We start from the raw sequence: 224,813 nt of genomic DNA, 5'->3' as shown, positions 1-224,813 counted from the left end.
GCCTGCGAATCCTTGGCTGGATCCGTACTGGACTGCGCAACAGCAATACCGCTGCTGCCCAGAGCAGCGATCAGCAACCCCCGGGCCAGCGCCTGCGGCAACGCGCGGCGACGCGACAAGGAGGACGGCGTATGGACAACAGGCACAGACAGCACGGCGGGACCTCCACAATAGGGTGGGATCCTCTGGCGGCGGCTGGAGGGAAGAGAGGGACGCGGCCGGACAGCCGCGGCGCAGGAGTGTACTCCCCTGCGCCGCGGCTGTCGTGCGGAGCGCTGGCGCGGAATCAGCCGCCGATGGCGGCGCAGGCCTCCAGGATCAGCGCGGTCACTTCCTTCGGCTGCGAAGCCAGCGAGGCATGGCTCGCATCCAGCTCCAGCAGGCGCCTGGGCTGCATCCTTGCGGCCATGGCCTTCTGGTTTTCCGGCGCGATCATGTGGTCGTGGCGGGACAGCTGGTACCAGCTCGGCATGTGCTTCCACGCCGGGTCGCTGACCGCATCACCGAAGGTGCTGGCCAGCGGTGCCTTCTGGGTAACGGCCATCACCCGGCCTTCGTCCTCGCTCAGATCCTGGCAGAAGCTCTCATGGAACTTGTCCGCACGCAGCCACAGGTAGCCATCACTGTCAGGTGCCAGGTTCGGCGCCGCCTCCGGCAGGTGCTGCTGAGTGATGCCACCGGGACTCTCGCCGGCATCAGGCGCGAACGCGGCGATGTAGACCAGGCCCTTCACGTTGGGCTCGTTACCGGCCTGGCTGATCACCGCGCCGCCATAGGAGTGGCCGACCAGCAGCACCGGCCCGTCAATCTGCCGGATCATTTTCCGGGTGCGCCCTGCGTCGTCGGCCAGCGAGGTCAGTGGCAGTTCCACCGCCTGCACACGGTCGTGGCCGTTGCGATGCAGTTCCAGGATCACCTTGGCCCAGTGTGCGGCCCCGCCCCAGAAGCCGTGGACGAGGAGGATGGTCGGTGTCGTGCTCATGTACAGGTCTCCGGCAGCGGCCGGCGGAATGCAGACCGTGCAGCCACTGTCCGCGCGTGGCGTTAATCGCTGGTGACGCAATCGGGTCACTGCAATCGTATGCGTCGCCCGATGTCGCGCATGGCACTTGCCGAGTCAGTCTGAAATCGTTTTCATGACTGTTCCCTGGAGCTTCGCATCGCGCATGACGCCTTCATCCCCCCGTGCCCAGCAGCACGCCACCCGCGCCGCCTTCTTCATTCCCGGATTCGCCACCGCCGCATGGGCGCCGATGGTGCCCTACGCCAAGGCCAAGGCCGGGCTGTCCGACGCCAGCCTCGGCGCCGTGCTGCTGTGCCTTGGGCTCGGCTCGCTGCTGGTGATGCCGTTGGCGGGCGCGCTGACCGGGCGGCTGGGCTGCCGCCGGGTGATGGTGATCACCTGCGCGATGATGCTGTGCGCCCTGCCCTTGCTGGTGCTGGCGCCCTCGCCGGTGGCGCTGGGTGCGGCGCTGTTCGTGTTCGGCGCCGGCGTCGGTGCGCTGGATTGTGCGATGAACATGCAGGCGGTCGCGGTCGAGCGCGACGCCGGGCGCGCGATGATGTCCGGCTTCCACGCCTTCTACAGCATCGGTGGCTTCGTCGGCGCAGGCTGCATGACCGGCCTGCTGATCCTGGGTACACCGCTGTGGCTGGCCGCGCTGGTTTCGGTGGCGGCACTGCTGCTGGTCGCGGTGCTGTCGGCGCCGCACTGGCGCCCGCAACGGATCCTGCACGACGGCCCACTGCTGGCGCTGCCGCACGGCGTGGTGCTGTTCATCGGCGTGCTGGCCTTCGTGGTGTTCCTCGCCGAAGGCTCGATGCTGGACTGGAGCGCGGTGTTCCTGGCCGAAGTGCGGCAAGTGCCGCGTGACCAGGCCGGCGCCGGCTTCGCGCTGTTCACCCTGGCGATGACCGCGATGCGCCTGTTCGGCGACGGCATCGTCGAGCGCCTCGGCCGCACCCGCACCCTGGTCTTCGGCGGCATCACCGCCGCAGCAGGTTTCACCCTGGCCACGCTGGTGCCCTCGTTCCCGGTGGCGCTGGCGGGCTATGTGCTGGTCGGGCTGGGCTGCGCCAACATCGTGCCGGCATTGTTCTCGATGGCCGGCCAGCAGCGGGTGATGCCGGAGAGCATCGCCATCACCGCAGTCACCACGCTGGGTTACGCCGGCATCCTTGCCGGTCCGGCAGCGATCGGTGCACTGGCACACGGCACCAGCCTCGGCTTCGCCTTCCTGTGCGTGGCCGCGCTGCTGCTGGGCGTCGCGGCGTCTGCGCGCTCGCTGGCACGACGCGTGGCCTGACAGAAAAAGGGGACGGAGGGGATTAAGTCGTTTCTGGCCCAGCTGTGCGGGAAACGACTTAATCCCCTCCGTCCCCTTTTTTCAGCGGTGGGCCAGCCACTCGGCCTGGGCCGGCAGCTGTGGGGCCGGGCAGGCGCTCTTCGGGTGGTGCTCATCGCGCGCCATCCAGTCGTCGACCACGCCGGCCAGCAGGTCCAGCCGCAGCGGCAGGGTGATGTGGTCCTCGCCGCGCATCTCGATGTAGTGCGCGCGCGGGTTGGCCTGGGCCAGTTCGCGGCCCTGGCTGACCGGAATGTGCTGGTCGCCCTGGCCGTGCAGCAGCAGCACGCAGGCGCGGGTATCGGCCAGCGCGCGCGCTACATCCACGCGGTCCAGATCGACGTCGATACGGCGGCTGGCGGCGGCGATCACCTGGTTGATGTCCTGGCCGCCGTAGCGCCAGCGCGCGTACGACGCCATCGCCTGCGCCTTCAGGCCTTCCGGCTGCAGTCCCATCAGGTGCGGAATCATCGTGCGGATCGCCACACCGGCATTGGCGAACGATTCCATCGCCACCACCCCTTCCACCTGGTCGCCGAGCTTGTCGGCGGTGAATACCGCTGTGGCGGCGCCATAGGACACGCCGAACAGGTACAGCGGGCCGGTTACTTCACCACGCGCGCGCAGCTCGCCGATCACATCCACCACGTCATCGGATTCATAGGTGCCATAACCCGACGGCCCGGTACCGGACTGTCCATGATTACGCAGGTCGAGCGTGACCACGCGGTAGCCGGATTCGGCCAACTGCAACGACCACGGCAGCATCGAATCACCGTTCATCATCCAGCCGTGCAGCAGCACCACGGTGCCGCGCGGTGCCTGCGCGCGGAACGGCTGCGGTACTGCCAGGCTCAGGCCGGTATCCAGCGGCAGGCCGTTCTCGTGGCGCTGCGGCAGGTAGTGGTAACGCGCGCCGTAATCGCCAGGATCGAACACACGCCAGAAGATCGGCACGCCATCGCGGCCCGGCGCGAAGCCGTGGCGATTGGGCAGTTCGGCAATGGCCGCGGCAATGCGCGGACGATCGAGCAGAGTCGATACGCCACCCGGCGCGATCAGCCGATCGGCAAGCGAGGTGGACGAGGCATTGATCGAGGACGAGCATGCAGCCAGCCACAGGCCGGCGCACGCCAGCAACAACAGCAGCAGGCGCTTCATGGGCAATCGGGGAAAAGGTGCGACAGCGTGGCAGGTTAGCGACGCGCGCGTGGGCCATCTATCGCGCATGGATGACGGCTTGATGACAACGCAGGAACGATTCAGCTTGGTGTACAAGCTGTATCTGTTCAGTCATTGATCCGGATCAATGAACGCGCGCGCGGGATTGTCCACAGTGCCGCCATGCGCACCTCGTTCAAGCTCGCCATTGCCCTGGCCGCCACGCTGGCCGCCGCCTACGGCGTCGCCCGCACCACGCCCTACTGGTTCGCACCGCGACAGGCCGCGCAGGTCGACGTCCACGATCCGGCATTGATCGCGCAGGGACAATACCTGTCGCGCGCGGCCGACTGCTCGGCCTGCCACACCGCGCCCGGCGGCAAGCCGTTCGCCGGTGGCCTCGGCATGCAGACGCCGATGGGCACGATCTACTCGACCAACATCACGCCCGATCCGGACACCGGCATTGGCGCCTACGACTACGCCGACTTCGAGCGCGCGGTACGTCGCGGCATCCGCCACGATGGGCAGCCGTTGTATCCGGCCATGCCGTACGCCTCGTACGTGATCGCCAGCGACGCCGAGATCAAGGCGCTGTACGCCTACTTCATGGGCTCGGTGCAACCGGTGAAGCAGGACAACGCCGACAGCACGATCCCGTGGCCGGCCAACATGCGCTGGCCACTGGCCTGGTGGCAGCTGCTGTTCGCACGCCCGCGCACGTTCAACCCGGATCCGTCGCTGGATGCCAGCCAGCAGCGCGGCGCCGAACTGGTGGAAGGCCTGGCCCACTGCGGCGCCTGCCACACACCACGTGGCCTGGCGTTCCAGGAAAAGGCGATGGCCGATGATGGCAGCCGCCAGTTCCTGTCCGGCTCGGTGCTGGAAGGCTGGTATGCGAAGAACCTGCGCAATGAATCGACCGGCCTGGCCAGCTGGAGCGAGGGCGAGATCGTCGACTTCCTGCGTACCGGCCGCACCGATCGATCGGCGGCCTTCGGCGGCATGGCCGACGTGGTCGAGCACAGTACGCAGTACCTGTCCGACGCCGACCTGCTGGCGATGGCCCGCTACCTGAAGCAGCTGCCCGCCCGCGAAGGACGCAGCGCACAGTGGTCGCCCGGTACCGACACCACCACCGCCGCACTGCGCAGCGGCGACTACCGCGTGGCAGGTTCGCTGGCCTATGCCGAGCACTGCCAGGCCTGCCACCGCGGCGACGGGCGCGGCATGCCGCGCGTCTATCCTGCCCTGGCCGGCAACTCGATCGTGTTCGCCGATGACCCCAGCTCGCTGGTGCAGGTGACCCTGATCGGAGGCCGCACGCCGCATACCGCGCATGACCGCATGGCCTTCACCATGCCCGGCTTCGAGCAGCTGCCGAATGCGCAGCTGGCACAGATCCTGACCTTCATCCGCAGCAGCTGGGGCAACCAGGCCAGCGCAGTGAGCGAGGTCGACGTGGCGCGCATGCGCCGGGTGGTGCGCGACAAGCCGGTGCACTACGTTCCGCAGGAGGCCGCACGATGAAACGTTCGCGCAAACGCTTCCGCCTGCTGATCGGCAGTGCGATCACCCTCGTGATGCTGGCCGGCGCCGGCACCCTCGCTTACCGTCATCTGTTCCCGGACCTGGATGCCGCCGTGGCCAGCACGATCGATATCCTCGATGCGCAGGGCAAGGTGGTCGGCCACTACCACGCACCCAGCGCCGAAGAAATCGCTGGGCTCGGCAATGCCGAATCGGTGATGCTCGGCCGCCGTATCCTCAACGAGACCGCACGGCTGCTGCCGGACAATGTCGGCAACGATCTGAACTGCAACTCGTGCCACATGGCCGAGGGCAAGCGGCCTTTCGGCAATCACTACTTCAATACCGGCGGCGGCGCCTATCCGCGCTACATGCCGCGTCCGGGCAAGGTGATCGGGCTGACCGAGCGCATCAACGGCTGCCTGCAGCGTTCGATGAACGGCAAGCCGCTGCCGAAGGACTCGCCGCAGATGCGCGCGATGCTCGATTACATGGCGTGGTTGAGCAGTCCTGTGCCAGAGGGTGCAAAGGTGGCCGCCCCCAGTGAGGGGCCCATCGACAGCACACTCACCCCGGACCCGATCCGCGGTCAGGCGCTGTACGCCGTACAGTGCGCCGCCTGCCATGGCGACAACGGCGAAGGTCGGCGCGACGCCAGCGGTGACATCGCCTTCCCGCCACTATGGGGCGACCACAGCTTCAACATCGGCGCAGGCATGGCGCGCCTGTACAAGGCCGCCGGCTTCATCAAGCACAACATGCCACCGGCGGTGACCCGCGAGCCGCCGCTTGGGCAGCAGGTGATGCCCGACCAGGATGCGGTGGACATCGCTAGCTACTTCATCAACCAGCCACGCCCGGACTTCGCCAACAAGGCCAAGGACTGGCCGCGCGACCCGAAACCCAAGGACGCGCGGTACTGACAGGCAGGCGGCCGGGGGCGTCGGCCGTCACACAACACGGTTCCTGCATCTCTACGTCATGTCGATGTCATTGGTGCTGTCGACACTCGGGGGCTTCTCTCCCCCCAAGGTCCGGTATCGATGCGAACGATTGCGCGCTTTCCCCGTGTTTCGCTGCTTGCCCTGCTGATCGCCCCCGCCCTGGACGCCCTCGCAGAAGCACCGCAGGGCGATACGGGCGAAGCGCGCAGCAGCGATGCGCGTACCCTCGACCAGGTGCAGGTGATCGGCCAGGCCACCAGCTACGCCAAGACGTCGGTGCGCGCAGAAACACTGAACAGGCAGACCGTGATGAGCAGCGTCAACGATGCGCTCAACGAAGTACCCGGCGTGGTGGTCAGCGAGGCCGACGCCACCGGCTCGTCGGTGTGGGGCACGCAGATCAGCATGCGCGGGTTCGTCACCAATCGTGATACCCAGCAGATCGGCACCACCATCGACGGCCTGCCCAACGGCGGCTCCGGCTACGGCGGCGGCTCGCTGGCCAACCGCTACATCGACACCCTCGACCTGGAGACGGTGGAAGTCAGCCAAGGCACCGCTGACATCTCCTCGCGATCGAACGAAGCACTGGGCGGCACGCTCAACTTCCTCACCAGCGATCCGCTGCAGGACAGCCGCCTGCGCTTCGTGGTCGGCGCCGGTGACAACGATGCGCGCAAGTACTACGTGCGCTACGACACCGGCCTGCTCGGCGGCCACACCCGCGCGTGGATCAGCGCCTCCTCGTCGAAGGTGCACGACTGGATCGACGGCACCGGCCACGCCAGCAACGACCACATCGCCGGCAAGTTCATCACCGAACTGGATCGCTGGACCCTGACCGGCTACCTGTCCTACAACGATGCCGACGAGCCGGAATACACCAGCGTCTCACCGAAGGGCTTTGCCACCAATCCGGATCGCGACAACCTGGTCGGCACCCTCACCGGCATTCCGTATCTGGACCAGAACTACCGTTCCGGCTCGCGTGCACTGCGCGAGAACACCTTTGGTTACCTGCGTGCGGCCTTCGACGGCGGCAACGGGTTCAAGGCCTCGGTGGCCGCCTACGGGCACCGCATGGAAGGTCGTGGCGACTGGCTGCCACCCTACCTGGCGCAGGTCAGCGATGAGGGTGCGGGCCGCCCCGAATCGGAATATCTCGGTGGCAAGACCGTGTACGGCGGCAGCAACCGTGGCCAGATCTTCTTCGTCAATCCCGATGGCAGCGCCGCGCAGCGCCTGGCCAGCTGCACCCCGCGCCTGGGCTTCACCGCCGAGTACGATCCGAACTGCTACGCGGGCAACGTGCTGGGCGCGCAGTCCTACCGCCACACCCACTACGACAACGACCGCATGGGCGTGACCGCCGACGTCGAATGGCGGCAGACCTTCGGTGCGATCGACAACACCATCCGTGGCGGCCTGTGGGTGGAAAAGCTGGACCGTTCGGCACGCCGTGACTGGCACCGCCTGCTCAACGTCGGCCAGGACATCGCCTTCGACCAGCAGCCGTACTGGGTGCAGTTCGAGGACAAGTACAAGGTTGACGAGCAGATGTACTACGTCGAGGACGTGGCCCGCTTCGGGCCGTTCAGTGCCCGCCTGGGCGTGAAGCAGTTCTTCGTCGACCAGTCGCGCCGCCGCGTGATCGGTGCCAGCGAGCACGTGAAATCCGATTCCAGGTCCGATCCGCTGCTGTCGACCGGCTTCACCTGGGCACCGGGCGTGGAAGGCATGGAGCTGTTCGCCGGCTTCTCGCAGAATTTCGCCGCCATTCCTTCAGGCGTACTTGGCGAGACCGACCCGCAGCGCTTCCGCAATGTCGAACCGGAGACCGCCGACAACATCGAAGTGGGCATGCGCATCAGCCGCTGGCCGCTGACCGCCTCGGTGACCCTGTACAACATCAAGTTCGACAACCGCATCGTCTACCTGCCGGCGGGCTTCGTCAGCGGCATCGACTACCTGGGCGAGACCGACGGCGTCTACGAGAACTTCGGTGGCGTGGAAAGCAACGGCCTGGAAGCGGCGTTCGGCTACGGGTGGGACAATGGCTGGCGGATCAACGCGGCCTACACCTACAACCGCTCCAAATACCTGGGCAGTGGCAATGCCGCCCGCGATACGCAGCTCGGCATCGTCGACGGTGCCAAGGTGATCGGCCAGCCGGAGAACACCCTGGTGCTGTCGGCCGACTGGCAGGGCGCCAACTGGAACTTCGGCCTCTCCGGACGGTACCTGGGCACGCGCTACCTTGATGCCGCCAACGTCAACAAGCTGCCTTCGGCCACCGTGTTCAATGCCAACATCGGTTTCGACCTGCAGGGCCTGTCGCCGCGCCTGAAGGGCATGGGTGCCAACCTGGTGGTGAGCAACCTCACCGATAAGCGGTATCTTGCGGGGGTGGACGGCCGCGACAACGCCTTCATCGGCGCCCCGCGCACCGTCGGCATCTCCTTCCGCGTGGACCTGTGAGTGAGCCCGTGACCGATATCGGCCGACGCCGGTTGTTGCAGGCCGGCGTTGCCGCCGGCCTTGCCCCGCTGCTGCCCAGCATCGCCCGGGCCGCAGCGATCGCCCCCGCCGCGCAGACGCGCAGCCTCGAAGACCTGCAGCACATCGTGGTGTTCATGCAGGAGAACCGTTCGTTCGACCACTACTTCGGCACGCTGCCGGGCGTACGTGGTTTCGGTGACCGCTTCGTGGCCCCGGCCCCCGCGCTGCAGGCCGGTGGCCGCGCGCGCAACCTGTGGCTGCAGCCCGATGCCAGTGGCACGCGGGCGATCGCACCGTTCCCGCTGGATACCGCCGCGCACTTCGGCTACATGCGGGTGGAAGGCACGCCGCACACTTGGCCCGATGCGCAGCGCGCCTGGGACCACGGCCGCATGGGGCACTGGCCGAAGGCCAAGCAGAACCACTCCATGGGCTACTTCCAGCGCAGCGACATGCCGTTCCAGTTCGCGCTGGCCGATGCGTTCACGATCTGCGACGCCTACCACTGCGCCATGCAGGCCGGCACCAACCCGAACCGGGTGTTCCTGTGGACCGGCCACAACGATGCACAGGCCCGCGCCGGCGGCCCGGTGATCGCCAACTCGCATGACAACTTCCCCGAACACGGCGGGCATCCGGCGTCCTACCGCTGGACCAGCTATGTCGAGCGCCTGCAGAAGGCCGGCGTGTCCTGGCAGATCTACCAGGACATGGCGGACAACTTCACCGACAACCCGCTGGCCGGCTTCGAGGCGTTCCGTCGGGCGTACAGTGCTGCACCCGGGCATGACCCGCAACTGCGCGCACGCGGGGTCAGCACCCGTGGCCTGCCACAGCTACGCCAGGACGTACTCGACGGGCGCCTGCCGCAGGTCAGCTTCATCATCGCCGATGCAGCCGGCAGCGAGCATCCCGGCCCGTCCAGCCCGGCCCAGGGCGCGGCCTATACCGCGCGCGTGCTGGATGCGCTGACTGCCGATCCGGAAGTCTGGAGCCGCACCGCCCTGCTGCTGATGTTCGATGAGAACGACGGCTTCTTCGACCACATGCCGCCACCGGCACCGCCTTCGCCGGTGGATGGCGGCTGGGCGGGTGCGTCCTCGGTCAGTACCGAGGGCGAGTACCACCGCCATCCCGCGCCGGGCGACGAGAAGTACGATGCCGCCGAACTGCGCGGCCGCCCGTATGGACTGGGCCCGCGCGTGCCGCTGTATGTGATCTCGCCGTGGAGTCGGGGTGGCTGGGTCGACTCGCAGGTCTACGACCACACCTCGGTCATTCGACTGATCGAACGCCGCTTTGGCGTGCCCGCACCGGATATCTCGCCGTGGCGCCGCGCGGTCTGCGGCGACCTCAGCAACGCCTTCGACTTCGCCCAGCGCGATACCCGCCCGTTCGTACGCGGCCTGCCCGACGTGAGCGCGGTGGCCGCACGCGCCGCTGCGTTGCCAGGGCGAACCGTGCCGGCGCTGCCGGAGGGGCTGAAACCAGCGAAGCAGGAAGTCGGCATACGCCCGGCGCGCGCCCTGCCCTATCGGCCGCAGGCATCGATGGTTGCGGTGGACGCCTCGGGCGTGGATCTGGCGCTATCCTGCGAAGGCGCGGCGGCAGTGCTGCATGTCTACGACCGGCTGCGGCTGGATGCGGTGCCGCGCCGCTACACGCTGCTCCCGGGCATGGCGCTGCGCGAGCGCTGGCCGCTTGATGCCCAGGGCCGCTATGACCTGTGGCTGCTGGGCCCGAACGGCTTCCACCGCCACTTCCAGGGGGCGGCCAAGGATCCTGCGCTGCAGGCTTCAATTGATCGCACGGATGGCCAACTGCGGCTGCGGCTGCGCAACCTGGGTGACGGCGCGCAGCAGGTGCGTGTGCAGCCTGGTGCCTATGCCGGGCACATGCCCGATCAGGCGCTGGTACTACCCGCACACGCAGAAACCGCGTTGGCGTGGGACGCAACGCCCACGGCGGGCTGGTATGACCTGCAGATCGGCGCGGGCGAGAGCATGCTGCGCCTGGCCGGTCGCGCCGAGGATGGGCGCCCCGGCACGAGTGACCCGGCGATGGGCAGCGAACCACTGCGGTTCGAGCAGGATTGAAGGATCTCTGTAGAGCGGTAGATTCAGGCCTCCTGCAGCCCCGGCCGGCCGTGCTCCACCGCATAGCGCTTCCAGCTCTGCACCGCGCCATTCGGCTGCATCACGGTATCCAGCGTCTTCATGTCGCCGATCCACGCATCGCGGGTGACATCGCACAGCACATAGCCACGCTTGTCGGTGGTCGCCTTCAGATAGGGGCTGTGCGCAAGCTGGTTCCTGGCATACGCGTCCACACCCTGGCCATCGGCGCCGGAGGTGATCGACGTGGCGAGGAACTCGCTGGAGATCACGCCCGAGTCACGGTGGTCCTGCACCAGATCGCTGGCATAGTGGCGATGCGCGTCGCCGCAGGCGGTCACCACGTTGCCGAAGCCCACCTTCTGGATGTGGTCGAGCAGGCGCCGGCGGCTGTCCAGATAGCCCGACCACTGGTCGTCGGACGACTGCACCACCCCATCCTTCTCGCGCATGTAGTTGCCCAGCGCCACCTGGTGGGCGATGGTGTGCCAGCGCGGTGCGGCATCGGCCAGGCCGTCGAACAGCCAGCGCTCCTGCTTCGCCCCCACGATGCTGCGCTCCGGCGATTCCACCTCCTCACGCAGCGCCATGTTCACCTGCTTGCTGCGGTACTGGCGGGTGTCGAGCAGGTGCAGGTCCATCAGCGTGCCGTAGCGTGCACGTCGGTACATCTGCATGTGGCCATCGCGCGGGAATGCCGAACGGCGCAACGGCATGTTCTCGTAGTAGGCCTGGAACGCCTGTGCGCGGCGCAGCAGGAATACTTCGCTGGGCGTGTCATCCTGGTCTTCGGCGCCGGCCCAGTTGTTGTCCACTTCGTGGTCGTCAAAGGTGACGAACCACGGTGCCGCCGCATGCGCGGCCTGCAGGTCCGTATCGCTCTTGTACTGGGCGTAGCGGCGGCGGTAATCATCCAGCGTGTAGATCTGCGGGCCGACGTGGTTGCGCAGGTTGGTGAACGGCTGGCCGTTCATCTTCCGCAGGCCCGGCTGGCTTTCGCCTTCGTAGATGTAATCACCATAGTGGAAGACGAAATCGAGCGGTTCCTCGGCAATGCGCCGCCACGCGGTGTAGTGGCCTTCTTCGTAGTGCTGGCAACCGGCCACCGCAAAGCGCACGCGATCCACCGCGGCCGTGGCTGCGGGCAGCGTGCGGGTGCAACCGACCGCACTGGCGTGGCCACCGACGCTGAAGCGGTACCAGTAGGGCCTTCCGGGCGCCAACCCGTCCAGCTCCACGTGCACGGCGTGGCCGAGTTCGGGATGCGCCATCGCCGTCCCCTGGCGTACCACCCTGCGCATGCCTTCGTCTGCGGCCAGTTGCCACTCGACCAGCATCGGCCGGGTCGGCATGCCGCCGCCGAACACCAGCGGTTCGGTCGCCAGGCGCGTCCACAGCACCATGCCATCGGCCGAGGGATCACCCGAGGCCACGCCCAGGGTGAAGGGTGTGCTGGCAAAGCGCGGCTTGGCCAGCAGGTTGCGCGGGTTCAGCGCGGTGGCATCGCCCTGCGCGGCCAGCGCGTGTGCCGTGCCCATCCAGGCACCGGCAGCGGACAGGCCGGCCAGGGCCAGGAATCGCCTGCGATTGATCGTCTCCACGGCTGTGCCCTCAGTTGTAGATGATGTGGAAGTAGAAGAAGCGGCCGTAGTCGTCGATCTCGGTACGGAAGCGCCCGTTCGGGCCGGTGCTGTAGGTCGGCTGGGTGTTGAACAGGTTCTTGGCCTCGTACTTCAGCGTCACGTGCTTGCTGACCTTGTGGCTGAAGCCCATGTTGAAGGTCATGTACGGGTCGTAGTACGAATCCAGCCACTGGGTGTCGCCGAAGTCGACCAGCATCCGGCTGCGGTAGGTGCCGGACAGGCGCAGTTGCGCGCTCTTCCACGGCATGCGCCAGATCACCGAACCGTTGAGCGACCAGTCCGGCTGGTACAGCAGCCGGTCCAGGCGGCGCTCGGTGCCATCACTGATGCGGTAGTTGGTCTGGCCTTCCAGCCGCGTGGCGTTGAAGTACATGTCGAAGCGCTGGCGGCCCCACTGCAGGTTGCGGTTGGCCACCGCGAACTCGACACCGCGCAGCTTGGACTCATCGGTGTTCATCGGCTGGGTCACCCGGTAGCGGGTATCACCCACGTCCTCGAAGGTGGTCAGGGTGTAGATGTCGTCCTTGATCACCTTGTCGAACAGCGCCACCGAGACCAGGCCGTTGTTGCCGTTGAAATACAGGTCCCACGCCAGGTCGATGTTGGTGGAACGGCGCGGCTGCAGGTCGGCATTGCCCTGCTTGATGCTGCAGAAGCCCCTGCCCTCCTCGTCATCGCCGCAGCTGGTGCTGGTGGCCTGGGCGATGTTGCTCGGCGTCGGCCGGCCCAGCGTGCGGCTGGCGGAGAAGCGCAGGCGCTGGTCCTCGGTGAGCTTGAAGGTTGCGTTCAACGAGGGCAGCAGATTGTTGTAGCCACCGCTCGTGTTGCGGAACGCAGAGGTATAGGTAGTGCCGCCATCATCGCTGAACGGACTGTAGGCATCGAAGCGGGTGTGGTCGTAGCGCAGGCCGCCGATCAGCAGCAGCCGGCCCCAGGCGTAGTGCGCGGACACATAGGCATTGGTGATGTCCTCCACGTACTTGTAGTCACTGGTGAAGTTGGCATTCGGATACGCCGCATTGTTGTTGCCCAGTTTCGGCAGCAGTTGCTCGTTCCACTTGCGGTTGTCGATCAGCGGGAAGCCCGGCACGCTGCCCAGCAGCGTCGAACCCGGATACAGGTAGTCGTTGAGCGTGGCACTGCTCTTGAAATAGTCGAAGTCGATGTCCTGCCAGATCTTCAGGTGGCGGTACTCGGCGCCGGCGGCCAGGCCGAAACCTCTCGCATCGGCGTCGATGTTGTAGCTGAAGTCGGCGCGCAGGTTGTCGATGCTCTCCTTGGCATCGCGCGGGGAGACGTAGGCCTGCGCCGGATTGAGCTTGAATGCGGAACTGGTCAGCAGGCTGGAATCGGAAACGGCCACCGCGTTGGGGAATCCGTGGCTGTCGTTCTCGTAGTCGACGAACAGGTTGCTCGGGTAGGCGCGTACCCCCCAGTAGACCTGGCTGTTGTGGAAGGTCTCTTCGGTATGGCCACCGCGCAGGGTCAGCCGCGAACGGTCACCCATGTCCCAGTTGAAGCTGGCGATGGCGCCACGGTTGCTGCGGTCCCAGCGGTCGTGGCGGTTCTTGATGTAGATGCTGTTGATCTGGGTGGTGCCGCTGTCTTCGGTCTGGTTGCGGACCGGAAACTTGGCGTTGCCGTACAGATCCGTCTTGTTCATCGTCGAGTTCTCGTAGAACCGGTACGAATACAGCAGCAGCGATGCGTAGAACGGATCATCCGACGGCTTCCACTCAAGCTTGGCGGAGCCACCGAAGTTGGTGATGAAGTTGGTATAGGTGCCAGTGCTGAAGTTGCCAGGCGCACGCAGCCCGTTCCAGCCCTTGGCCTCGTCCGGACCCGTGGTACCGTCGGTGAGGTATTTGCCAGCGTCGTTGTAGTAGTAGTTCGACTCCACCCAGCGCTTGACGCTGTTGCGCGAACGCTGCTCGTAGCGTGCCACCGCAACGATGCCAAACTCCTGGTCGACACCAAACTGGTTGGAGAACACCATCTTGGCGCTCTTGCCGAAGTGACCCAGGGTCTCGTGGTTGCCGCCTGCGCTGCGCTCGACGTTGGTCTCGGCGGTGGAGTAGATGCCTGCCACATCGGCAAACACGTACTTGCCTGACCGGTCGAAGGCGCTGCGGCTGATGATGTCGATCACGCCGCCGATCGCATCCGGTGCCTGCTCGGCACTGAAGCTCTTGTAGATGTCGGTACGGGTGCCGATGTCGCTGGGAATCAGCTGCAGGTTGTTCATGCGCTCGCCGGAGCCACTGCCCCCCACGCTGGCAATCGCGATGCCATCGATGGTGGTGTAGTTGAGGTTGGCCTGCACGCCGCGCACGGTCACGTAACGTGGCTCGCCGGCATCCTCCACCGCACTCAGCCCTGGAGCGGCCATCAGGCTCTCGGCCAGGGTCTCGTCGCCGTAGCTGTCCATCTCGTCATACACCACCGAATCCTTGATCACCGGCGACGACTTCTTCTGGTCGATGACCTCATGTGCGGCAATCACCTTCACCGTGTCCAGGGTCGGCGCCACCATTGCCTCGGCCTCGCGCGGCTTCGGCGCGGCCGGCTTCGGTTGGTTGCGAGCTGGCGCCGGATCGATGGCGATGACATTGCCATCCACCACGGTGTACCCCAGGCCGGTACCGGCCAGCAGCGCGTCCAGCGCCTGCCTGACGGTGGCACCGCGCGGCACCGCACCGGCCATGCGGGCATCACCGCCGGCCGAGTACAGGAACTGCACCCCGGAACCGCGCGACAGCTGCTCCAGCGCACGCGCCAACGGCTGCGCCGCGATCGGCGTGGATACACGCGCCTCCAGGCCATCGGCACCGGCGGCGAAGGCCAGCGGCACGCTGCAGGGGGACAGGGCGAGGATGATCGACAGGTAGAGCGTGTTGCGCATCACGGGTCCTTGGAAGAGAGAAGGCAGCAGGCGCCGCTGCGCGGATCGGCAGCGGCTTCTCCCAAGTAAGAGCCGGCATCCACCGAAGTGGAGAACGCGGATTCGATGAATTTTTTCTGACAGTCCACGACCGCACGGGCCTCAGCGGCTGCCAACCCGCACGGTGTCGCCTTCGCGCCTCACCACGAAGCGCGGGTCGCGTTCGAGGAAGGCCTGCAGCGCACCGATGCGATGCGCATCGAGGCTGCCGGACAACCGTGCCGATGCCGCACCTTCGTCCAGCACGCGTACCTGCACCTGGTTGTGCCGGTTGAAGGCAGCGGCCACCTCGTCAAGCCGCTCGTCGAGGAAGGACACTTTGCGCTGCTGCCAGTCCAGCAGCATCGACAATGGCAGGTCCAATGACTCGACCGCATGGCTGCGCGCGTCGACCTGCACCACCCGGCCTTCGCGCAGTTGCGCAAGACGCCGGGGGTCCACACCCTGGCTCCATACCTCCACCTCGCCGGAGACCACGCCGATGCGCGTGCTCTGCAGCCGTCGCGATACATCGAACACCGTGCCGATGTCGCGGATCTCCAGACCGTTCACCGCCACCTCGAACGGACGGCGGTCGCGGGCGATGTCGAACGTTGCCTCACCCTGCAGCAGCTCCACCTTGCGGCTGAACCAGCCCATGCGTACCCGCAGGCGGCTGTCCGCGTTGAGCCGCACCTGGGTCTGGTCGGGCAGCACCAGGTCGCGAAGTTCACCCTGTCCGGCACTGTAAAGCTGCTCGGTGGGCATCACCTGCGGAACCAGGCCCACGCCGAGCAGGGTGATACAGGCTGCGGCCGCCGCCACCCACCAGCGCGCACGACCGCGACGCGGCACAGCGCGCGGCGGCGCGTGCACGCTACCGAACAGCGGCACCACCTTGGCGGCGACCTGCCGCGGTGGAACCGCCGCGTCGTCAGGCAACGGCGATTGCAGCGCCTCGCCCACCTGCCGGTGCAAGGCAAGGGCGTGCATGTAGGCGCGCACGTGCTCCGGCGAGCGCTTCATCCAGTCCAGGAACGCGAGGCGCCCGGCCTCATCCAGCGCCCCCTCGCGATTGCGCAGGAACCAGTCCATGGCCTCGCAGGCGATCGTGTCGTCGGCCACGGGCGATGAGGTCCGGTTCATGTGAGCTCCCTGGCGCCCAGCGCCTTCCTGCAGGCCTCCAGCCCCTTGCCGATGTGCTTGCGCACCATGTGCACCGACACCTGCAGCTGCTGGCTGATTCGCGGGCAGTCCAGCCCGTCGCGGTAGTGCAGTTCCATCACCCGCCGCGTGGTCGCCGGCAGTCGTGCGATGGTGCTGCGGATATCGTTCCAGCGCTGCGCACGCTCGAATTCACCTTCGATGTCTTCTTCGCTTTTCAGCACTTCGGCCAGCAGGTCGACGTCTTCCAGCGGCGGCAGCGACGACCGCGCGCGCGCATGCTCGCGCGCCAGGTTGGCCGCCACGGTGAACAGGTAGGCTTCCGGGTTCTCGACCGCATCGGCATCCTCGCCGGTGCTCCGCAGCAGGCGCAGGTAGACCTCCTGCGCCAGGTCTTCGGCATCCTCGCTGGCCGAACCGCGACGCAGGAAGAAGCCACGCAGCAGCCGGCGCCGCAGCGCGTAGCTCTTCTCCCAGATCCTCACGCTGTTCACGGCCGGCCAACCACCCCGAGGCTGGAAAGCCACGCAGGGTGACCGCCATCGATGACAGTGGCGTTTCAACGACCGGCAGGCAGCCGCTAGAATGCGGCCCCTGCAATGTCCCGGCAGCCCGCACAAGGAGTGCTCCCATCAACGCACGCACCGCCATCAACACCCTCAGCAGCCTGTTGTTCCTGCTGCTGGTCGCCCACACCACCGCCTACCAGCAGCAGATGTGGCCGCCCAGCCGGGTCATCCATGTGCATCCGGTGATCGTCGTCCTCGCCTATGCGCTGGGTGCGCTCACGCTGCTGTTGTGGATCGGCGGTCGTCGTGCGCCGGAACCCGCCCAGCGCCTGGCGCGCTGGTTGCCCATCGTCGCCTGGTGCCTGCTGGGCATCGGCGTGGCGATCATCCCGGTGTTCCTGCCGGGGTTGTCCCCGGCCTGATCAGCGGCCGCGCCCAGCGTATCGGCCCATGATACGGCGCGCGGCACCAACCCTTGCTTGCCAGAGACCCAAGCCCCGCCCGCCTACCGAAGCGTGGGGGGCAGGCCTACGCTTGTCTTCTCGGTGGCCGCCACGGTCGCCCTTCGCGTCACGGCGCCCGCCGTTGCGACCCCGCTCCAGTGCCGTGCGCCCTGCCGGTGTTGTCGCCCAGGCAGACGTCCGACCGGCGCCCTCTGGAGACAGCCATGAACCAAGCCCTCATTCCCTTCGATACCGATCCACTGGAAACCCAGGAGTGGCGTGAATCGCTGGAGGCGGTGATGCAGGCCGGCGGCCGGCCGCGCGCTCACTACCTGATCGACCAGCTCAGCGATCTGGACGCCCGGCAGCACGGCGACCTGCATACCCGTGCCTGGACTGCCTACGTCAACACCATCCCGCCCGAGCGCCAGCCGGCCTACCCGGGTGACCTGGCCATCGAGCGCCGCCTGAACGCGATGATCCGCTGGAACGCGATGGTGATGGTGCTACGTGCCGGCAAGCACTCCAACGTCGGCGGCCACATCGCCACCTACCAGTCGGCGGCTGTGCTGTACGACGTGGGCTTCGATCATTTCTTCCGTGGCCGTACTGACACCTTCGACGGCGACATGATCTACATCCAGGGCCACTCCGCGCCGGGGATCTACGGCCGCGCGTACGTGGAAGGCCGCATCGATCCAGCGCGCATGGACAACTTCCGCCGCGAAGCCGGTCGCGAAGGCCTGTCCTCGTATCCGCACCCGCGCCTGATGCCGGAGTTCTGGCAGTTCCCCACCGTGTCGATGGGGCTGGGCCCGCTGACCGCCGCCTACCAGGCGCGCTACATGCGCTACCTGGAATACCGCGGCCTGAAAGAACACCAGGGCCGCAAGGTCTGGGCCTTCCTCGGCGACGGCGAGATGGACCAGCCCGAATCGCTGGCGGCAATTTCCCTGGCCGGCCGCGAGCGGCTGGACAACATCGTGTTCGTGGTCAACTGCAACCTGCAGCGCCTGGACGGTCCGGTACGCGGCAACGCCAAGGTCATCCAGGAACTGGAAGGCACCTTCCGCGCGGCCGGCTGGAACGTGATCAAGCTGATCTGGGGCAGTGGCTGGGACGACCTGCTGGCCCGCGACCACAGCGGCCTGCTGCGCCAGCGCATGATGGAATGCGTGGACGGCGACTACCAGACCTTCAAGTCGCAGAGCGGCGCCTACGTGCGCGAGCATTTCTTCGGCCGCTACCCCGAGCTGCTGGAGCTGGTCGCGCACATGAGCGACGACGACATCTGGGCGCTGGCACGTGGTGGCCACGATCCGCAGAAGGTGTACGCCGCCTACCAGCAGGCGGTGAACACCAGCGGCCGGCCGACGGTGATCCTGGCCAAGACGGTCAAGGGTTTCGGCATGGGCGAAGCCGGCGAAGGCCAGAACATCAACCACCAGCTGAAGAAGATGAGCGCCGATGCGGTGCGCGCTTTCCGCGACCGCTTCAACCTGCCGGTCAGCGACGACCAGCTGGAGGAGATGCCCTATCTGCGCCCGGAACCGGACAGCGCCGAAGCAGCCTACTTCGCCGAGCGCCGCCGCATCCAGGGTGGGCAGCTGCCGGCGCGCCTGGCCAAGGTCGATCCGCTGCCGCTGCCGCCGCTGTCGATCTTCAACACCCAGCTGCAGGGCAGTGGTGATCGCGGCCAGTCCACCACCATGGGCTTCGTGCGCATCCTCACCAGCCTGCTGAAGGACCCGGAGCTGGGCAAGCTGGTGATTCCGATCGTGCCCGATGAATCGCGCACCTTCGGCATGGAAGGCCTGTTCCGCCAGATCGGCATCCACTCCTACCTGGGCCAGCTGTACACCCCGCAGGACGCCGGCCAGCTGAGCTATTACAAGGAAGCCAAGGACGGCCAGATCCTGCAGGAAGGCATCAATGAATCCGGTGCGATCTGTTCGTGGATCGCGGCCGGTACCGCCTACAGCAACCACGGCCTGGCCACGATCCCCTTCTACATCTTCTATTCGATGTTCGGCCTGCAGCGCGTCGGTGACCTGGCCTGGGCCGCTGCCGATGCGCGTACCCGCGGCTTCCTGCTCGGTGCCACGTCGGGCCGCACCACGCTGATGGGCGAAGGCCTGCAGCACGATGACGGCCACAGCCACGTGCTGTCGTCGGTGATTCCCAGCTGCGTGTCCTACGACCCGACCTACAACTACGAGCTGGCGGTGATCACCCATGACGGCCTGCGCCGCATGTATGTCGACCAGGAAGACATCTACTACTACATCACCGTACTCAACGAGAACTACCCGCAGCCGGCACTGCGCGAAGGCGCCGAGGCCGGCATCCTGAAGGGCCTCTACCTGCTGCGTCCGGCAGCCGCCGATACCGCCTCGCAGCCACGCGTGCAGCTGATGGGCAGCGGTTCGATACTGCGCGAAGTGGAAGCTGCGGCAGAACTGCTGTTGCAGGACTTCGGCATCGCCAGCGATGTGTGGAGCGCGACCAGCCTGACCGAACTGCGCCGCGATGGCCTGGCTGCCGAACGCTGGAACCTGCTGCACCCGGCTGAGGAACCGCGCGTACCCTACGTGCAGGAGTGCCTGCAGGGCCATGATGGCCCGGTGGTGGTGGCCACCGACTACATGAAGATCGTCGGCGACCAGATCCGTCCCTTCATCAACGACCGCCGCTTCATCGCACTCGGTACCGATGGCTTCGGCCGTTCCGACACGCGTGAGTCGCTGCGCACGTTCTTCGAAGTGGATCGCCACTTCATCGTGCTGGCCGCCCTGAAGTCGCTGGCCGACGAAGGCCGCATCGAGCGCTCGCGGATGCAGGAGGCCATCGACAAGTACGGCATCGACACCGGCAAGCGCGACCCGGCCTCGGTGTAAGGCTGCCGGTGCCATGCCCGCGGATTCCCTCCCCGTGGGCATGGCGCAGGCGGCGCCGCTACGGTATCCGCTTGAACAGGTTGGTCTGCAGGATCGGCGTGCCGTCGTGGCCGTAGAACGCCTTGGTCTCGGTCATCGTCGTACGGTCGGCCGCCACGGTATAGATGCGGGTGGAGGCCGGCGTACCGTGGTCCACCAGCTGCATCACCAGGGTATTCGGCGCCGGCAGTTTCAGGTTGGCCTTGTCCGCGCCGTAGGTGCCGGACAAGGGCCCCGGCGTACCGTCGAGCGCCAACGTGCCGTCGGATTTCATGGTCTTGCCGTCGTGCAGGACGATGTCAACGTGTGAACTCCACCGCCCCGCACCGGCGTCCTTGAACTCCAGCACCACCTGCTTCGGGCGCTGTGCTTCGGGTAACGCAGACGTGGCGATATCCAGCGACCAGCGCCCCAGCAGCGGTGAGGGCGAAGCTTCCACCGCCAGCGCCGGAACGGCGGAGAGCGAAAGCGCAGACAACAACACAGCGGACAACAGCTTCATACGGGGCTCCGTTTGAATGAGGAAGCTCTGCGTGGGGCGTTGCGGGGCAGTGCCCAGATCGTGCCGGTCGCCAGCAGCACGCGCAAGGCGGTGCGCTGAACGAGGGAGACTCCGTCCCATCCCGAGAGGCCAAAGCACCCTGCCCCATTGAATCGAGGCGGTTTCCGCTCTTGTTGACCTGAATAGTTACGTTATAACATTTCACGTCAATTTCACGGACCTCGCCATGCGTCGCCATCTCCTTGCTACCGCCCTTCTGTTCGCCGTCCACAGCGCCCAGGCCGCGGACGAACCCACCCTCCCCACCCTCCAGGTCCAGGCCAGCCAGCCCTCCCGTATTGACAGCCGGGTCACCGTCGACAACCCACAGGCGCAGAACCGCACCCTGGGCGGCCTGCTCGAACACGTCTCCGGCGTGCAGAACAGTGCTTTCGGGCCGAACGCGGGTGCCCCGGTCATCCGCAGCCTCAGCGGCAACCGCGTGCAGATCCTGCAGGACGGCCAGTCCATCCTCGGGATGAACGCGATCAGCGGCGACATCAACATCCCGTTCGATCCGCTGTTCGTACGCAGCGTCACCGTCAACAAGTCTTCCGACACCGTGCGCTACGGCGGCAATGCGATCGGCGGCAGCGTGGAGATCGATTCGGGCCTGATCTCGCGCCGCATGGAAGACAAGGACCAGTCGATGGAGCTGGTCCTGCGCAAGGGCTTCAACGCCGCCGATGCGCAGGGCTTCCGCATGAACTTCAACAACCAGCGCAACATCTCAACCAACCTGCAGGTCTCGCGCCAGCACATCTCGCACTACGATATTCCCGGCAACAGCAAGGCCGGCGTCTGCAACAGCGGGCTGTTCCCGGCCTCCGGTGGTGTCAACTCGGCCCTCGCCGACAGCTGCCAGAAAGAAGCGCGCGTCCAGCAGATCTACAACAAGGCGTCGCAGCCCTACATCGACCAGTTCATGACCGAAAACCCGGACTGGGCCGACGGCGATTTCTCCTTCTACACCAACAATCCGACTTCGGTCTGGCAGCGCCGCACCTACATCAATCCGGTCAACCCGGCCTACGTACCCGGCACGCCTTCGTACGTGCAGAAGCAGATCAACAACGACGTGACGCCCGATTACCATCACCGGTTGGGCAACAGCTACGCGAGAAATTCGCAGGTGGCGCTCGGGTCGACCCTGTTTTTCGACCGTGGTTACGTGGGTATCAGCATCGATGCCAAGGACAGCGAGTACGGCGTGCCGGGGTTCTCGATGCAGAACCTGTCGTTCGGTTCAAACTATGCCAACGGGCTGCCGGTGGGGGTGGTGATCAAGCAGGAACGCTATGCACTGGAAGCCCTGCTGCGCGATCCGCTGCCGTGGTTCGAGCGCGCCGAACTGCGCGTTTCCAAGCTGGACAACACCTCGGGCGAGCGGCTGGGTGCCACCCGCGCCAACGACTACGATTTCGAGAGCACCCAGGCCGAGCTGCTGCTCAGCCATCAGCGCGTCGGTCCGCTCAGCGGCATGCTGGGTTTCAGCCACCAGTCGCGTGATGTCACCGGCAGTGGCTCGCTGCGCTACCTGCCTGACGTCGACACCCGCAGCAACGCGGTGTTCCTGAAGGAGACGCTGGACTTCGGCTGGGCCAGTTTCGACGCTGGCGTGCGCCACGAGCGCGTTGACCATGACCTGCAACCAAGCCGCTTCAAGACCGCGCGCAATGCCGCCAACGCGAAACTGCAGGACCGCGACTACCGGCTCAACAGCTACAGCCTGGGATCGTATGTCGAGCTCGGTCCATTGTTCGCCGCCAAGGTGCGCTACTCGTCCTCGCAGCGCGCACCGGAGATCAACGAGCTGTATGCGAGCAATGCTCACTATTCGGTGATGACCCAGGAAGAAGGCAACCAGAACCTCGAGCCGGAACGCGCGAAGAATCTGGAACTGACCGGCCTGTTCCACCTCGGTGGTTTCGAACTGTCGGCCACCGCGTACCGGATGAAGTACGGGAACTATCTGTACCTGGGTTACTCGGGGGTGCAGACCGCCAACCGCCTGCCGCTGAAGTACTGGAAGCAGACCGACACCACGGTGAAGGGCTTCGAGATCGATGCCTCGCAGGCATTGGACCTGGGCCGCTACGGCACGTTGAATGTGTCCGCCTTCGCCGACCTGGTGAAGAACAAGGCCGATCACCCCGATTCGTTGCGTGCCCACAATGACGGCGAGTACCTGCCGAACATGCCGACCAACCGCTACGGTGCCAACCTGCAGTGGCAGCGCGAAGGCTGGAAGGCGCAGCTGTCCAGCACCTACTACGACACGCAGAAGTACCTCGGCCGCAACGTGAGCGAGGAAGTGCCGCTGGATGCATTCAACCTGGTCGACCTGCAGGTCAGCCGTGAGCTGCCGGTACGCAACAGCTACATCGCCGGCATGGAGGTGTTCGTCAACGGCAGCAACCTGCTCAATCAAGAAGCACGGCCGCACAACTCGCCGCTGAAGTACATCGCGCCGCTGCCCGGGCGCGGTTTCCAGGTGGGCGTGACGGTGAAGCTCTGAGGATCGAACGCGTCGGTACGCGCCTGCGGGCAAATGGCCTGCAGGCGTTCTCCCCCGCCCCCCTGCGGGGTTGCGCCACATTCACCGGTTGATTCACCATCGGCAAAAGAGGAGAGCGTGATGAACTGGAAGCATGCAGTTTCACTGGCGCTGTTGTTGTCCGTTTCATCAGCCGCAAGTGCTGCGTCTGCGATCACCTACGACAAGGATGGCCGCTACGGCTATTCGATGAACCAGTCTTCCCTCACCACTGCGATGCAGCAGTCGCTGCACTACTGCGCAGCGCGATCGCGCAATTGCGGTCAGTCCGCCAGCACCACCAGCGAAGGCTATTCGGCCATAGCGACCGGCACGATCGCGTTGGGCTTTGCACTGGGTGAGAAGACGGCGGACGCCGCGCAGCGGAAGGCCGAAAGAATGTGCAGGGAACGTGCCAACGACTGCACGCTTGCGTTGCTGTGGCGGGAAATTCCACCTCGCCACATTGAACCGCCACAGCTGCCGGGTACACCCGCTTCGGCACCGGCGATGACACCCACGCCCATGCCAACGCCTGCCTCCCGCACCGATCAGCCAGGATAGTCAGCTCCACGCTGCGAGTGTCGGATAAAGAAAAACGCCTGCAGATCGAGGATCTGCAGGCGCTTCTTTGTATCTGGCGGAGTGAGAGGGACACTATGCAGTCCAATCCAACCGCCTGAAGTTGTTAGGTTTTTTAGACCCGGACACTCGCAGAATGTGTCCAAGGGAGTGTCCAACTCTACCCTAGCCTGCATACTGCAGCCAGTTCACGAAGGCCTTCTGACGAGAGCACTCCCTCCAGCGGGCCCTATCGGCCGCAACCGATTCGCCAGAGGCGTTCTTGATCTGGTCGTCCATGGGCTGCTCAGGCCGGTACCCTGAGCAGTCACGGTCTGACATAGCTTCCTCGGAGGTTAGTTCAACTCGGCCAATCGCGCTTGGTAAGCCTGCTCAATACAGGCTGCGTCAGCACAGATGTCCCGCACCGTCCTGCGCCACCGTCCTTGACTCGCCGTAACTTGGCCCGGGTCCATCGAACGGGCCCGGACGACACCAAACGCCTCTGCGGTTTGCTTGTCCAACCGGGCCAGATCCGGATCGGCGCAGATCATTTGCTCTACGGCCGACGACGCATTCCCACAGTCAAAGCTGGGCCCAGTCGACGCGGCATCGACCAGCGGCTCGTCCGAGTTGGGCTCTTGGTAATCGTCCGCCTTCGTCGACATCGCTGAATCATAAGCAGGATCAACCTGCACTACCTGTGACTCTTCGATTGGAGCCGCAGCTGCGGGAGCCGCGACGCGTGCTTGGCTCCGGACATTGGAGCTGATAGCCGCCCCGATGCCAATGAGGTCTCCAGGAAGTACCTGGACTTCGGCCAAGTGTTGTCCATTGACCGCCTGAGAGGTGTATTCAAGCCGCAGCTTGTAAACGTCCTGCCCAGGGTTGTTGAAGGGCACGGTCAGATCGGCTTGGCAACTGTAGCGGCTGATCTTCTCGTCAAAGCTCGTCGGGTGGGCCAAGGAGATGGGAAGGACGCTGCGAAGCTGCTCTTCGCTCAAGTTGGCGGCAGCACTGCCCGCGCCTAATTCTCGCTGGATGATGCTGCGAACCAGGTCCAGGGTCATCTCGTCGCCGCACTCCGGCGCTCCGGCCTTACCGCATCCTGCGAGCACTGGAAGCAAGAACGCACTGCTTAGAACCAATTTCTTCATTGACATCCTGTCCTCGTCGCGAATGGTGGGCAAGGCCCTCTTATGCCCCTATCGACTCCGCTGCGGAAATCTTTAGGTATCTAAGTCAGGGCCATCGTCATTGGGCGTCGGTCGAGCCTGTAGGCGTTGAAGGACCGGCGGTGCGGCTGCAGACGGCTTTCCAAAGGCCGGTCACAAACCAGCAAGTCCTTTCCGACTAACCAGCAATTTTGTGCGCAATTCCCTGCTGAGTGCCCTTGCTAATTTTCACTTAGCTGGTTGGCTACGGGCACACACCAACGATGGAGGCCCCATGACTGACCCACAAACCCGAATCGCCGCGCTCGTTTTAAGCGGCACCATCGAACGAGCGGCTCAGCGTTCTCAGCGAGAGCGCTCAGAAGATGTTCGAGTGGCCTTGGAGGTCGCCGCCGAGGTTCTGCGCCAGCGCGCAGGCGGAAACCCAGGCGACCTCATTCACGACGGGCCTCGCCCTCAGCCACGGCCCGCCCCTACAACCAAGGAACGCGTGGAGGTAAAAGAGGATCTGGCTCCCTTGGACCAACTGCTCGCTGATCGACGGGGACTCAGCCCCCCGCCCAAGCCGACGACGACCAGGCAACGAACGCTTCATTGACCACGTAGAGCCCCGGCGGGGCTCTACTATTGAATGGGTAGCAAGTCGCGACCAAACAAGGCGCAGCTACCCAAGACCCCTGAGCGTCCTCATTTGGGCAAACTTTCAGCCAAGTCCCTACGGTCTTCACTGTTCACCACGTTCGAGGCTGGACCGTCTCTGCCCAGGGGATGAGTTTTCTGCACGTCAGAGTACGCGTGCATTGAGCTGGCCGATCTACATGCTAGATGCCGCGATCAAGCCTGATGCCTGTGGCATCATTGGCAAGTACAAGGCTGCCAATTCCTGCACCACTGGCCTTCGGCATGTATCCAAGTCAGATTTTTCCAACCCTCACTCAAGCTACCGCGCCTATCGCTGCGCGGTAGATTCGGGCACGTCTTTCCACATGAGAACTCAGTCACACATCATTGACACCAAAGCGGTCAAGGCCGTCATGGCGCAGCTACCAGATCACTGGGTCGTTCGGGAACTATCCGAACGCGACTATGGCATCGATCTTTTGGTGGAGATTTTTGCGCCTGGCTTGAAAGATGCGATGGGCAAAGATGCCTTCGTCGCCACCGGTGCCGTTTTCCACATCCAGATTAAGGGCACTGAAGAGCCACTCAAGCCTGTCGGCGCGGGCACGATCAACTACTCACTCCAAAAGAAATCGCTCGCTTACATGGAAAAATTCAGCACACCATTTTTCCTGTTTCGCGTAAGCACTAAAGAGCCCCAGACAATATTTTTCACATGGATTCAAGGTTACATTAAAGAAGTCATGGATCGCGAAACCCCCATGTGGCGCGATCAAGACGGCGACACCATTGTGATCCGCATCCCTCCAGCAAACCTACTCTCAGCCGACCTGAATAAGATCGAGAATATTGCATTTGAACCAAAATTCTTGGAGGAGTCGATCGAATTTTCCGAAATTTATTCAGACATCTCAAACAGAATCAATGCCATCCTCCACAGAGCACACGACTTCGACCAAGATGTGGCGAAAGATCTCAGGATTCGCGCCTATCGCATGCGGCGACTCGACGTACTCCTCACACGCAACGATTGCTGCATTAACCGGGAAAGTGTGGATGATCTAATCGCCTACATTGGCGAGCTCGACACGCGTCAAGGCCGTCTCGATCCGCCCCCCCACAGCGATAACTTTGAGCTTCTTATGGACACCCTGCTCGCAAGATCCGACGCGAGGCGTCATGTTCTGGAGAACGATGGACTTACAATCTATTGATCACTGCAAGGAAAACCAATTACTTTATTTGACGGTAGACGAAGCATCCACACAGGCTGCCACGCCTCTGAGCTTTCGGGTGGCGGCAGCCAGTTCAGCATCTTGACCTAGCACTACCCTGCTCATGGCCTGCATTCGGCTCTTGGCTTCTGGATCAATGAAGCCTAGGCCGAGGCGTGGCCTGCTGCATGGACGCAGTCAGCACCTCGGGGTCTCTCGTTTCGTGGAGCGGATCCTCAAACCGATCCAGGGCTACTTTGCTGCCGGCTTCCAACTCTGCCACGGCGGCTGTCAGTTGATTCTCACAAGCCTCCTCCTGACCACCCGCGATCTTCATGCGGGCAGCCCTCAAGGTATCCAAGCGCTGCTCAACCGCGGCCAAGCGCCGTCCCCGACGCCGAGTCCAAGCCACTACTGCAGCTCCTGCCGGACGGGGCTGGTGTTCGACAAAGTCCTCCAACGATCGCTCCGCACGAGTCAGCAGGGATGCTGCCCGCCGCTCAGCCTCCACACGACGCTTCCACTCTGAAGCTCGCCGCCTTACCGCAGCCAAACCCCTTAGCGTTCGCTGGATGTCCTTGCGTAGCCTTGCACCCACATTCCCATTGCGAATGGCCGAATCCAGGCGGCGCAGAAGCATGCGGGTGGTTCGAAGCACCCCCTCAAAGCCAGCCGCTACCACGTCGCGCCACAACTCCAGTGCTTTCTCCATCAGGGTTTGGAGCGGTGGTTCGGATGCATCCGGCAGAGCGCGAATGGCCATGATTCCTCGCCGAGTGAATCCCTTAGCGTCCTCGATGTAGCTTTCGCCTGATTCTGGCCCGAGTCGGATACGGTTTGGCGGCAACGATGGACGCCCACGAGCGGGGTCCCCGTCCGTGACCGCTTTCTCAAACCGTATGCTTGTTTGATGCATTGTTCTTTGATTGTCCGCAACGATGTTGGCCAGGACCTTCCCCACATCGGTTTCCATGCCCCGCCGTTCCAACGCCGAGGCCTGCTGGCCCAAGTGGATCGTTGGGCGCCGGCCCAGTATCGCTGCCGCGACCACATCACCGCGCTCAAGCGCTTCTTCTGCTTGCGCTTCCAAGCTTCGATGGTCGACCGACACTGCGATCTCGGCAGCTTCAAGGTGCCGGTTGGTCAATTGAGCCACCATCGCTCGGAGCCACTCCACTTCGCTGCGCCCTGAAGGCCCACCGTCGAGTTCGCGTGTCTTGTCCGCAAGCCCTTCGGCATCCAAGCGTCGCGTCGTGGCGAGGATATGTACGTGCCAATTGAGTCCGTCTTTGCTCCCCGGCGAGTGGATGCTCGCTTGAACTGCGAAGCCATAGCGATCAACCAGTGCGCGAGCAATGTCCGCCGTCAGGGCCGAGCGCTGAGGCGCATCGAGCTCATGCGGAAGCGCAATCTCGAACTCGCGGGCCACGGTCGCGTCCTTTCGCCTCTCGGCTGCCTCGGCGGCCTGCCAGAGTTTGGCAGCGTCGAGCGACCAGTCGGGCGCTTTCAAGGGCACCACCCAGCGGCTCTCGACCACGCCGCCCCTGCGAGAATAGTCGTGCCGCGCTCCGGTGCGCTCATCGACGAGCGACAAGCCCGCGCGGTAGGCAGCTGCCGCAACGGCCGAATGGCCTTTGGCACGGGAGAAGGTTTTGACACGGGTGTGGTAGATCGCCATGCAGAGAGCTCCAGTTCTTTGAGCTCTTTATGCCTTTGAATTTGCCGTTGGCAAGTCGCAAAGCGGCTTGGGGTTCAAGGGGCGAAGCCCTTTGCGCACGCATCACTTGTGATGCCTAAGTGCGCTTTTCGCTCTTTGCTTTTGCATCTTCCTTTTCTGATTTTCTGAATTGCTTCAAGTGCGAAAGCGATGTCGCCATCAATAGTTGACGGATGAGAAATCATTGCTTCACTGAGGGAGACTTCACTAGGAGAAGATCATGTCATCCACCAATCACTACCGCGATCAGATCCAAAGGGCGACCCATCGGCTGGCCCAGCTTCAAGCCAGGGAGCTTCTGGCGCATCAGCGGCAGGATGCCAGGGAGAAGGCCATCAAGCGCCGCGACGACGCCAAGCGCAGACGACAAGTGGCCGAACTCGTTTTCCTCGCCGGGGCCCAGAACCTGCCAGACAACGAGATCGTCGCGGCCTTGCAGCGGCATCTGCTTGCGATGAACGAAACACGCCTCTCACCGCCCCACTGATCACCCCAGCTCACTCGTACGGCCACCAACGTCAAGGTCTGGACCAGGCACTCCAGCGCCCCGGACGCCAACGCTGAATGGGCGAAACCTTGGCCATTCCGGTGCCCCGCCCCGCTCTCACGATGCGCGTCTCACGTAAGGCGGGCGAGCTACAATGGCCCAAAGGAAGCGCCAAAGGCAGGGGGCCACATGGCGAGAAGGAAGCAAACTGCAGGCGGCTGGATTGTCGCAATCCTGGTCGTCATAGCATTGGTGCCAAAGGAAGTCTGGATCGGATTGGGGATCGTCCTTGCGGTGGCCACCGCCGTTTGGCTCTGGGCCAAGTGGCAGGCGATGCGCCCGAAAAGGACACCCTCTCCCGCCAAGCCTGTCCCCACTCCAGAGCCGACCTTGGCCGAGTTGATCAAGGCATCCGCTCTTCCATCTGGGCAGGCGCCACAGAGGCAGTCCCGCCCAGAAGCTGCCCAACCGGCGAGACCCGCGAGTATTGAGTCGGGCACCTCCTCGGGATCGGTCGACGGTGCCCTGTTAGAAGATGCGCGCCCGGTCGACTCTGAAGGTCCCTCGGCGCTGCCCCCGGCGCAGGCCTCGAGCAGAGCGTTCCCAGAGACTCTTTCGCCGTCCCGGCCTGGCAATTTGGAAGAGGCCAAAGCTGCGGTGAGCATGCGCCTGGCCATCGAGTCCGCCGCACGGGTGCTGACGGCCGTGGGCTCCGGAAACCCTTCTACCCCCTCCCCCTACCAACCTGACGTGGAACGCATTGAGCGCGCGCGCCCGGGCAACCTCGCTGCGGCGAAACTTGCCGTGACCCAGCGCTTGGCCGCGACTTCGCAAGGTGAGCTGGTCGAGCCTCTGATCCAGTCCGCCACAAACGCGGACACAACCTCGGGCGAGCCCTTGACGGGCGCCAGAGATGGGCGAGCGCACGCGCATTCGGACTCAAGAGCGGCAGAGCACTCTCCCCCTCCCCACACGATCAACGGAACCAGCGACGCAAGTGCAATGACACCGCCGCCCCCGCTTCCATCGCGGGCTTCGCCTCCCTTCCTGCCCGATGAGCTCCGGCAGGTGGCCATGGACTCCGAAAAGCCGGCAAAGCAATACACAGTGCCCCGACCGCCCGAGGGCTGGGACAAGACCCGCTGGCTCGGCGCTCAGGACGAGATCGAGATCGCGGGCATCGTTATCCGGGGCGGCCTGTTCTACACAGGCCCGCGGCTGACCACCCCTGGCACGCGTGAGAACGAGCCCAGCTTGGTCAATGGCGTTCTTGCCGTTGGGCGGTACGGGGATTACCGGTCCACGACGCGCTACTGGGGAGGCTACGCAGATTTTGAACCCGCTGAACGCCACGCCTACCTGAAGTGGCTCGCTTCGGACCGCACCGATCCCAGCTGCGCAATCCAGTATGTTCGATTGTTCCTGTTTGGATTGGAGCGTCGCATCTTGCTGGATTCGGTGAACGATCCGGAATCCAAGCAAGACTGGCCCGCTATCGAGGCGATGCTCCGCCGTTTGTCGTCTGCTTATGCCGCCGTGCTTCCGAACGTCCACGGTCATGTCAACAGCCTGCTCGACTGGATGGCTTCGACCGAAGCAGGCGACCAGCTTTACAACGCGCCGCTTCCCGCATTCGAACGAAGTTACGAACTGCCCTTCTACATCCGCTTGGCCCTGGGGCAATGCTCCTTGGATCGAGTCCCCGTGCCCGCCGCGCTGGCCACGGCTTGGGTGCGCCTCAATCCAGAGATTCCGCTGCGAACCGCCGCAACGCGTTGCGCGGAAGAGTTCGATCGCCTTTTCGCTCTGCGGTATCAAGAGACGTTCGGCCCTGGAATGGTGCTGCCAAAAAACCGCACCAAGCTGAAGTTCACACGCCGCCCCTTTAACCCGGCCCTGGACCGAACCGACGCTGGCACCAAGACTTTCGGTGACATTCCCGATGTCACCGCGTTGCGAGTGCCCCTAAAGGCACTGCAGGAACTTGTTTCTCAGTGCACCGAGGACCTCGGAGCCTTCAGCCGGCTCGTGGGCAAGAACCCCGAGGCCCGCCAATCCATTGAGGGTACCTTGCTGCTTCCGCCAGAGATCTGGCCGCTGGCCACGCGAACAGCCTTGGCCGAAGTCGCTTCGGATGTTCAAACCGCCAATTTGTCGATCAAGCTGACTGACCTATTGGGAAGGCTTGGGGCAGTCGGAACCACCTTGGGCAAGGACAAAATTCGGGAACTCGCACGAGCACTGGAACAGTCCAAGGTCGGCATGGAACCCAATGTCCTCGAAGGCGCGCGGGTGCCGGGTGAGAACGACCCAATCGTTCTCTTCGCCCTGCTTCCCGATCAAACCCATCGGACCGACGCTCAGGCATATCAAACGGCCCAGTTGACCCTTCAGCTCGGCTCGACGGTCGCCCAGTCTGATGGCGCGTTCAGCGCCCACGAACTTGAGCACCTTTCACGCGAAATCGAAAGCTGGACGCATCTGAGCGAGGGGGATCGGCGTCGACTGCACGCGCACCTCGAGCTCCTTGCGTTGGCGCCGCTTTCCCTGCCTGCGCTGCGCAAGAAGCTGGATCCGCTCAGTGAAGGCATCAAGGACGCCATCGCAGGGTCCATGGCCACCCTTGCCCAGGTCGATGGGATGGTCTCCCCGGAGGAAGTCCGGTTTTTGGAGCGTGTCTACAAAGCGCTGGGCGTGGATCCCGCTCGTGTGTTCAGCGACGTCCATGCCCCAACACCACCGAAAGCCCGTTCGACATTGGCCCGATCCACGACGGGTGCTTTCCAGCTCGACCCCGATAAAATCGCTGCTCTGCAGCGCGACACGGCTCAAGTTTCTGCGCTTCTCGCCAACATCTTCACTGATGAGGTGGTGGAAGCCATTCCCGATGTTCCGCAGGAAGGCAGTCAGGAAGAGACGAGTGGGCCTGCCACTTTGCTGGGTTTGGACGAGGCGCACAGCGCGCTGCTGCGCCTCATGCTGTCGCGCCCGGTTTGGACCCGTGCCGAACTGGAAGATGGCGCCGCTGACCTGGAACTGATGCTGGATGGCGCTCTGGAGCAGATCAACGACGCCTCATTTGACGCCTACGACATTCCTTTTGCCGACGGTGACGATCCGTTGGAAATCAACCCTGAATTCATTGAGAAGATCGAACAATGAGCAGCCCAATCCGCTCCAAGGACCGCGACGCGGTGATCCAGTCGCTGCGCACCGGTGTCGTGCCACGCGCAGGCCAGCATTTGATCCAGGTCGGGCGCGCCCGTGAAGTGCAAACTTTGGTCAGTGACATCGATCGGCTCGCCGATGGCGGCTCGTCCTTCCGCTTGGTGGTGGGTGAGTACGGCGCAGGCAAGACCTTTTTCTTAAACCTCGTTCGCGCCATTGCAATGGAGCGAAAGCTCGTCGTGGCCAGCGCGGACCTGAATCCTGACAGGCGGTTGCATGCTTCAGGGGGCCAGGCCCGGTCGCTCTACGCGGAGCTCATGCGGAACTTGGCCACTCGGACCAAGCCCGACGGAGGCGCCCTGCCCGGGGTGGTCGAGAAGTTCATTTCGACCGCAGTTGCCGAGTCCAAGTCGCAAGGCGTATCCACCGAGCAGGTCATTCGCGCGAAGCTCGAGCAGCTGAGCGAACTGGTGAACGGCTATGACTTCGCCGACGTGATCGCCGCTTATTGGAGAGGGTTCGAGCAAGGCAACGATCAGCTCAAGTCCGATGCCATTCGCTGGTTGCGTGGCGAATTTGCCACCCGGATGGACGCGCGTGCAGCGCTGGGCGTCCGAACCATCGTGGACGACGCATCGGTCTACGACCAGCTCAAGCTCATGGGCCGCTTTGTTCGGCTGGCGGGCTATAGCGGCCTGCTGGTGTGCCTGGACGAACTGGTCAACCTCTACAAGTTGGCCAACGCCCAGGCCCGGAATGCAAACTACGAGCAGCTCCTGCGCATGCTCAACGACTCCCTGCAGGGCACTGCGGTTGGCCTTGGTTTTGTTCTGGGCGGCACCCCGGATTTCCTGATGGATACCCGCCGCGGCGTCTACAGCTATGAAGCTCTTCAGAGCCGCTTGGCTCAGAATACCTTTGCCACCAACGGACTGGTGGATTTCAGCGGCCCTGTGGTTCGACTGTCGAGCCTGACAGCCGAAGATTTCTACGTCCTACTCACCAAGATTCGCCATGTCTACGCTGCCGGCGACGCGGGCAAGTATCTCTTGCCCGACGATGCCATTCACCAATTCATGACCCACTGCGCCAATCGAATCGGCGATAGCTTCTTCCGCACCCCGCGCACGACGATCACCGCCTTCATCAACCTCTTGGCCGTCTTGGAGCAGAACCCGGGCGTGGACTGGCAGGACCTGATTGGATCGGTCGAGGTGGCAGCTGACCACGGGGGCGACGGCGAACTGGTCGTGCAAGAGGACGACGAGCTGGCGTCGTTCAGGCTCTAACGATGACTGCCTCCAGCGCCTTCCAATCGCTGCATCCTCGAATCCAGCGCTACCTATGGATCGAACAATGGGAGGCGCTGCGTGAGGTCCAGGAATTGGCGATCCCCCTCGTCCTGAGCGCCGACCGGGACGTGATCATCGCCGCCAGCACCGCCTCGGGAAAAACCGAGGCCGCCTTTCTTCCTGCGCTCACGCGCCTTCTGAACACCGACGAGGAGGGCCTGATTGTCTACATCAGCCCCCTAAAGGCGCTCATCAACGACCAGTTTGAACGGCTGCAGCGGCTTTGCGAGGACCTTGAAGTCCCCGTGTGGCCTTGGCACGGAGACATATCGGGCTCCACCAAGCAGCGATTCTTTAAGCACCCCCGTGGCGTGCTCCTGATCACGCCGGAGTCCTTGGAGGCGATGCTCTGCAACCGCGGAACCTCCGTAGCCGCCGCGTTCTCCAAGCTCCTCTACGTTGTCGTGGACGAACTCCATGCGTTCATTGGAAGCGAGCGCGGAAAGCAGCTTCAATCGTTGATGCACCGGATCGACGTGCTATTACGGCGGCGAACTCCCCGCCTGGGCCTGTCAGCGACCTTGGGCGACTTTTCGAGCGCCGGGACCTTCCTACGCCCGGGTGTTGGGGCTGCCCCCGCGCTGGTCAACGCCTCATCAGCCGGAAATGATCTCCAACTGATCATCAAGGGCTACGAACAACCCACACCTGACGGCGGATCCGACGAGAATCCGGTGGCTCCCACGGCGGTGGCCGAGCACCTCTACCGAGTGCTTTCAGGGACGAACAATCTGATCTTCCCCAACAGCCGAAGGGAAGTTGAACGCTACACCCACCTCCTCAATCTGCTGAGCGAACAGGACGGCCGGCCGAGAGAGTTCTGGCCACACCATGGGAGCCTGTCCAAGGAAATACGCACGGACACAGAAGCGGCTCTGAAGCAAAAGGGTCGTTCAGCAAGCGCAATTTGCACGAACACCCTGGAACTGGGCATCGATATCGGAGCGGTGAAAAGCATCGCGCAAATTGGCCCACCACCTTCCGTGGCCAGCCTTCGCCAACGCCTTGGTCGCTCCGGGCGCCGTCCTGGAGAGCCAGCAGTGTTGCGCGGCTACGTTATCGAGGATGCAATCGACGCTGAGTCGACGTTGAAGACAAGGCTTCGACTGGACACAGTTCAGTCCACTGCGAGCGTCATGCTGCTGCTGGAGAGGTGGTTTGAACCGCCTTCGGTCAACGGGCTACACCTCTCGACGCTGATTCAGCAGTTGCTCTCCTCCATTGCCCAGTACGGCGGACTCAAGGCAGCCCAAGCCTATCAGCTGCTCTGCGCAAACCAGGGACCGTTCCACGGGCTGTCCCAAGACGCGTTCGCAGAGCTGCTTCGCCACCTTGGCCAAGAACAGGTTCTGATTCAAGACGGCTCCGGCTTGCTGCTCCACGGCCCGGTCGGCGACAAGTTGGTCAACCATTACACCTTCTACGCCGCTTTCAACGTCGACGAAGAGTTCCGGATCGTGGCCGCCGGCAAGGCACTAGGCACGCTCCCCGTGTCCCAACTGGTGACCGTCGGCCAGCGTATCTTGTTTGGCGGTCGCACTTGGCTCGTCGAGCAGATCGATGACGCCCAAAAAACGATCTACGTGGCCGCGGCGAAAGGCGGCACCCCGCCTCTTTTCAATGGAACGGGCGGGCAGGTCCACACCCAGGTCCGTCAAAAGATGCGTGGACTGTATCAGCAGGAGATAAAGCCAGACTTCCTGGACCCCACTGCTTCTCGCTTCCTGCAGGAGGCGCAAAGCGCCTACCGTCAATTGCGCCTGGACGGCAAGGTTCTCCTCGACCAAGGCAGCGATGCCTTGCTGCTGACATGGCTGGGAGACTCCGCAAATGAAGCCATCGCCTGCCTCCTGAACGCCCAGGGATTCACTTCTCAGGCCGGTAGGCTGGGCGTGGAAATTTCCAAGGGAGCAAGGAGTCTCGATGATGTGATAAAGGTACTCGGGCGGGTGGCGAAGATGCCATTGCCCTCCCCGGAGACCCTTCTCCAATCTGCGAACAACTTGATCACACAAAAATGGGATAGCTTCCTTCCCTCGCGCCTTCTCAGACGCTCCTACGCGTCAATGAAGCTAGACTTGGAAGGGGCTACCGATTGGCTCGTGGGCGCGTTCGGGTAGTCCACCATGTTGTGACCAGTCCAGGGCTGATGCCATCTCCGAGTGAGGCTGTAGCCTCGTTGTCTCATTCGAATTAACCGGATTACTGAAGATGGCCGGCATCGGCTATCGCCCCTTGCTTTGTATATTATTTATTGAACCCCACACACCAATACAGAGTCTCCTTTAAAAGGACGAGCAAAATGGCGAAAGAAGGCCAAAATAGATCTTCGAGCAACAAGACCTCCGCGAAGAAGCAGACTAAGAAGCCAGCCGAAGCAACCGGCAGCGAGTCCCCAGCCAATGCAGCTCAGACACGGAAAGCCTGGGCAAAGAAAGTTCTGGAGAAAGCTATAATCGACGTCGTCGGAGGCCTTCTGGCGACGGGCGCAGTCGCTGGAGGGGGATGGCTCATTGACCACATCAGCAAAGTCATCAATGGCGGTGGCCTCTTCTGGGGCGAGGCGACCACGCCGAAGTCCGCCATTAAGGCAGCAGCAACGCAAGACCGATTGATCTATCTGCAACAGCTATACCTTGATATAGCAGTGTTGCTCGCTACTCATCAAAAACAGCTCAGCAAGCATGCGTCACGGCTGCCTGAGCTGGAACAGCAACTTAGCGCCAACCTAGACATCAGCGTCAAGGTTCGCTCCCCCGGCGAATCCGAGAGGCTTAACCATAAAGTTCTTGCTGCGCTCATTTTCGACAGGTGGGTTGAAGGACTCAAGCCTATGGCACCATCTCGTCTGCGCAGGATGTAAGTAGTCGTTTACGCAGGCTGCTCAACCCCGTCGGCAAGACCTCTTTTCCGCCAATGGGGTTGAGCGTTCGCTGAGCGCGCAGTATGCCGCCCTTCACCTTCCAACAGACTCCCCACACACCAGGGCACGCCGCCCTGGTGTCTGGAACTCCAGGATCGTCTTGGCTATCCAATACGCCGAGCATTCCAACCAGAAACCAGCAGTCTTTTGTCAGGATTTCGGCGATTTCATCCTCACCATAACAGTCGGCTGTGCACTCTCAGGGCAGGTGAAGACATCGCCCCTCCGCTTGCCGCCACACGACAAGAGTGCCAATTGCTTCCGCGCATATCCAAACCGATTACTTCAGCAACAGGCAATAGCGACGAAGGCCGGCGCCATAGTGGTGTCGGCCAGTGTCGCACTTCAGCTCTTTTGATCCCTGCCGCCGACAACCAATCCGCTTTAAGTCACTTGCCGGGCTTATGCTTGTGAGGCTTCAAGCCAGGGGTATTCCCGGGGGTATCCTTGTTATCCCGCCGACGCTTATCCGGCTCGCCGGTGGATGGAGCTATAGGCTTCGGTCCAGGCTTAATCGACATAACTTGACTCCTTCATTGAGAGGGAACGGCCATACAAAGCTGCAACATCGCGCCACGACTGTCAATACAGCCTAACGAGATAAAATAATTCGCTCGCGATTGCCGTTGCCTGCCCTCTCCCATTCTGCCCAGGGAGGCCCGACAGCCTCAGTTCTGTTTCGCAAGTGAGATGAGGTGGCGCAGCGCACGCGCCCGATCCTGGCACGTGTCTACGTTCCACGATGGATGGTAGACCCAAGTCATCAGGGCGGATCCTCCCGCGAAGTCCAGGGACCAGACTTCTCGGGGTTCGATGAATAGGCGCTTGCCCTCTCCTCGATTCACCTGTTGGGAGATGAAGAGCTTTAGCCCTCTACCACCTCACCATGCCCGAAGAGCCGCCAAGCAGTACTCCCAATGCCCCATATCCGCACAACGCCCCTGCGTTCCATAGCGTTGGGGGTCGTTGGTGTGGTCCCAAAGGTAGGCGTAACTGGACGCTTTGACCTGCCCGGTCGCTACCAAGGGCTCCATGGCTTCCGCAAGAGAGCGCTGGAGCGCCGGGGCCTTGTCGGAATGCTGGGCCAGCAGACAGGCCGCGTCCGCCCCGTCTTGGCCCACTTGCGCCCCGGTCGGCCAGCCACGGGCCGCAACGGTGGACTTCAGCCGAGCGGTGTGCACCGCATCGACGGCACTGTGCACCCTCTCCTCGCCCTCGGCAGTCAGTGAGAGGTCCCGCACCGCCTGACCGGCATCCTTCATCCGCAGGAGCTCACCGCGCAGCTCGGGCTCAGTGGGCGTCGCACCGCTGGCTCCCAGCGGCGCGAAGAGGATCGCAATTACTAACAATGGACAGACCCGTTGCGCCACAGCTCCGCCTCCAAAGTGAGTTCTCAGCCCTCAATTCTCCGCAACGTTTATCAGCCGTACAGAACTAACATAACAACCCAAAGGGCGCTGTTAGCTTATAGAAATTAAACAGTACCGTAATGACTGCGATTCGACATAATCTTTATCCAGCCAAGCCATTGATTTTCAAGGATTGAATCCCTCCAATTCCTGCGTAATTTTCTTTTCCTGAAGAAGCATTAATGGGCACTCACAATAGATGCCTACGGTCGGCACGCGACCGACCTATTTCCATTGACGATTGCTGAGGCTGCTTTATCTGTACTTCCATCGAAACGATGGAAGCCCTCAATGCGCCTGGCTCAACCCTCAAGCCCCCTCCAATCCTATCTGGACGATCCCAGCGGCTCGCTGGAGATGTCCGATATCCGGATCGGCAGGCTCAGCATCGGAAAATTGGTGATCACCAGCCGAGAGGCCGCGATCCAGGCCCAAGAGATTCTCAATGCCGCCTATGAACGCACCCGCCGCGCACGTTCGACGAAGAACGGCACACGGTATCCCGAGCCGCTGCCGGCGGGCACACCCGGGCGCTCGCTCTCCGTAGAGATTGACGACTACATCCGCAATCGCGGCGACTACAGCTGCCTGGCCAGAGAGACCGTCGAGGCGACCTCTCGCACCCTACGGCTGCTTCTAATGACGTGCGGGGACATACCGGTCACCCGCATCGACCACGCTCACATCTACAAGCTATGGGACCTCATTCGCTGGGCCCCAGACCGTCTGCTGTCCGACCCAGAGTACCGCAGGTTTACCTACGACCAAGCGGTCGCGCGTGGAAGGCAACTCAACGTGGCCCCACCGGCCCCCGCCACGCTTGAGAAACACCGGCGCTTCCTATCGACCTTCTTCAAGAAGCTTGAGAAATCCAAGGCCATCGGTGCCTCACCGATGGTCGCCTTCGACGAGATCAAGAAGGACTTGGTCGTGGATCCGAACAAGCCCGAGCGCCTGTTTGACGATGCAGAACTCAAGCGCATCTTCGACCATGGGACATATGTCCCATGGGCTAGCAAGTACCCCCACCGCTGGTGGCTTCCCATCCTCGGCCTCTGCACGGGAGCGCGCATCAACGAGATCGCCCAGCTCAAACTGGCGGACGTGGTGCAAGAAGCCGGCGTCTGGTGCATCCGGATCCAGAAGACCGTCGATCCCGACCTGGCGCACAAGACCCGCAACCGAAGCCGTCAGCGCCTGAAAGGGAAGGCAGCCATTCGCACCCTCCCCATCCCCACCCCAGTGCTCAATGCGGGCTTCCTCGATTTCGTGGCCGATATCCGGGCATGCGGTCATCCCCGGTTGTTCCCACACCTGACCGCCGGCGTGAACCGCAAGACGGGTGAGTCGAACCAGCGTTACAGCCAAGCCGCCCTCAACCAGTTCAGCACATACCTGAAGAGCCTAGGTTTCGGGAAGGGTATTGGGCTACACGCGTTTCGGCACACCATCGCCACGGAGCTCCATCACAAAGGAATTCCCGACGAGGACATTGCCTTGCTGACGGGCCACAGCATCAGCAAGAAGGTGCCGGTGCTGCATGAGGCCTACTTCCACAAGAAACCAGAACTCGCCAGAAGGAAGCAGATCGATCTCCTGAGTCGCTACGCGCCACCGGTCGAATTGCCGATCTACCAGAGAGGTCAGTTCGCGAAACAACTAAGCGATCCAGACAAGTTCTACCCGTAGATCGGCGGCTGTTGCCTGGGCCCTACCGAATATTGAAGGAGAGCTTGGGCGCCCCTGCGAGCATTCGCATCGGATTCCATTTGGAATTACCCTAAAGCCCTCACCGCTCGGATCAAACAGATGACCATCGATGTCAGCGGCCTGTCGGCCAAAGAACTCAAAGCCCTGATCACTCAGGCAGAAAAGCAGCAAACCAAAGTGCTGACTCGGCCCAAAGCTGCGGCTATGCGAGCCAAGATCAACAAATACGTCAAAGATCATGGTTACACGATAGAGGAGCTTTACGGCGCGGTTTCAACGACCTCTTCAGAGGCATCCAAGAAGCGCACCGACGGCAAGGTCGCCCCGAAGTACCGCAATCCGGCCAACCCTAGCAAAACGTGGTCCGGCCGTGGCCGCCAACCGAGGTGGCTGGCTTCGCTGATCCAGAAGGGGAAGGAGCCCAGCGAATTTCTCATCAAATGAGCCTTCGCTCGATAGACTAAAGCTACGTGACTGCGCGGACACGAATGAGCATCAGGGCCCTAGAAGGCAACGAGGAAGTTTCGCGGGGTTTTCCGAAGCCTAGCGAGTCTATGCGGATGGGCACTCATACCTATCGACGTATTGGACGAAGGAGCGGAGGTAGGTAGTTGCTTGCTTGATTTCCGCATCAAGCAATGACATTGGGCGTTGAGAAGGAACACTCCGCTCGATGCAGGTTATGAGCTGCTGGGCGTAGGCTCTATCCCCACCCACGTAATCAGGCGAGTTGGTGACACTGAGCCGCATCCGAAATACTTTGTTCAGGCGGATGACAGCCGCGATACCGCTTTCTCGAAGCTTTGCCAGGAAGTCCTCCGGCGGCGGTGCGGAACTGAACACAGGCGTGCCGCTTGTATTGGGCGCCACGCCTTCCCCGCTGAAAATCCAGGAAAGTGCAATCGTGCTCGCCACGACTTTGGCATGCTTTCGGGCGATCTCTACGATCTCGTCACACTTACTAATGACCTCCCTCTCTTCAGCGCTGTAGTCGTCCGGCCAGACTTCATAACCATCGCAGTCGATGAGGTCAGGTGCGCTCAGATAGTAATCCAGCCTCCGAAGCACCGTCTGGGTCCACTCTTCCTGCGTCTGGACGAATACACCTTTGAAGCCGAGGAAGTACAAGCTTCGATAGATGCTTAAGATGCGAGACAATTTAATTGCTTTTCCATCCTCTCCACCCGCCTCCAGTTCGGCCTGTGCGTGACCTATAGCCGCCTGAATCTGCTCATCGGTGGCGGACGCATAGTCTCCGATCATCATGAGCGGATCATAAGAACGAAGCTCCGGGATGAGCCCAAACTGGGCGGCAAGCACTTGGTAGTCGACGCCCACCGACCCACGCATGTGATCGATGAACTCTTGTGACGCAGGCCAGCTGTGGACAGCTGCGGACAGTCCAAGCCGCTCCAACGTGGATGCTAGGGAGGCTGTCTCGTCTTCGGTGGCCTGTCCCTTCTCCTTCATTACGTCGTGAAGGGCAAGCATGATGCCCACCTGATCGGTCGAAAAGACCTTCCTGACAAGCTCGCGGCCATTGGCATCGCGCGCGAGGGCAACTGTCCAGAAGAACACCGCGCTGGGCAGGGGACTGTTGAAAATCTGATCCAGCGCATCTTTTGGAAGCGCTTCCGCCAGCCGCTTCAATTCGACTATCACCGTTCTGACGGTTCGCAAGTTGGTGACGCGAGCGCTCTCGATGAGACTGATGATTTCCGAGAGACCTCCACCAACGATCCGACGCACACCATCCTCCGCAATGCCATTGATCGTCAGTTGGCAGAACGCCAGCAGATCAGGCTCCACGTGGATGGTGGCACCGACGATACGCTCTTTATACCTTCCAAAATTTTTGAAGTTCTCGCCCGCACGAACTTCGTCGGCAATCAGCAGACAATGAACGCCACTGCTGTCGATGAGGTTGACGACGAACCCGAATAGGACACTGAAAGGACCTGCAAAGCGCTCGACATCATCGATGCAGACCACGGTCTTGTCACGTGTGAGCTCTGCTCGCCAAGTGATATCTTTTGGCTCAATCTTTGCCACGCGAAGCAGCGCCTTTCCAAGCACTGACCCCACTTCAGCAACCACGCCAGGAACTGCCATGGTGATGGATGCTTGGAGCAAGGCCCGCTCCAGATCCTCCAACGACTCCAGACCCGCAGCAGAGATAGTGATGGGCGAGCGATCCGTTAGCTCCGCAGCGTAGCGACTCCATTTATAGGACTTCCCAACCCCCCAGTCCCCTGAGATCAATATGGCATAGCCGGGTTGGGGTGATCGCAGGTAGTTGTCCAGCTGTTGCATCAGAGGGTCCTTTTTTGACGATAAGTGCTAAAGCCCAGGATTGACGCTCGATTCTGACGCTCAAAACGCGCCCGCGCTGGCGGTCAAGCGAGCTGGCCCCGCGGCTAAACAGGCGGACCATTACTGCTCAGATGGCGCCCAGGTCTTTGACCACCGCTTGGCCTTGCTGCAGGAATCCCAACAGCAACCGCCCCCTGCCACCTTCCGCCCACTTCTCTCGTTGAGCCACTGCGCCGGCCGCCGGCCGGACTCAAACAGGGCCGGCGTTGCCATTGAGGGCGGCCAGTCCTGCAAGGGCTCACCAGGTGACGAGAGCTGTCCCGTGATCGGCTGGACCACCGCGGGCACCGTCGCGTCGTGTTTGGCGTAGGCGGTAGCCGTCATGCGTCCGTTCTTGGGAGACCATCCACCCAGCACCAGCTCCGTGGTGCAGTATTCTGCCGGCAATCCCGCTTCAGCCAGGGCTTTGGCGTAGTTCGGCCAAAGCTGGTCAATGACTCGCCCCAATTCCGCCGTCAGCTGTTCCAAGGTGAAGTCTGCTCGAAAACTTGCTTCCAACGAGAGTTGGTAGATTCGCAGAAAGAACTGAGCTGAACCCCGGGTTGCAAACAAGATCTGGTGCTGAGGAATGAGCAGCACCTTCGCCCCTGCCGAAGCTTGGCCACTTAGGGCGTCCTCCGCCCAGGTGTCTACCGTCACGACCAACTGGTCAGCGCTCAGCAAAACGTTAAGGATGCTCATGGGTAAAGTCTGGCTGCCTGTCTCCTACTATCCAACCTTGCCCCCGCACCTGTCGAGCCTTCTATGGAGCTTTCCCTAGAGCTGTTGGCCGCGCGCCTTGAGGCATGCGACGTAGACTTAGAAGCCCACCGCGGCAACATCAAGGCCCTGGAATATGGACTACGGGCGGTCATCGCCAGCCATCCTAAAGGAAGGCTTTCTCCATGGAACTACGTTAGCCAGAACTCGTTTCGCCAGATGACACGCCGATCCGAAAGGCACTGGCATCCAATGCACCAGTGTAATGACCCACTGAAAACCTGCTCAGGTGTTACTTTCCCCGAAGGAGACACCGATGAGCGAAAAGATGGAAGAAGAGATCAAGCGCTGGACCGCCCGGCGCAAGTCGGCACTGGTCCTTGAGATCATCCAGGGCAAGACGACGGTGGCGGCGGCCAGCCGCCAGTTCGACCTGACCCCGGCCGAGATCGAGAGCTGGGTCGAGGACGGCAAGCGCGGCATGGAGAATGCCCTGCGTGCCAAGCCGGAGGACGTGCGCGAGCAGTATGCGCGGCAGCTCAAGGATCTGCAGGAGGCCTATGGCGAGGCGATGCTGGAGATCCGCGCCCGAAAAAAGCTGGCGTCCCTGGTGGGAAAGGACGAGAGCTGATGCGCTCGGTCCAGCAGGGCCTGAAGGACGAAGGTTTCGCGGTGCCGATGACCAAGCTGTGCCAGTGGTTCGATGTGGCCCGTCGCACGACGTACTACAAGCCGACCCGGTCACCGCCCAAGGTGAAGCCAGAGCTGGCCGAGCCAATCAAAGAGATGATCGAGGCGGAGCCGAGTTTTGGCTATCGCATGGTCGCTGCGTTGCTGGGCATGAACAAGAACACCGTGCAGCGGATCTTCCAGCTCAAGGGCTGGCAGGTACGCAAGCGTGCCCTTGGTCAGCGCCCGCGGATCGAAGCCAAGGTGTCGCGGGCCGAAAGGCCGGACCAGCGCTGGGCCACCGACCTTTGCCGGGTCTGGGGCGGAAAGGACGGCTGGCTCAGTCTGGCGCTGGTGATCGACTGCAGCACGCGCCAGCTGCTCGGCTGGCACCTGTCACGGACCGGCAAGGCCAGCACCGCTTCGGCCGTCCTGGAGCAGGCGCTGATCACCCGCTACGGCACGTTGGGGCGTGTGAAGGAGCCATTCCTGCTGCGCTCGGACAACGGCCTGGTGTTCACCAGTCGGGATTACACCCGGCTGGTGCGCAGCTACGGCCTGAGCCAGGAGTTCATCACCCCGCACTGCCCTCAGCAGAACGGGATGGTCGAACGGGTGATCCGGACGCTGAAGGAGCAATGCGTGCACCGGCATCGCTTTGAGAGCCAAACCCACGCCCTGCGGGTGATTGCTGACTGGATCGCCTTCTACAACCAACAGCGCCCTCATCAGGCGCTGAAGATGATGACCCCGGATGCGGCCTATGCCGCTACATTAACCGCATGACCTGAGCAGGAAGCGGTGGGTCATTACACCAGCGCCGGCAAGAGAACCACAACCAAGGGTCAATCGTCTCCAGCATCCACCAGTGTTTCAACCACCAAGCGAAAGGCGTGCGCTGCTCGGTTCTGGTGGATGCGCAACAATTGACGGCGTGTCGCCAGCGTTGCTTTCTCGAGCGCCTCCCGAACGAAATCGTCCCCATGCAGATTCGATTTGCGCGAGTTGCAACTCACGCATGCCAACACGATGTTGGAGATGAAGTTGCTCCCCCCATGATGCAAAGATACGTAGTGATCCTCGTGGCAACTGGCAGGCTCACCAAGGCCATTTACAGCACCACCCGGTCCCTCGAGGGATCTGTAGCAGTAGTAGCAGCGACGCTCCTGGAGCACCAGCAATGTCCTAATCTGCTCAGTGCTGTGCGAGCCTGGCGCCGCCTTCGACTTCAGGGCCCGGCGAAACGACGTTCGTCGGCGCGTCTCGCGGGCGCGGACTTTCCAATGCGCATGAAAGGTATTCCAGGGCAAGAGCACTTCCAGATCGGAGGACTGGAAGAAACGGCGATCACCTGCTCTGCACGCCTCGTGAACGCTCCAATCCTCCAACGTCCCATTGCAGCGCGCGCATCGCCCGTGTTTGGTAAAAAACTGCATCAGCTCGTCGCTGATTCCAAAACGTGCGTTGAGGTCCACGCGCTGAAACCGGCAACCGATCATGCCGTCGGAAAAGACCTGATCTCCCAGGCGTTCATAGGGATAACGCCGGACCATACCCCACCCTGCCTTTGTCAAACATCCGAGAATGGTGCCCGCTTTCCCTACCGGCTGCCAGCAGAGGTCGCCCGTGGCTGGTCCAGACCTTCTCGCAGTAACCGCCGCACCAACTCGCTGACGTGAACATCCTCCCGCGTTACCGCCTGTTCCTGTTCCAGCCGGTTCTTCAGCTCCCGTGGCACGCGAACGGCGACTTGCACGTAAGGTGGCCGGCCCGCGTGGACAGCCTCACCAAGGTGAGCCCCTACGTCAATACCAACGCGTGGCGTGCGCCGTTGAGGGCGCCACGCCACCCGCTGGCGTTGGGCATGACGTCCGATCGACGCGACCGGACGACCTTTTGCTACGGGAAAAGCATGCTAGACCCGAAAAGGGCTTAACAGAGGATCAGAGCGCCTGAGAGTTCAACTGAATCCGGCAACTACACCTGTATTCCCCGCTGATCGGCAATCTCATTCATCGATGGAGAGCCCCGTTCAAGGGGCTCTCTAAATGCTACAGCCATCTAAGGCTGGTCACCATAAATTTGCTTCCGCAACTGCATTTCCGAGGCAGCCGCCCTCTCCATCTCCATCTCATCTCCAAAGTACAGCTTTTTAGTATTCTCCACCGTATCTGGACCATACTTGGCTTGGACACCCTGCTCGAGAGTTAGTCCCTCTTTCGCACATTCCCCAATATCAAAAGCTTGACCATAAAACACTGCAGCATAGGCAGGCGAGGATCTACGACGCACCACGCTCTTTGCTCGTTCGACAGCTTCGGCTACGGCGTCACCGGTCCTGTAGCTCCTATCACTTTGCACATCCGCTAACAATTGACAAGAGACAGGTTCAGAGGCATCGAGAAGAGCGTTGATCTGCGCTACCGATGTCAACGTTCTCTCATCTTCGCTCTCCTGCTCCTGTTGCTCCCTCTGGTGCTGCGCCCTCTGCGCTTCTCTTATCTTTTCATCGACCAGGGCTACCGCAACGCGAGACACTAGCCGTTCCGGTGAGGCAGCGCAGGCCACTTCTACTTCTTGCCGATATGCCTCCAAATCCTCCTTACCAGGCTTGAAGATGAACCCAACAACCGAAGCAGCTCGTCGCTCTTCAATAACGGAAGAGAGATAATTGACTTCCGCATTGGGTGGCAGGAGTCCATCAGTCGAAGCTTTGCAGCTCGCAAGCCCGACGTCTCTTCCGTGTCGATCATAGCTAGACTTCACCGTTTGACGGAAAACATCAGCCAAGGAACGCCCTGTATCAGCCAAACATTGGGAAATAATGTCTTGATCCACGTCCTTTCTTGGCTTGGACCTTCCTTTTAGGACGTTCTGAAAGTAATACTCGACATCTGAGTCCCCCTTGTAGCTAGCAGCGGCGGCTTGAAAAACCGTCTCTATCTGGCGATTGACCGCAAAGTCATCGCCCATCGACTGGCTATCGGCGAGCTGCTCGCACTTAAGCTTAGAATCGAGTGAGATTGCTGGCGCTTTGTTGCCTGAGCAAGCAGCCAGGAAGAGGAACACCGTCATGACGGTTAACGATTTTATGCGCATACATCCCCTGTAATTTAAGCGTCTTGCCGAAACGGCGGAGCATTCTACATCGCAGCGCCACTCGGCTGTGGAACTGGGCCTGAGGTCCACCGACAAGGCGCACTTAAATACGTCAGTGCCGCAGCCATGGTATGGATGCACGTAGCAACAGGGCCACCGCTGCGAACCATGTGTACCGCAGTCTCCTTAGACCGCCAGTCCATCAACTTGTTGCGCGAGTGCTTTCAAGTGAGGGACAAGCGTTCCGAGGAGGTCCCCTCCTCATCCGAAGGTGTGCTGCGACCCCAGCACGGTCCATCCTCGGTCCATCAGGTCGCATCGATGCAGCCAGCACTCTCTCTCAGTCATCCTGACTGGATGGTCGGCTGGCACCTCGACCGGCTCCAGTGTTCCTAGAACTGGTGGCAGCGTTGGATGGTCGACCTGGAACAGAACGTGGAGGTGCTCGCCAGTGTAGTCGGCGGTCATTCGATACAGCGTTAGGGTTGGTTTGCTCATGGAAGTTCTCCTATTGGGTAGCGTCGAAGCCGAGCCGGCTTGACTCAATTACTTATCCTCAAGCGCCCAAGAACTCGAACTACCCTTGTGCCGCAAGCGTTTCCATTTGAAAACGTCTTGGAAGACCTGAGTTCCGCTATCCTTTGCTGAACAGGGGACCACAACACCATGAGCCAACGGATCATTGGCCTGGCCTGTATGGCCATGCTCGCTGGATGCAACGCACCCACTCCACCGCCCACGGCGGGGCCCGAACCTATAGCGCTTCCGGCACCTGTTGCAGAGCCCGAACCAGTCTCCGTTCCGGAGGAAGTACCCGCTGCTGTGGCCGAGGAGCCAAAGGCACACGCCGATGATCCGGCGGTGGTAGCGCGCCTGAGAAAGCTGATCAAAGAAAGGGACGCATTGGGCACGAAGGTGTTCCGGGCTGGCGTGTCCATCGATGGGGCAAGTTCGGCCGGCACGGCATACAACGAAATCCACATCCCTGAGCACACGTGTTTTGTGCTCGGCCAGCTGCTGGACAAGGCGGACTTGGTAGCCCCATTGGCTATCGAATACGAGCCGGACTACGAGACTCAAACCACCGAAAATGCGTCAGATCTCCGCATCATGGGCAATTCCTTAGGCAACTTCGCCAGCGTTGCTCAGCGCGTGTTGGACATGCCGCACGACGAACGTGTGATCACTTGGAACCTGGACTGCGCCGGCCAGCTTGGCCTGCCCAAAGCCTACATCAAGCAGGAGGGACAATCCTCGTTCTACGTGGTGACGAACGAGGGCCATGCCCTGAAGGTGTTGGGTGACATAGAGGCCGGGTTTGCGCAGAAGGTCGAAGACGCCATCGAGGCTAACCCCACGGTAGAGGTCGTGATGCTGGGAAGTGGCGGGGGCTATATCGATGAAGCCATGAAGGCCGGTGCCTACATTCGACGCAAGGGACTGGACACCACCCTTTACAACAACTGCTACTCCGCGTGCCCCTTGGTCTTCATGGCAGGGGTTGAACGGCTGAACTGGTCGCCCTACCCCAAGCTGGGGTTCCATCAGATTTACACACCCGATGGCCAAGCCGTCCCGCTTGACAGCCAACCCTACCGGCTCGTGTTTGGCTACTTGACCCGCATGGGCATTGAACCTCGTTACGTGCTGCAGAAAATGTGGTCGGCGCCGCCGTCGGGCATGACCAACGTGGACGGACAGGACGAGGACCTCTGCCAGGCCAACATCACCACCTGGATTCAGCGGGGTTGTTCCAACCGAGACTACGGCCACCTGTGAGGGGCGGCCTCTTGCTCTGGCCCCTGACACGCCGTATAAAGCACCTGCCGGTCGCTAAAGCGTCGGTGTTGTGCCCGCATAGCCAATAGGCTCCGGGTGCCCGAGGTCCACCCAATGGGGGCGCGGGAATCCTTTTCGATTCCGGAGCCCGCCGTTGAGCACAAAGACCCTCAAAACCCTGCGCACCCATTCTTTTCACGCCCAGCAAGGCCGTTGCTACTACTGCAGCAGTCCAATGTGGCTGTGCTCGCCCGACGAGTTGGGCCTGCGCCCCCGTTCGGCCGCCCTTTTTCGATGCACGGCAGAACACCTGCTGGCCCGCCAGGACGGCGGGAAGGACGTGGCAGACAACGTCGTGGCCGCGTGCCACCTGTGCAACCTGCGGCGACACAAGCGCCCTACCCCGGCCCCCTCACCCGACGCCTATCGCGTCCGTGTCCAGCAACGCATGGCCAAGGGGACTTGGCGCCCTGCCCTGTCCAAGGTGGCCGCCCACAAAGGCTTTCACGCCTTATCATGACGTGATCGGCTTCTCACTTTGGCGTTGGATGATCGCGGGGCATGGACAGCAAAAGGATGGCGAAGGAATGGACCCCGTCGTGGGCGGGCCGACACGTAACGGGATCATCGGATTGGCGTTTGCGCCTTGAGGGCTTGGAGCTCGCCTTGGCGCTGGACGGACGCACCCACCGGGTCAACGTCGAGGACGAGGCCACTTACCGCGTCAACACCGGCACCTTCTGGACCGACATCACGTTCCATCCTGGGCAGGGCCGGGAAGTAAGGGCCGACGGGCTGCCCAACGTCCAGGGCGCCGCCTTGGTTCAAGCGTTGAACGTGGCATTGACAGAGAAACGCCTGCGCGAGGACGTGGCGTTCCTCAAGGGCCAGCAGCGCTCGATAGACGTGTGGCTGGACCACAAGGCAGACCAGGAGCGGGGCTGTTTGGAGCAGCGCCGCTGGTTCACCCACGAGCAGCAGGAGGACGTCCTCGCTGCCCGCCCCAAGATGGATGCGGCCGGTCTTCGATCGCGCCTAAAAAAGCCGGGCGTGGCGGTTCGATTGGGACCGGCTGCCCAGGCGATCGAGCGCTCGCTGGCAGCGTGGGAAGCCGACCACCGCCCTGCATGGGCCGCGCTCAACGCTGCCCACGTGGACCGCGAATTGGTGGCCTGCAAAGACTTGCTGGACCGGGTGGAGAGCAGACCGCTCACCCCGGAACAGGCAAGGGCCGTGGTGTGCTTCGACAACCGTGTGCAGGTGGTGGCCTCGGCCGGCTCGGGCAAGACTTCGACCATGGTGGCCAAGGCGGCCTACGCCATCCACCGCGGGTTCGTGGATCCCAAGCGAATCGTCCTGCTGGCGTTCAACACGGACGCCGCCGAAGAGCTCAAGAAGCGCGCGGTCTTGGCGTTTGAGCGCTTGGGCATGGGGGACGTAACCGTGGAGGCGTCCACCTTCCACGCGCTTGGTTTGCGCCTCATCGGCAAGGCCACCAGGGAAAAGCCCGACGTTCCCGATTGGGCCACCGACGCGGCTGGTGGCGTGCGAAAGCTCACCGACCTCGTGGACCAGCTCAAAGACCAGTCGCCCACGTTCCGCCGCCAGTGGGACCTGTTCCGCTTCGTCTTTGGCAAGGACCTTCCAGCGTTTGGTGCACCGGAGCCGTCCGACGTATGGGACGCCCAAGGCAAGGGCGCGCTGGTCACCAACCGCGGCGAGCGGGTGAAGAGCGTGGAAGAGGTGATGATCGCCAACCTGCTCTTCTTAAACGGAGTCGACTACCGCTACGAGGCCCCCTACCCCCACCGCACCGCCGACGAAACGCACCGGCAATACAAGCCCGATTTCTACTACCCCGACTTGAACCTGTTCCACGAGCACTTCGCGCTCGACGCCAATGGCGTGCCACCAGCGCACTTCGAAGGCTACATGGATGGGGTGATCTGGAAGCGACAGCTTCACGCGGAGAAAGGCACCGAGCTGTTTGAAACCACCAGCCACGGGTTGCGCCACGGCGACGACTTCGATCGGCTGGAGCGCGAACTGACCGACCGGGGGTTGGTGCTCGATCCCAACCCTGACCGGGAGATTCCCAAGGAAGGCCAGCAGCCCATGGCATCGGTCGAGCTCGTTGGGCTGGTGCGCACGTTTATGAGCCACGCCAAGAGCAACGGCTTGAGCGCATCGGATCTGCATCAGCGGTTGGACGCGATGCCCGCCGACACCTTCAAGCTGCGCTACCAGATGTTCCTGGACATCGCCGTTCCGGTGATGGCGGCGTGGGACGAAGCCCTGGCAGCAGAGGATGGCATCGACTTTGAGGACATGCTCAACCTCGCCGCCAGCCATTTGGAAGGCGGGCGCGTGGAATCGCCTTACGACCTGGTGATGGCCGACGAGTTCCAAGACGCCTCGCGCGCCCGGGCCCGGTTGTGCCGTGCACTGGTCCAAGGCAAGGGCCGCTTCCTCTTCGCTGTGGGCGACGATTGGCAGTCAATCAACCGCTTTGCCGGCGCGGACGTGTCGGTGATGACCGGCTTTCGCCAGTGGTTTGGTCACGGCCAAGTGCTCAAGCTGGAGCAAACGTTCCGATGCCCCCAGGCGCTGTGCGACGTCTCCAGTGCATTTGTCTCCAAGAACCTGGGGCAGATCGCCAAGCGCGTGCATTCGGCCACCCCTGCCCATGGCCCAGTGCTCCAAGCGTTCCAGGTGGACACCAAGGACCAGCTGGCCGATGCAATCGACCGCTTCGTGGTGAACTTGGCCGAGGGGGTGCGCGATGGCACGATCCCGCCGGGGCGCAACGGCAAGGTGTCGGTTTATGTCTTGGGCCGCTACAACGCCGATCGGCAGTATGTGCCGATGAGGCAAAGCCGGTTCAACCGCTGGGTGGAGGTTTCCTTTCTGACCATCCACCGCTCGAAAGGCAGCGAAGCGGACTACGTCATCCTCCCGGAAATGATCAGCGCCCCGCGTCGGCGCAGCTTTCCTAACACCCGCACCGACGATCCGGTGTTGGCCCTTGCCATGCCCGAAGGAGACACCTTCCCGCTGGGCGAAGAGCGCCGGCTCTTCTACGTGGCCCTGACCCGGGCCCGGCGCACCGTGGCGATGTTCACCGCCCGTGGTCAACGCTCGATGTTCCTTCGGGAGTTGGTGGAAGACGGGATATTGGGGATCACTGACACCGATGGCGAAGCCGTCAAGGAAGAAGCGTGTCCGGCATGCAAGCAAGGCGTGCTGGTGCTGCGCACCGGCCCTTATGGGGAGTTTCGCTCCTGTTCCAATTTCCCCGTTTGCAGCTACAAGCCGAGGCGACGCGGTGTAGACCCCTCTCCGCTCGCCACCCCACCGTCGCTCCCGAAACGCGCGTCGGCGGTGCACCCGAGCCAGCCGGTCCGCTCTGCCTCCGTTCCCCAGCCTACACCTCCCAGTCGGACACTCTTCTCCTTGCTCGAATCCTTCAACAATGGGCTGGCGGAGATCAATCGCAATGTTTCCCGCGCCAGCGCTGTGCAAAGCGCGACGTCCGACTTGAAGCACCGAATCTTCGCTGAAAGAAGCACGATAGAAAGTGCATTGGAGTTGGCGCGATCCGCAATCTCGTTGGAAGAAAAACTGAAAGACCCTCGCTTCAAGGAAGCCTACGAATCGCTGTCCGAAGCACTGGATGCAAACCGCCACGAGCCCGAAGAGGCGCAGTCGTGGGTGGAAACCCCACTGCCGACGTTCTCGCGCAGCCAGCAGCATCCAGACGAAGACATTGATGCCGCGATTCAGCGGTCGTTTGATGGGCTGAGGGAGGATCGGGACGCATTCCTGTCCGCAATCCATGGTCAGCTCGCAGGGGACTCCGTTCTGCGCCACCACTTTCTGACTTCGATCGAAAAGCTGCACGGACGCCACTATCTGGTAGCCCTAGACCCCACATCCTCTTGGCACCGCATCTAAGGAACCCATGTGGAAGAGGTTGCGTGCAACTTGTGGAACTCAAAGGCTGTGGGATGATGGCCACATAAGCAAGGAGCCGGGCATGACCATCCAACTTGACTACCTCCTGTATGGCCTGGCTGCAGCGGCGGTCTCTGGCGTCATCTTCGCCTTCAAGCGCGATGCACTGATCCGCAGTCGCAACGCCTCCAAGATCGAGCACCTGAAGGCCGGCCTCCCCGCCTCCCCGTCCCATCGGGCTTCGCTCGATGAGGTCGACGACACCGTTAAAAAGATCGACAACAGCTTCTTGCTGCAGGACGAGGATCCCTACGGGAACCATCTGTCGACCAGCGGTGAGCCGCATGGCTACTGGGGCCGGAACCGTGTCGGCCCGGGCTGAGCGAACTTCGACTGCCAAGATGCAAAACGGCGGCTAGTGGCCGCCATTTTTTCCTCACGGCCGTCTTTCCTCCCCCCATCCTCCGAACGCGGCCAACAAACTGACCTAGTCCAGCAATAGGAGGTTCGGTTGAGCGCAACTTTGCACCTGACTGATGCATGAGAACATTCCAGAAGAAATCCGGAGAACGCCGTGTCGCCCATCACCACCTACGCTCTCATCGCGGCTCTCACCGTGGTCGTTGTTGCGGCTCTGGTCTACGCCTTCAGGCGAGACGCAGAATCCGAACGAACTAAAACGGCGAAGGTGCTAAGACTCACGCAGGCGCTGCCCGCTTCACGTCCATACAACGAAACAGCCGCCGAGGCGGAAGTGACACTGCCGAAAATCGAGACATCCGCGTTCAGCGATACGGAAGATGCCTATCGTAGGAACCACGTCTCGGTGATCGGTGAACGCGATGGATTCCACGGAACAAGCAACATCGGCCCTCCTTAAGATCGAATGACAGCACGACCATTGAAACCCGACTTCAGCCGGCCATACTGGAAACGCATCTAGGAACCTTAGGACTCTTGTTTTTGGCCAGTGACCGAGAGTGCGGGGGACCACCAAGTGACGCGCCACAAGGGAGTTTCACTGGGCAGCTCCTCTCGCGTTTCTGCAGGACAGCCTGACCAGAACGTGGCCGACAACCGAGGTGGCTGGCTGCGCTGGTGCAGAAGGGCAAAGAGCCCAGTGAACTCCTGATCAAATAGTCGACAGCGTCGGGTTCCGAACGTACTCCAGGCAGGCTCAAGTCGGAGGAGAGCTTCGACTTCTGGCGACTTGCAACATGGGCTACTCAGGAGCAAAGTTCACTCATCCAGGGGGGACGTCGTTCCCTGCCGCGCTTCTCGACCGGCTCCTTCTTCTAGCTGTTTGATCTCTGCGTTGAGCGATTGAGTGTAGTCAGGGCCAAGGCAGAACTGCATGCAAATGAGACAAGACTCATAACCCATTTCTCTATTAACGGGGCTGGCGTCCCCGCCAGAGCGCTCTCTCATGAGAGCATTCTTGGCCACCAGCCATACTGTCAGCAGTCGAACGTAAGTTCCACAGAATTTCAATAGTGTTGACCTCACCCAAGGATCCAGTCCATTACCCTACCGATTCATCCAAAGAAGCGGTTGGAAGCCTCGCCTTCCGAGCCCAAGACGTTCTATCCTTCAATAAACCAAAAGGGGATGGGTCATGCCGGAGCATCCGATATACCGTAACGCGCTCAACGCGATACAGGTTGGCGTGGAGGATTTCAACGAAGGGTCCCCACCCCGACTGTCTTCAGCCGTCCGAAACCTGACCGCCGGCATTCTCCTCCTGTGTAAAGAGAAGCTTCGCCGCCTGTCGCCCGAAGACGAGATCTTGATTTGGAAGCAAATCAGCCCGTCGCTGGATGACAATGGGAAAGTCATCTTTGAGGGGTCTGGAAAGACGACAGTTGACGTCTCTGAGATCATTTCCCGCTTTAAATCGCTCGGCATTGAAGCAGATGGAAAGCTCTTAGACCGTATCACACGAGTCAGGAACCGGGTCGAGCACCACCACGTTGATGACGTGGGTCAGATCCGAGGCGCTTTCGCTGACGGTCTTCTTTTCCTCTCTCAGTTCATGCCGAAGCACCTAGGGGTGGACCCTCAGGACGAGATAGACGACGACTCCTGGGCCCTCCTAGTAGCCGAGAAGGAGATCGAAGACCGCCTCAGAGCAGAGTGCAGGGCGTCTTACGCTCCAATCGACGGGCCTACCTCGCTGACGGATGCTATTGAGCGCGAGGGGTGCCCTGAGTGCAGCTCCCATTTGGTCAGGCAAACTCAAGCCCAAAACACCAACCCATTTGAGGCCCAGTGGGCGTGCCGAGCTTGCGGTCATAGCAGCTCAAATCAGGAGTGGCTTGGTCGCATCCTTCCTAACTTCTTTGCCGGCGCAAGCTTCCTGGCTGCAAAGGATGGCGGGCCTGACCCCCTGGATACCTGTCCAGAATGTAACAAGGAGGCATATGTTCACGAGGAGGAGATGTGCCTCGCCTGCGGCTTTGAGCTTGAGCCGATCGAATGCGCCGTCTGTTCACAGCCACTTGGCCTAGACGAGTATGGCGAAACAATCTGTTCATATCACCGCTATGTCGCAGAGAGGGAGCGAGACCGGTAGAAAGCCGTAGGACATTTGTGGTTCTCGAGGAGGTCCTCGTCCGCCAACGCATAGGGAAATCATGCGAGTTGCAGATCTTGCCATCCATAACTTCCGTGGCGTGAGTGAGGGCTACTTGCGCTTCAGCAAACACGTGGTGCTAGTTGGGAGCAACAACACCGGCAAAACCACTGTTATCGAGGCCCTCACCCTGATCCTTGGTAGGGATCGTCTGATACGGGACCTCACGGAGCACGACTTCTTTGGGTCGGATCCACTGCCGGATGACCGCATCAAGCTGATTGCGACTATCACGGGCTTTGAAGGCAATGACCCCAATCAGCACTCCGAATGGTTCAGAGATGGACGCGCTGTCCCGAAGTGGTTGGACGAGGCGACCGGCAAGATTCACCCGTTGCCGACAGAGACCGCTAAACAACTCTGCTGCCAGATTGCAGTTCAAGCCTATTTTGACCGGCTGTCACTCACAGTGGAGGTCGTGCGCTACTTCCACGACCACGATGGCGCAGTCGACCCTTTCGATGAGGACTCGCCGGTAGCGGTTCCCCATCGGCTCATACAGCATTTTGGGTTCTTCCTGGTTAGAGCAAGTCGGACCTGGGATCGAGTGCTGTCGTGGGGCAGCGAGCTCTTTCGCAGGACCCTCCATGCCGCAGCCGCGCAGCCAGCCGGCGCTATCATTGCCCAGCGGGACCAGCTGCGATCGCCTGAAACAGCCATTGAGGACGACAGGCAGATTGCGCCCCTAGTTAACAGCGTGAACGATGAGGTCGCGCGCTGTATTGCAGGCTCGCCTAAGCTGAGGCTTCGTGTCACTTCCACGGACAGCCGCTCGGTATTGGATGCCGTGGCGGCCCACTACGCTGTGCCGAACGGACCTAGTGTGCCCGCCGCCCGCCAAGGAAACGGTTTGATTTCATTGCAGGGGCTGTTCCTCCTCCTTGAGCTTGGAAGACTGCGTGCTAAAGGCGGCGAAGGCTTCACCATGGCCTTGGAAGAGCCAGAGCTTCATCTGCCTCCGGCAACTCAGCAGCAGATTGTGCTGAGAGTCCAAGCACTGTCCTCACAGACATTTGTCACCACCCACTCTCCAACCATTGCCGCGATGGCTGATCCCACCTCCGTCTTGCTGCTTAGAAACACTGGTGGGATTTTGACCGCCAAGCCTTTCTTGGAGAAAAATCTTGATGGTCAAACGGCTAACTGGCGACGCAAGTTCTATCAGCACAACCGGACTGAGGTCATTAACGCCCTCATGCACTCGTTTGTGCTGGTCCCCGAGGGCCGTTCAGATCACCTGTTGCTACAGACACTTCTCAAGCCACTCATGCTTAGACAAGGCTGGGCAGGCGAGCATGCTCACTCATTCGGGTTGGAGGTCGGCCTAGTTCCAACCGAAGATGCCAAGGTTGTTGAGACTTGGACCGACCTTCAGCGGTTGCATCCGTGCGTTTGCTGCCTTGTGGACGGCGACGGAGAAGGCTTCCGATACTCCGCGGAACTTGCTCAGGCGGGGGCTCGTCCCGGCTCTATCATCAGGTGGTCCGATGGTCAGATGCTGGAAGATGTCCTGTCTTGGATCTTCTCTGCTGACCCAGCTGCGATTGCGGTAGTAACGAGGGATACTCCGACGTTGGCGGATGCCGATGTGCCCATGGTCGTAGCGCATGCAAAAACGAAGAAGTGCGACTTGGTGCTCTACGAGTCTATCGCGGATGCCATCGTCAGCAACGAGGCATGTAGAGGGCGAGCGTCGGAGCTATTCCAAGGCATGGCGTTGGCCTGCGCCGATCTGGAGAGCGCCCGCTTTAGCAGGGCCGAGAACATCTGGGTCTTCCAGCCATGACCGTTACCGTCTTTTCCGGCGGGGCGGGCAGTGGAAAGACATACCAGCTGATGCAGAAGCTTGCAGAGGTCATTGCCGAGACGCCTTTGGAGATCGGAAGTAAGGTTTTAGCGCTGACCTTCATGCACGGCGCTAGGCGACGCTTAGATGATCGACTTGCCCGGGTTCCGGGAATTGAACGTCGTTACGAATGCGCCACACTAGACAGCTTCGCCGCCCGGCTTGTTCGACGCTGGCAGTCGCTGGCTACCCAGGAGCACTACGGTGAGCCGCGTGAATCCGAATACGAAGAGACGTGCCGGGTAGCCGCAGCCCTTCTCAACCACCGCCGCGTCGTGCTCTGGGTGAAGGCCTCATATCCCATCTTGATCATTGACGAGGCTCAGGATCTCTCTGCAAACCGCCTAGATGTCGTCCGTCACCTCGCATCGGAACTGACAACGCTCATTGCTGCCGATGAGTTCCAGTGCCTGGACGGTGACCTTCGACCGAATCCGGCATGGGGCTGGCTCCAAACCCAAGAAGACCACGTAAAGCTGGAGCGGACGATGCGCACAAACGTGGATTCATTGCTCAACGCCGCCGCTGCACTCAGGTCTGGCTTGGATCTCCCCATCGGCCCCCGGTTCTCTGTCAGAGCGACAGCGAACGCTGCACTGGCGTCTACCTTCTTGAGTAACCAGATCGCATGGAAGGTAAGGGAGAAGTCCTTGGCAGTTATATCCCCTGTAGTGAAGGCCTTCGCAGAAGAGACTGTGATGACGTCTGCCACCAAAGCCACCAAGCAGGGCAATGGGCCCTACCGAGTCGATTGGGAACAGGCCGAGGAAAAGGTCGTGGAAGCACTCTTGGCTCGGATAGTGGCTCCCGCTGTTGCTACCCCAGCCGAGGCTTTGGAGGCCGTGAGAGCGACAGGCAATCAAGGTCTCTATGATGAGTTTGCCAACTGGGTGGACCGCTTGATTCGGACCAAGCGTGACGTAGCTATCTCTCGAGAGATGCTCTCAGCCGCCGTTAAACAGATTTGTGCAAGCCGCGTCAGGTTCCAGCGCTCTTCGGACTTCGGTTACAAGGCGATGTCCGTGCACAGGGCAAAAAACAGAGAATTCGACCATGTTGTGGTTCTTTGGCCTGCTGCAACGCCAGGAGACAGTGAACAAAAGCGGCGATTGCTCTACAACGCGGTGACCCGGGCAAAAGTGGAGTGCCTGGTACTCGTTCAGGCGAAGAAGCACATCGATGCGCCGCCCTTCAAGCAATAGCTAAGCGACGCCATACGCCGTCTATCGTTAAGCAGATTCTGACAGTTCGCGCAGCCTCTTCAACGCTTCCTTCTGCTTGGACGCAGGCAGTCGTGAGACCAGCAGGATGACCTCAGCGAGGGTGTCGGACGTGGCGTGGAAGTAGGCCACCGGAAGACCGAGCGCCTTCGCCAGAGCCTCTGAAGTGGCCGGGTCTGGGTCGTGCTGCCCTGTTTCGTAGCGGCTCACCCTCGTCGCTCCCGACACCGAGTCGACCATGCCAATGCGCTCAGCGAGCTGGGCTTGCGTCCAACCCTTCGCGACCCGCGCACTGCGCAGGCGCTTGCCATAGACCGTCGCGGGCGTCTTGGGTTGGGGCATCCGGAATCTTGCACCACAGCTGAACTCCTTCCAAGTCTGACGGTTGGAACCGGAATGCACATCTGCGATTATCGTAAATGCCACCGCGTCGGTGGTCTACAGGGGATTACCCATGCAGCACGCACGACAAGGAGCCGTCGCGCTCCTCGCACTGGCCATCGCCAGCTTCCCCGCCTTGGCCCAAGCACCCTCTGAAACGAAGCCCGGCTTCTTCCGGCAGCTGGGAAAGAGCCTGAAAGACGCGGGCCAGCAAGCACTGGGCGCCAAGCCAGCAACCAGCAGCACGTCCGCCGCTGGCCCGCTCTACACCCCAATCAGCGGTGCGGGCCACATCAACGGGCTGTTCAAGAACGAGAACCACCAGGCCGCCCAGCAGGGCCTGCTGGACTGGCCGCGGGTCGCGCTGACCTACAAGGAATGGGGCGCAAGCTTGCCCTGTTGGACCGTGGAAGCCCGGATCTGGACCGGCGCCACCGCCTCCACCACCGAGACCTTCCGCGCGTGCGCGGACGCCCCGTTGACCATCCGGGACGACTTGGGGGAAGAAGCGGAGCTCAACAGCAACGCCCGAGCCAAGGCCACCACCGACTTGATGGTGGGCTTGAGGGTACGCCCTGGGAAGCCGAACACCGGCGACGACCGAACCACCGGCCCTACCCCACCCAGGGAACCGTTCAACGTGCGCACGACCCGAGAGGGCGTGGCATGGCAGGCCCGGAGAATTGCCCTGAGCACCGCTTGGGTGTCCGGCTTCTTGCGAGCTGATGACCTCTATCCCGGTCCCTCCGGAATCTTGACGCCGTTCCGCGACAGCCGCATGTGGATCGCCGGCTTTGATCCGGCCGGCAACCGCGACAAGTAAGCCCCCACCTCAACCAGGAAGAGACCCTCATGAACACGATCAGGAACATCGCTTTCGCCGTGACCACTGCTTTGGCTTTGACGGCCTGCGGCAGCAAGCCCTCCGACGAGCAGGCCAAGAAGGCCATTACCGCCGAATTTGAGCGCGCGCTCGGCAGCCAAGTTTGGGTAAAGGAGTATCGGGACTTCAGCCTGAGCGGCTGCAAGAAATCGGAAACTATTGACGGAGTGATCTGCGACGTGGGCGGCTCTGTCGTCCTCGACATTGGAGGCGTCGCCCAGGCCCGGCCGTTCGTTCAGCCAGTGCGCTTCTCAAAGGCTTCTGGCGAGTGGACCGCCCACAAGCTCTGACCCGGCGCCATGACGACTACACCCTCATATGCGCACATCGGCTGCGCGACTGTCCTGCTCGGCGGGGCCGGCCTGGTGTTCACGGCTGGCGGTCTTGAGGCCCTGCAGCAGGAGGCCACTCTGGGCTGGCTCGCTATCGCTGGCGGTTTGGCCATCTGGACCGTCTTGGGCTTTCTCTACTGGATCAACGCCCGGGCATACCGGCGTCAGGAAGATGCCAAAGGGCAACCGTACGCCCCACCCTCGCCCCAGCGCGGCGGGTTCTGGAAAGGGTTCTTCGTGACCTGGACCATCGTGGTGGCCATCCACATGGCAGCTTTCCTAGGAATGGGTTTTGCCGACCTGTTGCCGCGTCCTGAGCAAAGCCGAGCAATCTTCAGCCTGCTCGTCCTGGCGTTGGTGCCGGCGCACGTGGTGGTGCCCGGTCTGGTGGCAATTGTCTACAGCATGATGCGCCGGACCTCGTCCAGGTAGGCGCTTCCTGATGTTCCCATCAAGAGGCCCCGCTTCGGCGGGGCCTTTGCGTTGCGTCCGTCCATTAAATCTGGCACAAGGATTTTAGGACGTATATCAGCGAGGAAAGGGAATGGCGGACACTGGAGCGGACGGGGAGCAGACGAAGAAGGAGGCAAGCAACCCGGGCGCGAAGTCGCCTTCGCACATCGCTTCTGCGCTAACAACGATGGCGGGCGGCATCTTGGCCGTAGCTACCCTGATCGGGTTCTTCCTTCATTTGTCCGGTGATGTCGCGCATTCGACCTACTTGACGGAGATGGGTGTTCCTGCGGGCCTCTTCCCCCAGGCCACCGATGCAAAAATCATCCATGGCTACTACGTGGTCATCATCCAAGGCATTCGGCTGATCAGCGACATTCCTTGGGGCATCGTGTTTACCATGATCGGAATGTCCACGCTGTCCATTGTCATCGCCCGTGCGCCCGTCAAGGAGAACACAGCGATGCGAGGGTGGCTTGAGCGGCGATCCTATTGGATCAGACAACCTATCGTTGCGCTCCTGGGATCAGCGGTGTTCCTCTCTGCCGCAGCGAGCGTCGGTTGCTTTGTCCTGCTACTGGCCATCGTGCCGGGCCTTGTAGGGGAGAAGTTTGGCAAAAGCAAAGCCGACGAAACAAAGAAGCTGCTTCTTGCGGAAGCCTCGGCAAAAGGCTCAGAACTCTGGAAGGAATCAGAGCGCCTCGCCGGAGGCCGCGTTGTTGAGGCGAGCGACAGCTGGATCGCAATCTACGACAGCGAGCTAAAGATGGTGCGAATTCTCAAAAACGATGGCGTTGAAATAAGAACTCACCTATCAACTGCAAAGGCGTCTTATCAGGCTAGTCCACCCATGCAATCGCAATAACTCCACCTGCTCAGGAGAACGTTGTGCCCACTGTGTTCTTTTCCTACTCCCACGCCGACGATGGCTTTCGGGAACAGCTCGAGAAGCAGTTGACCATGCACAAGCAAGAAAGCGGGCCGCGAACGGCCCGCTTCCATTCTTTCAAGTAATGACTGATCACCATTTCTTAACCCGGAAGGAAGAAAATAGCTTCCCAAACCTGCTCGGCTGGCCAACTTTGCCTGACTCAGGAGGGTTGCTTTTCACAGTAACCGGATTGAAGTTCCACTGGTGTACAGTTTTGGCCAAAGAGCGTTCATCAGCAGACTGTGGCCTGACCTTTACGACCACGGTCTTTTTTTTCTCGGGCTTCGCGACCGAGACGGGGCCGATAGTTGTGCCGTTGGAATCAAGTTTTATTTCCATAGCTGCGCACCTCTGACGCTATCGATCAGCTTCGAATCCTTATCCACAGCTAACAAAATCTGCTTGACGGAATCGATCACTGAGGTGAACGAACTTTTCAAATCACCCGCCCCGTATATAGCGCAAATTCCATCCAGAGTCAATGACGATGACTCAATCACCAGTACAGGCGGATCCGGCTGTGTGGTATCCCCTGCCAGCACAAGAGGCATGGCTAGGCACCAGAGGCTGTCAGCCAGTGGCCAAACTGAAGTATCTGTGAACAGATCATCATCCGCCTGCTCGCCCAGTCTCTCAGCCTGCCGGACGAACACCTTGTCCTGTCGCAGCACAGTCCTAGCAATAGGACGCCGACGCTCCGCCGCTTCTTCTGGGCCGTATCCCACCTCAAACCTAGGCCAAAGCTTGAGGATTTCGTCACCTCGCCTCGTGGCAATTGCCGCCTTCAGCGTAAAGTCATGCGGCAAGTCCGCCTCAATCAAAGCGCTACGTATTGTGTCTTCAAGTGAGCCTACAAAACGCTGCACTACTAACTCAATAAATGGGGTTGCAACTGCCTTGTAAAGCTCAATAGTCGATTCATTTACAACATTAACCGCCTCATCAACATAGCACTTCTGGCTCTTGTCGAAATCCAATAGATGCAGCCTTGTCTTCGCGGGGACAATCACCAGCCCTGGGATATTCCGAGCATGAATCTCCGGAGGACCGGACACAACGGCATCGATGATCGCCCCTAACCAATGCCCGGATGCAGCACTGGATGAATCCGCAGACCGTAGTGAAATCCCAACCGTCCAACAATCTGGCTGGAACATTCGCTCATCATCAAAAGCCCACAGAGGCAGATTGGAGACAACCCCGCCATCCGCAAACTCATTTATGCTCCCATCCGGCATCCTTATAGGATACGGTTTAAATATTAAAGGAAGACAAATGGAAGCACACACTGCGCTGGCAACTGAAATCCCCGGAGTAGTATCCACAGAGAACAACTGCAACGTCTTCTTTGTCAAATTTGTGGCGACAATCCGGAGGGGCTTACCACCAGCATTTTTAAGCTCTTCGAACGTAATATCCTTCCCACCGGAAATACCGTCCTTTATTGGTGAATTTGCCAACACCTCATCAATGACATCACGAACTTGATCAAGGGGAGCAAGCCCCTCTCTCAGCAACTTGCACAACTTAAAAAATGAAACCAACCCAGCAACTAAGAGCACAACAATCACACTGAATACAACCAGAAATCCAGTAGCCCTCAATGAAAGCGCGAATAGTGTAGGGGCCGCAAATAAGGCAAAGACCAATCCAGCCAGCAAGTCCACCGCCATAAACTTAAGAATGGCGGTATTTTCTGCAATCCACCTAGCCTTCTTTATCCTAGCCCATCCACGCTCCGTGAAGAGCCCGGTAAGTGAGCCAGAAGAAAATCCTTCCAGCCCTTTCAAGACGTGATGATCACTCTTTCCGCTCAAATCTAGGATCTGATCAGATTCATAGCCCGCAGACACTAATGCGGCCATAATTGATCCGGCCGAGGTACCAGCCACTCCTACTATTTCAGGTCTCGTTGCTGGCTTTGATAGATCTTTCGGCGGAAATTCTGCTAGCTCTAGTGCTTTCAAGGCACCAACGTGGACTGCCCCGCGGGCGCCTCCGCCTTGGAACACAACGTAAACCTTTCTCGCCTCCACGGCCTTCCTCTCGGTACTCATAACGCAGCTCGCTCCATCTAAATACACCCACCTCACCGCGCCGGTGACAATATCTCGCTTTACATCCCAAAGATTGAGCTATGACTTTACATTTTGCGCCCGGCAAGTACTCTTTAATTTGCGATATCCAATGCCAGCAAGGGGAGCCCGCTCTACTCGCCAGCCCAACTGACAGAGCGATTGAGCGTCTGTAACTGAGAGATACAAGATAGGACACACATCCGGCCTCAACACTGAAGCAAAACAATGAATTGACCGTGAGCCGCTCGACCGTTATCTCTTCTCCGCTAGGGTTTCAGTGACCTTGAATGGCACAAGTGGAAATGCGGGTGACTATGTATCAGCACACCGCGTCAGAGCGACTCTTGGCATGCAAAAATTTGGCGAAATCGTCGTCCCCAACGTCCTTAGCCTCCTCTTCTGGATCCCCCTCTTCCACGCTTGCTCCCGCCACAAGCAGTGCCTCGGCGACCTGACACTTAACCTCGAAATCGAGCTCCAAGTCACGGGCCAGCCAGACCAAGGGAGGCTGATCCTCATCGTCGTCTGTGTAGGAATACGCGTCCGGGCCCAGCCCGGTAGCCAAAAGCGCCCTCACAAGCTCCACATCCCCCATCACGCAAGCGTTGTGCAGTTGGGGATACATCAGTGACCGCCCGCGCTCTTGGAGGCCTTCTGGCAGCGCCTTCACCGCGTCCAGCATCTCATCGAAGCGCGTACGAAAGGCCTCACTGCCCCCGTAGAGGTCGTCGAAGCCCATGGCGGCTGCAATGTCTGCGTGCATATCGGTTTCCCTATTTGGAAGAACTAAACGTGCCGTCCAACCCTGCGCGCTGAGGCCAGCCTCGTGGCCAACTGCTGGCTGCGCGCACGGCATACCCAGAGAAGTGATTTGGATCGGTGAGCAGTAGCGCCGGGCAAGATGCAAGTCACAACCTCGCCTGATGCCCTCATCCCGCAACAGACCTCACTCCTCACCCAAGTCCCCCCTGCCCAACCGAAGTCCCCAGTGGAGCACCGGGTGGCAAGCCTCGGCCAGCGCCCGCGGCGCGAACTCCGTCTCATAAGCGTGGGCATGTTCTTGCCGGTCGGACAGCTCGTGGCCCGTGTACTCCTCCCGGAGCTCACGGTGGACGCCCTTCGCTTTGAGCGCGCCGATCACGGTGTCACGGAAGCTGTGGTGCCCCACCCTGCCGCCGCCGCGCGCCTTGATGCCCAGCTTGACCAGGTAGCGAGAGAAGGCGTGCTGAGCTCTGCCGGCAGGCCCATTCTTGGCGTCAAACGTCAGCTCCGGAAAGAGCTTGGTCTCGCCAGCCGCCTTCAGCCTACGCACCCGCTCCCACAAGCCCAACGCGATGAGGTCGGGATGCACCGGCGTCTTTCGGTCACTGGCGTCGGTCTTGAGGCTCTTGTGTTCGCCCAACCAGGTGAAGTGGAAGATCGGGACGCCCTCCTCCTCCCGGCAGTCCTCAAGCTCCAAGCGGGCCACTTCGTTGGAACGCGCACCCGTGTAGAGAAGGATGAGCGGGATCCACTTAGCCGCATCTCCCTTCAGTTGCCGGAAGTTCTCGGGGTCAAAGACACGCTGCACCTGGTCTGGAGAGAATGCCTGCGAGCCGTGCGTTTTGGCCCGCTGCTTCTTGACCTGCTTTGACACCCGAGCGTGACCCTCCGCAGGGTTATCCCCGACGGGATAGAGGCCCGAGGTTTGAGCCCAGTCCAGGAAGGTCACGCAAACCGAGAAGCGGTTGGCGATGTAGGTGATCACCCGCCCCAAGGACTGCTCATGCAAGAACCAATCGGCGAAGTCCAAGCGCGTCAGCTCCTGCAACAGCACCGGTCGGCCATTCTTGCGCTGTCCTGCCAAGAAGAGCTCCAGGTCAACCAGCGCTTTCCGCTTCTGAACGATGGTCTTGCCAACGTTCTTACCTTGTATGCCCAACAGATATTTCTCGCGCGCATCCGCAAGGGTGATACCCACCGGCACGGGTGGCCGCTCATTGTCCACCGGTCGAGAGGGAAGAGGCGCCGAGGGCGGCACAACGCCTTCGACGGCGGCGGCCAAAGGGTCGAGCGCCAAGAGATCGCGAACGGTCTCCTGAAACAACACACGATCACGATCGTCGTTGATCTCGACACGACCCAGCTCCACACCACCCGGCAGCTTGACCCCTTGAAGGGTCAACTCGCGGATAGGCTTTCCCTTGAGCATCTTCAAGAGCTCATCCAGCTCCGGTCCCATACCGTCATTCCTGAGGGCAGCGAAGATCTGAGCATAGCCTGCCTGCATCACCAGCGCACAAGCGGTGGCGACACGCGCACAGGTCGTCGCGGTGGCGCGTTTGATGACTTTGCAGCCCAGCAGGGATTGAAGATCGCTCGGCACCTTCAGCCGAACGTAGAAGCGGCCAGTCGTGCCGCGGACCAAGTAGTGCGCTACTCGCATGACAGAGTGTCCAAGCGAGTGTCCAAGGCCGAAAAAAGAAAAACGCCCGCAAATCACTGATCTGCGGGCGTTTCCTATCAACTGGCGGAGTGAGAGGGATTCGAACCCTCGATAGAGCTTTTGACCCTATACTCCCTTAGCAGGGGAGCCCCTTCGGCCACTCGGGCATCACTCCGGGGTTTTCTCCGCGTCTGGTGCGTTGCACCTCAGCGGGGCGTGAATCATAACGTTAATCGAGTGCGAAGGTAAAGCGTTATTCGGCAGAATTTTCGCTACCGGTGCCACCGGCTTCGTCACCGCGCTGGATGCGCTGATAGATCTCTTCGCGATGCACAGCAACGTCCTTCGGCGCGGTGATGCCGATACGCACCTGGTTACCCTTGACGCCAAGCACGGTGACGCTCACCGAGTCTCCGATCATCAGGGTTTCGCCGACGCGGCGAGTCAGGATCAACATTTTTGTAAGTCTCCATGGAACCGTGTGGAAGGGTATCCCCCACCGGCTTGACGCTCCGTCAAGAAGCGCTACCACGACAAAGGGAAAAGATTAGCAATGGTACCGTCAGCCGTCCCGCTCCTACAAGGAGGGGGACGGCCAGGTTCATCACAGGCGGGGGCTGACCCATTCGACGACTGCAGCCAGCGCAGTGGCAAGGGCGGGCCCGTCCTCGCCACCACCCTGGGCGAGGTCCGGGCGTCCGCCGCCCTTGCCCCCGATCTGACTGGCGATATGGGACAACAGTTCCCCGGCCTTGACCTTGCCCATTGCACTGCCGTTCACACCCGCGACCAGGGCGGCCTTGCCGTCCTGGGCGCCGGCCAGCACGATCACCGCGTCGCCCAGCTGCTGCTTGAGGCGGTCCATGGCGTCACGCAGGGCCTTGGCGTCGAAGCCCTCCAGGCGGGCAGCCAGTACCTTCACGCCAGCAACCTCGACGGCCTGGCCGGACAGATCGGCCGTGGCACCGGCGGCGACCTTGGCCTTCACGGCCTCCAGTTCGCGCTCCAGCTGCTTCTGGCGCTGGCCGAGGGCACGGATCTTCTCGACCACGTCGGCAGCGCTGCCACCGAGCAGTTCGGCGGCCTCGGCCAGGCGGGCCTCTTCGGCGTCCACGTAATCCAGCGCACCCTGGCCGGTAACAGCCTCGATGCGGCGCACGCCCGCGGAGACGCCGCCCTCGGAGGTGATCTTGAACAGGCCGATGTCGCCAGTACGGTTGACGTGGGTACCACCGCACAGCTCGGTGGAGTAGTCACCCATCTTCAACACGCGCACGTGCTCGCCGTACTTCTCGCCGAACAGGGCCATCGCGCCGAAGTCCAGCGCTTCCTGCATGCCCATGTTGTGTACTTCGGCGGCGTTGTTGGCGCGCACCTGCTGGTTGACCTTGCGCTCGATCACGGCAAGCTCTTCCGCGCTGATCGGCTGGAAGTGCGAGAAGTCGAAACGCAGGCGGTCCGGAGCGACCAGCGAGCCCTTCTGCTGCACGTGGGTGCCCAGCACTTCGCGCAGGGCGGCGTGCAGCAGGTGGGTGGCCGAGTGGTTGAGGATGGTGGCGCCACGGCGCTCGCCATCGACCCGGCCGGAGAGCACGTCGCCGACCTTCAGGCCGCCTTCGGACAGGGTGCCGACATGGCCATGGAACTGGCCGGCGAACTTCTGCGTGTCGTCCACCGCCAGGCGCACGCCGTTGCCGGTCAGTACGCCGGTGTCACCGACCTGGCCGCCGGACTCGGCGTAGAACGGGGTCTGGTTGGTGATGACGATGACTGCGTCACCGGCATCGGCCGACTGCACCGGACGGCCGTCCTTGAGCAGGGCCAGCACGGTCAGGCCGTCAGCCTGCAGGCGGTCGTAGCCCAGGAACAGGGTCGGGCTCAGGGTCGCCACCAGCTCGGCGGGCAGGGTCACGCCACCACCGAACTTGCCGGCCGCGCGCGCGGTCTCGCGCTGCTGCTCCATCGCGGCATCGAAGCCGGCAATGTCGACGGTCAGGTCGCGCTCGCGGGCGATGTCCTGGGTCAGGTCGAGCGGGAAACCATAGGTGTCGTACAGGCGGAAGGCGTCAACGCCCGGGATCACGCCATTGCTGGCCTTGCCTGCGACGTCCTCGAAGATCTTCATGCCGGCATCGAGGGTTTCGGCGAAACGCTCTTCTTCGGCCTGCAGCGCACGGGTGACGGTGTCCACCGCAGCCGGCAGTTCCGGATAGGCTTCGCCCATCTGCTCGACCAGGGTCGGCACCAGCTTGCTGAAGAACGGCTGGCGCACGCCCAGCATCCAGCCGTGGCGCAGTGCGCGGCGGATGATACGGCGCAGCACGTAACCGCGGCCTTCGTTGGACGGCAGCACACCATCGACGATCAGGAACGAACAGGCACGGATGTGGTCGGCGATCACGCGCAGCGACTTGTTTTCCAGGTCGGCGGTGCCGGTCAGCTCGGAGGCCTTGCGGATCAGGGCCTGGAACAGGTCGATCTCATAGTTGGTGTGCACGTGCTGCAGGATCGCCGCCAGGCGCTCCAGGCCCATGCCGGTATCCACGCACGGCGCCGGCAGTGGCACCAGGGTGCCGTCGGGCTGGCGGTCGAACTGCATGAACACCAGGTTCCAGATTTCGATGAAGCGGTCGCCGTCTTCATCCGGGGAACCCGGGGGGCCACCGGCGATATGGTCACCGTGGTCGTAGAAGATTTCGGTGCACGGGCCGCACGGGCCGGTGTCGGCCATCTGCCAGAAGTTGTCCGAGGCGAACGGTGCGCCCTTGTTGTCGCCGATGCGCACGATGCGCTCTTCCGGCACGCCGACCATGTCGCGCCACAGCGCGTAGGCTTCGTCATCGGTCTGGTAGACGGTGACCAGCAGGCGTTCGGCCGGCAGCTTCCAGACCTGGGTCAGCAGTTCCCAGGCCCAGGCGATCGCGTCCTTCTTGAAGTAGTCGCCGAACGACCAGTTGCCCAGCATTTCGAAGAAAGTGTGGTGGCGCGCGGTGTAGCCGACCTGGTCGAGGTCGTTGTGCTTGCCGCCCGCGCGCAGGCAGCGCTGGACGTCGGCCGCCCGCACGTAGCTGCGCTTTTCCGCGCCAAGGAACACGTCCTTGAACTGCACCATGCCGGAGTTGGTGAACAGCAGGGTCGGATCATTGCCCGGCACCAGCGGCGCCGACGGCACGATGGTGTGGCCTTTGCCCTTGAAGAATTCAAGGAAGTCGCTGCGGATCTGGGAAGTCGTGAATTTGGCGGATGCGTTCATTGGGGGCTGGCAGTCTGCGGGCCGGCGGACCCGGACCACCGGCCGCGTTGGCCAGGGTCGCGAGGGACCGCCGAAAACCTAAAGGGTATCAGGCCCGGCGCCGCCAGTCTCAGTCATCCGGGTCGTAGCGGGTCGCGCGGCGGATGCTGTCGCCGTCGAAGCCCCGCCGGGCCAGCAGATCGGCAGCCTTGCGCCGCTGTGTCAGGTCCTGCGGGCCGGCCTCGCCAAAGCGTCGGCGGACCAGATCACGGGCGTTTTCCTGCCAGTCGCCTTCGTAGCTGTCCATCGCTGCGGCAATCGCGGCACTGTCCAGGCCGTGGGTCCCCAGCTCGGCGCGGACATGGATCGGCCCATAACCGGTGTTGGCGCGCATCCTCACCAGGTTCTCGGCAAAACGGGTGTCGTCCTGCCAGCCGGCCTCGGTCAACTTGGCGACAGCGGCCTGCGCGGCTTCGTCTTCGATGCCACGGGCGGTCAGCTTGCGGGTGAGTTCCTTGCGCGAGTGCTCGCGGCGGACCAGCAGGCCCAGTGCCCGTTGCACGGGGGTCTGCTCACGCGGCCGGCGCTTGCGGCCGGTCGGAATGTCTTCGGCGTCGGACATGGGTACTCCAAGGGTGGCGCCATCCGTGGCGCCCAGCCCATCCCTGGGCGATTCGAACCTGCGGGACAGGGCAACGTCACTGACGGCGCCACCCTGCCCCACAGCAAGCCTTATTCGTCTTCGCCTTCGTCGTCGCCTTCCTCGCGGGCCGCTTCGGCCGGCTGGAATTTCTCGCGCAGCTCGGCCTCGAGCTTGGCGGCGACAGTCGGGTTGTCGCGCAGGTAGCCGCGGGCGTTGTCCTTGCCCTGGCCAATGCGTTCTTCACCGTAGCTGTACCAGGCGCCAGCCTTCTCGACCAGCTTGGCATCCACACCCATGTCGATCAGCTCGCCTTCACGGCTGATGCCTTCGCCATACAGGATCTCGGTGATGACCTGCTTGAACGGAGGTGCCAGCTTGTTCTTGACGACCTTGATCTTGGTCTGGTTACCGATGATCTCGTCACCCTTCTTGATCGCGCCGATACGGCGGATGTCCAGGCGGACCGAGGCGTAGAACTTCAGCGCGTTGCCACCCGTGGTGGTTTCCGGGCTCTGGCCCGGCATCATCACGCCGATCTTCATGCGCAGCTGGTTGATGAAGATCACCAGGGTGTTGGAGCGCTTGATGTTGCCGGTCAGCTTGCGCAGCGCCTGGCTCATCAGGCGGGCCTGAAGGCCTGGCAGCTGGTCGCCCATCTCGCCTTCGATTTCGGCCTTCGGGGTCAGCGCGGCAACCGAGTCGATCACCAGGATGTCGACCGAACCCGAACGGACCAGCATGTCGGCGATTTCCAGCGCCTGCTCACCGGTGTCCGGCTGCGACAGCAGCAGGTCGTCCACGTTCACGCCCAGCTTGGCGGCGTAGATCGGGTCCAGCGCGTGCTCGGCGTCGATGAAGGCCGCGGTGCCGCCCATCTTCTGGCATTCGGCGATGGCCTGCAGGGTCAAGGTGGTCTTGCCCGAGGATTCCGGCCCGTAGATCTCGACGACACGGCCCTTCGGCAGACCACCAATGCCCAGCGCGATGTCGAGCATCAGCGAACCGGTCGGGATGGCTTCGACGGGTTCGACCACGCGGTCGCCCATGCGCATCACCGAGCCCTTGCCGAACTGCTTTTCGATCTGGCCCAGAGCTGCAGCGAGGGCGCGCTTCTTGTTCTCGTCCATCGGATTGGTCCTTGCAGAGGTCGTGTCGTTGGAGGTGCTGTCTTTGGGGGTCTTCTTTGCCATGGGTTCACTTTAAGTCGGACGTATCGCACAGGCTGAGATTCTGCCCGGCGCTCTGAAAAGAATTATCGGACATCCGTACCAACCTCAGTGGAACCAGAGAATCGCCACAAAAGACCGCGGGGTAATGCGCTATGGAACGGGTCAACGGTTGGGCCGCAGCAGGCCGCAATAGAGCCCCTCGATCGCGAAGTCCTGATCCGGCAGTACCTCGATCGGCTTGTAATCGGGATTGCGCGGCAGCAGGCGGATGCGATCCTTGGCGATCTTCAGCAGCTTGACCGTGATCTCGTCATCGATGCGGGCCACCACGATCTGCCCGGAATGGGCGTCGCGGGTGCGGTGCACGCCGATCAGGTCACCGTCGAAGATGCCCTCGTCGATCATCGAATCGCCCTGCACCTTCAGCAGGTAGTCCGGCGCTGGCGAGAAGAACACCCGGTCCAGCACCACGAAATCGTCCGAGCCGATGTCGGCGCCGATCGGCAGGCCGGCCGCAACCCGGCCCAGCACCGGCAGGCGCAGCACACTGTCGGGCAGGCCCGGCTCGGCCAGCTTCTCGACCGGCGGCGCCTGCACCAGGCGGATGCCGCGGGCCTGGCCGGGGATGCGACGGATCGCACCGGCCTGCTCCAGGGCTTCCAGGTGGTACTGGGCCGCGCGCACGCCCTTGAAGCCGAACGCACGTGCGATTTCAGTCTGCGAGGGCGGCGCGCCTTCGCTCTCGATACGCTCGGCGATCAACTGCAGGATCGCCTGCTGGGTGTCGGTCAGGTCCATGGTTAGTAGTATTAATACTAATATCCGGGACTGCAAGTGCCGCAAACGACATGGAGTGGCGCGGGCCTGTTGGGCCGAGGCATGCTCGGCAAGCGTCGCCGGGTATGGCCCGGCACCAGGAGCAAAGGCAGCCGACCAGCGGTCGGCTCTACAGGAATCGCGCAGCGATTCCGCGGTTCCCGCTGGGAACCGCTGCGGTAAACACACTCAGGTGTGTTTACCGCTTCTCCATATCGAGAACAGGATCCACACGCCGCAGAAGGCGGCGCCGATAAAGCCGCACACGCCCAACGCCAGCAGCCAGCGGCTGGAGACGCCGCCGACGCTGTGCATCACGATCGAGGAACCGATGATCAGCGCAGCAGTGACGATGCCCATCACCAACCGGTTCGCTGCGCGGTTCACCTGTTCGCCGAAGCCCTGCAGCGCCGTGGTTTCCACCTTCAACTGCAGGCGTCCCCGGCGCGCCGCCTGCACCAGCTTGCGCAGGTCGCGGGGAAGCTCACCGGCGAAGTCGACCAGGCCCAGCAGGCTGCGGCGGCCGCGCTTGAGCAGCGCCTTGGGCGCATAGCGCTGCAGCACCACCCGCTCCAGGAACGGGCGCGCGGCACTGGCCATGTCGAAATCCGGGTCCAGCTGCCGGCCCATGCCTTCCAGGGTCAGGAACGCCTTGATCATCAGCGCCAGGTCAGCCGGCAGGGTCAGGCTGTAGCTGCGCAGCAGCTGGGTGATGTCGCCCAGCATCAGGCCGATGCGCAGGTCCTTCAGCGGCACGCCACGGTATTGATCTACGAACTGGCTGATGTCGTGCTGCAGCCGGTTCTCGTCCACCTCAACACCGCCGGCCCAGTCCAGCAGCACGTCGGCCACGCCCTGCGGGTCCTGCTCGACCAGCCCGTGCAGCAGCTGAGCCACCTGGAAACGCCGCACTTCCGACAAGGCGCCGACCATGCCGAAATCGATCACGCCGATGCGGCCGTCACGCAGGTAGATGATGTTGCCGGGGTGTGGATCGGCGTGGAAGCTGCCGTCCTCCAGCACCATCTTCAGCACGATGCCAGCGCCACGCCGTGCCAGCTCGCGCCGGTCCAGGCCCGCCGCATCGACGCCGGCCAGGTCTCGGCCAGGAATGCCGTCGACGAAGTCCTGCACGTTCAGGCTCTCGCAGGTCCACTGCCAGTGCACCTTCGGAATCAGTATGTCGTCACGGCCGCTGAAGTTGCGCGCGATGCGCTCGGCATTGCGGCATTCGGCAGCGAAATCCAGCTCGCGGCGCAGCGACACGGTGAACTGCTGCACGACTTCGGCCGGGCGGTAACGACGCAGGTCCGGCAGTCGCGCTTCAACGATCTCGGCCAGGCGGGCCAGCAGCCGCAGGTCGGCCTCGACCACATCGCGGATGCCGGGGCGCCGCACCTTCAGCACCACCTCGCGACCATCATGCAGGCGCGCGCGATGGGCCTGCGCCAACGAAGCGGCGGCCATCGGGGTTTCATCGAGGAAGGCGAACACGTCTCCAGGCGATGCGCCCAGGTCGGCTTCGAGCTGCTCGCGGATATCCGCGTACGGCAGCGCCGGCACCGCGTTCTGCAGTTCGGACAGCTCGGCGATCCATTCCGGCGGCAGCAGGTCAACGCGCGTCGCCAGCACCTGCCCGAGCTTGACGAAAGTGGGACCGAGATCCTGCATCGCGCTGCGCACGCGCACCGGTGCGGTCATCCGCAACAGTTCCTGCCGCTCCTCGTTCCAGTGCAGAAGGCGGCCTGCCCGCTCCAGCGTGCTGGCCAGGCCGATGCGCCGCACCACGTCACCAAAGCCATAGCGGATCAGGACGATGGCAATTTCCTGCAGTCGGCCCAGGTCACGGACCGTGCCCAGCGTTTCCCACATCATGCGTGCTCCGGACGATTACCGGAGCAGCATGTCACAGCTGGGCGTCGATACCGCGCAATGCCGCTGCCACGGTTTGCCGGCGGATGGCTTCGCGGTCGCCATCGAACTGGAACAGCTCGGCGCGGGCATAGCCACCCCGGCGCTTCCAGCCAATCCAGACGCTGCCGACCGGCTTGTCCGGGCTGCCGCCGCCGGGACCGGCGATGCCCGTCACCGCGACGGCGATGCCGGCACCCGAATTGACCAGCGCACCGGACACCATTTCCAGCACGGTTTCGCGGCTGACCGCGCCGAACTGCTCCAGGGTCTGCGCGCGCACACCCAGCAGGCGCTGCTTGGCTTCGTAGCTGTAGACCACCATGCCGCAGTCGAAGAACGCCGAGGAACCGGCGATGTCGGTCATGCACTTGGCAATCCAGCCGCCACTGCAGCTTTCAGCGGTCACCAGCTGCAGCGAGGCCTGCTGCAGGCGCTGCCCGAGCGCGGCGGACTGGGCGTTGAGGTCGGCGTCGGTGGGGATGGACATCGGCATGACGGTGGGGTGAAGAACCTGCACGTTGTACCGCAGATGACAGGCGGATGTCGCGCCCCTCCAGCACGGTGGTTGCCGGCCAGCGGCCGGCACTACCGGGGATTGGCCGCTACCTCACCACTCCGGCAGCTTCTCCGGCAGCAGCGCCCGGATCGGCGCGCCGTCGGCACTGGCGGCCAGCTTTTCGGCTTCGGCGATCGGCAGGTCGACCTGCAGCAGCCAGCCGTCTTCATCGGCCTGCTCGCTGCGGATCACTTCCAGCTGGTGCAGGCGCGCGCGCAGGCGGCCGGCATCGGGTGGCAGGCGCAGTTCGCCGGTGACGTGCTGCAGGCCCAGGCGCTTGCCCAGCACCGCCTGCAGCAGCTCCAGGCCCTGCCCGTCGCGTGCGGAAATCCACACCCGCTCGCGGCGCGATTCGTCCGGGATGCCATCCTGGCCGTCGTGGCGGACGTCGGCACCGTCGATGCGGTCGATCTTGTTGAACACCAGCAACTGCGGCAGGTCACCGGCACCGACTGCGGTCAGTACCTCGTCGACCTGTGCGATGCGCTCCTCGCGGTGCGGATCGGCGGCGTCGACCACGTGCAGCAGGAAATCCGCCTCGCGCGCCTCGGACAGGGTCGAGCGGAACGCCGCAACCAGGTCATGTGGCAGGTCGCGGACGAAGCCGACGGTGTCGGCCAGGACCACGTTGCCACCCGGAACCGCAATGCGGCGCACGGTCGGATCCAGCGTTGCAAACAGCTGGTCGGCGGCATAGGCCTCGGCGCCGGTCATGGCGTTGAACAGGGTCGACTTGCCGGCGTTGGTGTAGCCCACCAGGGCCACGCGCGGCAGTTCGCTGCGCACGCGTGCACGGCGCATCTGGGTGCGCTGCACTTCCACCTTTTCCAGGCGTTTCTGCAGCTGTTCGACCCGCTTCTGCAGCAGGCGGCGGTCGGTTTCCAGCTGGGTTTCACCCGGGCCGCGCAGACCGATCGAACCACCGCGCTGGCGCTCCAGGTGGGTCCAGCCGCGCACCAACCGCGTGGCCAGGTGACGCAGCTGCGCCAGCTCGACCTGCAGCTTGCCCTCGTGGCTGTGCGCACGCTGGGCGAAGATATCCAGGATCAGGCCGGTACGGTCGATCACCCGGCGCTCCAGGAACCGTTCCAGGTTGCGCTCCTGGCCCGGGCTCAACGCATGGTTGACCAGGATCAGGTCGGCACCGCTGGCGTCGGCCGCGGCCTTGATCTCGTCCAGCTTGCCGCTGCCGATCAGGGTCGACGGATTCGGTCGGTCCAGGCGCGCAGTGATCGTCGCGGCGATGCTGGCCCCAGCCGAGCGGGCCAGATCACCGAATTCTTCCAGCACATCGTCTTCCAGCTTGCCGAAATGGGGCTGGATCAACAGGGCGTGTTCGCCCTTTTTCGAGCGGTCAAACATTCACCGCTCCGGTCTTACTCGTCTGCTTCATCACCTGCCTGACCACCTTCACCCGACTGCACGTAACCACCGCCCGGACCGACCTTCACGTTGCGTGCCGGAACGACCGTGGAAATGGCGTGCTTGTAGACCATCTGACTGACCGTGTTGCGCAGCAGGACCACGAACTGGTCGAACGACTCGATCGTGCCCTGCAGCTTGATGCCGTTGACCAGGTACACCGAAACCGGCACGCGCTCGCGCCGAAGTGCGTTCAAGAAAGGATCCTGCAGCGATTGCCCCTTGGACATTGCACACTCCTGATTATTGTTCTTATTGGGTTGCCGACGGTTGCCACGGCCCCCGAGCCGACCGCCGACCGATGATGTTACACGGCTGGCGGGGGTTCAGCGTGCGACGAAGGTCGACACCGCGCCGGCCAGGCGCTCCCCATCGACATGGGGGTCGAACCAGCGCGCATCAAGCTCGCCGCGCAGCCAGGTCAGCTGGCGCTTGGCCAGCTGCCGGGTGGCGAAGATTGCCTTGTCACGGAAACGGGCGGCATCACCCTCCCCGTCCAGGTATTCCCAGGCCTGGCGATAGCCAACCGCGCGCACCGCCGGCAGGTCCAGCGGCGCCGTCACGGCGGCCATTTCCGGCATTGCACGCAGTGCCCGCACCTCGTCCAGGAAGCCCTGCGCCAGCATGGCGTCGCAGCGCGCCTCGATGCGCTGGTGCAGTACCGCGCGGTCACGCGGGGCGAGGATCAGCTTGAGGGTGCGCACCGGCAATGGCGCGACACCCGGCCGGCGCTGCCATTCACTGATCGGCGTGCCGGTGAGGCGATAGACCTCCAACGCCCGCTGGATGCGTTGCGGGTCGGTGGCATGGATACGTGCGGCTGCGGCTGGATCGACCATGGCCAGTTCTGCGTGCAGTGTCGCCCAGCCCCGCTCGGCCGCCTCGGTGCTGAGTGCTTCGCGCATCACCGGGTCGGCCTCCGGCATCGGCGACAGGCCCTGCAGCAGGGCCCGGAAGTACAGCCCCGTGCCACCTGCCAGGATCGGCGTTTTGCCGCGTGCCACGATGTCGGCCACGACGCGGCCGGCATCGGCGGCGAACTCGGCCGCCGAATAGGTCTGCCACGGATCGCGCAGGTCCAGCAGATGGTGCGGCGCCTGCGCCCGCTCGGCCGCATCCGGCTTGGCCGAGCCGATATCCAGATGCCGGTAGACCAGCGCCGAATCGACGCTGACGATCTCGCCATCCAGCTGCTTCGCCAGGGCGATCGCGGTGGCGGTCTTGCCACTGGCGGTCGGCCCCATCACGGCGATCGCCAGTGGCCGCCGGTCGATGCCCATCAGTCTTCGTCCGGCCAGCGGATCGTCGGCGTGGCGTCGGCGCGCGGCGTTGGCACGGCCTCGACTGCCTGCCAGATCTTCAGTGCATCAACGGTGGCGGCCACGTCATGCACGCGCACGATGCGCGCGCCGCGCTGCACCGCGATCAGGTGCGCGGCCACCGAGGCGGCCACGCGCTCGGACGGCGTGTCGCGACCGGTCAGTTCGCCCAGGCTGCGCTTGCGCGACAGGCCAGCCAGCATCGGCACGCCCAGCTCCAGGAACCGCTCGGAGCGTGCCAGCAGGGTCATGTTGTGGGCAGTGGTCTTGCCGAAACCGAAACCGAGATCGATCAGCAGGTTCTTCTTCGAAATGCCCGCCATCTCGGCAGCGAACAGGCGCTGGACCAGGAAGCCGTGCACCTCGGCGACCACGTCGTCGTAATGTGGATCGGCCTGCATGTGGCCTGGCTCGCCCTGCATGTGCATCAGCACCACCGGCACGCCGGTTGCAGCGGCGGCGTCCAGCGCCCCTTCCTGACGCAGTCCGTAGATGTCATTGATCATGCCGGCGCCAGCCGCCACCGCCGCGCGCATCACTTCCGGCTTGAAGGTGTCGATGCTGATCGGCACCCGGGTGCGTGCGGCCAGCTGCTCGATCACCGGAATCACCCGGCGCAGTTCCTCCTCCACCGATACCGGCGCAGCGCCCGGCCGGGTCGATTCGCCGCCGATGTCCAGCAGGTCCGCGCCCTCCTCGACCAGCTTGAGGCCATGTGCGACCGCGGCCTCGGTGGTGTCGTGCGCGCCGCCATCGGAGAACGAGTCCGGGGTGACGTTGACGATGCCCATGACCCGGGCACGGTCGAGGCGCAGGATGCGGCCGGCGCAATCGAGCTGGGGCGAGGTATCGAACATGGGCAATCCTGCAGGGACAACGGCGGGTAGTTTAGTTCGGCAGGGCGGCGCCCTGCACCCGCAGAGGCCAGAGCAACAGCAACAGCGGGTTTCCTGTGGGATGGCGGGGTGGGTCCAGTTGCGGGGGACGCCGTAAATACGTCCATGTAGGCTCGGTCGCCGCATCCATGCGGCTCACGCCCCCGCAACCGGACCCACCCCGCCTTCGACAGATCTCCGCGATCTGCAGTAGATCCACGCCATGCGTGGATGAATCTCCATCGGAATCGAATATTTCGAATTGGAATCGAAATGCATCCACGCATGGCGTGGATCTACCGTGTCGACCAAGGTCGACACCTACCAACAGCCGCAGGAATCTGTCAGAGGTGGGGCGGTGTGGGTTGGCAGGACCGTTGGCGCCATGGATGGCGCCATCGAGCCCCCAGGGACGGGTTTACGGCGTGTCCTGCCAACCCACACCGCCCCGCCAAACCACGGAATGCCGCTGTCGCTGTTGCTGTTGAGGTTGCCGGCCAGCGGCCGGCACTACCACGGGTGCAGGGCGAAGCCCTGCCGACACCCTCTCAACGGCGGCGGCGCTTGCGGTCCACGTACAGGGTCTTGGCGATGCTCAGCACGATGCCGACCCCGATACCCACCACGCAGCCCAGCAGCAGGTTGTCGGCCCCCAGGCCCACACCCACGCCGACCACGGTGGCGATCACCATTTCGGCAGTGTGGGAAATCGGTTCGGGCTTCGGGGCGGACATGCGGGCTCCAGCGTCAGATCGGTTCTTCGGGATGGGCCAGTGGCCCGGAAACGACGAAGCCGGGTTGCCCCGGCCTCGTCTGGTGTCACCTGCAGCGGGCCGTCAGTGCGATTCGGCCGGGCCTGCGATCGGCGGCAGCGGACGGGCGTCGCCGCCCTTGTCGTTGCCGCCATCCTTGTTCGACTTGCTCCAGCCCGCCGGCGGCGGCGGATCGCGGCCTTCCATGATCGCGTCGATCTGCGGCGCGTCGATGGTCTCGTACTGCAGCAGCAGCTGCGACATCGCGTGCAGCTTGTCGATGTTCTCGGTCAGCAGCTGGGTCGTGCGGGCGTAGGCCTTGTCGAGGATGTTGCGCACTTCCTCGTCGATCCGGCGCGCCGTGTCGTTGGACACGCTCTTGTGCTGGGTGACCGAACGGCCCAGGAACACCTCGTCGTCCTCTTCGCCATACGCGATCGGGCCGAGCTGCTCGGACAGGCCCCACTTGGTGACCATGTTGCGGGCCATCTTGGTGGCACGCTCGATGTCGTTGGAGGCGCCGGTGGTGACCTTGTCCTCGCCGAAGATCAGTTCTTCAGCGACGCGGCCGCCGTACAGCGAGCACAGCTGCGACTGGATCGCCACGCGGTTCATCGAGTACTTGTCGCCTTCCGGCAGGTACATGGTCACACCCAGCGCACGGCCGCGCGGAATGATGGTGACCTTGTAGACCGGGTCGTGCTCGGGCACCAGGCGGCCGACGATGGCGTGGCCGGCCTCGTGGTACGCGGTCAGGGTCTTCTCGTCCTCGCTCATGGCCATCGAGCGGCGCTCGGCACCCATCAGGATCTTGTCGCGTGCACGGTCGAAGTGGTCCATGCGGACTTCCTTCTCGTTGCCGCGCGCGGCGAACAGGGCCGCCTCGTTGCAGAGGTTGGCCAGGTCCGCACCGGAGAAGCCCGGGGTACCACGCGCGATCACCATCGGCTCGACGTCGTCAGCCAGCGGCAGCTTGCGCATGTGGACCTTGAGGATGTGCTCGCGGCCCTTCACGTCCGGCAGGCCGACCACGACCTGGCGGTCGAAACGGCCCGGGCGCAGCAGCGCCGGGTCCAGCACGTCCGGACGGTTGGTCGCGGCGATCACGATCACGCCTTCGCCACCCTCGAAACCGTCCATCTCGACCAGCAGCTGGTTCAGGGTCTGCTCGCGCTCGTCGTGACCGCCGCCCAGGCCGGCGCCACGGTGGCGGCCGACGGCGTCGATTTCGTCGATGAAGATGATGCACGGCGCGTGCTTCTTGGCCTGCTCGAACATGTCACGCACGCGGCTGGCGCCGACGCCGACGAACATTTCCACGAAGTCCGAACCGGAGATCGAGAAGAACGGCACCTTGGCTTCGCCGGCGATGGCCTTGGCCAGAAGCGTCTTGCCGGTACCCGGCGGGCCCACCATCAGCACGCCGCGCGGAATCTTGCCGCCCAGCTTGGTGAACTTGGACGGGTCGCGCAGGAAGTCGACCAGTTCGCCCACTTCTTCCTTGGCCTCGTCGCAGCCGGCGACGTCGGCGAAGGTGACCTTGATCTGGTCTTCGCCCTGCAGCTTGGCGCGCGACTTGCCGAAGGACATCGCGCCCTTGGCACCGCCGCCACCGCCCTGCATCTGGCGCATGATGAACAACCAGAAGCCGATGATCAGGATGACCGGCAGGAAATTCATCAGGATCGCGCCGAGGGAAATGCCGCTGGACGGCTCCTCCTGCACGATCTCCACGTTCTTGGTACGCAGCACGTTGATCAGGTCACGATCGAACGGCGCGGTGATGGTGGACGACTGCCCACCGCGGGTGGTGTAGGTCAGCTGGCTGGTGCCGCCACGCATGTCGCCGCCAAAGGCGACCTTCTGCACGTTGCCGCTGTCCACCTGGTCCAGGAACTGCGAGTAAGACGCGCCCTGCGCGCCGGCCCCGGAGGACTTCGGCGAGAAGCTCTGGAAGACCACCATCAGCACGACGGCGACGACCACCCATAGCAGGAGGTTCTTGGTCAAGTCGTTCATCCTCATTGGCTCCGGTGTTCCTCTCAGTGCTGGCGTTGCGTTGGGGTCGAACTTGCGTACGTTGCGAGCTTACTTCATGTGGGCGCGTTTTCCCTGACCCAAGGCATACACCTCGGGAGAGCGCTTGCGCGACGCTTCCGGCTTGCGGATGGAGACCTTGTCGTACCGGCGGCGCATGTCGCGCACGTAGTCGTCAAAGCCTTCACCCTGGAACAGCTTGATCAGGAACGCCCCACCGGTCTTCAGGTGGTTGTCGGCAAAATCCAGGGCCAGCTCCGCCAGGTGCATCATCCGCGGCTGGTCGACCGCGCCTACACCACTCTTATTGGGGGCCATGTCCGACAGCACAAGGTCTACCGGCTGATCCCCGAGCATGGCTTCAAACTGCGATAGAACGGCTTCTTCCCTGAAGTCACCATGAAGGAACTCCACGCCGGCCAGCGGCGGCATGTCCAGGATGTCCAGCGCCAGCACGCGACCGGTGTCGCCGATCTGTCTCCGCACCTGCTGAGACCAGCCGCCCGGGGCGGCACCGAGGTCGACGACCACCATGTGCGGCTTCAGCAACCGGTCACGTTCCAGCAGCTCTTCGAGCTTGTAGGCGGCGCGCGAGCGCATGCCTTCGGCCTGGGCCTTCTTCACGAAGGGGTCGGAGAAGTGTTCCTTGAGCCAGCGCTGGCTGCTTTTGCTGCGGGTAGCCATTGAAAATAGGGGCTGATGGGGTCCTCATGATACCCTGATCGCCCCATTCAACCGTGTTTTCCTGCATGTCCATCGCCCTGACCGCCTCCCAGACCCGTTTCCTGCGCGGCCAAGCCCACGACCTGAAGGCCCTGCTGCAGACCGGCGGCAAGGGTGTGACCCCGGCCTTCATCGCTGAGCTGAACGAAGTGCTGGAGCGCCACGAGCTGGTCAAGGTGAAGGTCGCTGCTGAAGACCGCGACGCCCGTGACGTGATGATCGGCGAGATCGTCGAAGCCACCGAAAGCGCGCTGGTGCAGCGCATCGGCCACGTCGCCGTGCTGTACCGCCCGAGCAAGGAACAGCGCCAGATCGTGCTGCCGCGCGGCTGATCGCCCTACTGCCATGCAGCTGAACCACGAACCGCCGGATTACGCCTATAGCCTCCGTGCCGCCGATGGCCGCTCGGCCAAGGTGAATGACCAGGCGCTGGGCAGCAGTTTCTTCCTGACCCCGGACCAGCTGGTCACGCAATGGCCGGTGGTGAGCGCCACTGCGCTGCATGTGGCTGACCTGGAGCCGATCCTGGCGCTGAATCCGGCGCTGATCGTGCTCGGCACGGGTGACCGTCAGGTGTTCCCGCCGGCGGTGGTGATGGCCGCCTGTCTGTCACGCGGCATCGGCCTGGAAGTGATGAACAATCCAGCCGCCGCGCGCACCTTCAACATCCTGGCGGGCGAAGGCCGCAAGGTCGCCGCCGCCTTCATTCTGGAAGGCTGAGGTCGAGTCGCCGGGTGGCTCCCGGCTAGCTGCCCGAAGGTGTGCAGCGGAATGCCGAGAACGCCTTGAGCCGGCCAATCAGGTTGCCGCCCCGCCCCCAGCGTATATCCATGACCTTCCAGTCCCGGTCCTGCCGCTGCAGCAGGACCCGGTCGGTCCAGCGGTAGTCGCCCACGGCCATGTCGACATGGATCCAGGTGGCGTCACCGCTCGATCCGGGCATTCCCACGGATATTGTTTCCGGTCGATCCGGCGCCAGCAGATACGGGCTCTGGTCCAGCATGTGCGGCTTTTCATCGGGCGCCGCCAGTGCGGTGCAGGCCTGTTCATATGCACGCTGCGCAGCGATGGCTGAGCGGAGGGCCTCACCCAGCAGCGGGGAAATGGCCGTTTCGTTCGACGTCGGTGCCTGGATGGCGTCGTAGAGACGGGTGACCACGTCACGTGGATCGCTGCTGGCGGCGGCCGCCAATGGCGCGACGATGAGCAGCACGAAAAGGGCTGTTGGGCGAGACATGCGGCACCGGATTGGGAGGCCGTTGAAGCATGCCGCTTCCCTGGCTCGCCGGGAAGCTTGAGATGCGCCACTCATGGTCGCAAATGGCCACCCACGGCAGCCGGCCTACAGCGAGTCGAGCATGGCTCGACGCTACAGGTCGGGAACGCCGAGCATTGCCCGGCGCCACCCGACCCCACGACCTCAACGCGCCGGCAGGTACTGCTGCGGGTCCACCGGCTTGCCGTTACAGCGGGTGAGCCGGCGGTGTTTGCGGCCCATGGGCCGCACCGTCGGCGAACGCCCGGCGCGCTGCGCCGGGCCGGGGATCCGCCCAGATGGCGAATCAGCGATCAACGCGCCGACAGGTACTGCTGCAGGTCGACCGGCTTGCCGTTGTAGCGGGTGAGCCGGCGGTGTTTGCGGCCCATGGGCCGCACCGTCGGCGAACGCCCGGCGCGCTGCGCCGGGCCGGGGATCCGCCCAGATGGCGAATCGACGATCAGCGTGCCGGCAGGTACTGCTGCGGGTCCACCGGCTTGCCGTTGTAGCGGGTGAGCCGGCGGTGTTTGCGGCCCATGGGCCGCACCGTCGGCGAACGCCCGGCGCGCTGCGCCGGGCCGGGGATCCGCCCAGATGGCGAATCAACGATCAGCGTGCCGGCAGGTATTGCTGCGGGTCCACCGGCTTGCCGTTGTAGCGGATCTCGAAGTGGACCATGTCGCGGTTCGCACCGGTGCGGCCCATCTCGGCGATCTGCTCACCTGCCTTCACGCTCTGTCCTTCATTCACCAGGCGCTTGCGGTTGTGGCCATAGGCCGACAGCCACTGGTCGCTGTGCTTGATGATGATCAGCTCGCCGTAGCCGACCAGGCCGGCGCCGGAGTACACCACCACACCGTTGGCGGTGGCCTTGACCGGCTGGCCGCTGGTACCGGCGATGTCCACGCCCTGCTTGGTCGCGTCACCGGCCACGTAGCGGCCGACGATCGCGCCATCGGCCGGCCAGCGCCAGGCGATGTTGCTCTTCACCGGACCCACCGGCGCCGGGGCCGGGGCCGATGTGGTGCTGCCGCCGCTGCTGCCACCCGAGCGCGGCGGGGTGACCACCGTGGTCGGCGCGCGGCCGCCGCTGGCACCGGCCGGATACAGTCGGATCACCTGCCCCGGATGGATGGTCGAGGGGTTGTCCAGGCTGTTCCAGGCAATCAGGTCGGCCGGGGTGATGTCATGGATGCGGGCCAGCGCATAGATGGTATCGCCCTTGCGCACCACCACGGTCTGCCCGGGCTTGGGCACCGAGGTCTTCGGCGTGGTCACACCACCGCCGGTGCTGCCACCACCAGGACGAACCACGGTTGCGGTGCCGCAGGCGGCCAGGGTGGAAACCAGCAACGCCAGCGCGCCGATGCGCACTCCCTTGCTCAGACGATCAGGATTCATGCGAACTTCGACCTCCATACAAGCCAGGCGATCAGCACCACCACCAACGCGGTGGCGATCCAGCCCAGCGGTTCAATCCAGCGACGCAGTGCCGCTTCAGCACGCGCACCACCGAGACGGATGACCGCAGCCAGCACGAACACGCGCTTGCCGCGACCGATCAGCATGCTCAACAGGTACTGCGGCATCGGCACGCCGACGATACCCGATGCCCACGTGAAGACCTTCATCGGGATGGGCATGAAGCCGCCCAGCACCAGGAAGGTGAACACCGCCCACGGCGACTCGGCCATCTTGGCCTGCACGGTGGTGATGCCCTGCTCGATGGCCGGCAGCATGCCCAGTGCTTCGAACAACGGCTTGATCGCTTCGAAGGCATAATGACCCAGTGCATAGCCAATCAGCGCGCCGACCATCGAGCCGGCCAGGCTGAGGGTGGCGAACCACCAGCCGCGTTTCGGCTGGGCCACGCACATCGGCGCCAGCATCACTTCCGGCATCACCGGAAAGATGATCGCCTCGAAGAAGCTCAACACCGTCAGGTAGGTCGGCGCGCGTTCGTGCGCCGCCCACTTCATCGCCCGCTCGTACAGCGGCCCGAAAATCTTCATGCAACCCTGCTCCGTGGATTAGTCGAGCATGCCGGACAGCAGCGGCACGAAGGTGACCGGCGCCAGCACGCGTTGTTCGATGCTGCCGTCAGCCCTGCGGTCCAGCTGCACCAGCGACTGCCCACCCGGCCCGCCGACCGGCGCCACCAGGCGGCCGCCCTCGGCCAGCTGCCCGACCAGTTCATCGACCAGTGCAGGCGCCGCGGCGGTGACGACGATGGCATCGAACGGGCCGTGCTCGGCCCAGCCGGCGCGGCCATCATCATGCTTGGTGCGGATATTCATGCCCAGCGCACGGAAGCGCTTGCGCGCCTGTCGCAGCAAGTCGCCGATGCGTTCGACGGTGTAGATCTCCAGGCCCAGCGCGCCGAGCACGGCGGCCTGGTAGCCGGAGCCGGTACCGACTTCCAGCACTTTCTTTGGCGAGACCTGCAGCACGGCTTCGGTCATGCGCGCCACCACCCACGGCTGGGAGATGGTCTGGCCGTGGCCGATCGGCAGGGCGGTGTCTTCGTAAGCGCGTGACGCCAGCGCTTCGTCGATGAACAGATGACGTGGCACCACCCGGATCGCATTCAAGGTCGACTCGTCGACGATGCCAGCCTCGCGCAGGCGATCGACCAGGCGGTCGCGCACACGCTGCGAGGTCATGCCGATGCCGACGGCTTCCGGTTGCAGGCGCAGGCGTGGGCTCATGCCGGCTGGTCCAGCGCGGCGCTGAGGCCGCCGACCCAGCTGGCCACTTTCTCCAGTGCCTGGTAGCGGGTCAGGTCGACCTGGATCGGGGTAATCGAGATGTGGCCGGTGCGTACCGCGTGGAAGTCGGTGCCGGGGCCGGAGTCCTGCTCACGACCGGCCGGGCCGATCCAGTACACCTCGTTGCCGCGCGGGTCCTTCTGCGCGATGCAGCCTTCGGCGCGATGGCGGTTGCCCAGGCGGGTGACCTCGAAGCCCTTGACCTCGCTCCACGGCAGGTCCGGCACGTTGACGTTGAGGATGGTGTCAGCCGGCAACGGATCGGCCTTGAGCCGGGCGACGATCTCCACCGCAGCGCGCGCGGCGGTCTCGAAGTGTTTCGGATCGTGGTTGCGGGTGACCAGCGAGACCGCCACCGCCGGCAGGCCGAGGAAGCGACCTTCCATCGCCGCCGAGACGGTGCCGGAATAGATCACGTCATCGCCGAGGTTGGCGGCGTTGTTGATGCCGGACACGACAATGTCGGGTTCGAACTCGAGCAGCCCGGTCAGCGCCAGGTGCACGCAGTCGGTCGGGGTACCGGCCACCGAGACGGTGTAATGGTCGATGCGCTTGAGGCGGATCGGCAGGTCCAGGGTCAGCGAATTGCTGGCGCCGGAGCGATCGCGGTCGGGCGCGACCACCGTGACTTCGTGACCGGCCTCACGCAGCACCGAAGCAAGCATCCGGATGCCTGCGGCGTCGACGCCATCGTCGTTACTGACCAGGATTCGCATCTTCGATTTAACCGCTTGATTTTCCAAGAATTCGATTCCATCACCGTGCAGTGTGGGCGGGACCGTCGTACTCCCCTGCGGAAGCCGTCGACCCTGCAAGGGCATCGTCTATTGTGCCGCACGCGAGCCGCCGGTCCTACCCTGCCGGCGGTCACGGCCGACATCGAACCGTCATAGGCAGACCTGCGCCAGCGGTTTACCCTGTGCGCATGTCGCACCCTGAAGACGAAGATCCGGCCGCGTTGTTCCGCGCGGCCATCGGCGAAGTGACGCCGCTGCGCAAGGATGCCGAGCCGGCACCGGCTGCGCCCCGGCCGAAGCCGCGCGCGCGCATGGCCGAACGTGACGAGGCCGAAGCCGCCGGCGAGTTCGCCCGGCTGCTGCGCGACAGCACGCCACTGGAAGCCGGCGACGTGGCCAGCTATCGCCGCGACAACCTGCCACCTCGCCTGTTCCAGCGCCTCAAGCGTGGCCAGTATTCGGTGCAGGACGAACTGGACCTGCATGGCGCCACCGCCGCGCAGGCGGAGACGCTGCTGCGCCAGTTCCTGCTGGAAGCCCATGCACACGAGTATGGCTGCGTGCGCATCATTCACGGCAAGGGATTGCAGTCCGACGGCGGCACGCCGGTACTGAAGAACCTGGTCGACCGCCTGCTGCGGCTGCGCAACGACGTACTGGCATTCCATTCGGCGCCGACCGGACAAGGCGGCACCGGCGCGGTGCTGGTGCTGCTGGCGCGGCGCTGAAAAAGGGGGACGCCATGAGTCCAGGTAGAGTCGACTGTCAGTCGACTGCTCTTCCAGCGGCAAGCGAATACCCCGCGCTGCGCGCGCAAGTCGACTGACAGTCGACTCTACCGCGCGCCCTGCTCAGGCCTGCGAGGCGTCTTCGACCGGGCCGAGCTCGTGCAGTACGGCGGTGGCGTAGCAGCCCGGCGGCAGCGCGAACGATAGCTCCAGCACGTCATCGCCCAGCCACTGGTGCTGCAACAACGCGGGGCGCAGGCGCAGCGCGCGGCGCTCCTGCTTCAGGCGCGCGTCTTCCAGCCCGGCCCGCAGTGCCTTCGATTCCTCGTCGTCGAGTGCGGCCAGCTCCAGCTCGCGTGCCGCTTCGGTGCTGCGCAGCTCGCCTTCACCCCACAGCGGTGCGCTGGGATGGATGTCGAACCGCGCGAGGCGCTCGGCCAGCACGTCGGTGTACGGCTCCGGGCCGAACACGCTGCGGCTGCCGTCCAGCATCCACACCTCGCCGTCCAGTGGCTGATCCCAGTTGCCCTGCTCCACGCGCGCAGCCAGCACGCGGTTGAACAGCGCCGATCGGGCGGCAGACAGCAGCAGTGAACGCTGGTCCTTGCGCATGCGGCGGCCACCGAACATCGCCAATGCCGCCGGCACGTTGCCGCCGTCGCGGCCAAAGCGCTGCTCGCCAAACCAGTTCGGCAGGCCGCGCCCGGCAATCTGCTGCAGGCGTTCGCTGATCGCTGCGGCATCGCCCTGCACCTCGCGCAGGACCAGCTTGAAGCGGTTGCCGGCCAGTGCGCCACGCTGCAGCTTGCGGTTGTGCCAGGTCGCTTCGAGCACTTCGATCTCGTCACTGGCCAGCTCGGCCAGGTCCGGCGCAATGCGCTTGGGCAGGTGCACGCTGAAACGCTGGGTGGTGACCGCGTGGCGGTCTTTCATGCCGGCGTAACTCACCGCCATTTCCGGCAGGCCCGCCCACTTGGCCAGCACCTTGGCCACATGCACGGTGTTGGCACCGCGCTTTCGGATGTGCAGCAACAGGTGCTCGCCTTCACCGGTGGCCTCGAAGGCCGGCAGCTCGTCAACCTGGAAATCGTCTGGCGTGGTGCGGATGCGCGCCGTCAACAACGGCGCACCAAATGCCAACGGCAGCGGAATCATGCCGCCACCAGCAACACGACCGCCTGTGCGGCAATGCCTTCACCACGGCCGGTGAAGCCCAGTTTTTCCGAGGTGGTGGCCTTGACGCTGACTGCATCCAGCGGCAACTGCAGCAGGCCGCCGATGCGCTCACGCATCGCCAGCGCATGCGGGCCAACCTTCGGCCGCTCGCAGATCACGGTGATGTCGGTGTTGCCGACGCGCCAGCCGCGCTCGCGCAGCAGGCTGTCGCAATGACGCACGAAGTCGCTGCTGTCGGCGCCCTTCCAGCGGTTGTCACTGGGTGGGAAATGCTGGCCGATGTCGCCCAGCGCCAGCGCACCGAGCATCGCATCGCACAAGGCGTGCAGGATCACGTCGCCATCGCTGTGCGCAAGCACGCCACAGCTGTGTGGAACGTTCACGCCGCCAAGCATGATGTGATCGCCTTCGCCGAAGGCATGGACGTCGTAGCCCTGGCCGATGCGGACGGGCGGGAACGGTGCGGTGCTCATGGATGCAACCCTTGCAGCAGGGCCACGCGGGCGGTCAGCCGGCGCGGCGGGAAAGTACGAATTCGAACCGGTCCAGATCGGCCGGGGTGGTGACCTTGAAGTTGTCCTCGCTGCCTTCCACCAGCAGCGGGCGCTGGCCCTGGCGCTCCATGGCCATCGCCTCGTCGGTGACTTCAACACCGGCGGCAGCGGCGTCGGACAGCGCGCGGCTGAGCTGATGGCGGCGGAACAGCTGCGGGGTCAGTGCACGCCAGAGGCGCTCACGCGGCTCGGTGCCATCGATGCCACCGTCGTCGCCTGCACGCTTGAGCGTGTCACGTACCGGTGCGGCCAGGATCGCCCCCACCGGGTCGGTACGACCGACTTCAAGCAGGCGGCCGAGATCGGCCGGCGACAGGTTCGGCCGCGCGGCATCGTGGACCAGTACGAACTCATCAGCGCGCACCGTCTCCGGCAGCGCCTGCAGGCCAGCCAGCACCGAAGCGGCACGGGTCGCGCCACCGATGCAGGTCAGCACCGGCTTGCCCGCCCACTCGTTCCAGCCGGGCCAGTCGGCGTCGTCCTGGCCGATCACCACCATCGCCCCGGCCACGGCCGGGTGCGCCAGCAGGGCGTCCAGGGTATGGGCAAGCAGGATCTGTCCCCCTGCCTGCAGGTATTGCTTGGGCAACGGCGCGCCGAAGCGGGTGCCGCGACCCGCAGCCGGAACCACGACCCAGATGGCCGCACTCATGGCACGTCCGCCGGGTGGTCGCCAACCTGCGCACTGACACCTGCCGCAGGCTGCGCCGGGTGGACCGGCGCATCCTCGACCACACGATAGAACTTCTCGCCGGGCTTGATCATGCCCAGCTCGCTGCGTGCGCGCTCCTCGATGGCGGACTGGCCTTCCTTGAGGTCCTTCACTTCGGCAGCGAGCGCGTCGTTGCGCTGCTGCAGACCCTCATTGTCCCGCTCCTGGTTGGCGACCTGGGCTTCGAGCATCATCACTTCGCCCGAATTGCCCGGACCGAACCAGAAGCGGTACTGCAGCCAGCCCAGCAGCAGGGCCAGCACCAGCAGCATCCAGCGCCAGTCGCGCATCGGCTCAGCGCTTCAGCGAAACGAACGCGTCACGACCGGCGTAACGCGCGCCGGCACCGAGGGCTTCCTCGATGCGCAGCAGCTGGTTGTACTTGGCCACGCGATCGCTGCGGCACAGCGAACCGGTCTTGATCTGGGTGGCGGTGGTAGCCACTGCGATGTCGGCGATGGTGGTGTCTTCGGTTTCGCCCGAACGGTGCGAGACCACAGCGGCATAACCGGCGCGGTCGGCCATGGCGATCGCTTCCAGGGTTTCGCTCAGGGTGCCGATCTGGTTGACCTTGATCAGGATCGCGTTGGCGGTGCCCGAGTCGATGCCTTCCTGGAAGATCTTCGGGTTGGTCACGAACAGGTCGTCACCGACCAGCTGCACCTTCTTGCCGATGCGGTCGGTCAGCAGCTTCCAGCCAGCCCAGTCGTTCTCGGCCAGGCCGTCTTCGATCGTGATGATCGGGTACTGCGCGGCCCAGTCGGCGAGGAAGTCGACGAACTGCTCGGAGGTCAGGCGCTTGTTCTCGCCGACCAGGTTGTACTTGCCGTTCTCGAAGAATTCGCTGGAGGCGACGTCCAGGCCCAGCAGCACGTCTTCACCGGCGGTGTAGCCGGCCTTGCCGATCGCTTCAAGGATGGTGTCCAGCGCTTCGACGTTGCTGCGGAAGTCCGGCGCGAAGCCGCCTTCGTCGCCGACCGCCGTGCTCAGGCCGTGGCCCTTCAGCACCGACTTCAGCGAATGGAAGATTTCGGTACCGGCACGCAGCGCTTCGGAGAACGAGGTGAAGCCGACCGGCAGCACCATGAATTCCTGGAAGTCGACGTTGTTGTCGGCGTGCGCGCCGCCGTTGATGATGTTCATCATCGGCACCGGCAGCGACGGGGTCACGCCGGTCCTGGCGGCCAGGTACTGCCACAGCGCCTGCTTGTTCGATGCGGCGGCGGCGTGCGCAGCGGCCATCGAAACACCCAACAGTGCGTTGGCGCCCAGGCGGCCCTTGTTCTCGGTGCCGTCGAGGTCGATCAGGCGACGGTCGAGGCCGGCCTGGTCGGTGGCCTCAAAGCCCTTCAGCGCGGCGGCAATCGTGGTGTTGACGTTGTCGACGGCCTTGCGCACGCCCTTGCCCAGGTAACGGGTCTTGTCGCCGTCACGCAGCTCGACCGCTTCCTTGGTGCCGGTCGAGGCGCCGGAGGGAACCGCGGCACGACCGAACGAACCGTCCTCCAGGATGACTTCGGCTTCCAGCGTGGGGTTGCCACGACTGTCGAGGATTTCACGGGCGTGGATGCTGCGGATCGTGCTCATGGTCGGACCGGTTACCTGTCTGGAGAGGGGGCGACAAAACGAATGCCGCGTGATTATCCCCGGCTGCCCGCCACTTGCCAAATGGCGTGGGCGGCTTCAGCCCCAGCTGGACCCGATCACGATCAGGACCATCGACACCAGCATCACCAGCAATGCACCAGCAAGCGCCGCCAGGATGGGGCCACGCCGCCGTCGCCAGGCCAGCACCATCGCCACCGGGCTGCCCAGGAAGGACAGCACCATCGTGACCAGTGCGCCCAGCAACCACCATTGCGTGGCCTGCACGCCGTTGTTCCCGTCCCCCGGCGGCCGGAAACCGGCGGTGAAGGCCAGTACGCCCACCACCAGGGCGATCCAGGTCAACACGGACAGCCCCAGGGCGATCAGGCCCCAGGGCCAGCCTCGCGCCGATGTGGTCGCATTCATCAAAGCACTCCGTAGAACAGGGCGCCGAGCCACAGCGAGAGCAGGATGATCGCCAGGCCGGCGGACACCTTGCCGCGATTCAGCCTCCAGGCCTGCACAGCAGCAGCGACGCATCCCACTGCACCGAGCAGCTCTGCCACCAGCAGCGCAATGAAGTACGCGCGCAGATCGAGTGCGCTGCTGCCATCACCCGGCGGCCGCACGGACGCGCCACCGATCAGCACCAGCCCGAACATGCCCACAGTGAACAGCACGGCCAGGCCCAGTGCGATCAGGCCCCACGGCCACTGTTTCCAATGCCGGCGGCGGCGCTGGATTTCCAGCGCCAGCCACGGGTCACGACTCACGCGAAGCGCGAGAAGCCGTGCTTCTTGGTCACTGCGTCGAGTTCCATCAAGGTCTCAAGCAGTGCTTCCATCTGGTCCAGCGGCCACGCATTGGGGCCATCGGACAGCGCCTTGGACGGATCCGGATGGGTCTCGGCGAACAGGCCGGAGATGCCCACCGCCACGGCGGCACGGGCCAGCACCGGCACGTGCTCACGCTGGCCACCGGAACTGGTGCCCTGCCCGCCCGGCAGCTGCACCGAATGGGTGGCGTCGAACACCACCGGGCAACCGGTGTCGCGCATCACCGCCAGCGAACGCATGTCGCTGACCAAGTTGTTGTAGCCGAAGCTGGCACCACGTTCGCAGACCATGATCTGCTCGTTGCCGGTGGCCTTGGCCTTCTCCACGACCGGCTTCATGTCCCACGGCGCCAGGAACTGGCCCTTCTTGATGTTGACCGGCTTGCCGGCCGAGCACACCTTGCGGATGAAGTCGGTCTGGCGGACCAGGAACGCCGGGGTCTGCAGCACGTCCACCACCGAGGCCACTTCGTCCATCGGGGTGTATTCGTGGACGTCGGTCAGCACCGGCACGCCGATCTGCTTCCTGACCTCGGCCAGGACCTTCAGGCCCTCTTCCATGCCCGGGCCACGGAACGCGGTGCCCGAAGTACGGTTGGCCTTGTCGAAGCTGGACTTGAAGATGAAGTTGACGCCGAGCTTGTCGGTGACTTCCTTCAACTTGCCGGCGGTATCGAGCTGCAGCTGCATCGACTCGATCACGCAGGGGCCGGCGATCAGGAACAGGGGCTGGTCCAGCCCGACCTCGAATCCACACAGTTTCATGGCGTTTCCTTGTTGTCCGCAGCACCGGCCGGGCCGGTGCGCTGGGGGTTGAAGCATGCAGGATGGGGGCCGACGCCCCCATTCACAAGTCAGGCGCGCGCTTCGGAAAGCAGCTTGCCGCCGGCCTTGCGCTCGCGTGCGGCGCGGATGAAACCGATGAACAGCGGATGGCCGTCACGCGGCGTGGACAGGAATTCCGGGTGCGCCTGGCAGGCCAGGAACCACGGGTGCGCGTCGCGCGGCAGTTCGACCACTTCCACCAGGGTGTCGTCCATCGACTTGCCGGCGATCACCAGGCCGGCATCTTCCAGCTGGGTGCGGTAACGGTTGTTGAACTCGTAACGGTGGCGGTGACGCTCGGCGACGACGTCCTTGCCATACAGCTCGCGGGCCAGCGTGCCCGGCTTCAGGCGCTGTTCCTGCAGGCCCAGGCGCATGGTGCCGCCAAGGTCGCTCTTGTCGTCGCGCTTTTCCACGTCACCGGTCGCGGTGCGCCATTCGGTGATCAGGCCGATCACCGGGTTCGGCGACTGGCGGTCGTTCTCGGTGCTGTTGGCACCTTCCAGGCCGACCACGTTGCGCGCGTAGTCGACCACGGCCGCCTGCATGCCGTAGCAGATGCCGAAGTACGGCACCTGCTGCTCGCGGGCGAACTTCGAGGTCAGCACCTTGCCTTCGAAACCACGGTCACCGAAACCACCCGGCACCAGGATGCCGTCGACATCGGCCAGTGCGGCCATGTCGGTGCCTTCCAGGTCCTGTGCTTCCAGCCACTTCAGGTTGACCTTGGTGCGCTGGCGCAGGCCACCGTGCTTGAGGGCTTCGCCGACCGACTTGTAGGCATCCTGGTGATCGACGTACTTGCCAACCACGGCGATGGTCACTTCGTCCAGCGGATGCAGGGTCGCGTCGACCGCGTCTTCCCACATCGACAGGTCGACCGGGCCGGCCTTGTCGGCCAGCTTCAGCTGGTTGACCACGATCTCGTCCAGGCCCTGCGCGTGCAGGCCCGACGGAATGCGGTACAGCACGTCCACGTCCGGCACGCTGATCACCGCGCGCTCGGAGACGTTGGTGAACTGGGCGATCTTGCGGCGCTCCGAATCCGGCACCGCCTGCTCGGAGCGGCACAGCAGCACGTCCGGCTGGATGCCGATCGAGCGCAGCTCCTTCACCGAATGCTGGGTCGGCTTGGTCTTCAGCTCGCCGGCGGCGCCGATGTACGGCACCAGGGTAAGGTGCATGAACAGCGCCTTCTCCGGGCCACGCTCGGTGCGCACCTGGCGGATCGCTTCCAGGAACGGCAGCGACTCGATGTCGCCGACAGTACCGCCGATCTCGACCAGCGCCACGTCGTAACCTTCGGTGGCTTCATCGATGCAGCGGCGGATCTCGTCGGTGATGTGCGGGATGACCTGCACGGTCGCGCCCAGATAGTCGCCGCGGCGCTCCTTGCGGATCACGTTCTCGTAGATGCGGCCGGTGGTGACCGAGTTCTTGCGGCTCAGGCGGGTGCGCACGAAGCGCTCGTAGTGGCCCAGGTCGAGGTCGGTCTCGGCGCCGTCGTCGGTGACGTAGACCTCACCGTGCTGGAACGGGCTCATGGTGCCCGGGTCGACGTTGATGTACGGGTCGAGCTTCATCATCGTGACCTTCAGGCCACGGGCTTCGAGAATGGCGGCCAGTGACGCAGCGGCAATGCCTTTGCCGAGCGAGGACACCACGCCGCCGGTTACGAAAATCAAGGGAGTCATGGCTGCAAGCATCCTGTCTGGAAATGGAAAACGGCAGCACCACGCGCACCCGGAGGGCGGGCATGGAGCTTGAAGGGGGTTTTCCGGTTCGCTGGGGCAGCGAGGGAGGTGCTGGGCCGTGCGGCGGCAGGCGCCGGACGGGGACCACCCTGCGAGGTCGGGGCGGCCGTGCCGGTCAAATCGACCGTCACCTGCGACCCGCATTGCTGGCGACCACGCATGGCCGTGCCAGCCCATTCGCAAAGGGTGGACACGCACTTACTCCCGGAAAGCCATAGTTTACAGATTGATGGCCGCCAACCCAAGGGGCAGTTGCGGCCATCACCCAAAAGAAACGCCCCGCTGGGCGGGGCGTCGAGGGGCGAATCCCTTGCGGCAAGGGCTTCGGAGGGCGGAAGAATTACTTCTTCTTCCTCGCCTCTTCTTCCTCTTCCTGCTGCGGGGCCGGCTGGCCCTGCGCCTTCATTTCGGCATTGGCCTGGGCGCGGCGCTTGGCCTTGGCATCGGCTTCGGCCTGCGCCTTGTCCGCCTGGCCACCCTGCTGCGGGGCCGGCTGGCCGGCGTTCTGCGCCACCACCAGCGGCACTGCAACGGCGGCAGCGGCCAGGATCGCAATGGTCAGCAACTTCTTCATGAGGTCCTCCTCGCGGTATGGCTTGGATGTTTCGACCCAACGGGGGTCGCCGGCATTCAGATTCCAGCGGCTGCCATTTTACCCCCTCTGCGTCGCCGAGACTGAACCGCAGGCGTGCAAAATCCCGTGCCAGACCCCACACTTGCCCGTCGCTCCAAGCTTTCGAAGACAGATGAACGCCCGCTATAACGCCGCCGATATTGAAGTCCTGTCCGGCCTTGACCCGGTCAAGCGCCGTCCCGGCATGTATACCGACACCGCGCGCCCGAACCACCTGGCGCAGGAAGTGATCGACAACTCGGTGGACGAGGCCCTCGCCGGCCACGCCCGCTCGATCGAGATCACCCTGTACAAGGACGGCAGCGTGGAGGTCAGCGATGACGGCCGCGGCATGCCGGTGGACATCCACCCGGAAGAGAAGATCCCGGGTGTCGAGCTGATCCTCACCCGCCTGCATGCGGGCGGCAAGTTCAGCAACAACAACTACACCTTCTCCGGCGGTCTGCACGGCGTCGGCGTCAGCGTGGTCAATGCGCTGTCGACCCTGGTGGAAGTGCACATCAAGCGCGAAGGTGCCGAGCACCGCATCACCTTCCGCAACGGCGACCGCGCCACGCCGCTGGAAGTGGTCGGCAGCGTCGGCAAGAAGAACACCGGCACCCGCGTGCGCTTCTGGCCTGACCCGAAATACTTCGACACGCCGAAATTCGCGGTGCGCGCGCTGAAGCACCTGCTGCGCGCCAAGGCCGTGCTGTGCCCGGGGCTGACGGTCAAGCTGACCGATGAGGCCACCGGTGAAGTCGACACCTGGTACTACGAAGACGGCCTGCGCGATTACCTGAAGCTGGAACTGGGCGAACGCGAATCGCTGCCGGCCGACCTGTTCGTCGGCAACCTGAAGAAGGACACCGAGGTGGTGGACTGGGCCGTGGCCTGGCTGCCGGAAGGCGAGCTGGTGCAGGAAAGCTACGTCAACCTGATTCCCACCGCCCAGCACGGCACCCACGTCAACGGCCTGCGTACCGGCCTGACCGAGGCGCTGCGCGAGTTCTGCGACTTCCGCAATCTGCTGCCGCGCGGCGTCAAGCTGGCCCCGGAAGACGTGTGGGACCGCGTGTCGTTCGTGCTGTCGCTGAAGATGACCGACCCGCAGTTCAGCGGCCAGACCAAGGAACGCCTGTCCTCACGCCAGGCCGCCGGCTTCGTTGAAGGCGCCGCCCACGATGCCTTCAGCCTGCTGTTGAACCAGAACGTCGAGCTGGGCGAGAAAATCGCGCAGATCGCCATCGAGCGCGCCAGCGCACGCCTGAAGACCGAGAAGCTGGTCGTCCGCAAGAAGGTCACCCAGGGCCCGGCCCTGCCCGGCAAGCTGGCCGACTGCATCAGCCAGGACCTGTCGCGCACCGAGCTGTTCCTGGTGGAAGGTGACTCGGCAGGGGGCAGCGCCAAGCAGGCCCGCGACAAGGACTTCCAGGCCATCATGCCGTTGCGCGGCAAGATCCTGAACACCTGGGAAGTCTCCTCCAACAGCGTGCTGGCCTCGGAGGAAGTACACAACCTGGCCATCGCCATCGGCTGCGACCCCGGCAAGGACGACATCAGCGGCCTGCGTTACGGCAAGGTCATCATCCTGGCCGACGCGGACTCCGACGGCCTGCACATCGCAACCCTGCTGACCGCACTGTTCCTGAAGCACTTCCCGGCGCTGGTCGATGCCGGCCACGTGTTCGTGGCGATGCCGCCGCTGTTCCGCATCGACGTGGGCAAGCAGGTGTTCTACGCCCTGGACGAGGAAGAAAAGCGCTCGATGCTGGACAAGATCGAACGCGAGAAGATCAAGGGCGCGATCAACGTCACCCGCTTCAAGGGCCTGGGCGAGATGAATCCGCCGCAGCTGCGCGAATCGACCATCCACCCGGATACGCGCCGCCTGGTGCAGCTGACCGTGGACGATCGCGAGCAGACGAGCTCGCTGATGGACATGCTGCTGGCCAAGAAGCGCGCCTCCGACCGCAAGGGCTGGCTGGAGTCGAAGGGCGATCTGGCCTCGCTGGAGGTCTGATCCCGGCACGGGGTCGGATCCCTTTGCCTGGCAAAGGGCTCTGACCCGGTTGCCCGGTAGTGCCGGCCGCTGGCCGGCAACCTCGACTGCCGGCCAGCGGCCGGCACTACCGGTTCATGCGCCCTGGCATTACGCCGCCATCGGCAAACCCGGCGACGGCATAATGCGCGTCCACCCGTGTGGACCATCGTATTGGCCAGCCACTCGCTGCTGTTCCCCGCCCTGCCGCTGCACAGCGCGCGGTTGGTGCTGAGCCCGATCCGCCGTGACGACGCGGCCGCGCTGTTCGCGCTGCAATCCAATCCGGACGTGATGCGCTGGTGGAACCATCCGGCCTGGACACGACCGGCCGAAGCCCGCGAACAGATCGACGACGACCTTGCCGCGCACGCGATCGGCACCCAGTTGAAGCTGGCCCTGCGCGAATCACCCAACGGCCCACTGCTGGGCGTCTGCGTCGCATTCGCCATTGATCGTGAGGCCATGCGGGCCGAGATCGGCTATCTGCTGGCGCCCGACCGCCAGGGCCAGGGCTACATGCATGAGGCCCTGCAGCAGATGCTGGGCTATCTGTTCCACACCCTGCACCTTCACCGCATCGAAGCCGAGATCGATCCACGCAACGTACCCTCGGCACATGTGCTTGACCGCCTCGGCTTCCACCGCGAGGGGGTGCTGCGCCAGCGTTGGCGCATCCAGGGCGAGCTTTCGGACTCGGCCGTCTATGGCCTGCTGGCCAACGACGAAGCGGCAGCCGCCCTGCCCGTTTGATCCAATCTGGCCGCAAGCCGCTGCAGAACGTGGCCATGCCTTTGGACACATACGGCATGGCACTCCACCGGCCTAGCATCGGAACCCCCTTCCGCTGCCGATCCGGTGCCATGAAGTCCCTGCTGCACACTGCCGCGCTCTGCGTCGGCCTGCTCATCGCCCCCACCAGCGTGCTGGCCGCGCCCGCCGCTGACACCAAGCCCGATTCGAAAGACGACAGGACCGACGCGCCTGCGCTGCCCGCCGATGCGTCGACGCGCCAGAGCATGCGCCTGGCCGGCCGCACCCTGGACTACACCGCCACCGTCGGCACCCTGCCGGTGCGCGATGAGAAGGGCAAGGTCATCGCCGATGTGGTGTTCACTGCGTACACGATGCCGGGCAAGGACCGGCCGGTGACGTTCGCGCTCAATGGCGGCCCCGGTGCCTCGTCGGTGTACCTCAACATGGGCGCGATCGGGCCCAAGGTGGTCACCTTCGGTTCGGAAGGCGACAGCGCCTCGGCGCCCGCCACCCTGCATGACAACCCGGGCACCTGGCTGGATTTCACCGACCTGGTATTCATCGACCCGGTCGGCACTGGTTTCAGCCGCGCGCGCATCGGCGATGACGAGGCGAAGAAGCAGCTGTACAACCCCGGCGCCGACATCGAGTACCTGTCGCGCTCGATCTACGACTGGCTGCTGCGCAATCAGCGCATGGCGTCACGCAAGTACCTGACTGGCGAGAGCTACGGCGGCTATCGCGGCCCGCGCATCACCCATTTCCTGCAGACCCGGCTGGGCGTGGCGATGAACGGCCTGGTGCTGGTCTCGCCGTACCTGAGCCCGACGCTGGAAGACAACGCCGACGTCTCGCCGATGGCTTGGATGCAGACGCTGCCGTCGATCGCCGCGGCGCACCTGGAGCGCCAGGGCAGGCTCACCGACGCGGCAATGCGCGAGGTGGTGGAGTACACCCGTGGCGATTACGCCACCGCGTTGATGAAGGGCCGCAGCGATCCGCAGGCGACCGAGGCGATGCTGCGCCGGGTGACCGAGCTGACCGGGCTTGACCCGCAGTTCGTGCGCCGTGCCGGTGGCCGCCTGGAAACCCAGGCCTACCTGCGCGAGGTATTCCGCGACAAGGGCACGCTGGGCAGCCGCTACGACTCCAATGTGACCGCGTTCGATCCATTCCCGAATGACCCGGAGCAGCGCGCCAATGATCCGCTGCTGGACAGCATCATTGCGCCGACCACCACGGCGATGGTCGACTTCGTGACGCACGTGGTCGGCTGGAAGGTGGATGCACGCTACCAGGCGCTGAACTACGACGTGAATCGTTTGTGGGACCGCAACGGCGAGCTGCGCCAGGGTGCGGTGACCCAGCTGCGCCAGGCGGTGGCGATCGATCCGCATCTGCAGGTGCTGATCGTGCATGGCTGGAACGACCTGTCGTGCCCGTTCATGGGTTCGATCCTGACGGTGGACCAGATGCCGGCGATGGGCAGCAACCCGGACCGGGTGCAGGTGCGGAGCTATCCGGGCGGGCACATGTTCTACAGCCGGGCGGACAGCCAGGCGGCGTTCCGCAAGGATGTGCAGGCGCTGTTCCAGCGTAATTGAGGGGTTCGGCCGGGCCTGCGGCCCGGCACCCGCTGACTGCCACGGCCACTGCAACTGCAAAAGCGGGCTTCCTGGGGGCTGGCGAGGTGGGGTGGATATGCAGGACACGCCGTAAACCCGTCCCTGGGGGCTCGATGGCGCCATCCATGGCGCCAACGGTCCTGCAACCCCACCCCACCCCGCCGCTGACAGGTTCCTGCTGCTGTTGGTGGGTGCCGACCGTTGGTCGGCGCGGGACCGGATCCCTGTTTCTGCTCTGGTAGGTGTCGACCTTGGTCGACACGATGTGTGCGGAAGAATTCTCTGCGCATGAAAAAGCCCGCCGGATACCGGCGGGCTTTTTCGTTTGCAACGCTGGCGTAGCGATCAGGTCCAGCCGAACAGCTCGAACAGCTTCAGGATCAGGTACGCACAGCCGCCGGCTGCCGGGATGGTCAGGATCCAGGCCCAGACGATGCGTTCGATCACGCCGAACTTCAGCGAGCGCGGGTTCTTGGCGAAGCCGACGCCCATGATCGCGGTGGAGATGCTGTGCGTGGTCGAGACCGGCATGCCGAAGTGGGCGGCCAGGGTCAGGATGGTGGCCGAGCTGGTCTCCGCGGCGAAGCCGTGGATCGGGTGCAGCTTGACCATCTTGTGGCCCAGGGTCTTGATGATCTTCCAGCCGCCCGAAGCGGTACCGGCGGCCATCACAACCGCACAGGTCAGCACGATCCACATCGCGATGCCGTCACCGGCGTGGGCGTCCGGGTGCATGAAGGCCAGCCAGGACGGCAGGTCATCCAGTGCGCCGGTGGCCTCGGCACCGATCAGGGTCATGGCGATGATGCCCATGGTCTTCTGCGCATCGTTGTGGCCGTGGGCGAAGCCCATGTAGGCCGCCGAGGCGATCTGGGCCTTGCCGAAGAATGCATTGACGATGCGTGGGCGGGCCAGGCGACCGATGGCGCCACCGATCCTGGCCAGGCCGGCGATCAGGCCCCACAGCAGCACCATCACCACGATGCCGAGCAGGAAACCGGCGATCGGCGAGGTGATCATCGGCACGAACACCTTCCACAGCAGGCCCTTGTTCTGCGCCCAGCTGCCCAGGCGCTCGGACCAGATCAGCGCGTCCCAGTTGTTGTGGGCCGCCGCTAGGCCGGCGCCGCAGAGGCCACCGATCAGCGCATGCGAGGACGAGGACGGCAGGCCCTTCCACCAGGTGATCAGGTTCCAGATGATGCCGCCCAGCAGCGCGCACAGGATCACCTGCGGGGTGACCTCGACCACGTTGGTGTTGAGCAGGCCCGAAGCGATGGTCAGCGCCACCGCGGTGCCGGTCAGCGCACCGATGAGGTTCATGAAGGCGGCCAGCATCACCGCCCAGCCGGGCGAGAGCACCTTGGTCGCGACCACGGTGGCAATGGAATTGGCGGTGTCGTGGAAGCCGTTGATGAACTCGAAGACGAGTGCGGCCAGGATCACCACCAGGACAAGGGTCAACATGCGGCGGCGTCCGTCAGCTGTTCTTCAAGACGATCTGGTAAGCAACCACGCCGGCCTCGCGGCAACGGTCGATGGCCTTTTCCAGGATCTCGAAGAACTCCTTCAGCAGGAACATCTGCAGGTTGTCCAGGCGGCCGGAATAGATGTCGCGGTACAGCTCGAGCATCAGGCGGTCGGCCTCGTTTTCCAGCGAGCGCAGCTTCTCGTTCAGCGCGGTCATCCGGTCCAGGTTCATGTGGCGCAGGTCGGCCACCATCTCCACCACCACGCCGGCGGCCTGTTCCAGCATCGCCGCGCGCGGCGCGAAGTCGATGTGCTCCAGGTGGGTCGTGGCCAGCGAATAGCGATCGGCGAACTTCTCGATCTGCTTGGGGATCTTGTACAGCGCCGAGCCCAGCGCTTCGATGTCTTCGCGCTCGATCGGGGTCATGAAACTGTCCACCAGCGCCTGGCTGATCTTGTCCGAGGCCGCGCGCTCGCGCAGGCGGGCCAGCTTGAAGGCGTCCAGCGCGGGCTGGCGGTCGGCCTCGCGCAGCATGGAATGCAGCGCCTTGGCGGCGTCGGAGGCCGCGACGGCGGCCTCATCGAGCAGGGTGTAGAACTGTTTGCCGGAACCGAAAATGGTCTGCAGAGAGAACATTGAGAAACCTGTCAGCCGTCGCGGGAAGGACGGCACCAGACGGAATTATGACGGCTAGATGACCATCTCGGGTATCCCCGCACCCTTTCCGGGACTCGGAACCCCAAACCTGAACAGGCGGTTGCCACCCTGCCACGCCCCTTTGCTAAGATGCCAGCGCGCCTTCGGGCGCATCCTATGGACGACGACCCTTATCCCCCAGCGCCGCGCCGGACCCCGTTCCTGAGCGCCTGCCGCCATCGCAAGCACCCGCCCTCCCTGCCACCAACCGGGGACGACGCCCGTGTTTGAAATGATCCTGATTGTCTTTGCGCTTGTTCTGCTGAACGGCTTCTTCGCCATGTCCGAGATGTCGGTCATGACCTCGCGCAAGAGCCGCCTGAAGCAGATGGCCGCCACCTCCAAGCGCGCGGCCAAGGCGCTGGAGCTGTCCGAGAAGCCGGAGAGCTTCCTGTCCACCGTGCAGATCGGCATCACCGTGATCGGCGTGCTGACCGGCTACCTCGGCGGTGAAGCGCTGGGCGAAGCCTTCGCCGGCTGGATCCAGGGCCTGATGCCGGGCTTTGCCTATGCCGGCAACATCGGTACCGCGCTGGCGGTCAGCCTGATCACCTTCATCACGCTGATCTTCGGCGAACTGGTGCCCAAGCGCCTGGCGCTGACCCGTTCGGAGGCCATTGCCGGCCTGGTCGCGATGCCGATGAGCTGGCTGGCCAAGCTCGCCCTGCCCTTCGTCTGGCTGCTGTCCAAAACCACCCAGCTGGTGCTGCGCCTGTTCGGCCTGGGCAAGGATGAAGTCGCCTCGGTGACCGAAGAAGAGATCCGCATGCTGGTCGCCGAAAGCCACGAGGCCGGCGTGATCGATGCCCACGAGCGCGACATGATGAACCGCGTCATGCGCCTGGGCGACCGCACCGCCGACAGCCTGATGACCCCGCGCAACCGCATCGCGTGGCTGGATACCCAGGCCGGGCTGGAGCGCAACCTGGAAATCATGGCCGAACACGAGTTCTCCCGGTACCCGGTGTACCGCGACAACGACATGGACGTGGTCGGCGTGCTCGAACTGAAATCGCTGGCCACGCGCATGGCGCGCGGTGACAACGCGCTCTTCCAGACCCTGCGCGAACCCCTGTACGTCTCCGAATCGACCCACGCGATGAAGCTGCTGGAAATCTTCCGCGAGGAACAGCAGTCGATGGCACTGGTGGTGGACGAGTACGGCGAGATCCAGGGCCTGGTGACCATCAGCGACCTGATGGGCGCGGTGGTCGGCCGCCTGCAGGCGGTGGAGAACGCCGACGAGGACGCGCTGGTGGTGACCCGCGAAGACGGCTCGCTGCTGGTGGACGGCTCGCTGCCGATCGAAGACGTGCGCGAACTGATCGGCAGCAACGACCTGCCCGACGCCGAGGACGGCGACTACTACACGCTGGCCGGCATGTGCATCCATTACTTCGGCCGCATTCCGCACGCAGGCGAGTACTTCGACTGGGCGGGCTGGCGCTTCGAAGTGGTTGACCTGGATGGTGCGCGCGTGGACAAGCTGCTGCTGCGCACGTTGTCCGACGAGCAGGCCGATGAGCTCACCGCCTGAGGCCGGCAACGGTCCGGGCGACGAACGCCCGGCCTACCGCAACGAGGGCATCCGTACCCTGCTGGAGATGTTCGCCTCTGGCGATCCCGCCGAGCACATGCCGCTGGGCCAGATCCTCGGCAACCTGCAGCAGAGCGCGTTCGGCGTGTTCCTGTTCGTGGCGATCCTACCGTCGTTCATCCCGATCCCGGGCATGGGCGGCGCGGTCAGCGGCCCACTGGTGGTCCTGATCGGCCTGCAGATGCTGTTCTGCCTGCGCCGGCCCTGGCTGCCCGGCTTCATCGCCCGCCGCGGGCCGAAGCGCGGCACCATGCATCGTTTCCTGGACCGCATCGACCGACCGCTGCGGCGCCTGGACAAGATGCTGAAACCCCGCCTGCCGCAACTGCTGACACCGCTGATGGCGCACGCCTTCACCGGCCTGCTGCTGGTGCTGCTGGGCCTGCTGCTGTCGTTGCCGATTCCCTTCACCAATTTCCTGTTCGGCTTCCAGCTGCTGCTGTTCTCGCTGGCGCTGCTGGAACGCGATGGCGCGCTGATGCTGTTCAACTGGATCGCCGCCGTGGCAGCGATCGCCTTCTTCGGTTTCAGTTCGGGGCAGCTGGTGGGTTATACGGTGGAGCTGTTCCACCGCTGGTTCTGATCCGGAATCCGGTAGAGCCGGCCGCTGGCCGGCTGCCACGTTTCCAGGTTTGCCGGCCAGCGGCCGGCACTACCCATACCGGACATCGGTCATCACCGAAGATCGATGAAACCGTTGTCGGCCAGCGCCGCCGGTTCGTCCTGCACCGCCGACAGCACGAACGTCAACGCCTTGCCCAGCAGCGTGCCCGGACCGTCCCAGTACTCGGCACTGTCGGCGCGCACATGGATCAGGCGAAGGTTGGGGTCATCCTTGCCACCGGGGAAGAACAGCTTCATCGCCGGTGACCACAGCTCCTCGATCTTCGCGCGATCATCGACCACGCGTGCCCGCCCCGCCACCGACACATAGGTGTTCTTCGAGGGCGAGGCATACGCCACGTTGACCCGCGGGTCGAGCGCGATCTCGGCCACCTTGGGGCTGTCGCCGGTGATCACGAACCACAGGTCACCGTCGAAGGCGACCTGCTGGGTGGCCAACGGCCGGCTGTAGAGGCGGCCATCGACGCCGGTGGTGGTGAACATCGCCACCTCCACGTCCTTGATCAGTTCGGCCAGCTGGGCGATGTGTTCGGCACGGGTGTCGGCCATGTGGGGGCTCCTTCGATATGAGCCCCCATCAGACGCGGTTCGGCCGCAATGGGCCGTGACGCAATTGTTCAGCCCGCGTGGCGGGCGTGCCAGGCCTGCATGGTCAGTTCGAACGAGCGCAGGCGCGCGCGGTGGTCGTACAGGTTGGCGGTGAGCATCAGCTCGTCGGGCTTGTGCCGTTCGACGAACGCGGCGATGCCCTCCGCCACCTGCTGCGGATCGCCCAGCACGGTGCAGGCCAGCGCCCGCTCCACGCCCAGTTTTTCGTGCGGCTCCCAGAAGGACTCGATGTCGTCGATCGGTGCCGGAATCTTGCCCGGTCGGCCGCGACGCAGGTTCACGAAACTCTGCTGCTGGCTGGTGAACAGGCGCCGCGATTCGGTTTCGCTGTCGCTGGCAACGACGTTCAGGGCCAGCATCGCGTGCGGCTGCTTCAGCGTGGCCGAGGGGCGGAACTCGCGCCGGTATACAGCAACGGCTTCATCCATCGCGTCGGGTGCGAAGTGCGAGGCGAACGCATACGGCAGGCCCATCGAGGCGGCCATGCGCGCACCGAACAGGCTCGAACCGAGGATCCAGGTCGGCACCCGCAGGCCGCCACCCGGAACCGCCTGCACCGCCTGCCCGGGTTGTACCGGCTCGAAGTAATGCAGCAGCTCGCGCACGTCCTGCGGGAACTGGTCGGCGCTGTCGAAGTAGCGGCGCAGCGCACGCGCGGTCGGCTGGTCGGTACCGGGTGCACGGCCCAGGCCGAGGTCGATGCGGTCCGGATACAGCGAAGCCAGCGTGCCGAACTGCTCGGCCACCTGCAGCGGGGCATGGTTGGGCAGCATGATGCCGCCGGCACCGACGCGGATGCGCTTTGTGCCACCCGCCACGTGGCCGATCAGCACGGCGGTGGCCGCGCTGGCGATGCCCGGCATGTTGTGGTGTTCGGCCAACCAGTAGCGGCGGTAGCCCAGCGCATCGGCGTGCTGGGCCAGTTCCAGCATGTTGGCGAAAGCGGCGGTGGTGTCACTGCCCTCGCAGACCGGGGCCAGGTCAAGGATCGACAACGGGATCATCAGGCGTTTTTCCGTCACAGGATCCCCCATGCATGGGGTCGGCCAGGCGCCGCGGCCAGTGACGGTGGCGGGATGCTGATTCCCGTGTGGCGGGTTCAGGGCTGACCGGGCCGATCCGGGGTGCCCTGATGCGCGCCAAGCGCGATTGGTAGTGCCGGCCGCTGGCCGGCATACAGGTAGATGGCTTCGCAGCCGGCCAGCGGCCGGCTCTACCGCGGAAGCGTCAGAACGCGCTGGGGCGCGGCTCCGGCAGCGGCTGGTCGACCATCGGCTTCAGCTCGGCATCCAGCGCCACGCGCTCATCGAACACGAAGCAGCGGCCTTCGTAGCCTTCGCCGCCCACCTCCTCGAAGTAGCCGAGGATGCCACCGTCCAGCTGCAGCACGTTGTCCATGCCGTCGTTGACCATCCACAGCGCCGCCTTCTCGCAGCGGATGCCGCCGGTGCAGAAACTGACCACGGTGCTGTCTTTCAGCGCCTCGCGGTGCGGCGCCAGCGCCTCGGGCAGGTCGGTGAACTTGTGAATCGGCAGCACCAGCGCATCCTTGAAGGTGCCGTACTCCACTTCCTGCAGGTTGCGGGTATCGAGCATCACCACCGGCTTGCCGGCGTCGTCATGCCCCTGCCGCAACCAGCGTTGCACCGTGGCCGGATCGACCGCCGGCGCGCGCGGATAGTCCAGCGGCTGACCGTCGTCACGGCGGAAGCTGATGATCTCGTCCTTCACCTTGGCCTTCAGCCGCGCGAACGGCTGATGTTCACTGAAGCTGGTCTTGACCCGCATATCGGCAAACCGCACGTCAGAACGCAGCGCCGCGTAGAAACCCTCGACCGCCTCCGGCGCACCCGCCAGGAACAGGTTCAGCCCCTCGCCCGCCACCAGGATCGTGCCCCGCAACTGCGCCGCCTCGGCACGCGCCAGCAACTGGTCGCACAGGGCCTGGGGAGCGTCGATGACGGCGAAATGATAGGCAGCGGTATTGGCGATCATCTTGGCATTTTAGCGCCTCCCGCCCCTCCGGGCAGATTCAGGGGTCAGAGCCCTCTGCGCAGCAGAGGGACCCGACCCCAAGCCCGGCAAACAACCGGAATCTGTCATGGGTGGGGCGGTGTGGGCAGGCGGGGGCGCAGAGCGCCATGGATGGCGCTCTACGAGGCACGCAGGAGCAGCTTTTGCCGTCCCCCGCCTGTCCACACCGCCCCGCCCTCCCACTGAAGCCCGGCTTTTGACGTTGCTGTTGCCGTTGCGTCTGCGGGTGCCGGGTGCGACCCGGCCAGAAGCCCCATTACCCCCGCAACAGCACGAACGGCAGCAGCACCAGCGCCGCCGCACCGGCCATCCCCAGCAGCACCAGCACCACGTAGACCGGCCGCCGCCGGAACAGGCTGCCGAAGGTCTCCGCCGTGCCATCACGCAATGCCTGCTCACGCTCGGCACGGATGCGCGGCCCGCGTTCGGCCTGGTATTCCGCCATCAGCGCCTTCGCTCGTGGATGATCAGCGTCCTCGCGCAGCCACAGGCCACCATTGGAGATGCCCCAGGGGCTGGGTTCGGTGCGATACCAGGCGATGTCGTGCTGGTCGAGCAGCGTGCAGACATCGGCATATTCGTCGTCGCCGACATTGCGCAGATTGAGCAGGAGTTTTGCCATGCCCCCATGATACCCGGCGCCGATGCGCTACCCTTGCCGCCCTCGCCCTGCGCCCTTCCGGAGACGCCCGATGCGCCGCCTGCTGCTTCCCCTGCTGCTGTCCCTCGCCGCCGCTGGCTGCACAACCGAACCGTCCGGCCCACCGCCCGGCGGCACCCTGACCACCTTCGAGCGCATCGATACCGTGCCCGGCACCGGCACCGAAGCCGTTGCCGGCAGCAAGGTCACCGTGCACTACACCGGCTGGATCTACGACAACCGCACCGAAACCAAGCACGGCAAGACCTTCGACAGCTCCTTCAAGCACGGCGAACCGTTCACCTTCGCACTCGGCGCCGGCCAGGTCATCCGCGGCTGGGATGAGGGCGTGGCCGGCATGAAGGTCGGCGGCAAGCGCACCCTGATGATCCCGCCGGATTACGGCTACGGCGACCGCCGGGTTGGCCCGATTCCGGCCGGCTCGTCGCTGGTGTTCGATGTCGAGCTGCTCGATGTCAAACCGTAATGCCGCACCGCTTCCGCGGGTCGCCGTCATCGGCGGCGGCCCGGCCGGCCTGTTCGCCGCCGAGCGCCTGCGCGCCGCCGGTCTGGAGGTGGACCTGTACGAGGCCAAGGGTTCGCCCGGCCGCAAGTTCCTGATCGCCGGCAAGGGCGGGCTCAACCTCACCCATTCCGATCCGCGTCCGCTGTTCGACAGCCGCTACCGCGAGCAGTCCACGACCGTGGGCCGCTGGCTGGATGGCTTCGATGCGCAGGCATTGCGCGACTGGGCCGGCGGTTTTGGCGTGGAGACCTATGTGGGCAGCTCCGGCCGCGTGTTCCCGGTCGACCGCAAGGCCGCGCCGCTGCTGCGTGGCTGGGTGCGCCGGCTGAAGGAACAGGGCGTGCGCCTGCATGCCAACCACCGTTGGATCGGCTGGAGCAACGACGGCGCGCTGCGCTTCGCCACCGAAGCCGGCGAGATCGATGTCCACGCCGATGCCACCGTGTTGGCGATGGGCGGCGGCAGCTGGCCGCAGCTGGGCAGCGAAGGCGCCTGGGTTGCACCGCTGCAGGCCCGTGGCGTGGACATCACGCCACTGCAGTCAGCCAACTGCGGCTTCGACGTGGACTGGACCCCGTTCTTCGCCCAGCGCAATGCCGGTGCACCGCTGAAGCCGGTGGTCGCGCACTGGATCGACCTGGCCGGACAGCCACAGTCGCTGCAGGGCGAATGCGTGGCCAGCGAGTACGGCATCGAAGGCAGCCTGATCTATGCGTTGGCGGCGGACCTGCGCGAGACCATCAACCGCGATGGCCACGCGATGCTGTGGCTGGATCTGGTGCCGGGCCGCGACGAGGCGCGCCTGCTGGCCGATCTGTCACGCCCGCGCAAGGGCCGCAGCTTCGGCGAGCACCTGCGTCGCCAGGCGGGCCTTGATGCGGTGAAGGCCGCACTGGTGTTCGAGATTCTGGGTAAGGAAGCCGGCAACGACCTGCCTGCCGTGGCGGCTACGCTCAAGCGCCTGCCGCTGCGCCTGCTGCGTCCCCGGCCGATGGCCGAGGTGATCAGCACCGCCGGCGGCGTGCGCCTGGATGCGCTGGATGATGGCCTGATGCTGCGGGCCGTGCCCGGCGTGTTCTGCGCCGGCGAGATGCTGGACTGGGAGGCGCCGACAGGTGGCTACCTGTTGACCGCGTGCTACGCCAGTGGCCTGCGTGCCGCCGAGGGCGTAATCAGGTGGCTGGCCGGGCGGTGACGCCTGCATTGTGGAGTCGAGCCATCCTCGACTGCCTTACAGTCCCCGGCGCTCACCATGGCCTGCGCATGCTCACCGAAGCCAGCGCCACGCCGCTGGGATGCGGGTAGACCTCTTCGCGCACGCTGATGAATCCCTGCCGTTGGTAGAACGGCACCGCGTTGAGCGAGGCCGACAGCACCACCTCACGCTCACGATCGGCCATTGCCAGCAGGCGCTGCATCAGCGCCTGGCCGATTCCCTGGCCGCCACGATCAGGATCAACGAACAACGCGTCGACTTCATTGGCATCGGCATCGAACACACCGAAGCCAAGAAGGCCGCCCTGCCCATCCTCGGCCACCACGCAGCCGCCCTGCCCCAGCAACCGCGCGTACTGCGACGGCGGCGGCGAGGCCGACCAGGGCGCAATCACTTCGGGCGGATAATGGCTGCTGCAGGTCTCGCGCACGCAACGCGTGCGCAACGCCCACAGCGTGGCCACGTCATCCGTGGTGCCGATCCGGAACCGCATGGCATCTCCTTGCAGCGTCGAGCCATGCTCGACTGTTCTTCGTTCCAACATCGCGATGAGAGAAGCAGCCGAGCATGGGCTCGGTTCTACAGCAACACGTTATCGCGACTTGCTGGCCCGCAGCGCCTGGATCTTCGGCGGCGGCTGGAAGGAATCGCTGCGCGCATCGGCCCAGAACGCATGGAACACGGCGTGGTCCGGCACCTTGTGCAGCAGCTCGCCCGGTTCAAGGTAACGGTACAGCGAGGCCAGCGAACGGATCTCAACAGGCGAAACCCGACGCAGGATATGCTCCGGGCCCAGTTCCGCCGGGTGGTTCAGGCCCGCGGCACACAGCAGTTCCTTCAAGGCATGCAGCGTGTGCTCGTGGTAGCTGTACACACGGGTGGCCTTGTCCGGTGCATCCAGATGCTTCCAGCGCGCCGGGTCCTGGGTCGCGATGCCGGTGGGGCACTTGTCGGTATGGCAGCTCAACGACTGGATGCAGCCCAGCGCGAACATGAAGCCGCGGCCGGCATTGCACCAGTCGGCACCCAGCGCGATGGTGCGCGCGATGTCGAACGCACTGGTGATCTTGCCGGCTGCACCGATGCGGATGCGCTCGCGCAGATCGAGGCCGACCAGGGTGTTGTGCACCAGCAGCAGCGCTTCGTGCATCGGCACGCCGACATGGTCGACGAACTCGGCTGGCGCCGCGCCGGTGCCCCCTTCGGCACCGTCCACCACGATGAAATCCGGCAGCAACCCGGTTTCCTGCATCGCCTTGGCAATGCCGAACCACTCCCACGGGTGGCCGATCGCCAGCTTGAAACCGACCGGCTTGCCACCGGACAGCTCGCGCAGGCGGGCGACGAACTGCAGCAGCTCGACCGGTGTCGAGAACGCCGAGTGACGCGACGGCGACACGCAGTCCACGCCCATCGGCACGCCACGGGTCACCGAGATCTCGGCAGTCACCTTCGGCGCTGGCAGCACGCCGCCATGACCCGGCTTGGCACCCTGCGACAGCTTGATCTCAATCATCCTGACCTGGTCATGGGTGGCATTGGCAACGAAGCGTTCCTCGCTGAAACCACCCTTCTCGTCGCGGCAACCGAAGTAGCCCGAGCCGATTTCCCAGACCAGATCGCCGCCCATCTCACGGTGATAGGGCGAGATCGAACCTTCGCCGGTGTCGTGGTAGAAACCACCACGCCGTGCGCCTTCGTTCAGTGCGCGGATGGCATTGGCCGACAGTGAACCGAAGCTCATCGCCGAGATGTTGAACACGCTGGCCGAATAGGGCTTGGCACAGTTCGGACCGATCAGCACGCGGAAGTCATGCTTGGCGATGGCAGTCGGCGCCAGTGAATGGTTGATCCATTCGTAGTCCACCGCATAGGTGCTGCGCAGGGTGCCGAACGGTACCGTGTCCATCTCGTTCTTGGCGCGCTGGTAGATCAGTGCACGTTGCTGGCGCGAGAACGGCACGTCCTCCAGGTCACTCTGCACGAAGTACTGGCGGATCTCCGGGCCGATCGATTCCAGCCCGTAGCGGAAGTGCGCCATCACCGGATAGTTGCGGCGCAGCGTGCTGCGCTTCTGCAGCAGGTCCCAGGTCCCCAATGCCACCATCGCGGCAGTCAGGCCGACGCCCCAGTACCAGGCCGGCCAGATCGTGGCCAGCCACAGGCATATCGGGAACATCAGGATGGCGAGCAGGTAGACGATGTACCGGTGCATGGCTTTCCTCGGTTGCAACTGTTCCCGAGTCTACCGCGCCGCTCGCTGCCAAGGCTTACAAACGATCGTCAACCACGTTGCGCGGCCAGGCCGATTTGACGTCGTAGACCAGGCCGCCTGGCGCCAGCAGCGCCCGGATTGCGTCTTCATCCATTGCCTTGAAACGGGCGTGGGCCACCGCCAGTACCACCGCGTCATAGCGCCCCGCCCCGGGTTCGGCCAGCCAATCCAGGCCCTCGCCGGTCAATGCCGCCGGGCCGACCCACGGGTCGCTCACCTCCACCTGCGCCCCCGCATCGCGCAGGCGCTGGGCCAGTTCCAGCGCGCGGCTGTTGCGCAGGTCCGGGCAATCCTCCTTGAAGGTCACGCCCAGCACCAGGATGCGTGCCTCCGCCGGTGCACGGCCACGCTCGGCCAGCATCGCCAGCACGCGCGCCGCCACGTGCTCGCCGACGCGGTTGTTGACCTGCCGCGCGGTGTGGATCAGGTCCGGGTGGTAGCCCACGCTTTCGGACTTGTGCAGCAGATAGTACGGATCGACGCCGATGCAGTGACCGCCAACCAGGCCTGGTCGGAACGGCAGGAAATTCCACTTGCTGCCAGCGGCGTCCAGTACGTCCTGGGTATCAATGCCGAGCCGGTCGAAGATCAGCGCCAGCTCGTTGACCAGCGCGATGTTGACGTCGCGCTGGATGTTCTCGACCACCTTGGCTGCTTCGGCCACGCGCATCGACGGCGCCGGGAACGTACCGGCGTCGATGATGCGCTGGTAGAGACCATCGATCACCGCAGCGACTTCCGGGGTCGAACCAGACGTGATCTTGCGGATGTCGGCCAGGCGCCGCTGGCGGTCACCGGGACTGACCCGTTCCGGGCTGTAGCCGCAATAGAAGTCTTCGTTGAAGCCCAGGCCCGAACCCTGTTCCAGCAGCGGCACGCACACTTCCTCGGTGGTGCCGGGGTACACCGTGGACTCGTAGATCACCAGATCGCCGGCGCGAAGATGACTGGCAATCAGCCGTGTCGCCGAACGCAGGGGCTCCAGGTCGGGCTGCTCGTATGCATCGATCGGGGTCGGCACGGTGACGATATAGACGTTGCAGGCATCGAGCAGCGAAGGATCGCTGCCGTACTGCAGATGCGTGGCTTCGGCCAGCTCGTCGGTCTCCATCTCCAGCGTGTGATCGCGGCCACCGCGCAGCTCCGCGATGCGGCCGGCATCGATGTCAAAGCCCAGTGTCGGCCAGTGCCGGCCAAACGCCACCGCCAATGGCAGGCCGACGTAACCCAGGCCGATCACGGCGAAACGCGGCGTCACCGCCGCCGCAACGGGCACGCTCATCGGCATATCCCGTGCACCGGGTGAAACCGGATGCGTGCCGCCATGGCTTGGGCCAACCCACTCATTCGCTGTACCACTCCGGAAAACCCGCACCAGAAAGGCTACAGCCTACCGGCCCCGGTACCCCGCCGCCAAGGCGGGCTCAGGAACCCAGCGCGACCGCAGCGGGTTCCAGCTCGCCGTCGGCACCGGTCCAGGCCTGCAGCAGGCGCTCGAAACCACCGCTGCCAAGCAGGAAACCCGGCCACGCCGCGTCAACGATCTGGGTCAGCAGGTCCGCATCGATCCGCCGCGTCCCCATCGACCAGCGCGGGAACGCACGCTGCACCACCGGCGCGCGGCACAACAGCCTCATCTGCGCGTGGCTGCGTGCATTGAAGATGCGCTGGAACACCGAATCGATGCCATCTTCGGGGCCTTCCAGATACTGCAGGAAGCGGCTGCCGTCGAACATCAGGACACCGGTGACACCGGCTACACGATTGAATGCCGTGGCGTCGGCCAGCAGGCGATCAAGATCGGTTGTCCGCAGATCGGCGCGGGCCTCACTGGCATAGGCAATCGCGTGCAGCGACATCGGGTGGCTCCCCCCCTGGGAACGGTGGCTGGGACTATGACATGAACAGGGATAACAGTTAAGCACGTCGCTCCCGCGCAATCCGGCTGCAGCGACACGGGTAGGCTACAATCGGCGCCGCGCTGCAGGCCCGGATGGCGAAACTGGTAGACGCATCGGACTTAAAATCCGCCGGGGGCAACCCCATGCCGGTTCGATTCCGGCTCCGGGCACCACACGCATGCAGCACATCCGGCTTTCAGATCGCCCGCGAGTAACGTGGCTGCGCATGTGCGGCACGCAGATACGGGTCGAAGCACATTGCCAGCAACCGCAGCAACGGTCGCCCGGGTTCGCTCGCACGCACCACGCCATCGCGGTATTCGGCCAGGCCATCTTCCTGCAGCCGCTGTACCGAACGCAGGTCCTCGGCGAAGTACTGCTGGAAATCCACGCCGTGGCGCTGCCCCAGCACCGCACCATCCACCTCGCCCTGGCACATCAGCTGCTGGATCAGCTCCGCGCGCAGCTGGTCGTCGGCACTCAGCGCGACACCGCGCCAGACCGGCAACTGCCCCTGGTCCACCGCGTCCTCCCAGGACGCCAGGTCACGTGGATTCTGGCTGTAGGTGGCGCCGATATGGCTGATCGCACTTACGCCCAGGCCGAGCAGATCGGTATCGGCGTGGGTGGTGTAACCCATGAAGTTGCGATGCAGCTGGCCGGCACGCTGCGCGCGTGACAGATCCTCTTCCGGCAATGCGAAATGATCCATGCCGATGTACTGGTAGCCGGCCGCGGAGAGCTTCTCCACCGCCAGGCCCAGCAGCGCCAGCTTGTCTTCCGGCGACGGCAACCGGCTTTCGTCGATCTGCTTCTGCGCCCGGAACAGATGCGGCAGGTGCGCGTAGCCATACACCGCCAGGCGGTCCGGGCGCAGCGCCAGCACCCGTTCGAGGGTGCGGCCGAATCCTTCCAGGCTCTGCCCGGGCAGGCCGTAGATCAGGTCGACGTTGACCGAACGCATGCCGCTGTCGCGGCAGGCGCGCAGGATGTCCAGTGTCTGCTGCACGCCCTGTATGCGGTTGATCGATTCCTGCACCTGCGGGTCGAAATCCTGCACGCCCAGGCTGGCCCGGTTGAAGCCCAGGCGCGCCAGCATGGCGACGTCACGGGTGTCGATGAAGCGTGGATCGAGTTCGATCGAGAAATCGCGCTGCGGTGAATCGCTGAAATCGAAGCGCCGGCGCAACCCTTCCACCAGTGTGGTCATCGCCTCGGCATCGAGGAAGTTCGGCGTACCACCGCCCAGATGCAGCTGGATGACCTCGCGACCGTCCTCGAACTGTGGTGCCAGCAGATCGGCCTCGGCCAGCACGCGCGACACATAGCTGTGGCCACGGCCGCGATCGCGGGTGATCACCCGGTTGCAGCCGCAGTAGAAGCACGGGCTGGAACAGAACGGCACATGCACGTACAGCGACAGCGCGCGGGCCAGCTGGTTGCTGTCGGCGATCGCCTGGCGCAGCGCCGGCGCGTCGAACCCATCATGGAAATGCGGCGCGGTCGGGTACGAGGTGTAGCGCGGGCCCGGCCGGTCGTGCCGGCGCAGAAGGTCGGGGTCGAAGGTCCAGGCCAGGCCACCAGCGGCGGGAGAGAACGTGTCCATGGCGCCAGCATCGCGCCGGGCGGCCTGCGCCGCCTTGACCCAGATCAATCCTTGGCGGGCATCCCCACCACCGGCAGGCCGACCTGCGGCCATCGCAGCATCTGGTAGCGCTTCCAGAAGGTGTCACCGATGCGCGCGGCCACGTCGTTGGCCAGCTCCTGCATCGGCGGGTTGTTGCATTCGGCGGTGGTGATCCGGAACAGCACCAGCCAGCGGTCGAACAGATCCTTGTCCAGCTCGATGGCCATGTGCTTGGACATCGGCGAACCCTTGAAGCGCCGGGTGCCGCGCAGCATCGCCGACCAGAAGTCGACCAGCTGGGCCAGATGCTCCGGCCAGTCGTGGACGTGGGCCTCGAACACCGGCCCCAATCGCTCCTCCCCGCGCACGCGGGCGTAGAAGTCGTGGACCAGGCGGGTCACTTCCTGCTCGGTGCACAGCTCGGGCGAGGCGACAGGAAGGACAGGCGGCGTTGCGTTCATCGGGGTACCCAAAGCGTGCCGGCAGTGTGCCGCAGCCGGCCGGCACCGCCGTTGATCCAGATCAATGTCGGCGCAGTCCGCTGCACCTAGGCTGGCACGCTTGCAGGAAGCATGCCCTGCGGATGCCGCGCCAACCCAGGCGAGTATACGCGCCGCCCACTTTTCGATCCGGGACAGCATGAACAGACCCTCTCCCAACCGTCGCCAGCAGTTGATCCAGCAATGGGGCGCGATCCTCTGGCCCAGCTTCATCGCTGCCGGCCTGGCCAGCGTGGTGTTCTTCGCCTTCGTCGACCCGCTGCGGTTGCAGGCCATCAGTTTCCCGGGCACGCAGATCAGCCGTGAAATGGGCTACACGGCCGGCTTCTTCATGTTCTGGACGGTGACGGCGCTGTCCAGCGCGATCACCTGGTACCTGCAGCGACCGATGCCCAGCGGCGACGACGACGAGCTGCCGCTGGGATGAGTACGACCTGCACACCGAGACCACGGCACTGGCGCGGCACGCTCAGCGCCGCCTTGCTGGTGCTGTTCTACGCATTGCCATGGCTGCGCTGGGACGGCCGCCAGGCCTTGCTGCTGGATATCAACGCCCGCCGCTTCGATCTGTTCGGCTGGACGCTGTGGCCGGGAGACGTCGGGGTGCTGGTCGGCCTGCTGGCGGTGCTCGCGGTGGGGCTGGCACTGCTCACCCACCTCGCCGGGCGCATCTGGTGCGGTCACGCCTGCCCGCAGACACTGTGGCGCCGTGCCTTCGACTGGATCGCCGACGGCATGGCCCGCACGCTTCCGGCACGCGTTGCGCGCGCAGCCACACAGCTGGCCTGGGGGCTGCTCTCGCTGTGGACCGGTATCACCTTCGTGGGCCTGTTCAGTCCGATCGCCGAGCTGGTGATCGCAGCGCCGCGCGCCGGCTGGAGCGGCTGGGAAACGTTCTGGGTGCTGTTCTATGCCGCCGCCACCTGGGCAAACGCCGGCTTCCTGCGCGAGCAGGTCTGCCGTTCGCTGTGCCCGTTCGCACGCATGCAGCCGCTGCTGACCGATCCACATACGCCGCGCATGCTGTACGACGCCCGCCGCGGCGAGCCCCGCGGGCCTCGCCCATCCGGACTGGGCGGCGTGCTGGGCCGTGGCCGTGGCCTGCTCGACCCGACCACTGCACAGGACTACGTGTTCCGCGCCGCGCATCCGCTGCTGGCCGGACCAATGCCGACCTTCAGCGCCGACCGTCTTGGCGACTGCACCGATTGCGCGGCCTGCATCAACGCCTGCCCGATGCAGTTGGACATCCGCCAGGGGCCGCAGGCCGACTGCCTGGCCTGCGGCGCCTGTCTGGAAGCCTGCGCACAGCAACAGCACCGGGCCGGGTTCGGTCCGGGGCTGGTGCGCTACTGCAGTCCGCAGGCGATGGCCGGGCAACCGAAGCGCTGGTGGCGACCCCGGACCCTGGCCCTGCTGTCTTTGCTGCTGGCGCTGCTTGCCTGCGGCGCCTGGCGCCTGCTCTGAATCAACGCGGCCCGTCGGCGTGCGGTGGTACCAGCTGCGCGCGTCGGACAATGCCCAGCTGCTCGATGATCAGCGCCATTTCGTTGGTGAACTCGGTACGCTCGGTCCCCTGCGGGACGAGCCGGTCCAGCACCTGCTGGTAGGTATCCCAGAACGCCGGACCGCATCCGTGTTTGTGATAGCTGGCTTCCAGTTCGCGGCGTACCCGTTCAGCCAAGCCATGCATGCCGTATTCCATACGACCTCCGTTGGACTTGTTCTGCATCGTTGACGGTCTACCGACTCACTTGCGTGCTACCGAAAGACTCCCAGGCTTCACGCCCGGTTGATCCAAATTATTCACAGTTTTCACGACAGGTCAATTACATGCAGCGACTTTCGCGATTGAAATTATTAATCGTTCACGAAACCACATACGGGACCCCGCCCCTCCCGGATGGGGTGAAGCCGACAACGCGCCCAAGGCACCTGTCCGGCAGCCGGTAGGCCTCGACAATAGGTACTGCCAAAACGATCAGTTTTTCCTATTTTGCTAAGTGTACTTAACAGAATGCGCTTAGCACGCTAAATGCGACAAAAGGCGGCGTAATTCAGGCGGATTCGACTTCGGCGGCGCCAGTTGCGGGGAACAGGTTCGGGTAGCGCTGATGCAGGATGTACTGCCGCAGAGCGGGGATCGGGAAGTCTTTCGGCCATTGCGATACCGCGGAACGGCTGATGCCGAAGAAGCGCGCCAGCTCCGCATCGGTCTGGAACCCCAGCCGCGTACGCACCTGCCGCTTGTTCCAGAATTCGGTCATGGTCTGCCCTTTTGTTAACCAGACTTATTCTTGCGGCAAGGATTCTTCGCATTCCACGCGTTAAGCTGGCTTGCATAGATGAATACTCTCGGCCAACGACTCGCCGCCGCCATGAAGAAAGCCGGGCACCCCCGCCCGGCCGATCTGGCCCGCGCCGCCAAATCCACCACGGCAACCATCAGCAACTGGCTCAACGACCATGTCAGCGCGTCCCATGTGAAAGCCGAGCAGCTGTTCCGCATCGCCGATGCGGCCAAGCTGGACGCACGCGAGCTGCTGTATGGAGTGAACGGGCGCGGCGTCGGGGAGCCGGGTAACGCCTACATTCCCAGCCAGGCCCACCTTGACGTCTGGCAGGACGCCTATGAGCTGGTCAGTCACCTGGTGGCCGAGAATGGCCTGGAGATCGACCACCGCCGCCACGCGGCGCTGGACCTGCTCGCGTTCGAACTGCTGATGGATGGCTTCAGCCGCAGCAAGGTGGCCCGCGTGCTGACGACCTCGATGACGTGAATGCACCGCCGCTGGTAGCATGGACCGCGATGGGGATGGGGCTCCCCCGATAACCGCCTGAGAAGGCTGATGGCTCCTGCCAGGACGAACCCGGTGTTCGTCGACGGCAGGTCGTGCCTGCCCTCGGCGTTCGCCACTGACCCTGCGAACCCGCATTCGAGGCACGCCATGCAAGCATTGAACAACTATTTCCTGGTCTTCGTCGGCGGCGGCATCGGTGCCTGCCTGCGCCACGCCTGCAACCTGATCGGCGCCCGAGTGGCCGTCGGCAGCCCCTGGCCGTGGTCGACCTTCCTGATCAACATCAGCGGCGCCCTGCTGATGGGCGTGGTGGTCGAGGTCTTCGCGATGCGCAATGGTGCCTCGCCGCAGCTTCGCCTGTTGCTCGCCACCGGCATCCTTGGCGGCTACACCACGTTCTCTACCTATGCGCTGGAGATCGGCCTGCTGCTGCAGCGCGGGCAGCACGGACTGGCCGCGCTATATGCCGGTGGCTCGGTGGCGCTGGGCCTGGCCGGCCTGTTCGGTGGCATGAAGCTGGCCCGGCTGGTGCTGGGCTGAGGCTCAGGCCGTGCCAGCACGCGCCTGTCCGCGCCATTCGCGTGGCGACTGCCCCGTGTGCGCCTTGAACGCGCGCGAGAGTGCCGCCTCGCTGCCGTAGCCCACCTCGTCGGCAATCCGCTTCAGCGGCCGGCCCTGGCGCAGCGCCTGCTGTGCCAGCCCGACCCGCCAGCCTTGCAGGTACTGGCCCGGGGTGGTCCCCATCGCTTCGCGGAAGCTGGCGGCGAACACGCTGCGTGACATGCCAGCCACCTCGGCCAGATCTTCCAGCGTCCACCCCTGCGCCGGGGCTTCGTGCATCGCCACCAGCGCCAACCGCAATCGCGGGTGGCCAAGCCCAGCGAACAGACCGCCGCGCATTTCGCCACCTTCCATCAGCTGGCGCAGCACCTGGATCATCACCACCTCGAACAGGCGGTTGACCATCGCCGCGCGCCCGCAACGCTGCTCGAACGCTTCTTCGAACAACAACTCCAGCGCTGCGTTGCCGCCATACAGCCCAGCCAGCGGCAGGCAGATGAAATCCGGCAACGCGGCGCTGATCGGATTGAGCCGGCCGCCTTCGAAATGCAGGTTCGCGCAGGCCATGTCGGCGCCCTGCTGTGGGTCGGTACTGAAGCGGTGCGGCATCGGCCGCGGATACAGCAGCAGGCTGGGCACATCCACCTGTACGGTCTGCTGGGCATGACTGACCTGCAGCGGGCCACGTCGCACCAGGTGCAGCTGCCCGGCTTCATCCTCACCCTCCAGCGTGTTGATGCCGCACAGCGCACCGGCATGGAACACCGAGGCGGTGACCGCGAAGCGTTCAAGCAGAATGGCGAGACGGTCGACCATGACGGGACTCTGGGTCAAGCGAGACAAGCTCAATGTGACAGATCGTATCGGAATCAGCACTGGAAAGGACGGCACTGGCCGCGTGATCTGGCGGGCGCTATACAGGCCGCACATTCCCGCGCATGGAGGCACCGATGTCACTCCGCATCGCCCTGGCCCTGTTGCCGCTGCTGCTCGCGACCCCGCACGCGCTATCCGCCTCACCCTCGAAGATCGAGCACCTGGCCTGGCTGGCCGGTTGCTGGCAGCTTGATGGGCAGCCACCCGGTGCCGGCGAGCAATGGACCAGCCTGGCTGGAAACACCCTGTTCGGCAGCAGCCGCAGCCTGCGTGACGGGCGAACCGTCGGCTTCGAGTTCATGCAACTGCGCCAGCACGATGATGGGCGCCTGGTGCTGATTGCCCTGCCCTCTGGCCAGAACGCCACGGACTTCAACGCGACCCGGGTCGATGCCAACGAGGCGGTCTTCGAGAATCCTGCCAACGACTTCCCACAGCGTATCCACTACCGGCGGCTCGACAACCAGCGCGCACATGCGCGCATCGAGATCGCGCAGGACAATCCGAAGCAGGCAATGGACTTTCCCATGCATCGCGTCGCCTGCGGTGGACCGACGCCCGCACCCTGACACGCAGACGCCCCGGACCCGCCGGGGCGGCTGCATCCGGTCAACGCCACACGAGCATTCACCCGGCCAGCGTGGTTTCCAGGGCCTTCAGGCCATCGCGATAGATGCCCTCGAACAGCGCGGACGCTTCTTCGTTGCTGACGCCCACCGGAATGAACTCACCGGACCAGTCGATCCGCGAACCGTCGCCCTGCTCGACCACACGCAGGGTGGATCGATAGTCGCTGACCGGGAACGGGGCCTGCAGGATCGAGTAGGTGTAGCTGCGATCGGCCTGGTCGAAGGCTTCCAGGCGCTCGACGATGGCATCGCCATCGGGATTGGCCAGATGGCGCACGCGACCGCCTTCGCTGAGCGTGCTCTGGGGAATGTATGGAAGCCAGTCGGGCAATGAATCGAAGCCGCCGATGAGGTTCCAGACCTGGTCGGCCGGGGTCGGCACGGTTATGGATACAGAAGCAGTTGCCATGGGAATGTCTCCTTCGGGACTCAGATGTTGTCGATCGGCAGCGGGGCGTTGGCCGCGACCAGGCCCTGGGCGCGCAGCGCCTGCCAGAACCCGGCCGGGATGATTTCCTTCAGTGCGGCGTAGTCTTCGGCGATGCGCTCGGGACGGCTGGCGCCCGGAATCACCGCAGCCACTGCCGGGTTGGCCAGCGAGAACTGCAACGCGGCCGCCTTGATGCTGATGCCGTACTCGGCCGCGATGGCCTTGATGCGCTCGACCTTGGCCAGGATCTCCGGCGACGCCTTCTCGTACTCGAAGTGGCTGCCACCGGCCAGCACGCCGGAGCTGTACGGACCTCCGACCACGATGCCGGTGTTGCGCTCGGCCGCCTTGGGCATCACCCGCTGCAGCGCACGCTCGTGGTCGAGCAGCGAGTAGCGGCCTGCCAGCAGGAAGCCATCCGGACGGGCTTCGTCCAGGCCCAGGGTCAGCTCGATCGGCTCGACACGGTTGACGCCCAGTCCCCAGGCCTTGATCACGCCCTCCTCGCGCAGGCGGGTCAGCACCTTGAAGGCACCGCGGCGTGCGGTCTCGAAGTACGACAGCCACTCATCGCCATAGAAGTCCTGTGCGATGTCGTGCACCCAGACGATATCCAGGCGATCGGTCTTCAGGCGCTTGAGGCTGTCGTCGATCGAACGCAGGGTGGCATCGGCCGAGTAGTCGTTGACCAGCCTGTTGGGGCGGCCGGCGACGAACAGGCCGCCCTTCTCGCCAAGGTCGCGGGCGCTGGTGTCTTCCACTTCGTCCAGGATCAGGCGGCCGACCTTGGTGCTGAGCACGAAGTCATCCCGGTTGCGCTTGGCCAGCGCGTCGCCAAGGCGGATCTCGGCCAGGCCTGCGCCATAGAACGGGGCGGTATCGAAGTAGCGGGTGCCCTGTTCCCAGGCCGCGTCCACCGTGGCCTGGGCCTCCGCTTCCGGGATGTCACGGAACATGTTGCCCAGCGGCGCGGTACCAAAGCCGAGGGTCTTGCCAGCCAGCAGCGTGTTGATGCTCATGGATTCCCCCTTGGGGAGGTTGTTGAAGTTGAGGCACAGGCTAGGCTTGCCCAATAAGACTGTCCAAGACATAATTTGATTATCTTGAGTCCTACAAGGTCTTATGCTCGACCTCCGCCAACTGCGCTACTTCGTGGCCGTCGCCGAAGATGAACACGTCGGCCGCGCTGCCGAGCGCCTTCACATCTCCCAATCCCCGCTCAGCCGGCAGATCGCCCAGCTGGAGGAACGGCTGGAGCTGCAGCTGTTCGAACGCTCGCAGCAGCGCATCCGGCTGACCGCCGATGGCCGTACCTTCCTGGCCGAGGCGCGGGCCCTGCTGACCCATGCCAACCGGCTGGAATCGCTGGCACGCCGGCTCGGCCGCGGCGACGAAGGCGGCCTGTGCATCGGCTATCTGGAGTACGCGATGCACTCCGGCGTATTGCCGACCGCCCTGCGCGAACTGCGCGGCGATCGCCCGGCGGTGCATATCGCGCTCTACAACCAGCAGTCGGACGTGCAGCTGGAAGGCCTGCGACAACGCAGCCTGGACATCGCCCTGGTCTGCGAACCACCCGCGTTCGACGATCCAGACCTGGAAGCCACGCAGGTGCTGAACGATCCGATGCTGCTGGCGCTGCCGGCCGGCCACCCATTGGCCACTGCAGAGACCATCACGCCCGCGGATCTGGCCAGCCAGCAGTGGATCGGCGTGATGCACAGGGAAAACGCACTGCGCCATGACACCTTCATCGCCGCGTGTGCGAAAGCCGGGTTCACCCCGACCATCGCCATGGAAGCGACCGAGCCACTGGCCGCGCTTGGCCTGGTTGCCGCCGGCCTGGGCCTGACCACCGTCCAGCAGAGCCTGGATCACCAGGCGCCGGACGGCGTGGTGCTGCGCGAGCTGCCGTGGTTCAGCTACCGCACACCGCTGTGGGCGGCCTGGCACCGCATCAACCTGCGCCCTCTGGTCGAAACCTTCCGCAGGACGCTCGTGCGCACCGCCACCGAAGGCAAGCCGGCATTCGGCGACTGAGCAGACCGCGCTATGCCGGGCCTGCCTCGGTGTAGCGCATCACCATGAAACCCTCTTCTGCGGCCGGTGCAACGAAGTGGCGGGTGATCTGCTCGAATTCCTCATCGCTGGCCTCGAAGGGATGCTCGCCGCATGCATTGCGTGCACGCAGCCGCGCCTTGCAGACCTCGTCGGCGATATCGAGGAAGTGCAGTTGATGCGCGGCGCCCACTGGCGAGAACACTTCACGTGCCCACGCGCGGCTGGCGGGCGTATTGAATGGAAAATCGAGCACCACCGAGACGCCGGCCCGCAGCAGCGTACGCAGATGATCGGTCAGCACGCTGCGCAGCGTGGCTGCGCGCTGCAGATAATCGGCGACGGAGTGGATTTCACCCGGGTGCAGCGTGGCCAACCAGGCATCTTCGCTGATCAATACGTGGCGAGGATTGGCCGCCAGCTGTTGCGACAACGTCGATTTTCCTGCGCCGATCTTGCCGCACAGCAGGTGCAGGGTTGCGCCGCCATCGGCGGATGAAGGGTGTTGCATCTGCGATCTCCTCGGTGGATTCCAGTTCCCGGGAGAGCGCTGCATGCAATCCGCCTTCCCGGGCGGGTTGCAGGGCCGTGACGACCGCGCGCTACCCCGCCTTCCCTTGGGGAATGCGGATAATCGACGCGGTGACGTGCGGAGCCATGCCACCAGCGTAGAGCGCCGCCTGTACGGCCCGCAATCCCCTGCGGCAGTGCAGCGCGCGCAACATTCCGCTGGCCTCTATGCTCTGCGCCATTCCCGCATGGAATGACCACGATGCGCCCCTTGCTTCGATGTGCCCTCGCCCTTGGCCTGCTGCATGCTTCGACGGCATCGCTGGCAGCACCAACCACGGCACCACGCACGCTCAGCGGCGAGCTGCAGGGCGCCCCCTGGCGGCTGGATGTACCGGCAGACTGGAACGGCGACCTGGTGATGCTGGCCCATGGCTATGAGCCCGTGGGCGTGCCACGCACCACGCCGATGGCCGCCGGTGACAGCACCGCAGCACTGCTGGGCGCGGGCTACGCCGTCGCGCAGAGCGCGTATTCCAGCCAAGGCTGGGCGGTGGCCGAGGCGATCACCGACATGGAACACCTGCGACAGCATGCCCTGGGTGAACTCAAGCGCGTGCGACACACCTGGATGCTGGGCTTCTCGATGGGTGGTGCCGTAACCATTGGCAGCCTCGAGCTTTTCCCGCAGCACTATGCCGGTGGTGTGTCGCTGTGCGGCGCCAATCTCAGTGGCGAACAGATCGCAGCCGACCTGCTGACCACACTGGTCGCGTTCGATTATTTCTTCCCCAAGGCTGAGGGGCTGCCGGTCACCGGGTTGGCGTCGCGCGAAGCAGCCATGCTGCCCCAGAGCGAGCTTTACCAGGGCATCGCCACCGCGCTGCAACGCGACCCGGCGCATGCCGCGTTGCTGGCGCAGCGGCTGCAGGTTTCCCCCGATGAAGTGGCCGGCACGATCAGCCTGCACGCCTTGGTCCTGCACGAGCTGGCCACACGCAGCGGTGGCATGCCGGTCGGCAACAGGGGCATGGTCTACAGCGGCTTCGGCGATGACGCCGCATTCAACGCCGGGGTGCGGCGCATCGATGCTGTACCTGCCGCGCAGGCCAGGGTGCGCGCGACGCTGGCGCTGACCGGCGCACTGCAGCGCCCGCTGGTGATCCAGTTCAACCACAACGACCCGACCATCGTGCCGCACATGCAGACGGTGTATCCGCAGTTGGCCGCACACGCCGGTGCGCGGCCAGCGCCACGGGTACTGCCATCGGTGGGCGAAGGACATTGTGGCTTCTCTGAAGCACAGGTTGTCGATGCCTTGAAGACAGTGCAACGCTGAGTCCATCGCGTAGCGAAACGTGTCCGCCAGGCTGGCAACGCTTACGGTGCAGGGACCCGCGCAGCATGTGCCGCCTCCCCTCGATCTGACCGCGCACCTGTTCGGCATGCCCGAAGGCGAGTGGCTGGGCTTCGACATGTCGGTGCCGTTTGGCCACCCGGGTGTCGGCCGACCAGCACAGTGCTGCTCGATGCGCGCGGTCAGATCGGCGCGCTCGGCCAGGTCTTGGCCGTGCGCCCGCAGCCGCAGCAGGCGGGGATCAGCCGCCCAGCGTGCCCATCGTGAAGGTGTAGCCCGAGCTCATCAGGAATTCGCGCATGCGCATTTCCGCGCGCCGCGGTGAGGCCAGGTTGGCCGGCGCATACAGGGCGTACACCAGGCCCGATCCCTCGATATGCTCGCGGCGGACCTCGCAGCGGGCGGTTTCCGAGGCAATCACCCATCCGTCCTTCAGCCGCTCCGGGCCGATGGATTGCCCGTTCTTCAACCGAAAGGTCAGCCAACGCACATCTGCCATGATTTTGCTCATTTCCGATTCGCTCCGTGCCCGAAGCGACCCGTGATGTCCTTGCTCGCCATTGCAGCTCCCTGAGACGTGGAACTCGACCATAACGCCTTGCCATGTCGCGGGTGACTGAGACTGGCCGCGCCGCTCAGGTCGCCAGGTTGAAGAGCCGCCACAACGCCTCGCGCCCGGGTGGCGTCAGCCGCAGTTCGCGCCGGCCCTCGACGCGCCGCAGCCAATCGTTGTTCACGAAACTGTCCAGCATCGCCTCACCGACCAGCCCTGCCAGGTGTGGCCGCCGTTCGGTGCAGTCCAGGCAGCCACGGCAGTAGCGCGCCGGGTTGGCCGCCACCGGCTGCTGCAGGAGCTCGCGCAACGGCAGGCCCAGTCCGGCAAGGAATGCGGCGCCTCCAGCGCTGATCTACCAATGCCCTTCGCATGGCAGTACATGCCCCGCCTGCAGCAGGCGATCGGTGATGGCGACCGCGTGCACGCCGGCCAGGTGCCGATAGCAGGAACGCGCCTCGCGCAGTGCAGGCATGCTGCGCGCGGCCGCAGCGGTACAGGAAGGGGTACGGTCGGCCACGCGCAGGATGCCTTCGAGCATCTCTGCCACCTCGTTTGATGCCAGCCGGTGGTAGCGATGACGCCCCTGCGCCACCGCCACCAGCAGGTCGCCCTCGACCAGCCTGCGCAGGTGCGTGCTCGCCGTCTGCGGCGTTACCCCGGCCACGCGCGCCAGCTCCATCGCGGTGTAGGCCCGTCCATCCATCAACTGCAGCAGCATGGCGGCACGCGCCTGGTCCCCGACCAGGGCACCGACACTGACAAGGGAACCGGAGGTGTGGACCATGCCCCATTGTGGCATGCCGTCATCTGCCAACAGTTCGATGCAGGCCGAAGCGTCAGCAGCCGACTGCGCGGCACAGTGCTCGCCCGCAACCGCGAGACCTGCCGTGAAGACCGCTTCGATCCATCGCCGCCGCATCATCCCTTCGGTCCTGTACCCAGGCACGCCCGTGCTGCTGATGACCACGTTGAATGACGATGGCAGCAGCAACATCAGCCCGCTTTCTTCGTTCTGGGCGCTGGGCAACCGGGTAGTGCTGGGTCTCGGTACGCAGGGCCAGGGCTATCGCAACCTGCAACTGCGCAACGAGTGCGTGCTGAACTTCCCCTTATCCGCGCAGGCCGCACAGGTCGAGGCGATCGCGCGGGCAACCGGCTGTAACCCGGTGCCGACCGCCAAGCAGGCGATGGGCTACGTGTACGTGCGCGACAAGTTCGCACTGGGCGGATTCACTGCCGTCGTGTCGACGCATGTTGCTCCGATGGCCATTGCCGAGTGCCCGCTGCAGGTGGAGGCCACCGTCATGGCGATGCATCCACCCGGCGAGGATGATGGCCAGGGCTTCGTGATCGTCGAAGGCCGCATCCGCTGCGTGCATGCGCACGAAGACATCACCGTGGACGGCACCCAGCACATCGATGTGGCGCGCTGGAAACCGCTGATCTACCTGTTCCGGCACTACCTGGGCGTGAGCGCGCCGGTCGGGCGCAACTTCCGTGCGGAGACACCCATGCGCCTTCCCGCCTAGCGGGAACGACTCATGGCGTACCCGCGGGTACGTTGCTGAACTTGTCGCGCACCGAACGCTCGCGTTCACGCCGGGTCGAGGCGCACTGTTCGCGCGCACTCGCCATCTGTGTATCCGCCGCCATCCGCTCGGCACTCAACGATTGCTGCAGGCTGGCAATCTGCGCACGGATGCCCGAGTCACGGGTTGCGCCGGCCAGGTTGTTGCTCGACGCGGCCATCTGCCGGTTCAACTCGGCGATCTGCCGACCGATCTGCTGGCTGCGCGACTCCAGCGGACCGTAGATGCGCGAGCGCTCGCCCTGCACGCAGTTGCGCTCGGCGATACCGGCGTCGGCCAGTTCGGTGTTCTGGTACACCGCCGCGCGGTTCGATGCCTCCCCCGCCGTTTCCGTGGAGGAACGGCTGGAACGCAGCTTCATGGGTTCAGCGCCGGCAGCACAGGGATTCTGGCTGTATACCGTTTCACCGGAAGCGCCCTTGCACTTGTAGACCTGGGCCGATGCCAGCGGGAAACACCCCAGCAGCATCATCGCCATCACTACCTTCCCCTTCATCCTGCACCGCTCCCTGGTTCATTGGACAACCGCCACGATACGGTGGTTTGGTGGCGACTGCACGCTGGCGCCGTTCAGACCGTTTCGCCCTGCAGATCGAGCAAGGCCGTGGTCCAGCGGCGCGCTCCCAGCGTGGCCACCATGCCGCCGCGGTAGACGAACCTGCGTACGTGGCCGTCTTCAATGAAGCAGGTCTCGTTCTGCATCGGTACATAGCCCGCAGAGGCATAGTGCCGATGATCCAGGGCGAACAGCACGGCGAAATCGATACCGTGCCGGCGCAGCTCTGCATGGGCCGCTTCGATCAACCGCGAGGCAATGCCCTGCCGGCGAACGTCGGCACGCACCACCACGCCGCCAATCAAGCCCATGCGTTCCGGCTCGCCGTCCAGCAGTACGTTGCGTTCGTACAGCGCGAGATGTGCGACAACCTGATCACCTCCCATCGCCAGGACCAGAGCGACCGGCCCCGGGATGGCGTAGCCCTCGCCCTGCATGTCCGGGAAAGCCTGGCGGAGCAGATCCACCGCCTGCTGACGGTGTTGCGGCGCTACGCGCTCCCTGCTGGATACCTGAACGTGCATTGCCCTGTCTTCCTGGAACCGGTGTCCAGCCTCATCGTGCCACGGAAACATGACCGTGCCCGCGGCAACGTTTCACTGTCAGTGCAGTGTGATCCAGTACGAGACGATATCCGTGTAGCTGCCCTCGCGCTTGACTGCGCGCGGCTCCCTGCCGAGTACGCTGAAACCCAGCGATTCATACAGCCCGCGCGCAGCAGCATTGTCCTCCAGCACCGTGAGGGTGAGCGATTCAATGCCCTCGGCGCGCGCAGATGCAAACGCAGCAAGAAGAAGCTGGCGGGCGATACCCTGGCCACGGTGGCCGGTGCCCACATGGACACTGTGCACTTCCGCCGTATGCTGTCGCGCCATCCGCATCGGGCGTACGTAGCGCAGGAAGCCCGCAAGCTTGCCGTCGATGAAAGCGCCGAAATAACGCGTGCCGGGATCAGCAAGCTGGGCTCGCATCACGTCTGCTGTCTCATTCTGCGCCTCGGCCAGCGTAGACAGGAACGCAGCGGGCGACTCGCGAAGCGCCTGCAACCGCGCCCGCCAGAGAATGTCGGCGTCGTCAGCACCAAGTTGCCGGATGACCATGCGACACACCCGCGAGGTTGTTGATGCACAGGTGCCCAGCCTAGCGCGGGTTCGCCTGATGCGGCGTGCATGCAAGAATGAAAACCGTCCCTTCTTCATTCACCGCCATGACTGAACTACAGATTCCCCGCGTTGGATGCGGCGCCGTCGTCCGTGATGCCGACGGCCGCATCCTGCTGATCCAGCGCGGACGCGATCCGGAGCGCGGGCATTGGGGCCTGCCTGGCGGCAAAGTCGACTGGATGGAAACGGTGGAGGCTGCCGTCGTCCGCGAAGTCCGCGAGGAGACCGCCCTGGAAGTGCAGCTGCTGCGCCTGCTGTGCGTGGCCGATCATTTCGAGCCGGCGCTTGCTCAGCACTGGGTCGCGCCTATCTACGAGGCACGGGCACTTGCGGGTGCCGAGGCTTCCATCCAGGAGCCGGGCGTGCAGACCGGGCTGGGCTGGTTTGCCGGGGATGCTCTGCCCCAGCCGCTGACGCAGGCCACGGTGCAGGCGCTGGCCAGGCTGTAGCCCATCAGGCCACGACCAAGGCGGCACGGATGCCGCCCGGCCTTGCGGCTCACTCGATCGGAAGACCGTGCATCTTCAGGAACGAGAGTTTGTCCCAGTAGCCGCGCTGGAACGTGATCAATCCTCCGTCAACCGTGAAGAAGCCGCATCCACGCAGGCCAAGAGGGTCGCGCCATTCCAGCGCAGCGACATTGCCGGCCTCATGGATGACTTCGGGAATGCAGACCATTTCAGCAGTGCTGAATTCACGCTCGAAGGTGGCACGGATCGCATCGCGGCCCTTGATCGGGTCCTGGGTGACCTGGTGATTGATCGCGTCGGGGTGATACAGCTCCGCCAGGCCAGCAGCATCGCCTGCGTTGAAGCGCTCGATCCAGGTTTCCACGATGTGTCGGGGAGTCATCCGCATGAAGTCCGCTAAGGCCCAGACCCGATCATAGCGCTCGTACAGCACATTCCAGACCGCAGAAAAACAAAAAGCCCTGACCGGAGTCAGGGCTTTTCAATTGGAGGCCTCAAGCGGAATCGAACCGCTGTAAACGGATTTGCAATCCGGTGCATAGCCACTCTGCCATGAGGCCAACGTACTGCGCGCCAGGAACTGGGCCCTGACAAGACAAAACCCCATGATGGGGCCTGTCGGAACATGGAGCGGGAAACGAGACTCGAACTCGCGACCTCAACCTTGGCAAGGTTGCGCTCTACCAACTGAGCTATTCCCGCGTAAGCCGACATGCTACCGGAAATCCGGAAAACACACCAGCGATTTCACCTTTCTGACTGCGCGCAAAGCCTTGTGGCCCAACGTGCCCCGCCTTGCCGTGGCGGGAGAAAAACAAGGCCCCTGCCGGGGCCCTGTAGAATCTGGAGCGGGAAACGAGACTCGAACTCGCGACCTCAACCTTGGCAAGGTTGCGCTCTACCAACTGAGCTATTCCCGCAGATTCCGTTCGACCTGCGTCGAAGGAGCGCTATTGTGTCCAAATTCCTTCACGCCGTCAACAGTCTTCACATCATGCGGTCACGGACGTCCGCAGTGGGGTACGCTGCCTCGCCCGGCCCCGTTCGCCCATGCTCCTTCGCGGCACCCCCCTGTTGATCGCCCTGCTGCTGCATCTGCTGGTAGCCCTCTTGTACTGGGCACTGATACCGCTGGGAATGAACTGGTATCGCGACCATTTCGGCTTTGCTTCACATCGTGACATCGGCCTGGGCATCGCCCAGTTCTATCTGTTCTGGATGTTCATTGGCGCCCAGCCGCTGATCGCGGTGCTGCGGCCACTGTTTGCCAAGCTGCTGGTGCTGGCGATTCCCCTGGCGTTCGCGAGTTGGACACTGATGCACAACCATCCGCTGCGCCTGCTGTACTTCACCCTCGGGCCCGGCCTGCTGGCACTGGCCGCGATCGCCATTTCCGCGTGGTATGCATCACGCAAGCGCCTGCCTGCCACCACGGACACCGCCGATGCCTAGACGCTACGTCCGCCTGTTCTGGTTGCTGGTTGCGTTGACCTGGCTGGCGCTGATCGCCGCACTGGTCAATGCCGGCTTCACACCAGACTACTGGCTGCTGCATCACATGGAGGGCGCCGAACTGCCCTACCCGACCAGCACCGTCATCGTGTTCGCGTTGCTGGGCACCGTCGAACTGGTGGTGGCCGCCTTGATCGTGCGGCCGTGGAGACTGAAACGCCTGTGGCTGCGCCTGCTGATCGCCTTCGCCCTGCTGCTGGCATGGTCGGTGCCGTGGATGCTGTCAGCCATGCACCAGCCGCCGGTACACGGCATGCATCTGCTGTGGTTGTTGCTGCTGGACGTGGGACTGCTGCTGGCGCTGTGCATGGTGTCGGCGGTGAGCGCATGGCGGACGCTCAGGCGTCGAGGGCGCGCGGATGCGCCCCCGCCGCAGCACTAGGCTTACTTCCGGAACTCCACCCGCACATGCTGGCCGAAGCGCGCCTTGGCCTCGCCATCGAACTCCAGTACACACTCCACCACCTTGGCCACGCCACGCCCTGCATCTTCAGGCAGGCGTGCCTGCGCGAACACAGGGCTGATGCGCACCACGCGTGCAGACGGCAGCGTGCTGGTGTTCTCGGCGCCATCGCTATCCGGCACGACAGTAGCCTTCATGCCCACCTGCACGGCATCGGCGTAGGCGGCGCTGAGTTCGGCACGTACCTGCAGCGGGCGCGCGGGCAGCAGGGAGATTGCCGGCTTGCCGGCCTGCACGAATGCGCCAAGGCCAGGCACCTGGCCGACCACGGTGCCGGCTTCCGGCGCGCTCAGCGACATCTGCTGCAGTTTCAGCCTGGCGTGTTCCAGCTTGTGCTGGGCCAGGTCGACCTGCGCACTGGCCACGTCGACATCGGCGCGCACACCCGCCAGCTGCTGCTTGGCCGCATCGGCCTGCTGATTGGACGACACGCCTTCGCTGGCCCCCGTGGACAGGCGAGTAGCGTTGCGCTCCAGTTCGCGCAGCTGCGCCTGACTGCCCTTCAGGCGGTCATTGGCCAAGGCGAGATCGGCGCTGGCCATCGCCACCTCCTGCTGCAGCAAGGCACCATCCAGCGACAGCAGCAGCTGCCCCTTCTTCACCGTGGCGCCTTCCTTCACCGGTGCGGCGGTGATCGAGCCATCCACCGGCGGTGCCAGCGCGATCAGGCCACCCTCGACGTCGATGATGCCGCGCGCCACCGCGACCTTGCCGACGGCGGTTGCACCGGCCTTGCCCGAAGGCGACTGTGCAGGCGCAGGCGCGTCCCTGGAACAGGCGCCGAGCAGCAATGCCGCGGACAGGGCCAGGCTGAGGGGAAGCAGGTGCGACGTCTTGGTCATGGGGCGGACTCTACAGTTTCGTTCTGGCGGCGGTCGTCACGGACCATGCCGTCTTCCATGGCGATCACCCGATCGGCATGCCGGATCAGGCGCGGATCGTGGCTCACGCACAGCACGGTGGCGCCATGCGCACGTGCGTAGCGATGCAGGATGTCGATCACGCGCTGGCCGTTCTCGGCGTCCAGCGCGCTGGTGGGCTCGTCTGCGAAGATCAGTGTCGGCGACTTGGCGAAGGCGCGGGCAACGGCCACACGCTGCTTCTCGCCGCCGGACAGCTGCGCCGGGCGCATGTGGCTGCGGTGGCTGAGGCCCACTTCTTCCAGCGCCTTGCGCGCCAGCGGTTCGCTTTCGCGATTGCGCATGCCGCGGTAGCCCAGCGGCAGCTGCACCTGCTCCAGCGCAGTCAGTGCCGGGAACAGGTTGAAGCCCTGGAACACGAAACCGACATGGTGCAGGCGGAAGCGCTCCACTTCGCTGCGGGTCATGTGCCCCACATCCTGGCCAAGTGCGTGCACGCGGCCACCATCGGGCGCGGACAGGCCGGACAGCAGCGACAACAGCGTGCTCTTGCCGCAACCCGACGGGCCCGATACCAGGGTCAGCTCGCCAGGATAGATGTCCAGCGACAGGCCGCGCAGCACCGGCACCTGCACGTCGCCGGACATGAAGCCCTTTTCAAGTGCATCGGCCCGCAGGGTCGGGGCGACGGCGCGTGTGGAAGTCATCGGCCGGTCCTCAACGCAGCAGCAACGATGGATCGGAGCGGACGACACTGCGCACCGCCATGATGCTGGAGAGCATGGCCATCACCGCAACCAGCGCCACGCAGCCGAGGATCACCATCGGTGTCAGCTGCACCGGCACGCGCTGGGTCTGCGCGATCAACAGCACCACGGTGCTGAAGGCCGCCGCCAGCAACATGCCCACGCCACCGATCAGCAACGCCTGCTCGAACACCACCCGTGCCAGCGCATAGCGGCCTGCACCGAGTGCATTGAGCGTGGCGTACTCGCGAACCGAGCCAGCCACCACCGACGCGAACGACTGGTTGGTGATCACCGCGCCGACGAAGCAGACGATGACGGCCATGAACAACACCGCGATGCCGGCACCGGTGTCGAACAGCCAGTACTGCTGCGAGCGGCTGGCGAACTCCGGCTCGGTCCAGAACTCGACCGGCGTAGCTTGGCCCATCGACGCGGCCAGGCGATCGCGCACGCGGTCGGCCAGGTCAGGCGAGCGCAGGCCCGCCACGAAGTAGGTACTGCCCTCATGTGGGTCGGTACCGGCGATGGCGCGCGCGGTATCCAGCGAAGCCAGTACGTTGACACCACCAAGGCCACGCAGGCCCGGCTGCGCGGCGACCACACGCACGGCCTTACCATTGATCCACGCACGGTTGTTCTGCAGGTCCACGCCGAGCGTATCCAGATCGGCGCTGTCGACGATCACCGCACCCAGCTCGCGCAACTGCGCGCGCAGGTCGGCGGGCAGGATGCGCGCGAACATCATTGCATCGTCGCGGGTGGAGATGCCGGACAGATACACCGACACGTTGCCGGTCCCCTGCGCGCTGGAGCGCCATTCGCCATCAACCCACTCGTAAGGTTCGACGCGGGTGACATCCGGATCCATGCGCAGGTGGCTTTCCACATCGGCGCTGATCGCGTGGCCGTAGTTGACGCTCTGAGTGCCGGGGAAACCGGCCCAGATGTCGGCCGAGGATGCCTTCACATAGATCGCGGCGGTGCCGAAGATGCCCAGCACCAGTGCGGCCTGCACGATCAACAGCACGCCGGCGAAACACATCGCCAGCACCACCGGCAGGAACCGGCGCCACTCATAGGCCAGGGTCTTGCGGGCCAGCGCGATCATTGCTGTTCGCCCTCAGCCTCGACCGGCAGCGGTGCGCCGCCAAGGGCGCGGTACAGCGAAGCAAACGCCAGCACGCGTGCGCCCTGCGCACCGATCAGATCCGCCTGCGAAGCGAGCGCGGCACGTTGCGTGTCCAGCCCATCGAACTCGCTGGACAGGCCCAGCTGCACCTGCCGCGCCTGGCGCTTGACCTGCTGGTTGGCGGCATCGTTGGCCGCGCGCAGCGACTGGATGCTGCTGTCCTGGCGTGCAAGGCTGCCCAGCGCACCTTCCACTTCGCTCACGCCTTCCAGCACGGCCTTGCGATACCCGAGCAGCGCGGCGTCCAGTTGCTTCTCATCGGCATGGAAACGCGCACGGCGTTGGCCCCAGTCCCACAGCGGAATATCGACGTATGGACCGATCGACGGACTGGAGTCGGAATTGGAGCGCGCGTTCTGGGTGAGGTTGTAGGCATACAGAATGGAGCCGCCGAGGCTGATCCGCGGGTACATCGCGGCGCGCGCCGAGCCCTTGCTGGCGGCGGCCTGCATCACCTCCGATTCGGCCAGCAGGATCTGCGGACGATGGCGCAACAGGTCCGCCGGGACCTGCTGCAGCGAGAACGTGCCCAGCTTCGGCGGCGTGCGATAGGCGCGCCAGGCCGGGTCCGGGCCGTCACGGCCCAGCAGCAATGCCAGCGCGCGGGCCGCGTTGTCAGCATTTTCGCGGGCCTGCGCCGTGGCTGCGCGGGTCGCCGCCTGGCGCGCACGCAGGCGGTCCAGCTCGCCGGGTTCATCCAGGCGCAGGCGCTGGCGGACCAGGGCCAACTGTTCACCGCGCTCGTCCACAGTCTGCTGCCGGGCCAGCAGGTCCTGCTGGGCCTGTGCCACGGTGAGGTCAAGATAGCTACGCACCACGTCGGCGATCACCGCGACCTGCGCGGCATTGCGCAGCGCCTCGGCATTGCCAGCCGAAGCCTGCGCGCTCAGCTGCGCACTCTCGGCGGCGCCGAACAGGCCCAGGTCCCAGATCGCTTCAATGCCGGCATGGAAGTAGGTATCGACAGCGGCGGCGTCCTGCACCTGCTTGGCGCTGGCGGAGATTTCCGGCAGGAAACGCGAGTCGGACGTGCCAGCGACGATCCGAACGGCCTGCAGGCGCAAGGTGGCCTGCTGCAGGTCGAGATTGCCGGCGACCGCCTGATCGACCAGGCCATCCAGCGCCGGGTCGGCCAGCACCTTCCACCACTGCCTGGCGTCCACCGCCACGCCCTGGCCCTGCGGTACCTGGGTCCAGGCGCTGGGTGTGCGATCAGGCAGGTCCGGGACGGGCACCGACATGCAGCCGGCCAGGGCCAGGGTTGCCAACAACGCACCGGGGCGCAGCACTGCCTGCAGGGAGAGTCCGCGCCCTGTCCTGGGCACTGCCACTGAAGTGATACGCCTGACCACCAGCCCGCCAACGTGTAGAAGGAGCATGAAGGCTACCGTGCGATTGTGGAGCGAACATGGAGAAATGGTCCGAAAAAGGTCACAGCACGCATGCGGTTCAGGCAACGATGGCGTTGGCCTTTCGCCAGCCTTTCACTGCATGCGACGCACGGAACGCTGGTGCGACATCCGGGCCATTGCGTCTTGTTGCCAACTTCCCCGAGCCCCGCCCCTGCGGTCATCCCCACGACCGATACGCCCCGCCATTCCGATTGCGACACTAACGCTGGAATCGTCCCGCCAGGCCGCCGATATCACGCCCGCCATGACAATGCCATGGCGCGAATGTAGCGCCCCGTGCCGCCAACGTCATGACAAACGAAAAACGCCCCCTTTCGGGAGCGTTCTTCTTGAATCTGGAGCGGGAAACGAGACTCGAACTCGCGACCTCAACCTTGGCAAGGTTGCGCTCTACCAACTGAGCTATTCCCGCAGATTTCGTTCGACCTGCGTCAAAGGAGCGCTATTGTGTCGATATTGCTGCACGGCGTCAACAGGAATTTTCACGTGAGTGAGGGACGGCGTTCAGACGCCCCCACCTGCTCTCCTCACGTGCGCACGCCACGGCGGTGGAAGTAGACCTGCTCGGCCATGCGCCGCGTGGCCGCCGTGTGCAGCAGTGCATTGAGCGGCCAGTCGGCCTGCAGATGGTCCATCGCCCAGCGCAGCAGGCGCTTGCCATGGAATGCTGGCGCCACCCGCCGCGCCACCCGTTCCGCTTCCGGCCCTTGCCCACGCAGATGGCGGGCAATCGCCTCGCCGACCGCCCAGCCGTGCCGCCACGAGGAGTGGATGCCCCCGGCGGACAGCGGCGAGACGATGCCTGCCGCGTCGCCGGTCAGGATCACGCGTTGGCCGGTGAACGGCCCATCCGGCCGGCCGCACGGGACCAAGCCGGCGCGGGTGGCCGAGGGACGCGCCGAAGGCGGAATGTCGACCACATCGCGCACGTGGTCGAGGAAGCCATCGATATCCGGCGGCCGCACCTGTTGCGGGTCATGACGCAGCGCCAATCCCACCTGCAGCCCGGTCGGATTCTGTGCGACCCAGCCGATGTAGCCCGGTGCGTAGTGCTTGCTGACGAAGCAATGCAGCGCGTCGCCCTGCGGCAACTGCAGGCCGGCGAACTCACGCTCGACGCCGTAGAGGTTGTCACGCACCTGGCCAAGTCCGGTGCGATGTGCCACGCGTGAGCGTGCGCCATCAGCACCAACCAGATAGGCGCATCGCCCTGCCCCATCCACCTGCCAGCCGTCACCACTGCGATGGGCATCGGTGAAAGACCGTTGCAGGCGCAGGTCGACACTATTCGCGCGCAGCTCGCTGGCCAGCCAGCGCATCAGGTTCGGCGTATCGGTGGTGAGGAAGTAATAGCCCGGCGCGGCCAGCAACACGTTGCGCAGGTTCGGCGCATACAGGCGCACGTTGGCGACGCGCTGCACCAGATGCTCGGGCATGCGCCCCAACCAGGTCTGCTCCATCGCTTCTTTCACCACGATGCCGGTGGTGTGCAGGCGCTCGCCGGGGTCGGCCTTGCGTTCAAGCACGCAGACGCGCAGACCGTACTGGGCGGCAGCCAATGCGCAGGCGGCACCGGCGAAACTGGCGCCGACGATGACCACGTCGTGGTCGTAGGCGGGGGAAGTGTGAGGCATTGCGGCATCGCCGTGGAGCGTCGGAGATGCAGCTTCGAACTGCCGCGTGGTGAGGCGAAGGAGTGGCGGTGAAGTGAGGATGAAGCGTGGAACACGCAAACGAAAAACGCCCCCTTACGGGAGCGTTTTTCTTGAATCTGGAGCGGGAAACGAGACTCGAACTCGCGACCTCAACCTTGGCAAGGTTGCGCTCTACCAACTGAGCTATTCCCGCTTGGGAGGCGAAATTTTACCTATTCCAAGGATGGCGTCAAGCGCTTTTTTCAGGGTCTGCCGAGGCACCTGGCACCGCGTATCCACGCATGGCGTGGATCTACTGCAGCGTCTCCGCAAACTGATGGATCCGCCCCCTCCGTGGATGCGGCATTTCCAGTAGATCCACGCCATGCGTGGATGGCAGCAACCGTGGGGTCAGAGCCCTTTCCTGCGGAAAGGGATCCGACCCCGGGCTCAGTTGCCCAGCTTCTTCTGCCGCGCACGCTCGCGCGCAGCGCGCTCGTCATCACGCAGGCTCGGCCAGGCGGCGTGCAGGTACTGCAGGCCCGACCACAGGGTCAGCACCGCAGCAATGGCCAGGGTCCAGTCGCCGATATGGAACACCGGCCAGCCCATCCAGATGTCTTCCACCGGCACGTTCGGGGCCACCGAGTACAGCAGGCACAGCAGCGCGACCATCTGCGCGGTGGTCTTGATCTTGCCGATCATCGCCACGCGCACCTTCGCACGCTGGCCCAGCTCGGCCATCCATTCGCGCAGCGCCGATACCGCGATCTCACGGCCGACGATGACCGCCGCCCAGAACGCCATCCACGGCGTCGGATGGCCCTGCACGATCAGGAACAGTGCCACTGCCACCATCAGCTTGTCCGCGACCGGGTCGAGGAAGGCGCCGAAGGCCGACTCCAGCTGGTAACGGCGTGCGATCCAGCCATCGAGCCAGTCGGTGATCGCGGCCAGGCCGAAGATCGCCGCCGAAGCGAAGTTGGTCCAGGTGTAGGGCAGGTAGAACACCAGCACCAGCACCGGGATCATCACGATCCGCAACAACGTCAGCCAGGTGGGCAGGGTCAACTTCATGCTTGCGTGCTTCTCTCTCTACTCGGCCGCATCAGGCGTGGCCAACCCGTGCAGGTTAGCGTAGATACGTGCCGCGAGGGCGTCATTGATGCCTTCCACCTTGGCGATTTCCGCTTCGCCAGCGGCTTTCAGCCCCACCAGGCCCCCGAAATGCTTGAGCAGGCTGGCGCGTCGGCGCGGCCCGATGCCGGGGATGTCCTCCAGCTTGCTGGTCATCCGCGCCTTCTGGCGGCGGCCGCGGTGGCCGGTGATGGCGAAGCGGTGCGCCTCGTCGCGCACCTGCTGGATGAACTGCAGCGCCGGGTTGGCCGCGCCGGGGCGCAGCTCGCGGCCGTCGGGCATCACCAGCGCTTCATGGCCAGCGCGCCGCTCCACGCCCTTGGCCACGCCCACCAGCAGCACGCCTTCCACGCCCAGGTCGGCCAGTGCGGCCTGCGCCTGCGCCAGCTGCCCGGCGCCGCCGTCAATCAGCAGCACGTCCGGCAGCACGCCCTGCTCTTCCACCGCACGGCGGAAGCGGCGGTCGATGGCCTGGCGCATGGCGGCGTAGTCATCGCCCGGCTCGATGCCGCTGATGTTGAAGCGGCGATACTGCGCGCGCACCGGACCGGCAGCGTCGAACACCACGCACGAGGCCACGGTAGCCTCGCCCAGGGTGTGGCTGATATCGAAACACTCGACCCGCTTGACCGGCTCGGCCAGGCCCAGCATCTCGCGCAGTGCGTCGCTGCGCGCATGCTGCGCGTTGCGGCTGTTGAGTTCGGTGGCCAGGGTCAGCTGCGCGTTGCGGCTGGCCAGTTCCACGTAGCCGGCGCGCTCGCCGCGCACGTTCCACTTCAGCTGCACCTTGCGCTCGGCCGAGGCCGACAGCGCGGCGACCAGCAGGTCGGCATCGGGGATCTCGCGGTCCAGCAGGATCTCGCGCGGCGGCTCGAATTCGATGTAGTACTGCGAGACGAACGCGGCCAGCACTTCCTCCGGGCTCTCCTCGCCATTGGTGCGAGGGAAGAATGGGCGGGTGCCGAGATTGCGGCCATCACGGAAGGCCAGCAGCAGCACGCAGGCCTGCGAGCCCTGCATGGCTACCGCCAGCACGTCCAGGTCGGCGGCGCGGCCGTCCACGTACTGGCGGGTCTGCATGCTGCGCAGCGAGGAGATCAGGTCGCGCAGCCGCGCGGCCTGCTCGAACTCCAGTGCCTCGCTGGCGGCCTGCATCTGCTCGCCCAGCTCACGGGTCAGTTCGTCGCTCTTGCCTTCCAGGAACAATGCAGCGCGACGCACCGATTCGGCGTACTCGGCAGGCGCCACCAGCTCCACGCAGGGCGCGCTGCAACGCCCGATCTGGTACTGCAGGCACGGCCGCGAGCGGTTGCGGAACACGCTGTCCTCGCAGCTGCGCAGCTTGAACAGCTTGTGCATCAGGTTCAGCGTTTCGCGCACCGCAGTGACGCCGGGATACGGCCCGAAATAGCGGCCGGGAATGGCGCGCGGGCCGCGATGCAGCGCGATGCGCGGCCAGTCCTCGCGGGTCAGCAGCACATGCGGATAGGTCTTGTCGTCGCGCAGCGAGACGTTGTAACGCGGCGACAGCGACTTGATCAGCTGGTTTTCCAGCAGCAGCGCCTCGGCTTCCGAGCGCGTCACCGTCACGTCCATGCGCACGATCTGCGAGATCATGGACATGATCCGCGCATTCTTCGGGCTGCCGTTGAAATAGCTGCCGACTCGGTTGCGCAGCGCACGCGCCTTGCCGACATACAGCAGGGTGTCGTCGGCCGCGTACATGCGGTACACACCGGGGGCGGTACTGAGCTGGGCCGCGAAGGCCTTGCCGTCAAAGGCCGGGGCGGGAACGTCGGTCATTCGCTGATCGGCACTTCGCTGAGCACGCCGCTTTCGGGGTCGAATCGCAGTATGGCGTGGGCGTCGGTCTCGGCGATCCACACCGCACCGGCACCCACGGCCAACCCGGCCGGGCCGTGCAGGCGGCGCGGCAGCGGCTGGGTGGTCAGTTCGCCACCGCCCAGGCGCAGCGTGCGCAGGCGGCCATTGCCGGTATCGGCAATCCATAGCAGCGGCGCATCCGGACTCAGCGCGATCGCCTGTGGGAACTGCAGGCTGGCCTGCGCGCGCGGGCCATCTTCGTCACCGAAACGCCAGGGGCCCTGCCCGACCAGCGTCTGCACCAGATCCCCGCGCAGCTGCAGTGCACGGATCGAGGAGCCCAGCGCATCGGCCACGTACAGCACCTGCTGCACCACGGCCAGCGCAGTCGGTTGGGCAAAGGCAGCCAGGTGGCCGCTGCCGTCACGCTCGTCGATGGCACCGCTGCCGCCGCGCCACTGCAGGCTGCGCTGACCCAGGTGGTAGCTCCAGATGCGGTTGTCGCCGGCCATGGCGATGTGCAGCTGGTTATCGGCGATGGCGAGGCCGACCGGGTGGTCCAGCGAGACCTGCCGCGCCTGTGCTACCGGGCCCTCCACCGGCGCACCGGGGCGGCCATTGCCGCACAGCGTGTCGACGATGCCGGTCAGCAGGTTGATGCGGCGCACGGCATGGTTGCCGGTGTCGGCCACGTACAGCGCGTCGCGCTCCAGCACCAGCGCCTGCGGGCGATGGAACGCCGCTTCGGCGAGGTTGCCGTCCATGAAATCGGCCGTCCCCAGCCCGAACTGGCGCAGGATGCGGCCGCCGTGGCTGCATTCGAGGATGCGGTGATGGCCACTGTCGGCGATGTACAGGCGTTCGGTGCTGACCGCCAGGCCCAGCGGAAAACGCAGGGCCTGCCGCGGCTCCGGATGCAGCTCGGTACCGCCGCGCGGCGGTGCCGACGGCGCACCGTGGCACAGCGCATTCAACGCACGCTCAAGCTCTCCCGGAGCCCCCAGCCCGACCAGCCGCTGCTGCTCGCGACCCTGCGCGTCCAGCAGCACCACGGTCGGCCACGATGTGATGCCGAAGCGACGCCAGCCATCCCAGTCGGCATCGAGCAGGACCGGCATTGACAGCCCCTGGCGGCGCAGCAGTTTGAGTGCGGCGCCGGCGTCACGCTCGAAATCGAAGCGGGGTACCTGCAGGACCAGCGGCTGCAGCATGCCAGGGTGACGCGACAGCCATTGACTGAATTCGGCCAGGCGCTGCGCGCTCCAGGCAGAAGCGGCGTTGACGAACAACAGCGCCACCGGCCGACCGCGCAGTTCGGTCAGGGTACAGGGAGCGGCATTGAGCCAGGTGGCGAACTCGGGCAGGTCCGGGACGGGCTGGACGTTCATGGCCCGATTATGCCGGAGTCGGCGTCATGCAACAGTCGTGCCACTGCACGTTTTGCAGCATTGTCGACCAGCGACCAGACCTGTTCGAAGTGATCGCTGCCGCCGGTGTAAGGATCCGGGATGGCCGCCTGCCCCTCCCCGCCCGACCAGGGCAGGTACAGCGCCAGCCGCTCACGCTGGGCGGGTGCCACCAAGCGTCCCGCGTCCCGCAGGTTCGCCTCGTCGGCGCACAGGATCCAGTCGAAGCGGTCGAAATCAGCGGCGTGCAGCTGGCGCGCACGCAGGCCGCCGATGTCCACGCCGTGCCCGGCCGCGCAGGCGATCGCACGCCGGTCCGGCGGCTCGCCCACATGCCAGTCACCGGTGCCGGCCGAATCCACCTGCACGCGCCCCGCCAGTGGCGAAGCGTCCAGGCGTGCGCGGAGCGCGCCTTCGGCCATCGGCGAACGGCAGATGTTGCCGAGGCAGACGACCAGCAGCTTCATCGGGCAGCCAACGTCTGCAGCAGTGCTTCGGCGCGCTCCAGGTCCTCGGGCGTGTCGATGCCCGCCGGGAATGGTTCAGGCGAGATCGCCACGCTGATCGGGTAGCCGGACTCGAGCACGCGCAGCTGCTCCAGCGATTCGACCTGCTCCAGCCGGCCCGGGGGCATCGCCGCGAACTGCTGCAGGAAACCGGCGCGGTAGCCGTAGATGCCGATGTGGCGCAGCCAGGCGTGCCCTTCCGGCAGCGTGTCGCGGCTGCGCGCGAAACCCTCTCGGTGCCAGGCGATCGGTGCGCGGCTGAAGTACATCGCCTCGTTGCGCACGTTGCGCACCAGCTTGACCACGTTCGGATCGAACAGGGTTTCTGCATCCTCCACGGTGGTCGCCAGGGTCGACATCGGCGCATTGCCTTCAACCAGCGCCTGGGCCACCGCACGGATTCCCGCAGCCGGCGCGAACGGTTCATCACCCTGCAGGTTGACCACTACGGTGTCGTCGGCCCAGCCGGCGATGCGCGCGCACTCGGCCAGGCGGTCGGTACCGGAGGCATGCGAGGTGGCGGTCATGGCCACCTTCACCTCGGCCAGCCCGGACAGCGCGTCGGCGATGCGTTGATCGTCGGTAGCAACCCAGACCTCGCCAGCGCCGGCCTGCAGCGCGCGGCGCGCCACGTGCAGCACCAGCGGCTCACCACCCAGCAGGCGTAGCGGCTTGCCCGGCAGCCGCGAGGCGGCATAGCGGGCCGGAATGGCGACGACGAATTCGGTCATGGAGCAATACTCGGCAGGCTCGTTACAACGGGGATGCGGCCGGCGGCGCATGAATGCAAGCGCCGCCGCGCCGCTCAGTTCGGTCGCAGCTTGTCCAGGCGGTCGGTCAGCGCCACCCAGAACGCGGCAGGCAGCTCGGCACGCAACGGCACCGCGTAATGCCAATCGTTGCCGAACGCGCGGCATTTCACCGCATCCTTCTCGGTCATCAGCACCGGCAGCTGGCTGCCGAACGACAGGTCCTGCGGCTGGTAGGCCTGGTGGTCGGCAAAGGCGTGCGGCACCACGCCGATGCCACGCGCGCGCAGCATGTCGAAGAAGCGCTGCGGATGGGCGATACCGGCCACCGCATGAACACGCTGACCCTTGAAGTACGACAACGGGCGCGCGCGGCCACCGGCCAGCGGCTGTGCACTGTCGATGTGCAGGGCCATCGGCCACTGGCCGAAACCGCAGGCCTGTGCCGCGCTTTCCTCATCGGCCTGGCCCAGGTTGACCACGCGGAAATCGCATTCGCCGGCACGGCTGACAGGCTCGCGCAGCGGTCCGGCGGGAATCATCCGGCCGTTGCCGTAGCGCCGCTGGGCATCGACCACTTCGATCTCGATGTCGCGCGCCAGCCGGTAGTGCTGCAGGCCGTCATCGCAGACGATCACATCGCAGCCGGCCTGGATCAGTGCCCTGCCTGCGGCCACGCGGTCGGCGTCCACGCGCACCGGCACGCCGGTCTTCCAGGCGATCAGCACCGGTTCGTCACCGCCCTTGGCGGTCGGCGTGTCGGCCTGCACCCACAGCGGCTTGTCAGCGTCTTCACGGCCATAGCCACGGCTGGCGACGCCCGGCTTCCAGCCGGCCGCACGCAGGCGCTCGACCAGGGCGATGGTCAGCGGCGTCTTGCCGGTGCCGCCGGCGGTGATGTTGCCAACCACGATGACCGGCACCGGCAGCGCGTAGCGCTTGCGCCATCCACGCCGGTAGGCACGGCGGCGCAGCGCGGTGACGCCGGCATACAGCGGCGCCAGCAGGCGCATCGCCCACGGAACCGGGCTGCCGTCGTACCAGTACGGCGGGGTCTGGGTACCCTTGCCAGCCATCAGTCCTGCCTTTCGCGGAACTGCATGCTGTGCAGATGCTGGTACAGGCCACCCATGGCAAGCAGCTCCTTGTGGGTACCCCGTTCAACGATGCGGCCGTGGTCCATCACCAGCACCTGATCGGCATGCTCGATGGTCGACAGGCGGTGCGCGATGACCAGCGTGGTGCGTTCGGGCATCAGGCGCTGCAGCGCATCCTGCACCAGTCGCTCGGATTCGTTGTCCAGCGCGGCAGTGGCTTCGTCGAGGATCAGGATCGGCGCGTCACGCAGGATCGCGCGGGCGATCGCCAGGCGCTGGCGCTGGCCGCCGGACAGCAGCGCGCCGTTCTCGCCGACCGGGGTCTGCAGCTGCTGCGGCATGCGCGCGATGAACTCCCACGCATTGGCCGCTTCGGCCGCCGCACGGATCTGTTCCTCGCTCGCTTCCATGCCATAGGCGATGTTGGCCGCGATGGTGTCATCGAACAGCATGACCTTCTGCCCGACCATCGCCACCTGCCGACGCAGGTCGGCCAACGGATAGTCATCCAGCGCGACGCCATCGAGGGTGATCACACCACCGCTGGGCTCATAGAAGCGCGGCACCAGCCGGATCAGGCTGGTCTTGCCACTGCCGGAACGACCCACGATGGCGGTGACCGTACCCGGCTTCGCCACGAAACTGATGTCGTCCAGAGCAATGCCGCTGTCCTCGCGATAGCGCAGCATGACGTGGTCGAAGGCCAGCTCGCCGCGCACGCGCTGCACGTTGTTGCGGCCCTCGTCACGCTCGACCTGCATGTCGAGGATGCCGAACAGGCGCTCTGCGGCGGCCACGCCACGCGAGATCGAGGTCTGCACGCTGGTCAGGCGGCGCAGCGAAGGAATGATGGCCATCATCGAGGTCATCAGGCCCATGAACTGGCCGGCGTTGAGGCGGCCGGCCAGCGCTTCGCGCGTCGATACCCAGACGATCACCGCCAGCGCCAGTGCTGCCAGGAACTGCACCACGCTGGACGCCGCCGCACGGGTGACTTCCACCTTCATGTTCAGCGACAGCATGCGGTTGGCCAGGCGCGAGTAGCGCGAGATCTCATGCTGCTGGGTGCCGTGCACCTTCACTTCCTGCTGCGCCGCCAGCGACTGTTCGGCGGTCTGCGCCATCGAACCCATGCCATCCTGGATGCCACGGCTGATGCGGCGGTAGCGCTTGCCCACGTAGGACACGATCACGCCGATCAGCGGTACCACCACCAGCATCGCCACGGTGACCTTCACGCTCATCTGCAGCATTACCGCCAGCATGGCGATGATGGTCAGGGTGTCGGCCACCACGGTCTTGAGTGCGTCGGCACTGGCCTGGGTGACCTGTTCGGTATCGAAGTTCAGGCGGCTGACCATCACCGGCGTCGCTTCGGTATCAAAATGCGAGGACGGCAGGTGCAGGTACTTGGCCAGCACCTGTTCGCGCAGGTCGCGCACCACACTGCGGCCGGTCTTGGCCAGCGCGTAGTCGCTCACCCAGGTGGCGACGCTGCGCATCAGGAACAGGCCCAGGATGGTCAGCGGCAGGATCACCGCCATGCGCGGTTCCGGGTTGACGAAACCGCGGTTGACCAGCGGCTCCATCAACTTGGTGAAGTGGTAGCCCGCCAGGGCTTCGACCACCATGGCGATGACCGCGGCCACCATGAACACCCAGTAGGCGCGGGTGTACCCCAGCAGACGTTTGTAGATCGGCCACACCGGCGCGTGATTGGAACTCATGGACGCACCTCGGGTGCTGTTGCAATGGCAATACGGCGGAAGCCGAGCTGACCCAGCGCGTCCTGCGCGGTCACCACGGCCTGGTAGGGAGTGCGTGCGTCGGCACGCAGCAGCACGGTCTGCTCGCGATCGCTGCCGGCCACGGCGGCGATGGTCTGCTTGACCGACTCTACGTCGCTGCGCAGCACTTCCTGGTCGTTGATGAAGTAACGGCCTTCGGCGTTGATCAGCACGCTGAGCGAGCGCGGCGGCTCGTTGGTCTGCTGCTGGCTTGCGGTCGGCAACTGCACCTGCAGCGTCGAACGCGCGTCGAAGGTGGTGGTGACCACGAAGAAGATGATCAGCACCAGGATGACGTCGATCAGCGGCACCAGGTCGATATGCGGCTCATCCTGGGATCGGTCGTTGCCGATACGCATCGATCAGGCCTTCGCCGTGGCGGCGCCGGACTGGCGCGCGGCCGGGGCCGGGTTCATCACCCCGGGGCGGCCGTCGAGCGTATCCAGCAGGGCGCTGGCTTCCTGCTCCATCTCCACCACGTAGCCGTGGATGCGGCCCTTGAAGTAGCGATGGAACATCAGCGCCGGAATCGCCACGATCATGCCGGTGGCGGTGCACACCAGCGCCTTGCCGATGCCGCCGGCCAGCTGGTTCACGTCGCCCACGCCGTGGTCGAGGATGCCCAGGAACATCTGGATCATGCCGATCACCGTGCCGAGCAGGCCCAGCAGCGGGCCGGCCGAGGCAATGGTGCCCAGTGCGTTCAGGAATCGCTCCATGCGGTGCACCAGGTGGCGGCCGGTGTCTTCGATGCGCTCGCGGATCTGGTCGCGCGGGCGGTTGCGGGCTTCCAGTGCGGCAGCCAGCAGCGCGCCCAGCGGCGAATTCGCCCGCAGGGTCTGCAGGTGGGCCGGGTCGAGCTTGCCGCGAGCGGCCCAGTTGCGCACTTCCTGGCCGAGGCCGGGCGGCAGCACTTCAGTCCGCCGAAGGGACCAGAAACGCTCCAGGATGATCGCCAAAGCCAGTACGCCCAACAGCAGCAGCGGCACCATCGGCCAGCCACCGGCCTTGACCAGTTCCCACACGTTTCAACCCTCCGGCCCAACGGCCGCTTGTTCGATCGGCGATAGGATAGCAGCCGACCGCGCCCGCCCAGCGGCATCCCACCACCGGGATGCATGGATGCGCTGTTCACGCAGCTGCAGGCCTTGTGCGCCAAGCCATACGCGGATCGCCCCGGAGTCGGCCGTGGCCAGCACCTCCGCGCCTTGCGCCTGCCAGCGCTGGACCACCTCCCGGCGCGGGTGGCCGAAGCGGTTCCGGTGCCCGGCCGAGACCACCGCCAGCCGCGGCGCCACCGCCGCAACCCACGGCGCACTGGAGCTGCCGCCGCTGCCATGGTGCGGCACCAGTACCACGTCCGCCCTCAGCGCGTGCGGGTACGCCTGCAGCAGCGCCCCCTCGGCCGGTCGACCGATGTCACCCGGCAGCAGGACCACGCCGTGACGGCTGGCAATGCGCAGCACGCAGCTGTCCTCGTTTTCGGCTTGCCGGCCGCCCGGCGCCGGGTGCAGGACCTGGAAATCAACCCCGTCCCACTCCCAGCGCATCCCCTGCTGGCAGGGCGTGGCGCCGCCGATGGTGCTGCCCGGTGGCGCCAGCAGCTGCAGCCCGGGCAACTGCCGTCGCAGGCTGGGCAGGCTGCCGGTGTGATCCAGGTGGTCATGGCTGAGCATCACCTGCCGGGGCGGCCCCTGGCCGAGCGCGCGCAGGGCCGGGACCAGGATGCGTTCGTTGCCCTCGCCGCCAGTCGGCGGCCCCACGTCGTACCAGAGCGCGTGCCGTGCCGTGCGCACCAGCACCGCCGTGCCCTGGCCGACATCGTGCACCAGCAGCTCCAGTTCCCCCGCGGCCGGTGCATGCCGGGCCGGCCACAGCAGCGGCAGGCACAGCAGCAGGCCCGCCAGGCCACCGCCGGCGCCGCGCGGCAGCAGCCACCAGAACACGCCCAGCAAGGCCACGGGTAGCGCCCAGCGCGGCGCCTCGGCCAGCCACCACATCGCCTGCGGATGCAGCGCCAACGGCTGCAGGGCCCCCCAGCTGAGCTCGAACAGCCAGGCCGCGGCACGCCAGGCCCAACGCCCCGCGCCGTCATGCAGCACGTGCAGGCCGGTACCGAGCAGCGACAGCGGAACAACCAGCATTGTCCACCACGGGATGATCGGCAGGTTGACCAGCGGCCCCAGCCGCGCGGTCCCGCCGAACAAGGCGATGCACAGCGGCAGCAGCCCAAGGCTGGCAACACCCTGCGCGGCAAGGAACCCGCGCAGCCCGCCACCGATTCCCTCCGGCCCCGTCCTCGGCAGGCACCAGAGCAGCCACAGCACGCCACCGAAGCTCAGCCAGAATCCAGCCGAGAGCACCGACAGCGGCGCAGGCAACAGCATCACCATCGCGGCCAACGCCAGCCCCTGCCCTGCGCCCACCGGGCGACGCCCGGCCCTGGCCAGTGCGACCAGCCCGATCATCAGCGCTGCGCGCACCGTCGGCAGCGCACCACCCGCCGCCACGGCATAGGTGGCTGCGGCCAGCGCCGCTCCCCATGCGGCGGCCTGCGGCCGTGGCCAGTACCGTCCCAGCAACGGGCACAGCCACCACCACAAGCGGCACAGCAGTACACCGAAGCCAGCCACCACGCCCACGTGGAAACCGGAGATGGCGACCAGATGGGTCAGGCCCAGCGCGCGCAGGTGTTCCCAGTCGGCATCGGACAGGCCACGGGTATCGCCCAGTGCCAGCGCCTGCACGAACCGCGCGGCAGGATGTGCCACCTGCACGGCGATCGCTGCACTGCTGCGTTCCCGCCAGGCCTGCAGGCCCTGCGCCGGCAGCCACTCCCGCGCACGGGCCGGATCACGCACCGAGGCATTGCCAGAGATGCCCCGCAGCACGGCGTGGCGCTCGCCATCGAAGCCGCCGGGATTGATCCGCGAGCGTGGCGCGCGCACGCGCAGCGACAACTGCCAATGCGATCCTGCGCGAACCGCATGGCGCCCGCCCTCCGCCTCGTGCGCCGGCGATCCGCGCCACGGATCGTTCCAGGTCACCTGCAGGCGCTTGCCACGCAGCGATGACAGCGCGCCGGCATCTTCGACATGCAGCACGAAACGCGTGTAGCCGGGCCCCTGCCGGGGAAGGTCGGCAACCCGGCCCCGCACCTGCACATCCTGCGGTGGGGCGCCGGGTGGCAGCTGGCCATGCAGGACCCAGTGCCCGTGCACCGTTGCCCAGGCCAGGCCGAGCAGGGCCGCGGCCCAGGCACGGCCGCGCCAGGGCAACAGCCAGCCGCCGACGCCGGCGATCGCCATCGGCACACTCAGCCACAGCGGCAGCAACATCGGCATCTGCACGCAGGCCAGCGCCCCCAGCACCAGGCCTGCAGCGCAGCCAAAGCCAAACAGGGCCGGGGCGGATCGATCGGGAACCATTTCCCCAGCCTGCCGCTGGAGGCCGCAGGCTGCCTATCGGGCCTTTCCCCGTGCGCCTGTCAGCGCCGTACGGTACCGCGGTGGAAATTGACTCTGAAGCTGGCGCCGCCGCCAGCCGCTTCGCCAACGCTGACCGAGCCACCGTGGTGCTGCACGATTTCCTTCACCAGGTGCAGGCCCAGGCCACTGCCGCTGCCGGCTGCACGCAGGCGGTGGAAGGGCTCGAAGATCGCTTCGCGGTCGCCGACCGGAATGCCGGCGCCCTGGTCGCTGACCTCCAGCAGGCCGCGTGCATCGAGGCGCACGCAGATCGTGCCGCGCCCGCCGCCATGGACGATGGCGTTGTGCACCAGGTTGGCGATCACCCGCCCCAGCGCCAGGCTGTCGCCATGGATCCACACGGGCGACTCCGGCGCATCCACCTCGAAGCCATAACCGGCGCCGACCACCAGCGGCGCCAGATCGGCGGCCGCCTCGCGCACCAGCAACGCCAGGTCCAGCCGCTGCAGCGCGCCGACATTGCGATCGAGACGCTGCAGGTCGAGCAGGTGCTCAGCCACGTTGCCGAGGCGGGCGACGTCGGTCAGCAACTGCGATTTCAGTTCACCCTGCGGCAGCTGCGACAGGCGCGCCTGCACCACCGCGATCGGTACGCGCAGCTCATGCGCGGCATCGGCGAGGAACTTGTCGCGCGCTGCATAGCCCTGCTGCACCTTGTCGATCGCATCGTTGAACGCTTCCACCAGTGGTGCGACCTCGGTGGACACCAGCTGCGCATCCAGGCGCGCGCCCGGCTGGCCGATGTCCAGTTCCTTGGCCTGCTGCGCGGAGCGGCGCACGCCGCGCATCGCGCGATGGATCACCGTCGGCATCACCAGCAGCGTGACCACGATCAACGGCAGGAAGAACCACAGGCCGATCAGGCGCAGCACCATCAGCGCGCCATCCAGCAACCCGCCCTTTGGAGCACCACCGACCATCACCGTGATGCGGCGTCCATCCTCGTTGCGGATCATCACCCGCGCCACGTCCAGATAGGGTGGCACCAGTGAACCCAGTTCGGTGGCGCCCACTGTCGGCAAGCGTGCCAGCAACGGCGCGTGGACCGCAGGAATCGTGCCGCGCTCCAGCCACGTGCCCCTGTCATCAACCGCCGCGAACCAGAGGTTGCCGCCGGCCCCGGCATTGAGCTTGTCCCAGCGCGGCTGGTCCAGTTCCAACCGGCCGCCTTCGCTGTGCACGGCCTTGGCCACCGCCTCGGCCGTGAACATGTCCATGCCCCAGGTGTCCTTGTCACCCCAGGTCAGGATCAGCGCGACCACCGCGAACAGTACGGTGAACGCCTGCGCAAGGAACAGGCGCCAGGCCAGGCCCAGGGTGATGGAACGGATCGGGCGTGCCATCTCAGGCCTCCGCCAGCAGGTAGCCGACGCCGCGGATCACATGGATCTCCACGCCGGCCCCGGCCTGTTGCAGCGCCTTGCGCAGCTTGGAGATATGCGCGTCCAGTGCATTGGACTGGATCTCGTCATCGAAGCCGTACACCGCCGCCTCCAGTGCACTGCGGGTGACGGTACGCCCCTGCCGCATCGCCAGCGCCTGCAGCACCAGCACCTGGCGCCGGGGCAGCGCCAGCAGCTGGCCATCGACCTGCGCCTGCAGCGATTCGAAATCGAACTCCAGCCGGCCCAGATGCAGGCGTGGTGTCACCATTGCCGAGGGCCGTCGCGAGACCGCACGGATGCGCGCCATCAGTTCCTCGATTGCCACCGGCTTGACCAGATAGTCATCGGCGCCGACATCCAGGCCCTCGACCTTGTCCGACAGCGTGCCCTTGGCCGTCAGCATGATCACCGCCAGGTTCGGACGCAGGGCCCGCGCAACGGCAACGAAGCCAGCGCCATCGCCATCAGGCAACTGGCGGTCGAGCAGCATCAGCTGGTGCACCGGTTCGCGCAGCGCGATGGCCGCTTCGGCCAGGCAACCAACCACATCGGCGACCACGCCCTGCCGCTCCAGCCCCGATTGCAGGGCACGGGACAGGTCAGGATCGTCTTCGACCAGGAGGATGCGCATCGGGGGCTCGGCTACCGGAAACGGTGCCGATCATAGTGCCTGGCGCCCACTTTTTCCGCTTCGGCCTGGCGGATGCGCCGACGCAATGTTCTGACAATGTTGCTCCCCCATCATGCGCAGCCATCCTCCGCAACGTCGTTGACCGATGCCGCCACTGCCCTCGACCCTGCTGCGCCCGCTGCTGTTCTCCGCTGCCTTTGGCCTGCCGGTGTTCGCGCAGGCCGCCGACAGCAACCCGGGCGTACAGGCCGGCATCAGTGCTGGCGCGACCTCGGGCGCGTATGCGCACTACGACGTCAAGCCACTGGTGGTCCCGTCCATTGCCTGGCAGGGCCAGCGCTTCTTCGCCAGCCCGGGCTCGCTGGGCATGTACCTGTACAAGCGCGAGGGCCTGCGCCTGTCGGCGGCGGTCACGCCCTACACGCTGCGCTTCAAGACCGACGACGTGAACGATCCTCAGCTGCGCCGCCTGCACAGCCGGCAGATGTCCGCCATGGCCGGCATCAATGGTGAATACAGCGCCGACTGGGGCATCGTCGAGGCCAGCGTGATGCGCGAGGTCACCGGGCACGGAGGTGGCATGGAGTCGCGCCTGCACTACAGCTATCCGATCCAGGCTGGTCGCTTCACCTGGGTGCCCAAGGTCGGCGTGGTCCACTCCAGCGCACGCTTGCTGGATTACTACTACGGCATCAGCGATGAGGAAGCGCTGCGCTCGGGACTTGCCGCCTACAACCCGGGCAGCGCGACATCACCGAGCCTGCAGATCGCGGTCAGCACGCCCCTGGGCACGAAGTGACGCGCGACCGGCGTGGTCGCCAACCAGTGGCTCGGCGATGCAGTAAAGGACAGCCCGATGGCACGACGCGGCACTCAGTCATCGGCCTTCATTTCCCTGATGCGCTCGTTCTGAACGAGCACCCGCTACGGACAAGGACTCCCCATGGCCTCCGTCTCCCCCACTTCCGAAGCACACGCGATCCTGCGAGCCCCCGATCTGGACAGCGCCGAACGCGTCTACCTTGGCCTGATGCCCGACCTTGAGCACGTAAGCGCGCTTGCACGTCGCGCGCTCGGCCAGTCGCGCGTTGCCGACGCGGCCCGGGGATACGCGCTTTCGATGACCCTGGTCGGGCTGCGCCTGCAGGAACTGGAAATGGGCGAGGCCAGCGCGAAAGAGCACCGGCAGGCCACCCTGCGCAGCCTGCGCCAGGCCTTCAGCGCCTGAGCACCGGCCTGCCGCAACGCGGCGGCAGTGCCGCGCCCCCGCTCAGCGGAACGTGGTCCAGGCCAGCACAGCGGACAACAGGGCGACCCAGATCACTGCCTTGAACGTACCTTCCAGCATGTTGCCGCCGAACAGCAGTTCAAAGAACGGATTGGGCCTGGAAACCGGCACATGATCGCTCATCGTTGAAAGATCCTGGGGATGGGTGGAGGGCATGCACGCATGCCTGCGCGGGCACAACTCTAGTACATGCGCTCCGTCGGAGGATGTGCCGGGAACATCCGCTTAACAACCTGCGCGCCAGTTCGGGTATGTTCGACCCAACGCTGTGTTCAAGGATGATCGATGCTCAAGCGCGTCCTGTTCCCCGTTGTCGCCCTGCTGCTGTCCGTGCTGGTCATCGCGCTCGGATGGCAGAACCGCCAGCTGCGGCAGATCAATGAGCAGATGGCCACGCAGCTGCAGGACATGCGTCTTGCAGCACATGGCCTCGAACTGGGTAGTCGCCCGGATGCGCTGGCGCTGCGCACCACGCAGCAGACCTTCGTCGATATCGGCGGTGCCCGCGAGGTTCCGCAGATCCTCTATTTCTTCTCCACCGCATGCCGCTACTGCCTGGCCTCGGTACCGCAGCTGCAACAGATCGCTGCGGCCCGCGGCAACAGCGAACTGGTCGGTGTCGGCATGCCGCCATACGACCAGCTGGCGGACTACGCCGGCAAACATGCACTGCGCTTCCCGATCGCCATCGACAACGAAGCCGCCGCGTCCACGCGCTATCGCGCCACCGTCACGCCGATGCTGATGGTGCTGGCTGCCGATGGCCGCGTTGCCTACAAGCATGTCGGCCAGCTCGACGCCCAGGTCGTGCAGGCTGCCGTCGCGTCGCTCGCACCGAAGCCGGCGCTGCCCTGATCCCGCGTGCCGCGCATTGCGTCGCGGCCCCCTGTTACCGCATTCGCGCCACAACCGGCACTCCCGTGCCTTCGGCAACTGCAACTCCACAACGCCAACCAAGGAGATACACATGATCGGAAAGAAAGTGCTTTCGTCCGTCGCCGGTATCGTCGTTGTCGCGGCCATGGCCTTCGGCGCCAGCCAGGCCTTCGCCGTCTCGCCCAAGACCGGATATGCACCGGGCTGCGAACCACACCCGCAGTGCCCGTTCGGCAACGCGGGCAAGCACGGCCAGCTGCTGTGCTGCGATCCGTTGTAACCGGATCCGTGCATGGGGTCGGCATCGCTGACCTGCCACACCCGCCGCGGAGCTGAGCCAGCGCCGCGGCCATGACCGGGCCACCCCGCAGTGGCCCACCACGCCGGGCCGCCTTGAAGCGCGGCCCGGCACTTCCTGGCCCGGATTCATCCTTCCCGCAGCGACTTGGCGGGCGCTTTTCCGGCTTTCGTCGCATACCGGTTTCACAGCGCAGGGGGCAGTGCCACGCTGGACTCCCTTCTCCGGAGCACCGTGCCATGCCGATGCTTGCCCTGCTGCTGTTGTGCGCTGGCCTGTTCGGCCGCGATGCCGACGCCGGGGATGCCTCCCTGCGCAGCCAGATCCTGCAGGCCGACACCGGGCAGGCAGAAACATCGTCGGTGCCGGATCGGAAAGCGGCCCCGGCCACCCTGCAGTTGTACCGGCTACGCCAGGATCGCGTATTGCGCGTGGGCAATCAGCCGCCACAGGCCGACGCCCCTCAGCGGCAAGCCGGCTCGGCGCGCTTCGCGCAGGTCTGGGAACGCGTGGACGGGCACTGGCGGCTGCAGCGCATGATCAGCATCGACGAATGGGTTGCCCAGCGCTGACGCTCGGCACCGGCAACCGTCGTAAACGAAAAAGCCGGCCCAGGGCCGGCTTTCATCGTGATCCACCGCTGCACCGGCAATGCCGGGAGCCAGGTGGTGGGCGGTACAGGGTTCGAACCTGTGACCCCTACCATGTCAAGGTAGTGCTCTACCGCTGAGCTAACCGCCCATCTTGTTCCTGCCGCCCGAAAGCTGGCCTTGCTACGTAAAAACCCGGCGCCAGGGCCGGGCTCTTCAGTTCACGACAGCCTCCTTCCGGAGACTTCGTGGTGGGCGGTACAGGGTTCGAACCTGTGACCCCTACCATGTCAAGGTAGTGCTCTACCGCTGAGCTAACCGCCCGTTTTTGCTTCTGAACGTCCGCGATTGCGTCGGTGCAGGCCGCGTATATTACGGATGCCGGCCGTGAAGCGCAACACTTTTGTGAAGAAGATGCTGCACCGCCGCGTTCAGCCCAGCCTCGCTTCCTTCAGCTGCCGGATCTGGTCACGCACGCGTGCGGCATCCTCGAATTCCAGGTCCTTGGCGTGCTGGTACATCTGCTGTTCGAGCGCCTTGAGACGCGCCGCCAGCTGGGCCGGACCGAGCGAACGGTAATCGGCTCCGTCCTCGGCAACACCCGCCCTGCCCTTGCCCTTGCCCTTCTTGGCTTCCTTCTCCGCCGCATCCGAACGCGCACCTTCGAGGACGTCGACGATCGGGCGCGCCACCGAGCGCGGCACGATGCCATGTTCTTCGTTGTACTCGACCTGCTTGGCGCGGCGGCGGTCGGTCTCGTCGATCGCTGCCTGCATCGAGCGGGTCACCTTGTCCGCATACAGGATCGCCTTGCCGCGCACATTGCGGGCGGCGCGGCCGATGGTCTGGATCAGCGAACCGGTGGAGCGCAGGAAGCCTTCCTTGTCGGCGTCGAGGATCGCCACCAGCGACACCTCGGGCATGTCCAGGCCTTCGCGCAGCAGGTTGATGCCCACCAGCACATCGAACTTGCCCAGGCGCAGGTCGCGGATGATCTCCACGCGCTCGACCGTATCCACGTCCGAGTGCAGGTAACGCACGCGGATACCGTGTTCGGTCAGGTATTCGGTGAGGTTCTCGGCCATGCGCTTGGTCAGCGTGGTGACCAGCACTCGGTCACCGGCCTTGATGCGCGCGTTGGCCTCGCTCATCAGATCGTCGACCTGGGTGCCCACCGGGCGGATCTCCACCACCGGATCGATCAGGCCTGTCGGGCGCACCACCAGCTCGGTGATCTCGTCGCCGGCCTCGCGGTACTCATACGGGCCCGGCGTGGCGGACACGTAGATCGCGCGCGGGCAACGCGCCTCCCATTCCTCGAAACGCAGCGGTCGGTTGTCCAGTGCCGACGGCAGGCGGAATCCGAACTCGACCAGGGTCTCCTTGCGCGAGCGATCGCCCTTGAACATGGCGCCGATCTGCGGAATGGTCACGTGCGATTCGTCGATGACCAGCAGCGCGTCCGGCGGCAGGTAGTCGAACAGCGTCGGTGGCGGCTCGCCGGCGTTCTTGCCGGTCAGGTGCCGCGAGTAGTTCTCGATACCGTTGCAGAACCCGACCTCGGCCATCATCTCTATGTCGAACTGGGTGCGCTGTGCCAGGCGCTGCGCCTCCACCAGCTTGTTTTCCACGTACAGCTGCTCAAGCCGCTCCTTCAACTCCACCTTGATCGTTTCCACCGCGGCCAGCACGCGCTCGCGGGTAGTGGCGTAGTGGGTCTTGGGGTAGACGGTGAAACGCTGCATGTTGCGCATCGTCTCACCGGTGAGCGGGTCGAACAGGGTGATCTTCTCGACCTCGCCGTCGAACAGCTCGATGCGCAGCGCTTCGCTGTCCGACTCGGCCGGGAACACGTCGATCACTTCGCCACGCACGCGGAACGTGCCGCGCTGCAGCTCGTACTCATTGCGCGTGTACTGCAGCTGGGTCAGGTGATTGATCAGGTCGCGCTGGTCGATGCGCTCGCCCTTGGACAGGATCAGGCGCAGCGACAGGTAGTCCTCCGGCGCACCCAGGCCATAGATCGCCGACACCGTGGCCACCACGATCGCATCCGGGCGCGACAGCAGGGTCTTGGTCGCGGCCAGCCGCATCTGCTCGATGTGCTCGTTGATCGAACTGTCCTTCTCGATGAAGGTGTCCGACGAAGGCACGTAGGCCTCCGGCTGGTAGTAGTCGTAGTAGCTGACGAAATACTCGACCGCGTTGTGCGGGAAGAACGCCTTGAACTCACCATACAGCTGCGCCGCCAGCGTCTTGTTCGGCGCCATGATCAGCGTCGGCTTCTGCACGTTCTGGATGACGTTGGCGATGGTGTAGGTCTTGCCCGAGCCGGTGACGCCCAGCAGGGTCTGCTTGGCGATGCCCGCCTCGAAGTTGCTGGTCAGCTTCGCGATGGCATCAGGCTGGTCGCCCGCCGGCGAATACGGCGAGACGAGTTCGAAACGGTCGCTCATGGTGTTGCCAGTTCCCGGGAAAGACAAGTATACGGGGCAAGGGGTGACGGCCGGCTGAGGGCTTTCCGGGCAGGCGGGCGCGGCAGTGCCTGATGGCGGCCGTCCCGCTGCGGCGCGAGGCTTGATGCCATGCATCGCACTCCCGCCCACTGTCGTTCAGCATCACGCGGCGTGCATCTGGTCGAGATGCTGGTGGTGATCGCCATCCTTTCCGTTCTGCTGGCCGTGGGCTGGCCGGCCCTGCGCCCGGTGCTGTTGCGGCAACGCGCCGACGCCCTGCAGCTGACCCTGCATGCCAGTCTTTCCAGCGCCAGAAGCGAGGCCCTGAAGCGCCGCGAACTGATCGGGCTGTGCGCCAGCGACGACGGTGAGCAGTGCTCCCGCGACTGGAGCGCAGGGTGGATCATCTATCGCAGCGGCAGGCACCGGGGGACACCAGCATCCGCCCAGGACATCCTGATCCACCATCAAGGCCGGACCGACATCGCCATCGTCGCCCAGGCCAGCGGTGGACGGCCGCTGCTGTTCTTCCAGCCTGACGGGCGCAGTCCCGGTGCCAATCTGACACTGCGCATCTGCGCAGGAGACCGGCTGCATGGCAGGTTGGTCATCAACAACGGCGGCCGCATCCGCAGCGAGCGTGTCGACCGCACCCTTCCCTGCTGACGGGCCAAAACGACAAAAGCCGCGATTTCTCGCGGCTTTTGCAGTATCTGGCGCCCGAAGTTGGACTCGAACCAACGACCCCCTGATTAACAGTCAAGTGCTCTAACCGGCTGAGCTATTCGGGCGGGGAGGCGCATTGTACTGGGCGTTCAGAGGAAGATCAACACCTGATTTACCAGCAATCGGAAACCGTGCCGCTGGCCGTTTTGCGGTTGGCCTGGTCCACGCTCAGCGTCCCGCAGCTGTCCTTGGTCTGGTTGCCCTGGGGCGTCGCAGTCAGCGTGAACGAGGACGCCTTGCCATCGAACGTGATCGCGTACCGTGTGGTCCCGCCCTCGCGCGGCGACACCTTGCTGGGCAGCGCGAAGCCCGAGTAGGTGTTGTTCACCGAGTAGTAGCGCTCAGCACGCTGCGCGTATTCCACCAGGTCCGCCTTGGCCACGCCCCGGTGCGACTGGCGGATGTACTGCTGGTACGACGGAACGACAATCGCGGCCAGGATGCCGAGCACGATCACCACGATCATCAGTTCGATGAGGGAGAAACCGTGCTGTTTGCCGGGACGACGCAGGGTACGGGAAAGAGTGTTCAGGCTCATGGGCATGTCTTCGTTACTGGATCTGGCGCCAGGATTGGCGACCGCAGGGATAAGGCACGTACATCGTCGGAGCACCCGCCACATTGACCGCCATCCAGCAGGCACGTCCGCCTCGATCGGCACCCTTTGCCAGGCGTGGCATCACCGAGACATTGACGTCCTTCACCGGTGCGGTGCCGCCGGTGTCGAGACTCACGCCAGCCGTGCCCGCTCCGTAGGGCGTGCCGGTAATGGACCCGACCCGCGCCTGCTCCAGCGATGCAACACCCGAGATCGGATTGAGGCCAAACAGCCAGTTGCTTCCCTCGGTCGAACAGCCACGGCCACCCGCGGTGGGCATGTAGGTCGGCATGAACACCGTTCCCGACGCCACGGCAGGATTACCAACAAAGCGTTCACCTGCGCCGGGCAGTGCAATGCTCCATCCGCGCGCCGCCCCGGAGAAGGGTGTGGCCGTGACCGTGCGCAACTTGTTGGTGGTGGTCACTGTATAGGCCACCAGATTGGCGGGCACGATCGTGGCCTCCGGCTGGTCCTTGCTGGTGTCGTTGACACCGTACAGCGACTGCGCGGTGAGATCCTGAGGGTCATTGTCGAAGGAGAAGCTGCCGGTACCCAGCACCAGCATCACGCCACCACCGGGTCCGGTCACGGCGGTCATGCCACCGGTAATCGGCTGGCGATACACCTGGTTGTTGTTGTTGGTCTGGCGCGCCGTGGTGAACACCGGCGTGGTGACCGAGGTTGCCGTGCTTTCCAGGTCGAACTTCCACAGCGCGCCGCGCTGGTCGGCCGCATAGATCGTGTCCGCCAGGCCGTCACGGCCACGTACACGCCCCGTCCCACCGGCGCTGTCGGCCCGCCAACGGTCGACAGCCACGATGTTGCCCAGGCCATTGTCACCGGCGGGTGCGGTTGCTGCGGCCTCGGTAGCAGTGATCATCCGCACCGCGCCCGATCCCAGGTCGACCACGAACAGCACGGCCTTGCGGCTGAGGCTGTTGTAACCGTTGCCGAAGATCGCTTTCCACGCCACCCCGGTCCCTTCCTTCACCGGCACGATCACCGGCTTGCCAAGGACATGGCCGATGTTCGCCTTGATGGTGCTGTCGAGCCCCGGCGTCACGTCACTGATTTCCCACAGGCGATTGCCGGTGCCGAAGCTGGACGGCGTGGTTACATCCAGCGCGAACACCGAGCGCCCACCGGCGCCGGCCGTACCGACCAGTGCCGTGGCCCAGTTGCCACCGATCTGCGCGTCCGCCACCGCGATCGGTCCATCCACGTAGTAGCGATGACGGAAGCGCTGGTCGGACTTGTTGGCCGCCACGTAGGGATACAGCAGGTTGGCCATGTGCCCCAGCGCGGTTCCAGGGATGTAGGCGAAGGTCTCGCTGCCTCCGGCACTGTCACTCACGCCGTTGCCGTTCATGCCACCGTCGAAGGCATGCAGCATGCCGTCATTGGCACCGACATAGACCATGTAGCGGCCATTGTTGCGCTTGCGGGTCAGGTACGTCGCATACGAAGTCGCCATCGCGGTGCTGATGCGCTGGTAGCCATAGTCGTCGCGGGGCGAACTGATCACCGGGCTGGAATTGACGATGTCACCCAGCACGGTGGTACGGGTGCGATAGATGCCCCCCGAGTTGCGCACTTCGCGTGATGCGTCGCCGCGCAGATAAGCCATGGCCGTGGCGATGTCGCCGCCCAGCTTTTCAGCCTCGGTCGCAGAACAGCGCGCAATACCCGGATACTGCTTCTCGTCCTTGTTGCAGAGATCGGTGAAGGCGATGTTGGTGCTGCTGAAGTCAACTGCAGCATTGCCCTTGGTGGCGACGATGGTGCGCGAACGCTGCGCGCCCAGTTTCTCGGCCGCTTCCCACACCTGCGTGTACTCGGTCTGCTGCGTCTTGTCGTTCACCGCAAGCTTGGATGCCTTCAGGCGGCTGAACCAATCGGTTTCCTCGTTGGCCACTTCGAACTGGGGCGTGACCGCCAGCGACCCGGTACCGATACGCGCGCCGGTCAGGCCCTGGCTGCCCGAAGGCGCTGGCCCGGAGGTGACCGACGAGAGCACCCGGCGCATGGCCGTGGTGATGTCTGCCGGAGTACGCGCGTTGATGTACTCACCGCGGGTATTGGTCGCGGCGTGCCAGATGTCATCCACGGTGCTGGGGTTGTCGTTCTGGCGACTTGGCCAGTTGCTGTAGACCGCCGAATCGGTATACGGGTTCTGTTGCTTGTTCGGATCGAACAGATTGCCACGCGCGCCCAGCGTGATCCCGTAGAAGTTGATATGCAGGTCCTTCTTGCAGTCCAGCGACTTGTCAGTGCTGGTCGCACATTGCTCCGGCACTGGCACTTGTCCCCGGGGCATCCGATCATCGGTTCGCAACGGGTTCACGTAGTAGTACGCGGCAATATCACCCATGGTGTTGGAATTGCCATCCGAGAAGGGAGTCCCCATGTCCCCGTCCACGTTGCCCGGGGCAGGTGCGAGGGATGACGAAAGGTTGTTGCCATTGTTGCTGTAGCCGTCGGTGAACAGCATCACCGCATTCTTCTGGCAGGACAGCTTGATGGGGGCATTGTCATCGGTCCGCATGAACTGCAGGCCCGCAGCGTTGACGGCATGTCGATTCGGCGTGCCACCACTGGCCGTCAGCGCGATCATGCTGCTGTAGAGCGCGGACTTCTGCCCGATCACGCTCATGTCCCGGATCGCAAGCCGTTTGTTGGAGTCTGTCGAACTGTTGTAATTCTGGAAATCGTTGATCCGGAAATACCCGACATACATGTCATTGACATTCAATGCGCGCGTCATGCCGGCGATCATCGCCCGGTTGCGGTTACCGTAGTACGAGTACCAGTTGGCGAAGTTCTGCAATGCGGCAGCATCACCGGTCCCGATGACGTACTTCCACATGTCACATCCGGAACCGCAGGCGCCGGTGACCTTGGTTCGCTGGATACCTGCATACGCATTGGCAGTGCCTGGCAACTGCGGATAGGCGTCACCATCGCTGGTGTACGGCATGTAGAACGTTGCGGGCACATAGCGCAGCGACGCATAGCCCGCCGAGCTCCAGGTCGTGCCTCTCGTATTGGCGTTCTCGTTGCCAAAATTACCATTGGCCCTGCTTGCAGTCCTGTAGGACTGCCCGGCCGGTACCGTCATCCCTTCCTGCATCCTCTGGACGTCCCAGGACGAAGTACCCAGATAGCTGCTGGCGATCGCGAGTGTATCTGTCTCACGAGGATCGATGAGGGTGGCCGACGTGCTCGCGTCCGGATACGACTGCACCTCTTCATTTACGATCCGCAACCAGGGCTCGTACTTGATTGCGGGGTCGTAGTAGGTTGGATTGTAGGCCGCTGATCGTGCGAACCCGAAGACATCCAGAGCGGGGATGCCGTTGTAGTTGTTGATCCGGGCGCCCGGCAACACGTAGAAATAGCTGCATTCGCCGGTCTGGATGGCATTGCCCCACCGATCATAGGTGGGGAGTACGTCATCGGGCGTGTTGAGAACACCGGCCGACCGGAAGAAACTCTTCCTCCCGTAGTGCCAGCACGCCGTTCCGTCCTGCCCCGGGAACTGGGTCTGGAAGGTCATCGAACCCGAATCGTCCACCGCCATGATGAATGACGGCGGCGCGGAGACCTTCAGGTTCATCGGGTGCTGCGACAATGTGCCCTGCGCCTGCGCGGCGAACAGGTTCATCGCAAGCCAGGTGCCGCCAGCCACCGCCAGCAACAGCCCGGAGCCGGCCAGGATCTTGATCTTTCGGGTCGCCATGACCGCGTTCCTCAAAGCTTGAAAACAGTGTCGACAGCCGCCGAGGAAGTACCCTCGTTGCTGGTGGCGGCATCGCGATCGGAGCCGAACGCGGTGATCTGGTAGACGCGGGTGGGCTCTTCGCTTTCCGGCGTGCCCATGCCCAGCGTCGATTCGCCCTGGATGCAGGCGTCGATGCGGCGCACGCTAACCACCGGCGCCGCCGACAGTTTCTGCTCTCCCACCCAGCGGGTGGGATCGAAGCCGTCATCGCAGATGCGCTTGATGGCGTCAGCCTTCAACGAGCCGCCGTCGCCGGTATTGTTGTCGATCTCCTCGATCGACCGCTCGGCGTCACGGACCGCCCGCTCGCTGGCCTGGAACGCCACGTTGGCGGCCCGGTAGTTGGAGGACATGCGCTCCTGCATGCTCGCCACCTGCATGCCGACCACGCCGATCAGCGACAGCAGGATCAACAGCATCAGAGCCACGTACAGCACCGCACCGCGCTGCTGCGTACGCCCCTGGAATCGACGGGAGACGGAGGGCTTCATGGGTCAGTTCCCGAACAGTCGGTTGCGCAGTGCCACGGACACCTCGTAGGAGGCACGGTAACGATCGTCGTAGGTCGTGGGCGGATTGAAGCCAACGCCGAGCACGCCCAGCTGGGCCACGGCCGTATTGGCCTGCTCGGCCGCGGCGCGCTGCGGGCTGCGCACCAGCAGTCCAAACTGCACCAGGCCAACCCGTCGCCACGCAGCGACAGCGGCGGCATCGGTACCGGTACTGACCCCGCTGGCAGTCTTCTGGAAGGCGATTACCCCGGTCGGCGGCGCGGTGCTGCTGATCGCCGTCTCGGTATCCTGGCCGTAGAGGAACTGCAGGCTCTCAATGCCCTCCACCAGCTCCTCACCGGTGGCGAACGTGTTGTCGCCAGCGCCACGCGCGCGGTACAGCGCGGGTTCGCCGGCGGTATTCGTTGCCACGTAGTACGCCATCGATTCCACCCGATAGACCATGGTCACCGCGTTGTTGGCCGAATACGCCGAGAGATCGGCTTTGCTGGCCGTGATCGTGCTGCCGGCGATTTTTCCCGCAAACACGTCCACTTTGCTGCAATCGGCCACGGCAAACGCCGAGGGCGTGGTGACGGCACCGGCCGACAGGCGGGCCGCCGCGTCACTGGCGATCGTGATGTCCGGCGAAGTACCGGAGCCGATGGACAGCACCGGCGAGCCTTCCGGCGCAAGGTAGCGCATCACGATGATGTCGCTGCCGCCAAGCGGTTTGGGCTTCAGATTGGTGATCGCCGACGGCGTGCTGCCGGCAGCCCCCCAGCTTGCGCCGAGGGTCAGCTTGTTGCCAGGCGCGGTGCCCTGTGCCTCGTAACCCTGGATCGGCACCGAGAAGTCCATCGGGCTGCCATCACCCGACTTCACGCCGGCAATGTTGACCTTGACACTGTCCTGGGCGCGCACCAGGTGCGCCTGGTCATTCACGCAGCCCATGTGCCCGGCCATCCGGATGTCGCGCTCGAGGAACTCCAATGCGAATCGGGCGTTCTCCTGGGTGCGCGCGACACCTTCGGACAGCTGCGAGGCCGCCCGCGAAGCCATGAAGATCTGGGTCACGCCCAGCATCAGCACCAGGCCGATGACCAGCGAGATCAGCAGTTCAACCAGCGAGAGGCCAGCCGCATGGCTGGCAGCGGAAGGCGCGCGCTTCATAGACGGGTAACCAGGGTGAACGTGGTGATGCTGTCGGGATTGGCTGCGTTCCATCGCTCGTCTCCCCAGCCGATGCCCACCGTGACCAGACCATCATTGACGGTCACGTTGGCGCTGGCCTTGCCTCCCAGCACCTTGACGACCTGGCATTGCCAGCGCGCCACGTTCGCCTTGGAGGCTGTCACGTCGGCACTGTTGGGCCAGGTGCAGGGGCCAGCCGGCGCGGTGACCGAGCCGGCAGTGAAGGAGGCCTTGGTGTATTCGCCACCGTTGAGGGTTTCGCTGCGCTGTACGCGCATCAGCTCGATCAGATCGTAGGCCAGGCTGGTGGCCTGGGTGCGCTGGCTGGCGCTCTGCACGAACCGCACGTTCATGGTCTGCAGCAGCGCAAAGCCAAGCAGGCCGAACGCCAGCACCAGCAGCGCGATCAGCACCTCGATCAGGCTGAAGCCACGACTGCGGGCAGGCCCGCCCATGCCGGAACGACGACGTTTCATTTGCAGGTTCCTGCGGTGGAGCGGACCTGGCCGGAGAACAGGACGGTCAGGGTCCGCATGGGGTCACCCGTCTTGCAGCCTTGCGGCACCAGGCTCACGACCTGGTCGGCGGACGCGCGGCGGCGTCCCTGGGAATCGAAGGTGATGACGGTTGGGCTGGGAGCCTCGACCGCCAGGCTGCTGCTGCCCTTGGAGAAGCGCAGCACGCTTTCGCTGCCGCTGACTGAGCCATCGCCATCGGCGTCGCCCCAGGCCAGCATGCCCTTGCTCCACTCACCATCGCAGGACGTGCCGTTGCTGCTGCCGCACACCCCGCCACCATGGCGGTTGCGGATGGCCTCGCTGCGAGCGAGCGACAACAGACCGATCACCTCGTTGTTGGTGGTGGTCAGCCGGTTCGAGCGCATCGCGGTGCGGAAGCTGGGATAGGAGATGCTGGCCAGAATGACCAGGATGACCAGCGTGATCATCAACTCGACCAGCGTGAAGCCGTTTTGCCGGCGCAAAGACATTGGACGCTCCCCAGCGTGTTGGTGGCCACGATGGGCCATCGTCCCGCCACCAGCAAGCGGCGGCAGGATGAACGGTCAATCCAGGGCGACGGGCGTCAAAGCCTTGACGACCCGCACCTTCCCACCCCGGCCGGCGCGATCCCCATCGCACCGGCCCGGGCTCAGGCCAGCACCTGGTAGCAGGGCTGGTATTCGCCGGAGATCTTCATCCGGCGCTGCTCGACGAAAGCGCGCAGCAACGCGTCCAGCGCCTGCATCATGTCCGGGTCGCCATGGATCTGGAACGGTCCGAACTGTTCGATGCGACGCATGCCGTCTTCCTTCACGTTGCCGGCGACGATGCCCGAGAACGCGCGGCGCAGGTCGGCCGCCAGCGCATGCGGCGCACGCCCGTGGTGCAGGTCCAATGCGGCCATCGCCTCGTGGGTGGGCACGAACGGCTGCTGGTACTCCCACGGAATCTCGATCGACCAGTTGAAGAAGAACGAGTCCTTCTGCGCCAGGCGGTGCTCGCGCACGCGCTTGATGCCATTGGCCATCTTCTTCGCCACCGCCACCGGGTCGCCGATGATGATCTCGTAGCGCTCGGCGGCCGCGTCACCCAGGGTCAGGCGGATGAAGCGGTCGATCTGCTCGAAGTACGGCGCCGCCACGGTCGGTCCGGTCAGTATCAGCGGGAACGGCAGGTCCTTGTTTTCCTCGCGCAGCAGGATGCCGAGCAGGTACAGGATCTCCTCGGCGGTACCGACGCCACCGGCGAACACAATGATGCCGTGGCCGATGCGGACGAAGGCCTCCAGGCGCTTCTCGATGTCCGGCATGATCACCAGGTGGTTGACGATCGGGTTCGGCGACTCGGCGGCGATGATGCCCGGCTCGGTCAGGCCGATGTAGCGCGTCACGGTACGGCGCTGCTTGGCATGTGCGATCGTGGCACCCTTCATCGGACCCTTCATCGCGCCCGGGCCGCAGCCGGTGCAGATGTCCAGGCCGCGCAGGCCCAGTTCATAGCCCACCTGCTTGGTGTACAGATACTCGTCGCGCGAGATCGAGTGGCCGCCCCAGCACACCACCAGGTTCGGGTCACCCGGGTTGAGGATGCGCGCATTGCGCAGCAGGCCGAACACCGCGTTGGTGATGCCCTCGGACGACTCCAGCTCGGCCGCGTAGGCAGGGCCCATCTCGATGGCCATGTAGGCCAGGTCACGCACCACGGCGAACAGCAGTTCGGCAACACCGCGGATGATCTCGCCATCGACGAAGGCCATGGCCGGTGCGTTGACCAGGTCGATGCGCACGCCGCGATCCTGCTGCGCCACCTGGATGTCGAAATCGGGATACAGATCGCGCGCCGCGCGCGGATCGTCAGAGGCACTGCCGCTGGTCAGCACGGCCAGCGCGCAGCGGCGCAGCAGCTCGTGCATGCCGCCGGCAGAGGCATCGCGCAGGCGGGCCACTTCGGCCCGCGACAGCACATCCAGCCCACCGCGCGGGTAGATCCGCGCGTCCTGCACCGGCAGTGCGCGGGCTGATTTTTCGTTCGTGGTCATGTCCAATTTTTTGCTTCCTTCAAGGTTTCCGACTGTACTGCCGCCCCCTTAAAAAGCAAAACGGCCGGGAAGCCCGACCGTTGGATGTGTGCTCCCCGCGTTCGCCTTTCCGGGACCGCATCGGCGGCGTTGGCACCGCGCACATTTCTGGATGCTACGCCGATGCAGAGTGGCCTGCAAGGACTTTCGCCTGAACGGAAAACGGCCGGGTTTCCCCGGCCGTTCTACTTACTGCTTCAAGCCCTGAAGGATCAGAACTTGTACTTCAGGGTCAGCTGCATCGACCAACGCGACACGGCGGTGTTGCCCTTGTCGTTATTGTTTTCCTGGATCGAGGAATTGTCGGTACGGCCGGTGAAGTTGTACAGGTACTTGCCGGTAGCCGGGTCGATACCCGAGTAGTTGGCAACGCGACGGGTGGCGTAGAAGCCGTAGTCGTCGATCAGGCCCCACTTCTTGTTCAGCAGGTTGCCGACATTCATGATGTCCAGGGCGACTTCACCCTTGTGACCCTTCACGAAGCCCGGGAATTCCTGGCTGATACGGACGTCGAAGCTGTTGACCCACTTGGCACGGTGCGAGTTGGCCGGGACCACGCTGCCACGGTAGGCCTCGAGTTCCGGATTCTGCGCCAGCCATTCGAAGAACTTCTTCTCCATGTCGGCGCCGCCGGTGAAGATCACGTCACCCGGGCCCTTCGGCACGTAGAACAGGTCGTTGGTACCGGCACCGTCGCCATTCACGTCGTTGTAGTAGACGTAGCTGTACGGACGGCCCGAACGGCCTTCATAGAACAGGCCAACGCGGGTGGCGTTGTCACCGAAGAAGTTGTGCTTCCACTCCAGGGTACCGGTGATGCGGTCCTTGATCGCGTAGCGCGAGTTGTACGCAACGTTGTCGTTGGCGTTCAGGCTCAGCGTGTTGTTCCAGTTCGAGGTGTTCTGCGAGCTGGACAGCGGGCTCACTTCCTTGGACTGGGTGTAGGTGTAACCCAGCGACCAGCCCCAGTTCTCGGTCAGCGGCTTGGCCAGCGAGAAGGTAGCCTGCGAACCGCGACCCTTGTCGGTATTGCGCAGCAGGATCACGTCGCCGATGTCACCCGGACGGTTGACGCGGTCACCCGGGCAGGTCCGATCGGTCGCCGAGCAGGCGCGACCATTCTTCTGGCCAGCCTGCATGCCGTTCGGGCCGGCATTGGCACCATTCATGCCGTAGTCGTTCCAGTACAGCGCGCGACCGTCCTGACCGACCGAACGGTTGGCATTCGGGGTCATCACGTCCAGGCGGTCGAAGTACAGTCCATCCTTGACCTTGGTGAACAGCACTTCAGCCGACGCCACGATGCCGTACCACGGCAGCTCGTGGTCGAACGCCAGGTTGGCCTTCCACACCGACGGCAGACGGGTGCCCGGAGCGATCAGGTCAACGTTCTGGCGGGCCGAGGCCAGCGACGGGTTCGGGATGTACGGGTTGTCGGCGTCGAAGCTGAAGCCACCCGGGTTGCGGGTCAGGTTGTACTCGGAGTAGTTCAGGCCGGTGTTCTGGTAGGCACCTGCCAGCCACACGTTCGGAGCAGCGCCGCCGAACAGGCCAACGCCACCGCGCAGCTGGGTCGGACGATCGGTGTCGAAGGTGTAGTTGAAGCCGACGCGCGGCTGGAACAGCTTCTTGTCGACCAGCTGGGTGTTGTTGAAGCCGTACAGCTGTTCGATGCGCGGGTTGTACAGGCGCTGGGTGCTGAAGTCCGGCATGTCGATACGGATACCGAACATCAGGCTCAGGTTGTAGTTGATCGCCCAGGTGTCCTGGATGAACAGGCCGGTGTTCTTCAGGTGGAACTTGGCCGGAATGTCGTCAACGCTGCCGCCGGCGCGCGGGACGCGCACCTGGTAGGCCGACGGGGTACCGGCTTCAAACGCAGCCAGATCGGCGAACTCGTACGCGCCGTACAGGTTGCGGCCGTAGAAGTTCATCAGGTCGTTGTCGGTGTAATCGAAACCGAACTTGACGGTGTGGTCACCGATGTACCAGGTACCGGCACCGAAGGCGCTCAGTTCCTTCGACTCGACGATGTTGGTGTGGGTGTTCTGCTCGGTACCCAGGTACAGCGAGTTGTTGCCGAAGCGCACGCGGATCTGCGGCAGGTGCGAGGCAGCAACGCGGTTGGACGAGTAGTCCTTGTGCGAAACCTTGAACTCGGTCGAGAAGTTCTCGGACCAGTCACTGAACAGTTCACCCATCCAGGTTTCGTACTGGGTCGGCTGGGTGTACCAGAAGTCGCTCAGCGAGATGGCGCTTTTGTTGACCTGCGGGAAGCGGACGACGTCCTGCTTCATCTTGTTGTAGCGCAGGGCCGCGCGGTGGTTCTCGTTGATGTTCCAGTCGAGCTTGATCGCGTACTCTTCGATCGAGGTCTTGTTGTCCAGCGCGCCGATGCCGCCAACCGGGTAGCCCAGGTCGGACATGCGCTTCTGCACGCGGGCGATGTCGGCGTCGCTGATGCCGTTCGGCTTGTTGTACGGGGTTTCGCCGAGGCTCACGCCGCCGCCGCTACGCTCGTACTTTTCATAGTTGGTGAAGAAGAACAGCTTGTCCTTGACGATCGGGCCGCCCAGGGTCATGCCGTAGGTCTTCTCGTCCTTGAAGCCGTTGAAGTCCGTCGTGTCACCTTCCAGGCGCGTACGGATCATGTCCTTGTCGCGGTACGAACCGTACACGGTGCCGTGGAACTCATTGGTACCCGACTTGGTCACGGCGTTGATCACCGCACCGGTACCGCCGGCGATGGTGGTGTCGTAGTTGGCCAGGTCGATGTTGATTTCCTGGATGGCATCCATCGACACCGGCTGACGCTCGGTCGGCAGGTTGTTGGAGCCCAGGCCGAACGGATCGGAGGCGCTGATGCCGTCGATGCGGATGGCGTTGTAGCGGGTGTTCTGGCCACCGGCCGAGATCGCGCCGTCAGCCTTGCTGACCTGCGAGATGCGCGGGTCCAGGCGGATGTAGTCCTGGATGTTGCGGTTGGCCGACGGCAGCGCGTCCATCGTTTCGCGGGTCACGTTGCTGCCAGTGCCCATCTTGTTGGCGCTGAACAGGTCCAGGCCGCCGGCGGTCGCAACAACGTTCACCGCGTCCAGGTTGGTCGCAGCCAGGTCACCGCCCAGGTTGGCGTTGACGGTGTTGACCTGGTTCAGGTTCAGGTAGACACCCTCTTCGGTCTTGGTGCCTTCACCGGACTTGGTGATGGTGATGGTGTACGGACCACCCACGCGCAGGCCGCGCGCGTTGTATCGACCCGACGCATCGGTGGTGGCACGCGAAACGGTGCCCGACTCGGTGTGGGTGATGGTGACTTCAGCGCCGGCGACAGGCTGGCCTGCGGCGGACATCACCTGGCCGCCGACACCGGCAGAGGTGCTCTGGGCGAAGGCGGGAGCGGCGGCGAGCGCAGCCACGAGACCAAGGGTGAGCTTGGACATCCGGAGTGGGTGGGTCATTTTTCGGTAGCCTCGATGCGAGTTGGCGATGGCGGAAAAAAAGCGCATCCAAACAGCCCTGCGGGTGGCTGGTCGGAGATTTATCTGGGGTTCCCTACCGCTTGGCTGAAGGCAGCCACAACGGTTAACACTAGATTAACACGCTACGCCATCAATGTGACGGTTGTGCGACAAACGGCACCGGATCGCAACGCAATCGTGACGGGATCTTCACTCCACCTTTCCCCCGGCCTCATTCCGGCAGGGGCGCCTCACTGGCGTCGAGAATCCGGCCCCGCCAGGCAAGCCCAGCGCTGGACAGCAGGGTCACGGCCGCCGCAGCGGCGGCCTCCGGGCCCCGGGCGGCCGGGTCCTGGTCGACGGAATAGGCCCTGGCGCGCAGCGCCGTGCGCAGGGGGCCCGGATACAGGCCGCTGACCCGCACCGGGCTGCGGCCGAGTTCGTCATGCAGGCTGGTGATCAGCCCGCGCAGGCCATGCTGGGCCACACCGTATCCCCCCCAATAGGCCTGCCCCACCCGTTCGGAGGCATCGACCGCAAACACCAGGGCCGCGTCGTCGCGCTGCCGCAGCAGCGGCAGGCAGGCCTGGGCCAGCCACGCCGGGGCAGTGAGGGTGACATGCACCGCACGGGCGAAACTGGCCGGGTCGGCCAGTTCGAACGGGGTCAATCCGGGGAAATGGGCGGCACAGACCAGCATTCCATCCAGGCGCCCCAGCTCGCGCTGCAGGGCCTGGGCCAGTTCGGCATAGTCGTCGGGGCCCGCACCCTCCAGATCCAGTGGATACAGCAGCGGTTCCGGGCCGACGGCCTGGACCTGGGCGTAGACACGGTCCAGGCGGCGCGGCTTGCGGCCCAGCAGGACCACGGTGGCCCCGGCGGCGGCGGCGGCAACGGCCGCCGCACTGCCCAGCCCACCGCCGGCGCCGGCAACCAGCACCACGCGATCCTGCAACGGGCGGCCATCGAGCGCCCCCTTGGTCGGTGACGTCGATGGCCAGGCACTCATCCCTGGGTCGCCTCTTCGACGATGCGCTTGAGCTCGCCGGCTTCAAACAGTTCCAGGACGATGTCGCAGCCGCCGATCAGCTCTCCATTGATGAACAGCTGCGGGAAGGTCGGCAGGTTGGAGAACCGCGGCAGGTTGGCGCGGATCTCGGGTTCTTCCAGCACGTTGACGGTGCGCAGGGTGACCGCGCCGGCTGCCATCAACGCCTGTACGGCGCGGCTGGAGAAACCGCACATCGGGTATTGCGGGGTACCCTTCATGAACAGCACGAGCGGGTAACGATCGACCTCGGCCTGGATTTGCTGCATTACCGCCACAACCTCACTCCTTGCTTCGCCGGACAAACCGACCGCGGTGGTCGGCTAGACTGCCCACGGTAGCCGCCATTGTAAGCGGATGGAACCGGCTGCCGCCGCCCCTCTGGCCACGAACCTGTCCATGCCTGTCGAATTGCCTGCCCTGCCCTACCTTTCCGGCTCCCTGCAGCCGCACCTGTCCGCACAGACCCTGGAGCTGCACCACGGCCGTCACCATCGCGCCTACGTGGATGCGGTCAATGCCGGCATCCTCGGCACCGAGTGGGAAGACGCGTCACTGGAAGAGATCGTCCGCCAGGCCCAGGGCAAGCTGTTCGATGCGGCCGCCCAGGCGTGGAACCACGGCTTCTACTGGCAGTGCCTGCGACCGCGTGGCGGTGGCGAACCGCAGGGCCGCCTGGGCGAGCTGGTGAAGCGCCAGTTCGGCGACGTGCAGCGCCTGCGCGAGGAATTCAACCGTACCGCACTGGGCCTGTTCGGCTCCGGCTGGGTGTGGCTGGTGCAGCATCCGGGCGGGCAGCTGGGCATCCAGGCGACCCGCAATGCCGGCACGCCGCTGACGGGTGAAAGCACGCCGCTGCTGTGCTGCGATGTCTGGGAGCACGCCTGCTACACCGACTACCAGAATGATCGCGCGCGCTATCTGGACGCGTTCTGGCAGATGGTCAACTGGGAATTCGCTGAGAGCCAGCTACGCTGAGGCAACGGCTCCGCCCCGGGGTGGTGCCGGCCGCTGGCCGGCATCCCCATCGGTGTACAGAGATGGCGAATCTGCCGGCCAGCTGCTGGCACTACCGGAAAGCAGAGCGTGGCTTCACGCGTTCTCGTGCGCGGCCACCGCATCCATCACCCGCGCCGAGTACACCAGCGCCGCACCGGCGTTGAGCGACACCGCCACGCCCAGCGCCTCGGCGATTTCCTCGCGGCTGGCACCATGCTTCAGCGCTGCATCCACGTGCACGGTGATGCAGCCGTCGCAGCGGGTGGTCACCGCCACCGCCAACGCGATCAGCTCGCGGGTCTTCGCATCGAGGTGGTTGGTCTGCGCGCCAGCGTTAGCCAGGGTGGCGTAGCCCTTGACCGTATCCGGTGAGAGCTTGCCGATCTCACCGATACGGCCCTTCAGTTCCTTGCGGTAGGCATTCCAGTCGAGCATGGGGGTGACTCCTGTGAAAGGAGCTCCACGCTACCACCGGGAATGTTGCGCCGATGCCTGCACCGGCGCTTCACAGCGTTGCACTGCCGACCAGCGGCCGGCACTACCGGGCTCAGCGATTGCGCAACGCGTGCACCGCCGGCGCCACCTGGGCCTGGCGATCCAGCTCCAGGCCGACCTGCTCCAGCGCATCGGCCAACGCGGCAGCATCGTCATCGCGCAACGTGGCGTGGCCGACCTTGCGGCCTTCGCGCGGCTCCTTGCCATAGTCGTGCCAATGGCCGCTGGCCTGGCCCAGCACCGGTGCCGGGTCCGGCATCGCGCCCAGCCAGTTCAGCATGCAGGCGTGGCCGAGCATGCGGGTGCTGCCCAGCGGCAGGCCCAGCACGGCACGCAGATGGTTCTCGAACTGCGAGGTCTCGCTGCCTTCGATGGTCCAGTGGCCGGAGTTGTGTACGCGCGGCGCCATCTCGTTGGCCAACAGCTCGCCATCGCGACAGAACAGCTCCAGCGCGAACACGCCGACGTACTGCAGGTGCTCGGCGACACGGCGGGCATAGCCGATCGCGGCCTGCTGCTCGGCATCGGACAGCACAGCCGGTGCCACGCTGGCCGACAGCACGCCGTCGACATGCCAGTTGCCGGTGACCGGCCAGGCTTCGAAGCTGCCATCGCGGCCACGCACGGCGACCACGCTGACCTCGCGCTGGAACGCTACGAAGCCTTCCAGGATCAGGCCGGTACGCTCGACCTGCGCGCCCAGTGCATCCCACGCGGCGTCGATGTCGGCCTCGCTGCGCAGGCGGAACTGGCCCTTGCCGTCATAACCAAGGCGGCGGGTCTTGAGGATGCACGGCAGGCCAAACTCAGCCGCCTTCGCAGCCAGCTCGTCACGGCTGCGGATATCAGCGAAGGCCGGCAGCGGGATGCCCAACTGCTGGAACAGGGTCTTCTCGCTCAACCGGTCCTGGGCCACCGCCAGCGCGGCCGGCGGCGGATAGACCGGCACGCGGTCGGCCAGGAACTGCGCGCTGTCTGCGGGCACGTTCTCGAAATCGAAAGTGACCACATCGACCTTGGCGGCGAATTCCGCCAGCGCGTGGCGGTCATCGAAGGCACCGACGGTGAGCGGCGCCAGCGGGCCACTGCAGGCGTCGGCCGCCGGGTCGTACAGCTGGAAGCGCAGTCCCAGCGGCGCACCGGCCAGGACCATCATGCGGGCGAGCTGGCCGCCGCCCAGGATGCCGACGGTCAGGCTCATTGGCGCGGATCGTCGTGGGCCATCACGTCTTCGGTCTGGCGTGCACGGAAGGCGTCGAGCGCCTGGCCGATCGCCGGCTGGTCGCTGGCCAGCATCGCAGCAGCGAACAGCGCCGCGTTGGACGCGCCGGCATTGCCGATGGCGAAGGTGGCGACCGGGATGCCGGCCGGCATCTGCACGATCGACAGCAGCGAATCCATGCCGTTGAGGGCCTTGGACTGCACCGGCACGCCCAGCACCGGCACGGCGGTCTTGGCGGCGATCATGCCCGGCAGGTGGGCGGCCCCGCCGGCACCGGCGATGATCGCGCGCAGGCCACGCGGGCCCGCCTGCTCGGCGTAACTGAACAACACATCCGGCGTCCGATGCGCGGACACCACCTTCACTTCGAACGGAACACCCAGGGCTTCAAGCTTCTGGGCGGCGTGCTGCATGGTTTCCCAGTCGGAACGGGAACCCATGACGATGCCGACAAGCGGCGCGATCGGGTTGGGGGTCATTGGCCGTCACCTGCCTTAAAGACGTATTCTAGCCATCTTCCACGCAAGACGAAGAACCATGGATCGCAAGCTGCTCGACCTGCTGGTGTCGCCGGACACCCGCCAGCCCCTGTCCCTGCTGGATGGCAAGGGCCTGGAAGCCCTCAACAAGGCCATTTCCGCCGGCGCGGTGAACAAGGCCGATGGCAACCCGCTGGCGCAGCCGCTGCGCGAAGCGCTGGTCACCCGCGACCGCAAGCAGGTGTTCCGCGTTGACGACGGCATCCCGGTGCTGCTGGCCGAGGAAGCCATCCCGACCGCCCAGATCGCCGACTTCCCGGCCGCATGAGCGCGCTGCCGACGCCGGATGCGGCCGTTGTCGCCGCCGATGTCGCGCGGGCGCTGGCCGAGGACCTGGGCAGCGGCGACGTCACTGCCGCCCTGCTGCCCGACCAGGCCGACAGTGCTTACCTGCTGTGCAAGCAGGACGGGGTGATTGCCGGCCGTCCGTGGTTCGACGCCACCCACCGCGCACTCGACCCGGACGTGCGCATCGAATGGCGTGTCTCCGAAGGTGACGCGGTCACCGCAGGCACCGTGCTGGCCCTGCTGCACGGGCGCAGCCGCAGCCTGGTCAGCGCCGAGCGCACCTCGCTGAACTTCCTGCAGACGCTGTCTGGCACCGCCACCACCACTGCCCGCTACGTGGCGGCGGTGGCCGGCACCGGCACGCGCATCCTCGACACCCGCAAGACTCTGCCCGGCCTGCGCCTGGCGCAGAAGTACGCAGTGCGCTGTGGCGGCGGTGACAACCACCGCTTCGGCCTCTATGACACAGTGATGCTGAAGGAAAACCACATCCGTGCCGCCGGTTCGCTGGCCGCGGCGGTGGCCGCCGCGCGCCGGCAATGGCCCGCGCTGCCGCTGGTGGTCGAGGTCGAGGACCTGGCCCAGCTGCGCCAGGCGCTGGAAGCCGGTTGCGAGCGCATCCTGCTGGATGACTTCAGCCCCGACCTGCGCCGCGAGGCAGTGCGCATCACGGCCGGCCGCATTCCGCTGGAAGTGTCAGGCAGCGTGGGCCTGGGCGGCCTGCGTTCGATCGCCGAGGACGGCGTTGACTGCATCTCCATCGGTGGACTGACCAAGCACGTGCAGGCCATCGATCTGTCGCTGAAGCTGGGCCCGCCGCCGGGTTGAGGCCTGGCGTGGGGGTCGATCCGTTGTCCATGGGAAAAGGGATCTGACCCCGTTCTCACACCCGGCGTTCACGACAGCGCTGCGACGCTGAGGTATCCCCCACAGGAGCCGCGCATGCGCCGGATGCTCTTGCCTGCCTGCCTGCTGCTGGCCGCGGCACCGTTGTCCGCAGCGGCCGCCGAAGCCTGCGATGTTCCGCCCCGCTTCGGCCTGAGTCCGTTGGCGGTGGCCATCCGCAACACCGCCTGCAATGAGCACCGGCTCTGGTACCGGCCCTTCATCGATCGTGAAGGCCGTGCCGCCAGCCTCAGCGTCACCGAGGCCGAAAGCGATCACCTGGCAGACAATGGCCTGATCGCCTGGCAGCGCGTGGCCGGCTACTGGCGCAACAGCGGCACGCTCAATGCGATGGGCAGCATCGCGGGCGCCAGCAGCTGCCTGGCGCCGTTGGGCACGCGCTACACCGACAGCGACTGCCGCGCCTTCCTGATCGACAACCCATGGTCGGCCGCGTTCATTTCCTGGGTGATGGTGCAGTCCGGCGTTCCTGGCTTCAATACGTCGCCACGCCACATCGACTACATCCGTGCCGCCTACCAGGGCGGCCCCTCGGGCGTGCCGTACCGGCTGGTCGACCCGGCCACGGCCAAACCCGCACCGGGCGACCTGCTGTGCTTCCTGCGCGACCGCAGCACCACGCTCAGCTACAGCGGGCTGGTGCAGGCACTGGGCAATGGCTCGGTGGGCCACTGGAAATCGCATTGCGAAGTGGTGGTGGCGGCCAACCTCGGCGGCGACCAGACCCTGTACCTGGTCGGTGGCAACGTGATGAACACCGTAGCGATGCGGTTGCTGCAGCTGGATCGTACGGGGCTGATCAAGCTGCCTCCGGCACGCGAACGCAACAGCACCGGCATCGACCCCGGCTGCACACCAGGTCGCGAGGACGAATGCAGCTTCAACCGGCAGGACTGGGCAGCGCTGCTGCAGCTGACTGCAACCTCACCGCTGGTGATGCCCTCGCCCACTGCGACGCCGATGCAGCCCACTCCGGCACCGCAACCGGTCATCGTGCCCGCGCAGCCGATGTCCAGCGAACCGCAGCCGCGGCGGTGAGTGCAGCGCTTGATCCAGCGCGCGTTCGCCGCCATCTTTGCGGGATCGACCCCTGACGGCTGACGCCATGCCCACCCTGCTGCTGTTGCTGATTGCCGGCGGAATCATCTATTTCTTCTGGAACGCGGCGCGTTCGGCCGCCGAGCGCGCGGTCGAACTGGGGCGCAATGCCTGCCGTGCTGCCGACGTGCAATGGCTGGATCAGGCGGTGCACGCCACCGGCCTGCGCCTGTCGCGCGGCGAAGATGGCCGGCTCGGCTTCGAACGTACCTTCAAGTTCGAGTATTCCTACGACGGCATCGATCGCCACGTGGGCCGCATGGTGCTGCGCGGCGACCAGCTGATCTCATTCACTGGTCCGGGCGCGGCGCGGATCAGCCAGATCCGCGCGGATGTGGACGATGCCGAGGATGTCTAAGGGCTGAAGGCGTGCCGACCAACGGTCGGCACCCACCGTTACCTGGTTACTTGACCACGCGCAGGTTCGGGCGCCCCTTCGGCGGCGGGCTGGCTGGCGGCGTATCGTCCGGCGGCGTGCCTTCCTCGTGCAGCAGCTCATCGCTGGTCGGAGCGGTCTCGTTGCCCGGGATGTCATCCGGTAGCGCCATGCCCTGCCCGGTCTCGCGGGCGTAGACGGCCAGCACGGCGCTGATCGGCACCTGCACCGGGTAGCTGGTACCGGAGAAGCGCGCCGAGAAGCTCACCATCTCGTTGTCGATCATCAGCCGCACGACAGCACGTTCGGCGATGTTGAGCACGACCCGGCCATCCTTGACCGCCGAAGGCGGGACCTGCACGCCGGGAACGCCGGCGTCGACCAGGATGTGCGGGGTCAGCTGGTTGTCGTTGATCCATTCCACCAGCGCCCGCAGCAGGTACGGGCGGTGGCTGGTCATGTGGAAGAAGTCTTCGGTCATGCGTGAAGTGTACGCGCCCGGCGCCCCGCCGGGGCGGATCACCTGCACGCCGGTCGGCGTGCAGACGGGTAACGCAGGCCCGGATCAGACCGGCAGATCGCGCAGCTTCTTTTCCTGATCGGTCAGGCTGCGGACGAAACCGGGGTGGCGGAAGATGCGGTTGCCGTAGTCCTCGATCGCCTTGCCGTCCTTCGGCAGCGGTACGTCCAGCGACTGCAGGCGCCAGATGATCGGCGCCATCGCGCAGTCGGCCAGGCTCATTTCCGGGTTGAGGAAGAACTTGCTGGCCTTGAACAGCGGCAGCGAGGCGGTCAGCAGCTCCTTCAGGCGCTTGCGGCCAGCCTCGGCCTGGGTCTTGTTGCCGAGCTGGATGGCCTGCACCTGTGGCACCCAGTCGTGCTCGATGCGCAGCATCGCCAGGCGGATGCGCGCACGCGAGAGCGGATCGACCGGCATCAGCGGCGGATGCGGATAACGTTCGTCCAGGTACTCGCTGACCACTGATGCGGCGTACAGCACCAGCTCGCGTTCGACCAGGGTCGGCACCGAGTGATACGGATTGAGGTCGATCAGGTCTTCAGGCGGGTTCTGTGGATCGACCGGAACGAAGTCGAAGGTCACACCCTTGGCCGCCAGCACCAGGCGTACACGGTGGCACAGTACATCGTCGTTCGAGGAAAACAGCGTCAGTGTATTGCGCATGCGTACGCTCGCCGCCATCAAAGGCTCTCCCACGACAGGAGACCGCCTGCCGCATCGGCGCCGCCGGCACCGTGCCGGCGGTCGACTCCTCCCCGAGTGTGCAACCGACCATCACAAAAGCCAATAGGCCCGTGCGATGGCCGGCGGCAGATTCAGTGAACGTCCTTCCAGTATTCCTTCTTCAGCAGGTACAGCAGGAAGGTGAGCAGGGCCAGGAACAGGATCACCCACACGCCCAGCTGCTGGCGCTTGAGCGCGGCCGGTTCGCCGGCATACTCGAGGAAGTTGGTGATGTCCCGCACCGCCTGGTCGTACTGCCCGGCATCAACCGAACCCGGCGTTTCGATCTTCAGGCCGGTCACCGGCGGGTCCATGCCGGGCGCTTCCGCCTTGCCATGGACCGCATGCTGCAGGCCCTGCATCTCCCACAGCGGGTTGGGCATGGAGGCATTGGCGAACAGCGCGTTGTTCCAGCCCAGCGGCCGGCTGCTGTCCAGGTAGAACGACTTGAGGTACGTGTAGACCCAGTCACTGCCCCGCACGCGCGCGATCAGGCTGAGATCGGGCGGCATCTTGCCGAACCACTTCTCCGCGTTCTCCTTGGGCATCGCCACCGGGATCGGGTCGCCGATCGCCGAGCCGGTGAAGTTGAGGTTGTTCATCACCTCTTCCTCGGTCAGGCCCAGGTCCTGCGCCATCCGCGAATAGCGCAGGTACTTCAGCGCGTGGCAGCCGGAGCAGTAGTTCATGTACAGCTGCGCGCCGCGCTGCAGCGAAGCGCGGTCGCCCAGATCGTTGCCGGCCTGCAGCAGCTTGGTGCCACCTTCGGCGGCGGAGGCCAGGAAACTGCCCAGCATCAGGGTGGCCGTCAGGGCCAACCGGACCATCCAGCGATCAGTCATGGGTGGTCACCCTCTCCGGTACCGGCTTGGTCTTGTCCAACCGTGTCCATAGCGGCATGGTGATGAAGAACGCGAAGTACAGGAAGGTCAGCACCCGCCCGATGTAGGTCTCGTGCACGTCGGTGCCCGGGCCGGAACCAATCACGCCCAGCCACACGAAGCACACCGCCAGCACGCCCAGCATCACCTTCGAGATCCAGCCGCGGTAGCGCACCGACTTCACCCTGGCCTTGTCCAGCCACGGCACCAGGAACAGGATCGCAATGGCCGAGAACATCACCAGCACGCCACCGAGCTTGTTCGGCACCACGCGCAACATCGCGTAGTAAGGCGTGTAGTACCAGACCGGCTTGATGTGTTCCGGGGTCACCAGGCGGTTGGCCTCGGTGAAGTTGTCGTGCTCCAGGAACAGGCCGCCGAAACCGGGCGCGAAGAAGATGATGAAGGCGGCGATGATCAGCAGGAAACCGGCGCCGACGCCATCCTTGAGCGTGTAGTACGGGTGGAACGGAATGCCATCGGCCGGCGCGTTCGGCGACCAGCGGTTGCCCTTCGGCCCCTTCTTGATCTCCACGCCATCGGGGTTGTTCGAACCCACTTCGTGCAGCGCGCCCAGATGCAGTACCACCAGCAGCAACAGCACCAGCGGCAGGGCGATGACATGCAGCGCGAAGAAACGGTTGAGCGTGGCGTCACTGGGCAGGTAATCGCCCATGATCCATTCGGTCAGGCCGTTGCCGATCACCGGTATCGCGCCGAACAGCGAGATGATCACCTTGGCGCCCCAGAACGACATCTGGCCCCACGGCAGCACGTAGCCCATGAAGGCTTCGGCCATCAACACCAGGTAGATCAGCATGCCGAGGATCCACACCAGCTCGCGCGGCTTCTGGTAACTGCCGTACAGCAGGCCACGGAACATGTGCAGGTAGACCACGATGAAGAACAGCGAGGCACCGGTGGAATGCATGTAGCGGATCAGCCAGCCCCACTCCACATCGCGCATGATGTATTCGATGGAGCCGAACGCCTCGGCGGCGCTGGTCTTGTAGTGCATCGTCAGGAAGATGCCGGTGACGATCTGGTTGACCAGCACCAGCAGCGCCAGCGAACCGAAGTAGTACCAGATGTTGAAGTTCTTCGGCGCGTAGTACTCGCTGACGTGCTTCCGGTAGACCGGCATCAGGCCGGGCGCGCGGGCGTTGACCCAGTCGGCCACGCCGCTGGCAGTACGGCTGAGGATATTGGCCATCAGGCAGCCCCCTGCGGATCGACACCGATGATGATGGTGTTGTCGTCCTGGTAATGGTGCGCGGGCACCTTCAGGTTGATCGGCGCCGGCACGTCCTTGAAGACGCGTCCGGACATGTCGAAGCGCGACTTGTGGCACGGGCAGAAGTAGCCACCCTTCCACTGCGGGTCGTAGGGCTCGGGCCGGATCTCGGCGACCATTTCCGGCGAGCAGCCCAGGTGCGTGCACAGGCCGACCAGCACGGAGATGTCCGGCTTGATCGAGCGCAGCTCGGGGTTCTGCTTCAGCACGTAGTCCGGCTGCTGGTCCTTCTCGCCGGACTCGGGGTCCTTGAGACGGCCGTCCAGCCCGTGCAGCGCATCGAGGATGGCCTTGGACCGCTTGACGATCCAGATCGGCTGGCCACGCCATTCCACGATCAGGCGTTGGCCTTCCTGCAGGGCGCTGATGTCGGCCACCACCGGTGCGCCGGCAAGCTTGGCGCGGGCACTGGGGTTCCAGGATTTGATGAAAGGAACTGCGGTGAATCCGACGCCGACGGCGCCCACCACGGCTGTGGTGGCAGAAAGAAAACGCCGACGTCCGGTGTTGACTGGATCGTGTACCCCATCGTTGGCCATCCGGCACTCCGATATTGATTAGGTAGCTTTAAGGCTGCCAGCGGATCCGGTGGGGGCCAGAGCCGCATTGAATCACGGTCGAGTGTAGCGGAACCGTCGCGCGCCACACAACGCATTGCAACAACATTGATTGCGGGGTTGCCGGCCAGCGGCCGGCACTACCTTTCAAAGGAGTGCCGACCAACGGTCGGCACCTACCGTTCAAGGAGTGCCGACCAACGGTCGGCACCTACCGTTCAAGGAGTGCCGACCAACGGTCGGCACCTACCGTTCAAGGAGTACCGGCCAACGGTCGGCACCTACTGGTGACTCAGGGCGGTGCGGTAACGCTCGGCCAGCTGCCCGACCCGGCGCACGTAGTACTGGGTCTCGCTGTAGGGCGGCACGCCACCGTGGCGGTCGACCGCGCCTTCGCCAGCGTTGTAGCCGGCTGCGGCAAGGGTCAGGTCGCCATTGAAGCGTTTCAGCAACCACGCAAGATACTGCACGCCGCCACGGATGTTCTGCCCGGCGTCATAGGAATCGCTTACACCGAAGCGCGCGGCGGTCGGCGGCATCAGCTGCATCAGGCCCTGCGCGCCAGCACGGCTGAGCGCGGTCGGGTTGTAGGCCGACTCGGCATGGATGATGGCGCGCACCACCGCCTCCTCCACACCGAACTCGCGCGCGGCCGAGGTGATCTCGGCCTGGAAGGCCGAGGTGTTCAGTCGCACGGTGCCGAAGTCCACGCGTGGATTGACCCCACAGGCATAGCAGCGCTCCATGAAGCTGTAGCGGATGGTCCGGACCGGGCCGAGGTTGGCCACCTGTGTCGGGCGCGCACTGGTGTAGTGGCGCACGCCATCCTTCATGAAGGAATACACCTGGCCACTGACCATGCGCCCGCTGCGCGAGGCGACCGGCTGTGCGGGACCGGATGCCGGCACGGACGCAGGCGCGACCGTTGCCGGCGCTGCGGCACTCGCAGCAACGGCCACCGGGTTGCGTTCGATGCTGGCCACCGTGGTGGGTGCCGGCCTGGGCGCGGCCACCACCGGTCGAGGTGCCGGGCGGGTGTCACGGGTGTAGCTGATGGTGCTGCAGCGCGCGCCGGCCACCCGCTTGCTCACATAACTGGTGACGCCGTCAGCGCCCTGGCACTTGTACAGGGTTCCAGCGCTGGCCGGCGCAACGGTCAGCGCAGCGATGATGATCGCCGTTGTCCCCAGTATCCCCTTCATGGCGGCGAGTGTCCCAGCTTCGCCGGGGCTTGCCAAGCGACGTGGCTCAGCCTGTGACCGGCGGCACAGCCAGCAGCTGGCCGAGGCCCGCCAGGCGCTGTGCCAGTTCGTCGCGCAGGCCCGGCGGGGTGGTCCAAAGCGCCACGGGTAGGCGGTCCAGGCTGAGAATCTGCGCCAGCATCATGCCGCGGCTCTCGGCGCCCATGCGCAGCAGGCAGTGGTTGGGGCCATCCGCTTCCAGCACTCCACACCACGGCGGGATGCGGCCTTCCAGCTCGGAATGGCTGCCGGCTAGGCGGAGGATGGCCTGCAGCGCGAACGGCGCCTGGCTGACCGCCTGCCGCACCATCACATCGGGCGGCGCCGGGGTGCGCCGGTGCAGGCCCGGCCCGGCGCACTCACGTACGGCGCCCATGCGGTCCACGCGCAGGGTGCGCCAGTCCTGCCGCCCCAGGTCCCAGGCAAGCAGATACCAGCGTCGCCCGTAGTTGACCAGGTGCTGGGCCTCGACCTCGCGCTGGGTGACGGCTTCCTGCGCGCTGCGGTATTCGAAGGCCAGCCGTGACGCCTGTCGGCAGTGCTGGGCCAGCCGCCCGAGCAGGCGTGCGTCGGTGGACGGAAGGTCGGACAGGGTGGCCGTCGCTGCATGCACCTCGCCGGCCTGCTGGCGACGACGGGTCGGCACCAGCGGATCGAGCTTGGACAACAGGCCACGCGCGGTGTCGTCGATCCCGGCAACGGTGGCCGAGGCTGCGCGCAGGGCGATGGCCAGGGTGGTCGCCTCCTCCTCGTCCAGCAGCATCGGCAGCACCGGGGCCCCGGCCCCCAACTGGTAGCCGCCGCCGACCCCGGACGAGGCCTGCACCGGATAGCCCAGCTCGCGCAGGCGCTCGATATCACGGCGGATGCTGCGCCGGTCCACGCCCATGCGCTCGGCCAGCTCGGCCCCGGACCACTGGCGGCGGGCCTGCAGCAGGGCGATCAGGCGCAGCAGACGATGGGCGGTATGGCGCATGAAGGATCGAGGACAGAAGTCGTCCGCAATAGTGCCCCAGGATGGCCTCCAGTTCACCACCCACCGCAAGGAGCAATGCCATGAATTCACGCCAGATCACCCTGTACCACGCCGCCCGTTCCCGCTCGAGCGGCGCCGTGGCCCTGCTCGAAGCGCTGGGTGCCGACTACCGCATGCAGGTGCTGGACCTGAAAGCCGGCGCCAACCTGGCCCCGGCCTACCTGGCCATCAACCCGATGGGCAAGGTGCCGGCCATCGTCCACAACGGCGCACTGGTGACCGAGCAGGTGGCGATCTATCTGTACCTGGCCGACCTTTACCCGGAAGCCGGGCTGGCACCGCCGATCGGCGACGCCCTGCGCGGCCCCTACCTGCGCTGGATGGCCTTCTATGGCGCCTGTTTCGAGCCGGCGATGATCGACAAGGCGATGCACCGCGAGCCGCCGCCGCGCCTGATGTCGCCGTACAACGATGCCGAGACCGTGCTGCAGGTGGTCGAGGCCCAGCTGGCGCAGGGCCCGTACCTGCTGGGCGAGGTCATGAGCGCCGCCGACGTGCTGTGGGGCAATGCACTGGCGTGGACCACGGCCTTTGGCCTGGTACAGCCGGCGCCGGCCACGGCTGACTACATCGCACGGATGAGCGCGATGACCGCGTTCGACCGTTCGCGGCAGATCGATGCGGAGCTGGTGGCGGCGTAAGGGCGCCCGCCGGGCACCGCCCGGCGCTACCGGGGCCGGCGGGATGCGGGTAGCGCGGGGCCGTGCCCCGCGAGCGCACAGCGCGGCGTACGCGCCGGGATGCAGGTAGAATTGCCGGCTTTCCCGCCACCCGAATGGATTAAGCGCCATGACCGGGACGCCAGACGTCTTTCCGCCCGCCACGCCGGGCGGTGCCCCGCTCGTTGCCCTGCCCGCCGGTCCGCGCAAGCCCGACCAGGTGAAAGGCAAGCTGTACATCAAGACCCACGGTTGCCAGATGAACGAGTACGACTCGGCCAAGATGGCCGACGTGCTCGCCGCCAGCGATGGCCTGGAACTGACCGATACCCCGGAAGACGCCGACGTCATCCTGGTCAACACCTGTTCCATCCGCGAGAAGGCGCAGGAGAAGGTGTTCAGCCAGCTGGGCGTCTGGAAGGGCCTGAAGAACAAGGGCCGCGAGGTCATCATCGGCGTGGGCGGCTGCGTTGCCTCGCAGGAAGGCGAGGCGATCATCAAGCGTGCGCCGTTCGTGGACCTTGTGTTCGGCCCGCAGACCCTGCACCGGCTGCCGGAGCTGATCCGCGCCCGACGCGAGCAGAAGCGCCCGCAGGTGGACATCAGCTTCCCCGAGATCGAGAAGTTCGACCGTCTGCCGGAACCGCGTGCCGAAGGCGCTTCGGCGTTCGTGTCGATCATGGAAGGCTGCTCGAAGTACTGCTCGTTCTGCGTGGTGCCCTACACCCGCGGCACCGAAGTCAGCCGCCCGTTCGAGGACGTGGTGGTGGAAGTGGCGCAGCTGGCCGCGCAGGGCGTGCGCGAAATCAACCTGCTCGGGCAGAACGTCAATGCCTATCGCGGCCCCTATGGAGATGGCGAGTTCGCCGATCTCGGCCTGCTGATCCGGACCATCGCCGAGATCGACGGCGTCGGCCGCATCCGCTTCACCACCTCGCACCCGCTGGAGTTCAGCGACTCGCTGATCGATGCGTTCCGCGACGTGCCGCAGCTGGCCAACTTCCTGCACCTGCCGGTGCAGGCCGGCAGCGACCGCGTACTGTCGGCGATGAAGCGCGGCTATACCGCGCTGGAATTCAAGTCGAAGATCCGCAAGCTGCGCGCGGTGCGCCCGGACATCTCGATCAGCTCGGACTTCATCGTCGGCTTCCCCGGCGAAACCGATGCCGATTTCGAGAAGACCATGAAGCTGATCGAGGACATCGGCTTCGACCACAGCTTCTCCTTCATCTATTCGCGCCGCCCGGGCACCCCGGCGGCCGACCTGGAGGACACGATCAGCGATGCCGAGAAGCACGCGCGCCTGTCGCGCCTGCAGGAGCGCATCAATGCGCACGCCGCCGGCATCTCCGAGAAGATGGTCGGCACCGTGCAGACCGTGCTGGTGGAAGGCCCTTCGCGCAAGAACCCGAACGAACTGACCGGCAAGACCGAGAACATGCGTTCGGTGAACTTCCCGGCGCCGGCGCGGCTGATCGGCCAGTTCGTGGATGTGGTGATCACCGAGGCGCTGACCAATTCGCTGCGCGCGCGCGTGGTGGCGGAATAAGGTGCGCCGACCAACGGTCGGCACCCACCGAATTGATGCCGACCAACGGTCGGCACCCACCGAATTGATGCCGGCCAACGGTCGGCACCTACCGGAGTTGGTGCCGGCCAACGGTCGGCACCCACCGAATTGATGCCGGCCAGTGGCCGGCACCTGCCGGAATTGATGCCGGCCGGCGGCCGGCACCTGCCGGGGTGGATGCCGACCGTTGGTCGGCATGCCTCAATCCAAACGCTTGCGGAAACGCAGGATCGCCAGGGTCATCATCACCGCGATGAAGGCCAGCAGCGCCAGCGCGTCGTGCCACAGCTCCCACAGCGAGGCGCCGCGCAGCATGATGCCGCGCACCAGGCGCAGGAAGTGGGTCAGCGGCAGTACTTCGGCCAGCCATTGCACCGGCCGCGGCATGCCCGCAAACGGGAACATGAAGCCCGACAGCAGGATCGACGGCAGGAACAGGAACAACGTCATCTGCATCGCCTGGAACTGCGAGCGAGCGCGCGTGGAAATCAGCAAGCCCAGCGCCAGGTTGGCCAGCACCAGCAGCACCGCGGCCAGGTAGATATCGAGCAGGCTGCCGCGGATCGGCACCTGGAACAGCCAGGTGCCCAGCACCAGCACCAGCGTGGTCTGCAGCAGGCCGATGGCTGCATAGGGCAGCACCTTGCCCACCATCAGTTCGCTGCGCGACACCGGCGTGGCGATCAGCAGCTCCATGTTGCCGCGCTCGCGTTCACGCACCACCGCCACCGCCGTGAACATCACCAGGGTCATGGTCAGGATCACCCCGATCAGGCCTGGCACGATGTTCACCGCCGAACGGCGCTGCGGGTTGTAGAAGCTGGTCACGCTGATTGGACCACTGGCGATGCTGCCTTCGCGCAGCGGCCGCGTGTTGCTGGTCGGTCGCGTCTCCAGCGGCACCTGCGCCAGCTGGATCGCCGCGCTCTGCACCACGGTGTCGCTGCCATCAACCAGCACCTGCACCGCCTCGCGTCCATCGAAGCGACGGCGCTCGAAGTCGGCCGGCACCACGATGCCGACACTGATCTCGCCACGCCGCAGCGCCTGCATCAACTGGTCGGGCGTATAGGCTTCGCTGCGCGGCGTGATCACGCCGGTGGCGACCATGTCCTGCACCAGCGCGCGTGACGCCGCACTGTTGGCCTGGTCGGCGACACCGGAGTCGAGGTGGCGCAGGTTGAGATTGATCGCGTAGCCGAACAGCAGCAGCTGCATCACCGGAATGCCGACGATCATCGCCAGCGTGATGCGGTCGCGGCGCAGCTGGCGCAATTCCTTGAGCATGATCGCCCATAGCCGGCGCAGGTTCATGCCGCTGGCTCCCGGCCACGGCCGCGGGTGGCGGCGACGAAGACGTCTTCCAGGTTCGGCGCCACCGCCTCGATGCGGGCCTGCGGATCGGCGCTGGCCAGCGCGCGCCGCAACGCTGGCGCATCGGCGGCCGCCTCGCTGCACAGCACGCGCAGCTGCGTGCCGATCTGTGCCACGCTCAGCACGCCGGGCAGCTCAGACAACGCGCGGCTGGCCTGCCGCGGCTGCGCCGACGTGACCTGCAGCGTGCGGCCGTCCAGCCGTGCACACAGTTCGGCCGGCGTGCCATCGGCGACCAGCGCGCCTCGATCGAGGATCGCCAGCCGGTGGCAGCGCTCGGCTTCGTCCATGTAGTGGGTCGATACCAGCACGGTGGTACCGGCGTCGGCAAGTTCAAACAGGGCCTCCCAGAAATCGCGGCGTGACTCCGGGTCGACCGCGCTGGTCGGCTCGTCCAGGAACAACAGCTCGGGCGCGTGCACGACGGCGCCGGCCAGCGCCAGGCGCTGCTTCTGGCCACCACTGAGGGTGCCGGCCAGCTGCGGCTGCCGGTCCAGGAGACGGTACTGCTGCAGCAGTTCGTCGACCCGCTGCCGGGCCCGCGTACGCGGCAGGTCCTGGATGGCGGCGAGGAATTCCAGGTTCTCGCGCACCGAAAGGTCTTCATACAACGAGAAGCGCTGGGTCATGTAGCCGATGCGCCGGCGCAGTGCCTCGGCCTGCTCCGGCACGGCCAGGCCGAGCACCTCGATCTGGCCGGCGCTCGGTTCCAGCAGGCCGCACAGCATGCGGATGGTGGTTGACTTGCCCGACCCGTTCGGGCCCAGGAAGCCATAGACCTGGCCACGCGGCACGATCAGGTCGACATTGTCCACGGCCAGCAGATCGCCGAAGCGGCGGGTCAGGCCCTGGGCATGCACCGCGATGTCGTTGCCGGTGTTCAGAAGCTCACCTGCACCGGCATTCCCGCCGGCAGCTTCTGCATGTCGGAGGGAGCGTCCACTTCGATCTCGGCGAGGTAGCTCAGGCGCGCGACGTCGTCACCGGTCAGTGCGTAGTACGGAGTAAATGAAGGCTCGCTGCGGATCGAGCGCACATGCCCCTTCAACGCAGTGCCTTGCCCTTCCAGGTGCACCTGCGCGACCTGCCCGACCTTGACCTGCAACCGCAATGGCTGCGGCAGGTAGACGCGCGCATAGGGGCGCTCGCCGACCAGCATCACCGCCAGCGGCGCGCCGACCGGCGCCTGGTCGCCCTGCCGGTAAGGCAAGGCATCGACCACGCCGTCGCGCGGCGCACGCAATTGCAGCTTCTGCAGGTTCACGGCCTGCACTGCCTGTTGCGCCTGCGCGGCATCGGCGGCGGCCTGGCCCTGGGCGATATCCTGCACACGGCTGCCGTGCACCCGCTCCAGCCAGGCCTGCTCGGCAGCACGCACGCTGGCCTCGGCATTGCCGGCGGCGGCACGTGCACGATCCAGCTCAGCGGCGGCAATCAAGCGCTGCTGTGCCAACGGCTGGACCCGCCGGTAATAGGCACTTGCTTCGGCAGCCTGTGCGCGCAGCGCGGCCAGTTGCGCCTGGGCCTGCGCGATCTGCTCCTGGCGTGGGCCAATCTTCAGTTCTTCCAGCTGCGCCTGCGCACGCGCCGTATCAGCCTGCGCTGCGGCGAACTGCGCGTCGCCGCGGGCCGGGTCGAGCTGCATCAGCACGGCGCCGGTCTTGACCTGCTGTCCCTCGCGCACCTCCACCGTGGCGATCACTTCGGCCGCCGGCGCCGGCACCGTGATCCGGTCCCACTCCAGCGTGCCCAGTGCAGTCGGTGTTGACTGCACACACCCGGCCAGCAGGCCGATGCCCGCCAGTCCGATTCCTCGCATCCCGTTGCCGATGCCCATGCCATCCCCTCCTGCGACGGCGACACGGTACCATGTGCCCCGTGCACCCTCAATGATTCCGATCAGCCCTGGCGGTTTTTTCGCCACGCGCCGGCACGCCTTTTGCTGCAAGGCTCCGCACCACCTATCCACAGGTTGATTCGGCATCATTCCACAACCGTTGTGGAAATCCGCCAGCGCCCAGCTTTGTTGCTCACCCGGCAACGAAACCTGCACTGTCGTCACGATGAATGCCCCCGTGCAGGCCCCCGTGGCAGTGCTGCCGAAGCGACGAGCGACCATGACGTTTTTTTCACCAGGACCTCATGGGCCTTGTGGCACAAGCATTGCGAAGGTCTATCCACAGGTTTTCGCGCCCCCCGTCCACACCGGGTGTGGAAAACGCTGTATCGACCGTCTGCTGGCCGTGTGCCCCGCACGCGCGCTACCCTTGTCTCCCCTGAATACACTGCGGTGGAAGGCGTCCGCCCCACCCGAAGCAATGAAAAGCATCGAGCATCGAGACTTCACCCTGTCGCCGGAAGACAACGAACGGCTGGCCAACCTGTGTGGCCCGTTCGACGGGCACCTGCGGCAGATCGAACTGAAACTCGGCGTGGAAATCGCCAACCGTGGCTTCGTGTTCCGCATCAGCGGGCCGAACGAAGCCATCGTCGAGGCGCAGAAGCTGGTTGAAGCGCTGTACGCCGAAGCCGGCGAAACCACCTTCGACAACCACGCCATCCACCTGCGCCTGGCGCAGGCCAATGTCGAGCAGATCGCCGAGCGCTCCTACGAAGCGCAGGAGGTGGCGATCAAGGTCAAGCGCGGCACGGTACGCGGGCGCGGTGCCAACCAGGCCCGCTACCTGCACCAGATCGCAACCCACGACATCAACTTCGGCATCGGGCCGGCCGGCACCGGCAAGACCTTCCTGGCCGTGGCCAGCGCGGTCGAAGCGCTGAACGAATCGCGGGTGCAGCGGCTGATCCTGGTCCGCCCCGCGGTGGAAGCCGGCGAGAAGCTGGGCTTCCTGCCCGGCGACCTGAGCCAGAAGGTCGATCCCTATCTGCGACCGCTGTACGACGCCCTGTACGAAATGATGGGCGTGGAAAAGGTGGTCAAGCTGCTGGAAAGGAACGTCATCGAGATCGCGCCGCTGGCCTATATGCGCGGCCGCACGCTCAACGATGCGTTCGTGATCCTGGACGAAGCACAGAACACCACCATCGAGCAGATGAAGATGTTCCTGACCCGCCTCGGCTACGGCTCCACCGCGGTGGTCACCGGTGACCTGACCCAGACCGACCTGCCCAAGCACGTGAAGTCGGGCCTGCGCGATGCCATCGATGTGCTGCGCGACGTGCAGGGTGTCAGCTTCACCTTCTTCGAATCCCGCGACGTGGTCCGCCACCCGCTGGTGGCGCGTATCGTCAGCGCCTACGACCGCCGCGACCTGCATCAGATCCAACCTGGAGCAACTCCATGACCCGTGGTCCCGTGCGACTGGACGTCGCCGTCAGTTATGCCCTGCCACGTGCCGGCCTGCCGGCGGCAGTGAGCTTCCGCAAGTGGGTGGCTGCCGCGCTGAAGGGCCGCATCCGCGAGGCCGACCTGGCCATCCGCGTGGTCGACGCCAAGGAAGGCCAGTCGTTGAACCGCCACTACCGTGGCAAGGACTACGCCACCAACGTGCTCAGCTTCCCGGCCGAAGTGCCCGAAGGCCTGCCCAAGGGCGTCAAGTTCCCGCTGCTCGGCGATCTGGTGATCTGTGCACCGGTCGTAGCGCGGGAGGCCGACGAACAGGGCAAGGCGCTCAACGCCCACTACGCGCACCTGACCGTGCACGGCGTGCTGCACCTGCTCGGCTGGGACCACGAGGACGACAAGGAAGCCGAAGCGATGGAACAGCTGGAACGGGAGATCCTGGCCGAGCTGGGCATCGACGACCCCTACGCGGGCGAGCGCTGACACCGGGCCCTGTTCCGAGCCCACGCACTCACGGAAGAGGAGCGCAGCATGACCCTGCCCGCACTTGTGCTTGCCGCGCTACTGCAGTCCGGGGCAGGCCTGATGCCCGATCCTGACCGTCCCTCACCGTTCCCCGCCAGCGACAGCGAGGCCGACATCGCCGCAAAGATCGCCGAACTAAGGGCGTTCTTCGGCAGCAGCGAGCGCGACACCCGCAACATCGTCGCCACTGCCCAGCAACGGGCACTGATCGAGCGCCTGGAAGCGCGGCACGCGGCACGTCTGGCCGGCATCTGGGTGGACAATGCGAGGGGCTGGAACGTTGTCGTGCGACTGACAGGCGCCGCACCCGAGGCCGATGAGACACATCCAGGGGCGGATGGCCCGCAACGTGTGCGCTACATCACCGGCGCCGCGATGACCGAAGCGGAGATGACGCGCCGCCTGCACGCACAGCAGGACTGGCTGCGGGCCCAGCTGCCCGACCTGTTCGGCCATGGCCTGGATGTCAAGACCGGGGAGCTGGAGGTGGAGCTGCGGGATACCCCAGCCAACCGCGCGACGGCGGCGGCCGTGCGTGACCACCTGCAGGCGCGACTGGGCTACCCGGTCAGGCTGCGCTGGTACCCAGCGACCACGCGCTGGAGTCCGCCCTGACTGCGCCACGGCTGGAGTGCCAGCCATGCGCTGAGCTACTGTTCAACACCGGCCAGGACGCGGAAGGAAAAAGGATGAACCCAGGGAACAGCTTCACGACGTTTGCGATGGCCGCCGGCCTGCTCGCGGGCCTGCTGGTGCTGGGCGCTCACACCGTGCGCCGCATCAGCGCCCGCGCCCCCAGCGGCAGGCACTGGCTGCTGCGCAGCCTGGCCCTGCTGTCGCCCGTGTGCCTGCTGGCCGGGCTGGCGATCGGCATGTTCGGCCCGCACTTCACAGGTAGAGCGGAACCCGCCCACCTGCCAGGGCTGTGGGAAACGTCGATGGTGCTGATACTGGTCGGTGCCTTGACCTTGCCAGTGCTGTGGCGAACGCTGCTGCAGCAGCGGTTTGGCAGGCCGGTCAATGCACTGCCGTTCTTCCACGCCAGCCGCACCTCGCTGCTGGTGCTGTTCGTGCTGGCCGTGATCTACATGAAAGTGGCCAGGACAGCCGCGGCGGAACTGATGCCCTGGCTGACCAGCCCGGGCCTGTGGCCGGCGGTGGCGCGCATCGCGGGGCAATCGATGCAGGTCGCCATGCTTGCGGTCGTGCTGACTCTCTCACTGATGGTCGTACGGCGGGCGATGACCGGTTTCCTGCGCCTTCTCAGCGGGCTGTTCCGACGCTCGCCGGGGCTATGATGGCGGCCCCTCGCCTGCGGAAACCGACCGTGTCACTGCGCTGCTGTCTGCCCCTGCTCTGTGCCCTCGCCGCTCCCTCCGCCTTCGCCACCCGCCTGGACCTGCCGGCCCTGATCGAATGCCGCCAGGGCGTGGCCGAGCAGGCCGCGCTGGCGCCGCTGCTGGCCGATCCGCTGAAGGCCGTGGCCCAGGGCCTGCAGCCGCTGCCGCAGGGCAACCAGTTCATGAGCGAGTTCCGGCTGGCCAGCCCGATCACCGTCTTCGGCCAACAGACCGATCGGGTGGCGGTGGCCGGCGCCAGCGTCATGGCCGTCCTCGACCAGGCCGACCCACGCCCACTGGCCAAACGGCTGGAATTGGAGACCGGCTACGACCAGGACGGCAAGTTCATGGCCGGCCGCGAGCTGGTCAGCCGCGACGTGACTGACCCGAAGACCGGCGAGGCCCAGATCGAGTCGATCATCCTCAGCGTCTCCACCGTGGCCTCCCACCCGGGCAAGACCCTGGCCGGCTGCACCTACAGCCTGGACCTGCCCGAAGAGAAGCCGGCCGCAGCCGCCCCAGCCCCGGCCACCGGCAGTCACTGACAGGCCGTCACATCCTGCTAGACTTGGGTCAACGCCCGGCCTGCCGGGTGCCTTTTTTCCAGAGATGTCAGAAGACGACAGTAGTAGCTCCCCTGCGGAGCACAGTGAAAAGAAGCGCGGCTGGCTTGAACGCCTGACCTCCGCCTTCTCCGGCGAACCCCATACCCGCGACGAGCTGGTCGCTGTCCTGCACACCGCGCAGGAAGAGGGTCTGATCGCCGCCGATACCCTGAAGATGATGGAAGGCGCCATTTCGGTGGCCGAGCTGACCGTGGGGGACGTGATGATCTCGCGCTCGCAGATGGTCTCGCTGCCGGTTGAAGCGCCCTTCCTGGAACTGATGAAGCAGGTGGTCGAATCCGGCCATTCACGCTTCCCGGTGCACGGCGAGAACAAGGACGACATCCTTGGCATCCTGCTGGCCAAGGACCTGCTGCGCGGCGTGGTCGCCGACAACGGTCCGGCCAACGTGCGCGAGCTGCTGCGCCCGGCGGTCCTGATCCCGGAAGCGAAGAAGCTCAACGTGCTGCTGAAGGAGTTCCGCCTGTCGCGCAACCACATGGCCATCGTGGTGGACGAGTACGGCGGTGTCGCCGGCCTGGTCACCATCGAGGACGTGCTGGAACAGATCGTCGGCGAGATCGACGATGAGCATGACGAGGCCGAGGATCCCTCGGCGCAGATCGCGATCCAGTCCGACGGCCAGTACGTGGTCGACGCGCTGACCCCGATCGGCGACTTCAACGAGCGTTTCGGCGCGACGTTCTCCGACGAGGACTACGACACCATCGGCGGCCTGGTCACCGAGGCCGTGGGCCACCTGCCGGAAGTCGGTGACGAGCTGGCGCTGGACCGCTTCATGTTCCGCGTGGCCCGCGCCGATGCGCGCCGGGTACAGGCCTTCCACGTGACCGTGCTGCCGCCGGACGCGCAGGACGACGCTTGAAGCGCCGCGGCCTGATCCTCATGGTGTGGCTGGCACTCTACGTGCTGGCCTTGGCCCTGCCGCTGGCCGCCTTCGCGCAGCCGGCGCCGGCCATACCTGCCGTGCCCGCGGCCAGCGCTGAAGCCCCTGCTCCGCGCATCGGCGTGGTGACCATGCAGCCGGGCACGGTGTTCTTCGAACGCTTCGGCCATGACGCCATCGTGGTGGTCGATCCGCTCAGCGGTGAAGCGACCTCGTACAACTTCGGCTACTTCGATCCGTCCGAGGACGATTTCATCAGCCGCTTCGCGCGCGGCGACATGATGTACTACCTGGTGGCGCTGCCGCTGCAGCAGGACCTGTCGTACTACGACGAGACCGGCCGTGGCGCCAGCGTGCAATGGCTGGACCTGCGCCCGGACCAGGCGCGCTCGCTGGCCGCCGGCCTGGCCGAGCGGGCCAAGCCGGAAAACGCGCGTTACCACTACGATTACTACACCGCCAACTGCGCCACGATGGTGCGCGACACGCTGGACAAGGCGCTCGGCGGCGGCCTGCAGTCGCAGCTGTCGGGGCGCTCGCGTGGCAACACCTATCGCAGTGAATCGGTCCGTCTGGCCTCGCCGGCACCATGGATGTGGCTGGGCTTCGATGTAGGCCTCGGACCGTTCGCCGACCAGCCGCTGTCGCGCTGGCAGGAAGCGTTCGTGCCGATGCGCCTGGCCGATGCCCTGCGCCAGGCACGCAACAGCGATGGCCGGCCGCTGGTGCAGTCCGAACAGGAACTGTTGCCGCACCGTATCGATCCGGAGCCGAAGGAGTTCGCACGCCGCTGGTGGCCGTGGCTGCTGTGTGGCCTGGTGATCGCCGCTGGCGTGCTGGCGCTGCGCGACCGCCCGCGCCTGCTGGCCGGGCTGGCCCTGCCGTTCTGGCTGCTGTGCGCCCTGTTCGGTGGCGTGCTGGTGTTCCTGTGGGGCTTCAGCATCCACTACGCCGCATGGGCCAACCGCAACCTGCTGCTGCTTTCGCCACTGGCCGTGCTGCTGCTGCCGGGCGCGATCGCACTGCTGCGCCGGCGCGTGCCGGGACGCATGTTCAGGATCGTGCTGTGGCTGCTGGCGGTACAGGCGGTGGCCGCGCTGGTGCTGCACTGGCTGAGCCTGCAGGCGCAGTACAACGTGCAGTGGATCGTGCTGCTGCTGCCGGTGCACATGGCACTGGCGTGGGTGCTGGCGCGTCGTCCTCACTTGTCCGAAACACGGCCCTGACGCACGATGGCGGGCATGTCATTGCCCGCCTCCGCTTCCGCCCCCGCTTCGGCCAACCCTACCTGCGTCATCAACTGCGTCCACTACGATGACGAGGGCAAGCGCCACGACATCAGCCTGGATGCCATCAGCGATGTCATTGCCAGCGGCAACGGCTTCGTCTGGGTCGGCCTGTACGACCCCAACGAAGACGTGCTGCTGAAACTGCAGGAAGAATTCTGCCTGCACGACCTGGCCATCGAGGATGCGCGCAATGCGCACCAACGGCCCAAGGTCGAGACCTATGGCAGCTCGTTGTTCGTGGTGGTGACCACCGCGCAGATGGTCGACGAACGCATCCAGTATGGCGAAACCCATGCCTTCCTCGGCCCGCGCTTCCTGGTGACGGTCCGCCACGGCGCCTCGCTGTCCTACGCACCGGTGCGCGCACGCGTCGAGCGTGAGCCGCAGCTGCTGAAGATGGGTCCGTCGTACTGCCTGTACGCGGTGACCGACTTCGTGGTCGACAACTACCTGCCGATCGTGCACCGCTTCCGCGACACCCTGGACCTCCTGGAAAAGGACATCTTCGCCGACACCTACAAGCGCAGCACGGTGGTGCGGCTGTACGAGCTCAAGCGCGAACTGAACAAGATGCGGATGGCGGTGGCGCCGTTGCAGGACGTGCTGGCGCAGCTGCGCCGCTACCAGGGCGAACTGATTCCCGATGAAGTGAAGCTCTACGTGCGTGACGTGCATGACCATGCGGTGCGCATCAGCGATGTGATCGACACCCTGCGCGAGATGCTGGGCACCGCGCTGAGCGTGAACCTTTCGCTGGTGACACTGGCGCAGGGCGAGACGGTCAAGCGGCTGGGCGCCTGGGCTGCGCTGCTCGCCGCGCCGACGCTGATCACCAGCTGGTACGGCATGAACTTCAGTCACATGCCGGAGCTGAGCGAACCCTGGTCGTACCCGCTGATGATCGTTGGCGTGGGCGGTGTGTGCGTGGGGCTGTATCGGTTGTTCAAGCGCGCGAAGTGGTTGTAGCGCGTATCGACCAACGGTCGATACCCACCAAAAACGGTAGGCCACGACCGTTGGTCGTGGCACATGCCCCGCTTCTGGTAGTGCCGGCCGCTGGCCGGCAACCCGGCAATGCCGGCCAGCGGCCGGCACTACCGTTCGGGATCAAGCCACGTAGACGGTCTTGATGTTCATGAACTCATGGATGCCATGGTCGGCCAGCTCCCGACCAAAGCCTGACTGCTTGCTGCCGCCGAACGGCAGCCGCGCGTCGCTCTTGACGATGGCGTTGACGAACGCCGCACCGCATTCCATGCGCTGCGCGAAGCGCTCGCCGCGTACCGGATCGCCGGTCCACACGCTGCCGCCCAGGCCGAAGCGGGTGTCGTTGGCCACGCGCAGTGCCTCGGCCTCATCCTTGACCCGGATCACTGCGGCCACCGGCCCGAACAGCTCCTCGTCATACGCCGGCATGCCCGGGCCGACCTGGTCGAGCACCGTGGCCGGATAGCCGGCATGGGTGCCGGCAATCGGCTCACCACCGATCAGCACCCGCGCGCCCTTGGACACGCTGGCCTGCACCTGCTTGTGCAGTTCGTCACGCAGGTCGGCGCGAGCCATCGGCGCCAGCGTGGTACCGCGCTCATCGGGATCGCCGTACTGGCGCTCGCCCGCCGCCTGTACAAAGCGACGGGTGAATTCATCGGCCACCGCCTCGACCACGATGAAGCGCTTGGCCGCGATGCAGGTCTGCCCGCTGTTGTCGAAGCGCGACTTCACTGCCGCGGCCACGGTCTTGTCGAGGTCGGCATCGTCGAGCACCACGAAGGCATCGCTGCCACCCAGCTCCATCACCGACTTCTTCAGCTGGCTGCCGGCATTGGAGGCGATCGAGCGCCCTGCCCGCTCGCTGCCGGTCAGCGTCGCCGCCTTCACCCGTGCGTCGCGCAGCACGCCGGCGGCCTGGTCGTTGTCGATGTGCAGCACGTCGAACACGCCATCAGGCAGGCCGCCGTCACGGCACACCGCCAGGATCAGGTCGGCGCACTGCGGCACGTTGCTGGCGTGCTTGAGCAGGGCGACGTTGCCAGCCATGAACGCCGGGGCCAGGAAACGGAATACCTGCCAGATCGGGAAATTCCACGGCATCACCGCGAACACGCAGCCGATCGGCTCGTAGCGCACGTAGCTGCGCTGGGCTTCGGTATCGATCAGCTGCGGCTTGAGATAGTCGGCCGCGTGATCGGCATAGTACTCGCAGGCGGCAGCGCACTTGTCGACCTCGGCCAGCGCCTCGGCCTTGAGCTTGCCCATCTCGTGGGTCATCGCCTGCTGCAGGTCGTCGCGCCGCGTGCGCAGCTGCGCGGCGATCTGGCGAAGGATGGCGCCGCGGTCCTGCAGCGAGCGATCTGCCCAGCCCGGAAATGCATCGGCAGCGGCCTGCAGGCGCTGCTCGATGTCGGCTGCGCCCATCAGTTCATGGCGGTAGGTCACCTGTCCGGTGGCCGGGTCGACGATCTCGACGGTCATGGGGGATCTCCATCTGGAAGACCCCCATTGTGCGCCGCCGGCTGTGAGCCGGGTGTTGCCGGCGTTGTCGGCAGACCGTGTCCTCAGCCGTTGTCCTGCCGCGCCAGCTGCAGGTCGCGCTGGCGCCGCTTCTCGGCGCGGGCGTTGATATACCAGCCGATCACCGCGGCGATCGACACCGCCGACACCAGCAGCGTGGCCAACGCGTTGATCTTCGGGCTGATGCCCATGCGCACCGAGGCGAACACCTTCATCGGCAGCGTGGTCGAGCCCGGCGTGGCGACAAAGCTGGCCACCACCACGTCATCCAGCGACAGGGTGAACGCCAGCAGCCAGCCCGCCACCAGCGCCGGCGCGATGATCGGCAGGGTGATGCGGCCGAACACGGTCAGCCGGCTGGCGCCCAGATCCATCGCCGCTTCTTCCAGCGACAGGTCCATTTCCTGCAGCCGCGAGGACACCACCACGGTGACGAAGCACAGGGTGAAGGTGACGTGGGCGATCCAGATGGTGGCCAGGCCGCGTGCCGGGAAGCCGGGAATCGCGCCCATCGAGGCCAGCAGCGCCATCAGCGAGAAGCCCAGGATCACATCCGGCATCACCAGCGGTGCGGTCACCAGCGCGCCGAACAGCGGCTTGCCACGGAAGCGCTTGAAGCGCGTCATCACCATCGCCGCCAGCGTGCCCAGCACGGTGGCCGTGCAGGCAGTCCAGAACGCCACCACCAGGCTGGTCCACATCGCATCCATCAGCGCGCGGTCGGCGAACAGGTCGCTGTAGGCACGGGTGGAGAACCCGGCCCAGACCATCGCCAGCCGCGAGCTGTTGAACGAATAGAACATCAACAGCAGGATCGGCAGGTACAGGAAGGCGAAGCCGAGCAGCAGCACGCCCAGCCCCAGGCCCTTTGCGCTACGCGGGCTCATGCCTGCTTCCCTTCCAGCAGGCGCTGCTGGGAACGGTTGAACAGCAGGATCGGCACCAGCAGCAACAGGATCATCGCCACCGCCATCGCCGAGGCACCCGGCCAGTTGCGGTTGTTGAAGAACTCGTTCCACAGCTGGCGGCCCACCATCAGCGTCTCCGAGCCACCCAACATTTCCGGGATCACGAATTCACCAATGGCCGGAATCATCACCAGCATGCAGCCGGCGATGATGCCCGCTTTGGACAACGGCAGGGTGATGCGCAGGAACGCCTGCCACGGCCTGGCACCGAGGTCGTAGGCCGCCTCCAGCAGGCGGTGGTCATGTTTGACCAGATTGGCGTACAGCGGCAGCACCATGAACGGCAGATAGCAGTAGACGATGCCGATGTAGGCGGCGGTCGGGGTGTCGATCAGCTGCAGTTTCGGCAGGCCCATCGACGTCATCAGCGTCTGCAGGCCGGTGAACTGCAGGAACTGGTCGAGCAGGCCATTGCGGTCCAGGATCGCCTTCCACGCATACACGCGGATCAGGAACGAGGTCCACGACGGCAGCACCACCAGCATCATCGCCACGTTGCGCGCGGCGGGCGACAGGCGCGCGATGGCATAGGCCATCGGATAGCCGATCAGCAGGGTCAGGAAGGTCGAGATCGCCGCGATCCTGATCGAGCTCAGGAACGCCTGCGCATAGATCGAATCGCGGAACAGCGCCAGGTAGTTTTCCAGGTTCAGCTTCAGCGAGAAACCGCCGTCGGCGTACTGCAACAGCCAGGTGTACGGCGGCGAGCCGACCCGGCTGAGCGAGAAGCTGATCATCAGCACGATCAGGAACGGCACTGCAAAGAACAGCAGCAGCCACAGGTACGGAATGCCGATCACCGTGGCACGCAGCCCCGGCAGCCAGCGCTTCAGGCCGGCGGTGCTCATGAGGTGAGCACCACGCCGTCGTTGTCGCGCCAGTGCACCCACACCTCGTCGCCCCAGGTGAGGCCATCACTGGCCCAGCGCTGCGAATTGGCGAAGTTGGCCAGCACCTTGGCGCCGCTGGGCAGGCGCACGTGGTAGACCGAATGGCTGCCGAAGTAGGCGATGTCCTCGATCACGCCCTGGGCCTTGTTGGTGTGCCCTTCCGGTTCGTCCTTGCCGATCATCACCTTCTCCGGGCGCAGCGCGAACGCGACCGGCTGCCCTTCATAACCGGTGATGCCATGGGCGATGTAGATCGGCGCCGGGAACAGCGGCGAGCGTACGGTCACGTACTCCGGCAGGTCCTCGTCGATCACCCCGTCGAACAGGTTGACCGAACCGATGAACTCGGCGACGAAGCGGTTGGCCGGCTGCTCGTAGACCTCGTCCGGCTTGCCGACCTGCTGGATCCAGCCGGCATCCATCACCGCGATGCGGGTGGCCATGGTCATCGCTTCTTCCTGGTCGTGGGTGACCATCACGCAGGTCACGCCCGACGATTCGATGATGCTGACCAGTTCCAGCTGCATCTGCGAGCGCAGCTTCTTGTCCAGCGCGCCCATCGGCTCGTCCAGCAGCAGCAGCTTCGGCCCCTTGGCCAGCGACCGCGCCAGCGCCACGCGCTGCTGCTGGCCGCCGGACAGCTGGTGTGGCTTGCGCTTGCCCAGGTGGCCCATCTGCACCAGGTCGAGCATCTCGCCGACGCGCTTGCTGATCGCGTCCTTGCCCAGGCCATCCTGCTTCAGGCCGAAGGCAATGTTCTGCTCGACCGTCATGTGCGGGAACAGCGCATAGGACTGGAACATCATGTTGACCGGCCGCTGGTACGGCGGCAGCGCGTCCAGGCGCTGGCCATCGAGGGTGATGCTGCCCTTGGTGGGCGTCTCGAAGCCGCCCAAGCAGCGCAGCAGGGTCGATTTGCCACTGCCGGAGCCACCGAGCAGGGCAAAGATCTCGCCCTTGCGCACGTCCAGGTTGACGTCGTCGACGGCGACGAAACCGTCGAATTCCTTGCGCAGGTCACGAATGGAGAGATAGCCGGGCACACCGGTCGTGTCGACGACGGCGGCTACCGGCTGGGCTTCAACGGGCATGGGGGCTCCGGGAGCGGGCGGTGGACAGCGGCCGCCATTCTAACGGCCGGGGGGCCCAGGGGATATGACGGCGGCAGGCGGAAGCGGCCGCTGGCCGGCTCCGGGGGCCCCAGGAGTGTCGGTTTTCCCCCGCCATGGTGGCCTGCCCGCGCAAAGGCCCGGGCTCCCCGGGACGACCCTGCGGTCGTCCCGGCCAGACACCACAGGCGACGCCTCGATCTGCAACGATTTTCAGAACCGGATCTGTTGAAGGCCCGGGGCGTTCTCCGCGCAATGGCCCTGATCAAGGCCTTGCATGGACCCACCCTAGTGACTTCCCCGGACAGCCCCTCCCCTTTCCCGCCCCGCCTGCCGGGCTCCCTGCCTGCAAGGCTGCCGCTGGTCATCATCGGTGCCGGCCAGGCCGGGTTGTCGCTCAGCGCGCTCCTGCAGGAGACCGGCGTCGAGCATCGCGTGCTGGAGGCCGAAACCGTAGGCGCCAGCTGGCAGCGGCGCTGGGAGTCGTTCCAGACCAACACCGCCAACGCCACGATGGCCCTGCATGGTCATGCCTATGCCGGCGATGACCCGGATGGCTTCATGGGCGCCCCGGAGGTGATCCGGCACCTCCGCGACTATGCCCACGAGCGTTCCCTGCCGATCAACGAGGGATGCGGGGTGCATCGGGTTGGGCCTGGGCCCGGTGGCTACGCCATCCACAGCAGCCAGGGGCTGATCCATGCCCGCGCGGTGGTGGTCGCCACCGGTGAATACCGCCGCACACGGATGCCCCGGGTCCCGTTCGCGCCCGCGCCAGGCCTGACCGTGCTGCACTCGGGCGACTACCGCAGTGCCCGCCAGCTGCCCGATGGCGCCGTGCTGGTCATCGGGGGTGGGCAGTCCGGCGCGCAGATCGCCCAGGACCTGCGCGACAGCGGTCGCAGCGTGCACTGGTCACTGGCCCAGCGCCATTCGCATACCCGCCGGCTGCGCGGCAAGGACTCGATGACCTGGTGGGACATGGCCGGGCGCATCCACCAGCATGTGAGTGAAGCGGCCGCCGTACTGGCCGGAGAACCGGATGCACTGCGCAAGGCCCGCACCGCAGAGTTCCCGCTTATTTCCGGCAAGGGAAACGGTGGCCTGGGCAGCTCGATCAGCCTGCTGGCGATGCACCGCGCGGGCATCAGGCTGCTGGGCCGGTTGCAGGGCTTCGATGGAAACGTCGCCCGCTTCGCCGATGTGCGCCCGCAGCTGCGTACCGCGATCAAGGCCACGCAGGCCGAGTACGCCTATCTTGATTCGCTGGCCAGCGCGTACTACGCCACGCGTCCCGAGCCACGCACCGACGATGCCCGCTACATTCCGGAGGAGGTCTATCTGCACTGGGAACCGGACGCATCCCCGCGCGAACTGGATCTGCAGGCGGAAGGCATCCGCTCGGTGGTGCTGGCCACCGGCTTCGTCGCCGAATGGCCCTGGCTCGACGTACCGGGCGCGCTGGATGCACATGGCTACCCGCTCGGCGACTTCGGTGTTTCCCCGCAACCGGGGCTGTTCTTCATCGGCATGCACAACCTGCAGCGGATGAGTTCATCGTTCCTGTGCAACGGCGGTCGCGATGCGCGCGACCTGCTGCCTGCCATCCTGCGGCACCTGGGCCGAAGCGGGAGTACCGGCATCGACCCTGGGTAAGGCAGCCGCCGGGCATGACCCGACGGCACCAGGCCGGCTCAACGGCCGGTCTTCACCTCGGTCCACAGCCGGGTGTAGAGCTTGTCGGTCTCCGGCGTGTTGATCGAGTACGTGAACATCTTCGCGGCCACGTCGGCCGGCGGGTAGATGGTCGGGTCGGTACGGATCGCCTCATCCACCAGCGGGGTCGCGGTCGGCACCGGGTTGGCGTAGTGGATGAAGTTGGTGTTGGCCGCGGCAACCTTCGGCTGCAGCAGGTAATTGATGAAGGCGTAAGCGGCCTCCGGATGCTTGGCGTCCTTCGGGATCGCCAGCATGTCGAACCACTGCGGGGCGCCTTCCTTCGGGATCGAATAGGCCACGTGCACGCCATTGCTGGCTTCCTCGGCGCGGTCGCGGGCCTGGATGATGTCACCCGACCAGCCGACCACCAGGCAGGTGCCGCCATTGGCCAGCGAACCCACGTACTGCGAGGAGTGGAAATTCTGCACGTACGGTCGGATCGACTTCAGCAGGTCGGCCGCCTTCTGCAGCTCGGCCGGGTCACCGCTGTGCGGGTCCAGGCCCAGGTAATGCAGCGCGATCGGGATCATGTCGGCCGGCGTGTCCAGGATGGTCACGCCGCAGTCCTTCATCTTGCTGATGTTCTCCGGCTTGAACACCAGGTCCCAGCTGTTGGCGATGTCGGTGCTGCCACCGAAACGCTGCTTCAGCATCTCCACGTTGTAGCCGATGCCGGTGGTGCCGATCATGTACGGCACGCCGTACTGGTTGCCCGGGTCCTGGGTGGCGATGCGCTTCATCACCGCCGGATCGAGATTGGCCAGGTTCGGGATCTTGCTCTTGTCCAGCGGCAGGAACACACCGGCCTGGATCTGGCGACCGAAGAAGTTCAGGGTCGGCACCACCACGTCGTAGCCGCTGTTGCCGGCCAGCAGCTTGGTCTCGACCATCTCATCGCTGTCGAACACATCGTAGGTCACCTTGATGCCGCTCTCCTTCTCGAAGGTCGGGATGGTGTCCTCGGCGATGTAATCGCTGTAGTTGTAGACGTTCAGGACCTGGCTGTCCTGCGCGCCGCCATTGCCACCGCCACAGGCGGCGAGCATGGCGGAGGCCAGGCCGAGCGTGAGGATACGCAGCTTCATCGGGTGCTCCAGAATGCGGGAAGGGGGGCCGGCGGTGCCGGCGACGGGTGCCAGCCTACCCCCCGGCGGCGGATTTTTCTATTCCGGATGCTCAGACGTTCAGCAGCAGGAACTCGCGCTCCCACGAGCTGATGACACGGAAAAAGGTCTCGTATTCCTTGCGCTTCACCGAGATGTAGGCCCGGCAGAAGCGCTCGCCCAGCAGGGCCTGCAGTTCGCTGCACTGCTCCAGCCCATCCAGCGCTTCGCCCAGCGAGCGCGGCAGGTTGTAGCCCAGTTCCTTGGCGCTGCCGGTCACCGGCGCATCCGGTGCCAACCGCTCGCGGATGCCCAGCAGGCCGCAGGCCAGGGTCGCCGCCATCGCCAGGTAGGGGTTGGCGTCGGAACCGGCGAAGCGGCTCTCCACGCGCATGTTTTCCGGCGTGTCCAGCGGCACGCGCAGGCCACAGGTGCGGTTGTCGAAGCCCCAGTGCACGTTGCTCGGCGAGACTTCGCCGAACACCAGCCGGCGGTAGGAATTCACGTTCGGCGCGAAGAACGCCATCGCCTGCGGCGCGTACTTCTGCAGGCCGCCCAGATAGTGGCCGAACACCGGGCTGAACTCGCCTTCGGCATCGGTGTCGCCAGCGAACACATTGCTGCCGTCGCTCACCCGCACCAGGCTCTGGTGGATGTGCATGGCACTGCCCGGCTCGTTCTCCATCGGCTTGGCCAGGAAGGTGGCATACACGCCGTGGCGCATCGCCGCCTCGCGCATGGTGCGCTTGAACAGGAACACCTGGTCGGCCAGGTCCATCGCATCGGCATGGGTGAAGTTGACCTCCAGCTGCGCCGCACCGGATTCGTGGATCAGCGTGTCCACATCCAGCTTCATCGCATCGGCGTAGTCGTACATCAGGTCGAGGATCGGGTCGAATTCGTTGACCGCATCGATCGAGTACGACTGCCGCGCGGTTTCCGGGCGCCCGGAGCGGCCGGCCGGTGGCAGCAGCGGGAAGTCCGGGTCGGTGTTCTTCTGCACCAGGAAGAACTCAAGCTCCGGCGCCACCACCGGGCGCAGGCCCAGCTCGGCGTAGGCCGCCAGCACGCGGCGCAGTACGTTGCGTGGCGCCAGCTCGTGCGGCTCACCGTTCTTGGTGTAACAGTCGTGGATGACCTGCGCGGTGGCGTCGGCCGCCCACGGCACCATGCGCACCGTGTCCGGATCGGGACGCAGCATCATGTCCGAGTCCGACGGCGAGGTCAGCTCGTAGTAGTCATCAGGGAACTCGCCGGTGACGGTGGTGGCGAAAATGCCTTCGGGCAGCCGCGTACCGTAATCATGCGAGAACTTGTCGGCGGGAATGATCTTGCCGCGCGCGTTGCCGGTGATGTCCGGGACCAGGCATTCGACCTCGGTGATGCGCCGCTCCTTCAGCCAGCGCAGCAGGCTGCTTTCCTGCGGTGCGGGGGGCGTAGCCGTCTTGCGCGGGCGCGTTCGGGAACTCATCGGGAATCCAGTCGGTTCTGTTGGTGCTGCCGGCAAGCTTGGCCGAACGCACGGAAAATAGCGTGATAGAACGGCGAGTCCATGACACGCCACTCCGGGTGCCACTGTACGCCGAGCACGAAACGATGGCGTGGGCTGCGCGCTGCCTCGACCAGTCCATCATCGGCTACTGCCTCGACCTGCAGCCCGTGTGCCAGTCGGTCGATGCCCTGCCCGTGAACCGAATTGACCTGTGCGCGGTCACCGCCTTGCCACTGCGCCAGCCAGCCATCGGCGACCAGGGTGACCGCGTGGGCCGGCCCGTACTGCACCTCCACCGGCGCCTGTGGGTCTTCGCGATGGTCAGTCAGGCCAGGCACCGCGTGTACCTGCGGATGCAGGCTGCCCCCCAGCGCGACGTTCAGTTCCTGGAAGCCGCGGCAGATCGCCAGTACCGGCAGGTCCAGCGCCAGCGCCTCGCGCAGCAGCGCGAACGCATTGGCATCACGGGCCGGGTCATGCGGATTGCCCGGCCAGCTGCGGCCGCCCTCGTAATGCTGCGGTTCGATGTTGCTGACCGCGCCGGTCAACAGCAGGCCATCAAGCCCCTGCAGCCAGTCGCCAGCCGGCAAGGGAGGCTGCAGGCTCGGCAGTACCACCGGGGTCACTTCGGCGGCCTCGGCCAGCGCGCGCACGTACTTCTCGCCAGCCACCGCGAAACGGTGGTGGCCGAGCACGGTACTGTCGGTGGGCAGGCCCACCCAGGGCAGGCGGCGCATGGTAAAACTCCTTGGCGTGCGAACACGTTACCCGCCGGCCAACGAAGGCGGCAAGTCTTCGCCATCACGCCACGGCTGTCACGCATCGGCGAGACTACGCGGGTGAATGCTGATCGTTCTCCCCCGCTCCCCCCTCCCGCACTGCGCCCGCGAGGCCTGCAGTGAGTGCCGCCTTCCCGCCCAGCTGGTATGCCTACAGCCTGCCCGAACCGCCCGCACTGCCCTCGCTGCAGGGTGAGGTTCAGGCCGATGTCGCAGTGCTCGGCGCGGGTTATGCCGGCCTGACCGCCGCACTTGAACTGGCTACGCGTGGCCAGCGCGTGGTGGTACTGGACGCGCAGCGGATCGGTTGGGGCGCGTCCGGTCGCAATGGTGGCCAGGCGCTGGTCGGCTATGGCTGCGAGGTGGACGAACTGGAGCGTCAGCTCGGTCGTGATGATGCGCGCCACCTGTTCGACTGGTCACGCGACGCGGTGCAGGCAATGCGCACACGTATCGATCGCCACGGCATCGACTGCCATTGGGTGGAAGGCCACGCCAGCGTGGCCATCCGTGAACGCCACGAGCGTGACCTGCACGCCAACTGCGAGCACCTGCAACGCCACTACGACTACCCCATGCAGTGGTGGAGCCGTGACACTCTGCGCGCGCAGCTGGACAGCCCGCGCTACCGCGCCGCGATGTTCGACCCGCTCAGCGCACACCTGCACCCGCTGGCGTATGCACGCGGTCTGGCCGATGCAGCGCGCGCGGCAGGTGTGGTCATCCACGAGGATTCGCCCGTCGTGCGCATCCAGCGCGGGCCACGGCCGAGCCTGCACACTGCCCAGGGCAGCGTGTGCGCCACGCATCTGGTGGTGGCCGGCAATGCCTGGCTGCAGGGCCTGCTGCCCGAGCTGGAACGGCGGATCATGCCGGTGGGCACCTATATCGGTGCCAGTGAGCCACTGGGCGCAGAACGTGCCCGCGCCCTGATCGGCAACAACATGGCCGTGGCCGACACCGCCTGGGCACTGGACTACTTCCGCCTCAGCCACGACCACCGCCTGCTGTTCGGCGGCCGCGCCAGCTACTCGGCACTGCCCCCGCCCGGCCTGCGCGGGGTGATGCAACGACGCATGCACGACGTCTTCCCGCAGCTGGCCGACGTGGTGCTGGACCAGGTCTGGGGTGGCTACGTGGACATCACCCGCAACCGCGCCCCGCACTGGGGCCGGCTGGACGGCAACCTGTACTTCGCGCAGGGATTCTCCGGCCATGGGGTGGCCGCCGCCGGACTGGCCGGCGAGGTGATCGCCGCCGCCATCGCCGGCCAGAGCGAGCGTCTGGACGTGTTCCAGCGCCTGCGGCATGCGCCCTTCCCCGGCGGCCGGCTGCTGCGCACGCCCCTGCTGGTGGCGGCGATGTCGTGGTACAAGCTGCGGGATGCGTTGTGGTAGCGGGGCCCTTCCCAGCCACATAATCGGCGCAGGAGCTGGGGAGCACGTGGATGCAGTGGTGGAAGGACGGCCTGCTGGTGAGGATACGGGTCAGCCCCGAAGGGCTGGCGCTGGCGCTGCTCTATGCCCTCGCCTGCTGGGGTGCGCGCAAGCTGTCACTGGACCAGTTCTTCCTGCCTGCCGGCGTGCGGGTGGCCGCGCTGTTGCTGTGCCCGCCCCGTCTTTGGCCCTACCTGCTGATAGGTGAATACGCCTACTTCGCGCATCTGCGCATCCCCCTGATCAGCAAATACAACCTGACCTGGGTAATCCTGGCCTCGGTGTTCCTGATGCCTGCCGTGATGCTGATCGTGCGCCTGCACCGGAAACTGCTGGCACGCACCACGATCGTCGGCGTGATCTCCATTGCGGTATGCGCCGCGACGGTCATCAGTCTGCTCAACCTGGGAATCTCGTACCTGCTCTGGGAGCCGTTGCAGAACGCGTCATTCATCACCAACGTATTGCGCTATGCGCTGGGCGACTTCACCGGCATCCTGATCCTGGCACCCCTGGCATTGCTGTGGATCCGCCGCGCCGAGGAAAAATGGACAACCGGGTCTGTCGCGGCCACGGTCGCAGCACTCGGCGCCATGCTGGTCATTGGCCTGCAGGCGACGCCGGTACCGGCATCGATCACGGCCCCCGGCTCGCTGCAGCTGCTGTTGATCCTGCCTATTCCCGCGATCGCCCTGACCTGCCTGCTGGGATGGCGCGGTGCGGCCATCGGTGTCGCCGCCGTCAACATGATTCTTGGCCTCAGCACCCCCGCCGACCATCCGACCGCGTTCGACCCGGCTACCTTCGCTACCCAGCAGGCCATGGCCATCGCCAGCATCGCCCTGCTGTTGCTGGGCGCGCGCATCACCCACTTCCAGAACCAGCACCGGTTGCGCGAGGAAGATGGCAGAGCGGCCCTGCAGCTTGCGCGGAATTCACACCTGGCCAGCGAGATGGACCTGCGTGAGCGCGCGGCACACCTGCGCCAGCTGGGCGATGGCATGGACCTGTCGCTGAACGAAATGGTGAACTGGCTGCATGCGCAGGGTCATCACGCCGTGGCCGACAGCCTGCGGCATACCTCGGAGGTGCATTCGCGCCTGTTCCGGGCCCAGGCCAGCATGATCTATCCCGCCGCCCTGGAACAGCTGGGCCTGTACGTGGCGTTGCAGGCTGGCGGGGTGCGCGAGGCATGGAATGCTACGCATCGCATCGGCCAGCCGAGGTTGAAGGGTGACCCCTGCGCACTCGGGGTCGGCCTGCAGCTTGCTGCCTATCGCCTCGTGGTCGATGCGGTCTCGCTTCTATTGAAGTGCGAGTGTGGACAGATCTCGGTCAGTATCCGCTGCGGAAGCTCCTTCCGGAAGCGTGGTGCCTTCATCTGCGTGGCTCTTCTGGACCGCCACGCATCACTGGGAAGCCGTGCAAAGGCGCTGGCAAACGAGCAGCTGCTGGGCCGAGTGCTCGCACACGCTGGCTACATGGACCTGAGTGGCAACAGGCTCAGGATGGTGTTGACCGAAGCACGGGACGCTCCCCGCCAGGCAGGCACTACTGAAGCCTTGAGGGAAAGCACACGCTCCATGGACACTGGCGCCCCCCGGGCCGCGATCTGACTATCCCGGTGAAAGGAGCTGCAGATCATTGCGCGAAAGTGATCTTTGGTCGGCGCCGAATCCACCCCGTCAGGATCTGGCGCCGGCGTGCAATTGCGCCCCCCTGCTTCCATCGATACTGTCATCCAATGGCGCGTCATGGCGCGTTCAAGCAACCCGCACGGCCGCTGCCATGTCACGAGCAAGGGAGGCTCGGGTTTGGACCGATTCAAGAAGGCAGTTGAACTGAGCTTCCGTATCCGGCCAGCCGGCATCGCACTCGCGGCCGTCTATGCACTGAGCTGCCTCGGCTCGCGTCAGTTTTCGCTGGATCAGTTCTTCCTGCCGGCGGGCATCCGCGCAGCGGCACTGCTGATCGTCCCGACCCGCCTGTGGCCCTACCTGCTGCTGGGCGAGTACGCGTACTTTGCAACGCTGCGCATCCCCATGATCGACACCTACGGCCTGGATTGGGTCATCCTGGCTTCGACGCTGCTGATGCCGATGGCGATGCTGGTGGTCTACCTGCATCGGATGAGAATGCCGTCCGAAGCAGCCACCGGTCTGTGGCTGCTGTCGCTGTCGTTCTGCACAGCGTTGTTCGTCCCGGGTCTCAACCTGGGCATTTCATATGTCCTATGGTCGAACCCACCACCCAGCAACCTGCTGGACGCGGTCGACCGGACGATCTTTGGCCACTTCGCCGCCATCATCACCCTGGTACCGTTGGCATTCCTCTGGTCGCGGCGGCAGGCCGACCCCGGTTGGACAGACCGTTTCGTCGCCCCTACCGCCTCGGCGATCCTGGGGATGCTGGTGCTGGGCCTGTGCATGCAATTGACACGCGCCGACGCCCACACGACGCGGACACACATGGTGCTGCTGGCCGCCCTGCCCGCCATCGCCCTGACCTTCATGCACGGGTGGCGCGGCTTAGCCATCGCGATTCCGTTGTTGAACCTCCCCCTGCACGGCGCAACGCCCAGCACTGGCCTGCCTTCCTCGTTCGACCTGGGCACGTTCGCCACCCAACAGAACATGGCGGTGATGAGTGTCGCACTGCTGGCACTCGGTTCCAGCATCAGCTATCACCATCAGCGCGCCCGGTCCCGCGGCCTGGCCGAGGCAACCACGCTGCGCCTGGCACGCGGCTCACTTCAGACCAGCGAGCGTGAGCTGCGTGAACGGGCCGTCCACCTGAAGCACCTGGGCGAGGGCATGGACAATTCGCTCAGCGAGATGGTCAGCTGGCTGAAGTCCCAAGGCCACCATGCGGTCGCAAACAGCCTGCAGCACGCGTCGTCGGTACATTCACGGCTGTTTCGCGAACAGGCCAGCCTGGTCTATCCCACCGGACTGGAGCAGGTCGGGCTCTACATCGCGCTGCAAGCCGGCGGTGCATGCGAAATCTGGAACAACACGCATCGCGTCATTCCACCCAGGCTGGCGGGCAATCCCTGCCTGCTGACCGTGGATCTGCAACTAGCCATCTATCGCTCGCTGATCGAGGCGGTTTCACTTCTGCTGGAACTGGAAACCGGGCAGGTCTGCGTGCGCGCCCGAAGCGGTCGGGCAGGCAAGCATCGCGGCATTGTTGCCGTGGTGAGCCTGCTCGACAGTGGTTGCCCGCTTTCCACGCGTACCACCCAACAGGCCGTCGAGCGCCTGGCCGGACGGATGCTTGCCTACGGCGGAACGGTCCACTGCCGCGGCAATCGGCTGCGGCTGGTCCTGCATGAACCGATCACCCACGCGTCGCCAGCGGCGGCCTGACGCGGAATCTGGCCCGGAGCGCAACGTTCGCCGCTAAAGTTACACCCGAAACCGCCGTTATCCGTGCCGAGCCCCTCCCTCGTGAGCCACCGCATCATGCCCGTCCTGCCGCAGGCCGCCGTCGATGGCGACCTGGCCGATCCGCTGCCGCAGCGGATCCTGCTGGTCGAAAACTCCCGCGCCTTCACCGGCATACTGCGCGAGGCCATCGAGCAGCGCCTGGAACTGCCGGTGGTGATCGCCTCCACCCTGGCCGAGGCCGACCGCCTGCTGAGCGAACGTGGCGGCTGGTTCCTGGTACTGACCGGGCTGGTCCTGGCCGATGGCGACCGCGACGCGGTGGTCGAGTTCTTCCTCAAGCGCGACCTGCCCACCGTGGTGGTCAGCGGCGTCTACGACGAGGACCTGCGCAAGCGCGTGCTGCAGCAGCAGATCATCGACTACGTGCTGAAGAACACTCCCGGCAGCATCGATTACCTGGTGTGGCTGGTGCAGCGGCTGGAGCGCAACCGGCGCATCGCCGCGCTGGTGGTGGACGACTCACCGTCCGCGCGCGGTTACGCCGCAGCCTTGCTGCGCATGTACGGCCATGAGGTGCACGAAGCGGCCGATGGCAACGAAGGCCTGGCCGCGATCGAGGCGCATCCGGCGATCCGCCTCGCCGTGGTCGACCAGGAAATGCCGGGCATGCAGGGCGTGGAGTTCACCCGCCGCCTGCGCACCCTGCGCTCGCGCGACAAGGTGGCGGTGATCGGCATCTCCGGCAATACCGATGCATCGTTGATTCCGCGCTTCCTGAAGAACGGCGCCAACGATTTCCTGCGCAAGCCGTTCTCGCGCGAGGAATTCTTCTGCCGGGTCTCGCAGAATGTGGACCAGCTGGAGCTGATCGGCACCCTGCAGGACCTGGCCACCCGCGATTTCCTCACCGGCCTGCCCAACCGCCGCTGCTTCCTGGAGCAGAGCCAGCGCCAGCTGCCGCAGCTGCAGCTGCACGGCCAGTGCGTGGCGGTAGCGATGATCGACATCGACCACTTCAAGCACATCAATGACACCCATGGCCACGAAGCCGGCGACGATGCGCTGCGCGCGGTGGCCGGCGCGGTGGCCACGCATGCACGCAGCCACGACCTGATCGCGCGCTTCGGCGGCGAGGAATTCTGCCTGCTGGTGCCGGACATGGAGCAGGACGAGGCGCTGCTGTACTTCGAGGAGCTGCGCCAGCGCATCGCCGCGCTGGAGGTGGACATCGGCACCGCCACGCTGCGCATGACGGTCAGCATCGGGCTGTGCTGCCTGCGCCCGCAGCGCGATGCACTGCACCGGCTGATCTCCGAAGCCGACCGCCAGCTGTACCTGGCCAAGGCCGGTGGCCGCAACCGGGTCAGCTGCACCACGGTCGCCAGCCCGCTGCGCCCACGCGAGCCGGCGCTGCCCTGACCGGTACGCTTTGATCCAGATCAACGCCGCCCGCGCCGGGCGGCTCTACAGTCGGCCCCGACATACGCATGAAGGGGAGCCGGGGATGGCACTACTGGTCTGGCAGGACGATCTGAACATCGGCATCGATGTGATCGACCAACAACACCGCCGCATCATCGAAATGCTCAACCACCTGCACGTGGCCCAGGCCAGCATGCAGCGTGCCGCAGTGGGTGAAGTGATCGACGAGGTGGTGGACTACACCATGTCGCACTTCGCGTTCGAGGAAGAGCTGATGGAGGAAGCGGGCTACCCGTTCTGTGCCGCGCACAAACGCGTGCATGAGGTCTTCATCAAGCGTGTCTCGGAGTACCGCATGCGCTTCCAGGCCGGCGAGGACATCAGTGACGAGCTGCGCACCATGCTCTCGCGCTGGCTGTTCAACCACATCCGTGGCGACGACCAGGCCTATGCCGAACAGGTCAAGGCGCACCTGAACCAGTTCGCCCGCGAACACCAGGGCGGCGGCTGGTTGGGTCGCACGCTCAAGCGCTTCTTTGGTTGAGCCGCAGCGCGCGCCGGTGCAGTGCCACCAGCGCGCACAGGGTCGCCACCGCAGTCAGGCACAGGTAGTAGCCGACCGCGACCAGGCCGAAGCGCTCGGCCAGCCAGGTGGCCAGGTACGGCGCCGGTGCCGCACCGAGGATGCCGGCCAGATTGAAGGACAGCGAGGCACCTGTGTAGCGCACCTCCACCGGGTAGATCTCGGCCAGGAAGGTACCGCAGGGGCCGTAGGTCAGCCCCATCAGGAACAGGCCCAGGCACAGGAAGGCGGTGACCAGCCACGGGCTGTGCGGCTGGAACAACGGTGCGAACAGTACGCCGAAGCCGACGATCAGTACGCTGGCAACAATCATCGTGCGCCGCGTGCCCCAACGGTCGCCATAGCGCGCCGACAGCGGGATGCCCAGCGCGAAGAACAGCATGCCGGCCATCTGCATCAGCAGGAACTGCTCGCGGCTGTAGCCCAGCACCGCGGTGCCATGACCGAGACTGAACACCGTCATCAGGTAGAACAGCACGAAGGTGGCGAACGCACCCAGCGTGCCGAGCAGCATCGGTACCGGGTGGTCACGCAGTACCGTCCACATCGGCAACCGCACCGGCGCCTTGCGCTCCAGCGCCTTCTTGAAGTCCGGCGTCTCGTGGATGTTCAGGCGCACCCACAGGCCGAGGCCGACCAGCAGCGCGCTGGCCACGAACGGAATGCGCCAGCCCCACTGCAGGAAGTCGTTCTGGCTCAGGCAGCGGCCGAGTACGAGGAAGATGCCGGCCGACAGCAGGAAGCCGAGCGGTGCGCCCAGCTGCGGGAACATGCCGTACCAGGCGCGCTTGCCCGGCGGCGCATTCTCGGTGGCCAGCAGCACCGCCCCACCCCACTCGCCGCCCAACCCCAGGCCCTGGCCGAAACGGCACAGCGCCAGCAGCGCCGGCGCCCACAGCCCGATCTGCGCATGGGTCGGCAGCAGGCCGATCAGCACCGTGGACAGGCCCATGGTCAGCAGCGCGGCGACCAGGGTGGCCTTGCGGCCGATGCGGTCGCCGAAATGGCCGAACACCGCCGAGCCGACCGGACGCGCGATGAACGCCACCGCGAAGGTCGCCAGTGACTGCAGCAGGGCCGCCTGCTCACTGCTGTCCGGAAAGAACAGGTGCGGGAACACCAGCACCGCGGCCGTGGCGTAGATATAGAAATCGAAGAATTCGATGGTGGTGCCGATCAGGCTAGCCACCAGAACACGACGGGGGGAATTCACGGGCGGCGCGGCAGCAGTGATCGTCGACATCGGCAACACGGGTAACGGCGGATCGCCCGATTCTGCCACGGGCCGATGGCCGCACGGGACGATGGTTTCAGCCGACACCGATGCCAACGGAATTTTTCCGGCCGCCGGCTAGGCTGCGCCACCGGTCCCTGCATGGATGCCTTGCCCATGGCTGCAGTTGCGTTGTCATGCTCCGATTCGCCGAAGCTGCCGCGGATGGCGGCATGGCTGGTGGTGCTGCTGGTGCATGGCGGGCTCGCTCTGTGGCTGCTGGACAGCGGCCGGATCGAACTGCGTAGCGGTGAGGGCCCGCGGATCTCGCTGCATTGGCTGCCGCCGGAACCGCCGGCGCCGGCACCTCAACAGCCCGCCTTGCCCTCCGCAAAGATGACGCGTCCGGCCGCATCGATGATGCCCCGCCCTGCCCCCGGTTGCACAGGCAGAGAGCGCCCTGCCTGCCCCGGGGGACGTGGCTGCAGTGGCGCCACTGGTCCTGAGCCTGCCTGCGGGCAGCATCGACGGTGGTGACGGCATCAGCGCAGCTGGCGTGGCGCCGCGCCTGATCGGTCGGCGCGAGGTCCATCCTGCGTTCGGGCCTCGCCGCAATTACTTCCGGATCCCTCGGCAGATGAGCCCCGAGCAGATCGTGCATGGCGTGGCGCAACTGCTGGGGCTTTGGCCGCCGGGATACATCGTCGACCCGTGCGAACTGGGTAAACAGGACATGGACTATTTCCAGAACGCGGTCGAAGAAGCCGACCGCGACATGCTGCGCGCGGCAGTGCTGCAGGTGAGTACCCGCTGCCGGTAGCTCGACGGCTGTCTGCCTTCTGTAGAGTCGAGCAAGGCTCGACTGCTCTTCGCGAGAAGCAGTCGAGCAGGGCTCGACGCTACAAAGAACGAACAGCGGTCAAGCAGCCACGTCGTTACAGCTGGATCCAGGTGGCCTTGATCTCGCTGTACTTGTCGAACGCATGCAGTGACTTGTCGCGCCCATTGCCGGACTGCTTGTAGCCACCGAACGGTGCGGTCATGTCGCCACCATCCCAGCCGTTCACCCACACGCTGCCGGCGCGCAGCTGGCGTGCGACACGATGGGCGCGGCCGAGGTCGCGTGTCCACAGGCCCGCCGCCAACCCATAGCGGCTGTCATTGGCCACGCGCACTGCCTCCGCCTCATCCTCGAAACCAAGTACCGCCAGCACCGGGCCGAACACCTCCTCGCGTGCCAACGCGTGGTCCGGACGCACCTGGTCGAACACCGTGGGCTGCACATAGCAGCCGCCGGCCTCCACCTCGGCCCGATGGCCGCCGAGCAGCAGGCGGGCGCCCTCGCCTTCGGCCCGTGCGATATCGGCCAGCACCTTGTCCACGTGCGCGGCATCGACCAGCGCGCCCATCGGTGCATCGGCCTCCAGTGGATGCTGCGGCTGCATATGCTGGCCGTAGGCAATCACCTGGTGCACGAAGTCCTCACGGATCGAGCGCTGCACCAGCAGCCGCGAGCCGGCGGTGCAGACTTCGCCCTGGTTGAAGAAGATGCCCTGCGCCACGGCCTTGGCCGCTGCGTCCAGGTCCGGTGCGTCGGCGAACACCAGGTGCGGGCTTTTGCCACCGCATTCCAGCCAGACCCGCTTGAGGTTGGACCGTCCCGCATGCTCCAGCAGCTTCGCGCCGGTGGCGGTGGAACCGGTGAAGGCCAGCACGTCCACATCCATGTGCAGCGCCAACGGTTCACCGACGCGCGTACCGTGGCCTGGCAATACGTTCAGCACGCCGTCCGGCAGGCCCGCCTCAGCGGCCAGCGCGGCCAATCGCAACGCACTCAAGGGCGACCGCTCGGAAGGCTTGAGCACCACCGAATTGCCCATGGCCAGCGCAGGCGCGATCTTCCAGCAGGCCATCAGCAACGGAAAGTTCCATGGCACGATCGCTGCGACCACGCCGGCTGGCTCGCGCGTGACCAGGCCCAGCTCGTGTGGGCCAGTCGGTGCGACTTCGCCGTACAGCTTGTCCACCGCTTCGGCGGTCCAGCGCAGGCAGCGCACCACGCCGGGCAGGTCGATACGGCGTGCGTCGCGCACCGGCTTGCCCATGTCCAGGGTTTCCAGCAGGGCCAACTCATCAGCGTGCTTTTCCACCAATGCCGCCAAGGCCAGCAACACCCGCTTGCGATGGGCCGGGCTGGCCTCTGACCAGTGGCCCGCATCGAAGGCACGCCGCGCCGACCGCACTGCGCGCTCTACGTCCTCTGCATCGCAGTCGGCGACCACCCCCAGCACGCGCCCATCAATCGGGCTGATGCAGTCGAAGCGCGCGCCGCTGGCAGCGTCGGTGTAACGACCATCAATGAAGGCCTGTGCGGGTATCGAAAGCTGCTGGGCCAGCACCTGCCAGTGGCTGCGGTCGGGAAAGTCGGCCATGTCGGGCTCCTCGGAACAGTTTCCCCGGTTATACCGGCGCGGCCGCGACTCCGCCGTGACGTGGCTGCGCTACATTTCCCCCATCGGACCCGATGGAGCTGGCATGAAGCGTTCCGCGAGCGACCTGCACGATCTGGCTACCCAACGCCCGGAGTCATTGGAGGCGTACTGGATGCCGTTCACCGCCAACCGCCAGTTCAAGGCCGCGCCGCGTTTGCTGGTGCGTGCCGAGGGCATGCACTACGAGGATGTCGACGGCCGCCAGATCCTCGATGGCACCGCCGGCCTCTGGTGCTGCAACGCGGGCCATGCCCGCCCACGCATCGTCGAGGCCATCGTCGAGCAGGCACGCACGCTCGACTACTCGCCGGCCTTCCAGATGGGCTCACCACCGGCCTTCGCGCTGGCGCAGCGACTGGCCGCATTGGCGCCGACGCCACTGAACCATGTGTTCTTCACCAGCTCCGGCTCGGAGGCGGTGGATACCGCGATGAAGATCGTGCTGGCCTACCACCGCCAGCGTGGCGAGGGCCAGCGCACGCGTTTCATCAGCCGCGAGAAGGCCTACCACGGCGTGGGCTTCGGCGGCATGGCGCTGGGCGGCTTGCCCAACAACCGCAGGGCGTTCGGCCTGCAGCTGGGCGGCGTGGACTACCTGCGCCACACCCTGGACCTGCAGCGCAATGCGTTCAGCAAAGGCCTGCCGCGCCAGGGCGCCGAGCTGGCCGATGACCTGGAACGACTGATCGCACTGCATGACGCCTCAACCATCGCGGCGGTCTTCGTCGAACCCATTGCCGGTTCCGCCGGGGTGATTCTGCCGGCGCCGGGCTACCTGCAGCGCCTGCGCGAGCTGTGCGACCACCACGGCATCCTGCTGGTGTTCGATGAGGTCATCACCGGTTTCGGCAGGGTCGGCATGCCATTCGCCGCACAGCGCTTCGGGGTCACCCCCGACCTGCTGACCTTCGCCAAGGCGGTCAGCAACGGCGCAGTGCCGCTGGGCGGCGTGCTGGCCAGCGACGCCGTGCATGCAACCCTGATGCAGGCACCGCCACAGGCCATCGAGCTGTTCCATGGCTATACCTATTCGGGGCATCCGCTGGCCTGCGCGGCCGCACTGGCCACGCTGGAGGTCTACGCCGAGGAGCGCCTTTTCGAGCGCGCCATCGAGCTGGGCGAGTACTGGCAGGAACGGCTGCATGCGCTGCAGGGCCTCCCCAACGTGATCGACATCCGCAACTTCGGTCTGGTCGGCGCGGTCGAGCTGGCGCCTCGCCGCGATGCGCCGGGCAGCCGGGGCTACGAGGTCTATCGGCGCTGCTTCCACGACGGCGGGCTGCTGGTGCGCTGTACCGGTGACATCATCGCGCTGTCGCCCCCGCTGATCGTGGACAAGGCGCAGATCGACCAGATCACCGGCACGCTGGGCGAGATGATCCGGGCCACTGCCTGAGCCCTGGCCGGCGGCGGCGAGCGGGTACAATGGGCGGTTCCGCTCCTGCTCGCTGCCGTGCCCATGGATATCGTCGTCAAAGAAGAACTCAAGGCCTATATCGACCCGCTGACTGCGGACGAACATGACGCGCTGGAGCGCAGCATCCTGGCCGAGGGCTGTCGTGACGCGCTGGTCCTGTGGGGCAACGTACTGGTCGACGGCCACAACCGCTTCGGCATCTGCCAGAAGCATGGCCTGCCCTTCAACACCGTACAGAACACCCGCTTCCAGAGCATGGAAGACGTGCACCTGTGGATGATCGAGCAGCACCTGGGCCGTCGCAGCGTGTCCGACTTCCAGCGCGGCGTGCTGGCGCTGCGCAAGCGCGACATCCTGGCCGCCCGCAAGCAGATCGAGCAGGCGCAGCTGCAGCGCGAGAGCGATGGCACTGCCGACGCCACCGATGAGGCCGGTGAAGACAGCCCGCCGTGGGAACCGGCGCCGAAGATCAGCCGCGCCGAGCTGGCCCGCGAAGCCAAGCTGAGCACCAGCCAGGTTGGCATGATCGAGCGCATCCACGCCCAGGCCGCGGCCGAGGTGGTGGAAGCGGTCAAGGCCGGCGTGATCTCGATCAGCGCCGCCGCCGCCGTAGCTGACCTGCCGGAAGAAGAGCAGCGCGCCGCCGCCGCCGGTGGCAAGGACGAGCTGAAGCAGGCCGCCAAGCGCGTGCGCGAGTCCAAGCGCAAGCCGCGTGCGCCGAAGCCGGAAGCAGCCGAGATGGATTTCGAGGAGGCAAATGAGGACGAAATCGCCAGCCGCGATGCCGAGGTGCTGTCGGCGCTGGAGCAGCTGGGCGAGGACGCACCGGCGCTGCGCCGTCGGGTGGTCGCGCTGACCCGCGAGAACGACACCCTGCGCGCGCAACTGGCCGCGCTGCGCAAGCAACTGGAAGCGCTCTGAACCAAGGGGTAGTGCCGGCCGCTGGCCGGCAACGCCATGAACGTATCGGGTGCGTTGAGGATGCCGGCCAGCGGCCGGCACTACCAGATGCTCATGCCGTGCCGGTTAGACTTCCGGCATGACGTCTGCCAACGATCCGCGCCGCGCTCAGCTGCGGCGCCTGAAAGCCCTCGCGCTGGGCCTGCTGCTGTTGATGCTGGCCGGTTTCGCGGTCAGCCACTGGCAGGGCGAGCGCGGCATCTGGGCCTGGGTTTCGGCGTTCTGCGAGGCCGCAGCCGTGGGCGCACTGGCCGATTGGTTCGCCGTGGTCGCGCTGTTCCGGCGGCCGATGGGCCTGCCGATCCCGCACACCGCGATCATCCCGCGCAGCAAGGAACGCATCGGCGACAGCCTTGCGCTGTTCGTGCGCGACCAGTTCCTGGAGCCGGGCGTGCTGCTGGCCAAGCTGCAGGTGTTCGATCCGGCCAGCCGCCTCGGCAGCTGGCTGGCCGACCCGGCACGCTCGCGCATGCTGGCCGACATGGCCCGCGGCTGGGCGCTGCAGGCACTGGATTTCTTCGACGAAACCGCCGTGCGCCGGCAGCTGCACGGCTTCGTTGTGCAGCAGCTGCGGCAGTGGAATGCCGCTGCCACTGCCGGTGAGCTGCTGGCCCTGCTGACCGCCGATGGTCGCCACCAGCGCGTGCTGGACGAAGGCCTGCAGCGGCTGGGCCGCTGGCTCGAGCAGCCCGAGGTGAAAGAACGCGCCTCGCAGCTGATCGTGCGTTACATCCAGCGCGAATGGCCGACGCTGTCGAGCACGGTGAACTGGGTCAAGCCGATTGACGAGATCGGCGACAGCCTGGCCGAGCGCCTGGCCCGCGCGGTACTGGAAGAGCTGCAGCAGGTACTGGCCGAGCCGCAGCATCCGCTGCGCCAGGACTACGAGAGCTGGCTGCAGAATTACGTGCAGCGCCTGCGCGAGGACCCGGCCCTGGCCGAGCGCATCGAACAGCTCAAGCAGGAAATGATCGACCATCCGGCCCTGCAGGACTACGTGCAGGGGTTGTGGGCGCGCATCCACGCCAGCCTGCGCGCGGACCTGCAGCGCGAGGACTCGGCGCTGGTCGGCCACCTGCAGCGCAGCCTGGGTTCGCTCGGTGCCAGCCTGCAGGCCGACCCGGCGCTGCGCGAGGCCCTCAACCAGCACCTGCTGGAAGGCGCGCAACGCCTGACCGGCCGCCTGCGCGAAGGCGTGACCACGCATATCGCGCAGACCGTGAAGGGCTGGGACGAGCGCCATCTGGTGGAACAGCTGGAACTGAGCGTGGGCCGCGACCTGCAGTTCATCCGGTTCAACGGCACCTTGGTGGGTGGCCTGATCGGCCTGCTGCTGCATGCGGCGACAGTGGTGTTCAGGTTCTAGGCCTCAACGCGCCCCTCGGGTCATCACGCTTGATTCATAAAATGCGAATGCCTATCATTTACTGATCGGTTGTACGCTTAGCCAATCGGGTGCGGAAGACGCACCCATCGCCCGTGTACATCCCCGACCTCTGGACTGCCCGTCTGCGCGGGCCGTGCTTTGTCGATGGGACACGCTGGGCGACATGCGCAGGGCGCAAGGGGGCCGCGGACGCGTTCCATTCCCTCTCCTACCTGCAGGAATGCCGTGGACCGCTCGCCCGCAACCGCCAGCCCCCGCACCTTCTTTTCCAACCCGCGCTGGGGCGTGCTGTCACGCTCGTTGGCCGCGATCTTCGGCGGTTACGCACTGGCCTCGATGACCAGCGTGTTCTGCGCCGTGGCCCTGCCCGGCGCACGTGGCCAGACCGTGCTGACCGGCATGCTGCTGGCCATCCTGGTCGCCGCCTGTGCGGCACTGTGGGCATTCGCCACCCGCAGCGCGCTGCGCGCCTGGGTCGGCATCCTCGCGCCCGCGCTGCTGATGGCCGCCATTGCGCGCCTGATGGGGGCCTGGGCATGAAGAACGGATTCCGCCAGTCGATGGCCTGGCTGCACACCTGGACCGGGCTGCTGGTTGGCTGGTTGCTGCTGCTGATCTTCATGGCTGGCACGGCCAGCTACTACCGCGAGGAAATCAGCCGCTGGATGCGTCCGGAACTGCCGTCCAGCAACGTCAGCATCGACGTCGCCGCACAGCGCGCGGTGGACTACCTGCAGGCCAACGCCGCGCAGGCCGAAAACTCGTTCGTCACACTGCCGCAGCCGCGCAACCCGGCCATGCAGATGTTCTGGCGGTTGCCGCCGGAACTGGCCGATCCCAGCCGTGGCCGCCGCGGTGGCTTCGGCGACGCCACGCTGGACCCCAACACCGGCCAGGCATTGAAGGCGCGCGAGACCCGCGGCGGCGACTTCTTCTACCGCCTGCACTTCGACCTGCACTACATCCCGGTGCTGTGGGCACGCTATCTGGTCGGCTTCTGCGCGATGTTCATGCTGGTGGCGATCATCACCGGCGTCATCACCCACAAGAAAATCTTCAAGGACTTCTTCACGTTCCGCAAGGACAAGGGCCTGCGTTCCTGGCTTGATTTCCACAACGTCAGCGCGGTGATGGCCCTGCCCTACCACGCGATGATCACCTACACCGGCATTGTGACGTTGATGATCATGTACCTGCCGTGGGGGGTGAAGGTGGCCTACCCGCAGGACGAGGACGCGTTCGTCTTCGAGGCCTTCGGCGGCCTCCCGGAAGTGACCGCGCCCGCCGAGGGCCACGCCACGCCGTTGCCGATCGCACAACTGCTGGACAGCGCGCGCGCGCATTGGCACGGCGTGGAGGTGGCCGGTTTCACCGTGTCCAATCCGGGCGCGGCCAATGCGGTGATCGACATCCGCCAGCGCGACGGCAAGCGCCTGTCCATCGACACCCCGGCCGTGCGTTACGACATGGTCAGCGGTGCTCTGCTTGAGGAAACGCCGCCTTCCGGCGGTGCCACCGCCACCCGCGGCGTGCTGTACGGCCTGCACCTGGCGCGTTTTGCCGACTGGGGCCTGCGTGCACTGTTCTTCCTGTCCGGCCTGGTCGGCTGCCTGATGGTGGCCAGCGGCGTGGTGCTGTGGGCGGTGAAGGAACGGCCTAGGCACGCCAAGAGTGGCCGCACCGGCTTCGGCCTGCGCCTGGTCGATGCGCTGAACATCGGCACCGTGGCCGGCCTGCCGATCGCCTTCGCCGCCTACTTCTGGGGCAACCGCCTGCTGCCGCTGGACATCGCCGAGCGCTCGAGTGCGGAGGCCAACGTGTTCTTCTACGCCTGGGCCGGCGCGCTGCTGGCCGCCTTCATCTGGCCGAAGCGGATGATGTGGGCGTGGCAGCTCTACCTGGGCGCGGCCGCGTTCGCACTGGTACCGGTGGTCAATGCGCTGACCACGCATGCGCACCTGGGCAACACCCTGCGCAACGGCGACTGGGTATTGGCTGGCTTCGATCTGTCGATGATCGCGTTCGGCGCGATGCTGGCGCTGTGCGGTTGGCGCATGCAGCGCTGGACGCCACCGCTGAGTGCGGCCGAGAAGAAGAAGCGTGCGGCCGCTGCGGCTGCGCCGAAGGCATCGGTGAACACTGCAGAAGCGGCCGAAGCGGAGGCCAGCGCATGATGCTGCTGGCGCTGACCCTGTCGTTCTCTGCGTTTACTGCGCTGTCGCTGGCGATGGAAAAGCACCAGCACGATCTGCACGGCAAGGCTGCAGCCCCCCCGGCACGGCGCACGCAGTGGCGGGTACTGGGCTGGGTACTGCTGGCGGTAGCGTTCGCACTGTGCCTGGCCGACCACGGCTGGGCGATGGGCCCGGTGCTGTGGCTGGGCACGATGACACTGGGCGGTCTGGCGCTGTCATTCGGGCTGTATCCGTACCAGCCGAAGTGGATCGTGCCACTGGCGATCGCGCTGCCGGTGTTGGGGCTGGTGGTGGCGTTGCTGTAACCGGGCCACCGGGGTCGGATCCCTTTCGCGAAGCGCAAGGGCTCTGACCCCTGGTACGTAGATCCAGATGGGGTCAGAGCCCCTGCGCTTCGCGCAGGGGATCCGACCCCGGGCGTCGTGTTACCCCAACCGCTTCAGCTCCCACGCGCGATGGATGCGCGCGTTGCGTTCGAAGTCCGGCCCGATGGTGCGCGCGGTGATCTCGCGGCACTGGGCAAATTCGGCAATGGCGTTTTCTTCCAGCTTGAAGCGGCGGAAGTTGTTCGAGAAGTACAGCACGCCCCCCGGGGCCAGCCGCGCCACCGCCGCACGCAGCAGCTTCAGCTGTTCGCGCTGCACGTCGAAGTCATCGGCGCGTGCGGAGTTGGAGAAGGTCGGCGGGTCACAGAAGATCACGTCGTACTGGCCACGGTCGCCTTCCAGCCAGGCCATCGCATCGGCCTGCACCAGAAGGTGCTGGTTGCCGCCCTGCCCGTTCAACGCCAGGTTGTCGTAGCACCACTGCAGGTAAGTGGCCGACAGGTCGACGCTGGTGGTGCTGGCGGCACCAGCCACGGCGGCCTGCACGCTGGCCACGCCGGTGTAGCAGAACAGGTTGAGGAAACGCTTGCCACGCACCTGCTCGGCCATCATCCGGCGCAGCGGGCGATGGTCGAGGAACAGGCCGGTATCAAGATAGTCGAACAGGTTCACCTGCAGCAGTGCATTGTTCTCGCGCACTACGATGAATTCATCTCGCTGCTCGAAGCGGCCGTACTTGCTGCCGCCCTTGCCGCGCTCGCGCGACTTCATCGAGACCTGCTCCGGCGGCACGCCGAATACTTCGCGCGCGGCGGCCAGCAGTTCGTTGCGGCGGCGGCGCACGTCGTTCTCGGGAATCGCGGCCGGTGCGGCGTATTCCTGCACGTGCAGGAAGGTACGGCGCTTGCCACCGTCTTCCTCGTAGACGTCGATGGCGGCCGCGTATTCCGGCAGGTCGGCGTCATAGGCACGGAAGCAGGTGATGTGCTCGCGGGCGCGCCAGCTCTTGAACTTCTTCAGGTTCTTGCGCAGGCGATTGGCCACCATCTGCGCACCTTCGCTCAGCTCGCGCGGTTGTGCCGGATCACGGCCCGGCACGGCAATCGGATCGCAGACGATCAGCGCGCATTCCAGCGCACCGTTGAACATCTGGTACTTCTTGCTGGCGCGCAGGCCGGTGGCGAAGGCCAGCTCGTCGTTGCCGCACAGCAGGCTGGCACGCCACTGCGGCACCGCCTTCTGCAGGGCGGTGCCCAGTGCGCGGTACAGCGCCGGATCGGCGGCCAGGCGCTCGTCGTACGGCGGGTTGCAGACCACCGCACCGATCTCCTGCTCCGGCGCGGCCAGGTCGGCCACATCGGCACGGGTGAAGCGGATCGCATGAGCGACGCCCGCGACCTCGGCATTCTCGCGTGCCGCCTGGATCGCGGTCGGATCGATGTCGCTGCCGTGGATGACCGGCTTCAGCGCGGCCAGGCCGGCGGCCTCGCGATCGCGTGCTTCGCTCTGGAGGGTCTTCCAGGCCGCCTTGTCGAAGCCCAGCCAACGGCTCGGCGGCAGGCTGCCGTGGCGCATCAGGCCCGGGGCGACGTCGGCGGCCATCAGCGCGCCTTCGATCAGCAGCGTGCCGCTGCCGCACATCGGGTCCAGCAGGCCGCCACCGGCGGCGTGCTGGCGCGGCCACTGCGCGCGCAGCAGCAGCGCGGCGGCCAGGTTCTCCTTCAGCGGTGCCTCGTGGGCGGCGCCACGCCAGCCACGGCGATGCAGCGGGCCACCGCCGAGGTCGATCGACAGCGAGGCGCGGCCCTTGCGCAGCGACAGGTTGACGCGCACATCAGGCAGGTCGGTGTTGACCGAGGGACGCTCCAGGCCTTCATCGCGCATGCGATCGACGATGGCGTCCTTGATCCGCTGCGCGGCGAAGCGGGCATGGGTGATCTTGTCGCCGGACACGTGTGCGTCCACCGCCAGGGTCATCTCCGGCTTGATGTGCTCGTGCCACGGCAGCGCACGCACGCCGTCATACAGGGCCTGCTCGTCCGGGCACTCGAACTCGTCGATCGGCCACAGCACGCGGCTGGCCAGGCGCGACCACATCACGATCCGCAGCGCCTGCTCCAGTTCGCCCTCGGCGTTGACGCCGGCAATGGTGGCAGTGGCCTTGCCAAGGCCCAGGGCCGACAGTTCATCGGCAAGCAGGTATTCCAGGCCCTTGGCGCAGGAGACGAAGAATTTCACGGGGTCGGTTCGCAGGTGGTCGGGCGCGGCACAGGGGCCGGGCCGGTCGGAAAGGAGGGCCGTAGGCACGGCCGGCAGGCCCGCGCCAGGGGCGGCGGGGCTGCCATTGTAGTCAAAGCGGGCAGGCGCGCCGTGCGCCCGGGCTTCACAGTTGCCGCAACAGGCGCTCGAAGGCCTGCGCGGAGGCCTCCACGTGGCGTTCCAGGCGGTGGCCGTCGTCGACCAGCAGCAGCTGCGCCGAACGCGCCTGCGCCCAGGCGATGACCCCGGCGGCCGGGACCACATCGTCATGCCAGGCCTGCACCACGGTGGTCGGCACGGCGGCGGCATCCAGCGCCGGCATTGGTCCCATGGTGGTGGGCGGCACCATCAGGAACAGGCCGGCCACCGGCACCTGCAACGAGGCGATGGCAGAGATGTAGGCGCCCAGGCTGGAGCCGGCCAGCACCACCGGCCCCTGCCGGGCAGCGATGGCGGCGCGCTCGACCAGGCGGCGCAGGCGGGTCGGCACGTCGCCCACCCGGCTGACCTCGCTCATCGCGTCCAGGTCGGTGTAGTCGGGGCGCTCGTGGGTCCAGCCCAGGCGCTGTGCCACCTCGGCCAGCGCGGTGACCTTGGTCGCTTCCGGGCCGCTCTCGAAGCCGTGGGACAGGATGCAGTGGCCGCGGCTCATACGTGCGCTCCGTGGGCGCGGGCCAACCAGGAAAGAGAAGGCAGGTTCATGCCGCAATGCTAGCATCGCCGGATGCCCAACCCGCTCCTGCCCGGCCTGCAGCTGCAGCCCCTGCCCTACGAAGACCGCCTGCCACTGCGCGACCCGGCCACGCTGGAGATGGTGGTGATCCACTGCACCGAGCTGCCCGACCTGGCGATGGCCCGCGAGTACGGCGAGCGTGTGCTGTACGACAGTGGTGCCGGCAACAGCGGGCATTTCTACATCGACCGCGATGGCAGCGTGGTGCAGTACGTGGCACCGGAACGGGTGGCCCACCACGTGCGCGGCATGAACGCGCATACGCTGGGTATCGAACTGGTCAATACCGGGCGCTACCCGCACTGGTTCGACAGCCGTCACCAGGCGATGGACGAGGCCTACACCGAGGCGCAGCTGGAAGCGCTGGAGCGGCTGCTGCTGGCGCTGGTGGCACGCTATCCGTCGCTGCAGCGGATTGCCGGGCATGACCAGCTGGATCGGGAGCAGGTGCCGGCCAGCGATGATCCGACGCTGATGGTGGCGCGCAAGCGTGATCCGGGGCCGTTGTTCCCGTGGGCGCGGGTGCTGGCGAAGGTGCCACTGCAGCCGGTTGGGTAAGCGGCAGGGCTGCGCCCTGCACCCGCAGAAGCAACGTCAACGTCAACGTCAAGAGCTGGCATTCCGGGGGATGGCGGGGTGGGTCCGGTTGCGGGGGACGCCGTAAACCCGTCCATGGGGGCTTGGCCGCGGCATCCATGCCGCGGACACCCCCGCAACCGGCCCCACCCCGCCTTCGACAGATTTCTGCCGCTGTTGGTGGGTGCCGACCTTAGTCGGCACGGAGTCGGATCCCGTTGCCACGCAACGGGCTCTGACCCCGATTTACGCTCGATAGGGTCAGAGCCGTTTCCCGTTGGAAAACGGATCCGACCCCGCGCTTCTCAGGCGCCGGTCGCCACCGGGCGGCAGCTGTCGCTCACCCACCCGCTCCACGAATTGGTGGGTGCCGACCGTTGGTCGGCACGGAGTCGATCCCATGGCGACGCAACGGACTCTGGCCCCGATTTACGCTCGATGGGGTCAGAGCCGTTTTCCGTTGGAAAACGGATCCGACCCCGCGCTTCTCAGGCGCCGGTCGCCACCGGGCGGCTGCTGTCGCTCACCCAACGCTCCACGAATTGGTGGGTGCCGACCTTGGTCGGCACGCGGTCGGATCCCGTTGCCACGCAACGGGCTCTGACCCCGATTTACGCTCGATGGGGTCAGAGCCGTTTTCCGTTGGAAAACGGATCCGACCCCGCGCTTCTCAGGCGCCGGTCGCCACCGGGCGGCTGCTGTCGCTCACCCAACGCTCCACGAATTGGTGGGTGCCGACCTTGGTCGGCACGGGGTCGGATCCCGTTGCCACGCAACGGGCTCTGACCCGGATTTACGCTCGATAGGGTCAGAGCCGT

General features: G+C 65.3%; 213 protein-coding genes, 10 tRNA genes, 2 pseudogenes and 1 riboswitch (1 of these 226 cut by a window edge). Of the genes and pseudogenes, 89 read left to right on the top strand and 136 right to left on the bottom strand.

The window, feature by feature from the left end:
• Positions 1 to 155 carry the 5' end (the start) of a TonB-dependent siderophore receptor gene (locus CKW06_RS09500; RefSeq protein WP_024957583.1) on the bottom strand. Its footprint begins 2,050 nt before the window's first position, so 155 of the gene's 2,205 nt are visible here — the first part of the coding sequence; it begins with the start codon at positions 153 to 155; its stop codon lies off the left edge, out of view.
• 131 nt (positions 156 to 286) lie between these two features.
• Positions 287 to 982: an alpha/beta hydrolase gene (locus CKW06_RS09495; protein WP_024957582.1), complete on the bottom strand. Its 696-nt coding sequence runs from the start codon at positions 980 to 982 to the stop codon at positions 287 to 289.
• 184 nt (positions 983 to 1,166) lie between these two features.
• Between CKW06_RS09495 and CKW06_RS09490 the strand changes: the two genes are divergently transcribed.
• Complete coding sequence (locus CKW06_RS09490) at positions 1,167 to 2,306, top strand: MFS transporter (protein WP_024957581.1); 1,140 nt, start codon at positions 1,167 to 1,169, stop codon at positions 2,304 to 2,306.
• An 81-nt stretch (positions 2,307 to 2,387) separates the two neighbouring features.
• Here CKW06_RS09490 and CKW06_RS09485 read toward each other — a convergent pair whose 3' ends face one another.
• Positions 2,388 to 3,506: an alpha/beta fold hydrolase gene (locus CKW06_RS09485; RefSeq protein WP_005409039.1), complete on the bottom strand. Its 1,119-nt coding sequence runs from the start codon at positions 3,504 to 3,506 to the stop codon at positions 2,388 to 2,390.
• A gap of 183 nt (positions 3,507 to 3,689) precedes the next feature.
• Here CKW06_RS09485 and CKW06_RS09480 point away from each other — a divergent pair, with 183 nt between their 5' ends.
• From CKW06_RS09480 to CKW06_RS09465, 4 genes are all read left to right on the top strand, one after another.
• Positions 3,690 to 5,036 carry a c-type cytochrome gene (locus CKW06_RS09480; protein ID WP_024957580.1) on the top strand — a complete coding sequence of 449 codons (1,347 nt, stop codon included), beginning with the start codon at positions 3,690 to 3,692 and terminating at the stop codon, positions 5,034 to 5,036.
• A complete protein-coding gene (locus tag CKW06_RS09475) occupies positions 5,033 to 5,959 on the top strand; it encodes a c-type cytochrome (RefSeq protein ID WP_024957579.1) in 927 nt (308 codons plus the stop codon). The genes CKW06_RS09480 and CKW06_RS09475 overlap by 4 nt, the downstream gene beginning before the upstream one ends.
• A gap of 120 nt (positions 5,960 to 6,079) precedes the next feature.
• Entirely contained in the window at positions 6,080 to 8,458 is a 2,379-nt protein-coding gene (locus CKW06_RS09470) for a TonB-dependent receptor (protein WP_024957578.1), read from the top strand.
• Between the two features lie 8 nt (positions 8,459 to 8,466).
• Positions 8,467 to 10,575, top strand: coding sequence for a phosphocholine-specific phospholipase C (locus CKW06_RS09465; protein WP_024957577.1), 2,109 nt, complete (start codon positions 8,467 to 8,469; stop codon positions 10,573 to 10,575).
• A 23-nt stretch (positions 10,576 to 10,598) separates the two neighbouring features.
• Here CKW06_RS09465 and CKW06_RS09460 read toward each other — a convergent pair whose 3' ends face one another.
• The 4 genes from CKW06_RS09460 to CKW06_RS09445 form a co-directional block, all read right to left on the bottom strand.
• Positions 10,599 to 12,194, bottom strand: a complete 1,596-nt coding sequence (locus CKW06_RS09460) for an alkaline phosphatase D family protein (RefSeq protein ID WP_024957576.1) — start codon at positions 12,192 to 12,194, stop codon at positions 10,599 to 10,601.
• Positions 12,195 to 12,204: 10 nt separating this feature from the next.
• Complete coding sequence (locus CKW06_RS09455; protein ID WP_024957575.1) at positions 12,205 to 15,138, bottom strand: TonB-dependent receptor; 2,934 nt, start codon at positions 15,136 to 15,138, stop codon at positions 12,205 to 12,207.
• A gap of 141 nt (positions 15,139 to 15,279) precedes the next feature.
• Positions 15,280 to 16,302 carry a FecR family protein gene (locus CKW06_RS09450; RefSeq protein WP_024957574.1) on the bottom strand — a complete coding sequence of 341 codons (1,023 nt, stop codon included), beginning with the start codon at positions 16,300 to 16,302 and terminating at the stop codon, positions 15,280 to 15,282.
• Positions 16,299 to 16,814 (bottom strand): RNA polymerase sigma factor, encoded by a 516-nt coding sequence (locus CKW06_RS09445; protein WP_005412945.1) that lies wholly within the window; start codon positions 16,812 to 16,814, stop codon positions 16,299 to 16,301. The genes CKW06_RS09450 and CKW06_RS09445 overlap by 4 nt, the downstream gene beginning before the upstream one ends.
• Before the next feature lie 38 nt (positions 16,815 to 16,852).
• Between CKW06_RS09445 and CKW06_RS09440 the strand changes: the two genes are divergently transcribed.
• Positions 16,853 to 17,251, top strand: coding sequence for a hypothetical protein (locus CKW06_RS09440; RefSeq protein ID WP_024957573.1), 399 nt, complete (start codon positions 16,853 to 16,855; stop codon positions 17,249 to 17,251).
• 245 nt (positions 17,252 to 17,496) lie between these two features.
• Entirely contained in the window at positions 17,497 to 20,169 is a 2,673-nt protein-coding gene (gene aceE, locus CKW06_RS09435; RefSeq protein WP_038645855.1) for a pyruvate dehydrogenase (acetyl-transferring), homodimeric type, read from the top strand.
• Positions 20,170 to 20,227: 58 nt separating this feature from the next.
• Here the strand turns inward: aceE and CKW06_RS09430 are convergent, their stop codons facing one another.
• On the bottom strand, positions 20,228 to 20,710 hold the full coding sequence (locus CKW06_RS09430; RefSeq protein ID WP_033834139.1) for a hypothetical protein: 483 nt from the start codon (positions 20,708 to 20,710) through the stop codon (positions 20,228 to 20,230).
• A gap of 226 nt (positions 20,711 to 20,936) precedes the next feature.
• Between CKW06_RS09430 and CKW06_RS09425 the strand changes: the two genes are divergently transcribed.
• Together CKW06_RS09425 and CKW06_RS09420 are read left to right on the top strand one after the other, a co-directional pair.
• Entirely contained in the window at positions 20,937 to 23,267 is a 2,331-nt protein-coding gene (locus CKW06_RS09425; RefSeq protein ID WP_038645849.1) for a TonB-dependent receptor, read from the top strand.
• 120 nt (positions 23,268 to 23,387) lie between these two features.
• Entirely contained in the window at positions 23,388 to 23,849 is a 462-nt protein-coding gene (locus CKW06_RS09420; RefSeq protein ID WP_024957133.1) for a DUF4189 domain-containing protein, read from the top strand.
• Between the two features lie 353 nt (positions 23,850 to 24,202).
• On the opposite strand, the gene CKW06_RS09415 is transcribed toward CKW06_RS09420, so the two are convergent.
• Positions 24,203 to 25,003 carry a lysozyme inhibitor LprI family protein gene (locus CKW06_RS09415; RefSeq protein WP_024957134.1) on the bottom strand — a complete coding sequence of 267 codons (801 nt, stop codon included), beginning with the start codon at positions 25,001 to 25,003 and terminating at the stop codon, positions 24,203 to 24,205.
• Between the two features lie 818 nt (positions 25,004 to 25,821).
• On the opposite strand from CKW06_RS09415, the gene CKW06_RS09405 reads away from it, so the two are divergent.
• Complete coding sequence (locus CKW06_RS09405) at positions 25,822 to 26,856, top strand: DUF4365 domain-containing protein (RefSeq protein WP_143568645.1); 1,035 nt, start codon at positions 25,822 to 25,824, stop codon at positions 26,854 to 26,856.
• A gap of 154 nt (positions 26,857 to 27,010) precedes the next feature.
• Here CKW06_RS09405 and mobQ read toward each other — a convergent pair whose 3' ends face one another.
• The gene (gene mobQ / locus CKW06_RS09400) at positions 27,011 to 28,534 is read right to left on the bottom strand and encodes a MobQ family relaxase (RefSeq protein ID WP_024957137.1); all 1,524 of its coding nucleotides are present in this window, start codon (positions 28,532 to 28,534) and stop codon (positions 27,011 to 27,013) included.
• Positions 28,535 to 28,793: 259 nt separating this feature from the next.
• Here mobQ and CKW06_RS09395 point away from each other — a divergent pair, with 259 nt between their 5' ends.
• From CKW06_RS09395 to CKW06_RS09375, 5 genes are all read left to right on the top strand, one after another.
• On the top strand, positions 28,794 to 29,060 hold the full coding sequence (locus CKW06_RS09395) for a hypothetical protein (protein ID WP_024957138.1): 267 nt from the start codon (positions 28,794 to 28,796) through the stop codon (positions 29,058 to 29,060).
• A gap of 189 nt (positions 29,061 to 29,249) precedes the next feature.
• A complete protein-coding gene (locus CKW06_RS09390; RefSeq protein WP_024957139.1) occupies positions 29,250 to 32,222 on the top strand; it encodes a tellurite resistance TerB family protein in 2,973 nt (990 codons plus the stop codon).
• Positions 32,219 to 33,517 (top strand): ATP-binding protein, encoded by a 1,299-nt coding sequence (locus tag CKW06_RS09385; protein ID WP_024957140.1) that lies wholly within the window; start codon positions 32,219 to 32,221, stop codon positions 33,515 to 33,517. Before CKW06_RS09390 ends, CKW06_RS09385 begins: the two co-directional genes overlap by 4 nt.
• A gap of 2 nt (positions 33,518 to 33,519) precedes the next feature.
• Positions 33,520 to 35,700: a DEAD/DEAH box helicase gene (locus tag CKW06_RS09380; RefSeq protein WP_024957141.1), complete on the top strand. Its 2,181-nt coding sequence runs from the start codon at positions 33,520 to 33,522 to the stop codon at positions 35,698 to 35,700.
• Between the two features lie 182 nt (positions 35,701 to 35,882).
• Positions 35,883 to 36,443, top strand: a complete 561-nt coding sequence (locus tag CKW06_RS09375) for a hypothetical protein (protein WP_024957142.1) — start codon at positions 35,883 to 35,885, stop codon at positions 36,441 to 36,443.
• Positions 36,444 to 37,384: 941 nt separating this feature from the next.
• On the opposite strand, the gene CKW06_RS09370 is transcribed toward CKW06_RS09375, so the two are convergent.
• Positions 37,385 to 37,873, bottom strand: a complete 489-nt coding sequence (locus CKW06_RS09370) for a DUF6624 domain-containing protein (protein WP_024957143.1) — start codon at positions 37,871 to 37,873, stop codon at positions 37,385 to 37,387.
• A 330-nt stretch (positions 37,874 to 38,203) separates the two neighbouring features.
• Between CKW06_RS09370 and CKW06_RS09365 the strand changes: the two genes are divergently transcribed.
• A complete protein-coding gene (locus CKW06_RS09365) occupies positions 38,204 to 39,601 on the top strand; it encodes a site-specific integrase (protein ID WP_038645844.1) in 1,398 nt (465 codons plus the stop codon).
• A gap of 120 nt (positions 39,602 to 39,721) precedes the next feature.
• Complete coding sequence (locus tag CKW06_RS09360) at positions 39,722 to 40,066, top strand: H-NS histone family protein (protein ID WP_024956681.1); 345 nt, start codon at positions 39,722 to 39,724, stop codon at positions 40,064 to 40,066.
• 108 nt (positions 40,067 to 40,174) lie between these two features.
• On the opposite strand, the gene CKW06_RS09355 is transcribed toward CKW06_RS09360, so the two are convergent.
• Both CKW06_RS09355 and CKW06_RS09350 read right to left on the bottom strand, forming a co-directional pair.
• Positions 40,175 to 41,935 (bottom strand): P-loop NTPase fold protein, encoded by a 1,761-nt coding sequence (locus CKW06_RS09355; RefSeq protein ID WP_024956680.1) that lies wholly within the window; start codon positions 41,933 to 41,935, stop codon positions 40,175 to 40,177.
• Positions 41,936 to 42,055: 120 nt separating this feature from the next.
• Positions 42,056 to 42,676, bottom strand: coding sequence for a hypothetical protein (locus CKW06_RS09350; RefSeq protein ID WP_231910911.1), 621 nt, complete (start codon positions 42,674 to 42,676; stop codon positions 42,056 to 42,058).
• Positions 42,677 to 43,010: 334 nt separating this feature from the next.
• Between CKW06_RS09350 and CKW06_RS09345 the strand changes: the two genes are divergently transcribed.
• Together CKW06_RS09345 and CKW06_RS09340 are read left to right on the top strand one after the other, a co-directional pair.
• Positions 43,011 to 43,325: a DUF1153 domain-containing protein gene (locus CKW06_RS09345; protein ID WP_024956679.1), complete on the top strand. Its 315-nt coding sequence runs from the start codon at positions 43,011 to 43,013 to the stop codon at positions 43,323 to 43,325.
• Positions 43,325 to 44,149, top strand: coding sequence for an IS3 family transposase (locus CKW06_RS09340; protein WP_032963337.1), 825 nt, complete (start codon positions 43,325 to 43,327; stop codon positions 44,147 to 44,149). Before CKW06_RS09345 ends, CKW06_RS09340 begins: the two co-directional genes overlap by 1 nt.
• 59 nt (positions 44,150 to 44,208) lie before the next feature.
• Here CKW06_RS09340 and CKW06_RS09335 read toward each other — a convergent pair whose 3' ends face one another.
• From CKW06_RS09335 to CKW06_RS09320, 3 genes are all read right to left on the bottom strand, one after another.
• A complete protein-coding gene (locus tag CKW06_RS09335; protein ID WP_024956677.1) occupies positions 44,209 to 44,916 on the bottom strand; it encodes an HNH endonuclease in 708 nt (235 codons plus the stop codon).
• A 508-nt stretch (positions 44,917 to 45,424) separates the two neighbouring features.
• Complete coding sequence (locus tag CKW06_RS23560) at positions 45,425 to 46,438, bottom strand: hypothetical protein (RefSeq protein WP_134967741.1); 1,014 nt, start codon at positions 46,436 to 46,438, stop codon at positions 45,425 to 45,427.
• A 285-nt stretch (positions 46,439 to 46,723) separates the two neighbouring features.
• Positions 46,724 to 46,960 (bottom strand): hypothetical protein, encoded by a 237-nt coding sequence (locus tag CKW06_RS09320; RefSeq protein WP_143568571.1) that lies wholly within the window; start codon positions 46,958 to 46,960, stop codon positions 46,724 to 46,726.
• A 168-nt stretch (positions 46,961 to 47,128) separates the two neighbouring features.
• On the opposite strand from CKW06_RS09320, the gene CKW06_RS09315 reads away from it, so the two are divergent.
• The 9 genes from CKW06_RS09315 to CKW06_RS09285 all read left to right on the top strand — a co-directional run bounded on the left by CKW06_RS09315 (position 47,129) and on the right by CKW06_RS09285 (position 57,875).
• Positions 47,129 to 48,241: a hypothetical protein gene (locus CKW06_RS09315; protein WP_134967742.1), complete on the top strand. Its 1,113-nt coding sequence runs from the start codon at positions 47,129 to 47,131 to the stop codon at positions 48,239 to 48,241.
• Positions 48,242 to 48,476: 235 nt separating this feature from the next.
• Positions 48,477 to 48,761 (top strand): HNH endonuclease, encoded by a 285-nt coding sequence (locus tag CKW06_RS24120; RefSeq protein WP_327083332.1) that lies wholly within the window; start codon positions 48,477 to 48,479, stop codon positions 48,759 to 48,761.
• Between the two features lie 56 nt (positions 48,762 to 48,817).
• The gene (locus CKW06_RS09305; RefSeq protein WP_024956671.1) at positions 48,818 to 52,195 is read left to right on the top strand and encodes a UvrD-helicase domain-containing protein; all 3,378 of its coding nucleotides are present in this window, start codon (positions 48,818 to 48,820) and stop codon (positions 52,193 to 52,195) included.
• Between the two features lie 82 nt (positions 52,196 to 52,277).
• Positions 52,278 to 52,577 (top strand): hypothetical protein, encoded by a 300-nt coding sequence (locus CKW06_RS09300; protein ID WP_024956670.1) that lies wholly within the window; start codon positions 52,278 to 52,280, stop codon positions 52,575 to 52,577.
• Between the two features lie 192 nt (positions 52,578 to 52,769).
• Complete coding sequence (locus CKW06_RS23555; protein ID WP_134967743.1) at positions 52,770 to 53,075, top strand: hypothetical protein; 306 nt, start codon at positions 52,770 to 52,772, stop codon at positions 53,073 to 53,075.
• 206 nt (positions 53,076 to 53,281) lie between these two features.
• Positions 53,282 to 53,335, top strand: a complete 54-nt coding sequence (locus CKW06_RS24185; RefSeq protein WP_425513466.1) for a hypothetical protein — start codon at positions 53,282 to 53,284, stop codon at positions 53,333 to 53,335.
• A 475-nt stretch (positions 53,336 to 53,810) separates the two neighbouring features.
• Positions 53,811 to 54,767 (top strand): hypothetical protein, encoded by a 957-nt coding sequence (locus CKW06_RS09295; RefSeq protein ID WP_024956669.1) that lies wholly within the window; start codon positions 53,811 to 53,813, stop codon positions 54,765 to 54,767.
• Positions 54,768 to 54,828: 61 nt separating this feature from the next.
• Positions 54,829 to 56,613, top strand: coding sequence for an ATP-dependent nuclease (locus tag CKW06_RS09290; RefSeq protein ID WP_024956668.1), 1,785 nt, complete (start codon positions 54,829 to 54,831; stop codon positions 56,611 to 56,613).
• Positions 56,610 to 57,875, top strand: a complete 1,266-nt coding sequence (locus tag CKW06_RS09285) for an ATP-binding domain-containing protein (protein ID WP_024956667.1) — start codon at positions 56,610 to 56,612, stop codon at positions 57,873 to 57,875. The genes CKW06_RS09290 and CKW06_RS09285 overlap by 4 nt, the downstream gene beginning before the upstream one ends.
• Before the next feature lie 27 nt (positions 57,876 to 57,902).
• On the opposite strand, the gene CKW06_RS09280 is transcribed toward CKW06_RS09285, so the two are convergent.
• Positions 57,903 to 58,235 carry a helix-turn-helix domain-containing protein gene (locus tag CKW06_RS09280; protein WP_024956666.1) on the bottom strand — a complete coding sequence of 111 codons (333 nt, stop codon included), beginning with the start codon at positions 58,233 to 58,235 and terminating at the stop codon, positions 57,903 to 57,905.
• A 112-nt stretch (positions 58,236 to 58,347) separates the two neighbouring features.
• On the opposite strand from CKW06_RS09280, the gene CKW06_RS09275 reads away from it, so the two are divergent.
• The 4 genes from CKW06_RS09275 to CKW06_RS09260 all read left to right on the top strand — a co-directional run bounded on the left by CKW06_RS09275 (position 58,348) and on the right by CKW06_RS09260 (position 60,807).
• On the top strand, positions 58,348 to 59,097 hold the full coding sequence (locus CKW06_RS09275) for a hypothetical protein (RefSeq protein WP_024956665.1): 750 nt from the start codon (positions 58,348 to 58,350) through the stop codon (positions 59,095 to 59,097).
• A gap of 29 nt (positions 59,098 to 59,126) precedes the next feature.
• The gene (locus CKW06_RS09270) at positions 59,127 to 59,447 is read left to right on the top strand and encodes a lipoprotein (protein WP_024956664.1); all 321 of its coding nucleotides are present in this window, start codon (positions 59,127 to 59,129) and stop codon (positions 59,445 to 59,447) included.
• Positions 59,448 to 59,456: 9 nt separating this feature from the next.
• On the top strand, positions 59,457 to 59,921 hold the full coding sequence (locus CKW06_RS09265) for a hypothetical protein (RefSeq protein ID WP_024956663.1): 465 nt from the start codon (positions 59,457 to 59,459) through the stop codon (positions 59,919 to 59,921).
• 112 nt (positions 59,922 to 60,033) lie between these two features.
• Positions 60,034 to 60,807 (top strand): hypothetical protein, encoded by a 774-nt coding sequence (locus CKW06_RS09260; RefSeq protein WP_024956662.1) that lies wholly within the window; start codon positions 60,034 to 60,036, stop codon positions 60,805 to 60,807.
• 395 nt (positions 60,808 to 61,202) lie between these two features.
• Here CKW06_RS09260 and CKW06_RS09255 read toward each other — a convergent pair whose 3' ends face one another.
• The 18 genes from CKW06_RS09255 to rlmE form a co-directional block, all read right to left on the bottom strand.
• Positions 61,203 to 62,930 (bottom strand): patatin-like phospholipase family protein, encoded by a 1,728-nt coding sequence (locus CKW06_RS09255; RefSeq protein WP_077684414.1) that lies wholly within the window; start codon positions 62,928 to 62,930, stop codon positions 61,203 to 61,205.
• Between the two features lie 340 nt (positions 62,931 to 63,270).
• A complete protein-coding gene (locus CKW06_RS09250; RefSeq protein ID WP_024956660.1) occupies positions 63,271 to 63,714 on the bottom strand; it encodes an ankyrin repeat domain-containing protein in 444 nt (147 codons plus the stop codon).
• Positions 63,715 to 63,897: 183 nt separating this feature from the next.
• Entirely contained in the window at positions 63,898 to 65,376 is a 1,479-nt protein-coding gene (locus tag CKW06_RS09245; protein ID WP_024956659.1) for a site-specific integrase, read from the bottom strand.
• An 82-nt stretch (positions 65,377 to 65,458) separates the two neighbouring features.
• A tRNA-Ser gene (locus CKW06_RS09240) sits at positions 65,459 to 65,551 on the bottom strand.
• A 78-nt stretch (positions 65,552 to 65,629) separates the two neighbouring features.
• A complete protein-coding gene (gene csrA / locus CKW06_RS09235) occupies positions 65,630 to 65,833 on the bottom strand; it encodes a carbon storage regulator CsrA (RefSeq protein WP_004152909.1) in 204 nt (67 codons plus the stop codon).
• A gap of 147 nt (positions 65,834 to 65,980) precedes the next feature.
• Complete coding sequence (gene alaS, locus CKW06_RS09230; RefSeq protein WP_005409025.1) at positions 65,981 to 68,629, bottom strand: alanine--tRNA ligase; 2,649 nt, start codon at positions 68,627 to 68,629, stop codon at positions 65,981 to 65,983.
• A gap of 109 nt (positions 68,630 to 68,738) precedes the next feature.
• Positions 68,739 to 69,230 (bottom strand): recombination regulator RecX, encoded by a 492-nt coding sequence (gene recX, locus CKW06_RS09225; protein WP_005409024.1) that lies wholly within the window; start codon positions 69,228 to 69,230, stop codon positions 68,739 to 68,741.
• A gap of 110 nt (positions 69,231 to 69,340) precedes the next feature.
• Positions 69,341 to 70,378 (bottom strand): recombinase RecA, encoded by a 1,038-nt coding sequence (gene recA / locus CKW06_RS09220; protein ID WP_005412937.1) that lies wholly within the window; start codon positions 70,376 to 70,378, stop codon positions 69,341 to 69,343.
• Positions 70,379 to 70,582: 204 nt separating this feature from the next.
• Positions 70,583 to 71,218: a transcriptional repressor LexA gene (gene lexA, locus CKW06_RS09215; RefSeq protein WP_005412936.1), complete on the bottom strand. Its 636-nt coding sequence runs from the start codon at positions 71,216 to 71,218 to the stop codon at positions 70,583 to 70,585.
• A 207-nt stretch (positions 71,219 to 71,425) separates the two neighbouring features.
• Positions 71,426 to 73,108: a 2-polyprenylphenol 6-hydroxylase gene (ubiB, locus tag CKW06_RS09210; RefSeq protein WP_024956658.1), complete on the bottom strand. Its 1,683-nt coding sequence runs from the start codon at positions 73,106 to 73,108 to the stop codon at positions 71,426 to 71,428.
• Between the two features lie 34 nt (positions 73,109 to 73,142).
• Complete coding sequence (locus CKW06_RS09205; RefSeq protein WP_005409020.1) at positions 73,143 to 73,637, bottom strand: CinA family protein; 495 nt, start codon at positions 73,635 to 73,637, stop codon at positions 73,143 to 73,145.
• Between the two features lie 120 nt (positions 73,638 to 73,757).
• Positions 73,758 to 75,068 carry a ribosome rescue GTPase HflX gene (hflX, locus tag CKW06_RS09200; RefSeq protein WP_005412934.1) on the bottom strand — a complete coding sequence of 437 codons (1,311 nt, stop codon included), beginning with the start codon at positions 75,066 to 75,068 and terminating at the stop codon, positions 73,758 to 73,760.
• A gap of 14 nt (positions 75,069 to 75,082) precedes the next feature.
• The gene (gene hfq / locus CKW06_RS09195; protein WP_004152891.1) at positions 75,083 to 75,358 is read right to left on the bottom strand and encodes an RNA chaperone Hfq; all 276 of its coding nucleotides are present in this window, start codon (positions 75,356 to 75,358) and stop codon (positions 75,083 to 75,085) included.
• Positions 75,359 to 75,454: 96 nt separating this feature from the next.
• Entirely contained in the window at positions 75,455 to 76,408 is a 954-nt protein-coding gene (miaA, locus tag CKW06_RS09190; protein ID WP_024956657.1) for a tRNA (adenosine(37)-N6)-dimethylallyltransferase MiaA, read from the bottom strand.
• A complete protein-coding gene (gene folP / locus CKW06_RS09185; protein WP_005409017.1) occupies positions 76,408 to 77,304 on the bottom strand; it encodes a dihydropteroate synthase in 897 nt (298 codons plus the stop codon). The genes miaA and folP overlap by 1 nt, the downstream gene beginning before the upstream one ends.
• Positions 77,305 to 77,870: 566 nt before the next feature.
• Positions 77,871 to 78,056, bottom strand: a complete 186-nt coding sequence (locus tag CKW06_RS09180; protein ID WP_005409016.1) for a hypothetical protein — start codon at positions 78,054 to 78,056, stop codon at positions 77,871 to 77,873.
• 102 nt (positions 78,057 to 78,158) lie between these two features.
• Positions 78,159 to 80,093 carry an ATP-dependent zinc metalloprotease FtsH gene (gene ftsH, locus CKW06_RS09175; RefSeq protein WP_005409015.1) on the bottom strand — a complete coding sequence of 645 codons (1,935 nt, stop codon included), beginning with the start codon at positions 80,091 to 80,093 and terminating at the stop codon, positions 78,159 to 78,161.
• 69 nt (positions 80,094 to 80,162) lie between these two features.
• Positions 80,163 to 80,795, bottom strand: coding sequence for a 23S rRNA (uridine(2552)-2'-O)-methyltransferase RlmE (rlmE, locus tag CKW06_RS09170; RefSeq protein ID WP_005409014.1), 633 nt, complete (start codon positions 80,793 to 80,795; stop codon positions 80,163 to 80,165).
• 65 nt (positions 80,796 to 80,860) lie between these two features.
• Between rlmE and yhbY the strand changes: the two genes are divergently transcribed.
• Both yhbY and CKW06_RS09160 read left to right on the top strand, forming a co-directional pair.
• Complete coding sequence (gene yhbY, locus CKW06_RS09165) at positions 80,861 to 81,166, top strand: ribosome assembly RNA-binding protein YhbY (protein ID WP_004152868.1); 306 nt, start codon at positions 80,861 to 80,863, stop codon at positions 81,164 to 81,166.
• Between the two features lie 13 nt (positions 81,167 to 81,179).
• Positions 81,180 to 81,554 (top strand): Mth938-like domain-containing protein, encoded by a 375-nt coding sequence (locus CKW06_RS09160; protein WP_024956345.1) that lies wholly within the window; start codon positions 81,180 to 81,182, stop codon positions 81,552 to 81,554.
• Positions 81,555 to 81,579: 25 nt separating this feature from the next.
• On the opposite strand, the gene CKW06_RS09155 is transcribed toward CKW06_RS09160, so the two are convergent.
• The 5 genes from CKW06_RS09155 to surE form a co-directional block, all read right to left on the bottom strand.
• Positions 81,580 to 82,071, bottom strand: coding sequence for a hypothetical protein (locus CKW06_RS09155; protein ID WP_024956346.1), 492 nt, complete (start codon positions 82,069 to 82,071; stop codon positions 81,580 to 81,582).
• A 630-nt stretch (positions 82,072 to 82,701) separates the two neighbouring features.
• Entirely contained in the window at positions 82,702 to 83,493 is a 792-nt protein-coding gene (locus CKW06_RS09150) for a peptidoglycan DD-metalloendopeptidase family protein (RefSeq protein ID WP_005409011.1), read from the bottom strand.
• Positions 83,490 to 84,104 (bottom strand): YqaA family protein, encoded by a 615-nt coding sequence (locus CKW06_RS09145; RefSeq protein WP_024956347.1) that lies wholly within the window; start codon positions 84,102 to 84,104, stop codon positions 83,490 to 83,492. Before CKW06_RS09145 ends, CKW06_RS09150 begins: the two co-directional genes overlap by 4 nt.
• 18 nt (positions 84,105 to 84,122) lie before the next feature.
• Complete coding sequence (locus CKW06_RS09140) at positions 84,123 to 84,800, bottom strand: protein-L-isoaspartate(D-aspartate) O-methyltransferase (RefSeq protein WP_005409009.1); 678 nt, start codon at positions 84,798 to 84,800, stop codon at positions 84,123 to 84,125.
• A complete protein-coding gene (gene surE, locus CKW06_RS09135) occupies positions 84,797 to 85,576 on the bottom strand; it encodes a 5'/3'-nucleotidase SurE (RefSeq protein ID WP_010485979.1) in 780 nt (259 codons plus the stop codon). The genes CKW06_RS09140 and surE overlap by 4 nt, the downstream gene beginning before the upstream one ends.
• A 209-nt stretch (positions 85,577 to 85,785) precedes the next feature.
• Here surE and CKW06_RS09130 point away from each other — a divergent pair, with 209 nt between their 5' ends.
• Entirely contained in the window at positions 85,786 to 86,325 is a 540-nt protein-coding gene (locus CKW06_RS09130; protein WP_024956348.1) for a Smr/MutS family protein, read from the top strand.
• Positions 86,326 to 86,448: 123 nt separating this feature from the next.
• Here CKW06_RS09130 and truD read toward each other — a convergent pair whose 3' ends face one another.
• From truD to CKW06_RS09080, 10 genes are all read right to left on the bottom strand, one after another.
• Positions 86,449 to 87,480, bottom strand: coding sequence for a tRNA pseudouridine(13) synthase TruD (gene truD, locus CKW06_RS09125; RefSeq protein WP_005409006.1), 1,032 nt, complete (start codon positions 87,478 to 87,480; stop codon positions 86,449 to 86,451).
• Complete coding sequence (ispF, locus tag CKW06_RS09120) at positions 87,477 to 87,974, bottom strand: 2-C-methyl-D-erythritol 2,4-cyclodiphosphate synthase (protein WP_024956349.1); 498 nt, start codon at positions 87,972 to 87,974, stop codon at positions 87,477 to 87,479. The genes truD and ispF overlap by 4 nt, the downstream gene beginning before the upstream one ends.
• Before the next feature lie 34 nt (positions 87,975 to 88,008).
• Positions 88,009 to 88,707 carry a 2-C-methyl-D-erythritol 4-phosphate cytidylyltransferase gene (gene ispD / locus CKW06_RS09115; RefSeq protein ID WP_005409004.1) on the bottom strand — a complete coding sequence of 233 codons (699 nt, stop codon included), beginning with the start codon at positions 88,705 to 88,707 and terminating at the stop codon, positions 88,009 to 88,011.
• Positions 88,704 to 89,057 carry a cell division protein FtsB gene (gene ftsB / locus CKW06_RS09110; protein ID WP_005412924.1) on the bottom strand — a complete coding sequence of 118 codons (354 nt, stop codon included), beginning with the start codon at positions 89,055 to 89,057 and terminating at the stop codon, positions 88,704 to 88,706. Before ftsB ends, ispD begins: the two co-directional genes overlap by 4 nt.
• Positions 89,058 to 89,061: 4 nt before the next feature.
• The gene (gene eno, locus CKW06_RS09105) at positions 89,062 to 90,354 is read right to left on the bottom strand and encodes a phosphopyruvate hydratase (protein WP_005409002.1); all 1,293 of its coding nucleotides are present in this window, start codon (positions 90,352 to 90,354) and stop codon (positions 89,062 to 89,064) included.
• Positions 90,355 to 90,450: 96 nt separating this feature from the next.
• Positions 90,451 to 90,780: a hypothetical protein gene (locus tag CKW06_RS09100; RefSeq protein ID WP_005409001.1), complete on the bottom strand. Its 330-nt coding sequence runs from the start codon at positions 90,778 to 90,780 to the stop codon at positions 90,451 to 90,453.
• Complete coding sequence (locus CKW06_RS09095) at positions 90,780 to 91,127, bottom strand: hypothetical protein (RefSeq protein ID WP_024956350.1); 348 nt, start codon at positions 91,125 to 91,127, stop codon at positions 90,780 to 90,782. Before CKW06_RS09095 ends, CKW06_RS09100 begins: the two co-directional genes overlap by 1 nt.
• Positions 91,124 to 91,954 carry a 3-deoxy-8-phosphooctulonate synthase gene (gene kdsA, locus CKW06_RS09090; protein ID WP_005408999.1) on the bottom strand — a complete coding sequence of 277 codons (831 nt, stop codon included), beginning with the start codon at positions 91,952 to 91,954 and terminating at the stop codon, positions 91,124 to 91,126. The genes CKW06_RS09095 and kdsA overlap by 4 nt, the downstream gene beginning before the upstream one ends.
• An 89-nt stretch (positions 91,955 to 92,043) precedes the next feature.
• Positions 92,044 to 93,708 carry a CTP synthase gene (gene pyrG / locus CKW06_RS09085; protein WP_005408998.1) on the bottom strand — a complete coding sequence of 555 codons (1,665 nt, stop codon included), beginning with the start codon at positions 93,706 to 93,708 and terminating at the stop codon, positions 92,044 to 92,046.
• Positions 93,709 to 94,108: 400 nt separating this feature from the next.
• Complete coding sequence (locus CKW06_RS09080) at positions 94,109 to 94,342, bottom strand: hypothetical protein (RefSeq protein WP_005408997.1); 234 nt, start codon at positions 94,340 to 94,342, stop codon at positions 94,109 to 94,111.
• Between the two features lie 172 nt (positions 94,343 to 94,514).
• Here CKW06_RS09080 and parE point away from each other — a divergent pair, with 172 nt between their 5' ends.
• The 3 genes from parE (at position 94,515) to CKW06_RS09065 (ending at position 98,782) form a co-directional block, all read left to right on the top strand.
• The gene (parE, locus tag CKW06_RS09075; protein WP_005408996.1) at positions 94,515 to 96,404 is read left to right on the top strand and encodes a DNA topoisomerase IV subunit B; all 1,890 of its coding nucleotides are present in this window, start codon (positions 94,515 to 94,517) and stop codon (positions 96,402 to 96,404) included.
• Positions 96,405 to 96,596: 192 nt separating this feature from the next.
• Positions 96,597 to 97,175 carry a GNAT family N-acetyltransferase gene (locus CKW06_RS09070; RefSeq protein ID WP_024956351.1) on the top strand — a complete coding sequence of 193 codons (579 nt, stop codon included), beginning with the start codon at positions 96,597 to 96,599 and terminating at the stop codon, positions 97,173 to 97,175.
• Positions 97,176 to 97,285: 110 nt separating this feature from the next.
• Positions 97,286 to 98,782 carry a S10 family peptidase gene (locus CKW06_RS09065; protein ID WP_024956352.1) on the top strand — a complete coding sequence of 499 codons (1,497 nt, stop codon included), beginning with the start codon at positions 97,286 to 97,288 and terminating at the stop codon, positions 98,780 to 98,782.
• A 366-nt stretch (positions 98,783 to 99,148) separates the two neighbouring features.
• On the opposite strand, the gene CKW06_RS09060 is transcribed toward CKW06_RS09065, so the two are convergent.
• Both CKW06_RS09060 and CKW06_RS09055 read right to left on the bottom strand, forming a co-directional pair.
• The gene (locus CKW06_RS09060) at positions 99,149 to 100,270 is read right to left on the bottom strand and encodes an inorganic phosphate transporter (RefSeq protein WP_005408993.1); all 1,122 of its coding nucleotides are present in this window, start codon (positions 100,268 to 100,270) and stop codon (positions 99,149 to 99,151) included.
• A gap of 13 nt (positions 100,271 to 100,283) precedes the next feature.
• Entirely contained in the window at positions 100,284 to 100,910 is a 627-nt protein-coding gene (locus CKW06_RS09055) for a DUF47 domain-containing protein (protein ID WP_004152833.1), read from the bottom strand.
• Positions 100,911 to 101,202: 292 nt separating this feature from the next.
• Between CKW06_RS09055 and CKW06_RS09050 the strand changes: the two genes are divergently transcribed.
• Entirely contained in the window at positions 101,203 to 102,507 is a 1,305-nt protein-coding gene (locus tag CKW06_RS09050; RefSeq protein WP_005408992.1) for a hemolysin family protein, read from the top strand.
• Complete coding sequence (locus CKW06_RS09045) at positions 102,491 to 103,150, top strand: exopolysaccharide biosynthesis protein (protein ID WP_024956354.1); 660 nt, start codon at positions 102,491 to 102,493, stop codon at positions 103,148 to 103,150. The genes CKW06_RS09050 and CKW06_RS09045 overlap by 17 nt, the downstream gene beginning before the upstream one ends.
• Before the next feature lie 92 nt (positions 103,151 to 103,242).
• Here the strand turns inward: CKW06_RS09045 and CKW06_RS09040 are convergent, their stop codons facing one another.
• From CKW06_RS09040 to CKW06_RS09025, 4 genes are all read right to left on the bottom strand, one after another.
• Positions 103,243 to 103,740 carry a pyridoxamine 5'-phosphate oxidase family protein gene (locus CKW06_RS09040; protein ID WP_005412916.1) on the bottom strand — a complete coding sequence of 166 codons (498 nt, stop codon included), beginning with the start codon at positions 103,738 to 103,740 and terminating at the stop codon, positions 103,243 to 103,245.
• Between the two features lie 68 nt (positions 103,741 to 103,808).
• Positions 103,809 to 104,804 carry an LLM class flavin-dependent oxidoreductase gene (locus tag CKW06_RS09035; protein ID WP_005408989.1) on the bottom strand — a complete coding sequence of 332 codons (996 nt, stop codon included), beginning with the start codon at positions 104,802 to 104,804 and terminating at the stop codon, positions 103,809 to 103,811.
• Positions 104,805 to 105,027: 223 nt separating this feature from the next.
• Complete coding sequence (locus CKW06_RS09030) at positions 105,028 to 105,795, bottom strand: sulfurtransferase (protein WP_005408988.1); 768 nt, start codon at positions 105,793 to 105,795, stop codon at positions 105,028 to 105,030.
• 295 nt (positions 105,796 to 106,090) lie between these two features.
• Positions 106,091 to 106,456 (bottom strand): DUF6164 family protein, encoded by a 366-nt coding sequence (locus CKW06_RS09025; RefSeq protein ID WP_005412913.1) that lies wholly within the window; start codon positions 106,454 to 106,456, stop codon positions 106,091 to 106,093.
• Between the two features lie 70 nt (positions 106,457 to 106,526).
• Here CKW06_RS09025 and CKW06_RS09020 point away from each other — a divergent pair, with 70 nt between their 5' ends.
• Together CKW06_RS09020 and CKW06_RS09015 are read left to right on the top strand one after the other, a co-directional pair.
• The gene (locus CKW06_RS09020) at positions 106,527 to 106,961 is read left to right on the top strand and encodes an FKBP-type peptidyl-prolyl cis-trans isomerase (RefSeq protein WP_005408986.1); all 435 of its coding nucleotides are present in this window, start codon (positions 106,527 to 106,529) and stop codon (positions 106,959 to 106,961) included.
• Positions 106,948 to 108,195 (top strand): TIGR03862 family flavoprotein, encoded by a 1,248-nt coding sequence (locus CKW06_RS09015; protein WP_024956618.1) that lies wholly within the window; start codon positions 106,948 to 106,950, stop codon positions 108,193 to 108,195. Before CKW06_RS09020 ends, CKW06_RS09015 begins: the two co-directional genes overlap by 14 nt.
• Before the next feature lie 52 nt (positions 108,196 to 108,247).
• Here the strand turns inward: CKW06_RS09015 and CKW06_RS09010 are convergent, their stop codons facing one another.
• The 4 genes from CKW06_RS09010 to CKW06_RS08995 form a co-directional block, all read right to left on the bottom strand.
• Positions 108,248 to 108,709, bottom strand: a complete 462-nt coding sequence (locus CKW06_RS09010; protein WP_024956617.1) for a GNAT family N-acetyltransferase — start codon at positions 108,707 to 108,709, stop codon at positions 108,248 to 108,250.
• Positions 108,710 to 108,808: 99 nt separating this feature from the next.
• Positions 108,809 to 110,431 (bottom strand): FMN-binding glutamate synthase family protein, encoded by a 1,623-nt coding sequence (locus tag CKW06_RS09005; protein ID WP_024956616.1) that lies wholly within the window; start codon positions 110,429 to 110,431, stop codon positions 108,809 to 108,811.
• A 55-nt stretch (positions 110,432 to 110,486) separates the two neighbouring features.
• Positions 110,487 to 111,773: a nucleotide sugar dehydrogenase gene (locus CKW06_RS09000; protein ID WP_024956615.1), complete on the bottom strand. Its 1,287-nt coding sequence runs from the start codon at positions 111,771 to 111,773 to the stop codon at positions 110,487 to 110,489.
• A 142-nt stretch (positions 111,774 to 111,915) separates the two neighbouring features.
• The gene (locus CKW06_RS08995) at positions 111,916 to 112,350 is read right to left on the bottom strand and encodes a BLUF domain-containing protein (protein ID WP_005408981.1); all 435 of its coding nucleotides are present in this window, start codon (positions 112,348 to 112,350) and stop codon (positions 111,916 to 111,918) included.
• A 128-nt stretch (positions 112,351 to 112,478) separates the two neighbouring features.
• Here CKW06_RS08995 and CKW06_RS08990 point away from each other — a divergent pair.
• A tRNA-Leu gene (locus CKW06_RS08990) sits at positions 112,479 to 112,565 on the top strand.
• Positions 112,566 to 112,588: 23 nt separating this feature from the next.
• Here CKW06_RS08990 and hemN read toward each other — a convergent pair.
• Entirely contained in the window at positions 112,589 to 113,998 is a 1,410-nt protein-coding gene (hemN, locus tag CKW06_RS08985; protein ID WP_005408927.1) for an oxygen-independent coproporphyrinogen III oxidase, read from the bottom strand.
• Between the two features lie 44 nt (positions 113,999 to 114,042).
• Entirely contained in the window at positions 114,043 to 114,480 is a 438-nt protein-coding gene (locus tag CKW06_RS08980; RefSeq protein WP_024956614.1) for a group III truncated hemoglobin, read from the bottom strand.
• Positions 114,481 to 114,658: 178 nt separating this feature from the next.
• Here CKW06_RS08980 and CKW06_RS08975 point away from each other — a divergent pair, with 178 nt between their 5' ends.
• Entirely contained in the window at positions 114,659 to 114,946 is a 288-nt protein-coding gene (locus CKW06_RS08975) for a hypothetical protein (protein WP_005408925.1), read from the top strand.
• The gene (locus CKW06_RS08970; RefSeq protein WP_024956613.1) at positions 114,943 to 115,986 is read left to right on the top strand and encodes a 4Fe-4S dicluster domain-containing protein; all 1,044 of its coding nucleotides are present in this window, start codon (positions 114,943 to 114,945) and stop codon (positions 115,984 to 115,986) included. The genes CKW06_RS08975 and CKW06_RS08970 overlap by 4 nt, the downstream gene beginning before the upstream one ends.
• Position 115,987: 1 nt before the next feature.
• Here CKW06_RS08970 and CKW06_RS08965 read toward each other — a convergent pair whose 3' ends face one another.
• Complete coding sequence (locus CKW06_RS08965; RefSeq protein WP_005408923.1) at positions 115,988 to 116,224, bottom strand: hypothetical protein; 237 nt, start codon at positions 116,222 to 116,224, stop codon at positions 115,988 to 115,990.
• Positions 116,225 to 116,576: 352 nt separating this feature from the next.
• Positions 116,577 to 116,786 carry a helix-turn-helix domain-containing protein gene (locus CKW06_RS08960; protein ID WP_005408922.1) on the bottom strand — a complete coding sequence of 70 codons (210 nt, stop codon included), beginning with the start codon at positions 116,784 to 116,786 and terminating at the stop codon, positions 116,577 to 116,579.
• A gap of 111 nt (positions 116,787 to 116,897) precedes the next feature.
• On the opposite strand from CKW06_RS08960, the gene CKW06_RS08955 reads away from it, so the two are divergent.
• Positions 116,898 to 117,299: a transcriptional regulator gene (locus tag CKW06_RS08955; protein ID WP_005408921.1), complete on the top strand. Its 402-nt coding sequence runs from the start codon at positions 116,898 to 116,900 to the stop codon at positions 117,297 to 117,299.
• 22 nt (positions 117,300 to 117,321) lie between these two features.
• Positions 117,322 to 117,385: riboswitch (Fluoride riboswitch) on the top strand.
• An 82-nt stretch (positions 117,386 to 117,467) separates the two neighbouring features.
• Positions 117,468 to 117,860 (top strand): fluoride efflux transporter CrcB, encoded by a 393-nt coding sequence (gene crcB, locus CKW06_RS08950; protein ID WP_005412844.1) that lies wholly within the window; start codon positions 117,468 to 117,470, stop codon positions 117,858 to 117,860.
• A 3-nt stretch (positions 117,861 to 117,863) separates the two neighbouring features.
• Here the strand turns inward: crcB and CKW06_RS08945 are convergent, their stop codons facing one another.
• Positions 117,864 to 118,697, bottom strand: a complete 834-nt coding sequence (locus tag CKW06_RS08945) for an AraC family transcriptional regulator (RefSeq protein WP_024956612.1) — start codon at positions 118,695 to 118,697, stop codon at positions 117,864 to 117,866.
• A gap of 134 nt (positions 118,698 to 118,831) precedes the next feature.
• Here CKW06_RS08945 and CKW06_RS08940 point away from each other — a divergent pair, with 134 nt between their 5' ends.
• Positions 118,832 to 119,326 (top strand): DUF6265 family protein, encoded by a 495-nt coding sequence (locus CKW06_RS08940; protein WP_024956611.1) that lies wholly within the window; start codon positions 118,832 to 118,834, stop codon positions 119,324 to 119,326.
• 58 nt (positions 119,327 to 119,384) lie between these two features.
• On the opposite strand, the gene CKW06_RS08935 is transcribed toward CKW06_RS08940, so the two are convergent.
• A complete protein-coding gene (locus CKW06_RS08935) occupies positions 119,385 to 119,795 on the bottom strand; it encodes an SRPBCC family protein (RefSeq protein ID WP_024956610.1) in 411 nt (136 codons plus the stop codon).
• A 20-nt stretch (positions 119,796 to 119,815) separates the two neighbouring features.
• Positions 119,816 to 120,835, bottom strand: coding sequence for an aldo/keto reductase (locus CKW06_RS08930; protein ID WP_024956609.1), 1,020 nt, complete (start codon positions 120,833 to 120,835; stop codon positions 119,816 to 119,818).
• Positions 120,836 to 120,938: 103 nt separating this feature from the next.
• On the opposite strand from CKW06_RS08930, the gene CKW06_RS08925 reads away from it, so the two are divergent.
• The gene (locus tag CKW06_RS08925; protein WP_024956608.1) at positions 120,939 to 121,856 is read left to right on the top strand and encodes a LysR family transcriptional regulator; all 918 of its coding nucleotides are present in this window, start codon (positions 120,939 to 120,941) and stop codon (positions 121,854 to 121,856) included.
• Positions 121,857 to 121,866: 10 nt separating this feature from the next.
• Here CKW06_RS08925 and CKW06_RS08920 read toward each other — a convergent pair whose 3' ends face one another.
• Positions 121,867 to 122,385, bottom strand: coding sequence for a P-loop nucleotide/nucleoside kinase family protein (locus CKW06_RS08920; RefSeq protein WP_024956607.1), 519 nt, complete (start codon positions 122,383 to 122,385; stop codon positions 121,867 to 121,869).
• 261 nt (positions 122,386 to 122,646) lie between these two features.
• On the opposite strand from CKW06_RS08920, the gene CKW06_RS08910 reads away from it, so the two are divergent.
• Positions 122,647 to 123,723, top strand: a complete 1,077-nt coding sequence (locus tag CKW06_RS08910; protein WP_024956606.1) for an alpha/beta hydrolase family protein — start codon at positions 122,647 to 122,649, stop codon at positions 123,721 to 123,723.
• Positions 123,724 to 123,982: 259 nt separating this feature from the next.
• On the opposite strand, the gene CKW06_RS08900 is transcribed toward CKW06_RS08910, so the two are convergent.
• The 3 genes from CKW06_RS08900 to CKW06_RS23920 all read right to left on the bottom strand — a co-directional run bounded on the left by CKW06_RS08900 (position 123,983) and on the right by CKW06_RS23920 (position 125,081).
• Positions 123,983 to 124,252 carry a hypothetical protein gene (locus CKW06_RS08900; RefSeq protein WP_005408911.1) on the bottom strand — a complete coding sequence of 90 codons (270 nt, stop codon included), beginning with the start codon at positions 124,250 to 124,252 and terminating at the stop codon, positions 123,983 to 123,985.
• A gap of 124 nt (positions 124,253 to 124,376) precedes the next feature.
• Positions 124,377 to 124,604, bottom strand: a complete 228-nt coding sequence (locus CKW06_RS23925) for a hypothetical protein (RefSeq protein WP_227415193.1) — start codon at positions 124,602 to 124,604, stop codon at positions 124,377 to 124,379.
• Between the two features lie 45 nt (positions 124,605 to 124,649).
• Complete coding sequence (locus tag CKW06_RS23920) at positions 124,650 to 125,081, bottom strand: ArsR/SmtB family transcription factor (RefSeq protein ID WP_231910909.1); 432 nt, start codon at positions 125,079 to 125,081, stop codon at positions 124,650 to 124,652.
• A gap of 103 nt (positions 125,082 to 125,184) precedes the next feature.
• Here CKW06_RS23920 and CKW06_RS08890 point away from each other — a divergent pair, with 103 nt between their 5' ends.
• A complete protein-coding gene (locus tag CKW06_RS08890; RefSeq protein ID WP_024956605.1) occupies positions 125,185 to 125,826 on the top strand; it encodes a flavin reductase family protein in 642 nt (213 codons plus the stop codon).
• Positions 125,827 to 125,836: 10 nt separating this feature from the next.
• Here CKW06_RS08890 and CKW06_RS08885 read toward each other — a convergent pair whose 3' ends face one another.
• The 3 genes from CKW06_RS08885 to CKW06_RS08875 form a co-directional block, all read right to left on the bottom strand.
• Entirely contained in the window at positions 125,837 to 126,382 is a 546-nt protein-coding gene (locus CKW06_RS08885) for a DUF4124 domain-containing protein (protein ID WP_024956604.1), read from the bottom strand.
• A 74-nt stretch (positions 126,383 to 126,456) separates the two neighbouring features.
• Entirely contained in the window at positions 126,457 to 126,966 is a 510-nt protein-coding gene (locus CKW06_RS08880) for a GNAT family N-acetyltransferase (protein WP_024956603.1), read from the bottom strand.
• 78 nt (positions 126,967 to 127,044) lie between these two features.
• Positions 127,045 to 127,542, bottom strand: a complete 498-nt coding sequence (locus CKW06_RS08875; RefSeq protein WP_024956602.1) for a GNAT family N-acetyltransferase — start codon at positions 127,540 to 127,542, stop codon at positions 127,045 to 127,047.
• Positions 127,543 to 127,649: 107 nt separating this feature from the next.
• On the opposite strand from CKW06_RS08875, the gene CKW06_RS08870 reads away from it, so the two are divergent.
• Entirely contained in the window at positions 127,650 to 128,054 is a 405-nt protein-coding gene (locus CKW06_RS08870) for an NUDIX hydrolase (protein ID WP_024956601.1), read from the top strand.
• A gap of 49 nt (positions 128,055 to 128,103) precedes the next feature.
• On the opposite strand, the gene CKW06_RS08865 is transcribed toward CKW06_RS08870, so the two are convergent.
• The 4 genes from CKW06_RS08865 to CKW06_RS08850 all read right to left on the bottom strand — a co-directional run bounded on the left by CKW06_RS08865 (position 128,104) and on the right by CKW06_RS08850 (position 128,995).
• The gene (locus CKW06_RS08865) at positions 128,104 to 128,457 is read right to left on the bottom strand and encodes a nuclear transport factor 2 family protein (RefSeq protein WP_005408904.1); all 354 of its coding nucleotides are present in this window, start codon (positions 128,455 to 128,457) and stop codon (positions 128,104 to 128,106) included.
• A 104-nt stretch (positions 128,458 to 128,561) separates the two neighbouring features.
• Positions 128,562 to 128,635, bottom strand: a tRNA-Cys gene (locus CKW06_RS08860).
• 66 nt (positions 128,636 to 128,701) lie between these two features.
• Positions 128,702 to 128,777: transfer RNA gene (locus tag CKW06_RS08855), tRNA-Gly, on the bottom strand.
• Positions 128,778 to 128,919: 142 nt separating this feature from the next.
• Positions 128,920 to 128,995: transfer RNA gene (locus CKW06_RS08850), tRNA-Gly, on the bottom strand.
• A gap of 130 nt (positions 128,996 to 129,125) precedes the next feature.
• Between CKW06_RS08850 and CKW06_RS08845 the strand changes: the two genes are divergently transcribed.
• Complete coding sequence (locus CKW06_RS08845; protein ID WP_024956600.1) at positions 129,126 to 129,527, top strand: hypothetical protein; 402 nt, start codon at positions 129,126 to 129,128, stop codon at positions 129,525 to 129,527.
• Complete coding sequence (locus CKW06_RS08840; RefSeq protein ID WP_024956599.1) at positions 129,520 to 129,969, top strand: hypothetical protein; 450 nt, start codon at positions 129,520 to 129,522, stop codon at positions 129,967 to 129,969. Before CKW06_RS08845 ends, CKW06_RS08840 begins: the two co-directional genes overlap by 8 nt.
• Before the next feature lie 2 nt (positions 129,970 to 129,971).
• Here the strand turns inward: CKW06_RS08840 and CKW06_RS08835 are convergent, their stop codons facing one another.
• The 19 genes from CKW06_RS08835 to CKW06_RS08745 all read right to left on the bottom strand — a co-directional run bounded on the left by CKW06_RS08835 (position 129,972) and on the right by CKW06_RS08745 (position 149,904).
• Positions 129,972 to 130,892 (bottom strand): HlyD family secretion protein, encoded by a 921-nt coding sequence (locus CKW06_RS08835; protein ID WP_024956598.1) that lies wholly within the window; start codon positions 130,890 to 130,892, stop codon positions 129,972 to 129,974.
• Positions 130,889 to 131,617 (bottom strand): ABC transporter ATP-binding protein, encoded by a 729-nt coding sequence (locus tag CKW06_RS08830; protein ID WP_012479691.1) that lies wholly within the window; start codon positions 131,615 to 131,617, stop codon positions 130,889 to 130,891. The genes CKW06_RS08835 and CKW06_RS08830 overlap by 4 nt, the downstream gene beginning before the upstream one ends.
• Before the next feature lie 10 nt (positions 131,618 to 131,627).
• Entirely contained in the window at positions 131,628 to 132,767 is a 1,140-nt protein-coding gene (locus CKW06_RS08825) for an ABC transporter permease (RefSeq protein ID WP_024956597.1), read from the bottom strand.
• A complete protein-coding gene (locus tag CKW06_RS08820; protein ID WP_024956596.1) occupies positions 132,764 to 134,227 on the bottom strand; it encodes an efflux transporter outer membrane subunit in 1,464 nt (487 codons plus the stop codon). Before CKW06_RS08820 ends, CKW06_RS08825 begins: the two co-directional genes overlap by 4 nt.
• 369 nt (positions 134,228 to 134,596) lie before the next feature.
• Positions 134,597 to 134,672, bottom strand: a tRNA-Gly gene (locus tag CKW06_RS08815).
• Between the two features lie 115 nt (positions 134,673 to 134,787).
• Positions 134,788 to 135,894 carry an NAD(P)/FAD-dependent oxidoreductase gene (locus CKW06_RS08810; protein WP_024956595.1) on the bottom strand — a complete coding sequence of 369 codons (1,107 nt, stop codon included), beginning with the start codon at positions 135,892 to 135,894 and terminating at the stop codon, positions 134,788 to 134,790.
• Positions 135,895 to 136,032: 138 nt separating this feature from the next.
• A tRNA-Gly gene (locus CKW06_RS08805) sits at positions 136,033 to 136,108 on the bottom strand.
• A gap of 236 nt (positions 136,109 to 136,344) precedes the next feature.
• Positions 136,345 to 136,971, bottom strand: a complete 627-nt coding sequence (pgsA, locus tag CKW06_RS08800; protein WP_005412825.1) for a CDP-diacylglycerol--glycerol-3-phosphate 3-phosphatidyltransferase — start codon at positions 136,969 to 136,971, stop codon at positions 136,345 to 136,347.
• 18 nt (positions 136,972 to 136,989) lie between these two features.
• Positions 136,990 to 138,834, bottom strand: coding sequence for an excinuclease ABC subunit UvrC (gene uvrC / locus CKW06_RS08795; RefSeq protein ID WP_005408879.1), 1,845 nt, complete (start codon positions 138,832 to 138,834; stop codon positions 136,990 to 136,992).
• On the bottom strand, positions 138,831 to 140,243 hold the full coding sequence (locus CKW06_RS08790; RefSeq protein WP_024956594.1) for a hypothetical protein: 1,413 nt from the start codon (positions 140,241 to 140,243) through the stop codon (positions 138,831 to 138,833). Before CKW06_RS08790 ends, uvrC begins: the two co-directional genes overlap by 4 nt.
• Complete coding sequence (locus CKW06_RS08785) at positions 140,240 to 140,728, bottom strand: low molecular weight protein-tyrosine-phosphatase (protein ID WP_024956593.1); 489 nt, start codon at positions 140,726 to 140,728, stop codon at positions 140,240 to 140,242. The genes CKW06_RS08790 and CKW06_RS08785 overlap by 4 nt, the downstream gene beginning before the upstream one ends.
• A complete protein-coding gene (gene kdsB, locus CKW06_RS08780) occupies positions 140,725 to 141,498 on the bottom strand; it encodes a 3-deoxy-manno-octulosonate cytidylyltransferase (RefSeq protein ID WP_024956592.1) in 774 nt (257 codons plus the stop codon). The genes CKW06_RS08785 and kdsB overlap by 4 nt, the downstream gene beginning before the upstream one ends.
• 74 nt (positions 141,499 to 141,572) lie before the next feature.
• On the bottom strand, positions 141,573 to 142,592 hold the full coding sequence (gene lpxK / locus CKW06_RS08775) for a tetraacyldisaccharide 4'-kinase (protein WP_005408875.1): 1,020 nt from the start codon (positions 142,590 to 142,592) through the stop codon (positions 141,573 to 141,575).
• Positions 142,592 to 144,340: a lipid A export permease/ATP-binding protein MsbA gene (gene msbA, locus CKW06_RS08770; protein ID WP_024956591.1), complete on the bottom strand. Its 1,749-nt coding sequence runs from the start codon at positions 144,338 to 144,340 to the stop codon at positions 142,592 to 142,594. The genes lpxK and msbA overlap by 1 nt, the downstream gene beginning before the upstream one ends.
• Complete coding sequence (locus CKW06_RS08765) at positions 144,337 to 144,759, bottom strand: ExbD/TolR family protein (protein WP_004152323.1); 423 nt, start codon at positions 144,757 to 144,759, stop codon at positions 144,337 to 144,339. The genes msbA and CKW06_RS08765 overlap by 4 nt, the downstream gene beginning before the upstream one ends.
• A gap of 3 nt (positions 144,760 to 144,762) precedes the next feature.
• Positions 144,763 to 145,425: a MotA/TolQ/ExbB proton channel family protein gene (locus CKW06_RS08760; protein ID WP_005412819.1), complete on the bottom strand. Its 663-nt coding sequence runs from the start codon at positions 145,423 to 145,425 to the stop codon at positions 144,763 to 144,765.
• Positions 145,426 to 145,428: 3 nt separating this feature from the next.
• Positions 145,429 to 147,828 (bottom strand): DNA internalization-related competence protein ComEC/Rec2, encoded by a 2,400-nt coding sequence (locus CKW06_RS08755; protein ID WP_024956590.1) that lies wholly within the window; start codon positions 147,826 to 147,828, stop codon positions 145,429 to 145,431.
• A 59-nt stretch (positions 147,829 to 147,887) separates the two neighbouring features.
• The gene (locus CKW06_RS08750) at positions 147,888 to 149,231 is read right to left on the bottom strand and encodes a sensor histidine kinase (RefSeq protein WP_024956589.1); all 1,344 of its coding nucleotides are present in this window, start codon (positions 149,229 to 149,231) and stop codon (positions 147,888 to 147,890) included.
• 1 nt (position 149,232) lies between these two features.
• On the bottom strand, positions 149,233 to 149,904 hold the full coding sequence (locus tag CKW06_RS08745; protein WP_024956588.1) for a response regulator transcription factor: 672 nt from the start codon (positions 149,902 to 149,904) through the stop codon (positions 149,233 to 149,235).
• Between the two features lie 145 nt (positions 149,905 to 150,049).
• On the opposite strand from CKW06_RS08745, the pseudogene CKW06_RS08740 reads away from it, so the two are divergent.
• Both CKW06_RS08740 and CKW06_RS08735 read left to right on the top strand, forming a co-directional pair.
• Positions 150,050 to 150,817 (top strand): annotated as a pseudogene (locus CKW06_RS08740) (MipA/OmpV family protein).
• A 30-nt stretch (positions 150,818 to 150,847) separates the two neighbouring features.
• A complete protein-coding gene (locus CKW06_RS08735; protein ID WP_005408868.1) occupies positions 150,848 to 151,132 on the top strand; it encodes a hypothetical protein in 285 nt (94 codons plus the stop codon).
• A gap of 42 nt (positions 151,133 to 151,174) precedes the next feature.
• On the opposite strand, the gene CKW06_RS23720 is transcribed toward CKW06_RS08735, so the two are convergent.
• Positions 151,175 to 151,315 (bottom strand): hypothetical protein, encoded by a 141-nt coding sequence (locus tag CKW06_RS23720; RefSeq protein WP_005408867.1) that lies wholly within the window; start codon positions 151,313 to 151,315, stop codon positions 151,175 to 151,177.
• 162 nt (positions 151,316 to 151,477) lie between these two features.
• On the opposite strand from CKW06_RS23720, the gene CKW06_RS08730 reads away from it, so the two are divergent.
• The 3 genes from CKW06_RS08730 to CKW06_RS08720 all read left to right on the top strand — a co-directional run bounded on the left by CKW06_RS08730 (position 151,478) and on the right by CKW06_RS08720 (position 152,938).
• Positions 151,478 to 152,047, top strand: coding sequence for a TlpA family protein disulfide reductase (locus CKW06_RS08730; protein WP_005408866.1), 570 nt, complete (start codon positions 151,478 to 151,480; stop codon positions 152,045 to 152,047).
• Between the two features lie 112 nt (positions 152,048 to 152,159).
• Positions 152,160 to 152,348, top strand: a complete 189-nt coding sequence (locus tag CKW06_RS08725; RefSeq protein WP_005408865.1) for a hypothetical protein — start codon at positions 152,160 to 152,162, stop codon at positions 152,346 to 152,348.
• A gap of 257 nt (positions 152,349 to 152,605) precedes the next feature.
• A complete protein-coding gene (locus CKW06_RS08720) occupies positions 152,606 to 152,938 on the top strand; it encodes a hypothetical protein (protein ID WP_024956587.1) in 333 nt (110 codons plus the stop codon).
• A gap of 94 nt (positions 152,939 to 153,032) precedes the next feature.
• On the opposite strand, the gene CKW06_RS08715 is transcribed toward CKW06_RS08720, so the two are convergent.
• From CKW06_RS08715 to uvrB, 3 genes are all read right to left on the bottom strand, one after another.
• Positions 153,033 to 153,107 (bottom strand) — tRNA-Val (locus CKW06_RS08715).
• 98 nt (positions 153,108 to 153,205) lie between these two features.
• Positions 153,206 to 153,280: transfer RNA gene (locus CKW06_RS08710), tRNA-Val, on the bottom strand.
• Between the two features lie 107 nt (positions 153,281 to 153,387).
• Positions 153,388 to 155,412, bottom strand: coding sequence for an excinuclease ABC subunit UvrB (gene uvrB / locus CKW06_RS08705; protein ID WP_024956586.1), 2,025 nt, complete (start codon positions 155,410 to 155,412; stop codon positions 153,388 to 153,390).
• Positions 155,413 to 155,541: 129 nt separating this feature from the next.
• Here uvrB and CKW06_RS08700 point away from each other — a divergent pair, with 129 nt between their 5' ends.
• Complete coding sequence (locus CKW06_RS08700; protein ID WP_005408862.1) at positions 155,542 to 156,078, top strand: GspH/FimT family pseudopilin; 537 nt, start codon at positions 155,542 to 155,544, stop codon at positions 156,076 to 156,078.
• A gap of 48 nt (positions 156,079 to 156,126) precedes the next feature.
• On the opposite strand, the gene CKW06_RS08695 is transcribed toward CKW06_RS08700, so the two are convergent.
• From CKW06_RS08695 to grxD, 11 genes are all read right to left on the bottom strand, one after another.
• Positions 156,127 to 156,203: transfer RNA gene (locus tag CKW06_RS08695), tRNA-Asn, on the bottom strand.
• Between the two features lie 47 nt (positions 156,204 to 156,250).
• Complete coding sequence (locus CKW06_RS08690) at positions 156,251 to 156,676, bottom strand: type IV pilin protein (protein ID WP_005408861.1); 426 nt, start codon at positions 156,674 to 156,676, stop codon at positions 156,251 to 156,253.
• A 13-nt stretch (positions 156,677 to 156,689) separates the two neighbouring features.
• On the bottom strand, positions 156,690 to 160,478 hold the full coding sequence (locus CKW06_RS08685; protein ID WP_024956585.1) for a pilus assembly protein: 3,789 nt from the start codon (positions 160,476 to 160,478) through the stop codon (positions 156,690 to 156,692).
• 11 nt (positions 160,479 to 160,489) lie between these two features.
• Positions 160,490 to 161,011 carry a pilus assembly PilX family protein gene (locus CKW06_RS08680; protein WP_005408859.1) on the bottom strand — a complete coding sequence of 174 codons (522 nt, stop codon included), beginning with the start codon at positions 161,009 to 161,011 and terminating at the stop codon, positions 160,490 to 160,492.
• 3 nt (positions 161,012 to 161,014) lie between these two features.
• Complete coding sequence (locus CKW06_RS08675) at positions 161,015 to 162,184, bottom strand: PilW family protein (RefSeq protein WP_005408858.1); 1,170 nt, start codon at positions 162,182 to 162,184, stop codon at positions 161,015 to 161,017.
• Positions 162,181 to 162,681 (bottom strand): type IV pilus modification protein PilV, encoded by a 501-nt coding sequence (pilV, locus tag CKW06_RS08670; protein ID WP_005408857.1) that lies wholly within the window; start codon positions 162,679 to 162,681, stop codon positions 162,181 to 162,183. The genes CKW06_RS08675 and pilV overlap by 4 nt, the downstream gene beginning before the upstream one ends.
• Entirely contained in the window at positions 162,678 to 163,193 is a 516-nt protein-coding gene (locus tag CKW06_RS08665) for a GspH/FimT family pseudopilin (RefSeq protein ID WP_005408856.1), read from the bottom strand. Before CKW06_RS08665 ends, pilV begins: the two co-directional genes overlap by 4 nt.
• 161 nt (positions 163,194 to 163,354) lie before the next feature.
• Positions 163,355 to 164,743 (bottom strand): nucleotide 5'-monophosphate nucleosidase PpnN, encoded by a 1,389-nt coding sequence (ppnN, locus tag CKW06_RS08660; protein WP_005408855.1) that lies wholly within the window; start codon positions 164,741 to 164,743, stop codon positions 163,355 to 163,357.
• Positions 164,744 to 164,994: 251 nt separating this feature from the next.
• On the bottom strand, positions 164,995 to 168,240 hold the full coding sequence (locus CKW06_RS08655; protein WP_024956584.1) for a TonB-dependent receptor: 3,246 nt from the start codon (positions 168,238 to 168,240) through the stop codon (positions 164,995 to 164,997).
• A gap of 232 nt (positions 168,241 to 168,472) precedes the next feature.
• The gene (locus CKW06_RS08650) at positions 168,473 to 169,249 is read right to left on the bottom strand and encodes an SDR family NAD(P)-dependent oxidoreductase (RefSeq protein ID WP_024956583.1); all 777 of its coding nucleotides are present in this window, start codon (positions 169,247 to 169,249) and stop codon (positions 168,473 to 168,475) included.
• Positions 169,246 to 169,566 (bottom strand): Grx4 family monothiol glutaredoxin, encoded by a 321-nt coding sequence (gene grxD, locus CKW06_RS08645; protein WP_005408852.1) that lies wholly within the window; start codon positions 169,564 to 169,566, stop codon positions 169,246 to 169,248. Before grxD ends, CKW06_RS08650 begins: the two co-directional genes overlap by 4 nt.
• A 121-nt stretch (positions 169,567 to 169,687) precedes the next feature.
• Between grxD and CKW06_RS08640 the strand changes: the two genes are divergently transcribed.
• A complete protein-coding gene (locus CKW06_RS08640) occupies positions 169,688 to 170,266 on the top strand; it encodes a superoxide dismutase (RefSeq protein WP_024956582.1) in 579 nt (192 codons plus the stop codon).
• Positions 170,267 to 170,380: 114 nt separating this feature from the next.
• Here CKW06_RS08640 and CKW06_RS08635 read toward each other — a convergent pair whose 3' ends face one another.
• From CKW06_RS08635 to purE, 3 genes are all read right to left on the bottom strand, one after another.
• Positions 170,381 to 170,722 carry a carboxymuconolactone decarboxylase family protein gene (locus CKW06_RS08635; RefSeq protein ID WP_019659022.1) on the bottom strand — a complete coding sequence of 114 codons (342 nt, stop codon included), beginning with the start codon at positions 170,720 to 170,722 and terminating at the stop codon, positions 170,381 to 170,383.
• A gap of 112 nt (positions 170,723 to 170,834) precedes the next feature.
• Positions 170,835 to 171,983 (bottom strand): 5-(carboxyamino)imidazole ribonucleotide synthase, encoded by a 1,149-nt coding sequence (locus tag CKW06_RS08630; protein ID WP_024956581.1) that lies wholly within the window; start codon positions 171,981 to 171,983, stop codon positions 170,835 to 170,837.
• Positions 171,980 to 172,483: a 5-(carboxyamino)imidazole ribonucleotide mutase gene (gene purE / locus CKW06_RS08625; protein WP_005412808.1), complete on the bottom strand. Its 504-nt coding sequence runs from the start codon at positions 172,481 to 172,483 to the stop codon at positions 171,980 to 171,982. The genes CKW06_RS08630 and purE overlap by 4 nt, the downstream gene beginning before the upstream one ends.
• Positions 172,484 to 172,541: 58 nt before the next feature.
• Here purE and CKW06_RS08620 point away from each other — a divergent pair, with 58 nt between their 5' ends.
• The 4 genes from CKW06_RS08620 to CKW06_RS08605 all read left to right on the top strand — a co-directional run bounded on the left by CKW06_RS08620 (position 172,542) and on the right by CKW06_RS08605 (position 175,193).
• Positions 172,542 to 172,811, top strand: a complete 270-nt coding sequence (locus CKW06_RS08620; RefSeq protein WP_005408847.1) for a Trm112 family protein — start codon at positions 172,542 to 172,544, stop codon at positions 172,809 to 172,811.
• On the top strand, positions 172,808 to 173,659 hold the full coding sequence (gene nadC, locus CKW06_RS08615; RefSeq protein ID WP_005408846.1) for a carboxylating nicotinate-nucleotide diphosphorylase: 852 nt from the start codon (positions 172,808 to 172,810) through the stop codon (positions 173,657 to 173,659). Before CKW06_RS08620 ends, nadC begins: the two co-directional genes overlap by 4 nt.
• 114 nt (positions 173,660 to 173,773) lie before the next feature.
• The gene (locus tag CKW06_RS08610; RefSeq protein WP_005412807.1) at positions 173,774 to 174,775 is read left to right on the top strand and encodes a DUF2272 domain-containing protein; all 1,002 of its coding nucleotides are present in this window, start codon (positions 173,774 to 173,776) and stop codon (positions 174,773 to 174,775) included.
• A 67-nt stretch (positions 174,776 to 174,842) separates the two neighbouring features.
• Positions 174,843 to 175,193, top strand: a complete 351-nt coding sequence (locus tag CKW06_RS08605) for a DUF3301 domain-containing protein (RefSeq protein WP_005408844.1) — start codon at positions 174,843 to 174,845, stop codon at positions 175,191 to 175,193.
• Between the two features lie 46 nt (positions 175,194 to 175,239).
• On the opposite strand, the gene CKW06_RS08600 is transcribed toward CKW06_RS08605, so the two are convergent.
• The 7 genes from CKW06_RS08600 to CKW06_RS08570 form a co-directional block, all read right to left on the bottom strand.
• A complete protein-coding gene (locus tag CKW06_RS08600) occupies positions 175,240 to 175,692 on the bottom strand; it encodes a ClpXP protease specificity-enhancing factor (RefSeq protein WP_005412806.1) in 453 nt (150 codons plus the stop codon).
• Between the two features lie 84 nt (positions 175,693 to 175,776).
• Positions 175,777 to 176,412 carry a glutathione S-transferase N-terminal domain-containing protein gene (locus CKW06_RS08595; protein ID WP_005408842.1) on the bottom strand — a complete coding sequence of 212 codons (636 nt, stop codon included), beginning with the start codon at positions 176,410 to 176,412 and terminating at the stop codon, positions 175,777 to 175,779.
• 134 nt (positions 176,413 to 176,546) lie between these two features.
• Complete coding sequence (locus CKW06_RS08590) at positions 176,547 to 177,296, bottom strand: cytochrome c1 (RefSeq protein ID WP_005408841.1); 750 nt, start codon at positions 177,294 to 177,296, stop codon at positions 176,547 to 176,549.
• On the bottom strand, positions 177,289 to 178,548 hold the full coding sequence (locus CKW06_RS08585) for a cytochrome b (protein WP_005408840.1): 1,260 nt from the start codon (positions 178,546 to 178,548) through the stop codon (positions 177,289 to 177,291). The genes CKW06_RS08590 and CKW06_RS08585 overlap by 8 nt, the downstream gene beginning before the upstream one ends.
• Entirely contained in the window at positions 178,548 to 179,168 is a 621-nt protein-coding gene (gene petA, locus CKW06_RS08580) for a ubiquinol-cytochrome c reductase iron-sulfur subunit (RefSeq protein WP_004151998.1), read from the bottom strand. The genes CKW06_RS08585 and petA overlap by 1 nt, the downstream gene beginning before the upstream one ends.
• Before the next feature lie 299 nt (positions 179,169 to 179,467).
• On the bottom strand, positions 179,468 to 180,388 hold the full coding sequence (locus CKW06_RS08575) for a lytic transglycosylase domain-containing protein (RefSeq protein WP_024956580.1): 921 nt from the start codon (positions 180,386 to 180,388) through the stop codon (positions 179,468 to 179,470).
• A 46-nt stretch (positions 180,389 to 180,434) separates the two neighbouring features.
• The gene (locus tag CKW06_RS08570; RefSeq protein WP_024956579.1) at positions 180,435 to 181,403 is read right to left on the bottom strand and encodes a helix-turn-helix transcriptional regulator; all 969 of its coding nucleotides are present in this window, start codon (positions 181,401 to 181,403) and stop codon (positions 180,435 to 180,437) included.
• A gap of 80 nt (positions 181,404 to 181,483) precedes the next feature.
• Here CKW06_RS08570 and CKW06_RS08565 point away from each other — a divergent pair, with 80 nt between their 5' ends.
• A complete protein-coding gene (locus tag CKW06_RS08565; RefSeq protein WP_012479667.1) occupies positions 181,484 to 182,104 on the top strand; it encodes a glutathione S-transferase family protein in 621 nt (206 codons plus the stop codon).
• Between the two features lie 148 nt (positions 182,105 to 182,252).
• Positions 182,253 to 183,671 (top strand): tRNA (N6-isopentenyl adenosine(37)-C2)-methylthiotransferase MiaB, encoded by a 1,419-nt coding sequence (gene miaB, locus CKW06_RS08560; RefSeq protein WP_012479666.1) that lies wholly within the window; start codon positions 182,253 to 182,255, stop codon positions 183,669 to 183,671.
• 222 nt (positions 183,672 to 183,893) lie between these two features.
• Here miaB and CKW06_RS08555 read toward each other — a convergent pair whose 3' ends face one another.
• The 3 genes from CKW06_RS08555 to CKW06_RS08545 are packed head-to-tail and all read right to left on the bottom strand — an operon-like array spanning position 183,894 to position 186,903.
• Entirely contained in the window at positions 183,894 to 185,006 is a 1,113-nt protein-coding gene (locus tag CKW06_RS08555; protein ID WP_024956578.1) for an ABC transporter permease, read from the bottom strand.
• Positions 185,003 to 185,926 carry an ABC transporter ATP-binding protein gene (locus CKW06_RS08550; protein WP_024956577.1) on the bottom strand — a complete coding sequence of 308 codons (924 nt, stop codon included), beginning with the start codon at positions 185,924 to 185,926 and terminating at the stop codon, positions 185,003 to 185,005. The genes CKW06_RS08555 and CKW06_RS08550 overlap by 4 nt, the downstream gene beginning before the upstream one ends.
• Before the next feature lie 20 nt (positions 185,927 to 185,946).
• Complete coding sequence (locus CKW06_RS08545; RefSeq protein ID WP_024956576.1) at positions 185,947 to 186,903, bottom strand: HlyD family secretion protein; 957 nt, start codon at positions 186,901 to 186,903, stop codon at positions 185,947 to 185,949.
• A gap of 481 nt (positions 186,904 to 187,384) precedes the next feature.
• Between CKW06_RS08545 and CKW06_RS08540 the strand changes: the two genes are divergently transcribed.
• The 8 genes from CKW06_RS08540 to CKW06_RS08505 all read left to right on the top strand — a co-directional run bounded on the left by CKW06_RS08540 (position 187,385) and on the right by CKW06_RS08505 (position 194,002).
• The gene (locus tag CKW06_RS08540) at positions 187,385 to 188,371 is read left to right on the top strand and encodes a PhoH family protein (protein WP_024956575.1); all 987 of its coding nucleotides are present in this window, start codon (positions 187,385 to 187,387) and stop codon (positions 188,369 to 188,371) included.
• The gene (gene ybeY / locus CKW06_RS08535) at positions 188,368 to 188,853 is read left to right on the top strand and encodes an rRNA maturation RNase YbeY (protein ID WP_005408831.1); all 486 of its coding nucleotides are present in this window, start codon (positions 188,368 to 188,370) and stop codon (positions 188,851 to 188,853) included. The genes CKW06_RS08540 and ybeY overlap by 4 nt, the downstream gene beginning before the upstream one ends.
• Before the next feature lie 48 nt (positions 188,854 to 188,901).
• On the top strand, positions 188,902 to 189,510 hold the full coding sequence (locus CKW06_RS08530; protein WP_024956574.1) for a hypothetical protein: 609 nt from the start codon (positions 188,902 to 188,904) through the stop codon (positions 189,508 to 189,510).
• Positions 189,511 to 189,584: 74 nt separating this feature from the next.
• Complete coding sequence (locus CKW06_RS08525; protein WP_024956573.1) at positions 189,585 to 190,193, top strand: hypothetical protein; 609 nt, start codon at positions 189,585 to 189,587, stop codon at positions 190,191 to 190,193.
• Complete coding sequence (locus tag CKW06_RS08520; RefSeq protein ID WP_169448767.1) at positions 190,193 to 190,780, top strand: hypothetical protein; 588 nt, start codon at positions 190,193 to 190,195, stop codon at positions 190,778 to 190,780. Before CKW06_RS08525 ends, CKW06_RS08520 begins: the two co-directional genes overlap by 1 nt.
• A gap of 64 nt (positions 190,781 to 190,844) precedes the next feature.
• A complete protein-coding gene (locus tag CKW06_RS08515; protein ID WP_005408827.1) occupies positions 190,845 to 191,726 on the top strand; it encodes a CorC family transporter in 882 nt (293 codons plus the stop codon).
• A complete protein-coding gene (locus CKW06_RS08510; RefSeq protein ID WP_024956571.1) occupies positions 191,723 to 192,973 on the top strand; it encodes a lipoprotein N-acyltransferase Lnb domain-containing protein in 1,251 nt (416 codons plus the stop codon). Before CKW06_RS08515 ends, CKW06_RS08510 begins: the two co-directional genes overlap by 4 nt.
• 6 nt (positions 192,974 to 192,979) lie before the next feature.
• Entirely contained in the window at positions 192,980 to 194,002 is a 1,023-nt protein-coding gene (locus CKW06_RS08505) for a magnesium and cobalt transport protein CorA (RefSeq protein WP_024956570.1), read from the top strand.
• A 141-nt stretch (positions 194,003 to 194,143) separates the two neighbouring features.
• Here the strand turns inward: CKW06_RS08505 and CKW06_RS08500 are convergent, their stop codons facing one another.
• The 4 genes from CKW06_RS08500 to CKW06_RS08485 form a co-directional block, all read right to left on the bottom strand.
• Positions 194,144 to 195,508, bottom strand: coding sequence for an NAD-dependent succinate-semialdehyde dehydrogenase (locus tag CKW06_RS08500; protein WP_024956569.1), 1,365 nt, complete (start codon positions 195,506 to 195,508; stop codon positions 194,144 to 194,146).
• 83 nt (positions 195,509 to 195,591) lie between these two features.
• Positions 195,592 to 196,434, bottom strand: a complete 843-nt coding sequence (locus tag CKW06_RS08495; RefSeq protein ID WP_005408823.1) for an ABC transporter permease subunit — start codon at positions 196,432 to 196,434, stop codon at positions 195,592 to 195,594.
• A complete protein-coding gene (locus CKW06_RS08490) occupies positions 196,431 to 197,363 on the bottom strand; it encodes an ABC transporter permease subunit (protein ID WP_024956568.1) in 933 nt (310 codons plus the stop codon). The genes CKW06_RS08495 and CKW06_RS08490 overlap by 4 nt, the downstream gene beginning before the upstream one ends.
• Positions 197,360 to 198,496 carry an ABC transporter ATP-binding protein gene (locus tag CKW06_RS08485; RefSeq protein WP_033834728.1) on the bottom strand — a complete coding sequence of 379 codons (1,137 nt, stop codon included), beginning with the start codon at positions 198,494 to 198,496 and terminating at the stop codon, positions 197,360 to 197,362. The genes CKW06_RS08490 and CKW06_RS08485 overlap by 4 nt, the downstream gene beginning before the upstream one ends.
• A 273-nt stretch (positions 198,497 to 198,769) precedes the next feature.
• On the opposite strand from CKW06_RS08485, the gene CKW06_RS08480 reads away from it, so the two are divergent.
• The gene (locus tag CKW06_RS08480; protein WP_038645801.1) at positions 198,770 to 200,170 is read left to right on the top strand and encodes a flavin-containing monooxygenase; all 1,401 of its coding nucleotides are present in this window, start codon (positions 198,770 to 198,772) and stop codon (positions 200,168 to 200,170) included.
• A 38-nt stretch (positions 200,171 to 200,208) separates the two neighbouring features.
• Here the strand turns inward: CKW06_RS08480 and CKW06_RS08475 are convergent, their stop codons facing one another.
• From CKW06_RS08475 to CKW06_RS08465, 3 genes are all read right to left on the bottom strand, one after another.
• On the bottom strand, positions 200,209 to 201,318 hold the full coding sequence (locus tag CKW06_RS08475) for a polyamine ABC transporter substrate-binding protein (RefSeq protein ID WP_005408819.1): 1,110 nt from the start codon (positions 201,316 to 201,318) through the stop codon (positions 200,209 to 200,211).
• 91 nt (positions 201,319 to 201,409) lie between these two features.
• Positions 201,410 to 202,807: a glutamine synthetase family protein gene (locus tag CKW06_RS08470; RefSeq protein ID WP_005408818.1), complete on the bottom strand. Its 1,398-nt coding sequence runs from the start codon at positions 202,805 to 202,807 to the stop codon at positions 201,410 to 201,412.
• A complete protein-coding gene (locus tag CKW06_RS08465) occupies positions 202,804 to 203,565 on the bottom strand; it encodes a gamma-glutamyl-gamma-aminobutyrate hydrolase family protein (RefSeq protein WP_024957170.1) in 762 nt (253 codons plus the stop codon). Before CKW06_RS08465 ends, CKW06_RS08470 begins: the two co-directional genes overlap by 4 nt.
• A 161-nt stretch (positions 203,566 to 203,726) precedes the next feature.
• Here CKW06_RS08465 and CKW06_RS08460 point away from each other — a divergent pair, with 161 nt between their 5' ends.
• The 5 genes from CKW06_RS08460 (at position 203,727) to CKW06_RS08440 (ending at position 210,398) form a co-directional block, all read left to right on the top strand.
• The gene (locus CKW06_RS08460) at positions 203,727 to 205,004 is read left to right on the top strand and encodes an NAD(P)/FAD-dependent oxidoreductase (protein WP_024957171.1); all 1,278 of its coding nucleotides are present in this window, start codon (positions 203,727 to 203,729) and stop codon (positions 205,002 to 205,004) included.
• A 50-nt stretch (positions 205,005 to 205,054) separates the two neighbouring features.
• On the top strand, positions 205,055 to 206,659 hold the full coding sequence (locus CKW06_RS08455) for an MASE1 domain-containing protein (RefSeq protein WP_024957172.1): 1,605 nt from the start codon (positions 205,055 to 205,057) through the stop codon (positions 206,657 to 206,659).
• 198 nt (positions 206,660 to 206,857) lie between these two features.
• Positions 206,858 to 208,411, top strand: a complete 1,554-nt coding sequence (locus CKW06_RS08450; RefSeq protein ID WP_024957173.1) for an MASE1 domain-containing protein — start codon at positions 206,858 to 206,860, stop codon at positions 208,409 to 208,411.
• A gap of 96 nt (positions 208,412 to 208,507) precedes the next feature.
• Positions 208,508 to 209,851, top strand: a complete 1,344-nt coding sequence (locus CKW06_RS08445) for a diguanylate cyclase (protein ID WP_024957174.1) — start codon at positions 208,508 to 208,510, stop codon at positions 209,849 to 209,851.
• A gap of 85 nt (positions 209,852 to 209,936) precedes the next feature.
• The gene (locus CKW06_RS08440; protein ID WP_004151683.1) at positions 209,937 to 210,398 is read left to right on the top strand and encodes a bacteriohemerythrin; all 462 of its coding nucleotides are present in this window, start codon (positions 209,937 to 209,939) and stop codon (positions 210,396 to 210,398) included.
• Here CKW06_RS08440 and CKW06_RS08435 read toward each other — a convergent pair.
• A complete protein-coding gene (locus CKW06_RS08435) occupies positions 210,379 to 211,671 on the bottom strand; it encodes an MFS transporter (RefSeq protein WP_176573237.1) in 1,293 nt (430 codons plus the stop codon). The two genes, CKW06_RS08440 and CKW06_RS08435, sit on opposite strands and share 20 nt — an antisense overlap.
• A 156-nt stretch (positions 211,672 to 211,827) precedes the next feature.
• Here CKW06_RS08435 and CKW06_RS08430 point away from each other — a divergent pair.
• Positions 211,828 to 212,470 (top strand): annotated as a pseudogene (locus CKW06_RS08430) (hypothetical protein).
• A 115-nt stretch (positions 212,471 to 212,585) separates the two neighbouring features.
• Here CKW06_RS08430 and CKW06_RS08425 read toward each other — a convergent pair.
• Positions 212,586 to 214,082 carry an aldehyde dehydrogenase gene (locus tag CKW06_RS08425; protein ID WP_024958722.1) on the bottom strand — a complete coding sequence of 499 codons (1,497 nt, stop codon included), beginning with the start codon at positions 214,080 to 214,082 and terminating at the stop codon, positions 212,586 to 212,588.
• Between the two features lie 103 nt (positions 214,083 to 214,185).
• On the opposite strand from CKW06_RS08425, the gene aptA reads away from it, so the two are divergent.
• The 6 genes from aptA (at position 214,186) to CKW06_RS08395 (ending at position 220,406) form a co-directional block, all read left to right on the top strand.
• Entirely contained in the window at positions 214,186 to 215,538 is a 1,353-nt protein-coding gene (aptA, locus tag CKW06_RS08420) for an omega-aminotransferase AptA (protein ID WP_024958723.1), read from the top strand.
• Between the two features lie 63 nt (positions 215,539 to 215,601).
• The gene (locus CKW06_RS08415) at positions 215,602 to 216,480 is read left to right on the top strand and encodes a hypothetical protein (RefSeq protein WP_005408807.1); all 879 of its coding nucleotides are present in this window, start codon (positions 215,602 to 215,604) and stop codon (positions 216,478 to 216,480) included.
• Between the two features lie 118 nt (positions 216,481 to 216,598).
• On the top strand, positions 216,599 to 217,885 hold the full coding sequence (locus CKW06_RS08410; RefSeq protein ID WP_024958724.1) for a DUF445 domain-containing protein: 1,287 nt from the start codon (positions 216,599 to 216,601) through the stop codon (positions 217,883 to 217,885).
• A gap of 246 nt (positions 217,886 to 218,131) precedes the next feature.
• A complete protein-coding gene (locus CKW06_RS08405; protein ID WP_005412781.1) occupies positions 218,132 to 218,446 on the top strand; it encodes a DUF3649 domain-containing protein in 315 nt (104 codons plus the stop codon).
• Entirely contained in the window at positions 218,443 to 220,080 is a 1,638-nt protein-coding gene (locus tag CKW06_RS08400) for a PepSY-associated TM helix domain-containing protein (RefSeq protein WP_024958725.1), read from the top strand. The genes CKW06_RS08405 and CKW06_RS08400 overlap by 4 nt, the downstream gene beginning before the upstream one ends.
• Positions 220,077 to 220,406 carry a DUF3325 domain-containing protein gene (locus CKW06_RS08395; RefSeq protein ID WP_024958726.1) on the top strand — a complete coding sequence of 110 codons (330 nt, stop codon included), beginning with the start codon at positions 220,077 to 220,079 and terminating at the stop codon, positions 220,404 to 220,406. Before CKW06_RS08400 ends, CKW06_RS08395 begins: the two co-directional genes overlap by 4 nt.
• Positions 220,407 to 220,526: 120 nt before the next feature.
• Here the strand turns inward: CKW06_RS08395 and rlmKL are convergent, their stop codons facing one another.
• Together rlmKL and CKW06_RS08385 are read right to left on the bottom strand one after the other, a co-directional pair.
• Positions 220,527 to 222,665, bottom strand: a complete 2,139-nt coding sequence (rlmKL, locus tag CKW06_RS08390) for a bifunctional 23S rRNA (guanine(2069)-N(7))-methyltransferase RlmK/23S rRNA (guanine(2445)-N(2))-methyltransferase RlmL (protein ID WP_024958727.1) — start codon at positions 222,663 to 222,665, stop codon at positions 220,527 to 220,529.
• Positions 222,666 to 222,810: 145 nt separating this feature from the next.
• Positions 222,811 to 223,338 carry an alpha/beta hydrolase gene (locus tag CKW06_RS08385; protein ID WP_024958728.1) on the bottom strand — a complete coding sequence of 176 codons (528 nt, stop codon included), beginning with the start codon at positions 223,336 to 223,338 and terminating at the stop codon, positions 222,811 to 222,813.
• A 72-nt stretch (positions 223,339 to 223,410) separates the two neighbouring features.
• Between CKW06_RS08385 and CKW06_RS08380 the strand changes: the two genes are divergently transcribed.
• Positions 223,411 to 223,977 carry an N-acetylmuramoyl-L-alanine amidase gene (locus CKW06_RS08380; RefSeq protein WP_012479642.1) on the top strand — a complete coding sequence of 189 codons (567 nt, stop codon included), beginning with the start codon at positions 223,411 to 223,413 and terminating at the stop codon, positions 223,975 to 223,977.
• Positions 223,978 to 224,813 lie beyond the last annotated feature (836 nt).

The sequence above is a fragment of the Stenotrophomonas maltophilia genome, from assembly GCF_900186865.1.
GTDB classification, from domain to species: domain Bacteria; phylum Pseudomonadota; class Gammaproteobacteria; order Xanthomonadales; family Xanthomonadaceae; genus Stenotrophomonas; species Stenotrophomonas maltophilia.
This window is presented reverse-complemented; position numbering and strand designations above follow the sequence as displayed.

Coding starts and splice junctions, on each gene's coding strand:
- CKW06_RS09495 (WP_024957582.1), bottom strand. CDS start 982: ATGAGCACGACACCGACCATCCTCCTCGTCCACGGCTTCTGGGGCGGG.
- CKW06_RS09490 (WP_024957581.1), top strand. CDS start 1,167: ATGACGCCTTCATCCCCCCGTGCCCAGCAGCACGCCACCCGCGCCGCC.
- CKW06_RS09485 (WP_005409039.1), bottom strand. CDS start 3,506: ATGAAGCGCCTGCTGCTGTTGTTGCTGGCGTGCGCCGGCCTGTGGCTG.
- CKW06_RS09480 (WP_024957580.1), top strand. CDS start 3,690: ATGCGCACCTCGTTCAAGCTCGCCATTGCCCTGGCCGCCACGCTGGCC.
- CKW06_RS09475 (WP_024957579.1), top strand. CDS start 5,033: ATGAAACGTTCGCGCAAACGCTTCCGCCTGCTGATCGGCAGTGCGATC.
- CKW06_RS09470 (WP_024957578.1), top strand. CDS start 6,080: ATGCGAACGATTGCGCGCTTTCCCCGTGTTTCGCTGCTTGCCCTGCTG.
- CKW06_RS09455 (WP_024957575.1), bottom strand. CDS start 15,138: ATGCGCAACACGCTCTACCTGTCGATCATCCTCGCCCTGTCCCCCTGC.
- CKW06_RS09450 (WP_024957574.1), bottom strand. CDS start 16,302: ATGAACCGGACCTCATCGCCCGTGGCCGACGACACGATCGCCTGCGAG.
- aceE (WP_038645855.1), top strand. CDS start 17,497: ATGAACCAAGCCCTCATTCCCTTCGATACCGATCCACTGGAAACCCAG.
- CKW06_RS09430 (WP_033834139.1), bottom strand. CDS start 20,710: ATGAAGCTGTTGTCCGCTGTGTTGTTGTCTGCGCTTTCGCTCTCCGCC.
- CKW06_RS09425 (WP_038645849.1), top strand. CDS start 20,937: ATGCGTCGCCATCTCCTTGCTACCGCCCTTCTGTTCGCCGTCCACAGC.
- CKW06_RS09420 (WP_024957133.1), top strand. CDS start 23,388: ATGAACTGGAAGCATGCAGTTTCACTGGCGCTGTTGTTGTCCGTTTCA.
- CKW06_RS09415 (WP_024957134.1), bottom strand. CDS start 25,003: ATGAAGAAATTGGTTCTAAGCAGTGCGTTCTTGCTTCCAGTGCTCGCA.
- mobQ (WP_024957137.1), bottom strand. CDS start 28,534: ATGGCGATCTACCACACCCGTGTCAAAACCTTCTCCCGTGCCAAAGGC.
- CKW06_RS09395 (WP_024957138.1), top strand. CDS start 28,794: ATGTCATCCACCAATCACTACCGCGATCAGATCCAAAGGGCGACCCAT.
- CKW06_RS09390 (WP_024957139.1), top strand. CDS start 29,250: ATGGCGAGAAGGAAGCAAACTGCAGGCGGCTGGATTGTCGCAATCCTG.
- CKW06_RS09385 (WP_024957140.1), top strand. CDS start 32,219: ATGAGCAGCCCAATCCGCTCCAAGGACCGCGACGCGGTGATCCAGTCG.
- CKW06_RS09380 (WP_024957141.1), top strand. CDS start 33,520: ATGACTGCCTCCAGCGCCTTCCAATCGCTGCATCCTCGAATCCAGCGC.
- CKW06_RS09375 (WP_024957142.1), top strand. CDS start 35,883: ATGGCGAAAGAAGGCCAAAATAGATCTTCGAGCAACAAGACCTCCGCG.
- CKW06_RS09365 (WP_038645844.1), top strand. CDS start 38,204: ATGCGCCTGGCTCAACCCTCAAGCCCCCTCCAATCCTATCTGGACGAT.
- CKW06_RS09360 (WP_024956681.1), top strand. CDS start 39,722: ATGACCATCGATGTCAGCGGCCTGTCGGCCAAAGAACTCAAAGCCCTG.
- CKW06_RS09355 (WP_024956680.1), bottom strand. CDS start 41,935: ATGCAACAGCTGGACAACTACCTGCGATCACCCCAACCCGGCTATGCC.
- CKW06_RS09350 (WP_231910911.1), bottom strand. CDS start 42,676: ATGAGCATCCTTAACGTTTTGCTGAGCGCTGACCAGTTGGTCGTGACG.
- CKW06_RS09345 (WP_024956679.1), top strand. CDS start 43,011: ATGAGCGAAAAGATGGAAGAAGAGATCAAGCGCTGGACCGCCCGGCGC.
- CKW06_RS09340 (WP_032963337.1), top strand. CDS start 43,325: ATGCGCTCGGTCCAGCAGGGCCTGAAGGACGAAGGTTTCGCGGTGCCG.
- CKW06_RS09335 (WP_024956677.1), bottom strand. CDS start 44,916: ATGGTCCGGCGTTATCCCTATGAACGCCTGGGAGATCAGGTCTTTTCC.
- CKW06_RS23560 (WP_134967741.1), bottom strand. CDS start 46,438: ATGACGGTGTTCCTCTTCCTGGCTGCTTGCTCAGGCAACAAAGCGCCA.
- CKW06_RS09320 (WP_143568571.1), bottom strand. CDS start 46,960: ATGAGCAAACCAACCCTAACGCTGTATCGAATGACCGCCGACTACACT.
- CKW06_RS09315 (WP_134967742.1), top strand. CDS start 47,129: ATGAGCCAACGGATCATTGGCCTGGCCTGTATGGCCATGCTCGCTGGA.
- CKW06_RS24120 (WP_327083332.1), top strand. CDS start 48,477: ATGTGGCTGTGCTCGCCCGACGAGTTGGGCCTGCGCCCCCGTTCGGCC.
- CKW06_RS09305 (WP_024956671.1), top strand. CDS start 48,818: ATGGCGAAGGAATGGACCCCGTCGTGGGCGGGCCGACACGTAACGGGA.
- CKW06_RS09300 (WP_024956670.1), top strand. CDS start 52,278: ATGACCATCCAACTTGACTACCTCCTGTATGGCCTGGCTGCAGCGGCG.
- CKW06_RS09295 (WP_024956669.1), top strand. CDS start 53,811: ATGCCGGAGCATCCGATATACCGTAACGCGCTCAACGCGATACAGGTT.
- CKW06_RS09290 (WP_024956668.1), top strand. CDS start 54,829: ATGCGAGTTGCAGATCTTGCCATCCATAACTTCCGTGGCGTGAGTGAG.
- CKW06_RS09285 (WP_024956667.1), top strand. CDS start 56,610: ATGACCGTTACCGTCTTTTCCGGCGGGGCGGGCAGTGGAAAGACATAC.
- CKW06_RS09280 (WP_024956666.1), bottom strand. CDS start 58,235: ATGCCCCAACCCAAGACGCCCGCGACGGTCTATGGCAAGCGCCTGCGC.
- CKW06_RS09275 (WP_024956665.1), top strand. CDS start 58,348: ATGCAGCACGCACGACAAGGAGCCGTCGCGCTCCTCGCACTGGCCATC.
- CKW06_RS09270 (WP_024956664.1), top strand. CDS start 59,127: ATGAACACGATCAGGAACATCGCTTTCGCCGTGACCACTGCTTTGGCT.
- CKW06_RS09265 (WP_024956663.1), top strand. CDS start 59,457: ATGACGACTACACCCTCATATGCGCACATCGGCTGCGCGACTGTCCTG.
- CKW06_RS09260 (WP_024956662.1), top strand. CDS start 60,034: ATGGCGGACACTGGAGCGGACGGGGAGCAGACGAAGAAGGAGGCAAGC.
- CKW06_RS09255 (WP_077684414.1), bottom strand. CDS start 62,930: ATGAGTACCGAGAGGAAGGCCGTGGAGGCGAGAAAGGTTTACGTTGTG.
- CKW06_RS09250 (WP_024956660.1), bottom strand. CDS start 63,714: ATGCACGCAGACATTGCAGCCGCCATGGGCTTCGACGACCTCTACGGG.
- CKW06_RS09245 (WP_024956659.1), bottom strand. CDS start 65,376: ATGCGAGTAGCGCACTACTTGGTCCGCGGCACGACTGGCCGCTTCTAC.
- csrA (WP_004152909.1), bottom strand. CDS start 65,833: ATGTTGATCCTGACTCGCCGCGTCGGCGAAACCCTGATGATCGGAGAC.
- alaS (WP_005409025.1), bottom strand. CDS start 68,629: ATGAACGCATCCGCCAAATTCACGACTTCCCAGATCCGCAGCGACTTC.
- recX (WP_005409024.1), bottom strand. CDS start 69,230: ATGTCCGACGCCGAAGACATTCCGACCGGCCGCAAGCGCCGGCCGCGT.
- recA (WP_005412937.1), bottom strand. CDS start 70,378: ATGGACGAGAACAAGAAGCGCGCCCTCGCTGCAGCTCTGGGCCAGATC.
- lexA (WP_005412936.1), bottom strand. CDS start 71,218: ATGGACCTGACCGACACCCAGCAGGCGATCCTGCAGTTGATCGCCGAG.
- ubiB (WP_024956658.1), bottom strand. CDS start 73,108: ATGTGGGAAACGCTGGGCACGGTCCGTGACCTGGGCCGACTGCAGGAA.
- CKW06_RS09205 (WP_005409020.1), bottom strand. CDS start 73,637: ATGTCCATCCCCACCGACGCCGACCTCAACGCCCAGTCCGCCGCGCTC.
- hflX (WP_005412934.1), bottom strand. CDS start 75,068: ATGTTTGACCGCTCGAAAAAGGGCGAACACGCCCTGTTGATCCAGCCC.
- hfq (WP_004152891.1), bottom strand. CDS start 75,358: ATGTCCAAGGGGCAATCGCTGCAGGATCCTTTCTTGAACGCACTTCGG.
- miaA (WP_024956657.1), bottom strand. CDS start 76,408: ATGGGCATCGACCGGCGGCCACTGGCGATCGCCGTGATGGGGCCGACC.
- folP (WP_005409017.1), bottom strand. CDS start 77,304: ATGTTCGATACCTCGCCCCAGCTCGATTGCGCCGGCCGCATCCTGCGC.
- CKW06_RS09180 (WP_005409016.1), bottom strand. CDS start 78,056: ATGTCCGCCCCGAAGCCCGAACCGATTTCCCACACTGCCGAAATGGTG.
- ftsH (WP_005409015.1), bottom strand. CDS start 80,093: ATGAACGACTTGACCAAGAACCTCCTGCTATGGGTGGTCGTCGCCGTC.
- rlmE (WP_005409014.1), bottom strand. CDS start 80,795: ATGGCTACCCGCAGCAAAAGCAGCCAGCGCTGGCTCAAGGAACACTTC.
- yhbY (WP_004152868.1), top strand. CDS start 80,861: ATGTCCATCGCCCTGACCGCCTCCCAGACCCGTTTCCTGCGCGGCCAA.
- CKW06_RS09160 (WP_024956345.1), top strand. CDS start 81,180: ATGCAGCTGAACCACGAACCGCCGGATTACGCCTATAGCCTCCGTGCC.
- CKW06_RS09155 (WP_024956346.1), bottom strand. CDS start 82,071: ATGTCTCGCCCAACAGCCCTTTTCGTGCTGCTCATCGTCGCGCCATTG.
- CKW06_RS09150 (WP_005409011.1), bottom strand. CDS start 83,493: ATGAATCCTGATCGTCTGAGCAAGGGAGTGCGCATCGGCGCGCTGGCG.
- CKW06_RS09145 (WP_024956347.1), bottom strand. CDS start 84,104: ATGAAGATTTTCGGGCCGCTGTACGAGCGGGCGATGAAGTGGGCGGCG.
- CKW06_RS09140 (WP_005409009.1), bottom strand. CDS start 84,800: ATGAGCCCACGCCTGCGCCTGCAACCGGAAGCCGTCGGCATCGGCATG.
- surE (WP_010485979.1), bottom strand. CDS start 85,576: ATGCGAATCCTGGTCAGTAACGACGATGGCGTCGACGCCGCAGGCATC.
- CKW06_RS09130 (WP_024956348.1), top strand. CDS start 85,786: ATGTCGCACCCTGAAGACGAAGATCCGGCCGCGTTGTTCCGCGCGGCC.
- truD (WP_005409006.1), bottom strand. CDS start 87,480: ATGATTCCGCTGCCGTTGGCATTTGGTGCGCCGTTGTTGACGGCGCGC.
- ispF (WP_024956349.1), bottom strand. CDS start 87,974: ATGAGCACCGCACCGTTCCCGCCCGTCCGCATCGGCCAGGGCTACGAC.
- ispD (WP_005409004.1), bottom strand. CDS start 88,707: ATGAGTGCGGCCATCTGGGTCGTGGTTCCGGCTGCGGGTCGCGGCACC.
- ftsB (WP_005412924.1), bottom strand. CDS start 89,057: ATGCGCGACTGGCGCTGGATGCTGCTGGTGCTGGCCCTGCTGCTGGGC.
- eno (WP_005409002.1), bottom strand. CDS start 90,354: ATGAGCACGATCCGCAGCATCCACGCCCGTGAAATCCTCGACAGTCGT.
- CKW06_RS09100 (WP_005409001.1), bottom strand. CDS start 90,780: ATGAATGCGACCACATCGGCGCGAGGCTGGCCCTGGGGCCTGATCGCC.
- kdsA (WP_005408999.1), bottom strand. CDS start 91,954: ATGAAACTGTGTGGATTCGAGGTCGGGCTGGACCAGCCCCTGTTCCTG.
- pyrG (WP_005408998.1), bottom strand. CDS start 93,708: ATGACTCCCTTGATTTTCGTAACCGGCGGCGTGGTGTCCTCGCTCGGC.
- CKW06_RS09080 (WP_005408997.1), bottom strand. CDS start 94,342: ATGAAGAAGTTGCTGACCATTGCGATCCTGGCCGCTGCCGCCGTTGCA.
- parE (WP_005408996.1), top strand. CDS start 94,515: ATGAACGCCCGCTATAACGCCGCCGATATTGAAGTCCTGTCCGGCCTT.
- CKW06_RS09065 (WP_024956352.1), top strand. CDS start 97,286: ATGAAGTCCCTGCTGCACACTGCCGCGCTCTGCGTCGGCCTGCTCATC.
- CKW06_RS09060 (WP_005408993.1), bottom strand. CDS start 100,270: ATGTTGACCCTTGTCCTGGTGGTGATCCTGGCCGCACTCGTCTTCGAG.
- CKW06_RS09055 (WP_004152833.1), bottom strand. CDS start 100,910: ATGTTCTCTCTGCAGACCATTTTCGGTTCCGGCAAACAGTTCTACACC.
- CKW06_RS09050 (WP_005408992.1), top strand. CDS start 101,203: ATGATCCTGATTGTCTTTGCGCTTGTTCTGCTGAACGGCTTCTTCGCC.
- CKW06_RS09045 (WP_024956354.1), top strand. CDS start 102,491: ATGAGCTCACCGCCTGAGGCCGGCAACGGTCCGGGCGACGAACGCCCG.
- CKW06_RS09040 (WP_005412916.1), bottom strand. CDS start 103,740: ATGGCCGACACCCGTGCCGAACACATCGCCCAGCTGGCCGAACTGATC.
- CKW06_RS09035 (WP_005408989.1), bottom strand. CDS start 104,804: ATGATCCCGTTGTCGATCCTTGACCTGGCCCCGGTCTGCGAGGGCAGT.
- CKW06_RS09030 (WP_005408988.1), bottom strand. CDS start 105,795: ATGATCGCCAATACCGCTGCCTATCATTTCGCCGTCATCGACGCTCCC.
- CKW06_RS09025 (WP_005412913.1), bottom strand. CDS start 106,456: ATGGCAAAACTCCTGCTCAATCTGCGCAATGTCGGCGACGACGAATAT.
- CKW06_RS09020 (WP_005408986.1), top strand. CDS start 106,527: ATGCGCCGCCTGCTGCTTCCCCTGCTGCTGTCCCTCGCCGCCGCTGGC.
- CKW06_RS09015 (WP_024956618.1), top strand. CDS start 106,948: ATGTCAAACCGTAATGCCGCACCGCTTCCGCGGGTCGCCGTCATCGGC.
- CKW06_RS09010 (WP_024956617.1), bottom strand. CDS start 108,709: ATGCGGTTCCGGATCGGCACCACGGATGACGTGGCCACGCTGTGGGCG.
- CKW06_RS09005 (WP_024956616.1), bottom strand. CDS start 110,431: ATGCACCGGTACATCGTCTACCTGCTCGCCATCCTGATGTTCCCGATA.
- CKW06_RS09000 (WP_024956615.1), bottom strand. CDS start 111,773: ATGAGCGTGCCCGTTGCGGCGGCGGTGACGCCGCGTTTCGCCGTGATC.
- CKW06_RS08995 (WP_005408981.1), bottom strand. CDS start 112,350: ATGTCGCTGCACGCGATTGCCTATGCCAGTGAGGCCCGCGCCGATCTG.
- hemN (WP_005408927.1), bottom strand. CDS start 113,998: ATGGACACGTTCTCTCCCGCCGCTGGTGGCCTGGCCTGGACCTTCGAC.
- CKW06_RS08980 (WP_024956614.1), bottom strand. CDS start 114,480: ATGAACGCAACGCCGCCTGTCCTTCCTGTCGCCTCGCCCGAGCTGTGC.
- CKW06_RS08975 (WP_005408925.1), top strand. CDS start 114,659: ATGAACAGACCCTCTCCCAACCGTCGCCAGCAGTTGATCCAGCAATGG.
- CKW06_RS08970 (WP_024956613.1), top strand. CDS start 114,943: ATGAGTACGACCTGCACACCGAGACCACGGCACTGGCGCGGCACGCTC.
- CKW06_RS08965 (WP_005408923.1), bottom strand. CDS start 116,224: ATGGAATACGGCATGCATGGCTTGGCTGAACGGGTACGCCGCGAACTG.
- CKW06_RS08960 (WP_005408922.1), bottom strand. CDS start 116,786: ATGACCGAATTCTGGAACAAGCGGCAGGTGCGTACGCGGCTGGGGTTC.
- CKW06_RS08955 (WP_005408921.1), top strand. CDS start 116,898: ATGAAGAAAGCCGGGCACCCCCGCCCGGCCGATCTGGCCCGCGCCGCC.
- crcB (WP_005412844.1), top strand. CDS start 117,468: ATGCAAGCATTGAACAACTATTTCCTGGTCTTCGTCGGCGGCGGCATC.
- CKW06_RS08945 (WP_024956612.1), bottom strand. CDS start 118,697: ATGGTCGACCGTCTCGCCATTCTGCTTGAACGCTTCGCGGTCACCGCC.
- CKW06_RS08940 (WP_024956611.1), top strand. CDS start 118,832: ATGTCACTCCGCATCGCCCTGGCCCTGTTGCCGCTGCTGCTCGCGACC.
- CKW06_RS08935 (WP_024956610.1), bottom strand. CDS start 119,795: ATGGCAACTGCTTCTGTATCCATAACCGTGCCGACCCCGGCCGACCAG.
- CKW06_RS08930 (WP_024956609.1), bottom strand. CDS start 120,835: ATGAGCATCAACACGCTGCTGGCTGGCAAGACCCTCGGCTTTGGTACC.
- CKW06_RS08925 (WP_024956608.1), top strand. CDS start 120,939: ATGCTCGACCTCCGCCAACTGCGCTACTTCGTGGCCGTCGCCGAAGAT.
- CKW06_RS08920 (WP_024956607.1), bottom strand. CDS start 122,385: ATGCAACACCCTTCATCCGCCGATGGCGGCGCAACCCTGCACCTGCTG.
- CKW06_RS08910 (WP_024956606.1), top strand. CDS start 122,647: ATGCGCCCCTTGCTTCGATGTGCCCTCGCCCTTGGCCTGCTGCATGCT.
- CKW06_RS08900 (WP_005408911.1), bottom strand. CDS start 124,252: ATGAGCAAAATCATGGCAGATGTGCGTTGGCTGACCTTTCGGTTGAAG.
- CKW06_RS23920 (WP_231910909.1), bottom strand. CDS start 125,081: ATGGTCCACACCTCCGGTTCCCTTGTCAGTGTCGGTGCCCTGGTCGGG.
- CKW06_RS08885 (WP_024956604.1), bottom strand. CDS start 126,382: ATGAAGGGGAAGGTAGTGATGGCGATGATGCTGCTGGGGTGTTTCCCG.
- CKW06_RS08880 (WP_024956603.1), bottom strand. CDS start 126,966: ATGCACGTTCAGGTATCCAGCAGGGAGCGCGTAGCGCCGCAACACCGT.
- CKW06_RS08875 (WP_024956602.1), bottom strand. CDS start 127,542: ATGGTCATCCGGCAACTTGGTGCTGACGACGCCGACATTCTCTGGCGG.
- CKW06_RS08870 (WP_024956601.1), top strand. CDS start 127,650: ATGACTGAACTACAGATTCCCCGCGTTGGATGCGGCGCCGTCGTCCGT.
- CKW06_RS08865 (WP_005408904.1), bottom strand. CDS start 128,457: ATGACTCCCCGACACATCGTGGAAACCTGGATCGAGCGCTTCAACGCA.
- CKW06_RS08845 (WP_024956600.1), top strand. CDS start 129,126: ATGCTCCTTCGCGGCACCCCCCTGTTGATCGCCCTGCTGCTGCATCTG.
- CKW06_RS08840 (WP_024956599.1), top strand. CDS start 129,520: ATGCCTAGACGCTACGTCCGCCTGTTCTGGTTGCTGGTTGCGTTGACC.
- CKW06_RS08835 (WP_024956598.1), bottom strand. CDS start 130,892: ATGACCAAGACGTCGCACCTGCTTCCCCTCAGCCTGGCCCTGTCCGCG.
- CKW06_RS08830 (WP_012479691.1), bottom strand. CDS start 131,617: ATGACTTCCACACGCGCCGTCGCCCCGACCCTGCGGGCCGATGCACTT.
- CKW06_RS08825 (WP_024956597.1), bottom strand. CDS start 132,767: ATGATCGCGCTGGCCCGCAAGACCCTGGCCTATGAGTGGCGCCGGTTC.
- CKW06_RS08820 (WP_024956596.1), bottom strand. CDS start 134,227: ATGCTCCTTCTACACGTTGGCGGGCTGGTGGTCAGGCGTATCACTTCA.
- CKW06_RS08810 (WP_024956595.1), bottom strand. CDS start 135,894: ATGCCTCACACTTCCCCCGCCTACGACCACGACGTGGTCATCGTCGGC.
- pgsA (WP_005412825.1), bottom strand. CDS start 136,971: ATGAAGTTGACCCTGCCCACCTGGCTGACGTTGTTGCGGATCGTGATG.
- uvrC (WP_005408879.1), bottom strand. CDS start 138,834: ATGACCGACGTTCCCGCCCCGGCCTTTGACGGCAAGGCCTTCGCGGCC.
- CKW06_RS08790 (WP_024956594.1), bottom strand. CDS start 140,243: ATGAACGTCCAGCCCGTCCCGGACCTGCCCGAGTTCGCCACCTGGCTC.
- CKW06_RS08785 (WP_024956593.1), bottom strand. CDS start 140,728: ATGAAGCTGCTGGTCGTCTGCCTCGGCAACATCTGCCGTTCGCCGATG.
- kdsB (WP_024956592.1), bottom strand. CDS start 141,498: ATGACCGAATTCGTCGTCGCCATTCCGGCCCGCTATGCCGCCTCGCGG.
- lpxK (WP_005408875.1), bottom strand. CDS start 142,592: ATGGCTGGCAAGGGTACCCAGACCCCGCCGTACTGGTACGACGGCAGC.
- msbA (WP_024956591.1), bottom strand. CDS start 144,340: ATGAGTTCCAATCACGCGCCGGTGTGGCCGATCTACAAACGTCTGCTG.
- CKW06_RS08765 (WP_004152323.1), bottom strand. CDS start 144,759: ATGCGTATCGGCAACGACCGATCCCAGGATGAGCCGCATATCGACCTG.
- CKW06_RS08755 (WP_024956590.1), bottom strand. CDS start 147,828: ATGGTTCCCGATCGATCCGCCCCGGCCCTGTTTGGCTTTGGCTGCGCT.
- CKW06_RS08750 (WP_024956589.1), bottom strand. CDS start 149,231: ATGGCACGCCCGATCCGTTCCATCACCCTGGGCCTGGCCTGGCGCCTG.
- CKW06_RS08745 (WP_024956588.1), bottom strand. CDS start 149,904: ATGCGCATCCTCCTGGTCGAAGACGATCCTGACCTGTCCCGTGCCCTG.
- CKW06_RS08735 (WP_005408868.1), top strand. CDS start 150,848: ATGGCCTCCGTCTCCCCCACTTCCGAAGCACACGCGATCCTGCGAGCC.
- CKW06_RS23720 (WP_005408867.1), bottom strand. CDS start 151,315: ATGAGCGATCATGTGCCGGTTTCCAGGCCCAATCCGTTCTTTGAACTG.
- CKW06_RS08730 (WP_005408866.1), top strand. CDS start 151,478: ATGCTCAAGCGCGTCCTGTTCCCCGTTGTCGCCCTGCTGCTGTCCGTG.
- CKW06_RS08725 (WP_005408865.1), top strand. CDS start 152,160: ATGATCGGAAAGAAAGTGCTTTCGTCCGTCGCCGGTATCGTCGTTGTC.
- CKW06_RS08720 (WP_024956587.1), top strand. CDS start 152,606: ATGCCGATGCTTGCCCTGCTGCTGTTGTGCGCTGGCCTGTTCGGCCGC.
- uvrB (WP_024956586.1), bottom strand. CDS start 155,412: ATGAGCGACCGTTTCGAACTCGTCTCGCCGTATTCGCCGGCGGGCGAC.
- CKW06_RS08700 (WP_005408862.1), top strand. CDS start 155,542: ATGCATCGCACTCCCGCCCACTGTCGTTCAGCATCACGCGGCGTGCAT.
- CKW06_RS08690 (WP_005408861.1), bottom strand. CDS start 156,676: ATGAGCCTGAACACTCTTTCCCGTACCCTGCGTCGTCCCGGCAAACAG.
- CKW06_RS08685 (WP_024956585.1), bottom strand. CDS start 160,478: ATGGCGACCCGAAAGATCAAGATCCTGGCCGGCTCCGGGCTGTTGCTG.
- CKW06_RS08680 (WP_005408859.1), bottom strand. CDS start 161,011: ATGAAGCCCTCCGTCTCCCGTCGATTCCAGGGGCGTACGCAGCAGCGC.
- CKW06_RS08675 (WP_005408858.1), bottom strand. CDS start 162,184: ATGAAGCGCGCGCCTTCCGCTGCCAGCCATGCGGCTGGCCTCTCGCTG.
- pilV (WP_005408857.1), bottom strand. CDS start 162,681: ATGAAACGTCGTCGTTCCGGCATGGGCGGGCCTGCCCGCAGTCGTGGC.
- CKW06_RS08665 (WP_005408856.1), bottom strand. CDS start 163,193: ATGTCTTTGCGCCGGCAAAACGGCTTCACGCTGGTCGAGTTGATGATC.
- ppnN (WP_005408855.1), bottom strand. CDS start 164,743: ATGACCACGAACGAAAAATCAGCCCGCGCACTGCCGGTGCAGGACGCG.
- CKW06_RS08655 (WP_024956584.1), bottom strand. CDS start 168,240: ATGACCCACCCACTCCGGATGTCCAAGCTCACCCTTGGTCTCGTGGCT.
- CKW06_RS08650 (WP_024956583.1), bottom strand. CDS start 169,249: ATGAGTGCCTGGCCATCGACGTCACCGACCAAGGGGGCGCTCGATGGC.
- CKW06_RS08640 (WP_024956582.1), top strand. CDS start 169,688: ATGCCTGTCGAATTGCCTGCCCTGCCCTACCTTTCCGGCTCCCTGCAG.
- CKW06_RS08635 (WP_019659022.1), bottom strand. CDS start 170,722: ATGCTCGACTGGAATGCCTACCGCAAGGAACTGAAGGGCCGTATCGGT.
- CKW06_RS08630 (WP_024956581.1), bottom strand. CDS start 171,983: ATGAGCCTGACCGTCGGCATCCTGGGCGGCGGCCAGCTCGCCCGCATG.
- purE (WP_005412808.1), bottom strand. CDS start 172,483: ATGACCCCCAACCCGATCGCGCCGCTTGTCGGCATCGTCATGGGTTCC.
- CKW06_RS08620 (WP_005408847.1), top strand. CDS start 172,542: ATGGATCGCAAGCTGCTCGACCTGCTGGTGTCGCCGGACACCCGCCAG.
- nadC (WP_005408846.1), top strand. CDS start 172,808: ATGAGCGCGCTGCCGACGCCGGATGCGGCCGTTGTCGCCGCCGATGTC.
- CKW06_RS08610 (WP_005412807.1), top strand. CDS start 173,774: ATGCGCCGGATGCTCTTGCCTGCCTGCCTGCTGCTGGCCGCGGCACCG.
- CKW06_RS08605 (WP_005408844.1), top strand. CDS start 174,843: ATGCCCACCCTGCTGCTGTTGCTGATTGCCGGCGGAATCATCTATTTC.
- CKW06_RS08600 (WP_005412806.1), bottom strand. CDS start 175,692: ATGACCGAAGACTTCTTCCACATGACCAGCCACCGCCCGTACCTGCTG.
- CKW06_RS08595 (WP_005408842.1), bottom strand. CDS start 176,412: ATGGCGGCGAGCGTACGCATGCGCAATACACTGACGCTGTTTTCCTCG.
- CKW06_RS08590 (WP_005408841.1), bottom strand. CDS start 177,296: ATGACTGATCGCTGGATGGTCCGGTTGGCCCTGACGGCCACCCTGATG.
- CKW06_RS08585 (WP_005408840.1), bottom strand. CDS start 178,548: ATGGCCAATATCCTCAGCCGTACTGCCAGCGGCGTGGCCGACTGGGTC.
- petA (WP_004151998.1), bottom strand. CDS start 179,168: ATGGCCAACGATGGGGTACACGATCCAGTCAACACCGGACGTCGGCGT.
- CKW06_RS08575 (WP_024956580.1), bottom strand. CDS start 180,388: ATGAAGGGGATACTGGGGACAACGGCGATCATCATCGCTGCGCTGACC.
- CKW06_RS08570 (WP_024956579.1), bottom strand. CDS start 181,403: ATGCGCCATACCGCCCATCGTCTGCTGCGCCTGATCGCCCTGCTGCAG.
- CKW06_RS08565 (WP_012479667.1), top strand. CDS start 181,484: ATGAATTCACGCCAGATCACCCTGTACCACGCCGCCCGTTCCCGCTCG.
- miaB (WP_012479666.1), top strand. CDS start 182,253: ATGACCGGGACGCCAGACGTCTTTCCGCCCGCCACGCCGGGCGGTGCC.
- CKW06_RS08555 (WP_024956578.1), bottom strand. CDS start 185,006: ATGAACCTGCGCCGGCTATGGGCGATCATGCTCAAGGAATTGCGCCAG.
- CKW06_RS08545 (WP_024956576.1), bottom strand. CDS start 186,903: ATGGGCATCGGCAACGGGATGCGAGGAATCGGACTGGCGGGCATCGGC.
- CKW06_RS08540 (WP_024956575.1), top strand. CDS start 187,385: ATGAAAAGCATCGAGCATCGAGACTTCACCCTGTCGCCGGAAGACAAC.
- ybeY (WP_005408831.1), top strand. CDS start 188,368: ATGACCCGTGGTCCCGTGCGACTGGACGTCGCCGTCAGTTATGCCCTG.
- CKW06_RS08530 (WP_024956574.1), top strand. CDS start 188,902: ATGACCCTGCCCGCACTTGTGCTTGCCGCGCTACTGCAGTCCGGGGCA.
- CKW06_RS08525 (WP_024956573.1), top strand. CDS start 189,585: ATGAACCCAGGGAACAGCTTCACGACGTTTGCGATGGCCGCCGGCCTG.
- CKW06_RS08520 (WP_169448767.1), top strand. CDS start 190,193: ATGGCGGCCCCTCGCCTGCGGAAACCGACCGTGTCACTGCGCTGCTGT.
- CKW06_RS08515 (WP_005408827.1), top strand. CDS start 190,845: ATGTCAGAAGACGACAGTAGTAGCTCCCCTGCGGAGCACAGTGAAAAG.
- CKW06_RS08505 (WP_024956570.1), top strand. CDS start 192,980: ATGGCGGGCATGTCATTGCCCGCCTCCGCTTCCGCCCCCGCTTCGGCC.
- CKW06_RS08500 (WP_024956569.1), bottom strand. CDS start 195,508: ATGACCGTCGAGATCGTCGACCCGGCCACCGGACAGGTGACCTACCGC.
- CKW06_RS08495 (WP_005408823.1), bottom strand. CDS start 196,434: ATGAGCCCGCGTAGCGCAAAGGGCCTGGGGCTGGGCGTGCTGCTGCTC.
- CKW06_RS08490 (WP_024956568.1), bottom strand. CDS start 197,363: ATGAGCACCGCCGGCCTGAAGCGCTGGCTGCCGGGGCTGCGTGCCACG.
- CKW06_RS08485 (WP_033834728.1), bottom strand. CDS start 198,496: ATGCCCGTTGAAGCCCAGCCGGTAGCCGCCGTCGTCGACACGACCGGT.
- CKW06_RS08480 (WP_038645801.1), top strand. CDS start 198,770: ATGGCCCTGATCAAGGCCTTGCATGGACCCACCCTAGTGACTTCCCCG.
- CKW06_RS08475 (WP_005408819.1), bottom strand. CDS start 201,318: ATGAAGCTGCGTATCCTCACGCTCGGCCTGGCCTCCGCCATGCTCGCC.
- CKW06_RS08470 (WP_005408818.1), bottom strand. CDS start 202,807: ATGAGTTCCCGAACGCGCCCGCGCAAGACGGCTACGCCCCCCGCACCG.
- CKW06_RS08465 (WP_024957170.1), bottom strand. CDS start 203,565: ATGCGCCGCCTGCCCTGGGTGGGCCTGCCCACCGACAGTACCGTGCTC.
- CKW06_RS08455 (WP_024957172.1), top strand. CDS start 205,055: ATGCAGTGGTGGAAGGACGGCCTGCTGGTGAGGATACGGGTCAGCCCC.
- CKW06_RS08445 (WP_024957174.1), top strand. CDS start 208,508: ATGCCCGTCCTGCCGCAGGCCGCCGTCGATGGCGACCTGGCCGATCCG.
- CKW06_RS08440 (WP_004151683.1), top strand. CDS start 209,937: ATGGCACTACTGGTCTGGCAGGACGATCTGAACATCGGCATCGATGTG.
- CKW06_RS08425 (WP_024958722.1), bottom strand. CDS start 214,082: ATGGCCGACTTTCCCGACCGCAGCCACTGGCAGGTGCTGGCCCAGCAG.
- aptA (WP_024958723.1), top strand. CDS start 214,186: ATGAAGCGTTCCGCGAGCGACCTGCACGATCTGGCTACCCAACGCCCG.
- CKW06_RS08415 (WP_005408807.1), top strand. CDS start 215,602: ATGGATATCGTCGTCAAAGAAGAACTCAAGGCCTATATCGACCCGCTG.
- CKW06_RS08410 (WP_024958724.1), top strand. CDS start 216,599: ATGACGTCTGCCAACGATCCGCGCCGCGCTCAGCTGCGGCGCCTGAAA.
- CKW06_RS08400 (WP_024958725.1), top strand. CDS start 218,443: ATGAAGAACGGATTCCGCCAGTCGATGGCCTGGCTGCACACCTGGACC.
- CKW06_RS08395 (WP_024958726.1), top strand. CDS start 220,077: ATGATGCTGCTGGCGCTGACCCTGTCGTTCTCTGCGTTTACTGCGCTG.
- CKW06_RS08385 (WP_024958728.1), bottom strand. CDS start 223,338: ATGAGCCGCGGCCACTGCATCCTGTCCCACGGCTTCGAGAGCGGCCCG.
- CKW06_RS08380 (WP_012479642.1), top strand. CDS start 223,411: ATGCCCAACCCGCTCCTGCCCGGCCTGCAGCTGCAGCCCCTGCCCTAC.